The 183,026-nt window shown below is 62.0% G+C and carries 179 protein-coding genes, 1 tRNA gene and 5 pseudogenes; 91 read left to right on the top strand and 94 right to left on the bottom strand.

Annotated elements, in window-relative coordinates:
• Nucleotides 1–226, top strand: a pseudogene (locus tag C7K55_RS14035) (hypothetical protein); the annotation flags it as partial.
• Nucleotides 227–751: 525 nt separating this feature from the next.
• The gene (locus C7K55_RS06265; RefSeq protein WP_106502545.1) at nt 752–1,180 is read left to right on the top strand and encodes an EamA family transporter; all 429 of its coding nucleotides are present in this window, start codon (nt 752–754) and stop codon (nt 1,178–1,180) included.
• On the opposite strand, the gene C7K55_RS14030 is transcribed toward C7K55_RS06265, so the two are convergent.
• Entirely contained in the window at nt 1,177–1,368 is a 192-nt protein-coding gene (locus C7K55_RS14030) for a DUF2811 domain-containing protein (RefSeq protein WP_396094820.1), read from the bottom strand. The genes C7K55_RS06265 and C7K55_RS14030 overlap by 4 nt on opposite strands.
• A gap of 833 nt (nt 1,369–2,201) precedes the next feature.
• Between C7K55_RS14030 and C7K55_RS06250 the strand changes: the two genes are divergently transcribed.
• The 3 genes from C7K55_RS06250 to C7K55_RS13740 all read left to right on the top strand — a co-directional run bounded on the left by C7K55_RS06250 (nt 2,202) and on the right by C7K55_RS13740 (nt 3,725).
• Nucleotides 2,202–2,402, top strand: a complete 201-nt coding sequence (locus tag C7K55_RS06250; RefSeq protein WP_106502542.1) for a hypothetical protein — start codon at nt 2,202–2,204, stop codon at nt 2,400–2,402.
• Between the two features lie 314 nt (nt 2,403–2,716).
• On the top strand, nt 2,717–3,175 hold the full coding sequence (locus C7K55_RS06245; protein ID WP_106502541.1) for a hypothetical protein: 459 nt from the start codon (nt 2,717–2,719) through the stop codon (nt 3,173–3,175).
• Between the two features lie 214 nt (nt 3,176–3,389).
• Entirely contained in the window at nt 3,390–3,725 is a 336-nt protein-coding gene (locus C7K55_RS13740) for a hypothetical protein (protein WP_193486202.1), read from the top strand.
• Nucleotides 3,726–3,809: 84 nt separating this feature from the next.
• On the opposite strand, the gene C7K55_RS06235 is transcribed toward C7K55_RS13740, so the two are convergent.
• Nucleotides 3,810–16,205: a VCBS domain-containing protein gene (locus C7K55_RS06235; protein ID WP_106502540.1), complete on the bottom strand. Its 12,396-nt coding sequence runs from the start codon at nt 16,203–16,205 to the stop codon at nt 3,810–3,812.
• Nucleotides 16,206–16,492: 287 nt separating this feature from the next.
• Between C7K55_RS06235 and C7K55_RS13735 the strand changes: the two genes are divergently transcribed.
• The 14 genes from C7K55_RS13735 (at nt 16,493) to C7K55_RS06170 (ending at nt 27,997) form a co-directional block, all read left to right on the top strand.
• Nucleotides 16,493–17,902: an autotransporter outer membrane beta-barrel domain-containing protein gene (locus C7K55_RS13735; RefSeq protein WP_106502539.1), complete on the top strand. Its 1,410-nt coding sequence runs from the start codon at nt 16,493–16,495 to the stop codon at nt 17,900–17,902.
• Nucleotides 17,903–18,636: 734 nt separating this feature from the next.
• Nucleotides 18,637–20,172: a phytoene desaturase family protein gene (locus C7K55_RS06225; protein ID WP_106502538.1), complete on the top strand. Its 1,536-nt coding sequence runs from the start codon at nt 18,637–18,639 to the stop codon at nt 20,170–20,172.
• A gap of 76 nt (nt 20,173–20,248) precedes the next feature.
• Nucleotides 20,249–20,461 (top strand): hypothetical protein, encoded by a 213-nt coding sequence (locus C7K55_RS06220; RefSeq protein ID WP_206603481.1) that lies wholly within the window; start codon nt 20,249–20,251, stop codon nt 20,459–20,461.
• Nucleotides 20,458–20,991, top strand: coding sequence for a PPC domain-containing DNA-binding protein (locus C7K55_RS06215; RefSeq protein WP_106502536.1), 534 nt, complete (start codon nt 20,458–20,460; stop codon nt 20,989–20,991). Before C7K55_RS06220 ends, C7K55_RS06215 begins: the two co-directional genes overlap by 4 nt.
• Nucleotides 20,988–21,515, top strand: coding sequence for an NADPH-dependent FMN reductase (locus C7K55_RS06210; RefSeq protein ID WP_106502535.1), 528 nt, complete (start codon nt 20,988–20,990; stop codon nt 21,513–21,515). Before C7K55_RS06215 ends, C7K55_RS06210 begins: the two co-directional genes overlap by 4 nt.
• A complete protein-coding gene (locus C7K55_RS06205; RefSeq protein ID WP_106502534.1) occupies nt 21,512–22,216 on the top strand; it encodes a pirin family protein in 705 nt (234 codons plus the stop codon). The genes C7K55_RS06210 and C7K55_RS06205 overlap by 4 nt, the downstream gene beginning before the upstream one ends.
• A 316-nt stretch (nt 22,217–22,532) precedes the next feature.
• A complete protein-coding gene (locus C7K55_RS06200; protein WP_315856774.1) occupies nt 22,533–23,219 on the top strand; it encodes a DUF6629 family protein in 687 nt (228 codons plus the stop codon).
• 584 nt (nt 23,220–23,803) lie between these two features.
• The gene (locus C7K55_RS06195) at nt 23,804–24,901 is read left to right on the top strand and encodes a class I SAM-dependent methyltransferase (protein ID WP_241518220.1); all 1,098 of its coding nucleotides are present in this window, start codon (nt 23,804–23,806) and stop codon (nt 24,899–24,901) included.
• Between the two features lie 155 nt (nt 24,902–25,056).
• Nucleotides 25,057–25,200, top strand: coding sequence for a hypothetical protein (locus C7K55_RS13565; RefSeq protein WP_161956127.1), 144 nt, complete (start codon nt 25,057–25,059; stop codon nt 25,198–25,200).
• Nucleotides 25,201–25,317: 117 nt separating this feature from the next.
• A complete protein-coding gene (locus C7K55_RS06190; RefSeq protein ID WP_106502532.1) occupies nt 25,318–26,226 on the top strand; it encodes a cation diffusion facilitator family transporter in 909 nt (302 codons plus the stop codon).
• Nucleotides 26,227–26,408: 182 nt separating this feature from the next.
• Entirely contained in the window at nt 26,409–26,915 is a 507-nt protein-coding gene (locus tag C7K55_RS06180; protein WP_241518219.1) for a thermonuclease family protein, read from the top strand.
• Nucleotides 26,828–27,025 (top strand): excalibur calcium-binding domain-containing protein, encoded by a 198-nt coding sequence (locus C7K55_RS14195; RefSeq protein ID WP_338152865.1) that lies wholly within the window; start codon nt 26,828–26,830, stop codon nt 27,023–27,025. Before C7K55_RS06180 ends, C7K55_RS14195 begins: the two co-directional genes overlap by 88 nt.
• 136 nt (nt 27,026–27,161) lie before the next feature.
• Nucleotides 27,162–27,524 (top strand): AbrB family transcriptional regulator, encoded by a 363-nt coding sequence (locus C7K55_RS06175; protein ID WP_106502579.1) that lies wholly within the window; start codon nt 27,162–27,164, stop codon nt 27,522–27,524.
• Nucleotides 27,525–27,616: 92 nt separating this feature from the next.
• Nucleotides 27,617–27,997, top strand: coding sequence for a LexA family protein (locus C7K55_RS06170; protein WP_106502529.1), 381 nt, complete (start codon nt 27,617–27,619; stop codon nt 27,995–27,997).
• A 6-nt stretch (nt 27,998–28,003) separates the two neighbouring features.
• Here C7K55_RS06170 and C7K55_RS06165 read toward each other — a convergent pair whose 3' ends face one another.
• Entirely contained in the window at nt 28,004–29,326 is a 1,323-nt protein-coding gene (locus C7K55_RS06165) for a hemolysin family protein (protein ID WP_241518218.1), read from the bottom strand.
• Nucleotides 29,327–29,459: 133 nt separating this feature from the next.
• Between C7K55_RS06165 and C7K55_RS06160 the strand changes: the two are divergent.
• Nucleotides 29,460–29,666: pseudogene (locus tag C7K55_RS06160) on the top strand (cupin domain-containing protein).
• A gap of 347 nt (nt 29,667–30,013) precedes the next feature.
• On the opposite strand, the gene C7K55_RS06155 reads toward C7K55_RS06160, so the two are convergent.
• From C7K55_RS06155 to C7K55_RS06135, 4 genes are all read right to left on the bottom strand, one after another.
• The gene (locus C7K55_RS06155; protein ID WP_106502526.1) at nt 30,014–30,820 is read right to left on the bottom strand and encodes a peptidyl-prolyl cis-trans isomerase; all 807 of its coding nucleotides are present in this window, start codon (nt 30,818–30,820) and stop codon (nt 30,014–30,016) included.
• Between the two features lie 34 nt (nt 30,821–30,854).
• On the bottom strand, nt 30,855–45,521 hold the full coding sequence (locus C7K55_RS06150; protein ID WP_106502525.1) for a DUF4347 domain-containing protein: 14,667 nt from the start codon (nt 45,519–45,521) through the stop codon (nt 30,855–30,857).
• Nucleotides 45,522–46,272: 751 nt separating this feature from the next.
• Nucleotides 46,273–47,256, bottom strand: coding sequence for a fatty acid desaturase family protein (locus C7K55_RS06145; RefSeq protein ID WP_106502524.1), 984 nt, complete (start codon nt 47,254–47,256; stop codon nt 46,273–46,275).
• A gap of 391 nt (nt 47,257–47,647) precedes the next feature.
• Nucleotides 47,648–49,255, bottom strand: coding sequence for a hydroxysqualene dehydroxylase (locus C7K55_RS06135; protein WP_106502522.1), 1,608 nt, complete (start codon nt 49,253–49,255; stop codon nt 47,648–47,650).
• 124 nt (nt 49,256–49,379) lie between these two features.
• Here C7K55_RS06135 and C7K55_RS06130 point away from each other — a divergent pair, with 124 nt between their 5' ends.
• Nucleotides 49,380–49,784, top strand: a complete 405-nt coding sequence (locus tag C7K55_RS06130; RefSeq protein ID WP_106502521.1) for a YccF domain-containing protein — start codon at nt 49,380–49,382, stop codon at nt 49,782–49,784.
• A gap of 39 nt (nt 49,785–49,823) precedes the next feature.
• Nucleotides 49,824–50,051 (top strand): hypothetical protein, encoded by a 228-nt coding sequence (locus C7K55_RS06125; protein ID WP_127431990.1) that lies wholly within the window; start codon nt 49,824–49,826, stop codon nt 50,049–50,051.
• Nucleotides 50,052–50,107: 56 nt separating this feature from the next.
• Here the strand turns inward: C7K55_RS06125 and C7K55_RS06120 are convergent, their stop codons facing one another.
• From C7K55_RS06120 to C7K55_RS06090, 7 genes are all read right to left on the bottom strand, one after another.
• Complete coding sequence (locus tag C7K55_RS06120; RefSeq protein ID WP_106502519.1) at nt 50,108–50,344, bottom strand: chlorophyll a/b-binding protein; 237 nt, start codon at nt 50,342–50,344, stop codon at nt 50,108–50,110.
• Nucleotides 50,345–50,425: 81 nt separating this feature from the next.
• Nucleotides 50,426–50,569, bottom strand: coding sequence for a chlorophyll a/b-binding protein (locus C7K55_RS06115; RefSeq protein ID WP_106502518.1), 144 nt, complete (start codon nt 50,567–50,569; stop codon nt 50,426–50,428).
• Nucleotides 50,570–50,635: 66 nt separating this feature from the next.
• Entirely contained in the window at nt 50,636–50,893 is a 258-nt protein-coding gene (locus C7K55_RS06110) for a hypothetical protein (RefSeq protein WP_106502517.1), read from the bottom strand.
• Between the two features lie 10 nt (nt 50,894–50,903).
• The gene (locus tag C7K55_RS06105) at nt 50,904–51,110 is read right to left on the bottom strand and encodes a hypothetical protein (RefSeq protein WP_106502516.1); all 207 of its coding nucleotides are present in this window, start codon (nt 51,108–51,110) and stop codon (nt 50,904–50,906) included.
• A gap of 138 nt (nt 51,111–51,248) precedes the next feature.
• Nucleotides 51,249–51,677: a tellurite resistance TerB family protein gene (locus C7K55_RS06100; RefSeq protein ID WP_127431989.1), complete on the bottom strand. Its 429-nt coding sequence runs from the start codon at nt 51,675–51,677 to the stop codon at nt 51,249–51,251.
• A 162-nt stretch (nt 51,678–51,839) separates the two neighbouring features.
• The gene (locus tag C7K55_RS06095) at nt 51,840–53,759 is read right to left on the bottom strand and encodes an NAD-binding protein (RefSeq protein WP_106502514.1); all 1,920 of its coding nucleotides are present in this window, start codon (nt 53,757–53,759) and stop codon (nt 51,840–51,842) included.
• A gap of 18 nt (nt 53,760–53,777) precedes the next feature.
• Nucleotides 53,778–54,044, bottom strand: coding sequence for a 2Fe-2S iron-sulfur cluster-binding protein (locus C7K55_RS06090; protein ID WP_106502513.1), 267 nt, complete (start codon nt 54,042–54,044; stop codon nt 53,778–53,780).
• 302 nt (nt 54,045–54,346) lie between these two features.
• On the opposite strand from C7K55_RS06090, the gene C7K55_RS06085 reads away from it, so the two are divergent.
• The 3 genes from C7K55_RS06085 to C7K55_RS06075 all read left to right on the top strand — a co-directional run bounded on the left by C7K55_RS06085 (nt 54,347) and on the right by C7K55_RS06075 (nt 57,209).
• Nucleotides 54,347–56,431 carry a 4Fe-4S binding protein gene (locus C7K55_RS06085; RefSeq protein WP_106502512.1) on the top strand — a complete coding sequence of 695 codons (2,085 nt, stop codon included), beginning with the start codon at nt 54,347–54,349 and terminating at the stop codon, nt 56,429–56,431.
• A gap of 103 nt (nt 56,432–56,534) precedes the next feature.
• Nucleotides 56,535–56,777 (top strand): hypothetical protein, encoded by a 243-nt coding sequence (locus C7K55_RS06080; protein ID WP_106502511.1) that lies wholly within the window; start codon nt 56,535–56,537, stop codon nt 56,775–56,777.
• A gap of 9 nt (nt 56,778–56,786) precedes the next feature.
• A complete protein-coding gene (locus C7K55_RS06075) occupies nt 56,787–57,209 on the top strand; it encodes an NUDIX hydrolase (protein ID WP_106502510.1) in 423 nt (140 codons plus the stop codon).
• A gap of 39 nt (nt 57,210–57,248) precedes the next feature.
• Here the strand turns inward: C7K55_RS06075 and C7K55_RS06070 are convergent, their stop codons facing one another.
• Nucleotides 57,249–57,443: a hypothetical protein gene (locus C7K55_RS06070; protein ID WP_106502509.1), complete on the bottom strand. Its 195-nt coding sequence runs from the start codon at nt 57,441–57,443 to the stop codon at nt 57,249–57,251.
• Between the two features lie 147 nt (nt 57,444–57,590).
• On the opposite strand from C7K55_RS06070, the gene C7K55_RS06065 reads away from it, so the two are divergent.
• Entirely contained in the window at nt 57,591–58,733 is a 1,143-nt protein-coding gene (locus C7K55_RS06065) for a cation:proton antiporter (RefSeq protein WP_106502508.1), read from the top strand.
• Nucleotides 58,734–59,169: 436 nt separating this feature from the next.
• Here the strand turns inward: C7K55_RS06065 and C7K55_RS06060 are convergent, their stop codons facing one another.
• Entirely contained in the window at nt 59,170–59,568 is a 399-nt protein-coding gene (locus tag C7K55_RS06060) for a VapC toxin family PIN domain ribonuclease (RefSeq protein WP_241518217.1), read from the bottom strand.
• Between the two features lie 9 nt (nt 59,569–59,577).
• On the opposite strand from C7K55_RS06060, the gene C7K55_RS06055 reads away from it, so the two are divergent.
• The 7 genes from C7K55_RS06055 (at nt 59,578) to C7K55_RS06025 (ending at nt 64,348) form a co-directional block, all read left to right on the top strand.
• The gene (locus C7K55_RS06055) at nt 59,578–59,778 is read left to right on the top strand and encodes a hypothetical protein (RefSeq protein WP_106502507.1); all 201 of its coding nucleotides are present in this window, start codon (nt 59,578–59,580) and stop codon (nt 59,776–59,778) included.
• Nucleotides 59,779–60,219: 441 nt separating this feature from the next.
• Nucleotides 60,220–60,840 (top strand): hypothetical protein, encoded by a 621-nt coding sequence (locus C7K55_RS06050; RefSeq protein WP_127431988.1) that lies wholly within the window; start codon nt 60,220–60,222, stop codon nt 60,838–60,840.
• Nucleotides 60,841–60,909: 69 nt separating this feature from the next.
• Nucleotides 60,910–61,722 (top strand): class II aldolase/adducin family protein, encoded by an 813-nt coding sequence (locus tag C7K55_RS06045; RefSeq protein WP_106502505.1) that lies wholly within the window; start codon nt 60,910–60,912, stop codon nt 61,720–61,722.
• Nucleotides 61,723–61,813: 91 nt separating this feature from the next.
• On the top strand, nt 61,814–62,110 hold the full coding sequence (locus C7K55_RS06040) for an MTH1187 family thiamine-binding protein (protein WP_106502504.1): 297 nt from the start codon (nt 61,814–61,816) through the stop codon (nt 62,108–62,110).
• Nucleotides 62,110–62,667 carry a DUF924 family protein gene (locus tag C7K55_RS06035; RefSeq protein ID WP_106502503.1) on the top strand — a complete coding sequence of 186 codons (558 nt, stop codon included), beginning with the start codon at nt 62,110–62,112 and terminating at the stop codon, nt 62,665–62,667. Before C7K55_RS06040 ends, C7K55_RS06035 begins: the two co-directional genes overlap by 1 nt.
• A gap of 146 nt (nt 62,668–62,813) precedes the next feature.
• The gene (locus C7K55_RS06030; RefSeq protein WP_106502502.1) at nt 62,814–63,041 is read left to right on the top strand and encodes a Nif11-like leader peptide family natural product precursor; all 228 of its coding nucleotides are present in this window, start codon (nt 62,814–62,816) and stop codon (nt 63,039–63,041) included.
• A gap of 989 nt (nt 63,042–64,030) precedes the next feature.
• Entirely contained in the window at nt 64,031–64,348 is a 318-nt protein-coding gene (locus C7K55_RS06025) for a hypothetical protein (protein ID WP_106502501.1), read from the top strand.
• A 43-nt stretch (nt 64,349–64,391) separates the two neighbouring features.
• Here the strand turns inward: C7K55_RS06025 and C7K55_RS13730 are convergent, their stop codons facing one another.
• On the bottom strand, nt 64,392–64,529 hold the full coding sequence (locus C7K55_RS13730; protein ID WP_193486199.1) for a hypothetical protein: 138 nt from the start codon (nt 64,527–64,529) through the stop codon (nt 64,392–64,394).
• A gap of 352 nt (nt 64,530–64,881) precedes the next feature.
• A complete protein-coding gene (locus tag C7K55_RS13560) occupies nt 64,882–65,019 on the bottom strand; it encodes a hypothetical protein (protein ID WP_161956125.1) in 138 nt (45 codons plus the stop codon).
• 109 nt (nt 65,020–65,128) lie between these two features.
• Here C7K55_RS13560 and C7K55_RS06020 point away from each other — a divergent pair, with 109 nt between their 5' ends.
• The 6 genes from C7K55_RS06020 to C7K55_RS13725 all read left to right on the top strand — a co-directional run bounded on the left by C7K55_RS06020 (nt 65,129) and on the right by C7K55_RS13725 (nt 68,302).
• Nucleotides 65,129–65,506: a hypothetical protein gene (locus C7K55_RS06020; protein ID WP_106502500.1), complete on the top strand. Its 378-nt coding sequence runs from the start codon at nt 65,129–65,131 to the stop codon at nt 65,504–65,506.
• Nucleotides 65,507–65,751: 245 nt separating this feature from the next.
• Nucleotides 65,752–66,498, top strand: a complete 747-nt coding sequence (locus C7K55_RS13555) for a hypothetical protein (protein WP_127431987.1) — start codon at nt 65,752–65,754, stop codon at nt 66,496–66,498.
• 300 nt (nt 66,499–66,798) lie between these two features.
• Nucleotides 66,799–67,239 carry an MFS transporter gene (locus C7K55_RS06010; protein ID WP_106502498.1) on the top strand — a complete coding sequence of 147 codons (441 nt, stop codon included), beginning with the start codon at nt 66,799–66,801 and terminating at the stop codon, nt 67,237–67,239.
• A 352-nt stretch (nt 67,240–67,591) separates the two neighbouring features.
• On the top strand, nt 67,592–67,786 hold the full coding sequence (locus tag C7K55_RS06005; RefSeq protein WP_106502577.1) for a hypothetical protein: 195 nt from the start codon (nt 67,592–67,594) through the stop codon (nt 67,784–67,786).
• A gap of 42 nt (nt 67,787–67,828) precedes the next feature.
• Nucleotides 67,829–68,026, top strand: a complete 198-nt coding sequence (locus C7K55_RS06000; RefSeq protein ID WP_106502497.1) for a type II toxin-antitoxin system HicB family antitoxin — start codon at nt 67,829–67,831, stop codon at nt 68,024–68,026.
• Nucleotides 68,027–68,302: a type II toxin-antitoxin system HicA family toxin gene (locus tag C7K55_RS13725; protein WP_106502496.1), complete on the top strand. Its 276-nt coding sequence runs from the start codon at nt 68,027–68,029 to the stop codon at nt 68,300–68,302.
• A gap of 9 nt (nt 68,303–68,311) precedes the next feature.
• Here the strand turns inward: C7K55_RS13725 and brnA are convergent, their stop codons facing one another.
• The 5 genes and pseudogenes from brnA to C7K55_RS14020 all read right to left on the bottom strand — a co-directional run bounded on the left by brnA (nt 68,312) and on the right by C7K55_RS14020 (nt 70,175).
• Nucleotides 68,312–68,566 (bottom strand): type II toxin-antitoxin system BrnA family antitoxin, encoded by a 255-nt coding sequence (gene brnA / locus C7K55_RS05990; RefSeq protein ID WP_106502495.1) that lies wholly within the window; start codon nt 68,564–68,566, stop codon nt 68,312–68,314.
• Entirely contained in the window at nt 68,553–68,816 is a 264-nt protein-coding gene (locus C7K55_RS05985) for a BrnT family toxin (protein WP_193486195.1), read from the bottom strand. Before C7K55_RS05985 ends, brnA begins: the two co-directional genes overlap by 14 nt.
• A gap of 94 nt (nt 68,817–68,910) precedes the next feature.
• Nucleotides 68,911–69,351: a type II toxin-antitoxin system VapC family toxin gene (locus C7K55_RS05980; protein WP_106502576.1), complete on the bottom strand. Its 441-nt coding sequence runs from the start codon at nt 69,349–69,351 to the stop codon at nt 68,911–68,913.
• Entirely contained in the window at nt 69,348–69,635 is a 288-nt protein-coding gene (locus tag C7K55_RS05975) for a prevent-host-death protein (protein WP_106502493.1), read from the bottom strand. The genes C7K55_RS05980 and C7K55_RS05975 overlap by 4 nt, the downstream gene beginning before the upstream one ends.
• Before the next feature lie 45 nt (nt 69,636–69,680).
• Nucleotides 69,681–70,175, bottom strand: a pseudogene (locus C7K55_RS14020) (alpha/beta family hydrolase).
• Between the two features lie 99 nt (nt 70,176–70,274).
• Here C7K55_RS14020 and C7K55_RS05965 point away from each other — a divergent pair.
• Complete coding sequence (locus C7K55_RS05965) at nt 70,275–70,544, top strand: hypothetical protein (protein WP_106502492.1); 270 nt, start codon at nt 70,275–70,277, stop codon at nt 70,542–70,544.
• Nucleotides 70,545–70,748: 204 nt separating this feature from the next.
• Here C7K55_RS05965 and C7K55_RS05960 read toward each other — a convergent pair.
• Nucleotides 70,749–70,822, bottom strand: a tRNA-Pro gene (locus C7K55_RS05960).
• 43 nt (nt 70,823–70,865) lie between these two features.
• Complete coding sequence (locus tag C7K55_RS13715; RefSeq protein WP_193486189.1) at nt 70,866–71,012, bottom strand: hypothetical protein; 147 nt, start codon at nt 71,010–71,012, stop codon at nt 70,866–70,868.
• 109 nt (nt 71,013–71,121) lie between these two features.
• On the opposite strand from C7K55_RS13715, the gene C7K55_RS13870 reads away from it, so the two are divergent.
• Together C7K55_RS13870 and C7K55_RS13710 are read left to right on the top strand one after the other, a co-directional pair.
• Complete coding sequence (locus C7K55_RS13870) at nt 71,122–71,313, top strand: hypothetical protein (RefSeq protein WP_206603480.1); 192 nt, start codon at nt 71,122–71,124, stop codon at nt 71,311–71,313.
• A gap of 35 nt (nt 71,314–71,348) precedes the next feature.
• A complete protein-coding gene (locus C7K55_RS13710; protein WP_206603479.1) occupies nt 71,349–71,516 on the top strand; it encodes a hypothetical protein in 168 nt (55 codons plus the stop codon).
• 18 nt (nt 71,517–71,534) lie between these two features.
• On the opposite strand, the gene C7K55_RS05955 is transcribed toward C7K55_RS13710, so the two are convergent.
• Nucleotides 71,535–71,936, bottom strand: a complete 402-nt coding sequence (locus tag C7K55_RS05955; RefSeq protein WP_106502491.1) for a RidA family protein — start codon at nt 71,934–71,936, stop codon at nt 71,535–71,537.
• 74 nt (nt 71,937–72,010) lie between these two features.
• Here C7K55_RS05955 and C7K55_RS05950 point away from each other — a divergent pair, with 74 nt between their 5' ends.
• Nucleotides 72,011–73,126 carry an ABC transporter ATP-binding protein gene (locus C7K55_RS05950; RefSeq protein WP_193486205.1) on the top strand — a complete coding sequence of 372 codons (1,116 nt, stop codon included), beginning with the start codon at nt 72,011–72,013 and terminating at the stop codon, nt 73,124–73,126.
• Here the strand turns inward: C7K55_RS05950 and gloB are convergent.
• Nucleotides 73,123–73,866 (bottom strand): hydroxyacylglutathione hydrolase, encoded by a 744-nt coding sequence (gene gloB / locus C7K55_RS05945; RefSeq protein ID WP_106502490.1) that lies wholly within the window; start codon nt 73,864–73,866, stop codon nt 73,123–73,125. The genes C7K55_RS05950 and gloB overlap by 4 nt on opposite strands.
• Before the next feature lie 52 nt (nt 73,867–73,918).
• On the opposite strand from gloB, the gene hisG reads away from it, so the two are divergent.
• Both hisG and C7K55_RS05935 read left to right on the top strand, forming a co-directional pair.
• Nucleotides 73,919–74,566 (top strand): ATP phosphoribosyltransferase, encoded by a 648-nt coding sequence (hisG, locus tag C7K55_RS05940; RefSeq protein WP_106502489.1) that lies wholly within the window; start codon nt 73,919–73,921, stop codon nt 74,564–74,566.
• Nucleotides 74,566–76,365, top strand: coding sequence for an ABC transporter ATP-binding protein (locus tag C7K55_RS05935; protein ID WP_193486186.1), 1,800 nt, complete (start codon nt 74,566–74,568; stop codon nt 76,363–76,365). The genes hisG and C7K55_RS05935 overlap by 1 nt, the downstream gene beginning before the upstream one ends.
• Before the next feature lie 31 nt (nt 76,366–76,396).
• On the opposite strand, the gene C7K55_RS05930 is transcribed toward C7K55_RS05935, so the two are convergent.
• Entirely contained in the window at nt 76,397–77,233 is an 837-nt protein-coding gene (locus C7K55_RS05930) for an alpha/beta fold hydrolase (protein WP_338152864.1), read from the bottom strand.
• 8 nt (nt 77,234–77,241) lie between these two features.
• On the opposite strand from C7K55_RS05930, the gene C7K55_RS05925 reads away from it, so the two are divergent.
• Complete coding sequence (locus C7K55_RS05925) at nt 77,242–77,730, top strand: GNAT family N-acetyltransferase (protein WP_106502487.1); 489 nt, start codon at nt 77,242–77,244, stop codon at nt 77,728–77,730.
• On the opposite strand, the gene C7K55_RS05920 is transcribed toward C7K55_RS05925, so the two are convergent.
• Genes C7K55_RS05920 through C7K55_RS05910 form a run of 3 tightly spaced genes read right to left on the bottom strand, consistent with a single transcriptional unit; the run spans nt 77,727 to nt 80,205 of the window.
• Entirely contained in the window at nt 77,727–78,476 is a 750-nt protein-coding gene (locus C7K55_RS05920; protein WP_106502486.1) for a TIGR04283 family arsenosugar biosynthesis glycosyltransferase, read from the bottom strand. The genes C7K55_RS05925 and C7K55_RS05920 overlap by 4 nt on opposite strands.
• Nucleotides 78,467–79,084: a TIGR04282 family arsenosugar biosynthesis glycosyltransferase gene (locus tag C7K55_RS05915; RefSeq protein WP_241518215.1), complete on the bottom strand. Its 618-nt coding sequence runs from the start codon at nt 79,082–79,084 to the stop codon at nt 78,467–78,469. The genes C7K55_RS05920 and C7K55_RS05915 overlap by 10 nt, the downstream gene beginning before the upstream one ends.
• A complete protein-coding gene (locus C7K55_RS05910) occupies nt 79,081–80,205 on the bottom strand; it encodes a trypsin-like peptidase domain-containing protein (RefSeq protein WP_106502485.1) in 1,125 nt (374 codons plus the stop codon). The genes C7K55_RS05915 and C7K55_RS05910 overlap by 4 nt, the downstream gene beginning before the upstream one ends.
• A gap of 97 nt (nt 80,206–80,302) precedes the next feature.
• Here C7K55_RS05910 and dnaA point away from each other — a divergent pair, with 97 nt between their 5' ends.
• Complete coding sequence (gene dnaA / locus C7K55_RS05905; protein WP_106502484.1) at nt 80,303–81,694, top strand: chromosomal replication initiator protein DnaA; 1,392 nt, start codon at nt 80,303–80,305, stop codon at nt 81,692–81,694.
• A 24-nt stretch (nt 81,695–81,718) separates the two neighbouring features.
• On the opposite strand, the gene C7K55_RS05900 is transcribed toward dnaA, so the two are convergent.
• The 17 genes from C7K55_RS05900 to C7K55_RS05815 form a co-directional block, all read right to left on the bottom strand.
• Nucleotides 81,719–82,207: a hypothetical protein gene (locus C7K55_RS05900; protein ID WP_106502483.1), complete on the bottom strand. Its 489-nt coding sequence runs from the start codon at nt 82,205–82,207 to the stop codon at nt 81,719–81,721.
• Between the two features lie 24 nt (nt 82,208–82,231).
• A complete protein-coding gene (gene cbbX, locus C7K55_RS05895; RefSeq protein ID WP_254969530.1) occupies nt 82,232–83,158 on the bottom strand; it encodes a CbbX protein in 927 nt (308 codons plus the stop codon).
• Nucleotides 83,155–83,412, bottom strand: a complete 258-nt coding sequence (locus C7K55_RS05890; RefSeq protein ID WP_106502482.1) for a 4a-hydroxytetrahydrobiopterin dehydratase — start codon at nt 83,410–83,412, stop codon at nt 83,155–83,157. Before C7K55_RS05890 ends, cbbX begins: the two co-directional genes overlap by 4 nt.
• 61 nt (nt 83,413–83,473) lie before the next feature.
• The gene (locus tag C7K55_RS05885) at nt 83,474–84,613 is read right to left on the bottom strand and encodes a CO2 hydration protein (protein ID WP_106502571.1); all 1,140 of its coding nucleotides are present in this window, start codon (nt 84,611–84,613) and stop codon (nt 83,474–83,476) included.
• Nucleotides 84,613–86,157 carry an NADH-quinone oxidoreductase subunit M gene (locus C7K55_RS05880; protein WP_106502570.1) on the bottom strand — a complete coding sequence of 515 codons (1,545 nt, stop codon included), beginning with the start codon at nt 86,155–86,157 and terminating at the stop codon, nt 84,613–84,615. The genes C7K55_RS05885 and C7K55_RS05880 overlap by 1 nt, the downstream gene beginning before the upstream one ends.
• A gap of 7 nt (nt 86,158–86,164) precedes the next feature.
• Complete coding sequence (locus C7K55_RS05875) at nt 86,165–87,955, bottom strand: NAD(P)H-quinone oxidoreductase subunit F (protein ID WP_106502569.1); 1,791 nt, start codon at nt 87,953–87,955, stop codon at nt 86,165–86,167.
• Between the two features lie 91 nt (nt 87,956–88,046).
• The gene (locus C7K55_RS05870; RefSeq protein WP_106502568.1) at nt 88,047–88,514 is read right to left on the bottom strand and encodes a ferritin-like domain-containing protein; all 468 of its coding nucleotides are present in this window, start codon (nt 88,512–88,514) and stop codon (nt 88,047–88,049) included.
• Nucleotides 88,515–88,519: 5 nt separating this feature from the next.
• Nucleotides 88,520–89,149 carry an alpha-carboxysome major shell protein CsoS1 gene (locus C7K55_RS14135; protein ID WP_277621537.1) on the bottom strand — a complete coding sequence of 210 codons (630 nt, stop codon included), beginning with the start codon at nt 89,147–89,149 and terminating at the stop codon, nt 88,520–88,522.
• A 63-nt stretch (nt 89,150–89,212) separates the two neighbouring features.
• Nucleotides 89,213–89,464 carry a carboxysome peptide B gene (locus C7K55_RS05855; RefSeq protein WP_106502480.1) on the bottom strand — a complete coding sequence of 84 codons (252 nt, stop codon included), beginning with the start codon at nt 89,462–89,464 and terminating at the stop codon, nt 89,213–89,215.
• Complete coding sequence (locus tag C7K55_RS05850) at nt 89,464–89,745, bottom strand: alpha-carboxysome shell vertex protein CsoS4 (protein WP_106502479.1); 282 nt, start codon at nt 89,743–89,745, stop codon at nt 89,464–89,466. Before C7K55_RS05850 ends, C7K55_RS05855 begins: the two co-directional genes overlap by 1 nt.
• A 1-nt stretch (nt 89,746) precedes the next feature.
• On the bottom strand, nt 89,747–91,252 hold the full coding sequence (locus tag C7K55_RS05845; protein ID WP_106502478.1) for a carboxysome shell carbonic anhydrase: 1,506 nt from the start codon (nt 91,250–91,252) through the stop codon (nt 89,747–89,749).
• Nucleotides 91,253–91,259: 7 nt separating this feature from the next.
• Complete coding sequence (gene csoS2, locus C7K55_RS05840; protein ID WP_106502477.1) at nt 91,260–93,638, bottom strand: alpha-carboxysome scaffolding protein CsoS2; 2,379 nt, start codon at nt 93,636–93,638, stop codon at nt 91,260–91,262.
• 117 nt (nt 93,639–93,755) lie between these two features.
• Nucleotides 93,756–94,097: a ribulose bisphosphate carboxylase small subunit gene (locus C7K55_RS05835; protein ID WP_106502476.1), complete on the bottom strand. Its 342-nt coding sequence runs from the start codon at nt 94,095–94,097 to the stop codon at nt 93,756–93,758.
• A 153-nt stretch (nt 94,098–94,250) separates the two neighbouring features.
• Nucleotides 94,251–95,660 (bottom strand): form I ribulose bisphosphate carboxylase large subunit, encoded by a 1,410-nt coding sequence (locus C7K55_RS05830; RefSeq protein ID WP_106502475.1) that lies wholly within the window; start codon nt 95,658–95,660, stop codon nt 94,251–94,253.
• A 64-nt stretch (nt 95,661–95,724) separates the two neighbouring features.
• Nucleotides 95,725–96,036 (bottom strand): alpha-carboxysome major shell protein CsoS1, encoded by a 312-nt coding sequence (locus C7K55_RS05825; RefSeq protein WP_106502566.1) that lies wholly within the window; start codon nt 96,034–96,036, stop codon nt 95,725–95,727.
• Nucleotides 96,037–96,266: 230 nt separating this feature from the next.
• Nucleotides 96,267–96,548 carry a P-II family nitrogen regulator gene (locus C7K55_RS05820; RefSeq protein ID WP_106502474.1) on the bottom strand — a complete coding sequence of 94 codons (282 nt, stop codon included), beginning with the start codon at nt 96,546–96,548 and terminating at the stop codon, nt 96,267–96,269.
• A gap of 4 nt (nt 96,549–96,552) precedes the next feature.
• Nucleotides 96,553–97,548 (bottom strand): sodium-dependent bicarbonate transport family permease, encoded by a 996-nt coding sequence (locus C7K55_RS05815; protein ID WP_106502473.1) that lies wholly within the window; start codon nt 97,546–97,548, stop codon nt 96,553–96,555.
• A gap of 114 nt (nt 97,549–97,662) precedes the next feature.
• Here C7K55_RS05815 and C7K55_RS05810 point away from each other — a divergent pair, with 114 nt between their 5' ends.
• Entirely contained in the window at nt 97,663–98,244 is a 582-nt protein-coding gene (locus C7K55_RS05810) for a non-canonical purine NTP pyrophosphatase (RefSeq protein WP_106502472.1), read from the top strand.
• A 58-nt stretch (nt 98,245–98,302) separates the two neighbouring features.
• On the opposite strand, the gene C7K55_RS05805 is transcribed toward C7K55_RS05810, so the two are convergent.
• Entirely contained in the window at nt 98,303–99,061 is a 759-nt protein-coding gene (locus C7K55_RS05805; protein WP_106502471.1) for a BMC domain-containing protein, read from the bottom strand.
• 275 nt (nt 99,062–99,336) lie between these two features.
• On the opposite strand from C7K55_RS05805, the gene C7K55_RS05800 reads away from it, so the two are divergent.
• Complete coding sequence (locus tag C7K55_RS05800) at nt 99,337–99,714, top strand: hypothetical protein (protein WP_106502565.1); 378 nt, start codon at nt 99,337–99,339, stop codon at nt 99,712–99,714.
• Here C7K55_RS05800 and C7K55_RS05795 read toward each other — a convergent pair.
• From C7K55_RS05795 to psaM, 3 genes are all read right to left on the bottom strand, one after another.
• Entirely contained in the window at nt 99,711–100,691 is a 981-nt protein-coding gene (locus tag C7K55_RS05795; protein ID WP_106502564.1) for a protochlorophyllide reductase, read from the bottom strand. The genes C7K55_RS05800 and C7K55_RS05795 overlap by 4 nt on opposite strands.
• Before the next feature lie 27 nt (nt 100,692–100,718).
• Complete coding sequence (locus C7K55_RS05790) at nt 100,719–100,994, bottom strand: hypothetical protein (protein ID WP_241518213.1); 276 nt, start codon at nt 100,992–100,994, stop codon at nt 100,719–100,721.
• A gap of 328 nt (nt 100,995–101,322) precedes the next feature.
• Nucleotides 101,323–101,427: a photosystem I reaction center subunit XII gene (gene psaM / locus C7K55_RS05785; RefSeq protein WP_106502470.1), complete on the bottom strand. Its 105-nt coding sequence runs from the start codon at nt 101,425–101,427 to the stop codon at nt 101,323–101,325.
• A gap of 89 nt (nt 101,428–101,516) precedes the next feature.
• Between psaM and C7K55_RS05780 the strand changes: the two genes are divergently transcribed.
• The gene (locus C7K55_RS05780) at nt 101,517–101,999 is read left to right on the top strand and encodes a CRR6 family NdhI maturation factor (protein WP_106502469.1); all 483 of its coding nucleotides are present in this window, start codon (nt 101,517–101,519) and stop codon (nt 101,997–101,999) included.
• Here the strand turns inward: C7K55_RS05780 and C7K55_RS05775 are convergent.
• Nucleotides 101,979–102,782 (bottom strand): sulfite exporter TauE/SafE family protein, encoded by an 804-nt coding sequence (locus C7K55_RS05775; protein ID WP_241518212.1) that lies wholly within the window; start codon nt 102,780–102,782, stop codon nt 101,979–101,981. The two genes, C7K55_RS05780 and C7K55_RS05775, sit on opposite strands and share 21 nt — an antisense overlap.
• A gap of 14 nt (nt 102,783–102,796) precedes the next feature.
• Between C7K55_RS05775 and C7K55_RS05770 the strand changes: the two genes are divergently transcribed.
• A complete protein-coding gene (locus C7K55_RS05770) occupies nt 102,797–103,582 on the top strand; it encodes a lipoyl protein ligase domain-containing protein (RefSeq protein ID WP_161956124.1) in 786 nt (261 codons plus the stop codon).
• Here the strand turns inward: C7K55_RS05770 and C7K55_RS05765 are convergent.
• On the bottom strand, nt 103,489–104,751 hold the full coding sequence (locus C7K55_RS05765; protein ID WP_106502467.1) for a site-2 protease family protein: 1,263 nt from the start codon (nt 104,749–104,751) through the stop codon (nt 103,489–103,491). The genes C7K55_RS05770 and C7K55_RS05765 overlap by 94 nt on opposite strands.
• Before the next feature lie 98 nt (nt 104,752–104,849).
• Between C7K55_RS05765 and C7K55_RS05760 the strand changes: the two genes are divergently transcribed.
• Nucleotides 104,850–105,542: a phosphoribosylanthranilate isomerase gene (locus C7K55_RS05760; RefSeq protein WP_106502561.1), complete on the top strand. Its 693-nt coding sequence runs from the start codon at nt 104,850–104,852 to the stop codon at nt 105,540–105,542.
• A gap of 53 nt (nt 105,543–105,595) precedes the next feature.
• Nucleotides 105,596–106,084: a hypothetical protein gene (locus C7K55_RS05755; protein ID WP_241518211.1), complete on the top strand. Its 489-nt coding sequence runs from the start codon at nt 105,596–105,598 to the stop codon at nt 106,082–106,084.
• 61 nt (nt 106,085–106,145) lie between these two features.
• Here the strand turns inward: C7K55_RS05755 and folE are convergent, their stop codons facing one another.
• From folE to C7K55_RS05725, 6 genes are all read right to left on the bottom strand, one after another.
• Entirely contained in the window at nt 106,146–106,889 is a 744-nt protein-coding gene (gene folE / locus C7K55_RS05750; RefSeq protein WP_106502465.1) for a GTP cyclohydrolase I, read from the bottom strand.
• 8 nt (nt 106,890–106,897) lie between these two features.
• Nucleotides 106,898–107,620 (bottom strand): SDR family oxidoreductase, encoded by a 723-nt coding sequence (locus C7K55_RS05745; protein WP_241518210.1) that lies wholly within the window; start codon nt 107,618–107,620, stop codon nt 106,898–106,900.
• A gap of 38 nt (nt 107,621–107,658) precedes the next feature.
• Nucleotides 107,659–108,648, bottom strand: a complete 990-nt coding sequence (locus C7K55_RS05740) for an acetyl-CoA carboxylase carboxyltransferase subunit alpha (protein WP_106502464.1) — start codon at nt 108,646–108,648, stop codon at nt 107,659–107,661.
• 30 nt (nt 108,649–108,678) lie between these two features.
• Nucleotides 108,679–109,731 carry a long-chain acyl-[acyl-carrier-protein] reductase gene (locus C7K55_RS05735; RefSeq protein WP_106502463.1) on the bottom strand — a complete coding sequence of 351 codons (1,053 nt, stop codon included), beginning with the start codon at nt 109,729–109,731 and terminating at the stop codon, nt 108,679–108,681.
• Nucleotides 109,732–109,792: 61 nt separating this feature from the next.
• Nucleotides 109,793–110,536: an aldehyde oxygenase (deformylating) gene (locus tag C7K55_RS05730; RefSeq protein ID WP_241518209.1), complete on the bottom strand. Its 744-nt coding sequence runs from the start codon at nt 110,534–110,536 to the stop codon at nt 109,793–109,795.
• A 44-nt stretch (nt 110,537–110,580) separates the two neighbouring features.
• Nucleotides 110,581–111,384, bottom strand: coding sequence for a creatininase family protein (locus tag C7K55_RS05725; RefSeq protein WP_106502462.1), 804 nt, complete (start codon nt 111,382–111,384; stop codon nt 110,581–110,583).
• 49 nt (nt 111,385–111,433) lie between these two features.
• Between C7K55_RS05725 and C7K55_RS05720 the strand changes: the two genes are divergently transcribed.
• From C7K55_RS05720 to C7K55_RS05705, 4 genes are all read left to right on the top strand, one after another.
• Complete coding sequence (locus tag C7K55_RS05720; RefSeq protein WP_106502461.1) at nt 111,434–112,717, top strand: S1 RNA-binding domain-containing protein; 1,284 nt, start codon at nt 111,434–111,436, stop codon at nt 112,715–112,717.
• Nucleotides 112,714–113,598, top strand: a complete 885-nt coding sequence (locus C7K55_RS05715; RefSeq protein ID WP_106502460.1) for a Tab2/Atab2 family RNA-binding protein — start codon at nt 112,714–112,716, stop codon at nt 113,596–113,598. The genes C7K55_RS05720 and C7K55_RS05715 overlap by 4 nt, the downstream gene beginning before the upstream one ends.
• A 9-nt stretch (nt 113,599–113,607) precedes the next feature.
• Nucleotides 113,608–114,423, top strand: a complete 816-nt coding sequence (gene pgeF, locus C7K55_RS05710; RefSeq protein WP_106502459.1) for a peptidoglycan editing factor PgeF — start codon at nt 113,608–113,610, stop codon at nt 114,421–114,423.
• A gap of 104 nt (nt 114,424–114,527) precedes the next feature.
• On the top strand, nt 114,528–114,890 hold the full coding sequence (locus C7K55_RS05705; protein WP_106502458.1) for an AbrB family transcriptional regulator: 363 nt from the start codon (nt 114,528–114,530) through the stop codon (nt 114,888–114,890).
• Here C7K55_RS05705 and C7K55_RS05700 read toward each other — a convergent pair.
• Nucleotides 114,829–116,532, bottom strand: a complete 1,704-nt coding sequence (locus C7K55_RS05700) for an NAD(P)/FAD-dependent oxidoreductase (RefSeq protein WP_106502558.1) — start codon at nt 116,530–116,532, stop codon at nt 114,829–114,831. The genes C7K55_RS05705 and C7K55_RS05700 overlap by 62 nt on opposite strands.
• Nucleotides 116,533–116,782: 250 nt before the next feature.
• Between C7K55_RS05700 and C7K55_RS05690 the strand changes: the two genes are divergently transcribed.
• On the top strand, nt 116,783–117,874 hold the full coding sequence (locus tag C7K55_RS05690) for a metallophosphoesterase family protein (protein WP_106502557.1): 1,092 nt from the start codon (nt 116,783–116,785) through the stop codon (nt 117,872–117,874).
• A gap of 32 nt (nt 117,875–117,906) precedes the next feature.
• Here the strand turns inward: C7K55_RS05690 and ppsA are convergent, their stop codons facing one another.
• Nucleotides 117,907–120,327, bottom strand: coding sequence for a phosphoenolpyruvate synthase (ppsA, locus tag C7K55_RS05685; protein ID WP_106502456.1), 2,421 nt, complete (start codon nt 120,325–120,327; stop codon nt 117,907–117,909).
• A gap of 147 nt (nt 120,328–120,474) precedes the next feature.
• Here ppsA and C7K55_RS05680 point away from each other — a divergent pair, with 147 nt between their 5' ends.
• A complete protein-coding gene (locus tag C7K55_RS05680) occupies nt 120,475–120,915 on the top strand; it encodes a hypothetical protein (RefSeq protein ID WP_106502455.1) in 441 nt (146 codons plus the stop codon).
• Between the two features lie 23 nt (nt 120,916–120,938).
• Here the strand turns inward: C7K55_RS05680 and C7K55_RS05675 are convergent, their stop codons facing one another.
• The 5 genes from C7K55_RS05675 to hemH form a co-directional block, all read right to left on the bottom strand.
• Nucleotides 120,939–121,145 (bottom strand): GIVxVP protein, encoded by a 207-nt coding sequence (locus C7K55_RS05675; RefSeq protein ID WP_106502454.1) that lies wholly within the window; start codon nt 121,143–121,145, stop codon nt 120,939–120,941.
• 20 nt (nt 121,146–121,165) lie between these two features.
• Nucleotides 121,166–121,555: a hypothetical protein gene (locus C7K55_RS05670; RefSeq protein WP_241518208.1), complete on the bottom strand. Its 390-nt coding sequence runs from the start codon at nt 121,553–121,555 to the stop codon at nt 121,166–121,168.
• Nucleotides 121,552–123,324: a biosynthetic-type acetolactate synthase large subunit gene (ilvB, locus tag C7K55_RS05665; RefSeq protein ID WP_241518222.1), complete on the bottom strand. Its 1,773-nt coding sequence runs from the start codon at nt 123,322–123,324 to the stop codon at nt 121,552–121,554. The genes C7K55_RS05670 and ilvB overlap by 4 nt, the downstream gene beginning before the upstream one ends.
• Before the next feature lie 142 nt (nt 123,325–123,466).
• Nucleotides 123,467–124,090, bottom strand: a complete 624-nt coding sequence (locus C7K55_RS05660) for a M23 family metallopeptidase (protein WP_241518207.1) — start codon at nt 124,088–124,090, stop codon at nt 123,467–123,469.
• Between the two features lie 10 nt (nt 124,091–124,100).
• Entirely contained in the window at nt 124,101–125,276 is a 1,176-nt protein-coding gene (gene hemH, locus C7K55_RS05655) for a ferrochelatase (protein WP_106502451.1), read from the bottom strand.
• 121 nt (nt 125,277–125,397) lie between these two features.
• On the opposite strand from hemH, the gene C7K55_RS05650 reads away from it, so the two are divergent.
• The 5 genes from C7K55_RS05650 (at nt 125,398) to C7K55_RS05630 (ending at nt 129,848) form a co-directional block, all read left to right on the top strand.
• The gene (locus tag C7K55_RS05650; protein WP_106502450.1) at nt 125,398–126,684 is read left to right on the top strand and encodes a site-specific integrase; all 1,287 of its coding nucleotides are present in this window, start codon (nt 125,398–125,400) and stop codon (nt 126,682–126,684) included.
• Nucleotides 126,681–127,364 carry a cob(I)yrinic acid a,c-diamide adenosyltransferase gene (cobO, locus tag C7K55_RS05645; protein ID WP_106502449.1) on the top strand — a complete coding sequence of 228 codons (684 nt, stop codon included), beginning with the start codon at nt 126,681–126,683 and terminating at the stop codon, nt 127,362–127,364. Before C7K55_RS05650 ends, cobO begins: the two co-directional genes overlap by 4 nt.
• 65 nt (nt 127,365–127,429) lie before the next feature.
• Entirely contained in the window at nt 127,430–128,137 is a 708-nt protein-coding gene (gene pyrH / locus C7K55_RS05640; RefSeq protein WP_106502448.1) for a UMP kinase, read from the top strand.
• Between the two features lie 8 nt (nt 128,138–128,145).
• Entirely contained in the window at nt 128,146–128,685 is a 540-nt protein-coding gene (gene frr, locus C7K55_RS05635; RefSeq protein WP_106502447.1) for a ribosome recycling factor, read from the top strand.
• The gene (locus C7K55_RS05630; RefSeq protein ID WP_106502446.1) at nt 128,682–129,848 is read left to right on the top strand and encodes an NAD(P)/FAD-dependent oxidoreductase; all 1,167 of its coding nucleotides are present in this window, start codon (nt 128,682–128,684) and stop codon (nt 129,846–129,848) included. The genes frr and C7K55_RS05630 overlap by 4 nt, the downstream gene beginning before the upstream one ends.
• A gap of 8 nt (nt 129,849–129,856) precedes the next feature.
• Here C7K55_RS05630 and C7K55_RS05625 read toward each other — a convergent pair whose 3' ends face one another.
• The 5 genes and pseudogenes from C7K55_RS05625 to C7K55_RS05605 form a co-directional block, all read right to left on the bottom strand.
• The gene (locus C7K55_RS05625; protein ID WP_106502445.1) at nt 129,857–130,234 is read right to left on the bottom strand and encodes a Crp/Fnr family transcriptional regulator; all 378 of its coding nucleotides are present in this window, start codon (nt 130,232–130,234) and stop codon (nt 129,857–129,859) included.
• A gap of 74 nt (nt 130,235–130,308) precedes the next feature.
• Nucleotides 130,309–131,295: pseudogene (locus C7K55_RS05620) on the bottom strand (transaldolase); the annotation flags it as partial.
• 116 nt (nt 131,296–131,411) lie between these two features.
• Nucleotides 131,412–133,229, bottom strand: a complete 1,818-nt coding sequence (locus C7K55_RS05615) for a peptidoglycan D,D-transpeptidase FtsI family protein (protein WP_106502443.1) — start codon at nt 133,227–133,229, stop codon at nt 131,412–131,414.
• 13 nt (nt 133,230–133,242) lie between these two features.
• Complete coding sequence (locus tag C7K55_RS05610) at nt 133,243–133,716, bottom strand: hypothetical protein (protein ID WP_241518206.1); 474 nt, start codon at nt 133,714–133,716, stop codon at nt 133,243–133,245.
• Between the two features lie 66 nt (nt 133,717–133,782).
• Nucleotides 133,783–135,198 (bottom strand): CPBP family intramembrane glutamic endopeptidase, encoded by a 1,416-nt coding sequence (locus C7K55_RS05605; RefSeq protein ID WP_106502442.1) that lies wholly within the window; start codon nt 135,196–135,198, stop codon nt 133,783–133,785.
• Nucleotides 135,199–135,281: 83 nt separating this feature from the next.
• On the opposite strand from C7K55_RS05605, the gene C7K55_RS05600 reads away from it, so the two are divergent.
• Nucleotides 135,282–136,616 (top strand): histidine phosphatase family protein, encoded by a 1,335-nt coding sequence (locus C7K55_RS05600; protein ID WP_106502441.1) that lies wholly within the window; start codon nt 135,282–135,284, stop codon nt 136,614–136,616.
• 6 nt (nt 136,617–136,622) lie between these two features.
• Nucleotides 136,623–137,900: an amidohydrolase family protein gene (locus C7K55_RS05595; RefSeq protein WP_106502440.1), complete on the top strand. Its 1,278-nt coding sequence runs from the start codon at nt 136,623–136,625 to the stop codon at nt 137,898–137,900.
• Here C7K55_RS05595 and lepB read toward each other — a convergent pair.
• The gene (gene lepB / locus C7K55_RS05590) at nt 137,863–138,630 is read right to left on the bottom strand and encodes a signal peptidase I (protein ID WP_396094824.1); all 768 of its coding nucleotides are present in this window, start codon (nt 138,628–138,630) and stop codon (nt 137,863–137,865) included. The two genes, C7K55_RS05595 and lepB, sit on opposite strands and share 38 nt — an antisense overlap.
• A 77-nt stretch (nt 138,631–138,707) precedes the next feature.
• Here lepB and C7K55_RS05585 point away from each other — a divergent pair, with 77 nt between their 5' ends.
• Nucleotides 138,708–140,249, top strand: coding sequence for a hypothetical protein (locus C7K55_RS05585; protein WP_241518205.1), 1,542 nt, complete (start codon nt 138,708–138,710; stop codon nt 140,247–140,249).
• Here C7K55_RS05585 and C7K55_RS05580 read toward each other — a convergent pair.
• Together C7K55_RS05580 and C7K55_RS05575 are read right to left on the bottom strand one after the other, a co-directional pair.
• A complete protein-coding gene (locus C7K55_RS05580) occupies nt 140,215–140,559 on the bottom strand; it encodes a Spx/MgsR family RNA polymerase-binding regulatory protein (protein ID WP_106502437.1) in 345 nt (114 codons plus the stop codon). The genes C7K55_RS05585 and C7K55_RS05580 overlap by 35 nt on opposite strands.
• Nucleotides 140,560–140,588: 29 nt before the next feature.
• The gene (locus tag C7K55_RS05575) at nt 140,589–140,951 is read right to left on the bottom strand and encodes a 2Fe-2S iron-sulfur cluster-binding protein (RefSeq protein ID WP_106502554.1); all 363 of its coding nucleotides are present in this window, start codon (nt 140,949–140,951) and stop codon (nt 140,589–140,591) included.
• An 82-nt stretch (nt 140,952–141,033) separates the two neighbouring features.
• Here C7K55_RS05575 and C7K55_RS05570 point away from each other — a divergent pair, with 82 nt between their 5' ends.
• Nucleotides 141,034–141,732 (top strand): class I SAM-dependent methyltransferase, encoded by a 699-nt coding sequence (locus tag C7K55_RS05570; RefSeq protein ID WP_241518204.1) that lies wholly within the window; start codon nt 141,034–141,036, stop codon nt 141,730–141,732.
• Nucleotides 141,733–142,128: 396 nt separating this feature from the next.
• Here the strand turns inward: C7K55_RS05570 and C7K55_RS05565 are convergent, their stop codons facing one another.
• Complete coding sequence (locus C7K55_RS05565) at nt 142,129–142,617, bottom strand: hypothetical protein (RefSeq protein WP_241518203.1); 489 nt, start codon at nt 142,615–142,617, stop codon at nt 142,129–142,131.
• A gap of 140 nt (nt 142,618–142,757) precedes the next feature.
• Between C7K55_RS05565 and C7K55_RS05560 the strand changes: the two genes are divergently transcribed.
• From C7K55_RS05560 to C7K55_RS05545, 4 genes are all read left to right on the top strand, one after another.
• Nucleotides 142,758–144,584, top strand: a complete 1,827-nt coding sequence (locus C7K55_RS05560) for a proline--tRNA ligase (RefSeq protein ID WP_106502436.1) — start codon at nt 142,758–142,760, stop codon at nt 144,582–144,584.
• Nucleotides 144,585–144,631: 47 nt separating this feature from the next.
• Nucleotides 144,632–145,066, top strand: coding sequence for a photosystem II protein Psb27 (psb27, locus tag C7K55_RS05555; protein ID WP_106502435.1), 435 nt, complete (start codon nt 144,632–144,634; stop codon nt 145,064–145,066).
• Nucleotides 145,067–145,154: 88 nt separating this feature from the next.
• Nucleotides 145,155–146,474 (top strand): adenylosuccinate synthase, encoded by a 1,320-nt coding sequence (locus C7K55_RS05550; protein WP_193486180.1) that lies wholly within the window; start codon nt 145,155–145,157, stop codon nt 146,472–146,474.
• Complete coding sequence (locus tag C7K55_RS05545) at nt 146,474–147,472, top strand: adenosine kinase (protein WP_106502433.1); 999 nt, start codon at nt 146,474–146,476, stop codon at nt 147,470–147,472. Before C7K55_RS05550 ends, C7K55_RS05545 begins: the two co-directional genes overlap by 1 nt.
• A 3-nt stretch (nt 147,473–147,475) precedes the next feature.
• Here the strand turns inward: C7K55_RS05545 and C7K55_RS05540 are convergent, their stop codons facing one another.
• Nucleotides 147,476–148,282, bottom strand: coding sequence for a precorrin-6A/cobalt-precorrin-6A reductase (locus C7K55_RS05540; RefSeq protein ID WP_127431986.1), 807 nt, complete (start codon nt 148,280–148,282; stop codon nt 147,476–147,478).
• A gap of 16 nt (nt 148,283–148,298) precedes the next feature.
• On the opposite strand from C7K55_RS05540, the gene C7K55_RS05535 reads away from it, so the two are divergent.
• Nucleotides 148,299–148,787, top strand: coding sequence for a single-stranded DNA-binding protein (locus tag C7K55_RS05535; RefSeq protein ID WP_106502431.1), 489 nt, complete (start codon nt 148,299–148,301; stop codon nt 148,785–148,787).
• A gap of 23 nt (nt 148,788–148,810) precedes the next feature.
• Here the strand turns inward: C7K55_RS05535 and C7K55_RS05530 are convergent, their stop codons facing one another.
• Nucleotides 148,811–149,014: a hypothetical protein gene (locus C7K55_RS05530; protein WP_106502430.1), complete on the bottom strand. Its 204-nt coding sequence runs from the start codon at nt 149,012–149,014 to the stop codon at nt 148,811–148,813.
• A 22-nt stretch (nt 149,015–149,036) separates the two neighbouring features.
• Between C7K55_RS05530 and C7K55_RS05525 the strand changes: the two genes are divergently transcribed.
• From C7K55_RS05525 to C7K55_RS05515, 3 genes are read left to right on the top strand one after another with little or no spacing between them, the layout of a single operon-like run.
• On the top strand, nt 149,037–149,585 hold the full coding sequence (locus tag C7K55_RS05525) for a DUF2854 domain-containing protein (protein ID WP_106502551.1): 549 nt from the start codon (nt 149,037–149,039) through the stop codon (nt 149,583–149,585).
• A gap of 41 nt (nt 149,586–149,626) precedes the next feature.
• Entirely contained in the window at nt 149,627–150,505 is an 879-nt protein-coding gene (argB, locus tag C7K55_RS05520; protein ID WP_106502550.1) for an acetylglutamate kinase, read from the top strand.
• Entirely contained in the window at nt 150,498–151,616 is a 1,119-nt protein-coding gene (locus C7K55_RS05515; RefSeq protein ID WP_106502429.1) for a DUF3153 domain-containing protein, read from the top strand. The genes argB and C7K55_RS05515 overlap by 8 nt, the downstream gene beginning before the upstream one ends.
• Before the next feature lie 9 nt (nt 151,617–151,625).
• Here the strand turns inward: C7K55_RS05515 and priA are convergent, their stop codons facing one another.
• Nucleotides 151,626–153,857: a replication restart helicase PriA gene (priA, locus tag C7K55_RS05510; RefSeq protein WP_241518202.1), complete on the bottom strand. Its 2,232-nt coding sequence runs from the start codon at nt 153,855–153,857 to the stop codon at nt 151,626–151,628.
• 423 nt (nt 153,858–154,280) lie between these two features.
• On the opposite strand from priA, the gene rpoD reads away from it, so the two are divergent.
• From rpoD to C7K55_RS05490, 4 genes are read left to right on the top strand one after another with little or no spacing between them, the layout of a single operon-like run.
• Nucleotides 154,281–155,642: an RNA polymerase sigma factor RpoD gene (gene rpoD, locus C7K55_RS05505; protein WP_106502428.1), complete on the top strand. Its 1,362-nt coding sequence runs from the start codon at nt 154,281–154,283 to the stop codon at nt 155,640–155,642.
• Nucleotides 155,639–156,037 (top strand): DUF1824 family protein, encoded by a 399-nt coding sequence (locus C7K55_RS05500; protein ID WP_106502427.1) that lies wholly within the window; start codon nt 155,639–155,641, stop codon nt 156,035–156,037. Before rpoD ends, C7K55_RS05500 begins: the two co-directional genes overlap by 4 nt.
• A 25-nt stretch (nt 156,038–156,062) precedes the next feature.
• Nucleotides 156,063–157,013 carry a hydroxymethylbilane synthase gene (gene hemC, locus C7K55_RS05495; RefSeq protein WP_106502426.1) on the top strand — a complete coding sequence of 317 codons (951 nt, stop codon included), beginning with the start codon at nt 156,063–156,065 and terminating at the stop codon, nt 157,011–157,013.
• A complete protein-coding gene (locus C7K55_RS05490) occupies nt 156,988–159,006 on the top strand; it encodes a chloride channel protein (protein ID WP_106502425.1) in 2,019 nt (672 codons plus the stop codon). The genes hemC and C7K55_RS05490 overlap by 26 nt, the downstream gene beginning before the upstream one ends.
• A 279-nt stretch (nt 159,007–159,285) precedes the next feature.
• On the opposite strand, the gene C7K55_RS05485 is transcribed toward C7K55_RS05490, so the two are convergent.
• The 4 genes from C7K55_RS05485 to C7K55_RS05470 are packed head-to-tail and all read right to left on the bottom strand — an operon-like array spanning nt 159,286 to nt 162,331.
• Entirely contained in the window at nt 159,286–159,774 is a 489-nt protein-coding gene (locus C7K55_RS05485; protein WP_106502424.1) for a L,D-transpeptidase, read from the bottom strand.
• Between the two features lie 14 nt (nt 159,775–159,788).
• Nucleotides 159,789–160,376: an inorganic diphosphatase gene (locus C7K55_RS05480; protein ID WP_106502423.1), complete on the bottom strand. Its 588-nt coding sequence runs from the start codon at nt 160,374–160,376 to the stop codon at nt 159,789–159,791.
• 30 nt (nt 160,377–160,406) lie between these two features.
• Nucleotides 160,407–161,963: a carboxypeptidase M32 gene (locus C7K55_RS05475; RefSeq protein WP_106502422.1), complete on the bottom strand. Its 1,557-nt coding sequence runs from the start codon at nt 161,961–161,963 to the stop codon at nt 160,407–160,409.
• A 47-nt stretch (nt 161,964–162,010) separates the two neighbouring features.
• Nucleotides 162,011–162,331: an ArsR/SmtB family transcription factor gene (locus C7K55_RS05470; protein WP_106502421.1), complete on the bottom strand. Its 321-nt coding sequence runs from the start codon at nt 162,329–162,331 to the stop codon at nt 162,011–162,013.
• A gap of 120 nt (nt 162,332–162,451) precedes the next feature.
• Here C7K55_RS05470 and C7K55_RS05465 point away from each other — a divergent pair, with 120 nt between their 5' ends.
• The 4 genes and pseudogenes from C7K55_RS05465 (at nt 162,452) to C7K55_RS13705 (ending at nt 165,689) form a co-directional block, all read left to right on the top strand.
• On the top strand, nt 162,452–163,588 hold the full coding sequence (locus tag C7K55_RS05465) for an MBL fold metallo-hydrolase (protein ID WP_106502420.1): 1,137 nt from the start codon (nt 162,452–162,454) through the stop codon (nt 163,586–163,588).
• 18 nt (nt 163,589–163,606) lie between these two features.
• A pseudogene (locus tag C7K55_RS14225) lies at nt 163,607–164,052 on the top strand (rhodanese-like domain-containing protein).
• Between the two features lie 38 nt (nt 164,053–164,090).
• On the top strand, nt 164,091–164,273 hold the full coding sequence (locus C7K55_RS05450; protein ID WP_241518201.1) for a hypothetical protein: 183 nt from the start codon (nt 164,091–164,093) through the stop codon (nt 164,271–164,273).
• 1,092 nt (nt 164,274–165,365) lie between these two features.
• A complete protein-coding gene (locus C7K55_RS13705) occupies nt 165,366–165,689 on the top strand; it encodes a hypothetical protein (RefSeq protein WP_193486176.1) in 324 nt (107 codons plus the stop codon).
• An 89-nt stretch (nt 165,690–165,778) separates the two neighbouring features.
• Here the strand turns inward: C7K55_RS13705 and C7K55_RS05435 are convergent, their stop codons facing one another.
• The 4 genes from C7K55_RS05435 to arsS all read right to left on the bottom strand — a co-directional run bounded on the left by C7K55_RS05435 (nt 165,779) and on the right by arsS (nt 168,515).
• Nucleotides 165,779–166,300, bottom strand: a complete 522-nt coding sequence (locus tag C7K55_RS05435; protein ID WP_106502417.1) for a LexA family protein — start codon at nt 166,298–166,300, stop codon at nt 165,779–165,781.
• A gap of 70 nt (nt 166,301–166,370) precedes the next feature.
• A complete protein-coding gene (locus tag C7K55_RS05430; protein ID WP_106502416.1) occupies nt 166,371–166,964 on the bottom strand; it encodes a hypothetical protein in 594 nt (197 codons plus the stop codon).
• Entirely contained in the window at nt 166,961–167,368 is a 408-nt protein-coding gene (locus C7K55_RS05425; RefSeq protein WP_106502415.1) for a PilZ domain-containing protein, read from the bottom strand. Before C7K55_RS05425 ends, C7K55_RS05430 begins: the two co-directional genes overlap by 4 nt.
• 133 nt (nt 167,369–167,501) lie before the next feature.
• A complete protein-coding gene (arsS, locus tag C7K55_RS05420) occupies nt 167,502–168,515 on the bottom strand; it encodes an arsenosugar biosynthesis radical SAM (seleno)protein ArsS (protein WP_106502414.1) in 1,014 nt (337 codons plus the stop codon).
• 52 nt (nt 168,516–168,567) lie between these two features.
• Here arsS and C7K55_RS05415 point away from each other — a divergent pair, with 52 nt between their 5' ends.
• The 3 genes from C7K55_RS05415 to C7K55_RS05405 all read left to right on the top strand — a co-directional run bounded on the left by C7K55_RS05415 (nt 168,568) and on the right by C7K55_RS05405 (nt 171,600).
• Nucleotides 168,568–168,963, top strand: coding sequence for a Hepatitis C virus core protein (locus C7K55_RS05415; protein WP_241518200.1), 396 nt, complete (start codon nt 168,568–168,570; stop codon nt 168,961–168,963).
• 128 nt (nt 168,964–169,091) lie between these two features.
• Nucleotides 169,092–171,260 carry a glutamine synthetase III family protein gene (locus tag C7K55_RS05410; RefSeq protein ID WP_106502413.1) on the top strand — a complete coding sequence of 723 codons (2,169 nt, stop codon included), beginning with the start codon at nt 169,092–169,094 and terminating at the stop codon, nt 171,258–171,260.
• Nucleotides 171,261–171,363: 103 nt separating this feature from the next.
• Nucleotides 171,364–171,600, top strand: a complete 237-nt coding sequence (locus C7K55_RS05405) for a hypothetical protein (RefSeq protein WP_106502412.1) — start codon at nt 171,364–171,366, stop codon at nt 171,598–171,600.
• Between the two features lie 46 nt (nt 171,601–171,646).
• Here the strand turns inward: C7K55_RS05405 and C7K55_RS05400 are convergent, their stop codons facing one another.
• From C7K55_RS05400 to C7K55_RS05385, 4 genes are read right to left on the bottom strand one after another with little or no spacing between them, the layout of a single operon-like run.
• On the bottom strand, nt 171,647–171,925 hold the full coding sequence (locus tag C7K55_RS05400) for a DUF427 domain-containing protein (protein ID WP_106502411.1): 279 nt from the start codon (nt 171,923–171,925) through the stop codon (nt 171,647–171,649).
• 16 nt (nt 171,926–171,941) lie between these two features.
• Nucleotides 171,942–172,574 carry a M23 family metallopeptidase gene (locus tag C7K55_RS05395; RefSeq protein WP_241518199.1) on the bottom strand — a complete coding sequence of 211 codons (633 nt, stop codon included), beginning with the start codon at nt 172,572–172,574 and terminating at the stop codon, nt 171,942–171,944.
• A gap of 17 nt (nt 172,575–172,591) precedes the next feature.
• Nucleotides 172,592–173,167 (bottom strand): DUF2808 domain-containing protein, encoded by a 576-nt coding sequence (locus C7K55_RS05390; RefSeq protein ID WP_241518198.1) that lies wholly within the window; start codon nt 173,165–173,167, stop codon nt 172,592–172,594.
• Between the two features lie 13 nt (nt 173,168–173,180).
• On the bottom strand, nt 173,181–174,437 hold the full coding sequence (locus tag C7K55_RS05385) for a glutathione S-transferase family protein (protein WP_106502409.1): 1,257 nt from the start codon (nt 174,435–174,437) through the stop codon (nt 173,181–173,183).
• 93 nt (nt 174,438–174,530) lie between these two features.
• Between C7K55_RS05385 and C7K55_RS05380 the strand changes: the two genes are divergently transcribed.
• The 4 genes from C7K55_RS05380 to gorA all read left to right on the top strand — a co-directional run bounded on the left by C7K55_RS05380 (nt 174,531) and on the right by gorA (nt 178,853).
• Nucleotides 174,531–175,049: a phycocyanin subunit beta gene (locus C7K55_RS05380; RefSeq protein ID WP_106502408.1), complete on the top strand. Its 519-nt coding sequence runs from the start codon at nt 174,531–174,533 to the stop codon at nt 175,047–175,049.
• Between the two features lie 464 nt (nt 175,050–175,513).
• Entirely contained in the window at nt 175,514–176,965 is a 1,452-nt protein-coding gene (locus C7K55_RS05375; protein WP_241518197.1) for an ammonium transporter, read from the top strand.
• Between the two features lie 12 nt (nt 176,966–176,977).
• The gene (locus C7K55_RS05370; protein ID WP_106502407.1) at nt 176,978–177,316 is read left to right on the top strand and encodes a P-II family nitrogen regulator; all 339 of its coding nucleotides are present in this window, start codon (nt 176,978–176,980) and stop codon (nt 177,314–177,316) included.
• 193 nt (nt 177,317–177,509) lie between these two features.
• A complete protein-coding gene (gorA, locus tag C7K55_RS05365) occupies nt 177,510–178,853 on the top strand; it encodes a glutathione-disulfide reductase (protein WP_106502406.1) in 1,344 nt (447 codons plus the stop codon).
• Here the strand turns inward: gorA and C7K55_RS14015 are convergent.
• Genes C7K55_RS14015 through cysK form a run of 3 tightly spaced genes read right to left on the bottom strand, consistent with a single transcriptional unit; the run spans nt 178,850 to nt 182,584 of the window.
• Complete coding sequence (locus C7K55_RS14015) at nt 178,850–179,368, bottom strand: cation transporting ATPase C-terminal domain-containing protein (RefSeq protein WP_153062448.1); 519 nt, start codon at nt 179,366–179,368, stop codon at nt 178,850–178,852. The genes gorA and C7K55_RS14015 overlap by 4 nt on opposite strands.
• Nucleotides 179,369–179,371: 3 nt before the next feature.
• Nucleotides 179,372–181,591: a cation-translocating P-type ATPase gene (locus C7K55_RS05360; protein WP_153062447.1), complete on the bottom strand. Its 2,220-nt coding sequence runs from the start codon at nt 181,589–181,591 to the stop codon at nt 179,372–179,374.
• Nucleotides 181,592–181,597: 6 nt separating this feature from the next.
• Nucleotides 181,598–182,584, bottom strand: coding sequence for a cysteine synthase A (gene cysK, locus C7K55_RS05355; RefSeq protein ID WP_106502405.1), 987 nt, complete (start codon nt 182,582–182,584; stop codon nt 181,598–181,600).
• Between the last annotated feature and the right edge of the window lie 442 nt (nt 182,585–183,026).

Raw genomic sequence — 183,026 nt, 5'->3', positions numbered from 1 at the left:
ATGGAAAGCTGCAGGATCTGATCGAGACGGCCAAAGCTCACATCCGCTCCAAGGTTGAGCATCCTTTCCGGGTGATCTAGACGAAGTCGGCCGGAGGCCATAGCAGCAGTTTGGCTTTCAGAAGACCCGTCTGCGCGGCCTCGCCAAAAATCGCTGCAAGATCAATGTGATGGCGGCACTCTCGAACCTTTTCCAGGCCCGACGACATTTGCTTGCGACAGTCTGACCGGGGGCTTGGTGTGTCTGAACACCGCCATTCAGCTTCAAAACCAGCCCAAAGTGGCTGAACAGGAGATCAAAAGTCCTCTGAAAAGGGCCTCAGAGGCAATTTACGGTCAAAGGCACTCTTTTCTGCTCACTGCCTCCGGCTCAAACCCCGTTTGTCCAGAGATTCCCTAATACTCGACTTTTGTTCCATATACTGCTTGGCCCACCCCCATTTTTATTATGTCTCGGCAAATCAAGGACGACGTAGAAAGATTAAGCCGCGGTAAATCGACTCAATCAAAAATTGGAAGTCGTCGAGTTCCTCACAGGTTAACGCAAAAGGAACGCATCCTTTTTGAAGCGGCAAAGCGTCAAGGCTTCTTGAAAGACCCTGTAGCCGGTATTCGCCCAAACGTTCTTAATATTTATAAGTTGTGGTGCGATGCCGAGGGTAGAGGTTGCATCATTGTAGATAGCAGTAAATCATAGAAGGCTTGCCAGCGCGGATATCCTCAGCTCATAGCTTCCCAATGCAAAACGCTCCGTGCAGAACTGGCAGCTGTGGGCCGTAGCGGCCGCGCTCTCCGCAGCCGTAACCGCTCTATTGATCAAGGTGGGGGTGCAGGGAGTGGATGCGGGGATGGCCACCCTGTTCCGCACCCTGGCCGTAGCGATTGTGCTGGCTCTGGTGCTGCTGGTCAGCGGCCGGCTCGATTGGCAGGAGATACGCCACCTGCCCGCTCTCAGCCTGGGCGCTCTCGCCCTCTCCGGTCTGGCGACAGGGGTCTCGTGGTTCTGCTACAGCCGAGCCCTGCAGCTGGGGCCCGTGGCTGGGGTGGCGGCACTCGACAAGCTCAGTGTTGTGCTGATTGCCCTGCTGGCGCTGCTGCTGCTTGGTGAGCAGCTCGACCTCAAGGCCTGGCTCGGGGTGGTGCTGATGGCTATCGGCGCTGCTTTGGTTGCCTGGGTCTAGCGGCTCAGGCAGGCCGGATCGCGCTGAAAAAGGAAGCCCGCAAGCGCTGCCTGCAACAGGCGGTACTGGTCCCAGTTGGGATGGCTGCTGATGAATTCCCGCATCGCCTGGTACAGGTCCTCCGGGAACTCATTGACGACGCTCACGTGGACCGCAGCGGCGTCAAAGCAGCAAAACCAGTCCGACAAGGCCGTGTCTTGCCATGAGAAGTAAGTCCTGAGCTGCCTTCCTGGCGGCTTGCTGCTCCTCATGGGCTGGCCAAAACTCCCCGCTGCCGCCGGTCAAGAGGAGAGGGCTTTCCCCAGCGGGGGCTGCACTGCTGGCGCCAGCAGCGGGGTCTGGGGCGTTCAGCCTGTGGAAAAGTCGCCGTTTATGGCGGGATACCGTTGAATTCGGGGGAAAACCCCACAGCTCAGCAGCCCTGATCGATCCGCCCAGGGCAAGACAGTGGCCGCCAAAGTGCCTGGTACGACTCAAAAATCTATTTGAGAGGTTCTGGCATAGAAGGCTTGGGGAGTCGTGGCTGTGGCAAGCCAGTGACGGCGAGTGAAAGGAAGGAGCGTTCACAATGGGCAAACTCCCCAACCTGGGCTTTTCTCATGGCTGATCACGACGGACGGAAACTCAGCGTTCGGGAAATGATCAATGCTCACCTGTTCCCGCTTCTGGCTTTAGTCGCCACAGCGAGCTCAGTCTCGATTGCCATATCGCTTGGTCCCATTGCTGGCCAGTCCTCCCGCTGGAATCAGTGCTTCGATGCTGGGTTGGCGTGGCTGGAGCGCACAAGTCCCCGCGTCAAAGGTGGCGACCGCACAGCCATTGCGGCCAACTTCTGCAATGGCGGCCTGCCCAACAAGCCTGCGCGCTAGAGACACAAACGGTGCTATTACGTCAGAGCTAGCACCTTGTTGGATGGGCAAGCAGGCTTGGATCCCAAGAGTTGGAGCGTATGCCTGATGTACTTCGTCGATTCAGGTGGGGCTCTGGCGTAGATGTTTAAGCACGTCGAGTGACAGATGCCATGGGCAGCTACCTGATCAGACGCGACGACGGCATCAGCGACGGCATCGCCGGTCAGGTGTTCGACAGCTACGACGCGGCCTATGCGGTGGTTGAGAGTTACTACGCCGATATCTGCTGCTCAGACGACCGTGAGTACTACCGAATCGAGGTCTTAAGCGAGGAACTCCCTGGCTCCCCACAGCTCACCCCTCCCCCTTGAGCCATCTCACCAGCTGCTGCTGGTCCTAGCCGTCGAGCAGCTCAGCCGGCACTGCCGACAGACCCGTCGGATACGGAGCTCGGCGATGTCTTGAGCGTGGGCAACATCCAGTGCCTGCACCATCTCAATGCCGAAGCCAGCACCGGCAGCGACAAACATGGCAAATTGGGGCATTGCGGTCCTGGGTGGGAGTTGCTCTGGCATCACCACGCCAGGAGTGCAGTCGCGCCGCGATGACTAATCGCTTCGTCCCCCCATGTAGGGGATGAAATTGGATTAAACCAGCACCAACCTGAAATCACGCCTCCCAAGTCATGGCCCGCAATCCCACCAACGACTTCATCCAATTCATAGCCGGGGGCTCCCTCTTCGGAGGCGGCATCTTCCTGCTTGCCAATCAGGTGATGGCCAGCTCGGCCCTCACCTATCGCGGTGGAGGCTGGGGGCGCTACGGCGGCGGTGGCTCCATGTTCCCCATCGGCACCCCTGGCATGGGGCTGCTCATGATTCCGCTGGGCATTGGCGTCTGCCTACTGTTCACCTGCGCCTATAAGCGCTGGGCCAACCTGCTCGTCTGGGGATCTGTGGCTGCCTTAGGAGTCGGAGTGCTCAACAGCATCCGCCTCACCTTCATGCCCACCACTCTCTGGGCACTTGCCACCTACATCGTGATGATCGCGGCGGGTGGCGGCCTGATGTTCCGGAGCCTCGGTGGCTACGACGACAAGCGGGATGACGATGACGATGACAAGCCTGGCAACGGGTCTGACTAACAGGCACTAGGGGCACCCGGCAACTCCACCGCTAGCGCCCCTCACGCCACAATCCGCATCCGTTCAAGTGCTCGCTTGGCGATGTCCTTCACTCGCCCCAATGGTGAAGCCATTCGGCAACCGCCTGGAGTGTCAAGTGCCGAGTTCACCTTCCTTGAGCACGACAGTGACCCGATGGCCATGAATGAACCAACCCCCCACCTGAGCAGCCTTCATGAAAAACACTTTCCTGGCCGCCGTCTTTGGAGGTGCCCTCACCCTTGCGGCGGTGCCCTCCTCCGCCAGTGAGTTGTGTGGGATCGGCTTCATCAGGGGCCCCTTGGGGAACTGTGTCGCTCGGGGTGTGGTTGCTGCACCCGTTGTTGTTGCCCCAGTTGTCGTTGCCCCCGTCGTCGCCCCTCGTGCGGTAGTGGCCCCTGGCGCTGCTGCCGTGCGCGGCCCTAATGGTGGCGCTGCCGTCCGTGGCCCCGAGGGTGCGGCTGCTGTGCGTGGTCCTAACGGCGGGGCAGCTGTTCGCGGACCCGAAGGCCGCACCTACGTTCGCCGCTGAACGAGTTGGCTACAGACCCACTGCGGCCCGGTGAAACTGGTGATCCAGCCGGGCTATCGCTTCGCGCTGGTGCAGGGGTTGGGTTCAGCTCTGCAGCTGGATGTTCGGAGTGACTACCTGATAACCCCAGCCCCCGGCCTGGTTGTTGAAGGTCTGGTTGTTGAACAGGTCGGAGTAGATCGCACTCCAATCGGAGATACCTCCATCTCCCAGGCCCACGCTGATCACCTTGACGCTGTCCGGACTGCCGCTTGCCGCTGCGGTGCGGTCGAGCGCTGCATTGAGCTCCCGTTGGTTCTGGCCCCAAATGTCCACACCATTGGCCGTGGGCACTTTGATCGGCGTGCCGTTGCTCAAATAGCGCAGGCCTGAAGAGATGATCGGATCCCCGCCCAGATCTGCATCGGTGGGCAGGGCCACATTGACGCCGCTCCAGCCTTGGCCGAATTCGGGCCGGTTGTCCCACCAGGGACGCCGCTCCGGACGACCGTCGGTGATCAGCCCCACGTAGGTGCGGGTGTCGGTGGTCACCGAGGTGATTTCGTCGTTCAGTAAGTCCTTGAGCGCCGTGAGCGCCCCCAGCATTTCAGTGCCGCTATAGCGGTTGCCGGGAGTGCCCGGGGCTGTGTAGGCATCAAGGTTGCCGGGTGCAGGTAGGCCTCGCGCGATCCAATCGCCGCTGGTGCTGTTGCCGTATTGCTTGTCGGGTGTGGTCGTTGCCAGAACATCGCTGGCCAGAGTGACACCCTCTGCTGTGGTGCTGCTGTTGATCACCGTTTTGGTGTGGGTGACCAGGTAGCTGAAATCGATCGTGTGGATGGTAACCGTCTGGGCTGTCTTGTTGTCGAATGGATTGTCAATCAGCTCCCAGCTGAGGATTTCGGTGGCCAGGTTCTGGCTGGGGGTGAGTGTGACATCGCCATTGAAGCCGAATTGATCACCTTTCTTGAAGATGTAGCCAGCATTCTCAAAGACAGGATTGAGGCCGTAATAAAAGGCCAGCCGGTTCTGCGCCTCCAGACGGTTGACGCCTGTGGGGTCGAGCCCCTGCATGGAGGTGGAGTTGTCGAGAAGCAAAAACAGGTTGACTGGCTTCGCTTCGGTGACGGGAATGGGCGGTTCGGGCCCCACCGATTGGCTGTCGTAGCCAATAAAGACAGTGGCTGGGTTGCTGGTGGCGCCCTGTTCGTCCTGGACGGTGTATTTGATCGGGGTTGGGTTTGTGGTGACACCTGTCTCGGGTGTGAAGGTGATGTCGCCATTGTCAGGGTCCACACTCCAGGTGCCCTGGCCAGGAACAACAAGCGGTTCGCCTGGATTCGCCGTTCCCTCGATCTTGATCGTGCTCGGCACCAGCCTGGAATCGATGTCGGTGTCGTTGGCGATCACGCGAATGGTGCCGCTCTGGCCGGAGGTCAACCGGCCGATGTAGTCATCACTGGCATTCGGGTTGTCGTTGGTTCCCTCAACCGTGATGCTCAGAACAGCGATGTCCGTGAGTCCACCACTGTGGTCCAGAACGGTGTAGTTGAAGAATTCGGTGAGACTGTCGCCTTGGTTCAGTCGTTCCACCGTCGGGTCGCTGTTGTTCACCACGTAGGTGAAGCTGCCATTGGCATTGATCAGCAAGCTGCCGTACTGCCCCTGAAGAGCGGTACCAACGCTGCCGGCCGTGCCCGACCCTTCCACCGCGCCGGCGCTGATGGCGGTGACCTTGCCGTTGATGGGCGGGGTGTCCTTGCTGTCAACATCGGTGTCGTTGGCCAGCACGTTGCCGCTGGCGACGGCTCCGCCACTGCTGTTGTTGATCCCCCCGGCCTCCTTGGCAATGCCGCTGTCGTCGCTGGCCACGGGGGCGTCGTTGCTGCCCCGGATCGTGATCGTCAGCACGGCGGTGTCGGTGAGGCCGCCGCTGTCGGTCACGGTGTAATTGAACGACTCGCTGAGCAGGTCGCCCGCATTTAGGGCCTCCACCGTGGGATTGGCGTTGTCGATCACGTAGCGGTAATTGCCGTTGCTGTCGATCGTGAGGGAGCCGTAAAGCCCTTGAAGGGGGCTGCTGCCAACTACCCCGGCGTTGCCAAGGCCTTCCGTGGCGCCCAGCCGGATGGCCGTGATCGTTCCGTTCAGAGAAGGGGTGTCGGAGCGATCCACATCGGTGTCGTTCGTCAGCACATTGCCGCTGGCGTCGGCGCCGGGTGTGCCGTTGAGAGTGCCCCCAGCCTCGATGGCGGTGCCGGTGTCGTTGGCGCTGACCGGAGCATCATTGGCCCCCTTGATGGTAACCGTGAGCAGAGCGACATCCGTGAACCCACCGGTGTCGCGCACGCTGTAGTTGAACGTTTCAGTGAGTTGGTCCCCTGCGTCCATCCCGTCCACCGCCGGGTTGCTGTTGTCGACGGTGTAGGTGTAGCTGCCGTTGGCGGTGATCCGTAGGGTGCCGTAGGTGCCAACCAGCACAAAGCCTGCACTGCCATCGGGCGCGCCAGCGACACCGGAGCCCTCCTTGGAACCAGTGCGAACGCTGGTGACGGTGCCCTTGCTGGGCAAGGGTGTGTCGTTGCGATCGACGTCACTGTCGTTGGTAAGCACATTGCCGCTGGGGTTGATGCCCGGCGTGCCGTTGTTGGTACCACCCGCCTCGATGGCGGCGCCCGTGTCGTTGCGTGCGATCGGGGCATCATTTGCCCCATCGATGGTGATGCGCAGCACGCCGATGTCGGTGAGGCCGCCGAGGTCTACGACCGTGTAGTTAAACGCTTCCTGCAGGCTGTCGCCGGGGCTGAGCGCATCCACCAGTGGGTTGGAATTGTCGACGACGTAGGTGTAAGTGCCATTGGTATTGATGGTGAGCGTGCCGTAGGCCCCACGAACCACAAAAGCTCCAGCGCCATCGGGAGTTCCCTCCGTACCGGCTCCTTCGCTGGCACCGGTTCGGATAGCTGTGACGACTCCATTTAGGGCAGGGGTGTCGTCGCGATCCACATCGGTGTCATTGCTTAGTACGTTGCCGGTAGCAATGCTGCCGGCCGTGCCGTTGGCCACACCGCCCGCTTCCAGGGCGCTGCCGCTGTCGTCGCTGGAGACGGGTGCATCATTGACACCGTTGATGCGGATGTTGAGACCCGCGGTGTCAGTCAGGCCGCTGGGGTGATCGAGAACGGTGTAGTTGAACGATTCGATGATGAAGTCGCCGGCATCCAGTGCTTCGACGAAGCGGTTGCTGTTGTTCACCACATAGGTGTAGGTGCCACCGGCCGCGATGGTGAGGGTTCCGTAGAAGCCAACAAGCTCAAAGCCACCTCCGGCGATGGCCGTACCGGCGAGACCCACACCTTCCTTTGCACCCCGGCGGATGGCCGTGATCGTGGCCAGAGGTGGTGCAACCAGATTGGCGCCATCGTTATTGTCGACATCTTTATCGTTCTCGATCACATTGCCCCTGGCATCGCTGCCGGCCGTGCCATTCAATGTTCCACCTGCCTCCACGGCCGTGCCGGCGTCATTGGCTGCGATCGGGGCATCATTGGCCCCGTCGATCCTGATCGTCAGCCGTGCGATGTCTGTGAGGCCACCGCGGTCACTCACCGTGTAGTTGAACTCGTCGCTGAGGCTCTGGCCCGGGCTGAGAGCATCAACGTTTGGATTGCTGTTGTTGACCACATAGGTGTAGCTGCCGTTGGCACGGATGGTGAGGATTCCATAGCTGCCTGTCAGAACGAATCCACCGCTTCCATCGGTAGTCCCTTCAGCGCCGGAACCCTCCGTGGCACCGATGCGAATCGCCGAAACCGATCCGTTGAGCGCAGGTGTGTCGTCGCGATCGATATCGGTGTCGTTGCTGAGCACGTTGCCGGTGGCATTGCTGCCGGCGGTGCCATTGGCAACCCCGCCTGCTTCAAGGGCCGCACCGCTGTCGTCGCTGGCGATGGGGGCATCATTGACACCGTTGATGCGGATGTTGAGAACAGCGGTGTCAGTCAGGCCGCTGGGGTGATCGAGAACCGTGTAGTTGAACGATTCGATGATGAAGTCGCCGGCATCCAGTTCATCGACGATGCGGTTGCTGTTATTCACCGCGTAGCTGTAGCCGCCCTTGGCTCCGATGGTGAGGGTGCCGTAGAAGCCGACAAGCTGGAAGCCTCCTCCTGGGATCGCCGTACCGGCGAGACCCGCGCCTTCCTTGGCTCCACGGCGGATGGCCGTGATCGTCGCCAACGGTGGTGCCACGCTGTTGGCACCGTCGTTTCCGTCAACATCGCGATCGTTGCTGATCACATCGCCGCTGGCATCGTTGCCGGCCGTACCGTTCAGCGTGCCCCCTGCCTCAACGGCTGTACCGCTGTCGTCTGCGGCAACAGGAGTGTCGTTCTTGCCCCTGATGTTCACCGTAAGCACGGCTGTGGTCGTGCCATTGCCGTCGCTGACGTCGTAATTGAAGAACTCGCTCAGCGTGTCGCCCGGATCGAGCGCATCAACCACAGGATTGCTGTTGTTGATCCTGTAGGTGGAATCGCCATTGGGCTTGACGGTCAGCGTGCCGTAGAGGCCCGTGAGCACCAAGTTTCCGGCTGTATCGACACTCCCTGCGTCGCCTAAGCCAGGGGTGTCGCCCGTACGGATGGCGATCACGCTGGTCCCGGCCGGGAGGGTGGGATTGTCGAGCAGATCACCGCGGCCTGCGAACCCTCCGGAGCTGTTGTTCACGCCGCCGGCTTCGCCGGCGATGAGGGTGTTGGCGGTGGCATTGCCATCCTGAGCGCCTTCAATCGTGATCGTCAGGATGGCGATGTCCGTGAGGCCGCCTGGATGATCGAGAACCGAGTAGTTGAATGACTCCGTTAGTACATCGCCGGGGTTGAGCGCACCAACTGTGGGGTTGGCGTTGTCAACCACATAGGTGTAGGTGCCGTCGGCGGCGATCCTGAGGGTGCCGAAGCTACCCACCAGCACGAAACCGCCACTGCCATCAGGGGTTCCATCTGTGCCTGAACCCTCGTTGGCTCCCAACCGAATGGCTATGACAGTGCCGTTGATGGCCGGGGTGTCTTTCGAGTCAACGTCGGTGTCGTTGAGCAGCACATTGCCGGTGGCATCGGCTTCGCCGAGGCTGTTGTTGATGCCGCCAGCCTCGATAGCGGTGCCGGCATCATCGCTGGCCATCGGGGCATCATTAACCCCGTTGATGTTGATGGTCAGAACGGCGGTGTCGCTGAGGCCGCCGGGATGGTCCTGAACCGTGTAATTAAACGTCTCCGTCAGAACATCGCCGGGGTTGAGCGCGTCGACCGTGGAGTTGGCATCGTCCACCTCATAAATGTAGGTGCCGTTGGCGTTGAGGGTCAGGCTTCCGTAGGCGCCGGCCAACGCTGCTCCCAGGCTGCCGGCATTGCCAAGGCCTTCCTTGTCGCCGCTGCGGATCGATAGCACCGAGGCCAGCGGCGGGGCAACCAGATTTGCCCCATCCGCCGCATCCACATCAAGATCGTTGCTGATCACGTTGCCACTGGCATTGCGGCCAGCCGTGCCGTTCAATATGCCTCCTGCCTCAACGGCTGTGCCGGTGTCGTTGTTTGCAATCGGAGCGTCATTAGCCCCGTTGATGGTGATGGTGAGCACCCCGATGTAGCTTAGCCCACCGGGACGATCACGCACGGTGTAGTTGAAGCTCTCGATCAGAGTGGCGCCCGGATCGAGTGCATCAACAGCCCGATTGTTGTTGTCAACCACGTAGATGTAGCTGCCGTTGGCATTAATCGTGAGCGTGCCATACAGGCCTGCCAGGCCCGTTCCCACCGACCCGGCCGTGCCGGAGCCCTCGCCGGCGCCGGTGCGGATGGCGCTCACGGATCCATTCAGAGCCGGCGTGTCACCGGCGTCGACGTCCGTGTCGTTCAGGAGCACGTTGCCGGTGGCGTTGGAGCCAGCCGTGCCGTTTAAGGTGCCGCCGGCCTCCAGGGCCGTGCCCGTGTCGTTGATCGCCACGGGGGCATCGTTGGCGCCGGTGATGATGATGGTCAGCACCGCTGTATCGATCAGACCACCGGGATGGTCGAGCAGGCTGTAGTTGAACAAGTCGCGCAGTGGGAGTCGGGATCCGGCGTCGAGCGAATCCACATCGAGGAGGCTGTTGTCAACCACATACACATAGGAACCGTCGGCCTTGAGCGTCAGTGCGCCATAGAGACCCTGGAGTGCTGTCCCCACCACACCGCTGGTGCCGCTTCCTTCCTTGTCGCCCGTGCGCACGGCCGTGATCGTGCCCTGCGGCGGCCCTGTGAGATTGTTGCCATCCGCCGCGTCCACATCGAGGTCGTTGCTGATCACGTTGCCCACGGCATTGCTGCCTGGGGTGCCATTGCGGATACCCCCGGCCTCGATGGCATTGCCGATGTCATCAGCGGCCTCAGGCGCATCGTTGGCTCCGGTGATTGTGATCGTCAGAACACCGATATCCGTAAGCGCACCATCGGAGACGGTGTAGTTGAAGGACTCACTCAGGAAGGCGCCCGGATCGAGGGAGTCGACCGCTGAATTGGCGTTGTTGACCACATAGGTGTAGGTGCCGTTGGCCTGGAACGTGATCGATCCATACAGGCCCTGCAAGGGCGCACCGATGGTGCCGGCTGTGCCTAATCCCTCGGTCGCTCCGGTGCGGAAGGATTCGACGAAGCCGTTGAGCGCGGGCGTGTCGCTGGAGTCGACGTCGGTGTCGTTGGTGAGAACGTTGCCGATGGCATTGGCCCCAGGCGTGCCGTTGGAGATGCCGCCGGCTTCCAAGGCGGAACCTGCGTCGTTAACGGCTACCGGAGCGTCGTTCCTTCCCAGAATCGTGATCGTCAGGACGGCTATGTCGTTGAGTCCGTCCCGATGGTCGAGCAGGGTGTAATTGAACGACTCGCTAATGGTGTCGCCTGGGTTCAGGGCATCCACCGTGGAGTTGGTGTTGTCGAGGACGTAGGTGTAAGCGCCGTTGGCACTAAGGGTGAGCGAGCCGTAGAGCCCCTTCAAGGCCGCTCCCACGGTGCCGGCTGAGCCTGCTCCCTCCTTGGCACCGGTGCGCACGGCCACCACCGTGCCCTCGGGCGGTGCCACCAGGTTGTTGCCGTCCCGGTTGTCGATGTCGCGATCGTTGCTGATCACGTTGCCGGTGCCGGCGGCGCCAGGGGTACCACCGGCCTCCACAACCGTGCCCGTGTCGTTGGCAGCAACGGGAGCATCGTTGGCGCCCTGGATCGTGATCAAGATCACTCCGATGTCGCTCAGGGCCCCATCGGAAACGGTGTAGTTGAAGGATTCACTAAGGCGGGCGCCTGGATCCAGGGCATCCACAAGCGCGTTGCGGTTGTCCACCACATAGGTGTAGGTGCCGTCGGCGTTGACGGTCAGCTGGCCATAGGTGCCCAGGAGTGGAGAACCGAGGCTGCCGGCCGTGCCGGACCCCTCGGCGCTTCCGGTGCGGAAGGAGGTCACCTTCCCCTTGGAGGTGAGGGGGTTGTCGGCGGGATCGGGATCCGTGTCGTTGGTAAGCAGGTTGCCGCTGGCGTTGCTACCGGCGGTGGTGTTGGCGGTACCGCCGGCTTCGACGGCGGTGCCCGTGTCATTCACCGCCACGGGGGGGCGGTTGGCGACCAGGATCAGAGTTTTGCTGCTGAGGTAGTCGTTGACGCCGCCATCACCATTCCTTTCGCCGAGGGTGGCGCCGGAGCCGCCGGGGGTGGTGCTGCCGGTGCTGTTGCCGCCACTGCCAGTGGGCGTGCCAGTGCCCGGCAGGCTGGTGTAGGTGACCTGGGCGGTGTTGGTGAGGGCCGTGCCCGGCAACAAAGCTGCAGTCAGTACGCCTGCATAAGTGATGGTGACGCTCTGGTTGATCTCCAGCTCGGGGACCAGCACCGAGATGCGATCAACCAGGCCGTCGCTGCCGCTGACGATCGAGTTGTCGGTGGCCGCCGGAGCACCCGGTTGGCTCAAGACGATGGTTGGCGGACCGGTGAGGTCGAAGTTGATGCCTAGGGCATCGAGGTTGTCGTCGATGACGAGGTTGAAGGCCTTCGCCGTGCCCGTGTTGCGGATGGTGACCGTGTAATTGAGCGTGTCGCCGGGGGTGGCGTTGGCGTTGGCAGCAACACCTGTCTTCTGAATGGCGACGGTTTTGTCGGTCTGCAGGCTGGGCTCCAGCACCGAAAGGGGTGTGGCCGTAGCGGTGCTCTGGATCGCACTGCCGGAGATGCCCGCGCTGGCGATGAAGCTATTGGTGAGGGTGACGCCTGCCTGGTTGCCCGCCACGTTGGCCACGATGGCGTTGAACTCGACAATCACCGACTCGATCTGTGCGTCGACGGCATTGAGGTTGACGATTTGCCCCAGCGACCAGGTAAGTGCCTGTCCTGTCACCGTCGGTGCAAAGCGAGCGGTGGGAATCACCGTGTTGTTGTTGCCTGCGCTGGGGAGGTAATAGGGGCTGATCGACCCCAGGCTCCAGGTCAGGTCTGCTGGATTGGTACTGACGAAGGCCAGGCTGGCGGTGTTGTCGTTGAGAAAGGTGAGACCCGTGGGCAGGTTGTCGACAAAGGACGTGTTGCCGATCGTGCCCTGGGGAATGCTTGTCTGCAGCCGGAAGCGCACGATTTCACCGATCGCTACCCCGTTGCCACTGGTGTGGGCCTCGGAGGTGAGCCGGGTGCTCTTAATGGGACCCAGGGCCTGGCTCACCACCGACTGGCTGGCGTTCTTGCTGTAGTTATTGACGCCGCCGCTGCCGTTCCGCTCACCGTTCTCAGCACCGGAGCCCCCAGGGGTGGTGCTGCCGGTGGTGTTCCCGCCGGTCCCATTGGGAGTGCCGGTGCCCGGCAAACCGGTGTAGGTGACGTTGGCAGTGTTGGTGAGGGTGGTGCCGGGTTGAACGGAGGTCATCACCACGCCCGTGTAGGTGAAACTGAAGCTCTGGCCGTAGTTGAGCCGATCAATTTTGAGATCAATTCGATCACCGTCAGCGGCGCTTGGCTTGCTGGTGATCGAGTTGTTGATGACTGAACTTGTCCCCAGCGGCAAGGTGCTCGGCAGGGTGACGCTCTGCAGATTGAAGTTGTTGCCCAGGTTGCCCAGGGCATCGTTGAGCACCAGATCGAAGGCATCGGCGTGACCATCCGCATTGCTCACCGTCACCGTGTAGGTGAGCGTGTCGCCCGCCTGAACATTGCTGGTGGGGCTCACCGCCTTGGTGATGCTGATGCGGGGTTCGACTACGTACACCGTCTCTGAGCCGCTGCCGGAGCCGCCCGTGTAGTTCGCCGTGGCGGTGTTCTTGAGTTTTTTCCCGTTGATGTTGCCACTGGTGTTGGTGACCAGGGCGTTGAACTCAACGGCGACCGTGTCGTCGACACTGTTATTGCGGTCGCTGTTGGTGAGGGTGCCGAAATCCCAGGTGAGCTTTGAGCCACTGATGACTGGCGTGCTGGGGGTCAGCGATGGGGAGACACCGCTGGAGAAGACCGGCCTGGAGGCGGTGCCGTCATTCAGGAACGAGATTCCTGCCGGCAGGCTGTCCTCCAGCTTGAAGTTGGTCAGGTTCCCCTCGGGAACCGTGACCTGCAGCCGGTAACGAACGATCTCACCGATGGCGACGTTGCTGCCGCTGGTGGATGCCTCCGAGGTGGAGACGATCGTTTTGCTTACCGTGGCATCCCGCAGCGCGACCGAGGCGTTGTCGATCAGCTTTGTGGAGCCGGGTAGATAGCCCGTGCCTCCCGCGGGCACGTTGGTGTAGTCCTCGAGCACGCCCACGTTCGTGAGTTTGCCGCCCACCAGCTGGCCGTAGGCGCCCGGATCGACGGTGGTGTCAAAGGTCACCACGGCGATATTGCGGCCACTGCTGGCGTTGTAACCGTCGATGGCACCGCCGCCGACGCCGTTCGCGTCGGGGAGTGTTGGGCCGGGGTCGCTCAGGCGGACGCCGGTGGCGGAAAAGATGTCCGCCTGGCTGGCGGGCATGCCATCGGGCTTGGTGTAGCCAATCAGGGCACCGCTGCCATCGACGATGCGCAGGCTGCCGGGGGTGAAGCTGAGCCCGGGGGGAAGTTCATCGCGCAGCTGCACATTAAAAGCGCCGCGGTAACTGGTGCCGATGTTCTCGATCACCACCACGAAGCGGACGGTGTCGCCGGCATCCAGCCCCGTGACGTTGGAATCGAGGGCGCCGTTGTTGACGGCGCCGGTGGAGCCGTTTCCGCCCGCCACGCTGATGCCACCGCTGCTCACCGTGCCGGTGAAGGGCACAGTGCCTATGGATGCGGGAAAGGTGGCCCCAGCTGTGTTGAGGGCGGGGCTGTAGGTGACCCCTTGGGCTCCGGTGAGGCTGTCGCGGCTGGTGACGACAATGCCCTTGCGGATCTTGAGGTTGGGGGCCAGCACCTCGCCGGTGACCGCCGACACCTGGGTGGGGCGGCTGACGCCATTGGAGTCAACGGTGCTGGCGCTGGCGATGTTGGTGATCGGCAACCGATCGCTGATGGCCGCACCGGTCACTGTGACGGTGTAATAGAGGTCGACCGTCGTGGCTTTGTTGCTGGTGTCGCTGGTGTTGGCGATCGTCGCCTTCAGATCGTTGACCCCTGGTCCGGTCTGCAGCACGTTGCCCGCCAACTGGGGCGCATTGTGCTGGCTGCCATAACTGAACGAGCCGGCCGGGGGCAGACTGCCGGGGACGCTGACGGTGGCGCCGTTACTGAAGAACTCGAAGGCGGTCGGGTTCGCGCCACCGCTGGCCTCGCCGTCCACGTTGTAGACCGGCGTGGGCAGGTAGTCGTTCAGGTTGAAGCCCTGAATGTCCCCCGTGGGAAAGGTCACCTTGATGCGGTAGGTGACCGTGTCGCCTGGGGTGAGCACCAGGGGCCCGGAGCCGAGGGCCTGGCCGTTGCGGGCCACCACCGTCTTGGCAGAGCCGATATCGGCCACGTTCAGGTTCACCGAGCTGGAGTCGATGACCTGGCGGTTGGTGTCAAGGAAACCGCCGAGGAACTGTCTCTGGATGTCACCCTGCAGGCTGACGTCATTGACGAGCCTGTCGCCCGCCTTGATGTTCTGACCGGCGGCCTTGGGGGCGACGTAGGCATCGTCGACGCTGGCGGTGAAGGTGATGGAGCCCCCGGTGGCTCCTGCGGTGGTGCTGAAGACTCGCCCGCCCTGAAGGATGCCGTCGTCACCGACCGACTTCAGCCAGCCACTGAGATCGAAGCTGAGGTTGTCCTTGCCATCAACGCCAGAACCGGCGAAATCGGGGAGGTAGCTGATGTAGGCCGAATCGAAGGCAGCAGGCCCGTTGCCGGAGCGCGAGACGCCCTGCTCCTGGAGGTTGATCCTGGCGCTGCCCGGGGTATAAGTGAGTCCATCGCCGAGCAGATCCTTGACGATCAGATCGCCGAAGGCGAAGTAATCGGAGATCTGGAAAAAGAGCGTGAAGCTGACGCTGCCGCCCGGCACCACCTGGCTGGTGCTGGCCGCCTTCTGGATCGCCAGGGCCCTGGCGGTGATTGTGTCGCTGGCGGCGATGTTGAGGTTGACGCTCCCACTTGGGGCGTTGCCCCAGCTTGTGGTTGCGGTGGCGGTATTGGTGTAAATGATCGCCCCGCCGGTGGTGGGGTCGAGGGTGTTGGGAACGTAGAAATTGATCTGGGCGGCCGCTTCCTCCGGGCTAGTGGTGCCGGTGGTAGGACCGCCATAGTTGATGACGATCTGGTTGTTGCCCGTGGCCGTGGGGTTGCCCACCGGCTGCTGGGTGAGGGTGCCGGCCAGCTTCAAGCTGGGGTTGATGGCCAGCAGGTTGAGATCGTTGGGCAGGGTGTCGCTCAACACAAGGTTGTTCAGCTGTGCCCCATCGGCGATGTTGGCCGACAACCTCCAGAAGCTGCTGAAGTTGGGACCTGTGACCGTTTCCGACTCCGCAAGGTTGCTGCTCTTACTGAAGGTGAGCGGCGTGGGCACCACCTGTCCCGCCACGTTCGGGGCGCTGATCGGCGAATCCGTCAGCGGGTTGTTGAGGGGATCAGTGCCGAGGGCGTAGCCGCCGCCTGCCCTCAGGGTCACGGGCCCGAGGGTCGGGGTGGTGGGCTTGACCGTCACCGGCAGATCCACCACCAGTTCGGGGGCCGAAGCCACGTAGCTGCCCACGGGCAGCTGCCAGATCAGCAGCGTGTCGGGGGTGGCGCTGGTGAGGGTGACCCCGGTAATGGGGTTGATGAGGGTGTACGGACCGCTGGTGCCGCTGCGGGTGAAGGTGTATGTCTGGGTGGTGAGGGTCAGCCCGGCCCAGCTCGCGGCGCCGAAGCTGAGGTTGTTGCTGGGGGCGGTGACCTGGAGCTCAAGCCAGGGGGAGAAGCCCGTGGCGGCCGTTTCATCGAAGGTGAGCCGCAGGCTGCCGGTGTCCCCGTAAAGCAGGCTCAGCGGTGCTGGGCTAAGCCCGATGACGGGGGAAGCGGTCGCCACGAAAAATTGCGATAGGCAAGATAGTCATCAACCTATCAATCGTTGCCCAGCCCCACGGCACGATTTGGACAGCGATTCGGTTGGATCTCTGTATTTATCCTTTCCTAGTCATAGTTCGCCTTTGGCATTAAACCGGCTGGCCTGCTCCTCATGGAGCTGGTGACGATCCGTCCTGGTCTATTTTGCCCTTGCAATTGCGCCATCAGCAGTTGTAGCTGAATGCAACAGGCCGGCTGCGCGAGATCCGGCGGAAGCACTCAACCCAACTCAACCCACCCCATACAGGCATGGCGACTTCATTCCGTAACACCATCTGGCTGGGGTTCGCCGCCGCTCCGCTGCTGGCCCTCTCCCTGCCGCTTGCACCGGCCAGGGCCGCGATCTGCCCCGATGGGACCGAGGCTGAGTTCTGCTTTCCGCCGCCGGCCCCGCCGATAACTCCGCCAGTGGGGCCGGTGGTGCCTGCTCCACCTTTGGCGGTCAACGTCTATCGCACCGACGCCCGCCTGCAGCCCCTGGGCCTCGCCCGCAGCTGGCAGGTGTTCGGTCGGGATCTGCTGGAGATCCTTCCCCAGAAGGTGCCCTTCGATCCGAATGTGGATCATGGGATCGATGTAAACCAATACACGGTGGCGGGCCCGGAAACCACATCCGATCCCGCCTTCCGCTTCAGTACCGAACCAGGTGCTTACTACGCAGAGCGCACCGGCTGGCGGCTGCGGGTGTTCGGGGATGGCTTCGGCGGTCCCGTGGTCCGCTCGGGCGGATCGGTGGGCACCTCCTCCTTCGACGGGGCCCAGCTGGGCCTCCGGCTCGATTACGCCTTCAGCCGTGATCTCGTTGCCGGCGTCTTCGGACGCTTTGGTCAGGGCTCGGCCGATGGAGGCTCCCTGTTCATCAACGGCACCAGCTTCAGCGGCCAATCCTCCGATCTCACCTGGGGCGGCGGCGGTCTGTTTGCCCAGTGGTCCCGTCCGGACTGGTTCATCAGTGCTGCGATCGGTGGCGATGGGTTGAGCAGCCAACAACCCTTTGCCATCAGCAGCAGTAATGCCGCCGGTGTCCGCACCAGCTCCCCTTCCGTCAGTGGCAGTGCCTTCAACACGGCACTGAATTTTGGTGGACGCATCCGTCTGTCCGACACCCAGTTGCTGGAACCCAGCGCCCTACTCACTACCTCCAGCCTGTCCTTCGGCCAGGTGAGAATCCCCGATAGCACCACCAACCAGAGCTTTTTGCTGCCCTCCAGCAGCAGCACCGTTGGCACCGCCGACATCGGTGTCACCTGGCGGGCGCCGATGCAGCAAGGCAAGAACCTGATCACACCATCCTTGCGGGTGAGCTGGCTGGGCGCTGGCTTCCTAGGCGGAGAGCCCGCCACGGTGGTCAGCAGCGGCAGCGGCAGCCAGGCCACCCAGGCCACCGGCTCCCTGGTGCAGAGCAGTGGCCTTGGCCTGCAGGGGCAACTGGCCTACACCCTCAGCGACAACACCACCTTCTATGTGCGGGGCGGCGCCGGGTTGTATTCCGGTGGCACCGCCTGGGACGTTGGTGGTGGCATCAAATTCCGATGGGGTGGCGCCACCCGGGCCGTGGCTGCCGTTCCGGCCCCTGCCCCTCAGCCCGAGCCCGAGCCCGCCCCTGCTCCGGTGGTGGTGCCGGCCCCCGCTCCCCAGCCGATCCGAGGCCTGTGGTGAGGCAATCTCTCACCAGTCCTTCAACTTCACTTGAAGGAAGCCCGCTGGGCTGATATTCATCAGGCGGCTATCGGTTCAAGACCAGTGAAGCTCCTGCCGGCAATTTTATGTTGCAGGTATTGCTGAGCTGCCGTGCCCCAGAGCGAGCTACTGCGGTTTCTGGCCCATGTGGGGACTGATTCAGTCGCTACTACTGAGTGCGCTTTAGTCCGCAATCAGAACTTACAAAACAAAACCCCGAGGAAGACCTTAGGGGGGCTGGCTCCTGGGTCCATGCATTCCAGGTGTGGGGCGAATGGACCTCTTAGGGGCACCTGTGGCGGTGCGGCTGGAGTGTCGATCAGTCAGGTGCACGAGGTGAGCGGCACTGGGGAATTCGGCTCTCTTGCCCGACTGAATGACCCGTTCCTAGATAGGTAAAGACTGTTGGAGCAGGGGCGTGTCGTCCATGCTGGGCGCCTCCTTGGTTGATGAACACAGCATCACCAGATTTCGAAATCCATAAAGCGGACCTCGCTTTCAACGGGCTAGATCGCTTTGGGCTAAGTGGTCGCTGATCACCTGCCCGCCGCGGATAAACACGGTGCGTTGGCCCAGCAGGTTGGCGAGATCTAAGGGCAAGCGACCGGATCGGCAGCGGTGCCCAGGCAGGTCCCTTAGGTGTTGTCGCCAGCTCGCGGGCCTATCTCCCTTTCCTAGGATCGGATGCTTTGCAGCCGCGAGCGAGAGGGGCGATGCCGGATCTAATCGTGATCGGCAGTGGCCTGGGGGGCCTTTGTGCCGCCGCCATCGCCTCGCGCCACGGGCTGGAGGTGCAGGTGCTTGAGGCCCACAGCCAGCCCGGCGGCGCCGCCCATGGTTTTCGACGGGGACCCTTCCACTTCGAGTCTGGTCCCTCGCTTTGGAGCGGGCTGGGCCGCTGGCCTAGTGCCAACCCCCTAGCCCAGGTGCTGCGGGCCGTGGGTGAAAGCGTGCCGGTGGCGCGCTACTCGGAGTGGGGCCTGCTGTTGCCCGAGGGCAATCTTCGGGTTGGCGTGGGTTTGTATCCATTTCTGGAGGTGCTCCGCAGCCTGCGGGGGCCAGCGGTCGCCGCTGAATGGCAGGACTTTCTGGTGGCCATGGCCCCGTTGTGCCGCGCCGCCGGATCGCTGCCGCTGTTGGCCCTACGCCCCGGCGCTGGCCTGCTCACCACTCTGGGCAGCCAGGGGTTGGGGCTGATCGGCCAGGCGGGCCAGCTGGCAGCGCTGGGCGGAGCTTTTGGGCCTATGGCCCGCCGCCATCTGCGCGATCCCTTTCTGCTCCATTGGGTGGAGATGCTGTGTTTTCTGATCTCCGGCCTGGAGCCTGATCAGACCAGTGCAGCCGCCATGGCCACCCTGTTTGGCGAGTGGTTTGAGCCCGATGCGGGGTTGGACTACCCGATAGGTGGCAGCCCCGCCGTGGTGGACGCATTGGTGCGGGGCATCCGCCGCCATGGGGGCGAGCTGCGCACGGGCGCGGCGGTGGCTGAAATCGAACTGTCGGGGGGGCGGGCCACGGGCGTGCGCCTGGTCAGCGGCGAACGGCTGAACGCCCGCCACGGAGTTATTAGTAATGCCAGCCCATGGGATACGGCCGCCCTGCTGGGTAAGGGCAGTGCACCGGAGCGTTGGCGCCAGAAGCTTCTGGCTGCGCCGGCTTGTCCCAGTTTTCTGCACTGGCACCTGGCTTTCAAAGATGAAGGCATGGCCGAGCTGCCGATCCACCATGTGTGGGTAGGGGATTGGCAGCGGGGCATCAGGGCTGAGCGCAACATGGTGGTGCTGTCGATGCCGTCGCGGCTGGATCCCTCCCTGGCGCCGCCGGGCCATCAGGTGCTGCACGGCTACACGCCAGCCAACGAACCCTGGGAGCTCTGGAAGGATCTGGAGCGGGGCACCCCCGCCTATGAGAAGCTGCGCCGCGAGCGTTGCGGGGTGTTCCATGGCGTTTTCGATCAACTGGTGCCCGATTGGCGCGAGCGGGTGGTGCTTGAGCTGCAGGGAACCCCCCTCAGCCATCGCGATTTTCTGCGGGTGCACCAGGGCAGCTATGGCCCCGCCTGGCCCGCCAACCGCGGAGCCTTCCCCGGCGGCGGCACCCCGATCAAAGGCTTGGCGCTCTGCGGTGCGGGTGTATTCCCCGGAATTGGCGTACCGCCTGTAGCCGTGAGCGGCGCCATGGCGGCCCACCGCTTTGTGCCCGCTGCGGCCCAACGCCGATTGCTGGAGGAGTTGGAGCTGGTGAGCTGAATATTTACTGCTTACTGCTTACTGTTTAGTTCTGGTCAATTAATTTGTTTGGCTATGGGGATGGGCGGGGGCCGTGGTGGGCACTTTTTACCTCAAGCCCGACTCCCTGCGCCTCGGCGCCCATGGGGCCAATGCCGGCTATGTGGGGGCATGCAGGAGGCCCAGCGGCTGGCAGCGCAATGGATTTGAGGTCGTTAGCACCCTGCCGGGGGCGTTCAGTCACAAGCAGCTGGGTTACGTCGATCCCTTGGTGATGGTCCAGGGACTGGTGGAGGGGCCTACCCCATGAAGGTGGTGCCGCTGCGGCTTGCGCCGGGAGACGACCTGCGCCGGACGCTGGAAACCTGGATGGGCGAGCAGCAGGAGCTGGCGGGCTGCGTGATTAGCGCCGTGGGCAGCCTCTCGGTCGCCCAGCTGCGCTTTGCGGGGGCTGCTGAGGCCACGACCATCCACGGTGAGCTGGAGATCCTCAGCCTGGCCGGCACCCTTTCGCCCGATGGCGCCCATCTGCACATTGCTGTGGCCGACAGCAGGGGCGCCGTGATCGGCGGCCACCTCTGCACCGGCTCCCTGGTGCGCACCACCGCCGAGTTGGTGGTTTGCCTGCTGCCGGAATGGCATTTCTGGCGGGAGCTGGATCCTGCCACCGGCTATCCCGAGCTGCGGATCAGTCCTCTGGCTCCGCCTGTCAAGTCGTTAAGCAGCAGTTCGACGATCGATACGGTGCTGGCGCCCCTCAATGCCCATGATCTCGCCAGCTTCTTCAGCACCGGCCACGCTGGCTATACCAATTACTACACCCTGGAGCCCCAGCCATGAGTACCCCAACCTCCACAGATGTGCTGGTGATCGCCGCTAGCAACGGCCATAACCTGCAGCTGGCTGAGCGCTTCGCAGCGGCCGCCCGCCAGCAGGTCCAAAGCGCTGCCGTGCTCGATCTCACCACCATCAACCTGCCGCTTTTCACCCCGCGAGCCCAGGTCGCCGGCACACCGCCAGTGTTGGCGGCGTTGGAGGCCCAGCTGGCTGCCGCTCCGCGCTGGGTGATCTGCTCGCCGGAATACAACGGCTCGATCCCGCCGGTGCTCACCAGCGCCATCGCCTGGCTGTCGGTGCAGGGCAGCGACTTCCGGGCCCTCTTCAACTGCCGCCCCGTGGTGATCGCCACCCACTCCGCCGGCGCCGGCTATGGCGTGCTCACTGCCATGAGGCTGCAGCTGGCCCATCTCGGTGCCCATGTGGTGGGCCGCCAGCTGTCGAGCAACAGCGACAATCCAGCCAAGGACGACTCCATCGCTGATCTGATCACGCGCCTGCACCTGCTCCCTATTGCCCAACCATGACCACCTCTTCAGGCCTGGTATTTCGCCCGGCATCCGAGCGTTTCCACAGCCAGCTCGACTGGCTCGACAGCTGGCACAGCTTTTCCTTTTCAAGTCATTACGACCCTGCCTGGATGGGCTATGGGCCGCTGCGGGTGATCAACGACGACACGATCGCCGCCGGCAAAGGCTTCGGCATGCACCCCCACCGCGATATGGAGATCGTGACCGTGATGGTGGAGGGCCAGCTCAACCATTGCGACTCGATGGGCCACGCCGAGGTGCTGCGCGCCGGCGAGGTGCAGCGCATGAGCGCAGGCACCGGTGTGGTGCACAGCGAGATCAATCAGGGCGATAAGCCCTGCCGGCTGCTGCAGATCTGGATCGTGCCCAGTAGCACCGGCATCCCCCCGGCCTACGAGCAGAAACCCTTCGCCATCGGTCCCGGCTGGGCTCCCCTGCTGGATCCCGAGCAGGCCGATGGCGCCATGGCGATCCACCGGCCGGTGCGCCTCTGGCGGGCTCAGCCCGGTGCAGGCGAGACGCTCAGCCTGGCCCTTGGCACAGGCCGCCAGGGCTGGATCCAGCTGATTGATGGGGCAGGGGAGGCCAATGACCATCCCCTGCAGCAGGGTGATGGTCTGGGCTACGACGCCGGCAAGCTGGAGGCCTTCACTGCAGGGTCAGGTGGAGCAGACCTGCTGCTCTTTGAATTGTGTTGAACGTCATCTAGGGAGCTGTTGCGCTTCTGCTTCGGCTACCAAGCGCTCCAGCTCTGATGAGCTCATGACAACCGCTTGGGATCTCTCAGGGTGCTAAAAGCACCTTGAGGGAGCCAGGCTCCCTAAGACACAGTCCTCCAGATCAGCTTTTAGCACCAAGAAAACTGGCCGGGAGACCGCTCCTGCAATTTGAGGGCCAGGCCTGATACCGCAAACATCCGTACCAAAGGCCGTTGCCGAATAAGAAAGCCTGCCATCCTTAACTACAAAGGGCCTGAGCATCGCCAGTAGGTCCCCGAACCACGCGTGGGGGGACATGTGTTTTTCGGCGACAGCCAGCTTCGTCACGGCCATGGGCCTTGCCCCAGTGGGGATCGTGAGCCTCACGATGGCCCGACGTCTGGACGCAAAACGTTGGCAGCCGCTGGCATTGATGCCGCTGCTTTTCGCCACCCAGCAGGCGTTGGAGGGAGTTGTCTGGCTGCTCCTGGATTCTCCCGCTCCTTCCTCGGGGCTGCACTGGGTCTCGCTGGCCTACCTGGGCTTCGCGTTTGCGCTCTGGCCCGTCTGGATCCCCTGGTGCGCTCTTCGTCTGGCGGCAGGCCACCTGGCTCTATGGCAAAGGCTCCTGTTCCGATCGCTGTGGGGCCTTGGCGCCTTGCTGGGCGCAAGTCTGTGGTTACCACTCCTATTCGATACAGGCCTAATCAACCCGATCGTGCGCATCGGTTCCATTGATTACCAAGCGAAACCACCCTTGACGGCTCTGAATGAACATTTGGCCATCACACTGCTCTATGCCCTGATCATCTGCCTTCCTCTGCTGCTTCATCCCTACCGGAGGCTCCGCTTACTGGGAGTGGCTCTGGCCGTTTCCTTTGCCGTTTCCCAGCTGGCCTTTCAGCATGCCTTCACTTCGGTCTGGTGCTACTTCGGTGCGTTGATATCCGTACTCCTGCTTTGGATTATTCGGGATGTTTCTGCCTTGACGGCCTGGCCATAGAGCTGCTGAAAGGGGCTTGGCTGATGGCCTCTGGGGAGCTTTATGAAGGCTAGACAAGTGCGGCGGCAGCTTCTCCTGCCAGTGGTTTCATCTCGACGCCGGCGAAAACCGCATTCCGCTGGTCACCTGCCAACTCTCATAAGCACTGGAGAAGCAAATGGGGGCACGTCACCGTATTTACTGCATTGGTCTCGCCATACTTGATAAGTAGATATAGCCTGGTACGTTAACTTTGCCCAGCCTCGCCGCTGAGCGGGTTGTTGTTGTCACGCCGAAAGCCCTTAGGCGGAACCGTGGCACACTTATCTGTGACCGGTTGCCCACTTGGCGCGGCTGAAAAGAACTGATCCCCACTCGCCGGATCACTGAACTTGCAATGTGGACAAGAAGATGTCAACTGAATAAGTGGCCTGGGTTTGTTGTGAAGGGATGAACAGGCATTGAACCGCCAGGAGTTAGAGGCGACGGTGCATCCGCCTCTGCAGGTAGGCGCTCCACTATTGCGGCGGATTCAGCGAATAGGAGGCAGATGTGCGGCAAAATCCGATAGTCCCGATCAAATTGCTACGTTAATTATGCAATGAATGGCAATACGCATGACTGGGCAGGCGCAGATTTACCCCTCATTTGATATAGAGCATCGCATTAGTAGCCCAATTGCTGAAACCGGAAGGCTGCAAAGATTTACATCAGAGCTGATAAGCCATGGCCCACTCTACGCACTTGCAAATCATCGAATACATTCACCTAAGCCACTAGTTCCGCTCGAGAACTGGAAATATTGGACTGATCCCAAGCCACAGTGGCTAGAAGGAATAATGAGGGCCTATCCACCTAGGTGGAAGCGAAAAGCCTATTTGGATGCGATGCTAGAGCAGGATCACGCCAGTGGCATCGAGGCCCATTACGATGTATCCAATGAGTTCTATGCGTTATTCCTGGATAAGAAATATAGGTTCTATACGGCTGCCGATTTTTGGAATAAACAAGAAACACTGGAAGAAGCACAAGTCCACAAGGCAGGGTTTATCCGCGGGCTCTTGAGGTTATCTGGGGATGAAAAAGTTCTGGATCTTGGCTGCGGCTGGGGATCGATGCTCAGATATCTTCGAGAAACAGGGCACAGCGGCGAATTGATTGGCCTTACGTTGTCGCAGGAGCAACTAACTTTTGATCAGCAACAACGGGGCTTGAGTGTTTCACTTTCTGATTTCATCACTGAGCCATTTGAAGGCGCGCCATATGATCGTATCTATTCCATTGGCTCGCTAGAGCATGTGAGGCCGGCTGAGCTAGCAAATCTATATCAGAAAACCTATGATGCGCTTGCGCCGGGAGGACTGGCTGTGCACCAGTTCTTCTCCTATAGATCTGATCCCTGTCCGATATCTGTTGCAGTTCTTGAGTTATTTTTCCCTGGTAGCATGTTATCGATGCATCGCATCCATATCGAGGCTGCTGAGGCTGCAGGATTCAGGATCACTCATGATTCCATCCACGATTACAAGCCAACGCTGAGGGCTTGGTATGACCGTTTGGTAGCAAATCAGGACAAAGCTCTGGCTTTGGTAGGTCTAGAGGTTTACAACCGTTACATGACATTCTTACCGTTTGCCTGGCTCTTCTTTAAGCAGAATGAGGCCGATCTTCATCGCGTGGTCATAGAAAAAACTGCCTGTTGATCAGCGGATCTAGTTCATCAAGGAGTGTCAGCCCAGATGGTCCCAAGTGGACCTCAGCCACCATGGGATGAAGGGCAGGGCTCAGCAATAACTGCCAGCCTCAGCCCTGACTCGATTGTGAGGTATTGCTATTCAGTCGCAGCAGCCAGGTCTGCATGACCTGCCAGTGGTTTCGTCTCGACGCCGGCGAAAACTGCATTCCGCTGCTCACCAGCCACTGCCAGGGCTGGATTGGCGACCTGGTGCGTCAGCGGGGCTGGGCGCCGGAGGTGGCCTTCCTTATTGCCTTGGCCAGTTAGCGCTCGAATAGGGCAAAGGCTGATCAAATCGGAATCCGCCTTCCGTCGCCGCCACGACAAGCACTCTGGTCCGCCATCACCAACACTGGCTTAGCTGATAGAGCACTTCCCGCGCCCATGGTCTTCGCCTCGCCTCGCGCCTACATGCTGCTGTCCACGGCAGCAGCGGTCGCGACGATCGTGCTGAAAACGCTGGCCTGGCGCCTGACCGGGTCGGTGGGCCTGCTCTCCGATGCCATGGAGTCGGGCGTGAACCTGGTCGCAGCCCTTGGCGCGATCTGGGCGCTCACCCTCGCGGCGAAACCTGCCGATCGCAGTCACCCCTACGGCCACTTCAAGGCCGAATACTTCTCCAGCGGCCTGGAAAGTGTGCTGATCGTGGTGGCAGCCCTCGCCATCATGCACACAGCCATCGGCCGCTTGCATCAGCCCCAACCGCTCGAGCAGCTGGGCATCGGCCTGGTCATTTCCCTGCTGGCAACCGCGCTGAATGGTCTGGTGGCCTGGGTGCTGTTGAAAGCCTCGCGCCGCTTTGATTCGATCACCCTGCGCGCCGATGCCCACCATCTGCTCACCGACGTCTGGACCTCCCTCGGTGTGGTTCTGGGCATCGGCCTGGTGAAGCTCACCGGCCTGACGATTCTCGACCCCCTGATTGCGATCGCCGTGGCGCTGAACATCGTCGTCACTGGCTGGAAGCTGTTTCACGAAACCGCCTCCGGCCTGCTGGATCGCTCCCTGTCCGATCCAGAGCAACAGGTTCTCGAAGATCTGCTGGCCAGCTGTGAAACAGACGAGATCCAATTCCATGCGCTGCGCACCCGCGTGGCTGGTTCCCGTCGCTTCGTGTCGTTCCACGTGCTCGTGCCTGGTCGATGGAGCGTGCAAGCAGGCCACGACCTCTGTGAGCAGCTGGAGCAAAAGGTGGCATCAGCCTTAACCCGCACCCATGTGTTCACTCATCTCGAGCCGATCGAAGATCCGAAAGCCTGGGAAGATCAAGGCTTCCGCTGGGAGCAGGGCTAAGGCACCGCAAGCAAAGCTCTGAAGAACAGACCGCTGAGCACGTAGATCGTCATGCCGGTGAGCACCGCCACCAGAGCGATCAGGAAGCCAGGCATGGCCCCAATTCCAGCCGGTGGCTGCAGGCCCGCGAAGCGGTAGTTGAAGCGCAGCGGCCATGCATAAGCCCCAGGGAAAGGCTGCCCGTGCAAACTCCAGCGATGGCAAGCAAGGTATTGCTGGTTGTGGCGGCGTTGACGGCTCTTGCCTGGCCGGCTGGTGTTGCTGGTCAGGGCGTTACGGCCATGGTGCTCTCCATTGGCGATGGCGACACCATCCGCGTCCGCCAGGCCGGCAAAGCCCTGACAGTGAGGCTGGCCTGCATTGACGCCCCGGAAACGGCACAAGGCACGTATGGCCAGCAGGCCCGCAGCTACCTGCAGCAGCGGCTCCCTGTCGGACGGGAGATCGGGCTCGAGGTCAAAACCACCGATCGCTATGGCCGCTCGGTGGCGGAGGTGATCTCAGAGATCAACATCAACCTGGCGATGGTGGAAGACGGCCAGGCCTTCGCCTACCGCCAGTACCTCAGTGGGTGTAACGCCCAGGAGTATCTGGACGCCGAATACCGTGCCAGCCGGCGCCGATATGGGGTCTGGCAAGTGGAGGGCGGCATCACCCGACCCTGGGACTTCCGCCGCGGACGCCGCTAGCGCTGCAGCGAGATCAGCGCTCCTATGCCAAAGCCCAGGAGCGGCGGCGCCAGGGGCACAGCTATCTCGATGGCAATGGCGATGGAGAAGCCTGCGAATCCCTGCGCTGACAATCACCTTTGCAATATCGCGAAGCTGCGCTGATGGTTGCCACTGAAACCAGTAGAAGCAAAAGCTTGGCTATTGATTTAGTGAATTGACACAGCATGTGGGTTTGTTATGTTCTGGGTACCACGCAAGTATCAAATGATTACCGGTTCAGAACTGCTCGCCAAGGTCAAGGAGCTGGGCGATGTCTCCAAGTCAGATCTCGTGCGTGAGTGCGGCTATGTGAGCACCAAGAAAGACGGCGGCGAGCGCCTCAACTTCACCGCCTTCTATGAGGCCCTACTCAGCGCTAAGGGGGTAAACCTTGGTGCCGATACCGCCGGCCGTGGCAAGGGTGGCCGCAGCCTCAGCTTCGTGACCAAGATCCAGTTCAACGGCAATCTCATGGTGGGCAAGGCCTACACCGCCCTGCTCGACCTCAAGCCAGGCGATGAGTTCGAGATCAAGCTGGGTCGTAAGCAGATCAAGCTCATCCCTTTGGGCAGCACAGAAGAGGAGTGAGCAGCGCCTCCGCTGCCTCGATGCGGATGGCGCTGCCGCGGGCCAGCTCACCTCACCAGGAGTAGAACGGCCGTACTGCTGCCGCTCGCTTGATGTTGGCCGACCTGCCCATTGGCGAGCCTGTGCCCTTCTGCCCGGGCTCGTTGGGTGAGGGCTTGGATCTCCAGGCCGCCCTGATTCCCAACCCGGTCTGCACCTTCTACATGCGGGCCAGCGGCAATGGCATGCGCCAGCACGGGATCAACGACGGCGACCTGGTGGTGATCGACCGCAGTGTGGAACCCTGCTCCGGCCATGTCGTCGTCGTTGCCCACCAGGGCAGCTTCCTGCTGCGGCCGCTGCTGCGCCAGGGGGAGCAGTGGTTACTTGAGCCGGTGCGGCCAGGAGAGGCAGCAATTCCTTTGGACCTGGAGGTCTTTGATCGCTCAGGGCTATTTGGCGTGGTGGTGCATGCGGTGCATCACCTGGGGTGAGCAGCCCTATGGAGAAGGGGAAATCACCCTGCCGGTATCCCTGTTGATGGGCGAGACCAGCAGCTTGTCGACCCGCTTGCCATCCATATCCACCACCTCGAAGCGGTAGCCCTGCCACTCGAAGTGATCGGCTTCGCGGGGGATGCGCTCGAGCACATGCATCACAAACCCGGCCAGGGTGTGATAGCGGCCCTTCTGATCAATGCGGAAGATGTCCTGGTCGATCAGCTCAGCAAAAGCGTCGAGATCCAGGCCGCCGTCGACAAGCAACGATCCGTCTTCGCGGGTCACCACCATGGGTCCGTCTTTATCTTCAACCAAGGGCAGGTCGCCAACGATGCCCTCCATTAGGTCATTGAGAGTGACAAGACCCTCGATCCCGCCGAACTCATCGGTGACCAGGGCGATGTGAATACCAGTGCGCTTGAATTGCTCGAGGACCGATAGAGCCCGGGTGCTTTCGGCCATGAACAGTGGCGGCTGCATCAGTTGTTCGAGGTTGATCGACTGGCCGGTGATCTTTGCTGACAACAGGTTGCGGACCCGCACCACCCCCAAGCAGTCATCGAGGGTGCCCCTGGCCACCGGAAAACGGGAATGGGTGCTCTCGAGGATTTCCTGCAGGCTCGTTTCCAGCGACTCCTCGACATTCAGCCAGCAGATGTCAGTGCGAGGGGTCATCAACGTCTTGATGGTGCGATCACCAAGGCGCAGCACGCGCTGAACCATGTCGTGCTCGACCTCTTCGAAGACGCCCGAATCAGCACCCTGACGAATCATCGCCTTGATCTCGTCCTCGGTGATGTCAGGTTCGCTGGTGGTGGAAACCCCCAGCAGCTTCATCAAAGCTTCGGTCGAATTGCTGAGCAGATGAACAACCGGACCGCTAACCCGTGACAGCCAGCGCATGCTGGGTGCCACGGCGCAGGCCAGACGCTCTGGATTGGCCAGGGCCAGGCGCTTGGGCACCAGCTCGCCGATTACAACCGATAGGTAGGTGATCACGGCCACCACCAGCGCAAAGCTCAGCCCTTCGCTGTAGGGCGCCAGCACAGGCAGGCGATCCAGCAGGGAATCGAGCTGGCGAGTAACGGTGGCACCACCGACCGCACCGGTGAGGATGCCGATCAGGGTGATGCCGATCTGAACCGTGGACAGGAACTGATTCGGAGACTCGGCCAGTCTCAGCGCCACCCGGGCTGAGCGGTCTCCCTTCTCGGAGAGTTGTTCCAGCCTATAACGGCGTGCCGAAATGATTGCGATTTCAGCGCCGGAGAACAGACCGTTGGCCACGATCAACAGCAGGATGATCAGGATGTCCTGCGCCAAGAAGGGGATCGGTCCGGAAGATTCCCCAAATTAAGACCGTTTCCAGCTTGGATGCCAGCGATGCAACACCACCCCAAGCCAGGCCTTGAGGCCCAACGGCATCACGGTCACCTCCAATCCGGATCCAGCGAAGCTGCAGAGCCTGGGTGTGACCAGCTGGCCCACCTAGACCTACGACGAACAGGAAACCTGCCTGCTGCTGGAGGGGAATGTCACCGTCACCCCCGATGGTGGGGGGCCGGTGCGATTCGAGGCCGGTGATCTGGTGGTGTTTGATGCCGGGCTGAGCTGCACCTGGGAGGTGCATGCCCCAGTGCGCAAGCACTACCGCTTTGGTTGAGAGGACGCGGCAGAGTGGCCCCTGCCTCGCAAGCGCAAATGATTGAGGCAATCCGGGTGGTGCTCAACCTTGAGGCTCGTGGCGGGGCCCAAGCCGAGCTAGCAAGCGCCGGTGGTGTTCAACATCGGCCGGACTGAACTGGCTGCGGCCCTTGTGCGGCCAGCGCCGACATCGCCGCCCGCACAAGGGCCGAGAGCGTGAAGGTGCTCGCTCAGGAGACCGCGGCCCAACGCTCCAGCGCCCGCACCCTCACGGCGGTGAGCGGCGAGCTGCAGGTGCTGCTGCCGATCTAGAAGCTAGTGGACCTTGAGGCGCTCAAGGGGCGGCTGGAGGGGCTGGGCGCCTGATCAGTCGCTCTCGCTGTTTTCGCTCAAGCGGATGTGAAGCCCGCTGAGCTTCCCCCTAAGCCAGCGATTGAACAGCTCGTCGGTGAGTTGGCGTTTCAGCCGTTCATCCAGGTTGGCAGGAATCATGCGCTCCAGCCGGAACACCATCCATTGCTCCCCGACTGCCAGAGGGCCGTGGAGTTCGAGGGGAGACGCCGACTGCAGCACCTCCTGCAGCTCTTTGGGAAGCCAGCTGCGGCGAACAGGCGCAGCTGGGGCCTTCACCTTGTACTCGCCGTTCAAAGTGACCTGTGCTGCCAGGGCCTCGAAGCTTGTGGTTCCTGAATGCAGCTGCTGCCCGAGGTTCTGGGCCGTCTCGAAGCTGGGGCTGACGAGGTAGGAGAGCTCCACCCGTTCAAAGCTGTCGGAGCGAGTTTCGAACTCGCGCTGCACATCCGGTTCGGCAATCAATTGCTTCAGCTTGCTGACTTTCAGACCGAAATACAACCGGCTCCTGAAGCCCTGGTAATCGATCTGCTCCTGTTGCAGCCAGACCCGCAAAGCTTCCTCTTCTGAGAGATTTTTTTTCTCTCGGAACTCGAGGATGCGCTGGTCTAGTTCTACAGGATCGACTTCGAGGTCGTTTCGGGCAGCCACTTCCTGCATCAGGATCCGCTGGGAGGCGATGTCCTGAATGAAGGGGCGCAGCTTTCCGAACAACTGAAGCTGACCGAAGACTTCCTGCCAGGGAATCGCCTTGCCATCGATGAGAATCTGAACATCCGGATTCCCGGTAGTGGATGTTGCGTTCACTGCGGTGGCGGTCATGGGCGTTGGGGGGGGAAGTTAAGTGCTCGGGCGATCAGCTGGATGTTGTTTGGATCTGGAAGATGTCGAAGGAGGTCGCGCCGTTGATGGAGAACAGGCCGAATTCGCCATCGGTGAGGAGGGCGTTGTAGGACCTGCTCAGAAGCTGCTGTCCGTTCAGGGACACCGCGATCGTGCTGCCCTGCAGCGTGACTCCAAGGGAGAGGTCGGTGCCCGACTTGATCAGGGCGCTGTTGATCGTGGCATCGATCACGGTCCCGCTGTTTGTGACGTGTCCGATCAGCAGTTTGCCGGTCTTGGCATCAATGGTCACAAACTTGTAATCCGTTGCGCTGTAGTAGTCGAACACGAAACCGCCTTGGCCGGTTGTGCTCAGCTTGGAGGTGAGCTGTAGCGTGGAGCTGGAGGCCACCTCCATGTTCACCAGATCCATGGTGGGGGTGCTGCCTGACGTCACCACGTAGCGGCCGGTCTGGGTGCTGAGGTTGCCCTGCAGCGGTGCCTGGAATTGGTCGGCTGGCGGGGCAGTACTGAAGTCGAGAGCCTTGTCGTAACTGAAGGTCGGCGCGATGCGCTGGAGCCGCAGATTGTCGATGCTGGACTTGGCGTTGCGGGCACCAAGACCCAGCATCCCCTCGTTGATGCGGTGCTGGGTGCCGCTGGCATCGATGCGGGCGGCGAAGGTGAAACTGAGAGTGGTGGCATTGTTGACCGTGAGGGTCACCACGGAGCCGTTAACGGCCAGGAAAAGGTTGTAGTCGATTCCCGACTTCAGGGAACTGGTGAAGGCGGCCTGCTTGTCGACAATCCAGCCGCTGGCGGTGCGCCGTCCGATCTCCAGTTTGTTGGTGGAGACATTGATCCCGGCGAACTTGAAGTCGGTAGAGCTGTAGTAATCGAAGATCAAGTAGCCGTTGGCGTTGGTGCCGCCGGTGGGCTTGACCGCATTGATGGTGGCCAGCACCTCGAAGTAGCTCGGAATGTAAACGTCTGGGTTGTAGACACTGAGGGCATCCGCTCCGGCTGATGCGGGGGCCACTTGATAACTGCCACCGCTGACCGTCCAGGTTCCAGCATCAACGAACATCCCCTGGGCCGTTCCGTCGTTGAAGTCCGCACTGCGGAGCACATCGCGCTTGCCACCGGGGATGTTGCCGGCCTGGGGGTCGGCGGGGGCGCCAGTCTGATCCCGCCAGGCGAAGTCTTTCTGCAGTACCAGGCCCAGTTCACCGAACGGCTCTCCGTTCCGGGAGGGGTTGGGGTCGTTGTTGGTGGGTGTGGGCGGGGTGGGGCCCACCGCATCGCGATAGCGGCTGGGATCGGCACCGTCGCCAGCCGATAGAGCGTAGAGGAACTCCGGCAGGGTGGGTTGCAGGGTCCGGCTCACGGTGGCCATGCCGAAGGGGGCGAAGGGAACGAGGTAGGAGTTGTATTCACCCACCCAGTCGATCAGCCGATCACCACCGGTGTTGGCGATCAACAGATCACGTCCAGCGCCGCCGTAGGCCCGATCCTCATAAGTGGGATGGGTATCGGGGGTGTCATTGCGGTTGCCATTGGTGCTCTGGTTGTCATCGACGTTGAGGAGATCGTTACCCCAGCCGCCGTAGAGGTTGTCGCGGCCCGTGCCGCCCACCAGCCAGTCGTTGCCGAGATCGCCGAAGATCGCGTCATTGCCGTCGTCGTTGACGGCTAGATAGGACTCGGTCTGCTGGCCAGTGGCCTTGGGCACGGTGCCGCCGGCGCGGAAGAGGCCTTCTGTGGAGTCGAAGTTGAGCAGGAACTCGTAGGCAGTGCCCTGGGCAGCAGACTTCCGAAGGTTGCCCTGGCCATCCAGCAGAACCTTGCGCAGTGGGTCGTACTCGTCGTAGAGGTCGAATTCGCCGGCACGGAAGCGATTGTTGAGGTGACGACCATCGGCATCCTCCCTAAAGAAGGAGAGCACATCACCGGGATTGGGATTGGTCACGCTGGCGCCTGGGTTCAGAGTCAGCGTGAAAGCGTTGTAGCCGAGATCCTGAAGAGTCCCCTGCAGCGTGCCATCCAGGTTGTAGAGGGGCACGTAGGCATGCTCCAGTGCTTCGGCGCCGGAGATGGCATCGTCACCGGATCCGCCATGCAGGAAGTCGCTGTCGAGGCCGCCGAAGATGATGTCATCGGCGAAGGGGGTGTTGATCTCGTTGTCGGGGAACTCGTCGTCGGTGGCGGCCCAGTAGGGATCGAAGCTGAACGGTGTGAGTTCGGCCGTCTTCTTGAGCTGTCCGCCCACGTTGATAGTGGCGAGCTGGATCGTGCCCGGTGTGGAGATCACCTCGTTTAGCACGTTGCCATTGGAGTACTTGGTGTTGGGATCCGTGGTCAGCAAGGCTGCGATGCCATAGAGGCCCTCACCAACCGTGCTGTTGTTGCGGCTGGTGAATAGCAGGCCGTCATCGCCGAGCACACCATCCTGGCCCGTGCCGCCTGAGATCCAGTCGTTGCCGTAGCCGCCGATCAGGTCGTCATCGTCGGATTCACCGAACAGCACATCACTGCCAGTCATGCCGTAGATGAAGTCGTCGCCCGATTCGCCGTGGATCAGGTCACCGGCACCGTTGTCGGCGTTGGCGGCACCGTTCGCGTAGGAACCACCCTGGCGGTCGGCTCCTCCGAGGGTGTAATCCAACTGCTGCATCGCCCGCACCACGATGCGATTGGTGCCGCGGTTCTCGAAGCTGGAGTTCAGGTCGTAGTTGAAGCTCAGGAAGGTGTCCTTCGCGTCGGTGGGATTGGTCCCACTGGCACCGCCCTTCACTAGGCGGAAGATGTTGCCGTTGTCGCCCAAGATGAAGTCGGAGTCGCGGGAGTGGCGATCCTCCAGAGCAATGCGGGGATCATCCCCGGTGGGCAGGGCGCCCGTTCCCACGGCCGTGCCGGTGTCGGTATCCGTGCTGCCCACGAAGTCGTTGCGGGTCAGACGCACAGGGTTGCCGGCACCGCCGAAGATGATGTCGGCGCCATCGGGGCGTAGTTGTTCGGCGTCTAGTCCGAACAGGGACGAGCTGCCGCCGATGATGTCGTCCTGACCGAGGCCTCCGTAGATCAGGTCACTGCCGCCATTGCCCTCGATGTAGTCGTCACCGTCGCTGGCTAGTTCGGGGATATTGAGGTAGAGGGTCTGATCTGTATTCCCCACGACCACGGAATCGGTGACCGTGAGGGTGTGGGTGATGGAATTGGCGTCGAGATCATCGGCTCCGATGAAGCCATCGCCCGCGATCAGGTCGTTGCCGAGCTGGCCGAACATCAGGTCTTTGTCAGCACCACCGGCGATCACATCGGCGCCGAAGCGGCCCAGGGGATTGAGTTCCACCGCATCGGAATGATCGAGCAGGCGGATGTCCCGACCCACAACGTCGTTGGGATCGCTCTGGTAGCTAGTGCCCACGTTGGTGGTGATCGTGGGAGTCACGCTGGCGCCATCACCAGAGGTGTTGTAGATCGGACCAGCCGCGTTGTTTAGAGCCCGGAAGCGTGGGCTGAGGTCGTCGCCACGGCGCCAGATCGTGGCGTTGTCTCCAGCCATGGCATCGTTGCCGCTGCCGCCATCCATCAGATCGTTGACAGGAGGATTCAGTTCGGCCGTGATCTGTGGAGACGTCAATTCATCAAAGCCGCCGGAGACGTTGTGACCGCCGATCATGTCGTCGTCACCCGAGCCTCCGAAGATGCGGTCGTCGCCCTGCTGGCCCAGCAGGATGTCGCTTCCCTCCTCGCCGAACAGCTGATCTCCTTCGCCGCCTGCTGTGTCACCAGTGTCGATGGAGAAGAAGTTGCGGGATGGGAAGGCCGGCAGAACGCTGAACTGGGGATAGATCCGCCCGTGATCCCCGAAGATCAGGTCGTTGTTGGTGGCAGGTCCTGATCCATCGGTGTCATCCCCGTAGATGAGATCAGCGCCGGTGCCGCCGAACAGCCAGTCGCTGCCGGCATCCCCTTCGATCGTGTCGCGATCGCCGATGGCAGGCCCTTCCGTCGTCACCAGATCCAGGGTGGTGATGTTGGTATTCACGCTGCTGAAGCCTGCCACCAGGCCTGGATTGGCAAGGCCTGCTTCCGGCACCTTCGCCAGATCTCCATCGGAGAGCCATTGCCAGGATCCGTTGTCCCCCAGGATCGTGTCGTTGCCATCGAAGCTGCCGATGGTGATGGCGTCGCCATAGAGGCTGTCTCGATCGACACCGCCTGCGATCCGATCACCCGCCGCGTTGCCCTCGATCGTGTCTTGGCCGCCGGTGGCGGCAAGGGAATCGGTGGTGCGGATGAGGGCAACCGAGCCACCCCAGAGACGCAGTTCATCACCGCTGGCGGAAGCGCCTGCGGACATGGCCGCCAGATCGATCACACCGTTGTCCCCGAGGAGGGTGTCAGAGCCGTCCTGATCGGCGGCGGCGGCGATGTCGTCATCGCCATAGATCGCGTCGCCGCCCGTGCCGCCCATGGCCAGATCAGCTCCGGCATTGCCGGAGATCAGGTCGGCGCCACCTAGCCCGTCTGGGGTCTCGTCGGTGTGGGAGCGGACGCGATCGAGGCTGTTGCGATTGGGCGTGCCTTCCAGGCCAAACTCCACCAAACCGCTGTCCCCAAGTATCACATCGATGCCATCGAGATTGGGCTTGGCGGTATCGGCGTCGCCGTAGAGCTTGTCCATGTCGCCGTTGTTGACGCCACCGATGATCAGATCATTGCCGGCGTTGCCCTCAATCGTGTCGGCGCCACCCGTGGTTTCAATGATGTCGGTGCTGGCGATGCGATCAATGGCCGAGGGTGCGGCCATGCCCACCACCTGAACCAGAAGTCGGCCACTGGTGCCGGCCAGGAAGATCTCGGCGTTGTCGCCCAGCAGCACATCATCTCCATCGGCAACCCCGTGGCTGGCCGTGGCGTCATCGCCATAGAGGGTGTCCCCTTTGGAACCGCCGATGATCACATCATTTCCCTCATCACCGGTCAGGATGTCGATGCCACCGTCGTCCAGTGCGGTGGAGCGGATGATGTCGAGGGAGGCGGGATCTGGAGCGGAAGCATCATTGAAGATCACTTCACCGTTATCACCCAACAGGATGTCGGACCCATCTTCACCATGGCCCTCGTCATTGCCGAAGCCGCCGATGGCGACATCTGAGCCCGTGCCGCCCCAGATCCGATCGTCGCCGCCTGTGGATGTGAACAGGCTGTAGATCTTCTGGATCGATGGCAACGCTGAATTGTCAGTGCGATCGATGCGGACATTGTCTCCAGCGATCACATCATTGCCAGAATTGCCGTAGAGGAGATCGCCACCGGTTGGGGTGTTGTCGTCGCCACCGGAGCCTCCCACGATGATGTCATCGCCAAAGCCACCCAGGATGAAATCTTCTCCTCCATAGGTTGGATCAGTTGAGAAGAGGTCGTTTTCGTCGGCGGAATTGTCGAGGAAGGCGGCCACGCCGTGGTCGCCGAAGAGAATATCTCCTCCATCGCTGTTGTTGTCACCGCCGCCATAGATGAAATCATCACCGATTCCACCAAATGCGATGTCACTGCCGGCATCTCCATAGATCTGATCATCACCGCCAAATGATGGATCGCGGGTCTCCACGCGGTTGACCACGCCCAAGGCGAGCGTGACGGTGCCGTTGTCCCCCACCAGCAGGTCGTTGCCCAGGTTGCCGACGAGCAAGTCGGAGTCATCACCACCAAGGAGGATGTCGTCGCCGCCATAACCGTAGATCTGATCGGCGCCACCGGAGCCAACGATTGCGCTATGCAGGGCTTCGAGCTTGGTGGCAGAGAGGCTGCCCTGATCCCCCACCACGATGTCGTCGTCTGCTCCACCTGCTTCATCTCCGTAGAGCTTGTCGCCGGCACCACCACCGAAGATCCAGTCCTTACCACTACCGCCATAGATGATGTCGATACCGGCGCCCCCTTCGGCATAGGTTTGAACGGTGGCGGCGGAGCTCGCGTCACCGGCCGTGCCGATCTTGGCGTTATCACCGGCAATGATGTCATCGCCATCCTGGGCATAGATGAGATCAGCTCCATCCAGGCCGGTGAAGAGGGGTTCTGCACTGAACGGTGAGGAGCCACCGATCACCCGATCATTGCCTGCTCCGGAAAAGATCGTGTCAGCATTCGCGCCGCCTTCGACGTAATCATTGCCATTCCCCAGGCCAAAGCCATCATCCGTTATCGGAAGGCCATCCCTATCGGCATAGATCGTATCCATACCGCTGTATCCAGCCGGTGCCGATCCAGCGACGCGGGGATCAACGTCACCGAAGATCACATCATTGCCGATGCCCGTGACGATGAAGTCGTCACCGAAGCCGCCGATGGCGGTGTCGTTGCCGTAATCATCCCGGAGGGTGTCATTCTCCGTGCCGCCATCAAGCAGGTCGTCGCCATCGAGGTTTGTGGCGAAACTATCGGCTTCACCAAAGAGCAGATCATTGCCCGCTTCGCCGTAGATCTTGTCACTGCCTTCGTTGCCCTCCAGCAGATCGGGATCGTTGCCGCCATACAGCTCGTCGTCGCCCTGGCCGCCGGAGAGCTGATCGGGGCCGCTCTCGCCATAGAGCTTGTCATTACCCCATTCACCGAAGAGGTTGTCTTCGCCGCCGCCGCCGCGGAGCGTGTCGCCAAGGCTGCTCAGGAGAACGAGAGTCTCGGGTGCCACAGGGTCACCCTGGAGGTCAAGAACAAAGGGCTGAATGTTATCGCCATTATCCCCAAAGAGATTGTCATTCCCCTCTCCGCCAGAGAGATCATCGATGCCGGCATTGCCAAAGATCTGGTCATCACCAGCGTCGCCACGGATGGTGTCATTCCCAAAACCACCGATGAGGATGTCTTCCTCGTCACCACCTTCAATCAGATCGTTGCCCTGTCCACCCACGATGTTGTCTTTGCCAGCCCCGCCACTCAGATCCCCCGCAACCCAGACGGAGTGGTCAAAGAGAATCTGATCGTCTTCTGCTCCACCATCGCCGCGGATCAAGGTGGCGTTATCGAGGAAGAGTTGCCACTGGCCGAAGCCGATCAGCAGTACAGAGCGTTTGTCTTCCTCTGTAGTGCAGATCGTGCCGTTGCGGTTGAAATCTTCCAGCAAACGAGCTTCGTCGGTGTCGATCTTGTTGTCACTGTTGAGATCGATCAGCACATCAAGGGTGTTGCCACCGGCCACCCAGGCGCCCACATCATCACTGTCGATGTCCCCATCGCCATCGCTGTCAATGATGCCCGCATCAAGGGCGCGAAGATCTGTATCGGGATCGTCATCTGTGAGACGTTCACCGAACACTTCCACCGTTTCGGCGATGTCCGTGGCGCCCGGTTGGCGCTGGCCGGCTTCGGGTCCGATGTTCAGGATGATCGTGGCTTGAGTTAAGGGATCTTCCCAACGACCGGGCTGGGGGATCGGCAGCGGCGGGCAGCTGACGGAGAAGTCCAGCAGGGTCACATTCAGCAGATCCAGGCTTTCCTCGAAGAGGGTGACGAAGCCGAAAGGGGTATCAAACCCCAGCTTCACGAAGGCCCGCAGGAATGCCTCGAGCTTGCCGGAGAGTTCAAAGATGCATTCGATTCCCTGCTCCAGCCGTTGGCCCAGTTCGTCGATGTAAAACTTGCCGTCTTCGTTCACGTCATGCCAATCGGCGGTGATCGAGGCGCTGATACCACCTTCTACGCCCGCTGAAGCCACGACCACATTCAGCTCGGCTCCGGCTCCGAATTCAAGATCCAGGCCCAGCTCACGGGCTTCGGTGGTTTCGCCATCATCAAGAATTCCATTGTTGTCGTCATCGGCCCAGTCGCGCAAGTAGAAGCCTTGGTAGAAATCTGCGAAGCTCTTCTGAATACCGCGGGTATCGAAGCCGATGGCGAAGTCGGTGGCGAACTCAAAGTTGCCAAAGATGGAAACAAAGAGGGGAACGGGAGGAAGAATGGGGCCAAAGAGCTGCTTGTAATTGAACTCAGCCACGAAATCGGGCAGATCCCACACCACAAGGTCGCGGGTCTGGCCCAGCAGCAGGCCAGCCAGGGTGCCGAAGGGCTGATCGATGATCGGAAAGAAGAACTGGCCATTGGTTACACCCGTTGATGAGGTGCTGGTCTTTCCGGCTTTCAGGGCAGTGATGCCTTCCGTGACGCCACCAAGCTGGCTGAGAATGGCGGCGGCGTCTGCACTTAGGGCGGTAGGATTATCAAATGATTTGATCGCGGAGCGGGAGCTCGCCTTGGTGACGTCAACATCAGGCAGGGAAAGATCGCCAAATTCGATGTAGCCAGATCCGAGGCCGCTGGCAATGCCTGTGATCGTTGTGATGATATCAACAATATTATCGAGCGTTTCAATATACTTGGCGACATCATCGAAGCCTGAACCCAGCAGCCCAACCAGATCCAGGAAGGTAACTGGATCCTGGCCAAGCAGTTCGGCCAGTTCTGAGATCACTGGAATCTCAGCATTTACCACATCAAAGATGGCCTGAAGCGGTTGGAGATAGTCTTCAAAAACTGCGATGACAGGAGCAACATTGTCGCGGAAGAAGTCACCCAGATCGAGGCGAACGTTGGCAAATCTCACCTCAGGTAAATTGGCAGGATTGCTGGGGTTGTCGAGACTGAAGTTCCAGTCGATATCCAGCAAGGCTTCCAGATCGGGCAGGGCCTGCTGTCCGGCCAGGGCCGCTTCGAAGAAAAGATCGAGATCGGCTTTGGCTGTAAAATCGAAGTTGGGAGCGAAATTCTCCAGATCGTTGAAGGTGAGCTTGCCGGTCCCAAAGCTGAGCGCCGCAGCACCAAAGATGCCTACGCCGCCGGTGATCTCTCCATTGCTATCGGAGTCGCCCAATTCGGCGACGCTAATGTTGTCGATTACGCCATCACGGTTGTAATCGATCCTGTCGGCGACTTCATCGAGGGTGTCATCGGCATCACCGTCGTGATTCATGTCCTCCACAGGCGCTACCGTGGCGGATAGATCCAGGAACCAGAGTTTCAGATCCAGGCTGCTGCTTTCATCGAGGTAAGCGTCTACCAGCAACTCGCCGCCGGTGCGATCGAGGTCGACGTAGAAGCCCTGGCTGCGGGTCAGGCCAAAGGCCAGACCAAGGGAGGGAGTGATGCTCAGATTGAGAAGGGCATCGGAGTCCAGCTCCAGGCCCATGCCCTCGAAACCGAAATCCAGGGGGACCTCGATGGTTTTGTTGAAACCGATCTCCAGGTCGAAATCAAAGCCTGCGTCGGCGTCATTCAGCAGGTTGCCCGCGCCCGTGAAGGTGAGGGGGATGTCTTCCCAATCCAAGACAGAGGTATTCACCCCGTCGGTGGCGGCATTGAGGAAAAGGATGTTCAGGGGTGTGAACGAGGGCAGTAGATCCTCAGGAGTCCCTGTTGTGGCTCCAGGTCCGAGGGTGTCGAAGAGGAACTTCTTCAGAAGGGCCAAGACGTTATCTGCTGTCAGGCCGACCACACCCAAGGTGTTGTTGATCCAGGTTTCAAACTCCGTGATGAAGCCATTCACATCCCCCAGCACATCACCAACGCTGGAGAGGTCATCGCCGATCCCTGGAATCTGAGAGATCAGATCACTCTTGAGCCCGCTCTCAAGGGCCCCCAGCAGAGTCTTGAGCCCGGCCAAGATGTTGGCGAGATTGAGTTCGGTCAGACCGTTGACAATCTCATCAATGAGCCCCTGGGGTAGGTCAGAGATCGTGAAGTCGAAGTCGGTGAAATTGTTGAGGGTTGCCTGGGCAAAGATGTCAAAGGTGGTTCCGTTCACGTCTACCGGCAGGTAGACCAGCAGAGCGGCCTCCAGCCTGGGGTCGATCGCGGCGGCGATCTCTGGGAAGTAGACCCTGCCATCGCCCGGGGTCGGATCGTTAAGACCTAGGGCCAGAATCGCCCCGGTGCCCACTGGATCGCCATAGGTGTCCGCATCGACGTCCGCGCCGCCGACGGCGTTATCAGCCCCCAGATCAATCGTGTTGTTGAGCTTGATGAAACCGTCGGTGATCCCAAGGGTCAGGCCACCAATCGTGGCATCAGCCGTGATTGCCAGATCGAGGCTGGCCGACAGGGCCACCTCCGAATCTGCGGCCAGATAGGGATCCAGATAGTTGAGCGAGCTGTCGTCGAGATCGATGCCAAAGCCGAAGCGGAAGTCGGCCAGCAGATTGATCTGTCCCGCAATCGCCCCATTGAAATTGAGGGGAACAAAATCAGGCAGCCCAGTGTCAAGATCTACTTCGACCACCACATCCTCGGTAATGCTCCGGGCCACATGGAGGTCGATCTGCAGGGCCTTGCCTCCTTCGGGCAGCGAGAAGGTGAGGGCCCCCAGGGGGAAGGCTTCGAACACCTTGCTGCGCACGCCGCTGATCACATCGCTGAGGAACGTTTTCAGTTCCGAGATCGCTATGTCGAAGATCGGGTCTGCGGCGTTGACCAGCATCTTGAGGGCGCTCTGAATCCCGCTGATGGCGTCCGCCAGATCACTCACGGCCCGCAGGGCCGCGAACACGTTCTGATCCGTGATGGCTGCCCCTAGCCGCACCGAGACGCTGCCGAGGGCTGCCAAGGCCGAGTCGAGGTCGTCCTGAGCTGCATCCCGGGGGACACTGAGGGGACCCAGATCTCCGCTGGGCAAAGATGGAACATTGGTGATCAGCAAATCGGCCGCAGCCTGGGCCTCGCTGATGGCGGTGAGGATGGCGGCATTGGCTGGATCGGAGAGATCGAGCAGCTCCAGCCCCAAGGCCTTCATCAGCACCTGCACGATCCGATCACCGGAGGGCAGGAGATCTGAAACCTGACGGAAGAAGGAGCGGCTTGCCAGGGCCGGCACTCCAGACGTGACGGGTACCGAGAAGTAATCGACCACGGCCTGGGCAGCAGGCACCTCGTCGTCGATCACCTGAACCACCTCCCTCAGGGAGCGGAAGGCTGCGGCCAGGGCGAGTATTTTTGGGGAGCCTCCATCGAAGAGGAGATTCAGATCCGCGGGCACGGCCTGAATGGCGCCATCGAGGTGCTCGAGGGCGTGGAAAAGCAGTTCCTGGCGCTCGCTGCCAAGGGCCACCAGAGCAGCTCCGAGGGGTTGGCCATTGACGCTGCCTCCCGCCTGCAGGCCGTTGATCGTGGCTTCCAGCAGGGCGCTCAGGTCGTCCTGCATCGTGCTGAAGTCACCCACGATCGTGTCGATCTTGTCGCTGATGAAGGAGACCAGATCGCCGATCGATTGATCAAGCAACGGCAACTGGGTGCTGATCAGTGGCAGGTCCTTGAACTTCTCGACAATGTCGGCGACCAGGGCCAGCAGTTGGGGGATCGAAAGGTTCTCGAAGCTCTCGAGGATGGCTGAGAAGTTGGGCAGGGATCCCGCATCGATGTCAACGTCGGGAACGATCAAGGGGACAAGGCTGGAGATGCTCTCAACCTTCAGCTTCACGGAGATGGCGGCCAGCTCTCCTCCCAGATCGATGCCGTAGGTGTCGGCGCAATCAAAGGACAGGCCCAGATCGAAGGAACCCAGTTCGTCGCCGACGGCCAGCGGGGTGAAGGCACCGCTCAGGTTCGCTCCGCCTGCGTAGGTACCGAATCCCAGTGCTAGGGAGGCAGCCGGATCAACGCTCAATTCCGGCAGATAGATGCTTCCACTGCCATCGGGGTCGAGCAGGGCGCCGCGGATGGCCAGCTGGATCGGAGCGGAGGTTCCACCCGTGACGCCCACTTCCAGAATGCCAAGGGATGCACCGAGGTGCAGGTCGGTGGCGCTCAACTCAAAGCCGGCGGCAATGCTCGAGCCTGCCCCGGTGCCGCTGTCGTAGGGCTTTAAGAACAGGCGCGAGATGATCGTGCTGCCGTCGAGGCGCCCGTTGTCATCGACATCCGCCACGCCGATGCCGAAACCAAGGTCGAGGGCGGCGGCGGAACCCGGTGCGAAGGCCACCTTGAAGGTGTTGGTCGTGGAGGGGGTGTGGGTCGTGTCCCTGAGGATCAGCCCGTCCTGGGTGAAGTTGATCTCGACGGCCAACCTGCCTGCCGTCTGGCTGGTGAGTGCGGCGATCAGATCAGCCACGGTGGCCGTAGGTGCCAGAACATCCGGAACATCGAGATCCACCGCGCCTGTGGTGCCGTTGGCGAACTGGAAGTTGAGATCAGGGCTGACACCTGTGTTGGTGCGAATCCCGAGGCCGCCGTTAAGGTCGGTGATCTTGGTGCTGAGGCTCAGGGGCGTCAGGTCGAAGGCCGCCGCCAGCTTGAGCCTTGCAGCCGCATCAACCGAGGCCGTGCCGCCGCCAGCGAGGGAGAGGGTCGCCAGACCGCCCAGATCGATGTCCTTCGTGAAGTTCAGCTCAACATCAGCCTGGGTCTGGCCGAAGAGTTCAAGGTCAAAGCCAATGGTCTTAAGAAGCGGGTCGTAGGTGATCGAGAAACCAGCCGGCAGGTAGGGATTGATCAGAGCTTCGAGATCCTGGAAGGTGACGAAGTCGTAGAAGGGAAGGGCGCTCTGGCTGTCAGCAAAGCCGAAGGCCGCCTGGGCCACAGCGTTGACGTTCGAGAATTTCAGGCTCTCGATGCCATCGCCTGTCGTGCGGATAGCCAGACGACCGTTGTCGAGACTGGCTTCCAGTCCGGCAGGCAATTGGGCTTGCACAGCAGCAACCAGACCGGCCAGTGATGTGCCCGCGTACACGGTGATGAGCCCGGACGCCACTCCATCAACGACAACCTGGAAGGTGGCGTTCGAGCTCAGGGCGCTCGCCAGAAATTCCGTGCCGCCCTGGAGGCCCAGATCAAACAATTGCTTGGTCAGATCCTGGAGCTGGGCGGCAAAATCGAGGATGTCAGCAATCTGATCTTCGACGAAGGGGATGCCTCCCGGAAGATTGAAGGAGGAGGCCAGCGCCTGCAGATTGTTGCCCAGCTCGCTCAAGGCACTGACAACATCACCAGGGGTGATGTTGGAGAAATTCTTCAGAGACTGGTTACTGACGGTGACGTCGATGTCGTACTCGCTGAAGGCATCACCTGTAAGCGCCACACCTATTTGACCTGAACCAACACTTTCGCCGCCAAGGCTTGCAGAAACATTCAATGTGGCGTTGAAGCTTGCGGTCGGCGTGACGGTGACGAGACTGGAGATGGCGCTACCGAGAATGTCGTTCGCCGTGAGAGTGGGGTCCGCGAAGGAGAAGGCGATGTTGGCGTTGAGATCAAAGCTCCCGTCAACGACCTTCACCCCGCCGAGCATTCCAAGCTCGACGTCGAAGTCGAAGGTTTCGCCGGGAGTTTTGTTGGCGAACGGCGTCTCCACGCTCACGTTCAGAGAGGCTCCCGTGAAGTCAACGAAGAAGGCCTCTCCCGGTGCCTTGGTGGGGTCCAGGTCGAAGCCGATCACAAACCCATCAGTCCCGCCCATGGCGATGGTCGGGGTGAAGTCGAGTAGGCCTCCAGCGCCCAGATCAAGTCCCAGGGTCTCTGCTTCTGCTCCCAGACTTGCTTGAATATCCTCCTTGGTTGCCGAGAAACTCAGGCCTTGAACCCTGATCCGCACGACTCCGGCGGTGGATTCGTCGATCAGTTGGATCGGATCAGGGAGGAGAGCGTTCAGGCCGGCGACCAGGGCCGCCGAATCCGCTGGATCGTACGCGGCCAGATAGGTCTTGATCGGTTGCAGCAGCTCGTCATTGAGCCGTTGGCCGAGATTGAGAACCGAGCTGATCGATTTACCCACAATCGGTAAATCTGTCGTCAGCGCCTCGAGTTGACTGATGCTGTTGGCGAATTGCTCCAGGGTATTCAGCCCGGAAGCGATCCCGGCCTCCACCTGTGGGCTCAAGGTCTCGGCCAGCACAGATTGGTAGGTCGCCAGCAGGGAATCGCTGAAGGCCAGCCCCGATTCGATCGCACCCGTTGTGCGCTCCAGGTCCCAATCACCACCCAGCAACGCCGAGCCAGTGGGATCGTCCGAGGCGGCCACATCGGCGCCGGTAAGAGCGCTCAGCTGCTGGAGGAAGGACTGGCCAGCGGGGCCAGCCGCAAGGTCACAGCCGTAGACCATGAGGTCGCCACCGCTGGCCAGAGCCGTGCCCCACTGCTGCAGATCGGTGGCGTAGCGGGCCAGGTTGGCGGAATTGAGTTGTGTGGAGCCCAGCTGGAGCGACCCCTCGCTGCCGTGGGAAACGATATGGAGGGCATCCAGGGTGCTGTAGCCGGCCAGCAATTCGTTGATCTGCTCGACCCCGTCGCGCGCGCCATCGAGCACCGCCACCGCCACGCCGGCCTTGACCCCGGCCCTCAGTTCTTCCAGAGCGTCGACCCCGGCATCCAGGATCAGCAGTTCCCGCACCACGGGTGGCTGGGGGGCGGAGCTAGCAACGCCCGTGATCAGATCAAGTGCAGGTGCTCCGGCCTCGGCCCATGGTCGGCTCTCCCAGCTGCTTGTCCAGCTGGTGGCCAGGGAGATGATCTCGCTCCCCTCTCCAGGTGGGTCAAGGGTTCCGAGGAGCCCCTCGACATTGAAATCCCCAAGCCACTGACTCTGATCATCCGAACCGAGGAGGGGAACATCACAGCCGGGGATGCCTGTCCCCGAGGGGTAGAGCTCCTCGACCCAAGTATTGGTGACGCCCCAGCCGGTAGTCGTGGGGTTGTACTGGGTTGAGAGGTCCATGGGTCCAGGAAAAAACCGCTAATGGCAGCTTTGCCAATGAACTCCTGGCCGTACGAGCATGCCCCTGAATTACAGCAGTAGAGCAGCAGATCGTCGTCGTTCGTGAGCGAGCTGCCCCATAGCTGGATCGTCGAGTCATATCCGCCCCTCGCTGCCGTGGGATACGAGGTGAAAGGCCTCCAGGTTGCTGCAGCCGGCAAGTAATTCTCGTTCTGCTGGACCCTTCTCGCCCGGCATCGAGGCCGGTACATCCAGCAGGACGGGGATCTTTACTGGATTGACACCAGCTCTAACCTCAACCGCCCAGCGGAGGACTACCGCGCGAGGTACTTACGTCAAAACAATGAGCTGCTAGCGGAACTGAACCGGCAGATTGCCAAAGAGGCATGAAATCGTGGTGACTTTGCTGGGGTCCACGCTGCACAGATCGACAGGAGTGGAATACCAGATGAGCCAGCTACCAGGCTTGTGCTGATTGCTGCTCAGTACACCGACAGGCGGGGAGTGGACTTCAGTGCAGCCCTGCAGAGGGCCGGTACCTGTCTACCAACCAAGGCAAACAGTCCGCGCCAGCACTAAAACACCCTTGTGTTTATGGCACCAGATGAGCAGAGCGTTGAATATCTATTCTTTGCATTGGCAGACCGATGTACTTGGCAACGGGTGGTGGACGAAAAGCTCCTGTTGAACCTCAGCGTTAATCAAACCAACCAAGCTGCCGCGTAGATCCAGGACGGGTCCATCCCGGTGCTCAGCTGCAAGCTGCACCAGGGACTGATCGCCCATGGATGAGCAGTTGCAGGGCTGCTGCGTAGCTGTCTGCGAAGGGAGTCGGTGCCGCGCCATGGCGTGCAAGTACCGCCGCGATGCGGGCACTCCCTTCTGGTAGCCGTGCGCTGCAAAGCCAGGGGAAGGCGTGGTGGGCACTGTGATGTGGCAACCCGCCCATCAGGGCGTTAAACCAGGTGCTGCAACGGATGTTGCGGCTGGAGTAGAGCTGCGTCTGTAAATTGGTGTTGTGCTGCTGCCACAGACCGTGGTGTTCGACTAGGCCGCGCAGCTGCACGATCACGCCGATCACCCGTTCAAGGACCAACCAGAAGAGGAGATAGTGCCAGATTTCCCCGTGGACCACGGCAACGCTCAACATCGCCGCGTGCACAACGACAACGCCGATCCCATCTACGAGCCGCGCTTGCCCCAGTCGCGGATCAACATGCTGCAGTTGCAGGCCTTTGATCGTGGTGTCAGCGATGAGCCCCACCCCACCGAACACCAGAATCCGCAAAGGCAGAAGGTGGCTCTGCAGCTGGCGGCGCAGGGGGCTGGCGTGCAATCGCTCCATTGGAAGCACATCCGTTCTCTCTGGATCGCGCGGGTCGCGACCGTTCCAGAGGTGATGTAGCCGATGCAGCCGCGCGTAGGTGAGGTAGGGCCAGCCCATTGGCCAGCCGAGAAGGCAAGCGAAAGGGGTCTCGAACCTCCGCCAGCCAAGCAATGTGCCATGAACCATCTCATGGGTAGCGATCAGCAGCAGTGCGTATGCAGCCCCAGTAATTATCAACATGGCCCCAGAAAGCCAGCCCAGCGGCAGCATCCAGAACAGGCACGAGCCGCCGATCAACACACCGCTTAGCCCAAGCAGCCGAGCCACAGTCCAGGCCCGTTCAATCCATGACGGAGCCCCGCCTAGATCAGCGACCGCTGCGCAGAGATCACGATCCAGAGTCGTCATCGCGGCAAGGGGACAGAAGCAGGAACATCAGAGATGAGTGTCAATACGCTCCAATTCTGTCTGTTAGGAACTATCAGAATTCTGAACCAGTCGTTTGCAAAAAAACCAGCTACGCCGCGCTTGAACAGCGCCAACGCCGCAATCTGCATCTCCAAGGCCCCAGTCGCATCAGTGTTCCAGGCGTCGAGCTGACCGGCAATCTCCCGCCACGTCAGGCCTAGGAAGCCTTGCCGCAGCAACAAGTCAAAAGAGGGCTCCTTGGCGAAGCGCCGGCTATTGCACGGTGGTCAATCCCTGGAGGTTGATCGCGTAGACATCTTTTTGGCGGTGCTTGAACGACAAGACCGCAAGCCTCAGCACTGAATGAAGTCGGCCATCAGTCCAGCACTCGTTAGGAGTTGAACCACGGCAGTTTCACACCAAGGGCTTCAATTGGATCCATCACGAGCTTGTTGAGAGCACGGCCTAGAACGACTTGTGGCTCGTCTGCCCGAATAGGGAGAATGGAATGGGAGTGATCGGCACCGTTGACAATCTTGCGTCTTATCAAGGAGTTCCCTGCCTCCAGCCCGCACACATAGGCTCGTTCCTGACACAGACCCTTGGCTCCATGTTCTTTGTCGCCCATCCGCACCCAGTCGCCAGCGCAGACGATCGACTGCAATGAGCTTTCCAAAGGTGGCCGTTTTCTGAAACTGCCCGGAGAAAAGAGCGACACAGAGCCTGGATAGCGCCGCACCTCGGAATCAACCACCTTGGCATTGGTGAATTCGGGATGCGCGATGGGGAGCAGGTCACGCGTAAGCAAGTCGATGATCTCTTGATCACTCATCGCTGCGATAGCCGATGCGTTGTAAAAGTCGCTGGCGATCACCGAGCCCTGGGGCTGCCCATCACCCCAGAGAGCCTGTTGCGCATCCATATGCAACTGATCCAGCATGAAAAAAGTGCCCCCAGAGCCCTTCAGTGATTCGAAGCGGGAAAACACGTTGGCTGGGTAAGCGATTGGAACATAACGATCCAGCCAAAGACGTGCTGAAACGACATCGATGGAGCCAAGCGAAGCAGCGCTAACAAGCTCTGGTGCTGCCTTGCTGAGTTCTGGAGATTGAGCCATCAGAGACTTGAGCCCTTTTGCACCAACCGCCAAGACCACAGCATCCACGTCGTCAATCACCTGAACTGTTTTGGTTGCCATGTTCTGAAGCTCAACCGAGCTGACGCGCTGCGAGTCAGACGACACATTCACCCGTCTCACCAGCGTTCCACCAAGGACCTGCAGATGATGGCGGGAGATCAGCCTTCTACTCAGGGGTGCAAACAAATGTTCAGCGATACTTTTCGACTTGATCCAACAGACATCAAATGAGTCTTGGTGGGCCAGGGCGTAGTAATAAAGGAGCTCCATGGTGACCGCGGCCGAAAGCTCTTCGGGCGGCTTGAACAAGCCAACCAGCAAGGTGGGGCGCAAGAACTCATTGATGAGCCGATCGCTGATGCCAAGCTTGACAAAGAGTGATTGCGCATCGAGATCGTCGTACTGCTGGAAAATCTTATCGCTGCGATAAAGATCCAGCATCGCATAGAGAAGCCCTGCGATACTGAGCCTGTCTTGAATGGGTAGTCGCGTGAAGTTAGTGATTGTTGCCACCATCTGGCCAAGCGGACTTGGCCATTGGGGTGCCTCACCAAAGACAGGCGCTGTTGCTTCTAACCCATCTGGCGACCAGAAGGCACTTGTTGTGAAGTCAGTGAAGATATCGCCAGCACCGAGTTCACCTGTTAGGGCATTGATATTGGGATAGTCTTTCCAAAAACCTCTGGTGCCTGCCTCGAAAGGTTTGCCGCTTTTGGTTGTGATTGGTTGAGTGCCTGTTGGATCGGACATCCCATCAATCAAGGTGACACGAATACCCGCTTCACAGAGTGCCTTGGCTGCGCCCCAACCAGCCCATCCAGCTCCGATGACGACTACATGGGATGGTCTTCCGTCAGGCATGGCTGCTATGAACGTCGGCTCAGCTTTTGCAAGTTACTCAAACAGTGATGGAAGGAGGACATCACCCATCACGGCTGCGCTCGCGTCTCCCTTTTGCCAGGCTGGGAGCACCGCGGAAGATCTGATGCTGCGCTTTCTGCTCAACGTTCTCTGGTTCGTGCTCGGCGGGGTGGTGATGGGCCTGGGCTGGTGGCTGGCCGGTCTTGTGGCGGCGATCACGATCGTCGGCCTTCCCTGGGCCCGGGCCTGCTTTGTGATCGGCAACTACTCCTTCTGGCCGTTTGGAAATGAGGCCGTGAGCAGGCGTGAGCTCACCGGACGGATGGATTTCGGCACCGGACCGCTGGGGCTGATCGGCAACGTGATCTGGTTTCTGGTGGCGGGCTGGTGGCTGGCGATCGGCCACCTCACCTCTGCAGTGGCCTGCTTCGTGACGATCATCGGCATCCCCTTTGGAATCCAGCACATCAAGCTGGCGCTGATCGCACTGGCCCCGGTCGGCATGCAGGTGGTGCCGATGCGCCGCTAGATGCCACCCCAGCACCTGCCCGGGGGCAGAGTGGAGCCGATGCAAAATCCTTTCCGGCCCAGCCCCCGCGAGACCACAGAAGCGATGGTGCGCCATATCGCTCGCGAGCTGGCAGAGATCGAGCAAGCCATCAGCCATTGCAGGGGCGATCGGGTAGCTGAACCCCGATTGACGGGCACCTGGCTGGCCCACCTGCTGATCAGCAGCAAGGAGCTACTCCAGAACCTGCTGATCGAGTCGGCCCGCAGGCCGCCCTACGGCACCTAGACGCTGCCCAGCACCCGGGTTATGGAAAGCCAATGGCGTACAAGCCGAGCAGGGGCTCAGAAGCAGAAGGGCAGGAACTGGGTGCGGCAGGCGGCATAACCATCTACCAGGGCGCCGAGGCCGATTTGGTGGGCGATGCCAAAGCCGGTGAGGCCTTCCACCACGATGCCGATCACGATGCCGAGCATGGCGGCGCGGCCGTTAAACAGTTCAGCTCGCTTGAGCTGCTCCATGAGGTTCAGCTGTTCGGCACTGGTGTCGAGCAGCTTGTCGTTGGCGGGGGTGTTGGTCATGGGGATCTCCTGGGTGGTGTGAAACGAAACGGAAGCGCTGGCGTCAGTCCGCGATATTTAGCTGCAGCACTAGGGCACTGATCAACCGAGCCCGATCTGGGAAAGGATGCCCTGGCCGGTGAGTAGCTCAGTGCCCAGGCCGATCACGAAGCCGAGCATGGCCAGACGGCCGTTCCAGGTTTCGGCGAAGGCGACAAAACCAAAGCGGGGAGTGGGTTCAGTCATGCGTGTTTCAGTTTGTTACGCCAATTGTAACAGCATGTGAAGGGGTTGGGGCGGCGCCGTGCAGCCTTACTTCTGATCAAGCTGAGCGAATCGCCGTTCACTAATGATCTTCGCCAATTCCAGGAAATAGCCGGCGGTGCACCACTTGCCATGGTTGCGGTCGCGATTGACCACATCAGTTCTGAGCTCGGCAGCCTCTGCCATTAATAGATCTAGCTCACCTTGAGGCAACTCATAAAGCTCTTGAAGCTCAACCGAGCGATCAAGCAAGTGACTCTTAAACCACTTTGGATTAAGTTCTTGAGGGGGGATATCCATATAAATTGGTTATGATTTAGAATTCACATTCTACAGCATTATCCTCTTCTTGCCATTCCTCCATAAAGTCCTCGAAGCTTGAGTGGAAGCCAGGGTTGTTTAGAAAAATGTCCACAAGATCATCCAAGGCCACGAATTCAGGGATAAAAGCACCAGGCTTTTGCTTGTAGTCATGCAAGATTTCCTCCTTATTCACTTTACTAAAATCCCAATTACCCAGCATAGGCTCAGCTGGCAGAGCTGAGGCTGGCTCTGCCAGGAAAGTTGACGCCTCTCTATTTCGATCACCAAGCTGTACACGATTCGGTGCTGGTCCAGTTTTCGATGTCGGCTGACAGTGAGAGGCGGTTGGATTCTGGGCTTAAGTCGACTGGTTATTGACGAAATCGCGGTTCAGCAGATCGCAGACATCAAAGATTTGCTCGGCACGGTCTGTGGTGAACTGCAGTTGCTGCGCCAGGGCCGCCAGGAACTGTTGCTCCTGAGGAGCCACGATCCGATCGCAGTGGATCAGCTCGCAGGCCAGGGCGAAGGCCATCTCCTGCTGCTCCGGACTGAGCAGCGGGGCCGCGCTGGCGATCAGCCCCTGCCACGACTCCTCCCGGAAGCGCTTGAGCAGACCCGAGATCAACAGCGCGAAGGCATAGGGCTCCATCTCCTGGTAGGCCGTACGTCCCAGCAGCTGCTCCCGGATCACGCGGGCTTCGTCCTTGCCGAAGGTCTGGTCGCAGCACACCGCCGCCAGGGGGATGGCGGCAAAGGCTTCAAGCGTGGTCATCGGGAGGGTCATGGCGGGCGGCAGTGAACGAACCTCTCCAGCCTGCCGGCAGTCTGCAAGGGACTCGTTAAGGCTTGTTCAAGCTCAGGCCACGCGAACGCTCCCGTTCACCCAGCGGGCCCGTCTTAGTCTTCGCATCATCCGATTCTCAACTCGGATTCTCAACTCGGATTCTCATCCGCTGGCCCGGCCCAAGCCACCGTCTTGGATCAGGGTGCATTCCACTCCCTGCCGCCGGAGATCTTCCACCAGCAGATCACAGATTTCCCGATCCACCGGAGGAGTGAGATGCTTCTCTCCATCAAGGAGATGGACCACATCCCCTGGGAGGCAACCGATCCAGCGAGCCAAGCTTTGCTGCGCCTGAAAGCGACGCTCTGGCGAGTGCGCCCCCTGAAATTGGATCTTCAGACGGTAGCGGGGGGGCACTGGAAGATCCAATTCGATACTACGCAGGCTGGCCGCCGTCGCCAGCACCACCAACTGGTCCCCGGCGGCCAGCACCAGGTCTGGCGGCGGCAAAAGAATGGGCTCGCGATAGCGGGACCGGCGCAGAGAAACGCCTGTCACGCCATAGCCATTCTCCAGCCTGGAGATATTCAGACCGCAAAGATTGTGCTGCTCCTGAAGGCGGTAGCGCACGATCAGTAGGTGGGTGCCCTGCAGTTGCAAGACTCCCTCCACCCTCTCCCCAAAGGCGGCCGCCACCACCGCATCGGCGACGAGGTCGACGGTGGAAATCACCGCCAGCCCTCCCAGCAGTTCCCCCAGGGGTTCGGCGGCCCCAAAGTCATGGGCCAGCACCGCGACACCAGCCTCGGGCCAGCGTTTTTGCAGCGCCATTGCGGCCTCTAGATTGGCCAGCAGATCGGTGGAGAGCAGGCCAACGGCGGCAACAGGGCGACCCTCAAGCGCCTGGAGCGCCTCCTCCAGTTGTCCGAATTGAACGATTCCCTTGTCCTGGGAGCCATCGCTGCCCCCCGGCTCGACCCTCACCACCAGCTGCTGGTGACGCCGCAGCCGCTGGGCGATGCGCTGGGCCAGCGCCGATCCCTCCACTAACAACACCGGCGCCGGGCCCCGCCGGGGCAGCCGGATCCGTTCCACACCCAGGCGCTCCCGCAGCAAACGTTCCAGGATCACGGCCACCAGGGCCGAGATCAGCAGCGTGCCAACCAGGGAATAGAGCAGGGTGCCAACGATCAGCCAACCGCTGACCTCCCCTATCCCGGTGATATCGGAGAGGAGGAGGTTCACCGGGTCGACGTACTCCCCTTTGAGCAAGCCGAGGGTGACAAACACCCCCTGCTTCCATCCCCCCACTTGTGAGAAGGTCTGTACGCCGACCAGCACCAATAGCATCAGCAGAGCGAAGCCCCACCGCTGGAGCCGTGTCCGCGCCCGCAGCCAGGCGCGCAGCTTTTGAATTTTGCTCCGCAGCCAGGCCTGGACCCGATGGCGGCGGTTTTGGCCAGGGGCCAGCGGGCCCTGGTTGATGAGCGGTGACCGGGCTGTCAACCATACCGGCGGGGATCCGGAGGATGACCCGGGAAGCCGGACCTGCTTCTGTTGGCGAAGGTCCTCACCAGGACCCTCCACTACCTGAATGATCTGGCCATCCACCTCCACTCTCGCCCGCATCGATGCAGGTCTTAGGGCGGTGCTGATCGCATCAGCACAGAGAAGGTTGGGATCGACCACCGCTACCCCGGGCAGGCGATGCTCCAGCAGGGCGCCGAGATCGGCGCGACGGTTGGTGGAACGCACCACGATCTCTGCGGTGGGATTAAGGAGCCGTACCTGGAGGGCAGCCTCAAAGTTGATCGTGCTGTCGGAACTCAGAAGCAGAACGGCACTGGCTCGCTCGGCACCGGCTTGGCGCAACACGTGGGCCAGGCGCATGTCTCCAAGGGTGAGCGTTGCCGCCAGACGGGACTCCAGCTCGGGATCTCTCCAGCTGGGCTGCCGCAGATCGACGCCGTGGAGGGGCAGACCAAAGGCCAGGAGGCGCTGAAGACAGGCCTGCCCCAGGGCGCCAAGTCCACAGACCAGGACGGGGGCAGGGCTCAGGCGATCGGCGGGATGGGCACTCAACGTCCGGGGGCGCCGGGTTCAGAGATCATCCTCCACACCGGTGGTGATGGTGCAGTCGCTGGTGGGGTAGCTCACGCAAAGCAGGGCAAAACCCGAGGCGATTTGATCATCGTCGAGGAAGCTTTGATCAGATTGGTCGACACCACCGCTCACAACTTTGCCTGCGCAGGTGCTACAAGCACCGGCCCTACAGGAGTAGGGGAGGTCAATGCCCTGCTCCTCAGCAGCATCGAGGATGTAGGTGTCAGAAGCACAGGTAAAAGACTTGCCGTCTTCAGTTGTGATGGTGTAGGTGTCAGCCGTGGATCCGAACGTTGATTGACTAAATCAATCCAAGGCGAAACCCCAAAAAGGGTCGGTAGGGCAGGACACATGGACCCTGGATCAGAGCAAAACGGCTTCTTTTGCGGCACTCCGCCAGCAGGCCCTGGCGATCACCTGTCTTAAGACCACCGCGGACAGCTAGTTGTGTTTTCTCACCAGGTCATTCAGCGATCAGCCGCCGCTGGTGGTATTGCTGAAGCGGAACTGGCTGCCCCAAGAGCAACCGGACATCCCTGGCCCCCGCCGCCAAGCCCACCTTCTCGATGACCTCCCCAACCCAGGAGCTAGACGCACCGGCCCTGCGACGCCTGGCTCCCTACCTGGTGGGATCCACCCGGCGTGGGGTGGTTGGGGGAAGTCGCTACGCCGTCAAGCTCCGGGCGGCCTTGGCCCAGGCGGCTCAAGATCCTGCGCGGCTGCCTGTGCTGATCAGTGGCGAGCCTGGGCTGGAGAAGGACAACCTGGCTGCGCTCGTTCATTTCGGCTCGGGCGACCGGCGCCATGTATTGATTCGCGTTGACACCAGCCTGCTGCGCGCCGATGGCGGCGATTTGTTTCACGGTTCCCCAAGCCAAGGGCCGCCGTTGCTGGAGTGCCTCGGTCAGGGGTGCGTGCTGCTGGATCGCTTCGATGCCGCCCCTCCCGAGCTGCGAGCCCTACTGATCGAGCTGGCGCGAACGGGCCAATGGCCTGGCTGCAGCGAACCATTTCAAGGCCGGTTGCTGTTCACCGCCGAATCCAGCGTGCCGGAACTGGAAGGTCTGTGCGACCAAATCCGGGTGCCTCCCCTACGGGTGCGCCGCCAAGACCTGGGGGATTGGATCCGTTACTCCCTGCGGCGCCGTGCCCGCCAATTGGGCTGGCCCAAGCCACCCCAGGTGCCCGCCAACGTAGTGAAGCGTCTCCAAAGCCACGACTTCCCCAACAACCTGCGGGAACTGGATGTGGTGATCAACCGGGCACTGCTTCAGGCCAAGGCGTCAGCCGTTCATGGTGAGCTGCCCGACCTCTTGCCGGAAGATGTGTTTTGGCTACTGAGCCGGCCCACCAGCCTGCGCTTCGACATCTGGGGCTGGAAGCCTCGGCTGAGGGAGTGGATGCGAGCCCCTTGGCTCTGGAATGGCCTGTTGTTTGGCTTGGTGAGCTGGCTGTTTGTGCTGGTGAATGGGGCCCTGTGGCTTGGACCCCAGGATCGGGCCCACAACGGTGCCTTGAATCTGTTTTGGGCCTGGTGGTGGCCAGTGATTCTTGTCACCTTCCCGCTGGTGGGGCGGCTGTGGTGCTCCTTTTGCCCGTTCATGGTGTGGGGCGAAATCAGCCAGAAGCTCGCCCGTTTACTGGGCTGGCAGCCGCGCCGTTGGCCCCGGGGCGACACCGACCGCTGGGCCGCACCGGTGTTGGCCGCTGGCTTTGGCGCCATCTTGCTGTGGGAGGAGCTGGCCAATCTTGAAGACACGGCCTGGTTGAGCAGCTGTCTGCTGCTCGTGATTACGGGCGGGGCGGTGGTGTGCTCGCTGTTGTTTGAAAAGCGCTTCTGGTGTCGCTATTTGTGCCCAGTGGGGGGCATGAATGGCCTGATGGCGAAGTTATCGGTGCTGGAGCTGCGGGCCGAGGCGGGCACCTGCAGCGGCAGTTGCAGCAGTTATGCCTGCTTCAAAGGCGGACCAGCGGAAGGAGAAGGCCTGGCCACGGGAGGCTGCCCCCTGGGCACCCATCCAGCCCACCTGGAAGACAATCGCAATTGCGTGCTTTGCCTCACCTGCGTTCAAGCCTGTCCGCACCGCTCTGTGAAATTGCGCCTGCGCCCGCCCGCGGCCGACCTGCAAAAGGGCATGGCTGTCCCCTTTGGCGAACGGCTCTTGCTCTTGGTGCTGCTGGGCGGTGTGGCTTTGCATCACTGGCAGGGCTGGCTGGCTTGGATGCCATGGGCCCCTGAATCCCTACAAGCAGGTCCCCTGCTGCCCAGGTTTGGGGTGGGTTTGATTGCGCTGCTGCTGCCTGTTTTGGTGGCCGGCTGGTGGCCGAAACCCTTGCTCTATGGGCTCTTGCCGCTGGTGTGGGCCCTGTTGTTGTCTCGCTATTTGCCCTTGGGAATGGTCGAGGCCGGCCAGCTGCTGCCGGTGAGTGCCTTCCCCTGGCAAGGAGCCGCGGCTGCCCTCTGGCCAAGCTGGAGCGCCGATCAGCATGTGGTGGCCTTCTGCCAGAGCGCGGTGATTGCGGTGGGTCTGATTTGGAGTTTGGTGATCCTGCGGCGGCTGCTGCTCACAAGTCCCCGCTTGCTGGGGCTGGGATCAACCCTTGCCATCGCCCTTGCCCTGGGGGGACGTTGGCTCACGGGCATGGCCTAAAGCAACTCCTTCCATTGGGAGGAAGCACCCCCGTTGAAATGCCGCAAATGAAGCCACCGCTGCGGGATCAGTCCGCCAGCATGGGTACACCCGAGATCAACATGTGTTCTTGAATCCCTTTTTGCCATTCAGCACGGCCAAGGTTCTGGCCCTGAAGGCCACTGTGCTGCTGCTGCTCACCCTGCTGATCAAGGCGAGGGTGCAGATCGTGACCGGTTCGGCCATTGGAATCTTCCTTTTGCTGCTGCAGACCTTGGCTTTCCTCGCCATCAGCGGTGGCTTGGTGCTGGCAGCGGGCGGGGCCGCGCTCGTCGCCAAGCAGCAGCGCCGGTCGGCCTCTGCCTGAGGCCGATCCATGGCCGTTGAAGTCGCCCTGGCGATGCTGCATCGGGATGGTCGCTGGCTGATGCAGCTGCGCGACGACATCCCCGACATCGTTGCGCCCGGCTGCTGGGGGCTCTTTGGCGGACACCTCGACCCCGGCGAAACGCCAGAGCAGGCCCTGCGGCGGGAGCTACTGGAGGAGATCAGCTGGCAGCCCCCGGCGGTGGAGCTGGTGATGGTGCATCACATCCACCGCCGAACGGCCCATGTGTTTCAGGCCGAGCTATCGGTGCCGCTGGAGCAGCTGCAGCTTCTGGAGGGCCAGGACTTGGGTCTGATAAGCCCAGAAGAACTGCTGTCTGGATCGATCTGGAGCGCCAAGCTCAGCAGCCATCGCCCCCTCGCCGATGGACTACTGGAGGTGATGCAGCACGTGCTCACCAAGCTGGTCTGAGCACAACAAAGCCCGGAGCGATGAACGTCGGGGCACGAATCAGTCCTCGGTCTCCGGGCTGAGGGGCGGCAGCCGCCGCTCCACCTGCAGAAACACCAGCCAGGCGACGCCTGCACTGATGCCAGCGGTCCAGTCGCTACGCAGCAACTCCACGATCGACACGGTGCTGGCGCCGATGCGCAGGCCCCGCAACAGAAAGCGGCCTAGCTGTTCAAGACGAGGAGCTTCGCTCATTGTTATCACCGGCTCTTGACGCAGTAACAGCCGGATAAATACCACCCCAGCCGATCACTGGCCTACCACATCGGCACGTAAGGCAAGGCCCCTCCTCAACGATCTAGCTCTGCTGGAGCAGGATGATGGTAGAATTTTACGTAGTCCATGAGTGTTGGTCTACAGGGACTGCTGACAATCGTTGCCATTGTTGCTGTATCTCCCTTCGTAGCTCGACTTTTTGGAGGCCGGCTTCCAACAGTCGCGCTATTGATGTTGGGGGGGATTGCTGTAGGGCCTTCTGGCCTGGCCTTGGTGCAGCAGGATCCAGCGATTGATCTTTTCGCGAAGATAGGTCTTGGATTGATCTTCGCCTTAATAGGACTGAATATTGATCAGAAAACCCTTAGCGGCACCCCAGGCCGGCTGGGGGCCTTGGGATGGCTTGCCACTCTCATTGTGGGGGTGCTTCTGGTCTCGGTGCTGCCCCTCGGCGATGGGTTACGTCCGGTTGCATTGGTGGTGGCACTCAGTTCGACCGCCCTATCGACATTGCTGGTGATCCTGCGGGAGTCGGGAGAGTGGGATTCACCGCTGGGGCGGTTGTTGCTTAGTGCAGGCACTTGGGGACAACTGGGCCCGGTGTTGGCCGTGGCTCTGTTGCTGGGATCTACCAATCCCATCACAACTGTGCTCAGTGTTGCTCTTGTGGTGGTGGTGGCGTGGTTGCTGGCATTGGTGCCGGCGCGGATGGGGCAGTCAAGTTGTTGGTATTGGTTTGAGTCTGTAGCGGGCTCAGCATCCGCCACGCCAATGCAGCTGCTGTATCTGCTGGTGGTCGGACTAATTGCCTTGTCGGAGGCGTTGGGGGTTGCCATCCTGATGGGAACACTGCTGGCAGGCTTGGTGATGAGGCGGTTTGTCGCCGAACCCGACATCTCCCCTGCGATCAAGCAACTGGAGGCGTCGGCCTACGGTTTATTCGTACCGCTGTTCTTCGTCGTTGCCGGTGCTCGGCTGGACCTCGCCTCTGTAGCAGCCCATCCCTGGGGACCGGTGATCTGCTTAGCGGGGATTCTCTTGATACGTGGTCTGCCCCAGTGGCTGCTTTATCGCCAGGCGCTGCCTGATCGGATCGAACGACTGCGCTTTTCGCTGCTGGTGTCACAGTCACTCAATTTGCCGATTGTTGTCGCCTATCTCGAGGTGCAGGCCGGGCTGATGTCGCCGCAAGTGGGAGCAGCTCTGGTGGGCGGCAGCCTGCTGTCAGTCTTACTGCTGCCGGCATTAGCTATGGCGGTGAAGCGGTGATCCTGTTTAACCAAGATGAATAGGTGCTGATCTCTTAGGGCTTTTCTTCTGGCCACGCTTGAGGGCCATTGTTTCTGATCTAACTAACTACTTTGATCTGACTAATTACTTTAAACGCCCTGCTGCAATCAGAGCAACCTTTCAGGGCCAGCAACGACCACACCCCACTCCAGCAGTGAGGCGGTCACCAGCGCAATCGCGCCGATGGACCAGGCCGAGCAAATCAGTCTCTGTAGCAGCAGGGCACGGAAAGGAATCATCAATTCATCCGAGTCGACTTTTTGAGGGCTGGGCTTGCTAGTGCCATTGATTGCTTCATTCTCACGGCAACGGAGCGGACAAAGGTGTGACGATCCCTACCTGTTGATGTGACGATTGCCGCTGGTCCAGTCCCCTGGCCCCTACACCCGACCCTGGCGATACAAAAGGCCTTTGCTCAGCCAAGAGGAATCCGGCAGAAGGGTTGCCTGCGGAAGCGCCGGTAGACATCAAAGTCGCTGTCGAGCGTGAGGATCTCAGCGATATCAAGCCGCTCGAAGAGGCACACCAAGGTGAGATCGGCGACCCGGGCATAGTCCTCTGGAAGCAGGTGGTTTTGGGCAGCCAGTACTGCAGGGTTACCTGGATTACCAAGCAGGCAGAGCACCTCAGCGATGCAAATAGGTGAGGTGATGAGCTGGGCAGTGTTCTGGTCAAAGAAGGCGACAACCGCTTGATGGAGCGGTTCGTGCTGCCAGTGATCGGTACGCAGAAAACCATGGCCATACCTGAGGTAAACGACGACTTGGACCGGCTGGGTTTTAGGGGCTGACTCCTGCAGACTGACTGCAGCCACTGCCTGACAGTGCAACCTCTGGATCTGTTCCTCAACTTGATGCTGGGCTTAGTGGGCTCGGCTTACCTGCTCTATGGCCGCAAGCAGGCTGCGGGCCTCCCCATGCTCTGCGGGCTGATGATGATGGTGGAGCCTTATGTCGTACCCGGTTTCATAGGGCAGCTGCTAGTGGGCATCTTGCTGGCGGCCCTCCCATTCCTGCGCCGTTAAGGCCAGCTTTGGTCGGCTGCTGCTCTTGCTGGCTGATGAGCTGATCCGATCACTCGCCACCGTTTTTGCAAAACCTGAGCACGGTGAGCAGCAACCCTGCAGGCTGCGGAGCAAATCAGTTAGTGCTCCGCTTCGGTTTGCGGGCCTCCGGTGAGCAAGCCCCGGCACGGCTAAGGCTGGTGGAGTGAGGGGTGGCCGGAGCTGCCCGCTGGGCTGGTTCAGCTCCGGGAATTACTGCGTCAAGAGCAGGTGAGGGGATGATTCAGCAAGCCGTTTGTCACGGGTGGCAAACAACTCAGCCACGGGCTCAATGCGCCCTTGAATCACAGAAGCCACGCGCCAAATACCTCCCTTCTCTTCTCCAAACATTGATCGCACGCAATGCCTGATAACACCCTCACCCCTGACTGCCTTCACAGAATTGGTGGAGCCCAGCTCTTCATGAGCCCTACCTGGACCCCAGAACAGAAAGGGGTCAAGGTGCAGATCGTGGATGTCTTTGCTCTTGAGCTCGCAACGGGCTACAGCAAAGACCCAGAAGGCAGGCTCCTGCTGAGTTCTGAGCCCTCAGTCAGTAGCGGCAGAACCTGGTCATTGGCTAAGGCCTGCCAGTTGGTCCGCAACGACAGAAGGCCCGAGCGCTGGGTGGTGTTGCATCGCCACAAGAAGGCTTGGGGATTGTTCTGGGTTGGTGGTGGTTTGGATCAATGCCGAGCTGCTCTGACGGCAGCCATGGGTATCGAGCAAACAGGTGGAGCCCTCGTACCTGCAACCCCAGAAGCGCTGCTGCGATTGATCTTGACCCTGGAGGAACCAGAGGTCGAGCCTGTCCTGATCACCAAGATCAAGAAACAGAAAAAAGCCGCAGATGAGGAGGAGGAGGAACCGCTCAACCGTCACCAGGGCTTCCCTTGGAAGGCCGTAGCGATCACCTCGGCTGTATGGCTAGCTGCTCTTGGCCTGCTTGGGGCATCGCTGACAAGCCAGCTCCAACAGCAAGATCAACGACTCCAGCAACTCATCGAGCGGCTTGAAGCTCGCCCGAACACCGTGAAGCAATGACCACCGACACCCAAGGCTCTGAACCTGCCGGCCCGTTGCTGAGAGGATGAAGTCTGCGGTGCTTGAGGCATGGCCGATCCGATCAGTCCGGGCGAAATCGCTGGGATCCAACTCACGGCCAAGTCCCTTCGTGATCTCTCGCCGCCCCAATTCAGCTGCGTGGCAGCCGAGCGGCGCCATCGCCAGGAACGCCTAGCCGGAGCGCTGCGGATTTTCGGCCGGCTGGGGTTCGGGGAAGGCGTAGCCGGCCACATCACCGCCCGCGATCCGGAATTCCCGGATCACTTCTGGGTTAACCCGTTCGCGCTGTCGTTCAACCGCGTGCGCGTCAGCGACCTGCTGTTGGTGAACCACGCGGGCGAGGTGGTGATCGGCGATCGCCCGGTGAATCGGGCGGCGTTCGTACTGCATGCGGCCATCCACGAGCTGCGTCCGGAGGTGATCGCCGCAGCTCACGCCCACTCGCCCTATGGCAAGGCCTTTTCGAGCCTTGGCAAACGGCTCGATCCGATCACCCAGGACTGCTGCATCTTCTTCAACGACCACGAGCTGATTCAAGAGGATGGCGGCAAGGTGGTGCTGGAGGAAGCAGCCGGCCGGTCCTTCGCTGCGCAATTCATGCAGGGGAAGGCCGCCATCCACCAGAACCACGGCCTGTTCAGCGTGGGAGAAAGCGTGGATGCAGCCGCCTTCTGGTTCATCTCCATGGAGCGCTGCTGCCAGAGCCAGCTGCTGGCCGAAGCGGCCGGCAGCCCCCAGTTGATCCGGGAAGACTGGGCCACCTACACCCGGACCCACATCGGCAGGCCCCAGGATGGGTGGCTGGGGTTTCAGTCGTTCTGGGAGGACATCCTCCACAGTGATCCTGATCTGCTGGAGTGACAGCCCACACCGGCGTGCGAGGGCGGAAAAACAGACACGGCAGCTCCTTTACTGGTGCCTCCACGATGGGTGCAATGTGCCGGGTCTGACCATGAAGGTGATCGTTGATCTATGTGTGGTGCCGATCGGGGTGGGCGTGCACCTGGCCCCCTACATCGCCGCCTGCGAGAAGGTGCTTACAGAAGCCGGCCTCAAGATCCAGCTGCACCCCAACGGCACGGCGATCGAGGGGGAGTGGGAGCCGGTGTTCGCCGCCATCGAGGCCTGCCACAAGGCGGTTCACGCCATGGGCTGCCCTCGCGTCTACACCACCGTCAAGATCAATACCCGCACCGATAAGGAGCAGACCCTGGAGGACAAGGTGGCCAGCGTGCAGGCCCTGCTCTGATGCCAGGCCAGCGAGACCAAGCCAGCGAGGTTCTCGAGTTCTGGTTTGTCGAAACCAGGCCGCACCAGTGGTTCGCCAAGGACCGGGCCTTTGACCAGCTGCTGCTGCAGCGATTCGTTGCCCTGACCCGACGCGCCATCGCCGGTGAGCTCGGCGCATGGGATGCAGAGCCGACCGTGGCTCTGGCGCTGGTGCTGCTGCTGGATCAGTTCCCGCGGCAGATCTGGCGCGATAGCGCCATTGCTTTCGCTGGTGATCCACAGGCCCTGAGGTTGAGTCTGCGGGCGGTGGAGCTCGGCTGGCTGGAGACCGAACCCGAGCAGGCGCGGCGTCAGTTCTGGTTGATGCCGCTGATGCACTCGGAAGACCTGGCGGTGCAAGAGGCGGCGCTGCCGCTGTTTGAGCGATTCAGCGATCCGCGCACTGCTGATTTCGCCTGCCGGCACCGCGATGTGATCGCCCGCTTTGGCCGTTTCCCCCACCGCAATGCCGCTTTGGGGCGGGTGTCTAGTGCGGCGGAGCTGGCCTTCCTGCAGACAGCAGGCTCACGCTTCTGAAGCGGTTCAGACCCTGCGAAATGGTGGCGGCGTCCATGGTGCAAGGGATGCCCGCTGGGTTGGTATTCGTCAGGCGGCTATTGCGTCAAAAGCCGTTGATGCCTGTCCTGCTGGCAGTTCTATGTTGCAGATCTTGCTGAGCTGCCGTGCCCCAGAGCGAACTACTGCGGTTCTTGGCACATGTGAGGGCTGATCCAGCCCTGCGGCAAATGATGGCTGATGCCCTTACCGCTGATGAGGTGTCGCTGCTGGCCCAAGAGCGGGGCTTTCTGGTCTCTGGCAGCGACATCCTGCGCTTCCACGGCCAGTCGGCTTCTGGTATCCGCATCAGCCGTATCGATCACCCTGGTGAATATCCCGGTCGCTACTACTGAGCGCGCTTTAGCCCGCGATCACTACATACAAAACAAAACCCCCAGGGTTGGCCCCGAGGGTCGTCGTGTCCTCACACGCTGGAGCGTGGAATGGGCTAGCGAAGCTGCTGACGTTGGCACCTGGGACCATGCATTCCAGGTGTGGGGCGGATGGTCCTCCTGAGGGCACCTGTAGCGGTGCGGCCGGAGTGTCGATCAGTCAGGCGCACAAGGTAAGCGGCACTGGGGAATGCTGCTCTCTTGCCCGACTGAACGACCCGCCCACAGTTAGATAAAGACTGTTGGAGCAGGGGCCTGCGGTCAGCGTGCTTCTCGAACCTGGCGGGGTGGCGTGTCGTCCATGTTGGGCGCCTCCTGGGTTGATGAGCACAGCATCGCTGCGCCAGCGGCTGAGCACAATCAGCTTTTAAACGCATTGCTTCTGGCTGCAAATCGGAGCAAGGTGGGATTGCTTTGTGGCATGCAGCCGCTCAGACCCTGCGCAGTGGTGGCGGCTTAGATGTCTAAGCAAGAAGAGTGACAGATGCCATGAGCAGCTACCGGATGCAACGCGACGACGGCATCAGCCACGGCATAGCCGGTCAGGTGTTTGACAGCTAGGACGAGGCATATGCAGTGCTTGAGCGCTACTACGCCGATATGTGCTGCTCAGACGGCCGTGAGTACTACCGAATCGTGGACCTCGGTGAGCAAGCTCCCTGGCTCCACCGACCTCACCCCTCCCCCTTGAGCCAAGCCCGCAGCAGCTTGTGGCGGTCCGGTTCGTTGCCCGGACAAAGTGAGGCAAATGAACTCTGAGCAACTTCAAAGCCTTGCTGTGCTGGCTCTGGCGATGATGCCGGTGGCAGTGCTGTGGTGGGTCTGGATTCGGATGCTGGGCTGATCGCTGCGTTGCTGGTGGCAGTGTTTTTGGCTTCGGTTCCTGCCTGTCGGTGGAAGCGGTGGCGCCGCCTTACTTTTAGACAGCGGTCATATCGACGGCATCCCTGATGACTGAGATTCTCCAGTTTTTGGCGTTGGTAGCAGGCATTGCAGGGCTAGTAGTAGCTGCTGTTTTGTTGAACGAAAGGTTCAGCACTCGTTCAGAGGATGAGCGCCTTTTGCCAGAAGAGTTTCAAGAGGAAGACGAAAGGGAACACCTACAGCGTGTGATGAACGAAGTGCATGAGCGCGTCATGTCAAGTCGTAAGTTTATACGCGACCGCATGAGTGATCGCATAGACAAGCAGCCCAGAACTGGCTCCAGAGGCGGTAGATACACAATTGGCAAAACCAAAGACGGGCACCCCTATCGGCGCTACTTCTGACGCAGCCAGCTAGGGCATCAAAAAGTATCAGCGCCGGGGCCGATCAGCGGCGGTGTGGCTGGTCGCGGTAGGGCTGAACACCCACGTTGGGGGGCAGGGTCGCGTGCTCCTCTCGGGGGTTGCCGAAAGCGTGGCCAATACTGTCGCCGATCCAGCGGGCAAAGGCGCGGAGTGCAGCCATGGTGGAGACCTCATGGAGGACCCTTCCAGCCTGAAGGGGCCCTGGCAAATAGCAACAGGTAGAAGCACCTGTTCGCCACCCCAGCCGTTGCGATTGATCCACTACATCAATCAGGACCATTGCAGGCGTTGCTGGTGGCCGAATTTTTGGCTTCGGCGCTTGCCTGACTGTTGAAGCGGTTTCGTTGCCTTGCTACTGATGCCGATCTGACTGCAAATTTCAAGCCATCCATGGATCGCAGCTCGCACAACCCACCGCCTGTTGGATCGCCAGAGTGGCTGGAGGAGCTGGATCACCCCTCCTCCCGGAGGCACGCCCTGAGCAGCTTGTGGTGGTCCTGGCCGTCGAGCAGCTAAGCCGGAACTGCTGACAGCCTTCCAGTGGGGTGCTGGGCTCGGGCGATGTCCTGGGCATGGGCAGCGTCGAGGGACTGCACCATCTCGATGCCGAAGCCGGCACCGTCGGCGAAAAACACGGCGAATTGGGGCATCACCAGAACAGCGGTTCACCCAGGTGGTAGCCGCGGAGCAAGCTTGCCCACCGCCGCGTAGGCACCTAACGGTCTGCGCCATTTAATGGGGGTCCCTCTACCCGTCTGCATGACTCCCCTCTGGCTGAAGCTGCGCTGGCCGGTCACAGCACTAGCGCTCGGCGGTATGGCACTCGCCGGCTTGGAGCGCCTCAGCAAACATCCAATCCAGGTGAAGCTGGAGCACAGCTTCACGGAGCCGCTGCAACTCAGCGGGAAGGTCAAGGGGGAGCTGAACATGCCAAGGGCGGTTCAGATTGAACCCACCCGCAGCCTGGCGGTGAAAGTGGTTGAGCATGCTCCGATCAATCTGAGCATGACTAACAAAACGCCGGTGGAGGTGCAGGTAAGCAATACCCAGCCGATCCAGGTCAAGGTGGATGAGAGCAAACCGATCCAGGTGGACATGGATCCCCAGGCACCAGTGAAGGTAAAAGTTGGGTTTTGAGATGTGACAAGGGCCGTAATTGTCGACAACCGCCCCGTCGGGTGCTGCGCTCGGTTGATGTTTTTGCTGGCATGCAGATGCTGGCTGATCGCCCCCCCCACCCCCGGAGGCTCCCGCGCCAACGTCAGTGGGGCCATTGGGATGGGAAAGCCGCGCTCTGTAACAGATCCCTGCAGTTTCTAAGGCTGCTGGAGCGATTTGCTATCAAGCAAACAAATCAAATCGCTGGGTGATCCAGCTTGCCGATGAAGCGTTGGTACGCACTTGGGGTTTCGGTGTTGTTGGTGGGTGGCCTAGCTACACCTTCGCTGGTGGAGGCCCGCGGTGGCGGTGGTGGTTTCGGCGGCGGCGGCGGACGTGCCGGTGGCTGGGGCGGCGCCGGGGCTGGTGGTCGCAGCTGGGGTGGTGGAAGTTATCACTTCCAAAACAACGACTTCCAGCGGGGCTACCAGGGCAATCACCCGATGTATGGCGAAGGCACCCGTAGCAACTGGGGTGATGACAATCGGGTGAACGGTAGCTTCGACAACGACCGGTTTAACCGCAACATCAACGTCAACAACAACTTCTACAATCGTGATTACAACGGTTGGAACAACAACTGGCGCAATGGCGGCTACTGGGGCAACCGCCCTTGGGGAACTGGTTGGTATGGAGGTTGGGGTGGCTGGGGCTGGTGGGGTGCCAGTTCCGCGGCCTGGGGCCTGGCAGGCTTGGCCACTGGTGCAGCCATCACCGGTCTGGTGGATGCTGCTTCCAACAACAGTTCTCCTGTGATTGTTGTTCCGAATACCAGCTACGAGCTCAACTATGGCTCCGTTGAAGCCGTTGGCACTTATGGCGCCAGCTTCAACTACAACGTCGATGGTCAACAATTGATGGGTGCCGCGAACTGTCAGCAGGGGTTGCTGAATGGTCAGCAGCCCGGCACATCAGACCAAGCTCAGCTGCTCAATGCGGTGTGTCAGGTGGCCTACGGATCGGGCAGTTGATGCTCGGTGTTCGGTCGCTCAGGTCGGCCGAACCAGATTCTCCGGAGTGTCCGCCAGGACGACAGCGATAGTGGCCTAAGGCTTTGATGCTTGCGGGCTCCCTGCTGGCGCCCGATCACCAGCAGCAGGCTGATGGCCCTTCGGCCAGTCTTCTGCGGTGGTCAGGACAAATTAGATCTTTCGCAAACGCGGCTTGTTGAGGTGATGCATCGCATGCACCACCACGCCAAATAGCCCTGAGCGATCAAAGACCTCCAGGTCCAAAGGAATTGCTGCTTCTCCTGGCGATTCGGGCCAGGCATGATTGGCAGCTTCGGCTTGGTAGGCCTGGTGAGCATCTTGGCCGCACCTGGCATCGGCCGTCTGGTGGATCGCCTTGGTTCCGATCAGATCGTGGCGGCCGGGGTGACCTGCACCGCTCTGGGAGTGCTGCTGTTGGGCTTATGGCCTACATCCCTGGTGGGCTTATCTCTGGGGTTGGTAGCCGTGGATCTGGGTGTACAGGGCAGCTTCGTGGCTAACCAAACCCGCATCTATGCCCTCGACCCAGCCGCCCGCAGCCGAATGAGCGGGCAATTGTTTTTCACCGCTTACCTAGGGGCAGCCCTCTGCTCTATAGCGATCTCACTGTTCTGGAGTCAATGGCAGTGGCCCGGAACCTGCGTTTTTGCCCTTGTGTTGGCTTCGATAGCGCTTTTGCTGGAGCGCAGAACCTGGTTGCCATCAACCCGTAGAAGCTGAAGGTGGGGTAACCCCGATTTAGTGGAGAGTGATCGAGTTTCTACTGGCCTTACTTGTGGCAGGGGATTGGTAAGCCTGTCCTGCTGAACATGCCAAGTTGCTCCCGTCTCGGCATGGTTCATGTCGCTAGGCGCAGCTCATGTTGTGACTAGGGAATGAGCTGGTCTGAGTGGAGGCTTTGAGGGGAAGCGACGGAGCAGTCATCGCGCTGCCGCTGTACTTCAGCCACAGGGATTGAGCCTCACTATGCGGCGCCATTGCAGGCCTGGCCAGGATCCTTGTTTCCGGCGGAGCGTTAGTATCAAGTCCCAGTGGGCGCGCAGCTGCAGTCGCGGCGGCCAGCGAGATGCCGATGTTGCGCGAGCTTGTTCTGGCCATCGGCATCCCCCTAGTCCTGCTGCTGCTGGCGGTGCTGGCGATGGAGCAGTGGCGTGATCAGCTGCCTGCCTGGCTGCAACGGTTGGCGGAGCGTCCGTCCTGGCTCTGGAACACCGGCATCGGGCTGATCATTGGCCTGTCGCTGCTGCGCTGGTTGTTGCAGCGCTGAGGCTGGATCTGGCTAGGTTCAAGGAATAACGAGGAACCGGCGGTGTCGTACAGGATCCGTTTACTGGAGACAGAGGAGGGTTGGTCGGTGAGTTGCCTGGATCTCCCTGGCTGCCACTCCCAGGGCGAGACCAGGGAAGAAGCTCTTACCAGCATCCGTGAGGCCATCGGTCTTTGGCTTGAGGTGGAGGCAGAAGAAGCCGGTATCAAGCAGGTGGAGACGATTGAGCTGGCGATCTGAATGCCTCGCTTGCCAGGCATCAGCCAAAAGGATGCGGTTCGTGTGTTCCAGAAGCTGGGCTACCGCATTGTGCGGGAGTCCGGCCACTTGATCTTGAGCAATGGAGAACGCCGGTCGCGACCAGGAGAGTGCAGCGGCATCAAGCAACCGCTTGGTGTGGTTCTGCAGGGCGCACCTATCGGTGCTGCTCAGCAGGGCGCACCTATCGGTGCGACACCAGAAACGTCTCGATTCAGTCTTGGTAGCGCCGAGACTGAGCAGATAGGCCTTTGGTGATGAGGTCCTTCAGTGGATGGTGGCTGTGCCCAGGCTTGATTCAGTGCGGTGCTCCAGTCGCTCAGCGAGCCAGACTTTGATGATCGATTGACGTGTCACGCCAAGGCGGGTGGCCTCACGATCGAGCTGCTCGACCATCCAGAGGGGGAAATCAACATTGACGCGCTTTTGCTGCAAGCGGGGCCGCGTAGCGGCGTCGAGATCAAGTGCGTCGAGCACGGTGTCACCAGCATCAAAGCGACGATCGAATTCAGAGCTGTTCATAGAGCTGTACCTCTTCCAGGCGGGAGCGACGGACAGAAATGAGACGGATGGCCTGGCGGCGATGGGTGATCACGGCTGACCAGTGCTTGCCATGGATCTGAGCAATGACGAGAAACCGCGGCTCATCTGTGGTGCGGGCTGGGATTTCCAGTAGGTCGGGATCGTTCCACAGAGCCTGGGCATCGACGAAGTCGATGCCGTGCTTCGCCTGGTTGGCCTTGCTCTTGAGCGAGTCGAACTCAAAGTCCATAGAGTGCAAAATCTATACCTTTTTTGGCGCAGAGGAATGGACGCTCTGCCGAATTGGGATAGGGGCATCACTGGGATGGCCCTAATCCCCTGATTCAGTTTTGGCCTTCAGCTCCGTTCACTAGCGCCAGGCGGAGTGACGGCACCCTCTGGAAACCGGCATCGCCAGTGACCATCACGGCACCGGCACCAAGCTGCAGACAGCTGGCTGCCTGCAGCGCATCGGGGGTACGCAGGTTGTGCTCGGCCCGTAATTGCGTGGCCTGCTCCACAACAGCCGGGCTGAGCTCCACCCATTCCAGGTCCGGGTGCAGGAAAAAGTCATCGAACCGGCTCAGGGCCTCCGCATCCCGCCGGCGCAGCGGTCCAACTCGGCACTCCAGCCAGCTCAGGCGGCTGATGGCCAGCTGCAGGCCCCCTGCGGAGGTATCTGCCGTTGTGGCCAGCTGCCGCAGCTGTTGCTTCAGAACCTCGGCCCACGCCTCTGTTCCTTCTACGGCGTAGATCACGGCGCTGGCATCGAGAAAGGCAATCACCACTCGCGTTCCTGCCGCAGCTCAGCGTCGATCTCCTGCTTGCTCCGGGCTGTCGCTGCTGAGGGCAGGGCCAGTAACCAGTCCAGGCAGCTCGGCCCTGCAGCGGCTGGACGATCAGCTAATCGCCGCAGGCGGTTGTATTCAGCTTCACTGATCACTACGGCCGCTGGGCTGTTGCGCTTGAGCAGATGCACCGGACCAGCACGTAGGGCTTGCTCCACCGCCGCGATGCCGCCCCGCTTGAGCTCGGCCGAACGGAGCACGTTTAGGGGCTGGTCGGCCATGGACAGACTCAGCAGTCGATAGGGCAACCCTAGGCCGCCTGGGCATTATTTGGTACTGAAAGCAGTACTGCTTTTGCCATGCGGCCCTGATCCCTCAGCGGGATGTGGCTGCTGAGGCGTAGATCCAGGCGACATCAGCAGCAGCCGTAGGAACTGATCACTGAATTCCACAGCTGTCGTCCAGTTCTCCGCCTCGCTCAGGCCAGAGCTGCGGGTGGGCTTAAAGCTGTGGTCACCACTAGGTATCCAGCGCAGCTGTATCTGTTGCGAGAGGCTGTAGGAGTCAACCTCCTCACGGCGCCCAAAGCTGTCGCGTTCGCCCTGCAAGATCAGTGCTGGCGTCTGCAGGGTGGCCAGGTGCTCGGTGCGTAGCTACAGCGGCTTGCCTGGTGGATGGAAGGGATAGCCAAGGCAAAGGCAACCCTTCACCCCATAGCTGGCTGCAAGCTCGTTTAGGAGCAGGCTCGCTACCCGGCCGCCCATCGACTTGCCGCCAATAAACAGGGGCAGGTTTGGATTGAGCTGCCTCTCCAGCTGCACCTGCTTGCGTAGGGCCTGCTGCGCTACCTAATCGAGCACAACCGCTTCTCCAAGCCCCTGCCTGGCGATAGCTGGTGGCACCACCCCAAGGCGCCGCATGTGCTCGAACCCGGCCCGGCCGACTCCAGCCATCCCTACCCGGTGGAGCTGGATCTGCCTAGCTGGACAGTTGCGGCCGACATCGATCTGCCCAGCTGGCTATTTGCCTTTGGCGGTGGCATCCGCATCGAAAGCCCCGACGTGCTGCGGCAGGAGCTGGTGGACCGCTGCCGGGAGTCGATTGGTGTCAAGGGCGGTCGGCAGCCAATTTCAGAGCCTGCTGAGCCAGCACTGCGCAGCAGTTTTTCCAATCGGCTGCGTAATGACTGATCAAGACACCGCAAGTCGGGACCAAATCCCGGTAAGCAATTGATGCAAGGCCCCTGAGAAGTGGCCGGTTTCCTCGCTCCGCTGGCGCGGGCGGCGCCTTTTTGGCGCTGAAAGCAGCCGCCAAGAGAGGAAGCCACATAACGCTTGAACACGGTTTGGGTGCCTTTTGGGTGCCCTGCTGAAGGCCTATCGGTGAAAAGTCAATCGGGGCGACAGGATTCGAACCTGCGACCTAGTGCTCCCAAAGCACCCGCGCTACCAAGCTGCGCCACGCCCCGTCGCTGATGAGCTTAGGGGTGCGCCGGCGCCATCAGGCAAGGCTCAGCGGCCTAGGGATCGGATCAGGTCCAGGAGGTTGCCACCAGCGGCTGGCGGCTCGACGGCTCGATCGATAAACCAGAGATAGCCGGCTAGGACATTCAGCCCAATAACCAGCAGCCAGACCCGCCAACCCTCTGGCAGTTTCATCTCAATCGCAGACAGGCCAACCCACCATCCTTTCCAAAGCGGGCCAGGCCTGGGCAGTTGACAATGCGATTTCACGCCTATAGTACGGGTGTATTAATGGTCCAGGGTCATGATTTCCACCCCGGCATCCGCCCCGGTTTCCTCCCCCTACGCCGTCTTCCGCGCCGAAGAGTGGATGTCACATTTGCAGACCTTTTGTGCTGCTCCAGTCCGGGGTCACCCCCAGTCCCCTGGTCCTCGCCAAGGCTCGGTGCTGGTGCAGGGCGAATTATTTGAATTCATGCTCCCCGCGCCTAGCTAGTGTTGAAATCAACACGCGGGGTCCTGGTCATGGTGATGAGCTCCGGCAATGGCGACTCCACTGATATCGGTCGCTCGGTGATGAAGTGGGGGCGAGATGGCGAATTGTCCGTCCTCGACCTGCGCTCAATCCTGGAGCGACTCAGCGCCGTAGATGAGCAAGCTGCCGGGCTGATGGATTGCCCCTTGAATCCACCCAACTAGTTCCTTAGCAGTCAGTTACTAAACGGCTAAGGCAATGCAGTCGATTTCAACCCGAGCCCCCTTGGGCAGAGCCGCCACTTCGACACAGGCCCGAGCCGGCGACACCCCATCGCTAAATAGCTCCGCATAAATCGCATTAACCCGAGCGAAATCGCCCAGGTCTGCCAGAAATACCGTGGTGCGCAGCACCTGTCCTGGGCTGCTGCCGCCAGCTTCCAGCACGGCCTGCAAGTTGCTGAGCACCTGGCGGGTCTCGGCCTCCACATCGCCAGCCCCCACCATCAAGCCAGTGCTGGGATCCAGGGCGATCTGACCGGAGCAATACAGCACTCCCCCCGCCTTCACCGCCTGGTTATAAGGGCCTACTGGCGCAGGGGCGCTGGCGGTGATTACGGCTTCGGGCTGCATCGGGTGACTCATGCCAGGTCAGGATGGTGGCTGAGCCTATGGCCCTTGCCGGTCCTGCGCCGATCGCCAGCCCCCTTGCCGAGCTGATGCCTGCCGATTTGCCGTTGCGCGAACACGTGCAGCTGCAAGGCCTGTGGCACCGCTACGCCAATGCCACAGCAGGCGACTGGACGTTGCAGGGCATTGATCTAGCCCTCCATCAGGGCGAATTGGTGGGCTTGCTTGGACCCTCCGGTTGCGGCAAAACCACCCTGCTGCGCTTGATCGCTGGCTTTGAGCGGCCAGAGCGCGGTTCTGTATTGATCGACGGCCGGGCCGTGGCCGGTCAAGGCCGCTGGCTACCACCGGAGCGCCGCGGCGTTGGCATGGTGTTTCAGGACTACGCCCTGTTCCCCCACCTGGACGCCTGGCGCAATGCCTGTTTTGGCCTGCGGCGCGGTCAGGACAGCAGCCGGGCTAGTTGGTTGCTGGAGCTGCTCGGGCTCAATGGCTTGGAGGGCCGTTATCCCCACGAGCTTTCGGGCGGCCAGCGCCAGCGGCTCGCATTGGCCCGGGCCCTGGCGCCGGGCCCCTCCGTGGTGCTCCTCGATGAACCCTTCTCAAACCTCGATGTGGAGGTGCGCCTGCGGCTGCGCAGCGAGCTGCCCGCCGTGCTTTCGCGCTGTGGTGCCAGCGGCCTGATCGTTACCCACGATCCCGAAGAAGCACTTGCCATCTGTGATCGAGTGGCGGTGTTGCGCGATGGGGTGCTGCATCAATGCGCCAGCCCCAGGCAGCTGGTGCAGCACCCCGCCACCTCCTTTGTGGGGCGCTTTGTGCTCCAAGGCAACCTGCTGCCGGCCCAGCGATGTGGTGAGCAGGTGGTCACAGCTCTAGGAAGCCTGCACGCCAAAGCCGGCTCCTCCCTGCTGCCCCAAGGGGGAGCTGCAGGTGATAGCGAGGAGGTGCTGGTCAGTCCTGAGGCGATTGGTCTCCATCCAGATGCGGAGGGCGAGGCCTGGGTGCAGGGGCGAGAATTCCTGGGCCGGGAATGGCTCTACCGAGTGCAGCTCGGTGATCTGAAACTACGGCTGCGCTTGCCTTTGGAGGCTGAATACAGCCGGGGCCAACGCTGCCGGCTAACCCTGCGCCCCGGAGCCCTTGGTGTGCTCTTCCCATCCCAGCAGGCCCTGCAGGTTGGCCCCCCTGCCCAGCGGCCCTAGCTGGGCCAGTGATCCTTACTAAGCCGCAGCTCGGCCAACTGCTCCGGGCTACTTGCTCGCACAAACAAATTGGTGGCTCGCTCCAGCTCCACGCTGCTGGGGATGGTGGCTTCGCCCCGGGCCCGCGCCGCCCCAACCGCCGCCAGCCGCGCCTCAATAGCACCGGCGCAGGGATCGCTGGCTGCCACCACCGCGGCGGCCCAGCCCAAATTGGCTTGCGTGTATTCATGGGCGCACCACACCTTGGTGGCTGCCGGTAGCTGGGCCAGCCGCTGCAGCGAAACATGCATGTCGGCTGCGCTGCCCTCAAACAATCGCCCGCAACCCCCGGCAAACAGGGTGTCGCCGCAGAACAGGTGCCCGGAAGCGGGCAGGTAGTAGGCGATGTGGGCGCGGGTATGCCCCGGCACGGCGATCACCTGCACCTGCTCACCCAGCAACTCAACGCTGTCGCCATCGCCCACCCCCATGGTTTGCAGCGGAATTCGCAGCAGGTCGTCGCGGCTAGCCAGCACCGCCGCCTTGGGCCAGCGGGCCAGAAGTCCGGGGGTGCCGCCGATGTGGTCGCTGTGGTGGTGGGTTTGCAGGATCGCCACCAGCTCCAGCCCCTGCTGCTCGAGGGCAGCGATCACTGGCTCTGCCACGGCAGGATCGACCACCACCGCCTGGCCCTGGCGCTGCATCAGAAAGATGTAGTTGTCGCGCAGTACCGGAATCAGCCCGACGCTGAGTTGCTGCATCGTTAAAGTCCAGTTTGTGGCGCCTTTCCATGATCACCGCTGCAGCCCCGGCATGATCACCGTCGCCCTCGCTAAAGGTGCCCTGCTTAAGGATTCGGTGGCCCGTTTTGCGGCCGCTGGTCTCGATTTCGCTGGCCTGCTTGAGCCCGGCAACCGCCAGTTGATGGTGCCCAGCGCCTGCGGCCAGGCCCGGGCCCTGCTGGTGCGCAATGCCGATGTGCCCGTCTACGTGGCCTATGGCCAGGCCCAGCTCGGCGTGGTGGGCTACGACGTGATCCGCGAACACCAGCTGCCGGTAGCCCAGCTGCTCGATCTGGGTTTCGGTGGGTGCCGCATGAGCGTGGCGGTGAAGGCAAGTAGTGGCTATCGCCGCGCTTCCGACCTGCCCGCCCACTGCCGCGTTGCTAGCAAATTCACCGGCTGCGCCCAGGCCTTCTTTGATGCCCTCGACCTACCGGTGGAGTTGATCCATCTAGCTGGATCGGTAGAGCTGGGACCGATTACCGGCATGAGTGAGGCGATCGTCGATCTGGTAGCCACCGGTCGCACCCTGGAGGAAAACGGCCTGATCGCCATTGAAGATCTTTTCCACTCCACCGCCAGGCTGGTGGGCCACCCCTTAGCCCTGCGACTCGACGACGGTCCCCTACAGGCAATCGTCGACCGCATCGCACTGGTTGCCACCCCCCGAGGTAGCTGATGGCAGGCCTTGACCGGCAACGCCTGGCCCGCCTGCTGCCCTACCTCGGCCGTGATCGCCGCCGCCTCGGCCTCACCCTGCTGCTGCTGATCCCGGTGGCCTTCGCCGCTGCGGTGCAACCGCTGCTGGTGGGCCAGGCAATCGCCGTGTTGCGGCGAGAACCCACCCTGGGCTGGCTTGATGGCATGGCGGTGCCGGAGGCCCTGCGCCTGCTGGTGCTGTTGCTGCTTGGTGCGGTGATGCTGCGTCTGGGTTTGCAGGGCATCCAAACCTTCAACGTTCAGGCCGTTGGCCAGCGGCTCACCGCCCGCATCCGCGACGACCTGTTTGCCCACGCCATGGCACTGTCGCTGCGCTTCCACGACCGCACTCCCGTTGGCAAGCTGCTCACCCGGCTCACCAGTGATGTCGATGCCCTAGCCGAGGTGTTTGGCAGTGGCGCCGTGGGTGTGCTGGCCGACCTGGTCACCCTGCTGGTGATCGCGGTCACGATGATCTCGATCGAGTGGCGGCTCGGCCTGCTGCTGCTGGTCAGCCAGGTGCCGGTGGTGCTCGGCATTCTTTGGTTGCAAGGTCGCTTCCGTAAGGCCAACTACCGGGTGCGCGAGGAGCTCAGCCAGCTCAATGCTGATCTGCAGGAAAACCTCCAGGGCTTGGAGGTGGTGCAAATGTTCCGCCGCGAGGCCACCAACAGCGCCCGTTTCTCCCAGGTCACCGCCGCCTATCGCGAGGCCGTCAACGGCACAATCCTCTTTGACAGCGCCATCTCGGCCTTCATCGAATGGGTGGCCCTGACCGCCGTGGCCGTGGTGCTTGCCCTGGGCGGCTGGATGGTGCTCGGCAGTGCCATGGGCCTAGGCACCCTCACCACCTTCATCCTTTATTCCCAGCGGTTGTTTGATCCCCTGCGCCAGCTGGCGGAGCGCTTCACCCAGATCCAGGGGGGCCTCACCGCTGTTGAACGCATCGGCGAGCTGCTCGAGCAACCGATCGAGATCGCTGATCTACCAGCTAGTGAACGCTCTGCTGCAGCCATTCAGAGCGGCAGTAAGCGGGCCAGTGCTGGTGAGGTGATTTTCGACAACGTGTCTTTTGCCTATCGAGAAGACGACCCGATCCTCACCGATCTTTCCTTCCGCATTGCTCCCGGTGAACACGTGGCCCTTGTGGGCCCTACCGGCTCAGGCAAAACCACCGTGATCCGCCTGTTGTGCCGGCTCTATGAGCCCCAGCGCGGCCGGATCCTGCTCGATGGCATCGACATCCGCCAATTGCCGATTCCCACCCTGCGTCAGCGGCTAGGGGTGGTCCTGCAGGACACCTTCCTCTTCAGCGGCAACGTGGCCGACAATCTGCGCCTCGACGCCCCGATCAGCAGCGAAGCACTGCATCAGATCTGCGCTGAGCTTGGCCTGGAGCCCCTGCTGCGACGCCTGCCTGATGGGCTGGCCACGGAGCTGCGTGAGCGCGGCGGCAACCTCTCCTCCGGCGAGCGCCAACTCCTCTCAGTGGCCCGAGTGGCGATCCGCGATCCCTCAGTGCTGGTGATGGATGAGGCCACGGCTTTTATGGATCCCTCCACCGAAGCCACCCTGCAGCGGGATCTTTCGCGCCTGCTGCAGCAGCGCACCGCCATCGTGATTGCCCACCGCCTTGCCACGGTGGAGGCGGCAGATCGCATCTTGGTGTTGCGCAAGGGGCACTTGATTGAGCAGGGCAGCCACAGCGACTTGCGCCTGGCGGGGGGTGTCTATGCCCAGCTGGCCGACCTGCAGGAGCGGGGCCTGGCCGCTCTCTGAATCAGTCTTCAGACCCTGGCAACTTGCTGATTTACAACTGGCTGCATGGCAACTGACTGCAGGGCAACTGGCCCAGCCACTGCTGAATCGGCGCCGCCAGTTGCTCAGGCATCTGGCCCATCGGCAGGTGGCCAGCTCTAGCCAACTCGATGAACTCGTGCTCTGGGGCGTAACCGGCCAGATGGCGCACATAGCGAGATGCCATCACCTGGTCGCGTTCGCCGGCAATCCACAGGCTTGGCACCTGCAGGCGGGCAGTGAGCTGGGGCAGCTGGCGCACAGCCCCAGGGCCGGTGCTGCAGGCCAGCAGACCCTGGGCTGCCCGGCGCTCGGCGAGCAGGGGGCTGCGCACGGGATCGCTGCCCGGCAGCTCCGCCAGCCAGCCAGGACGCCAGCGCAAAAACAGGGCGCCGCCGCGGCGCACCTGGGCAAAGGCTCGCGGCTGATAGACACCACCGCCGGCGGCGATCTGGATCACCCCCACCAGTTGCTCGCCCAGTAGGGGCGCCGCATGCAGGGCGATGCTGCCCCCGAGGGAATGGCCCAGCAGCACTATTGGTCTGCCGCCCGCCTGCTCCTGGGCCGCTGCGGCTAGCCAGCGGCCGTAGCTGGCCAGGTTTGGCTGCAGCCCCCGGGGCCTGGGCCGCTGGCCAAAGCCCGGTAAATCCGGACTCCACAGCTCCCAGCGTGGTGCCAGCGCTGCTGCCAGGGGCGTCCACAACCTGCCGGCCAGCAGCCAGCCATGCAGTGCCACCAGCAGGGGGGAGGGGGCTTGGTGCACTAGCGCTCGGCAACCCGGGCCCCCCAGGCTGGCGCAGCGATCGCAACTCGAACGACCATCGGGCAGGATCGTTCCATTGCGTTGCACCCGCCCCTGTGGCTTCGGCCGAGCTCCTCACCAGCCTCTACGGGGACCAGCACCGGCTCTGCCCCACGCCCAATTCCCAGCACAGCCTGGTGCTCAGCCGCGAGCGGGAAATCGACTTGTTCGAGCTTGAGCGGCTCTGCGATGCCGTGGGCTGGAGCCGCCGGCCCCTGCGCCGCGTGCGCAAAGCCCTCCAGCACAGCCTGCTGCGGGTGGGTCTGTGGCGCCACGACCCCCGGATGCCAAAGCTGGTGGGCTTCGCCCGCTGCACCGGCGATGGCGTCGTCGAGGCCACCGTCTGGGACGTGGCAGTACATCCCCTTTATCAAGGTGCTGGGCTGGGCAAGCAGTTGATGGTTTACGTCCTCGATCAGCTGCGCTCGATGGAAGTGGATCGGGTCAGCCTGTTTGCCGACCCAGAGGTGGTGGCCTTCTATATCGCCCAGGGCTGGGAGCTTGAACCGCTGCAGCGCCGTTGCGCTTTCTGGTATTCCCCCTAGCGCCGGCTCATGTCACCCGTTTGGTAGTAGCGGCTAGCGAGCTCCTCCGCGCTGCCGCCCCGCCGCCAGGCCCGCCGCAGCTGGGCGTTGCTAAGTGCCGTCTGCCATACGCCCAGCTGCTGCCAGCGGCGACCATCAACCCTCAGCTGGGCACCCAGCGGCCTTAGCCGGCAGTGGCGCCGCAGCCGCAGCGCCAGCTCCAGGTCTTCCATCAGGGGTAAGGGCAGCAGGCCCCCTGCCCGCTGCAGCAGCGATCGGGGCAGCAGCAAGCCCTGGTCGCCATAGGGCAGCTGCCGCCAGCGGCTGCGCAGCGCTACTCCCGCCTCCACCAACCGCAGGCCAAGGCCAGCCCCAGAGATCCTCAGGTCGAAATACCAGGCCGCATCGATAGGTTTTGGTCCATCGCGGTCGATGGCCCGTGCCACGGCCTGCTGCCAGCGCTCTGGCAGGCGTGCATCGGCATGCAGCAGCAGTAGCCAGGAGCCGCTGCTGCTTTCAACTCCCAGGCCGAACTGCCTCCCCCTGCCGGGGGGGCTGGCCAGCACCTGGGCACCGGCTAGGGCCGCCACCCGGGCGCTGGCATCGGCGCTGCCGCCATCCACCACCACAATCTCCTTCAGCAACTCCCACCCCGCCGCCAGATCGGCCAGCAACAGAGGCAGCCGCGGCGCCTCATTGCGGGCGGCAATCACCACGGAGATAGTTGGGGTGATGGTTGGAGTGATTGTTGGGGTGATCAGCGCCATGGCAGCAGGTCCCTGGCCCAGTCGAGGTCGCCGCGGCGGGTTAGCAGTTCCGGCTCCAGGCCCCGACGCGCCATTGCCGCCAAGGTTTGCTCGAGCACCTGCTCGCTCCCCCAGGCGATGCCGGCGAGCAGCTCCGGCTCGGGACGCCGCAGCCCAATCAGCCAGTAGCCCCCATCGAGGGCCGGGCCCAACACCCCCTGGCGGTGCCCAAGGGACGTAAAGGCGGCTGACAGGTCGCTGGCTTCGAGCTCGGGCAGGTCGCTGCCGATCAGCACCACCTTGCTGGCCCCTTCCCTGGCGGCACGCTGAAACTGGCGCTGCATGCGCAATCCCAGCGCCCCTCGCCCCTGCAGCACGGTTCTGTCCGCCCCGAGCGCCTGGCCCCAACGGCTGGCGGCGAGGCCACCCAAGCCCTCAACGGCAAGCACCAGTTCAAGGCCGTGACCCTGGCGGGCGTCCCTAGCCGCCGCCAGGGTGTGCACTGTCAGCCGCGCCTGGATTTGGGCGGCCCTGGCTGCGCCAAGCTCTCGGGCCAAGCGTCGCTTGCAACGGCCCGGAGCCGGCCAGCGGGCCATCACGATCAGCTGGCGGCTGCAGGTGGCACTCACCCCTGGCGGGGCAGTTCTGCTGGCTTGAGCTGCAGGGTCAGCCTCCCGTCGCCGCGACGCAGGGATACGGCCAAGGGCTGACCCACCCGGCCCTGGTCCACGGCCAGCTGCACCTCGGAGGGGTTCTTTACGGCCTTGCCTCCCACCTGGTCGATCAGGTCGCAGGGCTTGAGGCCACCCTCAGCGGCTGGGCTGCCGGGCATCACCTCCACCACCACCACCCCATTCGCCTCGGGAAGCCGGCATTCATCGGTGCTGGCGTTGATCTCCCTAGCCAACTGGGGCGTGAGGGCCTGCAGTCGTACGCCGATGTAGGGATGGCTGGCGGAGCCCTTCTCGAGGATCTGGGCGGCGATCTGGCGAGCAACGTTGATTGGGATCGCAAAACTCAGGCCGGCGCCTGGGGCCTGACGGATGGCTGTATTGATGCCGATCACCTGACCCCGGTCATTGATTAGGGGGCCGCCACTGTTGCCGGGATTCACGGCGGCGTCGGTCTGGATGTAGGGCACGCGCTGGCCCTCACCTACCGCATTGGTGCGCTGGATCGCGCTGATGATTCCAGCTGTGACGGTGTTGTCGAGGCCCAGCGGATTGCCAATGGCGATGGCCCACTCGCCTGGGCGCACTTTGGCGGAATCTCCCAGCGGAGCCACCGGCAGCTTGGAAGCCACCACCTTCACTACCGCTACATCGGTGAGCGGATCGCTGCCGAGCACCTTGCCGGTGAAGCTGCGGCCATCGGGCAGGGTCACAGTCACTTCACTGGCCCCTTCCACCACGTGGGCATTGGTGAGCAACACTCCGTCAGAACGGGTGATGAAGCCCGAGCCCTGGCCCTGCTGCTGCTGAATGGTGGGTCCGCGGCCAAACAGGCCGCCCAGGGGGTTCACCAGGCGCTTGACGGTGTCGATTCGCACTACGGCTGGCCCCACCTTGGCCACCGCATCAACGATCAGGGTGTTGCCCTGCTGCAGCGGCGGCGTTGGGGGTGCATCACTGATCGGTGTCTGGGTGCTCTGGCGGCCAGGCAGCCCAGGCAGCCCTTGGCTGCAGCCCACCAGCAGCAGCGCTGCAGGGGCGACTAGCGCAGCTCGACAGCGGGGGGAGAGGCGGAGCATGGGGATGGAACTGGGCCAGGTCTGAATCCGTTTCATTAAAGACGGCCCTGCTACGCAACCATGCGTAGATTCGGCTCCTTCGATAAGGCGGAATACGGTGCAGCAGGGAGAGGAGCTGTGGCACCAGGTTCAGCAGGCCCTGCAGGCAAACCTCAGCAAGCCCACCTTTGAGACCTGGATACGACCGGCTCGCTGTCAGGGATTTGAGGCCGGCCAGCTGCAGCTTGAGGCCCCCAATAGCTTTGCCTGTGGCTGGCTGCGCAAGAACTACCTCGGCACGATCGAGGCGGTTGCCAGTGAGATCGCCGGCCGCCAGGTTCAGGTTCGGGTTTCCGCAGCCAGCGGTGATGACATCATCGCGGCGTCCGCCAGTGGTGCGGCGGCGGCTGTGGCTCCGGTGGCCGTGACCAGTCGTGATGCCGCGCCGCGGGCTACGGGCGAGACCCCCCGAAAATTGGCGCCGGGCCTCAACCCTCGCTACGTGTTCAACCGCTTCGTGGTGGGACCCAACAGCCGCATGGCCCACGCTGCGTCCCTAGCGGTAGCCGAGGCACCGGGCCGGGAGTTCAACCCCCTATTTCTGTGCGGTGGAGTCGGGCTGGGCAAAACCCACTTAATGCAGGCGATCGGCCATTACCGACTTGAAATCAACCCGGAGGCGCGGGTGTTTTATGTGAGCACCGAAACCTTCACCAACGACCTGATCCAGGCGATCCGCAAGGACGGCATGCAGGCCTTCCGCGACCGCTACCGCGCCGCCGACCTGATCCTGGTGGACGACATTCAATTCATTGAGGGCAAGGAATACACCCAGGAGGAGTTTTTCCACACCTTCAACGCCCTACACGAGGCGGGCCGCCAGATCGTGATTGCCTCCGATCGCCCTCCCTCCCAGATTCCTCGATTGCAGGAGCGGCTGATCTCCCGCTTCTCGATGGGCCTCATTGCCGATATCCAGGCTCCAGACCTGGAAACCCGCATGGCGATCCTGCACAAGAAGGCCGAGCAGGAGCAGATGGTGCTGCCCCGCGACCTGATCCAGTTCATCGCCGGCCGTTTCACCTCCAACATCCGCGAGCTGGAAGGGGCACTAACCCGGGCGGTGGCCTTCGCCTCGATCACCGGCCTGCCGATGACGGTGGAATCGGTGGCCCCCATGCTCGATCCCGGTGGTGGGGATGTGGAGGTGAAGCCGGTCCAGGTAATCGAGAAGGTGGCCGAGGTGTTCGGTGTGGGCGTAGAAGAGATGCGTAGCGCTAGCCGCAAGCGAGCCGTCAGCCAGGCCCGCCAGGTGGGTATGTACTTGATGCGCCAGAGCACCAATTTGAGCCTGCCGCGCATCGGCGAGGCTTTTGGTGGCAAGGATCACTCCACGGTGATGTATGCCGTTGAGCAAATCGACCGCAAACTTAATAGCGATCCGGTTCTTTCACGCCAAGTGCAGCAGGTGCGAGACCTGCTGCAGATTGACTCTCGAAAGCGTCGTTAAATCTCTGCTTAAATAATATTAAATTTAGCGGCACCCCTGCACTGAAATCCTATAGCTGAAGCCCAAGGCACCGGGATCCTTGCTTGCCCCTACTTTGAAATTCATCTGGGTAGCCTGCTTGCCGGGCACGCTTGCAAAGGGGCCAAACATTTTGCCTGTGCCCATCGGCGGATTCATCTCTGTATTGAACATCTGCAGGCTTGAGCCATCGCTGAACTTCATGTAGGCCTGAACGGGGTACTTGGCCTTGGGGTCGGAGCTGTTGGCGGTGAAAAAGAACTTGAAGCTGGTGTATGGCTGGTCCACCAGAAAGTCGGTGTTCCAGTTGGTGCGACCGAAGGCCATTCCGATCGGGGTGACCTTGGCCGCTCCCACCGATTTGGACACGATACGTGAGCTGCCATTTCCCCCAACCGGTTGCAGAAAGGTGCAGGTGGGGGCCGCACCGGCACTGCCGCCCCAAAGGGCCACACCCAGGGCAAATCCAGCTGCGGTAAGGCGTGTCAGAGACATGGGGCGATCAAATCAGCCCTGACTTTAGGTGAGGGGACGAGATGGGTCTAGTCCCTCTACTTCACCATCAAATACACGGCTGGCCGTGATGTCTTCAGCCTCGATCGTCATCAGGTCGAGTTTGGTTAGGGGGCTACCGATACGGCTGAATAGGCGGTTGGCCTGGCGCATTCGCGCTCTATCAATGGCGTTACGAATGGAGCGAGCATTGGCGAAGAAGGGCAACTGCATGCGCCGTTGGATGTAGTCAACGAAAGCTGCAGTAGCCTCCTGGCTGAAGCGGTAGTTTTCGGCGGCTAGCACCAGTTGGGCAATGGCAAGCAGTTCCTCGGCGCTGTAGTCCGGGAAATCGATATGGTTTGCTACACGCGACGAGAGCCCTGGATTAGATTGATAAAAAATATCCATTCGATCTTTGTAGCCCGCAAAAATTACCACTAAGTCGTCGCGATTACCCTCCATTACCTGTAGCAATATTTCGATGGCTTCGGCGCCATAATCCCTTTCATTTTCCGGTCGATAGAGGTAGTAAGCCTCATCGATAAAGAGCACGCCGCCCATTGCCTTCTTGAGCATTTCCCGGGTTTTTGGCGCGGTGTGGCCGATATATTGCCCCACCAGATCGTCGCGGGTAGCGGTCACCACATGGCCTTTGCGCACATAGCCGAGACCGTGCAGGATTTTGCTCATCCGGGCAGCAACTGTGGTTTTGCCCGTGCCCGGTCGCCCCGTGAATGACATGTGCAGGCTGGGCGGCTTGGTCTCAAGCCCCACTTGCTGCCTGGCCCTGTCGACCACCAGTAAGGCAGCAATTTCTCGGATGCGCGCCTTCACCGGCCGTAGGCCGATCAGCTCCAGGTCGAGTTGATCGAGCATCGCCTGAATGCCGGCTCCTTCATAGGCCGCCTGTAGATCAATCACCGTGTCGTTGCCGGGGACTGGGAGAGTCAACAGACCAGAGCATCAATGGCTGCTGTGAAGGCCCAGTCTGCTGCTTCGATTGGGGAGTCTTCAGTTTCGGCGCGCAGGGTCAGATTCACGTAGGTGCGCCCGAAGCTGATATCAGGGAAGCGTTGTTCGCTCTCGCAGAGGGCATTGAGCCGCTCCAGAAAGTCTCTGGTGGTGGCGTAGTCGCTGAATTCAATGCGCCGCTCCAGCCTTTCGGCCTGCTCGGGTTTGGGGCGCGGGGTCCAGGGTTGGTCCATTACTTGAAGCTAAAACAGGTCATTTGGGGCTCAGTCAAGGCAAACCTCAGTCAAGGCAAACTCAGTCAAGGCAATCAGTGCGGGCAGTGGCCAGGCGGGAGGCCCAGGCTGCGGCATAGGCGCGGTTTGCTGCCTGGGCTGCTGGTTCGCTGCTGTTGAGCGGCTGGGGGAAGGTGCCACGTATCGCCGCATTGGTGACACAAAACATCGACTTCTGGAAGCTCATGCAGATTTTCACCCGCACATCCCCCTCCCCCCGAGTGCGCTCGCGATACCACTGGTGCAACCGCTCCGGCAGATGCCGGAACATGTCTTGCATCAGCAGGCTGGGTGGAATGCCGGCACCCATGCTCGGTAGGGGGTCGGCAAATAGGGCGCCGTAGGCAAACTGCGCCTGGTCCGGTGAGATCTGCTGGGCCTGGGCATTGAAACTAACCGTGCCCAGGAACGGCATGCCGCGCAGAAAGACAGCCTCCACATAGGGCACGGCCACATCCACCAGAAAGGTAAGGCCAGCCTCCGGTGGCAGCACCCAAAAGTGTTCGCCGTCAACCTCCACTCCGTAGGTGATCGGGTTGGCAGCGGCGGCGACAAGTCCGTCCTTGATGAACTCGACCACGGCGTCGATGCTGGCCACCCTGCCATCTGCCTCAGCCTCAGCCAGATCGATGAAAAGATCGCTCATTACCCGCCAAAACTGACCGAGGGCGTGGGTGGTGGCCGCGGTACGAATCAGCTCGGGCAGGAAGCCCCTGAACAGGGGGTTGAGTAGGGCCAGCAAGGGATCAAGCCGGGTCTTGCGGCGAATGATCGCTGCGCAGTTGGCCGCAAACGCATCGGAATCCAGATAGGCATCAAGGCCGCCGGTGCCATGCCAGAGCATGGCCTTCATGCAATATTCGGCGTATTCGAAGTTGATCCGGTCGTGGATTAGGTGGCGCCAGATCTTGGCTGGGTTTTTGTCACCGTCAAGGTATTTGAACAGTGGAAAGGGCAGCAGGAACTGCTGCTCGGCTTGGAAGATCAGGTTGATGCTGTAGGCATCCAGCACCTCTCCGTAGCTCTTGAGCACATCCACCACCTCGATCAGGTGGTCTGCGGATTCGCTGAGCAGGGTCTGGCCGCTGAGTAGCTGCTGCTCAAGTTCTGCGGCAGCAGGCTTACCCCCAGCGTGGACCAGTTCGGCAGAGATGATTGGCATCAGCCCACCCCCCATGGATGCAGGGCTGCCAGTTGCAGGGCGGCCACCAGAGCTGGCAGTTGGGCCATGGAGGTGGAAGCGGCCTCGCTCAACTTACCGAGGCCCGAGGGCAGCAGACCGATGGCCACCACAGCAAAGGCCAGCCCCATGGCGGGAATGGTTTCGCGGGGCGCCACTGGGGCCAGGCGCACATCGAGGCGACCATCGGAAACCGCATCGCTGGCCGGTGTCACTGCCAGGCGGCCGAAGAAGGCGCGGTTAACGAGCAATAGAAAATAAACCGCCGTTAGGCCCGAACCAACCATCGAAAGCAAGGTCGCCAGTGGGAAGGCGGTGATGCTGCCGCGGAACACCATGAACTCCGAAATGAAGCCGGCCATGCCAGGCATACCGGCACTGGCCATAACCCCCAAAATCATCAGCGTGCCTGTGAAGGGCAGACCCCTTTCCGGGTTGAGCAGACCATGCAGCACCGAGAGATCCCGGGTGCCCGTCTTGCGATACACAATGCCCACCAGCAGAAAAAGCAGGGCTGAGATCAGACCGTGGCTCACCATCTGGAAGACCGCCCCGAGCAGGGCGACCGGTGTGGCAGCTGCAGCGGCTAGCAGGATGTAGCCCATGTGACCCACGGAGCTGTAGGCCACCATCCGCTTCATGTCCTGCTGGGCGATCGCTGCCAGGGAGCCAAACAGCACAGAAACTGCTGCCCAGATGGCCAATCCCGGCGCAAGCAGGGCCCAGGCTTCCGGGAAAAGACCCATGCAGAAGCGCAGCAAGCCGTAGGTGCCCAGCTTCAGCAGCACCCCTGCCAGCAGCACTGACACAGGGGTAGAGGCCTGGGTGTGGGCATCGGGCAGCCAGTTGTGAAATGGGAATAGGGGCACCTTGATGCCGAATCCCACTAGCAGCGCCCCCAGCAGCACCAGCTGACCTCCCATCGCCAGCCTTTCACTGGTGACCGGGGTGAGGCTGAAGTCCACACTGCCGGTTAACAGGGCGAGTCCCAAGAATGCTCCGAGGATTAAAATTCCCGAAACCGCTGTAAAAATAAGGAACTTTGTGGCCGCGTAGGCCCTGTTGACGCCGCCCCAGATGCTGATCAGAAACCAGAGAGGGATCAGTTCCAGCTCATAGAACAGGAAAAACAGCAGCAGGTTTTCGGCTAAGAAAGCACCGTTGACTGCGCCACTAATAACCAGCAAAAGGGCAAAGTAGATGCGGGGCCGCTGGTTAATGTCGCGGGTGCAGATCGCCGAAACCAAGGTGAGGGCAGAATTGATCAGCACCAGCGGCATCGACAGACCATCGACCCCGAGCCGGTAATCCAGGCCGATGCTGCCGACCCAGACAAATGACTCCTGCAGCTGCATGCCACTGAGGCCGGTGTCGAAGCGGAGCAGCACCAGCAGGCTCCAGATCAACTGCAGGCCCAACACCACCAGGGCCACGGTGCGCATACGTCCGGGCGAGGGGTTGCCGGGCCATAGGGCTAGGGAAAGTGCTCCGACTAGAGGGATCAGTAGTAGAAGGCTAAGCATCAGGCACTCCTCATCCGTGCAACCACTGCAGCGAGGTGAGCAGCAGCACAATCGCCAATAGGACCGTTAGGACATAGGTCTGCAGTTGGCCGCTAACCGAGAGCTTCAGCCCTTCGGCGCTTGCCAGGGAAAGCCTGCCGATGCCGTTAACAAAGCCACTCACCAGAGCCTGGTCGATCCAGTTGCTAAATCGGGCCAGGCCAGCTACCGCTGCCACAATCGTCACCTTGTAGATGCGCTCGGTGTAGAAGTCGTAGGCCAGTAGATCCTGGAGCAACCGCAGGGGCTGGAACATGGATCGGGACCAGAACTTATGCAGGGGCGCCAGGCAGCCGCCGATTACTCCAGCCACCCCGCTTGCCACGACTCCAGTGGCGAGGGGCAGGGGGAAGGAGGCCAGACCAGGCACCGGATCTATCCGGGCCATCAAAGCTGGCAGGAGGGCTACCAGAACGGTCAGACTCACCATCGGCAGGGCCATCAGCCAGTTGACCTCAGGTGCCCGCTTGGTTTTCGGCAGTGGCTCTCCCATAAACACCTGCCGGAATACCCGGGTGAGGTTGAAGGCTGTCAGGGCATTGGTGATCAGCACAACTGCGGCAAAAAATGGAGCTGTGCGGCCTAGCGCCTCCACCAGCAGGCCGAAGCACCAGAAGCAGCCAAGGGGCAGCAAACCCACCAGGCCCGCTCCCCCCACCAGGTAGGCGGTGGTGGTGGCAGGCATGCGGGAGCCCAGGCCACCCAGCTCGGTGAGGTCCTGGCAGCTGGTGGTGGCGATAACGCTGCCCACACTCATGAACAGCAGGGCCTTGGCCAGGCCATGGGCAAACAACAGCAACAGGGCAATAGCCGGCTGTTGCAGGGCGATTGCAATGAAAACCAGGCCCAGATAGGAGGTTGTGGAGTAGGAGAAGGCACGCTTGATATCCACCTGGGCGATCGCCACCAGGGCACCAGCAAGGGCGCTGATTGTGCCCACCACCAGCAACACATCAACCGCCAGCGGTGAAAACCGCAGCAGCGGCATCACCTTGAGCAGCACAAGGGCTCCAGCGGTCACAACTACGGAGTTGCGCAGAATCGAGGCTGGGTTTGGACCCTCCATGGCCTCGTCAAGCCAGAGGTGCATGGGGAACTGGGCGCACTTACCCATGGGGCCGGCGATCAAGCCCAGCCCGAGCAGGGTGCCCGCAAGCGGGGTTAGGGATCCATTGGCATGGGCTTCAGCTGCCCACACGTAAAGGTCGTCGAATTCCATCGAGCCAGCCCAAGCTGAGAGAGCGACTACTCCCATCAACAGCAAGACATCACCAACCCGCTTGGTCAAAAAGGCGTCTCTGGCCGCCGTAACGACCAGCGGTTGGGCGTACCAAAACCCCACCAGCAGATAGGTGGAAAGGGTGAGCATTTCCAGCAGGAAATAGCTCATGAACAGATTGCTGCTCAGTACAACTCCGGCAAGGGCGCCTTCAAAGAAACCCACCAGGGCATAAAACCTCGCCAGGGCCCACTCCTTATCCAGGTAGCCCAGGGCAAAAACCTGTCCCACCAAGCTCAATCCGGTCACCAGCTCCAAGGCGGCCAGATTGGTCAGGGATAGGTCGAAGCCAATGCGCAGGTCGAGATCGGCAGCCTGAAACCAGGGAATCTCAATGTGCTGGGGACCCAGCAGCCATATCTGCTGCAGGATCAAGGTGCCGTGCACCACCGCCAGCAGCGTCACGATCAGGTTGAGATAGGCCGCGGGTCGAGGCCCGTGACGCTTAATCCATCCAGCAGCCCACGGCAGGGACAAAACCATGCCGCTGAACCCATAGAGGGGGATCAACCAGACCAGCTGGATTGAAAGTGGCAGGGGTGGGGCGAACAAGGGGAAATGGGCGTCGGTCGGCTCAGAAGGTGGCCCGGTCAATCGAGGGGTTGGGGCTGGAGCCAAGGCTGCTCAGCCAGGCCCCCAGATCTTCACCGTGGTGCTGTTCGTCCTTCCAGAGACTCCTGAACAAGGTTTCGTTAGCGCCATCACCCACCAAAACACAAAAGCGGACCGCCTCGGCGTAGTGATGGATCAGGTCGTTTTCGAGGGCGAGATTGAGCCGGAGCAGTCCAACTAGATCGGCGGCATGGGTTACAGGCCTCAGCTGGGATGCGGCAGGAGCGACACCCAGCTCAAGCATGCGCTGAACGAGGCGTTCGGCATGCTGCATTTCCTCCACGGTTTCGCGACGAAACCTGGCGGCCGAATCACCATCTCCCCAGAGCTCCATTAAGGAAGCCTGGGTCATGTACTGCTGAACTGCGGAAAATTCCAAGCTCAGGGCGCGGCCAAGGTAACCCAGGACGCGCGGATGAACGGCGCCCATGGCCATCAGAGACGACGGGTGGCAGCAGTTGCGATCAGGGCAGGTTCAACTTCGCTATGGGGACGGGCGATGATGTGGGCAGCAACCAGGCCGTCACCGACGCGCTCACAGGCGTCAGCGCCGGCGCGCACTGCTGCATTCACTGCTCCTGTTTCACCGCGCACCATCACGGTGACGTAGCCGCCGCCAACGAACTCACGGGCGATCAGGGTCACTTCAGCGGCCTTGGTCATGGCGTCTGCGGCTTCAATCGCCGGCACCAGGCCACGGGTTTCGATCATGCCGAGGGCGATGCCCTGAATGGAAGGAGCCATGGCGTTGCTGCGCGAAGGAGTGGTTGGGGGGGTGGTGCCGGCGCCCTTGCCGGCACCGGTACGGGCGCCGGTTGAGCTGGCGCTAGAGCGGCGGGTCGTGCTGGAAGCACGGCGCGCTGTCGAGGCAGCTGGCTTGGCTACGGCTTTCGCCGCAGGGGACTGGGCTGCCGCCGCCGGCAGGGCTTTGGGGGCCGCTGCAGGTGGGGTCGAGCTGGCCGCCGCCGCTGCAGCCACTGGTGTGGAGCTGGCTGCCGCTGCCGCGGGGGCGGGTTTGGCAGCAGCAGCTCCGCTGGTGGTGGATTTAGGGGTGGGGGTGGCCATGGCTCAGGAGTATGGGGGCTGGAGTGATGACAGGTCGATCGGGCAGCTAGCTACCCGGGCCACCTAGCCATCGGGCTCCCAGAAATCAATGATTCCGCCGATCGTCAGATCGGTCTGCACCTCGGGGTTACCGCAGGCGAAGCGGGCGGCAGAGCCACTGGCGGTGAATACCCAGTTACCTGGGGATGCACCGACAGGGTCTACCGCAACGCTCAGCTTGCCCTTAGAGGTGCGCAGCACGCGCAGATTGGAATGATCTAATCCGGCAACCCGCTGGCTGCAAACCAAAGAGCCGGTGACCTGCATGATTTCCATTAGCTGGCCCCTCCTGGCGGAGCTTGCGCCTTGCCAGCATCAGGATCCCAGTGGTCAATGATTCCAACGATCGTTAGATCGCTCGGGTACGACTTGCTTCCAGCTGCCTCGCGCGCAGCTGAGCTGCCGACGCAGATCACCCAGTCGCCTGGTATGCAACCCACTGCATCAACTGCCACTTTCTGAGTGCTGCCATCGAGCACCACCTGCAGGTGCTTGTGTTCAAAATCTGGAATGCGATTGGTAGACACCAGTGGTTTAACCACCTTGCAGATCAACATGTCAGTGCCCTCCTCCGCTCGCGAATGTAATGGTGGAACCTACAGCTTCAGCTGGGGTGTGACGGTCTTGATCCCGCACGGTAAGCAGAGCATGCAATAGGCCCTGCTCAAACAACTCGGGATAACGGTTTTCCATGGCGGCTTGCACCCGCTGGCAATTGCGGATCGCTCGCAGCCTCGCTCCGGGCACCTGGCCGTTGTAATCAAAGCGCACGACCACTGGCACAGGCAGGCCCCGAGAAACGTTCAAGCCCTTGAAAATCTTGATGCCTACATCTAAATCGGGCGCCCCCTCCTCCACCGTGTCCATATAGGCAAAATAGGTGAGATTGCGCAGATGGATCTCCTTGAAGCCTATGCCCACACCGATAAAGCGCTCCGCATGGCCAGCATCGCCGTAGCTACCCCGGTGGTACTGGCGCACGTAATCGATTTGGGAGATGTTGTTCTCGATCAAGCGAGCAATCAGCTTCACCATGCCCGGATCGGGACTGCTGGCCGCTGCCTGCTCCACCAGCGATTGAATGCGGGCCCGGCCCTCAACCGCATTGAGATGGCGGGTGGCCTCATAGACCGCTTTTGCATCCAGCCAGCTTTCCAGATTGGTGCTGCCATCAAGGCCCGGCACATGCACGCGAATCGTATCGGTGTCGGTGTCGATGCCGAGTAGCAACAGATCTACCGAGGCACCACAGCAGAAGCTGTTTTCAACAGCCTGCTGGAAATCCTTGAGCCGGGCTAGGCCACAGGAGGCCGCCAAGGAATCATCGCTGCCGTGGGCAGCACAGCCCTCATGCAGGGGATCTTTTGAGCTGAAGTGGTAAAGCACCACCTTTAGATAACGGGTGTCATCCTGCGCCGAATTGGGCTGACCTTCGCGGTAGCGGCGATGTTCAGTTTTGACCCAACGGTTGACCGTGTTTTCAACGTCAAAGAGGGCACCGGCGTGGGAACGCCGCCGCACCGAACTGAATGGAATTCGCAGGGCGTAGGCCATGGCATGGGCCAGGCGCCCGTCAGCGCATGGGGTTGCGTCGAGTAGGTGGAATCCACAGGCCAGTAGAAACTCATTGAAGGCTTCGGCTGCGGGACTGCCAGGCTTGCCTCCTAGGGGATCGTGCTGAAAGAAAGCGTCGCTGGTTTGTTCGTAGGTTTCAAATACACACCAGGCGAACAAGGTCCGCATGTCTAGCTGGCTCACCCAGGCCTTCTCGAGAATGGGCAGCGGCAACTCAAAGCCCAGTTCGGCCCTGGCCAGCTGCTGGGCCTGCTCGATGAAATCAGCCTCGTGCTGGAGGGCTGAAAGGCGCTTGAGCAAAGGCACAATCCGATCAAATGCCCCTTTGACCTGGTCTTCGTAGGCCCTCAGTACCCCATTGACCTGGCCGTCGCTAAGCGGATGCAAGCCAGTCGCCACCAGCTCGCTCGCGGCTGCTGCGCCGGGCCGACGGCGGGGAGCAGTCGGTGCCAGCGGGCGATAGGCAGTGGCAAGAGGGCGTCGGGGCATCAGGGGTTCAGCCGCGGGCCCCGCCAGACACGGTGATCAGGGAGCCGGCTGTGGTGTTGCCGCTAGAACCGGTGACACGGCAGATCGGTTCAGGACGCTCCTCGTTGCGCTTCGGCTGGAGGGCGGCCGGCATCGAGGTCTTCGAGCCTGGCCGGGTGGGGTTGCGGCGCCGGGCTGAAACACCCTCGGTGCCGGTGACCCGATCACCTCGATCCCAGTCATCACCAGTGATCTTCAAGCCAGCGGAGATGCCTTCGCCGGTAACCCTGGAGGTTGGACGGGCATCCTCGTCAACGCTCACAGGAACCTCAATGGGCCCCCGGGCGATTTGGCTACCGCCGCGACGGTCGAAACGGAATTGCTCGGTGCCGGTGACCATGTCACCGGCCAAGTCAAAAGGGCCGGTAATCCTGCTGCCCTGCTCGTAGCTGGTGCCGGTTACGGCCCCGGCTGGTTCTCGCCCCACCTGGGCTGAGCGAGCTGGGGATTGAATGCTGAATTGCTGCCAGGGCTGGCTGCCCGCCAGGGGTTGGGGGAAGTCGGAGTCGTGGGCTGCGGCAGCACCGCAGACCTTGGCGAGTTGATCGCCACCGATATAAGGAGTGCCGGTGACGGCTTCGCAGGCCCCGCGGCCGGCACCGGTGAGGACACCGCCAATGCCTGGTTGTATGCCACTCATGCGGTTAGAGCCCCGCACCGGAGTGCGCTGACGAATTTCGGCGACAGATTTGCTGTTACAGAAATCCCCTGCCTGCTCAAGGCCGGCGTAGGGCGTGCCGGTTACGACCTTGCAGGTGCCGGGCTCATCGCCGGTGACATTGGAGGAGCGGCCAGTGTGGGTACCGCTGACAACCTGGGCCCGATTGGTGACGCTGAAGCCCACCTTGGCGGCCTCCGGCTCGGGCTTGCTGCCGCAGAAATCGGCGTATTGCTGGCTGCCGACATATTCATCACCTGTTACCAGGCGGCAGCTGCCTGGCTCATCACCGGTGACATGCTCGCTGCGGCCCACATGGGTGCCGGTGATGCCCGTGCCCCGAAGCGTGTGCAAACTTGCGACCTTGGTAGGTGCGCGTCCGGTCACCTGGCCTTGATCGGATACGTACTGGGAGCCGGTGAGTTGCTTGCCCGAGCCGGGTTCGTCGCCTGTGACCTTGCTGGAGCGACCAACCATCACACCGGAAACAGCCTGGCCGCCCTGGGTCTGGCTGCGCCCAACCTTGCGCGGACTAGGGCTAGGACTAGGGCTGGAGCTGGAGGTGCCGCAGAAGGCTGCTGACTGATTGGCGGAAACGTATTCGGTTCCAGTAACGTTTTTGCAGGTACCGGGCTCATCGCCGGTCACCTTTTCAGAGCGACCGACCTCATTACCAGTGACCCGGTTGCCGTGGGTGGTGGCGCTAACGCCCACCTTGGCAGGTTGGCTTGCCACCGGAGCGCTCTGGCAGAAGGTCTGGAACACTTCGGCGCCGAGATACTCGGTGCCTGTAATGGCACGGCAGGTAGCTGCTTCGTTACCGGTGGTTTTCTCTGAGCGATTGGCCTGGGTTCCGGTCACCACCTGGCCAGAGCTGGTTTCGCTCACTCCCACTTTCCAGTGGGCTTCTGCGGCGGCTGCCTGTTTGGCGCCGTGGCGGTTTGGGCCAGAGGGGCGGGTTCCGCCGGCTCTGCTGGAACCGGCGCTGCCAACCTTGGCCCGCAGTTCACGCACCTTCTGGGAAAGCTCGCGGGCGCTCATATCAGGATTGCCCTGGCGGGATACCGAAGCGGCTGTAGTGCTCTTGGGCGCGTTAGCTGACTTACCACGCTTCGAGAGAGCTTCTCTGCGGGCGAGCACAAGGGCCCGGCTGGGATCCAGTTGGGAGAGGCGCTTGGCTGTGGCACGGCGATCGGCACCACTACTAGTTGTTTGGCTAGTGCGATTACTGAGGCTTGTTAGGGCCGGTGCAGCAGCGGTTTCGCCCTGGCATTTGCACTTGGCTTCCGCTGCAGGTGCCTGGGCTTTTTGTGCAATTTTGGCCAGGTCCGTGCGGGTGCGGTCGCTGGAGGTGTCGGCACGTTTGCCGCGTTTGGAAAGGGCTTCCCGTCGGGCAAGCACCAAATCTCTGCTGGGATTTGCGATTGGACGGGCTTGGCTCGTCCGGCTGGAGCCGGTGGGTGCCGCAAGGCTGCGCTGGGAGGCAGCACCCCGGGCGTTCACGGCCGGGGCAGCCTTGGCCACCGATGCTGGGGCCTCCATCGCTGGGGCTGTGCGGGTGGGGCGAGCGTCTTCAACCGAGCGCACACGGCTCGGACCGGAAGTGAACCGGTTGGCGGCTTTTTTGCCACCGTTGGTGAGGGCCTTGCGGCGCTCTAGAGCTGCTTCCCGGCTGGATGAGCTGGCCATGTCCGCCCGTCGAATGGAATATCTGAAAAGGTGCTGACCAGTTCGCAGCGCGAACTAGCCCGCAGAGGAAAAGAGTTGGGGCTCAGGCCAATGGCTCGAGCCCCGGAAGGGCTGGGATCAGCGTCCTTCGAAAACCACGAAGCAGGAACCCTGGCTTTGGGTGTAAGCGTCGTAGCCCACCAAACGAACGTGGTGGTCGGGATAGGCGCGGTGACAAGCCTCAAGCTCATTCACGATCACACCCAGATCCTTCTCGCCGAAGAAGGGCAGCTTCCAATAGGACCAGTAGGTCACCATGGAGTTGCTGGGATGGACATGCTCAACGAGCGGGCTCCAACCCTGGGCGATGATGTAAGCGATTTGGTCGTAGATCTCGTCCTGAGTCATCGGCGGTAGGAAGCCGAATGTCTCCAGGGTGGCGACTGTTTGATAGTCACCCACGGTGCTCTTAAAAGGCATGGGGATCCTTGTGTGGATGGAATGTTTGAACCTTATATGAAAGGCTCTTAATCTCGTTCGTAGAGATTAGTTTAATCTCTAGATCTGAATCTTCCGTTCTGGGAGGTGAGTAGGCAAGTTGCCTGACCCACTCACCATCTCAGACTGGCGATTTCAGGTGTCGAGCTTGTCGACGGTGTCGAACTCGAACTTGATTTCCTTCCAGGTCTCCAGGGCGATGGCTAGCTCAGGGCTGTGCTTCGCTGCTTCCAGAAGGATGTCGCGGCCTTCGCGCTCGATTTCACGACCGGCGTTACGGGCTTTGACGCAGGCCTCGAGAGCCACGCGGTTAGCAGCAGCACCAGCAGCTGATCCCCAGGGGTGACCATGGGTACCACCACCGAACTGCAGCACCGAGTCGTCGCCAAAAATGGCAACCAGTGCGGGCATGTGCCAGCAGTGGATACCGCCAGAGGCCACGGCGAACACGCCGCCCATGGAGCCCCAATCTTGGTCGAAGAAGTTGCCGCGGCTGCGATCTTCGGGGACGAAGGATTCGCGCAGTTGGTCGATATAGCCGAGGGTCGACTGGCGGTCACCCTCCAGCTTGCCGACCACCGTGCCGGTGTGCAGCTGGTCACCACCGGAGAGACGCAGGCACTTGGCCAGCACTCGGAAGTGGATACCGTGCTTGGGATGGCGGTCAATCACAGCGTGCATGGCACGGTGAATGTGCAGCAGCATGCCGTTCTTACGGCACCACTTAGCAAGACCGGTGTTAGCGGTGAAGCCTCCCGTGATGTAGTCGTGCATGATGATGGGCTGGCCCAGTTCTTTAGCGAACTCGGCGCGCTCATACATCTCTTCAGGAGTTGCGGCGGTGCAGTTGAGGTAGTGCCCCTTCTTCTCGCCTGTTTCCTGTTGCGCCAGGTTGGTTGCTTCAGCAACGAACTCGAAACGGTTCTGCCAACGCTGGAAAGGTTGGGAGTTGATGTTTTCGTCGTCCTTGGTGAAGTCCAGACCGCCGCGTAGGCACTCATAGACAACCCGGCCGTAGTTCTTACCGCTCAGGCCGAGCTTCGGCTTGATGGTGCAGCCCAGGAGAGGACGGCCGTACTTGTTCATACGGTCGCGCTCAACCACGATGCCGTTCGGGGGACCCATGCAGGTCTTGATGAACGCCATCGGGAAGCGGATGTCTTCCAGACGCAGGTGGCGCAGGGCCTTGAAGCCAAACACGTTGCCGACCAAGGAGGTCAGCACGTTGGTGATGGAGCCTTCTTCGAACAGGTCGAGGGGATAGGCGATGAAGGCATAGAAGGCTTCCTTGTCGCCAGGAACGTCTTCGATGCGGTAGCAACGGCCTTTGTAGAAGTCGAGGTCGGTGAGGAGCTCGGACCACACGGCGGACCAGGTGCCGGTTGAGGATTCAGCGGCCACAGCAGCGGCAACTTCTTCGCGGGGGACGCCTTCCTGGCCGGTGCACTTAAAGCACGCCAGCAAATCGGTGTCGAGGGGGATGTAATCAGGAGTCCAATACGTGTCGCGGTACTCCTTAACCCCGGATTCGTACTTCTTAGCCATGAATGATTCTCCGGTTGGGTCGGTAAGGGAAATGGGTTGGTTAACGCCTCAGACGTTGGTCAACTCAGTCCTTCTGACCGGCGTAGTTGCCGTTGCCGAGGGCAGGCTCCACTTCGCGGTGGGGGCGCGCAATGATGTGCGCTGCCACAAGGCCGTCGCCCACGCGCTCGCAGGCATCGGCCCCGGCGCGCACAGCTGCGTTGACGGCGCCGGTTTCACCGCGCACCATCACGGTGACGTAACCGCCGCCGACGAATTCACGACCGATCAGGCGCACTTCGGCGGCCTTGGTCATGGCGTCAGCCGCCTCGATCGCGGGCACCAGCCCCCGAGTTTCGATCATGCCGAGGGCGATGCCCATGGATTCAGTTGCCATTACCTGCTCCTGGTGGAGGTGGGGTTGAATGTTCGCTCGCAACCATGGTCGGCAGCCAAACCCCCCGTCAAGCCATTTAGCCGGAACCGACCATCACTGTTGCGTCGCCTTTGGATAAGGCAGACTGATCAGTGCATCACAAAACGTTAGGCAATGCTTGCCATTGCAGTGCTGGCAAGGGGTTTCAGCCCCACCAAACCCGTTTTGATCAAAATTTGCTTGCCCAGCATCTAGAGGGCCTCGGCGTCTGTGACGTACGCCACTCCGCCGTAGTAGGTCAAAAGGGGGCGCAGGGCAGCCCGCAATGCATCCAGTAAATCCGCTTCGCAGAACACGATCACATGGGCATTGGCGCCTAAACCGCTGAATTCCATGCCCTCGGACACGGAGCCATGCGGACCCTTGCCGGTGACGTGCCTGACTACGGAGTAACCGGGCACACCCGCTATTTCCATTGCCTGGATCACCGCATCCAACTCCCGCTCGCTGAGGATCAGTTCGAGGCGTTTCATTGATTTATCCAGCAGTGGGAAGCAAGGCCTTAATCATGGCCATGTAGAGGGGAATGCCAACAATGATGTTGAAGGGAAATGTGACTCCCAGCGCTGTAGATATATACAAACTGGGATTGGCCTGCGGCACTGTCATTCGCATCGCTGCTGGTACCGCGATGTAGGAGGCGCTAGCGCACAGCACCACAAACAGCAGGGCATTACCAGGTCCAAGGCCCAAACCTCGGGCGATCAGGGTGCCTACTAGGGCATTAAAAAGTGGCATCAACACCGAAAAGCCGATCAGAAAGGCTCCCGCTTGTCGTAGATCTCGGATCCGTTGGGCCGCAACGATCCCCATGTCCAACAGGAAGAAGCTGAGGGCTCCATAGAAAAGTTTGTCGGTGAATGGCAACATTTTGTCGATGCTGGCTGGGCTGAAAGCTGCGACCAGCAAGCCAATCGCCAGACTCCCTACCAGCAGAAATACCGAGCTATTTAAAAATGACTCCCGCAGCACGGAGCTCCAACCCATCTTCGGCCCCTCTGCTTGCTGGCTGGGGGCTGCCAATTTGACCAGCAGCAGTCCCACAATGATGGCCGGCGATTCCATCAGGGCCAGGGCAGCCACCATGAAGCCATCGAAGGGCAGGTTCTGGGTTTCCAGAAAGCTCTCGGCGGTGATGAAGGTCACCGCGCTGATCGATCCGTAGGTGGCGGCAATGGCGGCGGCATTAAACCCATCCAGCCTGGTTTTAAGCACCAGATAGCTGTAGAGCGGCACCAGTAGCGACATCGCCATCGCGGCGGCGATGGTGGGCAGCACTTGGCCACCGAGGCCGCTGTGCTGCAGCTCCAAGCCACCTTTGAATCCGATGGCGAGCAACAAATAGAGGGAGAACAGCTTTGGGATCGGGGCTGGAATTTCCAGATCCGATCCCACCAGTACGGCGGTCACGCCAAGGAAAAAAAACAGCACCGGTGGGCTGACCAGGTTCTGCAGAATCAGGCTTGGGTCCATCGGTTACCCCTGGAACCCAATCACGCGGGGGCCAAGGCGTTTACCAACCGTAGGTCTGCTGCAGGAAATGAGACACCTTCTTGGGGGACAATGACTTGCCCCGATTCCTGCTGAATGCCGATCCTGGTCGTGGCCAGTGGCAACCCCCACAAGGTGGCCGAAATCGGCGCGATGCTTGAGCTGGTTGAGCTGGATGTCCTGCCCCAGCCGCCCGGTCTCGATATTGAAGAAACGGGAGCGACCTACCTCGCTAATGCCCGTCTCAAAGCCGAGGCTGTTGCCCGCATCACCGGCCACTGGGCCCTCGCCGACGACTCAGGCATCGAGGTGGACGCCCTGGATGGAGCTCCGGGTGTTTTTTCGGCCCGCTACGCCCCCACCGACCACGAACGGATTCACCGTCTTTTGAAAGAACTAGGCGACAGCCTTTATCGAGGAGCCAGCTTCCGGAGCGCCATGGCCCTGGCCGATCCATCCGGCACCACCAGGGCCGAGGCCGAGGGGATCTGCCGCGGCCAGATATTGCGCGCTCCCCAGGGTCATGGCCCTGGTTACGACAGCCTTTTTTATGTGCGCGAGGCAGGCTGCTCTTACGCCCTGATGGGCCCCCACCTCAAGGCCAAGCTCGGCAGCCGCGGCAAGGCAGCTCGTGCGCTTGCCCCGAAGTTGCTCCGCCTGCTGGAGCTGAGCAAATAATGCTCCATTGCCAATAACTCAATTGCCAGTAGCTCAATTGTCAGAGCAAGCCCCTGGGTCAGCTGGCCTTGTTGTTGATATGACTGATCGCCCGCATCGCGGCGGCGGCTGCCTCCTCCACATCACCCTCCCGCCCCGCCAGGGTTAGACGGCCAAAGGCGCCCACGGCTTTCACGTCCACCACAGTGATGTTGGAAGCCTTTTCTGCCTCATTGGCTGCGATCAGCACGTAACCGGCGGGCTCGGTTTCCAGGATGAACATGCTCATCCCCGCTTGAATCATTGATCCGCGCCGGTTCTGGCGATTGATCAGCACGGCGTGGTCTGGGGTGATCGCCCGGATGATCTCGGTCCAGCTGACCTCGCAACGGCTGCGGAGCTCCACCCGGCTGCCGATGGCCTCAAGCACCACGTCGCCGGAGTGGAGGACGTTGCTCTGATCACGGTGGTAGAGCGCCAAGGAGCCGAAGGCCCGCTCCACGATCATCTGGCCAAGCCGCACCGTGCTGGCCTTGAGGGCAATGTCGGTGACCCGGTGCACAGCCATGCCCGGAGATACCTCCAGCCACAAGCAGGCGTCACCGGGAATGGGCAGGAAGCCCTGGCTAACCGTGCCCATGTAGGCAGCTAGCTGGGGCTGCAGCGAATCAAGAAATACGTAGGTGCGCAGCTCAATCGACTGCACATGGCTGGATTGGCGTGCCAGCCGGGAGCCCTCGCTGTCGGTGGTAATCACACAACTGGCGCCCGAGCTGTCGCTGCCCACCCGGGTGCCAGTGATCTGGGTGCCGCCACTGGAGCTTGAGCCAAGCGCCATCTCCCGACGCCGGCGCAGCGCCAGTTCGTCTCGGGAGGGAAGGCGGGATGGCAAGGGAAAATCCTTCGAACAGCTAGCCCTCACATCGGCATTGCTGCGGCTGGATCTTAACCCTGAAGCCCCCTGCCCCTTGCCCATCGCGGCTGAGCCGGTACCGTCCGGCCAACGTTCAGGGGACGTCCATGGCCACCCGCCGCACCGCTACTAGCTCCACTCGCAGCCAGGCTGCACAGGCCGAACCCATCACCGCTGGAGATACTGTCAACAGTGCTCCGATGCCTGAATGGATGGCTCAGGCAGCAGCCCAGGGAGTCAAGCCGGAGCAAGCACTGGCTTTCATCGGTATGGGATTGATGCAGAAGATGGCCGGTTCGGCCCACGACCTGCCCTGGCTTTGGTCTGAGGCCGAAGACGGTGGCCAGGCCGATCTGGCTGCTTTGCGGCAACGCCTCGAGCTCACCCAGCTGGCCGTCCAGACCGGGGCACCCCTCAGCACTTCCGAGGTGAGTCAGCTGCTTGGTGCCCGCCCCTCCAGTGAAACGGTTGAGCGAGGCGGCCTCAAGGCCCGCCGCCTTAGCCGCAACGTCTGGAAATTGAGCCTCGCTGAAGAAGCATCCAGCCGCAGCGACGATGCCTTCCGCCGCCGCTTTTAGGCCGGCGTCAGCCCCACCAGCTTCATTGATTCCTCCCACATGGTCTGCGCCGTTTCGGGGTTGCTGGCCTTGTCTGAGAGCTCCTGGCTGAATTGCTGGCCCCCTTTGGTTTGGCGGTTGCCCCAGCTCCAGTGCACACCTGAGGCGGAAAAATCCGGATCGGCCACCACCTGGCCGACCCGCTCTCCCGCCAATGCCTGGCTTACATATCCGCCGGTGATATTTTTCTGGAACCAAGGGAAAATTGTCTGGAACGCCCGCGGCGTGCTGCGGAAAAGGGGCGAGTCGGCAACGCAGCCTGGGTATAGGGAGCTGAACACGATGCCGGTGCTCTCGTGCAGACGACGATGCAGCTCCTGGGTCGTGATCATGTTGCAGAGCTTGCTGTCTTTGTAGGCCTTGCCAGGTTTGAAGGCCTTGCCGTTGGCCATGGCGATAGGGGCCTTGAAGCCGGCCTTGAAGCCGGCACAGTCGCCCAGGTCAGCTGGAGCTGGGATCGGAATCTTGCCGCCCAGTTCCTTGGAGTTGGCCGTCACGGTGCCGAGAATCACCACCCGGCGCGAGGGGTGGCTTGAGCGCTGCAAGTCGCCCAGCAATAGCTGAATCAGTAAAAAGTGCCCCAGGTGATTGGTGGCCATCGATATTTCGTAGCCCTGCGGGGAGCGCTCGGGCTGCTTTAGCCGCGGCTTGTAGACAGCCGCATTGATCACCAGGGCGTCCAAGGGGCGTCCCAGGGACGCCACCAAAGTTTCGACTCCCACCCGAACGCTTTCGAGATCGCCGAGGTCAAAACGCAGATGACTGAGCTGATCTGCAGGAATCCCCAGGCTGGCTGCGGCAGCAGCGGCTTTAACGGGATCACGGTTGGCCGTCACCACATGCCAGCCGCGTTTGGCGAGGGCACTTGCGGCATTGAGGCCCACCCCTGAGGTGGTGCCGGTGATCAAAACCGTTCCGGCGGCTGCTGTTGCGGCCATCAAGTGAATCGAGACAGGGGCCCCAACCTACGGGGTGGCCTGCTGCCAAACCACCCGCAGGCGATTGGGGGCAATCCACTGATTTTGCTCGCGGATCAGCCGCTGCTCCCCTTCCACCATGAACAGATGGTCAAAGCGTTCGCGAGCTTTGGAGAGTTTGGCCCGTTCAAGGCCGAGCACCGCCGAGAGCTCACCCTGGCGCTCCATCCGCTCCTGATAAGCGGTGGCAAGTCGTACCAGGCTGACGCCGGCGACCACAACAAGGCCAACCTTGAGAGCCAGTCCGATCAAGCTGCAGAGCAATTCTTGCCGCTCACTTGAGAGGGCTTGCAGTGCGGCTGCTTCACCGCCAGTAATTATCTGGGGATCAGGCTGGGACGCCGGATTGGGGAGCGACGCAGCTTTGGGGAGCGACCCTGGCTTGCGGAGGGAAGCAGGCCTGGAATCCGCAGCAGAAAGCGGCTTTCTTTCTCGCCGCAAGGGCAGATTTTGCCTGGCCTGATAACTGGATGGGTGGAGAGGCGGCATGGGGGCAACGAGGGATCAAACCCCGCTGGGGCCTAGACGCTTTTAGCTAGCCAGGTGCATCTTGCCAAGGGGTAAGGCTTGCCAAGGACCAATGGCCAGCTTCTCAGGCTTTGTAAAGGCTGAAGCAGAGGCGAACGGCCAGCACGCCCGCATGGGCGGCCACCACCAGGGCAATCAGCACTTCGGCCTGGCTGAGAGTGGAAACCATGGGAGGGCAGCAAGCAACTGGATTCGCCCCATTCTTTGCCCTTAGGTGGCTACGGTCCAGCTTGTCCCGCCCTGCTGTCACAGCTCTTGATGGCCCCTGTGGAGATTTCCGAGAGCCAGATCCGCCAGTTGGATCTTGCAGCTCTCCAGCCCTGGTTCAGCCTTAGCCCTGATGCCCTTGTCCAGCAGGCTGGTTCCCTAGAGCTTCACTTCAATTGGCCCCGTGCCGACGACGACCCCCGGGAGCTGTCGGAAATTGCCGAGTTGCGGCTTTGGTCCCTGCGGGCCGATGCGGAAGCTCCCTGGCTGCCCCTGCTGCTGGAGCGTGGCGGCGGCCAACTCACCCGCCACGCGGCGATGGTGCTGCCCCACCAATTCAGCCGCACGGAGGGCATCCGTTTTGCCCCCGAGTCCCTGGAGCTTTGGATCACCCACAGGCTTTTCAGCCTTGACGCCTGGGCGCGCCTGCACGGTTTGAGTTGCCGTCAGGGCTTAGGCCAGATGGCTGCGGTGCTTGGCTACGAGCTAGACGGAGGCTTCTGGGCGCCACTTTCAGCCGGGGCTGCTCATTAGTAGTGCCAGGGCCCTGCGACCGCTGTCGAGCGCAAGTATGAGAGTTAAAGCCCGCAGTAGCCACGTCAGCTGACCGTCGCTGACCCGATCCAGCCTGGCGGCCGACCAGCGTGCGGCAACAGCTGCTGTGCCTCCTAGGAGCATCCCGATCGGCAGCAGTGCTCGGCCATCCAGCAGGAAGGTGGTTGAGGCGACTGAGGCTGAGGTGAGCACCGCCAGGGTGCTGAAGCGGATTGCCAGGTGAATTGGCACCTTCATCAGCTGCACCATCAAGGGAACCATCACCAGGCCACCGCCGAGACCGAGCAAGCCGGTGGCCATGCCTGCGACCATGCCGGTGGCTGTCAAACCCGCCAGCTTCAAGCTGGCGGTATCGGTGGCAGCCTGCGCCGACGGGGGGCGAAAGCTCAAGGCCAGTCCTCCGTACATCAACGCCTGCATTGCGAGCAACATCCAGCCATGGAGCACCAGCCCAACCTGGCTGAACAGGCCTGCACCGAGGCCTGCACCCAGCACAATCGCCAAGCCCCCTCGCCAAGGAAGGCTGCGGTTGGAAAGGTGGGCCCAGGTGCCACCCAGGGTGGTGGGCACGATCGCCAGGGTGCTGGTGGCCAGGGCCTGGTGCGGATCAAGTCCGGCTAGCAGCAATAGGGGTGAAAACACCAGCCCACCGCCGATGCCCAGCACTCCCGACAGCAGACCCGCCAGCAGGCCAAGGGGCAGATAGGGCAACAGGCTCCACAACATCCGGGCAACCTGGCGGAATGAATCACTCTCCAGCATCTCCCCTCCCAGCCATGCGGCTGCTGCCCAGCAGCTGCCATCCGGGAGCCAGGCAGATGGCGATAGACAGCCTGCTGCTGGACCAACGGGCACCGGCCTTTCGTCTCTACTCCTGTCAGCACCCGACCCTGTCGCTGGGGTTTCACCAGCGCTACATAGAACCCCATTGGCAGGCGCTGGCAGCGGCGGGGGTGATCGATTTGGTGCGGCGACCAAGTGGCGGCCGTGCCGTGCTCCACGCCGGAGAGCTCACCTACGCCCTGGTGTGGCCTGATCCCCCCCTATCGCGTCAGGAGACGTACGGCAGCGCTTGCGCCTGGCTTGTGAATTGCTTTGCCGGATTGGGACTGCCATTGCAGGCAGGCCGCCAGGCCGCCAGCCCGCAACCCAGCAGCTGCTTTGCCACCAGTACGGCTGCGGATCTAGGGCACGCCAGCGGCGTCAAGCGGGTTGGCAGCGCCCAGCTCTGGCGCCGCGGCTGCCTGCTGCAGCACGGCTCGATTCTTTTGGAGCCACCCGCCGACTTATGGAAGCTTGTGTTTGGCGGGCCGCCACCCCAATTGCCAGTTCTGCCCATAGACCGCGCTGAGCTGGAGCTGCGTTTGATCCAAGCGGCCCAGGCTGAGCTGCCTGCGGCGGCGGCCGGTAACAGGACCATTCCCCTCAGCAGCGAGGAATGGGAACAGATTGCAGCGACCGAGGCCAGTTACGGGCTGGCGTTGGCTGGCCCCTCCTCGCTTGCTTCACCAGAGGCCACCATGGACCGCACCACCTGGGCTAAGGCCAGGCCAAGTGGGTAGGTGCCTTGGCGACGGGCGGCCTCAAGCATGGGAGCAGGCAAGCGCAGGCCCAACTTGGCAAGCACCGCCTCGCCGAGCTCGGGGCGTTCGATGGTGCCGCAGGGGAGACCGGCTGGGCTTAGCACCAGCAGCCGGTTGCGGCCGCTGGCCTCGAGTTGCTGCACCGCTTGCCACAGCGGTGCCGACTCCCGGATGGAGGGCAGGCTCGAGAGGGGCTGGATGTGGTCGCCGATGCTGTCCGTATCCCACCGCTGCACTGGCAGTTGTTGCAGGGGCTTGTCGTCGATGAAGCCCTGCCAGCGACCGCGATCGCAGACCAGCAGCCAGTCGCCTTGGTCGACCTCGCTGGCTTGGGAGACACGCATCTGACTTAGTTCCCGCAACCGACCTGCCGCCTCAAGCACCCGGAATCTCCGCCCAGCCGCATCCCGTACTTTTAGTTCGTTGAGGGTTTGCTGTAAGGCGAGCATTTGGCGCTGATTGCGCGATGCCCCAAGTCCAAACCAGCCCAGCAGCATCAACCAGGCGCCGCTGAGGCCCCCTCCGCGCAGCAGCACCACGGTGCCCATGCCAATGGCAAGCAGGGAAAGGAAGCGCCCGCAGCTGTTAGCAACCTCCACGCCGCGCCGCTGGCTACCGCTGGCCTGCCATACCAAGGCCTTCACAATCAGGCCCCCATCCAGGGGCAGGCCGGGCAACAGGTTGAACAGGGCCAGCACCATGTTGAGGGTGCCCAGTTCTGAAACCATGGCGCCCAGCAGGGGGGAGAGATGGGCGGCTGGATGGGTCGCGGCCAGCAGGCCCACACCCAGAACCAGGCTTACGGCCGGCCCGGCTGCGGCCACCAGGAGGGCGCCGCGGGCGGTGCTGCACTCGCGCTCCACGCTGGCCACGCCGCCGAGCAGGAACAAGGTGATGCTGCGCACCTCAACCCCCTGGGCCAGGGCCACCAGGGAGTGGCCCAATTCGTGCAGGAGCACCGAAACGAACAGCAACATTGCCGTAACCAGCCCCAGGCCCCAGAGCACCGGGGCACTCATCGGATCTTTGAGGGTGAGGCTGTATTGCTGTTGGAAGGCCGCGGTGGCAAGCACCAAGATCACAAACCAACTGGGGTGGATCCGTAGGGGGATGCCCCGAATTTTGAAAATTTGCCAGCCTTCTCCCACTGCCCTCTGTATTTGTGTCTGCTCCTCGTGCTGGTCAAGCCAGTTGAAGAGCTGCAGGACTCTGATCCTAGAAAGGGGTGACAGCCTTTGCCCTCGCCATGGCATCCCCCCTGCTGAAAATCTGTGGGTTGCGGGATCCAGACCAGGCCGCAGCGGTGGCCCAACTGGGGGTGGATGCGATCGGCGTGATCGGAGTGCCGGGCTCGCCTCGCTTCCTTGGCGCTGAACACCGGCCGGCGCTTTTTGGGGCGATGCGGGCCGCGGCGCCTGGCTGCCGCGGTGTGCTGGTGGTGGCCGATCCGCTCGAGCAGCAGTGGGCCCAACTAGAGCTGGGACAGGGTCATGCTGTGGTGCAGTTGCACGGCTCAGAAACACCCCAGCTCTGCGGCCAGCTGCGCTCCCGCTTGGGCTGTGAGATCTGGAAAGCCCTGAGGATTCGCAGGCCGGAAGATCTGCAGCGGGCCGTTGACTACTCCCTGGTGGTGGATGCCCTGCTTCTCGATGCCTGGGTGCCAGACCAGTTGGGCGGTACCGGCCACCGCATTCCGATTGAGTGGCTGCAGGGTTTTATGCCAGTTCTTCCCTGGTGGTTGGCGGGGGGCATTCGGGCCGACCGGGTGCCGGGAGTGCTGACCCAGCTGCGCCCCACAGGCCTCGATGCCTCCAGCGGCGTGGAGCGAAGCCCAGGCAATAAGGATCTCGATCAGGTTGCAGCGCTAGTGGCTGCGGTACGGGTTGCTGGCCTCGCTGGGCCTTCCCAGTCAAGATCGGTGGGTCTTGCCCCTTCTTGATGGGTTTGTTTCGTACATCTGGGCCTCTTCGTCCATCCCTTTGGGCCCTCGCGTTGACCATTGGCTCGGGTTTAGGACTAGGCCCGCTGGCACCGGTACGGGCCCAGGACCTAGTGGGCTGCCAGCTGGTGGATGGCCAGCTTTCCTGCGTACCAGGGGTGAGTGCCGACCCCCAGTCCCAGATCCGTGCCCTGCGCCAGCAGATCAATACGGATCTGCAACAGGAGAGTGCTGTTCAGCAGCAAATCGATGGTTTGCAGCAGCTGGTGCTCCAGGGTGAAGCCGTGCAGGGGGCAGTACTACAGGCCACGGCCGTAGCCGACGTTTTGGCAGCATTGCCACCCTCGGCGTTTCACTGGTACCGGCGTAGCCCTGGTGCCGAACAGTGGCTGCTGATTGAAGGCGCTGCAGGGCCCAGCTACGTCTTGCAACTTCAAGACGTTTCAGCCCAGGTAATGGTGGTGATAGCGGTGCCAGCCCAAGGGGGTGGATCTAGCCGGCAGGCTTCTCCGGCAATTGGACCAATTGGCGGCAAACCCTGAGGTTGGTTTTCGGGGAGGTTGGTTTTCGGGGGAAGGTGACTTTCTACCTAGAGCTTTCGCTCTAGGTAGAAAGCATGCACTCCTGCTGCTTAACCAGCTCGAAAAATTCAGCCTTAAGGCTTGGATCTATACGGAAATCGCCCCGCACCACAGAATTAACCATGCTGGTTTGGGGCTCCTTCACACCACGCCATTTCATGCAGTAGTGCTGGGCTTTTACCAAAATCGCCAGACCTTGGGGCTCGCAAAGACGCTCGATCTCATCGGCCAAGATCATCACAGCCTCTTCCTGGATATGGGGCCTTGAGAATACCCAATCCGCAACTCTAGAGAACTTGGATAGGCCAATTACCCGATCGCCGGGCTTGATACCAATCCAGCAATTGCCCAAAATGGGCACCAGGTGGTGTGAGCAGGCTGAACGAACGGTAATGGGACCAACGGTATAAATTTCATCCAGCTTTTTAACATTTGGAAAGCTGGCGATCTTGGGCTGCTCGTGGTAGCGCCCCTTAAAGACTTCGTGGAGGTACATCCTGGCGACACGCTCAGCTGTCTCCTCGGTGTTGTGATCTTTGTCTATATCGATGACAAGACTACGTAGCAATTCGCGAACCTTGCCCGCCACCTCAATCTCCAACTGCTCGAGCTCACCATCACGCAGGTGGTCAGCAATGTTGTCGTTTGCGAGGTAAGCAACTCCTGCAGCGTCAAGACGCTCACGGATTCGCAGACTTATGGGCAAGGGAGCTGAATCGGGTGTAATGGAGAGCGAAGGAATGCTGGACGGCAGGGTGGAAGTCATAGGAGGGCTCAAAGCGCGCCGGCGGCCGGCATGAGGGTGAGATCTTCCACCACTGAGGTGGCTGGCTGTTGGGCCAAGTACAGCAGGGCTTCAGATGCCCTTTCAACGTCAAGCATGGCACGGCGATCGAACGTGCTGTGGACGTTTTCGCTCTCCCAGAGAGGCGTATTCACCGCACCCAGGGTAAGGGTGCTGACCCGTATGCCAAAGGGGCGTTCTTCGACGGCAAGGCATCGACTAAGGGAGAGGAGAGCGGCCTTGCTAACGCAGTAAGCGCCCCAGTCGGGGAAGGCTTGGTGGGCTGCATGGCTGTTCAGATTGATGATATGTCCGCCGCCAGCCTGCCTGAGTCTAGGAAGCAGCGACTGGCACACCTGAAATACAGCACTGAGATTGAGCTGCATCAATCGTTGCCATTGCTCCAGGGGCATCTCTGCCAAGGAGCCTGTATAGGCAACGCCGGCATTGTTAATTACAACAGTAGGTGTGAGGCCTCGGCTGCAGAGGTCTTCCAGTCCGGGAGCAATAGTGGCAGGCTCGGCGAGATCGAGGCCGATGGATTCGATTCTCCTGCCAGTGGGCTTTAGATCCGTCGTAAGCGAATCGAGGTCGGCAGTAGTCCTGGCTAGCAGGAGCAAATCGTAGCCGGCAGCGGCAAACTTGTGGGCTGCTGCTGCACCTATGCCTCGCGAGGCGCCGGTGATCAGAGCAACAGGTGCTGAGTCAGGCAAAGGCAGGCTCTGGGAGGCAACGGGACCTGAAGCAAATCTTAAGAGCTGGGGGAAGCAATTGGGGACTCGCTGTCGAGCACCCTTCCCATGCGGCGGAATTTGGCGTAGCGCTGCTCGATCAATTGGGATTCACTTAGGCCCTGCAGTTCGCTGAGTTGCTCCAGTAGGGCAGATTTCAGGGTCTCAGCGGCCTGGAGAGGAGCCGAGTGGTTGCCGCCGGCAGGCTCGGGCAACACCAGGTCAACGATGCCGAGCTTGAGCAGATCAGGGCCTGTGATCTTGAGAGCCTCAGCGGCAGTGGAGGCCTTGCCTGCGTCTCGCCACAGGATCGAGGCGCAGGCTTCTGGGCTGGCCACTGTGTAAACGCTGTGCTCGAACATCAGCAGCCGGTCGGCTACGCCGATGCCTAGGGCGCCACCAGATCCGCCTTCGCCGATCACCGTGGCAAGGATCGGCACCCGCAGCCGGAACATCTCACGCAAATTGACGGCGATCGCTTCACCCTGCCCCTGCTCCTCGGCCAGCACCCCCGCGTAGGCCCCCGGCGTATCGATGAAACTCAAGATCGGCAGGCGAAAGCGATCGGCATGCTCCATTAGCCGCATCGCCTTGCGATAGCCCCCTGGGGATGCCATGCCGAAGTTGCGGGCGACATTCTCCTTGGTGTCGCGGCCTTTTTGATGTCCGAGCAGCACCACACCCTGCTCACCGATCCTGCCAACCCCACCCACTAGGGCCCGGTCGTCACTGCCACGGCGGTCGCCATGCAGCTCCAGCCACTCATCAGTAATCACCTGGATGTAGTCCAGGGTGCTGGGCCGCTGGGGGTGGCGGGCCACTTGGATCTTCTGGGAGGGCGTCAGAGCATCGAAGATGTCTTTGCGACGTCTGGTGGCCAGGGTCTCGAGCTGCAGCAGCTGCTGACTCACATCCACCTCCGAGTCGCGTGCCAACTGGCGGATCTGCTCGATCTGCTCTTCGAGCTCAACTAGGGGTTTTTCGAACTCCAGCAAGGCGCGGCGGGCCATGGCGGGGATGGGCAAGGGGACGAAAGGTATTCAGGCAGTAGTCAGGGCCGGGGTGGGATCGATCTGGGCAGACAGCCCCAGGGCCTGGAAGCCATGGCGCAGGGAAGCGGCACCGATCAGATCCATCTTGTCGAGGCTGATGTTGTTGCGCCCCCAGCTGAAGTTGGTGTGGATACCTTCGAACTCCAGCAGGATGGCCTCGGCGAAACAGGCAAACATCTGACGTTTGGGGTTGTCCATTTCAGCCATTTCCATCATTTGCCAGGTGATGTCGCTGAAAAACTCAACGATGCCGCCCTTCAATACATGGATGCCATTGCCACTGGCCTTGGTGTCTAGGTTTTTCGGGTAGCCGCCGTCGATCATCAGGCAGGGCGACTTAAGACTGGCAGCATCAATGCTCAGCGTTTGGGGCAAGCTGGCCACCCACACCACTACATCGGCTTCCAGTAGGGCCTCCTCCAGCTTGAGGATCCGGCCGCCGCCAAGCTCCTGCTGTAGGTCCAGCAAGGGTTGGGCCTGGCGGGCGACCAATAAGAGCTCCTTGACTCCAGTGCGCTGACTCAGCCAGCGGCATACAGCGCTGCCGATATCGCCGGTAGCCCCAATGACTGCTACCCGGGCCTGGCTCAGATCAATACCGAGCTTGGGGGCATTGGTTTCCACCTGGCGACAAATCACCCAGGCGGTGTGAGTATTTCCGGTGGTGAATCGCTCCCATTCCAAGGTGGTGGAACGGATTTGCTGCTCCTTGAGCAGGTTGAAATTTTCAAAAATGATCGAGGTAAACCCGCCCAAAGCGGTGATATCGATACCATTTTTTTGGGCTAGCTCCATGGCGCTGAGCACCTTGCGGCGAGCGGTTTTAAACCGACTCAGCATTTCTGGCACGAAGCAGGAGTCGATGTATGCCCCTTCTATGGTCTTGCCTGTGGCGCTGGTCACCTGAAGATGCTCCACCAATTGGGGCGGGGCACTACACCAAACGTCGAGGTCACCTTCGGCAAACTCTTCAAAGCCAAGAGTGCGAGCCTTTTCACGGGCAGCCTCGAAGCTTGTGGAGTGACCGATCAGGCCGAACATGGGCAACCCCAGGGGATGTCGCGGACGCTACATCTTGCCACGACACCCCTGGCAGGAGGCTTCAGCCGATCAATGCCGCAGCTGCCATTTTGGCGATCTCCCTGGAAGTGAAGCCAACTTCGAGCAGGGCCTCTTGGTAGGAGGTTAGGAAATCGGCCATCAAATCCTCCTGGTCCATTTGCAGAACAGCCGCGTCGCCAGCGACCTGCTCGAGCATCTTGCGCACTAGGGGCAGATTCTCACGGTTTGCCTGCTCCAGCTCCCCTCGCACCGTTTCAAGGTTGGCTTTCAGCCATTCCTGACCGTAATTAAGGTGTGTGTACTCATCTTTGACTACACCTTCGGTGATCTTACGCGCAAATGGATCGGCTACAGGAATATAGATGTGATAGGCCGAAATGGCAAAGGCCTCGATCAGAATGGCCTGAATCAAAAGACAGGTTGTGACCTTGCCTTCAGCTAAAGCCTTCTGAAAGTTGTTGTGCAGGGGAGAGAAGAACTCCTTAGCAAACGGCATGTCAGCAGTGACGCCGAGGTTGTTGGCGCAAGCTGTGAAGCCCTTCATGTGCTTCAGCTCCATGCGGGCCAATTTTGTGAGCTCCTCAGCTTGGTCGGGGAGAAGCCCACCGATAGAGATGTAATTGTCGTGAGCTTCCTGCTCACCTTCGATCACGATCGCGTTGATGCGGCTGTAGGCGTCCTTGTAGGTGTCTGTGCTGAAGTCGGGCAGTTGGTCGGATGGGAACGCCTCAGTGACATTCTCAGTCACATTGTCAGTGACATTGGTAGGAGCAAGAGTTGCCATGGCAGCCGCGCTGTTGGATCTGATCATCTGACTGTAACCACCCCCTACCGAACTCTGGCCGTCCCTTGGCCTGGCCAGGGGCTGGCCAGCAGGGTTTCGAAGCGGTGCTGCCAACCTGCGACCAACCGGTCAAAAAGTTGGGCTCCCAGGGCTGCAGAAGCGCCGCGGGCGTCGCCAACCACTCCGGTGAGGCTGAGTTCCTGGCTGAGCCAGGCAAGCGGGGCGGCCCCTTCCAGGCTCCAGCCCGCGGGGATGACCTCGCCTCGCTTGCCATCGCAGGGGCGCTGCTCGCCCACCAGCTGGGGGGCGAGGTGCAGCATCAGGCTGGTCTCCGCCAGGCCCGCGTGCAGCCCGTCGGAGCGCTCCGGCTCGGGGATGAGCTCGGCGATCCCCTCGGGACCACTCCATACAAAGCAGGGCAGCACGGCTAGCTCGGGCCGCTCCGCCCGCAGCTGGCGCGCGGCGGTCTGGAGCAGGGATATCTGGCCTCCGTGTCCGTTAAACAACACCAGGCGCTGAAAACCTGTGCCGGCAAGTTCGTGGCCTACGGCCACCAGTTGCTCGATCAGGATCTGGGGGGGGAGGCTGATGGTGCCACTGAAACCACGGTGCTCTGGGGAGAAGCCAATGCTCTGCAGCGGCAGCCGCACAATGGGCAGGCTTGGCTCCAGCGCTACCAAAACTGCGTCTAGCACTCGCTCAGCAAACAGGCCATCCGTTCCGAGCGGCAGTTGGGGGCCGTGTTGCTCGACCGCCCCCCAGGGCCAGACAACCGTGCTTCCTGGCTGGGCTGCAAGCTCCTGAACCTGCGGCCAGGCCAGCTGCTCAAGGTGGCGCTGCTGGGGCATTTTTTGAGGACTGATCACTACAGTGTGGGGCTCTCAGCCCTTAGTGGAGATGGCCGGTACCGGCAGTCAACCGCCCTCATCCTCATCCCGGCCCGTGCCCCCTGGTCCTGCGCGCCCAGTGCCTGCACGCCCCCAGCCGCTGGCGCCCCTGCGTAAGCCGCCCCAGGTGTTGATGATCCGCAAGGACGAGCCAGCCCCGCAGCCGTCTGCGACTGAGCCTGCGCTTGCCGCAGCTCCCCAGGCTCCCGCTCAGCTCGCTCCCGTCAACCGGGTTGCGGCACCTGCCAGCACTCCTGTCCGAAACGACGACGAGCTGTTTGACCTGGGGGCCATGGAGGGCCTCACCATGGCCGACCTGCTGGGCCCTGACCCGAGTCAGAAGCGTGCTCCCAAGGCTGCTGTTGCCGGAGAGCCCAGCACCAAGCCCGCGGCGCGGAGCGTCGACGATTTCGACTTTGACGAAGAAGCCTTTCTGGCGGCTCTCGACGACCACGAGCCCCATGGCACCACTGGAGAGGTGGTGCGCGGCACCGTGATCGGTGTCGAAAGCGATGGCGTTTACGTGGATATCGGCGGCAAGGCGCCGGGTTTCATGCCCAAGAAAGAGTGCGGCCTGGGGGTGATCACCAACCTCAAAGAGACCTTTCCCAAGGGGCTGGAGGTGGATGTGCTCGTCACCGGTGAGCAAAACGCCGATGGCATGGTGACCATCAGCGCCCGTGCCTTGGCCCTGCGCCAGAGCTGGGAGAAGGTGAGGCTCCTGGAGAAGGAGGGCAAGGTAGTGCAGGTCAAAGTGAACGGCTTCAATCGAGGTGGTGTCACCTGTGAACTCGAGGGATTGCGCGGCTTCATCCCCCGTTCCCAGCTGCAGGAAGGTGAAAACCATGAGGCTTTGGTGGGTAAGACCCTCGGGGCCGCCTTCCTAGAGGTCAATCCAGAGACCCGCAAGTTGGTGTTGTCGGAGAAGAAAGCTGCCACTGCAGCCCTGTTCCAAAACCTGGAGGTGGGTCAGCTGGTCGAAGGCCAGGTGGTGGCAATTAAGCCCTACGGCTTGTTTGTCGATCTAGGCGGTGTGAGCGGTTTGTTGCATCAATCGGCAATTAGTGGTGGTCAGCTGCGGGACCTGCGTGAGGTTTTTGGCCAGGGAGACCGGGTCAAGGCCCTGATCACCGAGCTGGATCCGGGCCGAGGCCGCATCGCCCTCAATACCGCCCTTCTCGAGGGACAGCCCGGTGAACTGCTGATCGATCGCGACAAGGTGATGGCTGAGGCTCCGGAGCGGGCCAACCGGGCCCGCTCCGTGCTGCGCCAGCAAGAACAAGGGGCCGGATGAAGCAGGCCGCTCCAGATTGGGAGCTCGACTACTACTCCCGTCCCATCCTTGAAGAAGATGGCAAAAAGCGCTGGGAGCTGCTGATTTGTTCCACCCCTGAGGTGCCCGGACCAAGGGAGGTAGCGAGCGAATCCTTCCGCTGGGCCCAGGCCTGCCCTGCCACCAGCGTTAATTCGATCTGGCTGAGGGAGGCTCTGGAGGCAGCATTGGCTGGTGCTGCCGCCCAGGGTTTTGGGCCGCCTCGGCGGCTGCGCTGCTGGCGTGGCTCGATGCGCACCATGGTGCAGCGGGCTGCTGAGGGGCTGGGATTGGAGCTGGTGCCCAGCCGCCGTACCTACGCCCTAGTCAACTGGCTGCAGGAGCGGGAGCGCCTGGTGTATCCCCAGGAGCCCGGCTACATGGCGGGCCCGCTAGCACCGCCCCCCCAAGCTTTGCGACCGATTGCGGTGCCCTTGCCGGAAGAGGCGCGGGGCGACAGCTGGGCCTGGGCCACCTTGCCCTTGGGTGTCCTAGCCGCTGCATCGGAGTGGGAGGTTGGCTTTGCGGGCCTCGTACCCCTACCAGAGGCGGGGGCTGCCGAGCTGCCGGTGCCGGGCATTCGCCTGTTCAGCTCCACCAGGGCCCTGGCCCTGGCCGGCTGGCTGGCTGGGCTCGAACCCGTGCGGCTTGAGATCAGTGGCCCGCAGCTAGTGCTTGAGGCAGGCCTTGAGGATCGCTGGCTGCTCACCAACTTGCCGGCTGAGGAGGCAGAGGTGGCCACTGCCGCTTTTGCTGCCGCCCGAGAGCAGGCCGGTGGCCTTCAGTTCCTTGCCGTTCAAGCCAGCGAGCAGGACCAGCGCTTTGAGGGCTTCTGGTTGCTGCACGATCTTCCCGACGCTTGATTCCCCACGATGGCCGAAGCGGTTGATCCCCCCTTTGATCGTCCCGACCGGGATTTCAATTCCTTGCCCGGTTGGACCTGGGTAGGTACCTATGGCGGCTACTACCTCCAGTGCGACCTGCTCCAATCGTTTGAGCATGGCTTTTTTACCCGTCAATGGCAGGGACGGGGGCCTGAGGTGCTGGCGGCTTATGTGAGCGCTGGGGTGAGTGTGCACCGTCTGCGCCAAGTGCACAGCGCCGTGGTTTTGCCAGCCAGCCAGGCCAGCGCCGATCCCTTTCCCGAGGCCGATGGTCTTATTAGTGATGCCGGCGGCCAAAGCCTCTGGGCTTGTGGCGCTGACTGCACCCCGGTGCTGATTGCTGATCCCGCTACTGGCCGGGTGGCGGCTTGCCACGCTGGTTGGCGCGGTGTGGCTGGAGGCATCCTCGAGCGCGCCGTGCAGCAGCTGGTGGATGGAGGCAGCCGGCCGGCCGAGCTGCTGGTGGCCCTAGGACCAGCGATCGGCGGTGGCTCCTACCAAGTGCAGCGGCTGGTGTCTGAACAGGTTGCGGCGTCTCTAGCCGCCGCCCCTGATGCGTCTTTGCTGCCTGTTCTGCTTGAGCAGTTGCGTCAGTGCGGCGCTCTGCAGGCCGATCCAGACCCTATGAAAGACCGCCTTGATATTCGCCTTGCCGCCCAGCTCCAACTGGAGCGACTTGGGGTGCTCACGGCGCAAATTGGCCGCTGCCCTCTTTGCACAGCCAGCGAACCACTGCTTTTTCACTCCTGGCGGCGCGATCAGGTGAAGGCGGTGCAGTGGAGCGGCATTGTTTCTCAGGCTTGAATCTTGGCGCTGTTTCGAGCTGGATTCGCCTTCAATCAAAGCCGCGTAGCTTGCATTCGGGCCTGTTTCTGCGCAATAATGCAGTAGTTGCATAATTATCATCAATGCTCACTGGTGTCGACCTCCTTGCCAAGGTCAAAGAACTCGGGGATGTGAGCAAGACTGACTTGGTTCGCGCTTGCGGCTATGTCTCCCACAAAAAAGACGGTTCGGAACGGCTGAACTTCACAGCCTTCTACGAGGCTCTCTTGAATGCCAAGGGAGTCGATTTTGGCGGTGCAGCCAAAACCGGGAAGGGCGGCCGCAAACTCAGCTTCAACACCAAGGTCCAGTTCAACGGCAACTTGATGGTCGGCAAGGCTTATACGGGCATGCTTGACCTCAAGCCTGGCGATGAGTTCGAAATCAAGTTGGGTCGCAAACAGATTCGCTTGGTACCACTGGGTGCTGAGGACGAGGAAGAGTGATCGACAGAGCTACCTGTTCGGCCACCTTGATGCCATCAATTGCTGCGGAGAGGATTCCTCCGGCATAACCAGCTCCCTCGCCTGCTGGGTATAACCCTGGGGTGTTGCCACACTCCAGGGTTATTTCGTCTCTGGGTAGCCGCACGGGCGACGAGGTGCGGGTCTCTACACCGGTGAGCAGGGCATCGCCCATTAGGAAGCCTGGAATGCGGCGATCAAAGGCGGGCAGGGCCTCTCGGATAGCTGTCAGCACGAACTCCGGTAGGCAGCCAGCCAAATTCCCATAGCAAACTCCTGGTTGGTATGAAGGAATCACTCCGCCACTGCCCTCACTTGAGCGGTTGGCGAGGAAATCTCCAACCCGCTGGGCAGGTGCTTGGTAGTTAGATCCGCCTGTAACAAAGGCGCGCCCCTCCCAATAGCGCTGAAAAGCAACGCCGGCGAGGGGATCGTCGTCTCTTTCCCCATAGGGCGTCAGATCGGCTAGCTCGATACCCACCACGATGCCGCTGTTGGCATTGCGTTCATTGCGGGTGTGCTGGCTCATGCCATTGGTAACTACTCGACCTGGCTCCGAGGTAGCCCCCACCACCAATCCCCCCGGGCACATGCAAAAGCTGTAGACACTGCGGCCCAAGTTGGCTGTCTCACGGCAGTGATGCACCAGCTTGTATTCAGCAGGGCCCAGGCGCGGGTGGCCGGCGGCCTGCCCCCAGCGGGCCCTGTCAATCAGGCTCTGGGGGTGTTCGATGCGTAGACCAACGGCAAAAGGCTTGGGCTGCATCGCCACGCCGGCGGTTTTCAACATCTCAAAGCTGTCCCGGGCGCTGTGGCCAAGGGCCAGCACCACCTGGGTGGCGGCAATTCGTTCGCCGCTATCGAGCTGCAGACCCTGAATGGAGCGGTCCACCGGATTTAGCTCCAGGCCGTCTACCCGGCACTCGAAGCGCACCTCGCCCCCTAGGGCCTCGATTCGCTGCCGCAACCCCCGCACCACCGTGGCCAGTTTGTAGGTGCCGATGTGGGGGTGGTGCAGGGTGAGGATGTCAGGGTTAGCGCCTGCGGCAACTAGCTCTTCAAGCACCTTGCGCACGTAGGGCTTGGCTTCGCTCACCTGGCTGTAAAGCTTGCCGTCGGAGAAGGTGCCAGCCCCACCCTCGCCAAATTGGGCATTGGATTCGGGATTGAAGTCTGCGCTCCCCTTCCAAAAGCCGAAGGTGTCGGCGCTGCGCTCCTTGACCGCCTTGCCCCGCTCCAGCAATAGGGGACGAAACCCCATCTGGGCCAGCAGCAGGGCCGCGAAATAGCCGCAGGGACCAGCTCCCACCACCACTGGTCGCAGCTTTCCAGCGTTGGCTCCGCTTACGACGGGGTGATAAGTCGTGTCGGGGCTGGGCCGCAGGTGGGGGTCGCCGGCAAAGCGCTTCAGGAGCCTGGCCTCGGCCCGGGCATCAAGGTCCAAATCCAGATCCAGGCTGTAAACGAGGGTGATCGCCGCGCTCTTGCGGGCATCAACGCTGCGCTTAACCAGCCGTAACCCAAGTAGTTGATCGGGGGCGAGCCGCAGGCGCCTCAGCACTGCCGCCGCCAGGTCGGCCTCACTGTGGTCGAGGGGCAGCTTCAATTCGCTCAGGCGCAGCACTACCGACTCCATGGGGGCGCCTGCACGGGAACCGGGCGCTGATTCATGGCGTTATTTCAGCAGTCTGGGCTCCACTGCGCCTGAAATTGGATTGGGCTGCCAGGCTGGAGGTCGATGCGGCATCGATTCTTTGTCGATTACCCACTGCCCCCTTTGCATGGCCCTTGCGGTCCTTTGTGTGCTGCGAGCCACGGCCCACGGCACCTTGCTCTGGCGTCTGTCTGCCTAGGCGAGGCGCTAAACCATGGGCATGTTCCAGCGCAGCACGCCGAAGAACCTCACCTGGCCTGGCGCATTCGTCTCCCGACGTGGCTTCCTCAGCTTGGCTGGCTTGGGAGTGGCAGCCTTGGCGGCATCAGGCCTGAGCCCTGATGCCGCTGCCGCCCCTCGAGGCGGTGCCAAACCGCTGCTGCCGCCCCGAGGAGACCTGCGCCTGGTGGCGATCAGTGATCTCAACAGCAGCTACGGCTCCACCAGCTACCTGCCGGAGGTGCTGCGGGCCGTTGAACTGATCCCCAGCTGGAAACCCGATCTGGTGCTCTGCGGCGGCGACATGGTGGCGGGCCAGAAGCAGGGCCTCAGCCGGGTACACCTCAGCGCCATGTGGGCCTCCTTCCACCGCCAACTGCTGGCACCTCTGGAGCGGGCTGGGCTGCCGGTGGCGATCACCATGGGCAACCACGACGCCTCTTCCGCCCGCTCTGCAGGCAAATACATATTTGAGCTCGATCGCCAGGAGGCCGAGCGTTATTGGCGCGGCCAGCAGAATGCCTTGGGGCTGAAGTTTGTTGATGCCAGCCGCTTTCCCTTTGCTTACAGCGTGCGTCAGCACGACCTTTTCCTGCTGGTGTGGGATGCCTCCTCGGCCGCCCTGCCCGCCGAACAGGTGGCCTGGGCCGAGCGCCAGCTGCGCAGCCCCGAGGCCCAATCGGCTCGGTTGCGGCTGGTGCTAGGCCACCTGCCGCTGCTGGCCGTAGGAGAAGGCCGGGACCGGCCTGGCGAGGTGTTGCAGCAGAGCGAGGCCCTGCGCCAGTTGCTGGAGCGCACCGGCGCCCATGCCTACATCAGCGGCCACCATCACGCCTTCTTCCCTGGCCGGGTGGGTCAACTGGACCTGCTGAACCTCGGCGCCCTGGGCAGCGGTCCGCGCCGCCGGCTGCAGGACAGCACGGCTCCGGTGCAGACCCTCACCGTGATCGATGCCTTCTGGCCCCAGGGCGATGGCGCGGGACGCACGACCTACACCAGCTACAACATGACCACCCTGGAGTCGATCAGCAGCCAGCAGCTACCTGCCCAGATTCAACCCAGCATGGGACCGTCGCTGCGGCGGATCGGCTGAGAGATGGGGTTTTGTGAGCTGCGGTTGGCGGCTCAGGCCAAGCTGGCCTCGATCCTGGCCACCTCAAGGCGGGTGGCGATCACGGCGTCGGGGTTGAGGCTGATCGAATCAATGCCCTCCTCCACCAGGAAGCGAGCAAAATCGGGGTAGTCGCTGGGGGCTTGGCCGCAGATGCCGATCTTGCGGCCGCAGCGTTTAGCGCTTTGGATTGCCAGGCGAATCATGGACTTCACGGTCGGATGGCGCTCGTCAAACAACTCAGCCACCAAGGCTGAATCGCGATCCAGCCCCAGGGTGAGCTGGGTGAGGTCGTTGGAGCCGATCGAGAAGCCATCGAAGCGCTCGGCAAACGCCTCTGCCGCGATCACGTTGCTTGGTAGCTCGCACATCACATACACCTCAAGCCCGTTTTCACCCCGCACCAGGCCGGAGCCGGCCATTTCGGCCAACACCCGATCCCCCTCCTCGGGAGTGCGGCAGAAAGGCACCATCGGGATCACATTGGTGAGTCCCATGGCATCGCGCACCCGTTTAAGGGCCTGGCATTCAAGGGCAAAAGCAGCGCGGAAGGCGGGGGCGTAGTAGCGGGAGGCGCCCCGCCAGCCGAGCATCGGATTCTCCTCGCTGGGTTCAAACGCAGCTCCCCCAAGCAGGCGAGCGTATTCATTGCTCTTGAAATCGGAAAAGCGCAGGATCACCGGCCTGGGATAGAAAGCCGCTGCAATGCGGGCCATGCCCTGGGCCAGTAGATCCACGTAGTACTCGGCGGGGCTGGTGTGACCAGCCGTTAACCGGGCTATCTGCTGCCGCTGCTCGGCGTCAGCAACCCGCTCAGGCTGTAGCAGGGCCAGCGGGTGCACCTTGATGTGATTGGCGATGATGAACTCCAGCCTGGCCAGGCCCACCCCGTCGCAGGGAATGGCCGCAAGGTTGAAGGCCTCCTCCGGATTGCCCACACTTATCAAGATCTGGGTGCGGGTGACGGGCAGATCGCCAATGGCCTGCTCCGTGACGCTGAACGGCAGGTTGCCCCGGTACACCCGGCCGACATCGCCTTCGCAGCAGCTGATCGTGATGGCGTCGCCGTCCTGGATGCGCTGGGTGCCATCGCCGGTGCCGACTATGGCCGTAATGCCCATCTCGCGGGCAATGATCGCCGCATGGCAGGTGCGGCCGCCCTGGTCGGTCACCACGCCGCTGGCTCGTTTGAGGATTGGTTCCCAGTCGGGGTCGGTGCGTTCGGTGATCAGTAGGTCGCCAGCCTCAAAACGGCTGATTTCGCCGGGATCCTTAATCACCCGGGCTACGCCGCTGCTCACCGAGGCGCCGATGGCGCGGCCGCTCACCAGGGTTTGCGCCTGATGGGGCTCCAGGTGCCAGCTGCGCAGCACCGCCTGCTGCTGCCGCGACTGCACGGTTTCCGGACGGGCTTGGAGGATGAACAGCTCGCCTGAGAGGCCATCTTTTGCCCACTCGATATCCATCGGCGTGGGGGCGCCACGCTTGTCGCTGTAGTGACGCTCGATTTGGCAGGCCCAGCGGGCCAGGGTGAGGCACTCGTCATCGCTGAGGGCGAAGCGGTTGCACTCGGCTTCCGGCACGGGCTCGTTTGTCACGGTGATCCCCGCTTCCCCGTACACCATCCGGATCGCCTTGCTGCCCAGTCGCTTGCTGAGGATCGGCGCAAAGCCCTGCTCAAGCGTTGGCTTAAAAATCAGCACTTCATCGGGGTTAACGGCGCCCTGAACAACGTTTTCACCGAGGCCGTAGGCGGCGGTGAGTAGCACCGCGTCGCGGAAGCCTGTCTCGGTGTCAATGCTGAACATCACCCCGGCGCAGGCCAGGTCGGAGCGCACCATGCGCTGCACACCGATCGAAAGGGCGACCTCGAGGTGGTCAAAACCATTGAGCTGGCGGTAGGAGATGGCCCGGTCGGTGAACAGCGACGCGTAGCAACGCCGGCAGGCCTGCAGCAGGGCAGCTTCGCCCTGAATATTGAGGAAGGTCTCCTGCTGGCCAGCAAAGCTGGCATCGGGCAGGTCTTCGGCTGTGGCGCTCGAGCGCACTGCTACCGCTGGCAAAACGCCCTCTGGTGTGGCCAGCTCTCGATAGGCGGCCAGGATCGCTTCGCTGAGGTCGGCGGGCAGGGTGGTGTTCAGCAGCAGGTTGCGGGCGGCTTTGCCGGCGGCCTGCAGGGCACCGAGATCATCAGCATCCAGGTTTTGGAGTAGGTCCTGCAGTGGAGTTCTGAGGTCGTTGCTGCGCAACAGCTGGCGGTAGGCGGCGGCTGTGGTGGCGAAGCCTCCAGGCACCCGCACACCCTGGCCCGCGAGCTCGCGGATCATTTCGCCGAGGGAGGCGTTTTTGCCGCCCACCTCGGCTATCGCCCCGATGCCAACTGCCGCGAACGGCACGACGAGCAGTTCGCGGCTGTTGGCATGGGTAGTTGGCATGGGTAGTTGGCAGCCACCCTGAATCTGGCGCCTGCTTGGGGCGTTGTCTTAACTGTGAAGCCAGCGATGCAGGCCCCACACCCCCTGCCGCTGGTTCGAAATAGGTGGCACAGTGGGGTGAAGCTTTTTCGTTGCTCGCAAGTTTCTGTGTCTCGCTTTTCCCTCGCCTGGATCGCTGCTTCCGCCCTAAGTACCACCGCTCTGCTGGGAGCTCCTGTCTTCGCCCAGTCGGCTGCGGCCTCCGCCGCTGCGGCCAAGCCAGTCAGCCTGGAGACCATGGACGATCTGGCTCTCGCAGCCGCCGTCAACGTCTGTGAGCTGGCGGTGGAGCAAAAATTGGCCGTGCAGAACGCCGTTATCTCCAATGCCAAGGCGATCACCTACGTGGTGACCGCTGCCCATGACGGTCAGATAGCTGGCAGCGGCAAGCTTGAAGCCGCCCAGATTGTCAATGGAAGCATTGTGCAGATTGTTGTCCGGGTTAAGCAGGGCTGTTACGCCAAGATCTCCGCCGACGACAAAAAATTTGTGGACGAAGTGATCGCCCAGTACATAGCCCAGGCCTCCAAAGCCCAGCCCAAGAAGTAAACAGCTTGCCCTTTAACTGGAGATCAGTCGGAGTCGGAAGTCTCTGGATTGCTCTCCGGTAGGAGTTGGGCCAGTAGCCCAGCCGCCATCAGTAATCCGCCCAAGCTAAGGGCTAGGGTTTTATTACTAGCCGCGGGGCCCTCACTCCATACACCCGCCGCCAGGAAGGCTCCCCCCAGCAGCAGGGAGGGCACCAGCACGATGCCCTTGGCTGTGCGATTCAGACTCATGGGTAGATAAGGGGCCTCATTCAGGCTGCGACGTTGGCACAGTCGGCGCTGGCGTGGGAGTCGGCTTGGGCCAGACCGGCTGCGATTAATCCGCTGCCCAGATCTGCCGCTTGGTTTGTGCTGCCACGCACGGGAGCAAGCGGCTGAACCCTTGCCAACAGCACACCCTGGTTTTGGCCCATCGGCCGCAAATTGACGCGGGTGTGGCGAGGAACGGCTTGGCGTAGCCAAGCCACTGCCTCAGCCTGCTGAGCTTCAGCTACCTCCACACAGGCCAGCTGCACCGTGTAGCTTCGGTTTTGGTCGCCTAGCTGCAGCAGGGTTGCCCCCCGCACCTGCAGCACCTCTGCCGCCAAGGCGGCTCCAGGCCACACCAATAAAACCGCCAGCAATGCGGCGAGCCATCTCAAAGCTTGGCGCCGCAGCTGGGGCAGAACAGGTGAGCACTTTCGGTGGTGCTACCGCAGGAGTGGCAATGGCGGCTCGTGTCGATAGCTAGCTCCGGATGGGATGGCAGCCCCACCATCTGGGCGTTGCTGGCGCCTGGGGGCACCATCGGATAGCAGTTCTCGTTGCGGCGCACCTTGACATCGATGAAGGCAGGCCCGGGATGGTCAAGGGCCTCCTGCAATTGCTGGCGGAGATTGGCCCGTTCGTCGATGCGCACGCCCCTAACGCCGAAGGCTTCCGCTAGAGCTGCGAAATTCGGCATGCCATTGGTCATTTCCGAGGCCGAGTAGCGCTCTCCGTAGAAGCTCTCCTGCCACTGGCGCACCATGCCCTGCCAGCCGTTGTTAATCACCACCACCTTCACCGGCAGGTTGTATTGGCTGAGAGTGCCCAGTTCCTGAATATTCATCAGGATGCTGGCGTCGCCGGCAACACAGATCACCTGCTCATCCGGGAAGGCGGTCTGCACGCCCATGGCTGCGGGCATGCCGAAACCCATCGTGCCAAGGCCCGCCGAGCTGATCCAGCGCCGAGGTCCATTGTGTAGAAACTGGGCGGCCCACATTTGGTGTTGGCCCACATCTGTGGTGTAGAAGGCATCTGGTGCCAGCTCCCTCAGGGCGACAATCACTTCCTGGGGGGCGATGTCTCCCTCCGGATCGGGCACCACCAGGGGATAGTTCTGCTTCCAGCTGTCGATGCGCTGCAACCAGGCCTCGGTGCGGCCCTCCGAGCTGTCCTGGGCTGAGGCAGCCAGAAGGGCTGCTAGCGCGGCCTGGACATCGGCCACCAAGGCCACATCGGGTAGACGGGTTTTGCCCATCTCCGCCGCGTCGATATCGATGTGGATCACCTGGGCCCGGGGCGCAAAGCCATCCAGCCGGCCTGTGACCCGGTCGTCGAAACGGGCACCGGTGGCAATCAGCAGATCGCACTCTGTGACTGCGAAATTGGCATAGGCGGTGCCGTGCATGCCGAGCATGCCCACCGATTGAGGGTGCTTCTCATCGAAGGCTCCCTTGCCCATCAAGGTGGTGGTGACAGGCAGGCGGAAGCGTTCGGCCAGCTGTTTCACGGCGCCATGGGCCCCGCTGCTGATGGCTCCGCCACCGACGTAGAGCAGGGGGCGACGGGCTTGGCGGATCAAGGCCAGAGCCGCGGCAACGGCCTCGGGGTCGGGGCTGGGTGGCAACTTGAATCCAGCTGGAATCGCCGAGCCCGGAGCCACCGGCGTGTAGTCAAATTCCTCCAGACCGACGTCCTTGGGCACGTCAATCAGCACCGGGCCGGGCCTGCCACTGGCTGCAATCAAAAAGGCTTCAGCCACGATCCTGCCGATATCGCGGGGATCGCGCACCACCCAGGAGTGCTTCACGATCGGCAGGGTTATGCCGAAGATGTCGGTTTCCTGGAAGGCGTCGGTGCCAATCGAGGCCCGTGGCACCTGCCCGGTGATCACCACCATCGGCACCGAGTCCATCTGGGCGGTGGCGATACCGGTGACCAGGTTGGTGGCGCCAGGCCCCGAAGTTCCAAAGCAGACGCCAACTTCGCCGGTGGCTCGCGCGTAGGCATCGGCCGCATGGGTGCCGCCCTGCTCATGGCGCACCAGGATGTGCTTCAACCAGCCACGGGACTCTGCCTTGTGCAGTTCGTCATAGATGGGCAGGATCGCGCCGCCGGGATAGCCAAAGATGTGGCTCACCCCATGGCGATGCAGGGCGTCCATAAGGGCATAGCCGCCGTTTACTCGCTGAGGAGCAAAAGCTTCAGCAGCAGTGTCATCACCACTAGTTGTGGCGGTTGCGGACTGGGCCGCAGAGGCGAGGGGCGTCAGCGTCACGGCTGCTGCAGGCCAATCAACTTGGCGGTTAACGGATTAAGGCAACCCTAGTTGCCGGCGGCGCTTTCGGGGCAGTTGCCCGCCCCGGTTGCTGGCGCCTGCCGGCTGCCATAGCTCGCAGGATCTGGGCTGGGTCTAGCCAGCGGCCGCCATGGCGCATGCCCCAATGCAGGTGAGGACCAGTAGTGCGGCCGCTCATGCCCACATGGCCGATCAGTTGCCCCGTGCGCACGCCCTGGCCCTGGCGCAGCAGCACCTGACCACTGCTGTAGGTGCCGCCTGAAACCCGGCCGGACAAATGGCAGTAGATGTGCTCGTAATCGCCCGAACGAATCACCAGCCCCAAGCCGCAGCCTCCGTCGTTGATCACGTCCTGCACCGAGCCAGCCCACCAGTTGCGGATCGGCGATCCCATGGGAGCTGCGATATCAAGGCCGTAATGGGGCTCTACCCGACCCCAGGGGCCGGTGCGGGTACCAAAATGGCTGGTGTAGGCCAGGAAGCTGGTGACGGGAAAAACCCCCATCTGCCAGCGACTCTGGGCCAGCCCCGCCGAGCTGGAAAGCAGCAGGCCGGCGCTGCCGCTGAACATGACCGCCGCCGCGATCAGTCCGCTCTGCATTAGAAGGCCCTGCATTAGACGGCTCTGCATTAGAAGGCGCTCAGAGCAGGCCCAGCGAATGCAGTGGTCCCTTGCCACTGAGTAGCTCCAGCAGGAAAGCGGAAAATCCCACCATCGCCAAGCGCCCATTCCAAACTTCAGAGCTGTTGTTCCAGCCCCAGGCCCATTTGTCCTGGGGATACAGCTTCACCTTGCTGGGCAATTCGGCGGCCTGGTCGAGGTTCACCTCGGGCCCAGCCATGGCCTGCTGCACCAGATCGGCCAAGCCGTTGATGAAGGCCGGGGTGGTGTCTAGGGCTGGCACACGCCGGAAATTGATGATGCCTGCCTCGGTCGCTATCTCCCGGTATTCGATATCGATCTCCTCGAGGGTCTCAATGTGCTCGCTGACGAAACTGATTGGCACCACCACCAAATCCTTGATGCCAGCGGCGCCGAGATCCTGCAGGGCATCATCTGTGTAAGGCCTAAGCCACTCCACCGGACCTACCCGGCTCTGGTAGGCGAGCGTGAAGGGATTGGCGAAGCCCAGATCGCGACTAAGGCGCTCCATGATCAGCTGGGCGCAGGCTTCGATCTCTTTTTGGTAGGGGTCGCCCGCCTCCTCCACATAGCTCTTAGGCACCCCATGGGCACTAAAAAACACATGGGCTTTTGAGGGCTCGGGGCAAGCCTGGATTTCGCGGGCAACCAAGCCAGCCATGGCACCCACGTAGCCGGGGTCGTCGTAGTAGCTGCGAATGCAGCGGATCGGCAGCCGGGAAAAGCCACTGTCGGCCTGGCGCAACCGTTGGAGCTCGCGGAAACTCGATCCGCTGGTGCTGATCGAGAAGTGGGGATAGAGGGGCAGCACTACCACCTCCTCAACCCCGTCGGCCTTGATGTCGGCCACAGCCGACTCGGTGAAGGGATGCCAGTAGCGCATAGCCACATAGCTGGTGGCTTCGATGCCGCGAGTGCGCAGTTCGCTCTGCAGTTCGCGGGCCTGTTGCTCGGTGATACGCCGCAGCGGCGAACCACCACCGATGGAGCGGTACGCCTCCTGGGACTTGCCAGCCCGCAGGGTACTAATCAACCAGGCCAACGGTTTTTGTAGGGCTGGATTGGGCAACCGAATTATTTCCGGATCGGAAAATAGGTTGTAAAGAAACGGCCCAACGTCCTGGATACGCTCGGGTCCACCGAGGTTCAGCAGCAGCACGCCAACTTTGGCCATGCCCTCGTTCCACGCGGCTCAGAGTATGAGAGCGTAACGCTGCCGCTCCTCCCCTAGCGACAAAGGCGCAGGATCGATAACGTCGAATTGCGTGCTGGAACGTCAGCCTCTGTGTTGGGCCATGGCAAAAGCAGCGGTGGAACTGGATCTGGCTAGGGCAGATGCCAGCTCAGCAGTTTCCACTGAAGCCTTGGCCAACTTGCAGATCGGTCTCGCCCAGGCAAACCAAGCCCTAGCCCAAGCCGGAGTCTCCTTGCGCATAGAGCTGCGCGGCCAAAGGTTGGGCCTGCGCGGACCCCTTCCCTGTCGCAGGGGCTCGGGCCGCCACCCGGTGCAGCGCATCAGTCTCGGGCTGCCTGCCGATACTGCTGGTCTTGAGCTGGCTAGGGAGCGGCTTAAAGAGGTGTTGCGTCAGCTGCAGCAAGGGCGCTTCGCATGGAGTGCCTGGGGGGTTCAACAAGCTCAGCCACCTTCACCCTCAACTTCATGGTTGCCGGCAGCTACTCAGCCCGCCGCGGACGATTTGCTGGGGTTGGCAGCTTTTGAGGCAGCATTTTTTGCCGATCCCCGCCGCCGCCGCAACCCTGCCGGTTGTCGCACCACCTGGAGCAGCGCCTACCTGCCCTACCTGAGGCGCCTGGCGGCCGTTGCGGCCGAGCGCGACCTGCCCTTGGGTCTGCCCCTACTCGAAATGGCGCTAGAGAGCTATGCCGCCAGCAGTCGCAGCCGCCAGCAGTGCGGCACCGCCCTAGCCGCCCTGGCTCGCCACTTTGAGCTCGACCTGCCCGATAACTGGAGTGAGAGGGCTGCTGGTTATGGCCTACATGCGGCCCAGTTCCGGCGGCTTCCGGGTGATCCTCAGATTTTGTTGTGGGCCGAGCAGATCCCCAATCCGGCATGGCGCCTGGCCTACGGCTTGATGGCCACCTACGGATTGCGCAATCACGAGGTGTTCTTCTGTGATCTTTCGGCCCTTGCCCCAGGTGGTGACCGGGTGATTCGGGTGCTGCCCACCTCCAAGACCGGTGAACATCAGGTGTGGCCTTTCCAGCCCGACTGGGTGGAGCATTTCGGCTTGGAGCAGCTGGGGGGTTCCCAGCCGCCCCTGCCAGCGGTGGCAACCGACCTGCGCCACACGACCCTGCAGCAGGTGGGCCGCCGGGTGGCTGAGCAGTTTCGCCGCTATGAGTTGCCGATCACCCCCTACGACCTGCGCCATGCCTGGGCGGTTCGAACCATTCATATCGGCCTGCCGGACACGGTCGCGGCCCGGATGATGGGCCACTCGGTGGCTATTCATACCCGCACCTATCACCACTGGATCACCCGACGAGACCAGCAGCAGGCGGTGGATGCGGCCCTAGCCCGTCACCGCCACAGTGGTGTCACCGCTTTGCTAACTCCGTGAATCAGCACCCCAGCGACCAAGCCTCAAGCCTTGATGCGGCAGCGGCGGAGCTTGGTCCCGGCGGTGATCTGGCGCCAGAAGCTGATCAGGACGGCTATCGCCGCCGCATGGCCCGTCGCAAGGAGGTGCAGCAACAACGGGTTGGTGAGCGCAACTTGGAAAAGGGCCTGGTGCTGGTGTTCACCGGCGATGGCAAGGGCAAAACCACGGCGGCCCTTGGCCTGGCGCTGCGCACCCTGGGTCATGGCGACCAGGTGGCGGTGGTGCAGTTCATCAAAGGGGGCTGGCAGCCCGGGGAGGCAAAAGCCCTGGAGCTGTTTGGGGAGGCGCTGCACTGGCACGCCCTGGGCGAAGGCTTCACCTGGGAAACCCAAGACCGGGATCGTGATCGGCAGCTGGTGCAGCAGGCCTGGGAGCAGTCGTTGGCCTACCTCGCGGATGCCAGTCGCAAGCTGGTGGTGCTCGACGAGGTAAATGTCGCCCTCAAGCTGGGTTACCTGGGGATTGAAGAGGTGCTTGCCGGACTGGACCTGCGGCCGGAGCTCACTCACGTTGCCCTGACGGGCCGGGGCGCGCCGCCGCAGCTGCTGGAGCGGGCCGACCTGGTGACCGAAATGAAGCTGGTGCGCCACCCCTTCAGGGAGCAAGGCGTGAAGGCTCAACGGGGGATTGAGTTCTGAGCCTGGCCGCGGCGGCAGGTTAATTCGCAAGGCCGTTGCTACGCTCCGGCAGATCAGGGGTATCAATGGGCTTCAAGCGCGTTCTCCTCAAGCTCAGCGGCGAAGCGCTGATGGGTGAGCAGGGCTATGGCATCGATCCTGAGATCGTGCAGTCGATTGCATCAGATGTGGCTGCCTGCGTTGCCGGTGGCACCCAGCTGGCGATCGTGGTGGGCGGGGGCAACATCTTCCGCGGCCTGAAGGGATCGGCCGCTGGCATGGATCGGGCCACCGCCGACTATGTCGGCATGCTGGCCACAGTGATGAATGCCATCACCCTTCAGGATGGTCTGGAGCGGGCCGGGGTGCCCACCCGGGTGCAGAGCGCTATCTCGATGCAGGAGGTGGCCGAGCCCTACATCCGCCGTAAGGCGATCCGCCACATGGAAAAGGGCCGGGTGGTGATCTTCGCTGCTGGCACAGGCAATCCCTTTTTCACCACCGACACCACCGCCGCCCTACGGGCTGCTGAAATCGGCGCCGATGTGGTGTTCAAGGCCACCAAAGTGGATGGGGTCTACAACAAAGACCCCAATAAGCACGCCGATGCGGTGCGCTTCGAGAGTCTCTCCTTCCTGGAGGTGCTCAGCTCCGAGCTGGAGGTGATGGACGGCACCGCCATTGCCCTCTGCAAGGACAACTCCATCCCAATCGTGGTGTTTGACCTGTTCGGCCCCGGCAACATTGGCCGAGCCGTGGCCGGAGACCCGATTGGTACCCGTATTCACCCCTGACACCAGCCATGGATTTGGAAGCCAGCATGCGCAAGTCGTTGGAATCGACCCAACGCACCTTCAACACCATCCGTACCGGTCGAGCCAACCCCTCCCTGCTCGACAAGATTTCCGTGGATTATTACGGCGCTGAAACGCCGCTGAAATCCCTCGCCACCATCTCCACCCCCGATTCCCAGACGATTCAGATCCAGCCCTTTGATGGCGGTTCGATGGGCCTGATCGAAAAGGCCATCTCCATGAGTGACCTGGGTCTCACCTGCAACAACGACGGCAAGGTGATCAGAATCAATATCCCACCCCTCACCGAAGAGCGCCGTAAGGATTTCTGCAAGCTGGCTGCCAAATATGCCGAGGAGGGCAAGGTTGCTCTGCGCAACGTGCGCCGTGACGCCATTGACAGGGTAAAAAAGCAGGAAAAAGACGGCGATCTCTCCGAAGATCAGAGCCGCGACGAACAGGAGAAGGTGCAGAAGCTCACCGATAAATTCATCGCTGAGCTTGAGAAGCTTCTGGTTACTAAGGAAGCTGACATCCTCAAGGTGTGACCAGCTCGCCGGCTGGCGTGGCTGATGTGGCGGTGGTCGGCGCTGGTGCGGCTGGCGCTGCTGCTGCCTTCCACCTAGCCGCTGGCGGTTTAGAGGTGCTGCTGCTAGAGCGAGCCAGCTTCCCCCGATCCAAGCCCTGCGGCGGTGGCATGGCGGCCTCGATGCAGGGGCTATTTCCCTTCGATCTCAGCCCTGCCGTTGATTCGGTGATTGACCAGGTGCGCTTCACCTGGTGCCTGGACGACCCGGTTACGGCGGTCCTGCCCGGTGATTCTCCCTTCTGGATCGTGCGCCGCTCCGTGCTCGATGCTTATTTGGTGGAGCAGGCCCAGACCGCTGGAGCTACTTTCCTAACTGATGTAGCGGTGGAAAGCCTGCAGCGGGCAGGCGATTGCTGGCAGCTTCAGTCCCGCGGGCCGGAGGGAAAAGCGCTGCAGCTAAAGGCCCGGGCCGTGGTCATCGCCGATGGCTCAGGCTCCCTGTTGGCGGCTCGCCATGGCCTTGGTCCAAGCCAGCCCCGCTACGCCGAAACAGTGTCGGTGGAGGTGGATTGCGAGGTGAGCGACCCGAGCACGGCCCGCTTTGAATTTGGCCTGGTGCGCCACGGTTTTTGCTGGACCTTCCCCCGCAAGGGTGGCTACAGCATTGGCGTGGGCACCTTCATTGGCCGAGACCCCGCCAATGCCGATGCGGTGCTCAGCCAGCTGCTGCCCAGCCTCAGCCTGCCGCCGCTTGCAGGCGTTCGCCAGCCTGGCTGCCTACGCATCTGGGATGGCCACCACCCCTTGCATGGCCAGGGTGCCAATGCCGGTTTGCTGGTGGTGGGCGATGCCGCCTCCCTCTGCGACCCCTTCCTGGCCGAGGGGCTACGGCCTGCCCTGATCAGCGGCTGCCGGGCCGCCGAAGCTCTGATTCCCTGGCTAGCCGGCGATAGTCAGGCCCTGGTGGGCTACAGCAATCGGATGCGGGCTGAGTGGGGCGCCTCGATGGCCTGGGGCAAGCGCATCGCCCAGGTGTTCTACCGGGTGCCGCGGGTTGGCTACCAACTCGGCATAAAGCGGCCTACGGCTCCCCAGCGGATCGCCCAGATCCTTTCCGGCGAGATGGGATATGGCGATATTGCCCAGCGTGTGATCCGGAGACTGCTGTTTCAGCGCAATTGAAGGTCGGGTCAGATCTTGGTGCAGTCCTTGAGTTGGCGCAGCCGCTGGTCGATTGATCCCAGCAGCTCAATCGCAAACATCGGCGATTCCTGCACGGCAAACAAAAACTTTTCCCTGTTCATCACCAGCACCTTGCAGGCGGTTAGGGCCATGGCATTGCCGTAGCGGCGGTGATCACTCGTCACCAGTGCGCCTGCCCCGAATACATCGCCGACGTTGATCTGTTCGTGGGCTTGGTCGCCGTTCCAGCTGAGCTGGACCGATCCTTCAAGTAAGCCAAACATGCAGTCGCCGGCCTCTCCAGAGCTAAAAATCAGCTCTCCGGGCTCAAGGCTGACAACCTCACCGTTGCTGGCCAAGGCGCGCATGGTGTCGAGGGCGTTCACTAGGCCAATATTCTGTACTTAATGGCCAGTGTGGCCCACCTCGGTTAAGCCTGGGTCAAGCCGGTCCCCACAAGGGCAGGAGCGTCTTCCAGTTCGCCAAGGCGGTGGGCTAGCTGGGCCTCGAGGGTTTCGATGGCCTTGCAGAAACCACGGATGCCCTCATCGAGTTTCTCGGTGGCCATTGGATCGGCGGCCAGCATCTGACGGAAACTATCTTCGTCGAGGTGGATCTGGGAGTCGGTAGGGGCGGGGTCGAAGGAGTTGAGCTTGCGCTCTAGCTCGCCATCGGTGTGGCGCAGCTGATCAAGCAGCGCCGGCGAAATCGTCAGAAGGTCGCAACCGGCCAGTTCAATGATCTCTTCAATGTTGCGGAAGCTGGCCCCCATAACCTCCGTTTTGTAGTCGTAGGTCTTGAAGTAATTGAAGATTTGGGTTACGGAGATCACACCGGGATCTTCTGGACCTGGATAGCCTTCACGGCCGCTGCTCTTTTTGTACCAATCGAGGATCCTCCCCACGAATGGAGAGATAAGAGTGACGCCGGCCTCCGCGCAGGCGACGGCCTGGGCAAACCCGAAGAGGAGTGTGAGGTTGCAGTGGATACCTTCCCGTTCCAGTTGTTCAGCTGCGCGTATCCCTTCCCAGGTGGAGGCCACCTTGATCAGTACCCGGTCGTTGCTGATGCCGGCTTGGTTGTAGAGGCCTATGAGTTTACGGGCCTTGGTGATCGTTGCCTCGGTGTCGTAACTGAGGCGGGCGTCAACTTCAGTGGAAACACGCCCCGGAACGATCTTGAGGATCTCCTTGCCGAAGGTGATGCAAATTTCATCGAGGGCTTCGCGAACCACCGCATCGGCGCCGGCATCGGCACCCATCACTTGGCGCGACTCCTGCAAGGAGAGGTCGATCAGATTCTGGTAGGTGGGGATCTGGGCTGCCGCCAGGATCAGCGATGGATTGGTGGTGGCGTCGCGGGGCGTGAACTGCTTGATCGCGTCGATGTCACCGGTGTCGGCCACCACCACGGTCATGGCGGCGAGTTGGTCGAGCAGGTTGGCCATTGGCTGGAAGAGGGGGGCTGATGGCGGGGCATCGACCCGGTGTGCAATCACGCTAGCCAGTGTTTTCGGGTTATCCCAGCGGCGAGGGCCTTCCTTCAGGGAACGGCCACAGGCGCTCAGGCGCGGGGCTTAGCGACTGCTTTCTGCAACTCCTTTGGGTGGGAAGGGGGGATCCGCTCCAGCACCAGCAGGGCATCGATGATCTGGCGAGCTACTGGCGCTGCCACCGTGGAACCGAAGGTATTGCCTCCCTTGGGCTCATCAACCACCACCAGCACCACATAGCGGGGATCGTCGATGGGCAGGTGGCCCACAAAGCTGGTGATCAGGGCCCCTGGGATGTAGACACCACGTTCAGCTTTCTGGGCGGTGCCGGTCTTGCCGCCTATGCGGTAACCGGGAATCTTCATACCCAGGCCGCTGCTGTTGTCCACCACCGATTCCATCCAGGCCATCACCGTGCGGGTGACGCCTGGATCAAGCAACTGGAGACCACTGCCTCCGGCTGCGCTGGCTAGGGCATCGCCGGAGCGCAGTCCGCGGGTGATGTGCGGACTCACCAGACGGCCGCCGTTGGCAAGCATGGCGTGAAGTTGCAACAACTTCAGCGGGGTGAGGGAAAACCCCTGGCCAAAGGCGGCAACAGCAGGTTCGATCGCCTGGCCGGTGAAGTCCTTGCGCGACTTGAGCTCGCCTGCCACCGCCCCTGGCAGGTCGGTGTCGGGGATTTCGTCAATCCCCATCGTGCGCAGCCAGTGCCAGAAGCGATCGCGCTTCACTTGGGCCATGGCCTTCACCATGCCGACGTTGCTCGACACCTGCAAAACGGTAGGAAAATCGATTAACCCGTTAGCCCGTTTGTCGTGGTTGAAGATCGGCCAGCCGCCGATGCTGAGCTGGCCGGTGTCGGCAACGCGACCATTTGCCTCAATGGCTTTTTCCTGCAAGGCCACCGCCAGGTTGATCGGCTTGAAGGTGGAGCCAGGTTCGTAGAGGTCCTGCACAGACCATTCGCGGAACAGCCCGGGATTAGAGGTCCAGAACTTATTGGGGTCGTAGGTGGGTGTGGAAGCCAGCGCCAGCATTTCGCCATTGCGCACATCCATTACCAATGCCGCGCCGCGCTTGGCGTTCCACTTCTTCACCTGCTTTGCCAGGGCCTGAAGGGCTACCTGTTGCAAACGGGAGTCAAGGGTGAGCTGTAGGCGCAGGTCGTCGCCGTAGAGGGAGCCGGCCGTTAGGCCGGCTGGTAAAGGGGTGCCATCAGCGCCGCGGCGCATCTGCAAGGCAGTCTCCTGGCGCTTGAGATCACTGTCGCGGCTTTGCTCCAGGCCAGCCTGGGGAACGCGTTCCAGGTTGAGAAAACCCACCACGTTGGCGAAAAGGGAGCCCTGGGGATAGATGCGGTGTGGATAAGCCTCTAGATCGAGACCACTAATGCCCAGTTGCCTTACCCGTTCTGCCGTTTCAGGGTCGAGGTCGGTGCGCAGCTTCACGCCGCTGGGCCGGCCGGCCATGGTTTGCAGTAGGGCTGGCTTGGGCTGGGCGAGTACGGCCGCCAATTTTCCGGCCACCTCATCTGCCGTGCGGATCTTCTGGGGGTCGTCGCCTGGGAAGTTGAAATAACGGGGATGGGCCCAGAGCGTGAAGCGCTGCTCATCGAGAGCCACTAGACGGCCGTTGCGATCGACGATCGTGCGCCGCTTGCCAATGGGCTTGGTGGTTTGGGTCTGGATGGCATGGGCCCGGGTCTGCAGGTTGGTGGCATCCACCACCTGGAGCCAGGCCAGCCGACCCGCCAGGCCAACTAAACCGGCACAGAGCAAGCCGTAAACAGCGAGCAGGCGTCCAGCGGGCACTGGTTGGATCGCTACCACCCGTTGCTGGGAGCTGCGAGGAGCCCGAACCGGACCGCGCTTACGGCTGCTGTTCATTGAATTATTGCCATCAGTAGCCAGTCCGGATCTGGCGCAGGGGCAGGTTGCTCAGCAGTGGCAAGCCGGATTCAGCTGAGGCCACGCTCGGGGCCGGCAGATAAATGAGTTTTTCGCTGCTGGTGGGTACCAGCCAACCTGGGCGCTTCACGGCGCCGAGGTGGTGCTGTTCCAGCAGGGCAGCTGATTCCTGCAGCTTGTGCTCCAGCACCTGGGACGACTCCATCTGCTGATAGCTCACACCCCATTGGTTTTGCCAGTGCAGGGTTAGGGCACTGAGGGCAAGCATGCAGATTCCCAGACCAGCCAGGGTGCCATCGGTGGCCCGGTGCAGGTTGGAGATCCAGGGTGCGCGGCGTTCAAGTTTACGGCCGGAGAGCGAACCCTGGATCAGCTTGAGCGTGCGTTTCTGCAGCTTGCGACTTGGATTAGCCCCTGCAGTCACGCTGCGCTCTGGAGCCTGCCGGGGCGAAAGGGAGGCAACCAAGGGAAGGGGCAATGCACTGCGCGATTGAACCACCCTTGGCGCCAGGCAGCAATAGCTGGCAGACGCTTAGCCAGCAAGTAACAACAAATTGGCAAAGGTGAGGCCATTCCAGAGGCTGTGCATCAGCACACTGGGCCCGAGCCGTCCGCTCTGCAGCCGGAGCCAGCCCAGCCCTAGCCCCAACACAAATAAAGGTGGCAGTTCTCCCAGGCTGAGGTGGGCGATACCAAAAAGCAGGGCGCTCACCACCACTGCAGCAGGCCCCCCCCAGCGCTGGGCCAGCACAGGCAGCAGCACCCCCCGGAAAAGGGTTTCCTCAAATAGGGGTGCCAGCACCAGGGCAGTGATGGCGAAACAAAGCAGGGCAAGGGGATTGGCGCTGTTGAGTACGAGCTCAAGCAGGGGATTGCTGCCACCGGGATCGCCAACCAAACGCTCCAGCAGCCATCCCACCAGTGCTACCAGCGGCAACACCAGCAACACCTGCAGCAAAGCTCGGCTCAGCGCACTGGCCAGCGGTCGCCAGTGCCACTGCAACCAGCCCCCCTGGGGCCCGGGTCCGTGGGGTCGCAGCTGGCTCCACAACAAAACAAGTGGCGCTGCCATCAAGCCGCTGTAGAGGCCCAACACCAGCAATCCCTGTTGCAGGGCAGGCTGGCTGGACAACGGTTTAAGCACCCCCTGCAGCAGCGGCGCCAGCACAAGGGGCATCACCAGCTCGCCCAGCACCACGAACCCGCCAGCGATCAGCAGGGTCACCTCCGCCAGGGTGAGGGGTGGACCTAACAGGGGGGCGGGCGGGGCTGCCTTGCCGCGCCAGCGCAGCCACAGCTCGCGCAGTAGCAGGGCTGAGCCCAGCAGTAGCAGCAGTATCGGCAGTACGGAGGTTCCGAGTAGGCGCAGCACTGCTACCTGCTGGGCGGCGCGATCTCCACAAGCAACTTGGGGATTACTTAGGGCTTGGCACACCAGTTGGCTGCTTAGGGGAGACAGGCCCCAGCCCTGAAGTAGTTGGTCCTGTGCCGCTTGCTCTGGGTCGCGGCTGGCGGCTCTGGGTGCTGGTTCGACCAGGGCCTTGAGCAGCAGTCGCTGCTCAGGTGGCACCTGCTGGTTTAGCTCTTGCAACCGCTGGCGTGCCGCACTTCCCTGGCCGGCCTGAAGCTCCAGGAGGGCTAGTTGCAGCTCTTGCTGCGGTGCTGGCGGCACGGGATTGCCATCTAACTGTTTCAGCAGATCAAGGCGCAGGGCCTCGAGGGGGTTGGCGCCGGTGAGGGCTTGGCGCAGGCCAGCCGGCAGTGCTGGTGCTGCCAGGGCGGTCAGCTCCAGTTGGCGCAGCTCCAGGGAATTGCCCACAGATGGGCGTTGCAGGCTGTCCACCAGGCCAGTGATCCAAAGCAGGCCGCTGAGCACCAGGCTCAGCAGGGCAAGTCCAGTGGTCCATCCAGCGTTCTGGCGGGGTTGGGGGGGGGGACTGGCGTTCAAACGCAGGCCCTCCAGGGCGCACCGGTTTCGGGATTCTGGACCGCACCCCTCCCATACGATGGGATCTAAGCAGCGACGAGCCCGTGCCCCTTCGGATTGTGCTGGTGCGCCATGGGCTGAGCAGCTTCAATGTGGAGCATCGGATCCAGGGCCGCGACGACCTGTCGAGCCTGACGGCAACTGGCCAAAGCCAGGCCTGTGCCACAGGGGCGGCCCTGCGTGATCTGACCTGCGCTGCTGCCTACTGCTCCCCTTTGCGGCGAGCCGCTGAAACCGCCCGTCTGCTCCTAGCCGAGCAGGGCCAGGGCCTGGTTGCCGAACAGGCGGAAGGGCTGCTGGAAATTGATCTGGCCCCCTGGAGCGGTCTGCTGCGACAGGAGTTGCGGGAGCGCTACCCCGAGCAGGAGCAGCAATGGCGCCAGGCCCCTGAGTTGCTTGAGCTGCAGCGCCCTGATGGCAGCTCTTACCTGCCTTTGCCGGAGCTGATGGCCCAGGCCCAGCAGTTCCGCCATTTTCTGTTTGATCGCCATGCCGCCGCGCTAGCTGACGATCAGGCCCCTCCCCAGACCGTGCTCGTGGTGGCCCATAACGCCATCTTGCGTTGCCTATTACTAGCCCTGCTGGAGCTGCCCCTCAGCGGCTTCCGCCGGCTGCGGGTCGACAACTGTTCCATCTCTGTGCTCAATGTCAGCAAGGGCGGCGTCCAGGTGGAGTCGCTCAATGGGGTAGCCCACCTTGGTGAGCCCCTGCCCCCTAAAGCTTCAGGCGCCCGACTGCTGTTAGTGCGTCACGGCGAAACCGACTGGAACCGAGAGGGTCGCTTTCAGGGCCAGATCGATATTCCCCTCAATGCCAACGGACGCTCCCAGGCCGAGGCCGCTGGCAGCTTTCTCGCCCCGGTGAGCATCGATCGCGCTTACACCAGCTGCATGGCCAGGCCGCGCCAGACAGCCGAGGCAATCCTCTCTAGCCATCCTGGTGTGCCCCTCACCAGCAGCACGGGCCTGGTGGAGATCGGCCACGGCCTCTGGGAGGGCCGCTTGGAGCAGGAGATCGCCGCCGGTTGGCCCGAGCTGCTGGCCGATTGGAAGCGGGCACCCCACACGGTGCAGATGCCTGAGGGGGAGACTCTCCAGGAGGTATGGGACCGCTCCTTAACGACCTGGGCTCGCATCGCTGCCAGCCTCCGAGCCGATGAAACGGCCCTGGTGGTTGCCCACGACGCGGTCAACAAGACCATCCTGTGCGGGCTGCTGGGCCTGCAACCCGCCGACATCTGGGCCATCAAGCAGGGCAATGGCGGTGTCACGGTGATTGATTACCCCGAGGGTCCAGCTGGCCGTCCTGTGGTGGCTGCCATGAACCTCACCACCCATCTTGGGGGCGTGTTGGATCGCACCGCCGCCGGTGCTCTCTGAGTTTTGATGCTCCCCCTCTGGCTTCACCATGTTCAGCTGCTCACCGGTCCTGGTCAGCCGATCACTAGCGCAGATGCCCTGATCGATAGCGGTGGCGAGCTGCTCCTCTGGGGCGAAGGCGCTACTCAGCGGGCCCAGGCCCTTGGCCTCAGCCCCACCGACGCCCGTTCCTGGCTATTAGCGCCAGTGCTGGTTGACCCCCACAGCGTGCTGGAGCAACCTTGCGGTGGGCGAGCGGAAGATCTGGCCAGCTTGGCGGCCGCCGCTGCTGCTGGCGGCTACGGCACCGTGGCCCTGCTGCCCTGGGCTACTCCCTGGCGCGATCGACCGGAGCGGCTTGGCCTGGGGTGGGCTGAGCCGATGCAATTACTGCTGTGGGGCAGTTTCAGCCTGGAGGGTGCCGATCAGGAGCTGGCCCCCCATGCCGATCAAATCGCTGCCGGTGCCATTGGTTTGGCCTGCGCTGAACAGCAGCCACCGTTGGCTTTGCTGGAGCGGGGCCTGCTGCTAGGCGAGATGGGCAGCCGGCCCGTGCTGGTGGCCCCGCGCGATGCCGGCCTTAGCTGCGGTGGCTTCATGCGCGAGGGGGTTGATGCTCTGAGGGCGGGCTGGCCCCTTGATCCGGAGCTCAGCGAAACCCTGCCGCTGCAGAGCCTGCTCAGCCTTGCTCAGGTTCGTTCGACGGTGGCTATGCGGCTGATGAACCTATCCACAGCCGCTGGGGTGGATCTATTGGCCCAGGCCCCCAGGCGGCCCCTGGCCAGCGTCAGCTGGTGGCACCTGCTTGCTGATAGCGGCAATCTCCACCCCACCGAGGAGGGGTGGCGGCTGCGGCCCAGCTTGGGAACTCCCGCTGATCGCCTGGGCTTAATTGCTGGCCTAGAGCAGCGGCTGCTTACCGCCGTGGCCGTGCACCATCTGCCGCTTGATGCGGAAGAGCAGTTGCTCCCCCTTGATCAGCGGCGGGCCGGAGTGGCCGGCCATGGCGCCCGCCATGGGCTTGTGCTGCCGCTGTTGTGGCAAGAGCTGGTGCAGAGGCGCGGCTGGAGCGTGGAGCTGCTCTGGCAGGCCCTGAGCTGGGGGGGCTCCGAGTTGCTGGGGCTGCCCCCCGAGCAATTAAGACTGGGAACTCGCCGCTGGCTGCTGTTTGACCCCCAGCATCCCTGGAGCTGGGAGCGGGGTGAATCCTTGTCGATGGCGGCCAACCAGCCTCGCTTGGGCCAGTCGGTATGCGGGGCCGTGCGGGCTACCGGCCTGCAGCCGGCAGATCACTGGAGCTTGTAACTCCAAGGGCACCGGTTTGGTTGAAGGGGTAAAAGCGCCAGAAGGCCCGACCGATGATTTCGCTTTCGGGCAGGAACGCTCCCCCAGGCCAAAAGCGGCCATCCCAGCTATTAGCCCGATTGTCGCCCAGGGTGAGCACGTGGCCAGCTGGAACGACGGCATTCAAGGTTCGGCAAGGACCCATGCCCTGGCTATCTACGGGGCAATCGCCTTGGACGTAGGGCTCGGCCAGCCGCTGGCCATCGATGAATACGTGTCCCCTTGGATCCACCACAACCCTCTCACCGGGCAGGGCTACAACCCTCTTGATGTAGGCATCGCAGGCAGGGTTGGCAACGCCGGGCAAGCTGCCCAGGAGCGGCAGATTCACCAGCAGGCAACGCAGGGGATTGGAGCTTGATCCAGCTGCCAGCACCGGGTCAAAGCGGTGAGGTGAATGGAATACGACAATCTCGCCGCGCCGCGGCGAGCGCTTGAGATAGCTCAGCTTTTCCACCAGTAGGCGGTCCTGAAGCTGCAGCCCTGGCAGCATCGAACCCGAGGGGATGTAGCGAGCTTCCACCAGAAACTGGCGAATACCTAGAGCCACAGCCAGGGTGATCAAGACGCTGCGCCAGAAGGCCCAGGGGCTCTCTTGGGGAGCCTGTTCGGGCTGGATCAGGGAGGGGCTGGGACTGCCGCCCTCCTGATTGACAACCTGACCACTCTCTGGATTGTTGGAAGGGCTCAAGACAGCAGATCTCCTTTGTTCAGGTTCACCGAACCAGACAGGGCAGATTAGGCACAACAACCACCCCGCCAAAGCCCATGGCGTCCCCTCGCTGGCAAGATCGCACCAAGTCGGCATCGGCTGAGCCTGTAGGCCGCTGGATGCTGGGTTGGGACCGCTTTGTGGCGGTGTGGGCCAGCGTCAACCTGCTGTGGGTGGCGTTTGACATCACGTACGTGCCGCTGCGCACCTTCTGGCTGCAGCGCAACCTCTACCCGATCCCCTCGGTGCCCCTAGTGGTGCCCCTCACCGTGATCCCGGATGTCACCCCCCTGGTGGATCCGATCAAGGGCATTGAGCCCCACCGGGAGACCCAGGCCTACCTGGAGCAATTTCGCCAACTCGATGCGGCCCTGCTGACCCTGCCTGCCGGCCAGGCGCCGCAGCCCCGCCAGGTGCTCCTGCTGAACCGTCAGGCCCAACTCACGGCCCAGCTGATCGATAGCAATCCATTTCTGGCGTCTGAGGCCTCGGGAACCCTGGAGAAAATCAAAAATCGCTTGCGGCAGCGGGCAGACCGGGATTCCGCTCGACTGGCCTCCAGCCTGTTGCTGAGTCCAGAGCGGATACGAACCAGCGGCTGGAGCCAGGAGCGGCGCTTCTGGAACGACCAGGTGCTGCCGCTGGTGGCCACCAACTACTGGCGATCTATCGATGAAAACGGCCGACCCACGGACCACTTCTGGCGCATCGACCTGCTGCTGTTTCAGAGCGTCTTTGTTTTAGACATCCTGTTGAGGCTGATCCGGCTGCGGCGCCGGCTGCCGGGCCTCAGCTGGGGTGATGCCCTGTTGCGCCGTTGGAGCGACCTGCCCCTCCTGCTGCCCTTCTGGCGCTGGCTGCGGCTGGTACCGGTGCTTGAGCGCCTGCAGACCTCGGGCTTGGTCAATTTTGAGCCCCTGCGGGCCGTGGTGAGCCGGGGGGTGGTGGCGCTGCTGGCGGTGGAGCTGTTTGAAGTGCTGTCGCTGCAGATCCTCGATGGCACCCAGGGCTTGATTCGCTCGCGGCGCTGGCCCCAGCGGCTGCGAGCCCTGCGCAGCCATCAGAGCGTGGCCAGCAGCAGCGACGAGCGGGCGCTGGTGGAGCTGGTGAGGATCTGGGCGCCGCTGCTGCTGAGCCGGGTGGCACCGAAGCTCGCACCGGAGCTGCAAGGTTTGCTGGGATACAGCCTGCGTCAAAGTCTGGAGCGCACCGTGGTGCCAGCACCGCTGCGCCAGTTGCAGCCGCTGCTCCAGGTCGAGACCGGCATCAGTCGCCAACTAGCGAGCGGCATGGTCGACAGCCTCCTTGAGCTTTCCCGCAGCACTGGCAACCAGCTTTCCCGCCGCGATGACGTGCAGCTCGATTTATTGCAGCGGTTCATCGACCGGTTCTGGGAGGAGCTGGCCGCGGCACTCGAGAGCGGCTCGGCCCTGGAGCGCTCCCAGGAGCTGCTGTGCACCTTGATAGACGGCGCCAAGGGCACCTATCTGAGCCAGATCAACAGGGCCGGAATTGAAGCACTGATCCAGGAGCTCGACCAGTTGATGACCGCCCCTGGCCCAGCTAGCCCAGAAGATCCAGCCACTCCGGCTCCTTGAAGCCGGTGAGGATGCGCCCGTCGTTTGCGATCAGAAAAGGCCGCTTGATCAATTTGCCGTCAGCGGCCAGCGCTGCTAGCGCCGCCTGATCGTCCATGGCCTGCACCGCAGCGGCCCCCAAGGCCCGATAGCTCTGCCCGCTGGTGTTGAACAGGCGCTGCCTTCCAAGCTGGGCCAAGGCCTGCTCGAGTTCGGCGATGCTGGGCGGCTGCTCGGTTATGTCCAGCGTTTCGGCAGCCAGATGACGGGCTGTCAGCCAGACGATTGCCTTGCGGCAGGTATTGCAACGGGGATAGCTATAGAGCTTCATCCGGAGCTACGGATTGGGGTAGCGGCCGCTTATTTGATGCCGATTAGGGACTTCAGGGCGCCCACCAGGCTGTTTGAACCCTGGCCAACGGCGTTGGTCGGTTTGGTGCGCACGGTGACGTCGCCGTTGACGCTGGTGCGGCAGCTGAGGCGGAAATTGGCTGGGCGATCAGAGAGGTAAACCTCCTCGACATCGCTGCGGGGGGAAAGGTTTTGCATGCCCTCGATCACCTCCATAACGCAGGTGCCGCACTGGCCTATGCCACCGCAGTTGTTGACGTTGTTGAGCCCTTTGTAAGGGTTGATGCCCGCATCCAGGGCGGCCTTGCGGAGATTGGCACCTTCGATGCAACCGACCGTCTGGCCTTCCTGTTCAAAACGGATGGTGGGCACGGTCGGGCTGGGGGAATGGGCGCCGCCCAACTTAGGTCACGCCCGTCCCAATGCCTAGCATCGGAACCTTCGCGAGCGAGCTGTGTCAACGCCCCTCGGTTATGACCTGCCTCTTGGTTATGACCTGCCTCTTGGTTACGACCTAATCGTCCAGCAGCTGATTCCGGGATACGCCAGCCTGGCTCGCCTGGCGGTTGCTTTGCTGGCTGCCTCGCCTCGAGCTAGCAGCTCTGGCGCAGCTGTGTTGGTGGCGGGCTGCGGCACCGGAGCAGAGCTGGTGGAGGCAAGGGCCCAGCGCCCGGACTGGCAGCTCACCGCAATCGATCCCTCCGCTGAGATGCTCGCCGCTTCCCAACAGCGACTGGGTGTCGAGTCGATCAGCTGGCGTCAAACCACGGTCGAGGACCTCAACGCCGACGGATGTTTTGCTGGCGCCCTTTCCGTGCTGGTTTTGCAGTCCTTGCCAGACGATGGCAGCAAGCTTGCATTCCTTACGGCCCTTGCCCGCAGCCTTGAGCATGGTGGCCAACTCGTGCTGGTTGATTTGATGGCGCCGGAGCGATCAACCCTGCAAAGCCAGGTGGAGGCAGCCTGGATGGGTTTCCAACGGGCTAGTGGCCTCAACGCTGATCCTCACGATCTCGCTCCTCTTACCCAAGGCCTCCATCCGATTGGGGAAGCGCGGCTAACGGCTCTCGTCAACGCGGCTGGCTTTGGAGATCCGGCCAGGATTTTTCAGGCTCTCGGCTATGAGGGCTTTCTGCTGCAGCGCCGCCCCTGAGCTCTCGAAGCTCGGGGCCGAATAGCTGAAGGGTCGTCCAGCTACAACCATGGATAGCGGCACTACCGCCGTTGCCAGGGCGATCAGGCTTCCCAGCAGGCCTGAAAGGGCTTGGGGGCCCGTACTGAATGGATCTTCACCCTGCTCATCAAGATCGCGTTCTGGCGCGGTCGCTTCGGCTAGGTGGGGGATGGAAGAGGGTTGGGAATCTCGGGGAACTGAATCCATAGCAATGGGAAAAGGCGCATAAGGCACCGATTCCACTCAGAAAATCAAAGGGACTTCGTCAATTCTGGCACTGTGGCTCAGAAATTGGGGATTGAACAACTATTGACTCGTGCAACTTGCAAGACTGAACCGTGCAACTTGCAAGACCGGCTAACTAGTAAGGCCCTTTTAGGCTGCAGGGCGAGAGCCTTGATCGTGTTGATCACGGCGCGCACTCAGGTCTGTAGGGCGACCATCGAGATGGTCTAGGCGCAATCGGATGGATCGCAGCTCTTCGAGGATCGAACCCAACAATTGTTGGGTGGCAGTAGACGGTGAGTTGAGTACCTCAACCGTTACTTCCTTGATCCGCAGCACGTCGCGGGCAAAACGGGCCACCTCGTTGGGGTGGAACATCAGCGGATCCTTTTGATCGCTGCGGTATTCCGGATTCAACTTGCGTGGGTTGAAAGGCGGATTGAGATTGCGGGGATCAGTATTTGTATAGCGGTATACAGACGCCCGAGAACGGTTGAGAGCCCTTTGGACCTCATCAATACCGATTAGGCCTTCAGCGATCTCGGCGGATCCAGCATCTGCGGGTTCGGCCTGGACAACAAGCCCAGCAGGTAGCCCGATCGCCCCCAATCCATTTGCAGAACTGGGCTGGGGTGGCATGAGACGGCTTTTGGACTAACGGGATCAGATCGAGACCATAGCAGGGGTTTTGCACGTAATCACCAGCGGTGGTCACCCCCATACAGGCTCCCCTGGCTGGGCGTCGGTGATAGGTTCCGCCCTCATCGAAAGCTCCTGCCATGCGCGTCTCCCGCCTGATGCTGGTGACGCTCCGCGACGATCCGTCGGAGGCTGAGATTCCCTCTCACAAGCTGCTGCTTCGCGCCGGCTACATCCGCCGGGTTGCTTCGGGCATCTACGCCTACCTCCCCTTGATGTGGCGGGTGCTCCAGAAGGTTTCCAGGGTGGTTCGTGAGGAGATGGACGGCACCGGAGCCCTTGAAACCCTGTTGCCCCAACTTCAGCCGGCGGAGTTGTGGCAGCGAAGCGGCCGTTGGGCCGGCTACACCGCAGGGGAGGGCATCATGTTCCACCTGGAGGATCGCCAGGGGCGTGAGTTGGGGCTGGGGCCTACCCATGAGGAGGTGATCACATATCTGGCCACCGATCTGTTGCGTTCTTATAGGCAGTTGCCCGTCAATTTATACCAGATACAGAGCAAATTTCGCGATGAAATTCGTCCCCGCTTCGGCTTAATGCGCGGTCGCGAATTCATCATGAAAGATGCTTACTCCTTCCATGCAAATGAGGAGTCCTTGCGGCAAACCTACGCCGCTATGGATGGCGCCTACAGACGCATCTTTGCCCGTTGTGGTCTGCGAGCTGTCGCGGTGGAGGCAGACAGCGGTGCGATTGGTGGCTCGGCCAGCCAGGAATTCATGGTTACGGCTGAGGCCGGTGAGGATTTGATTTTGGCTAGTTCCGATGGGACCTATGCCGCCAACCAGGAGCGGGCTGTTTCGTTAGCCGCTGACCCAATTTCCCTACCGAGTGGACCGCGGGCTGGCGGTGAGGGTGAACCTTTTGCCACCCCTGGACAAAGCAGCATTGAAGATCTCTGCGCCGGCCATGGCATTGAGCCCTGTCAGACCGTAAAGGTGTTGATGTTGCTAGCCCGTTTTGAAGATCAAAGCGCCCAGCCCCTGCTGGTGAGCCTGCGGGGCGATCAACAACTCAACGAAGTCAAGCTGGCCAATGCAGTAACGGCCCGCTGCTCAGCGGAGCATGGGGCGCTACTAGACATTGCCCCAATTACTAAGGAGGCCGCGGCCAGCGAAGGGCTGCTGCCCTTGCCCTTTGGCTTTATGGGTCCCCACTTAGCCGATGGGCTGCTGAGCAATTCCGGTCACTGGACCAAGCACTTCTTGCGACTAGCTGACAGAACAGCTGCTGAGCTCAGTTCCTTTGTGTGTGGTGCCAACAGCACCGATAACCACCTAGTAGGCGCGGCTTGGGGCTCCCTCTGCCCCTGCCCTGAGAGCCTTGATCTGCGGGCCGCCCAACCAGGTGATCGCTGCCAACACGACCCCTCCCAGCAGCTCCAGGCCAGTCGGGGCATTGAGGTGGGACACATTTTCCAGCTGGGCCGCAAGTATTCAGAGGCCCTTGAGGCCCGTTTCACCAATGAGGCTGGCTCGGAAGAAGCCCTGTGGATGGGCTGTTACGGCATCGGTGTCTCCCGGTTGGCCCAGGCGGCTGTTGAGCAACATCACGATGGCAATGGCATCTGCTGGCCCGTATCGATTGCGCCCTTCGAAGTGATCGTGGTGGCGGCCAATTGGGCCGAAGCCGAGCAGAGCGGCTTGGCTGAGCAGCTCTATCTGCGTCTCCAGGAAGCAGGTGTAGATGTATTGCTGGATGACCGCAGTGAGCGGGCTGGAGTGAAGTTTAAGGATGCCGATCTGATTGGTATTCCCTGGCGGGTAGTGGTTGGTCGCGGAGCGGCCGATGGTCTGGTGGAGTTGGTGGAGCGCTCCAGCTGCAGCAAGCGCGATCTGCCGGCCATTGAGCTGCTTGAGACCCTGCTGCCCTGCTTGGCAAGCCAGCGCTTGGGCCTGCCTGCGTAAAGGCCCCCTGAGGCGGCTTCTAGGATGGGGGGATTCGCATTTCTCCCATGGCCGCTGTGCTTCCCTCCTTCCGCCAGCGGCTGAAGCAGCTTTTTTCACGCTTGGCCGTAGCCCTAGTGCTCTGCCTCAGCCTTGCTCTAACTGCCTGTAGCTCTGCAAATACTGGTCTTTCTGGTAACTACATCGAGGACACTGTGGCGGTGGCCGACAGCCTGCTGAGCACCATCGCCTTAGGGGCCGACGATCCTGCCCGCGCTGAGGCCGAGATCGAAGCTCGCAGCCTGAGCAATGGCTACGTGGCCCGCTACCGCCCCCGCAGCTCGGTGAACGGCTTGGGCTCTTTCACCACCATGCAGACGGCGATCAACTCCATGGCTGGCCACTACACCAATTATCCCAATCGCCCGCTGCCGGAGGCGCTTAAGGAGCGGATCGCCAAGGAACTCAAGAAGGCTGAAACCAACGCGACTCGCGGCGCCTAAGGCCCTGATCCAATCCAACCATCTTTGACGAAGGACCCCACGATCTGAGAAGCTCTCGGATTGTGCTCAGAAGCGGCTCCGGGCCGCTGTGTCCTTGGCCAACGTTGTCGTCATCGGTGCGCAGTGGGGTGACGAGGGGAAGGGCAAGATCACGGATCTTCTCAGCCGCTCAGCCGACGTTGTGGTGCGGTATCAAGGCGGGGTGAACGCCGGCCACACCATCGTCGTGGACGACAAGGTGCTGAAACTGCACCTGATCCCCTCCGGGATCCTTTACCCAGACACGATTTGCTTGATCGGCTCCGGCACGGTGGTCGACCCCAAGGTGATGCTGGGGGAGCTCGACATGCTCGCCACCTACAGCATCGACATCAGTGGCTTGAAGCTGGCTTCTACGGCCCACGTCACCATGCCTTACCACCGCCTTTTGGATCAGGCGATGGAACAGCGCCGCGGCGATCGCCGCATCGGCACCACTGGCCGGGGCATCGGTCCCACCTACGCAGATAAATCGGAGCGCAATGGCATCCGAATCCTGGACATTCTTGACGGGGATCGGTTGCGGGATCGCCTCGCGGGCCCCCTTGCCGAAAAGAATGAAATCCTCGAAAAGCTGTACGGCCTTGAGCCGTTGGATTTCGAGACGGTTGTGGCCGAATACGTCGGCTACGGCAAGCGGCTAGCGCCCCATGTGGTCGATTGCACCCGCACTATCCACAGCGCTGCGCGGGCCCGCCAAAACATCCTGTTTGAGGGAGCCCAGGGCACCCTGCTGGATCTTGACCACGGCACCTATCCCTATGTCACCTCCTCAAACCCAGTAAGTGGCGGTGCCTGCATCGGAGCAGGGGTGGGCCCCACCTTGATCGATCGGGTGATCGGGGTAGCCAAGGCGTACACGACCCGGGTAGGAGAGGGTCCCTTCCCCACCGAGCTCCAGGGCAGCCTCAACGATCACCTATGTGATCGGGGCGGTGAGTTTGGAACCACCACGGGCCGCCGCCGCCGTTGCGGTTGGTTTGACGGGGTGATCGGTCGCTATGCGGTGGAGGTGAACGGCCTCGATTGTCTGGCCATCACCAAGCTCGATGTGCTTGATGAGCTCGATGAAATCCAGGTATGTGTTGCCTACGAACTCGACGGCGAGCGGATCGAATATTTCCCCAGCAGTTCGGAGGATTTCGCCCGCTGCCAGCCGATCTTTGAAACCTTGCCGGGTTGGCAAACCTCTACTGCAGATTGCCGCAGCCTCGAGGAATTACCTCCAACGGCGATGAGCTATTTGCGCTTTCTTGCCGATCTAATGGAGGTGCCGATCGCCATCGTTTCCCTTGGCGCTAACCGCGATCAGACGATCGTTGTGGAAGACCCCATTCACGGTCCCAAGCGGGCCCTGCTGAGCACCTGATGGATCCCATGGACAAGAGCTACGACGTCGTCGGCATTGGCAACGCCATCGTTGACGTGTTGGTGCAAGCCAACGACGACCTGATCGACAACTTCGAACTCACCAAGGGCACCATGGCCCTGGTGGACGAAGCCCAAGCCGAGCGCCTCTACGCCAGCGTTGGACCGGGCCTTGAAACCTCTGGCGGCTCCGCTGCCAACACCCTGGCCGGGGTTGCCCAACTGGGTGGCCGGGCGGGCTTTATCGGTCGGGTGCGCAACGATCAGCTCGGGGGGATTTTTACCCACGACATCCGTTCGGTTGGAGCTCGCTTTGACACCCCTGCGGCCACGGAGGGGCCCTCCACGGCCCGTTGCCTGATCCTGGTGACTCCGGATGCCCAGCGCACCATGTGCACATACTTGGGCGCTTCGGTGGGGCTGGATCCAGCCGACCTCGACCTTGACATGGTTGCCCAAGCCAAGGTGCTCTACCTAGAGGGTTACCTCTGGGACAGCGACGAGGCCAAGGCGGCTTTCATCACTGCGGCCGAGGTGGCCCGCGCCCATGGGGGCGAGGTGGCTTTGAGCCTGTCGGATGCTTTTTGCGTCGAGCGTCACCGCGAAAGCTTCCAGGAGCTAGTGGACGGCCACGTCGACATCCTGTTTGCCAACGAAATGGAGATCACGGCCCTCTACAAGGCCAATAGTTTTGAAGAGGCTGCCGACCAGGTGCGGGGCCGCTGCAAGCTGGCTGCCCTCACCCGCAGCGAGCAGGGATCGGTAGTCCTCAATGGCGCCGGCACCCACAGCGTCGCCCCCTTCCAGCTCGGTCCCTTGCTGGACACCACAGGGGCAGGTGATCTCTACGCCGCTGGCTTCCTGCACGCCTACACCCAGGGCCAGTCCGTCGACGAATGTGGACGGCTGGGTTCCCTCTGCGCTGGTCAGGTCGTGACCCAGCTGGGGCCCCGTCCCCAGGGCTCGCTCAAGCAGCTAGTAGCCCAGCACCTGGGCTGAGCCTCACTGCGGCAGCACCAGTGCCTCCAATAGGCAAGTTTGGCTTAAGCCTTTTACTCCGGCTGGCTCTGCTGGCCTGCCGATCAGCAACAATTCGGGGCCGGGGCCTGCGCAGAGCTGCCTCCAGAGCTGTTCGGTAGCTCCGCCCGACTGGCGGGCCAACACCGTGGTGATGCGCCAGCGACGAATCAGGGATCGCTCTACCTCCAGCTCCGAGCCTGGGCGGAGGCAGGCGACCTGATCGGCCGCCAAGCCAGCCGCCATGGCCAGCTGTAAGGCCCTTGGGCTGGGCAGCAGCCTGGCGAAGTGACGGGCGCCGGGGCTGCAGGCCAGCGCCTGTTTTAGTTGGCGGGCACCTATTGCCAATAGGAGGCGGTGGCCCTGCAGCGAGCGACTACGCAGCGTCTCCAGGCTCGGCAGGATCGTTGCCGCTCCAGGCAGGGTGGGGCGCAGCAGCCGTATCAGCCGTTGGCGGCGCTGCTTGCACACGGCGGCCAGCTGGAGACTCACCAGACAGGCGAAGGGATGGCTGGCATCCACCACCACCGCATAGGGCCAACCCACCGATTCGGCGGCGGCCAGTTCTGCCCATACCCCCTGCTCGCCATCGATCGCGCCGACGCGCAGGGTTAGCCCCGGATGGGGGCGATAGGCCAGGGCCGCTGTTGCACCAACAACGCTCACGGTTAGGTGCCAACCGCGCTGCAGCAGCCGCTCCGCCACTACGGGGCCTTCACCGGTGCCGCCGATCAGCCACAGACGGGGCGAGGTCTGCTGAATCTCAGGTCCGTGCATCAGGATGGGGGCCACCAATGGTTGCCGGGGAGTGAATCACTGTCTGCTCGAGGTTGAGGTGCTGGAAGCGCCCCAGGTGCGATACACCCAGGACAATCAGACGCCGGTGGCGGAGATGGCGGTCCAGATAGATGGCCTGCGTCCTGATGATCCCCCGGGTCAATTGAAGGTGGTCGGCTGGGGCAATTTGGCCCAAGAGCTCCAGAACCGGGTGCAGGTTGGCCAGCGGCTGATGCTCGAGGGCAGGCTGCGCATGAATACCGTCACCCGTCAGGACGGCGTCAAGGAAAAGCGCGCTGAATTCACCCTGGCCCGGCTGCACGGCATGGGTCCTGGCGCCACCAGCAGTCCTGCTGTCAATCCAGCTGCCGCTACTGCGCCTGCGCCCCAGCGCCGTGCCCCAGCAGCGGCTCCCCCTTCCAACCCGGCTCCAGCCGCGCCGGCAGGTGCCCAGCCCCCAACCTGGAATACCTCCCCGCTGGTGCCTGATCTCCCTGACGACGACGACATCCCTTTTTGATGCGGGATTGATCCCGTTTAGAGCTAGGCGTCGGCGCTGGAATCGGAGTCGCTCAACTGATCGAGCAGCTGGCCCAGCTCCCGCTCCAAGGCTGCTAGATCCAGGCGCCATTGGGGCCAACGACCCGCATCAATTTGGCGCAATAACCAAAGCCGGTCGCTCTTGAGGTTGCTGATCAGTTCGGCGGTGCCGGTTTCGCTGGGCCAGCTGGTGGTCGCATCCGCCATGGGCATAAAGGAAGATGGCTGTATGCAAGCACTTCTCTCACCAGGCAGCCTCGTGACCATCGCGGGGGCTGTGCTCACGGTGATCGGCACGATCGCCTACGCCACCGATATCCCCAATCTCAGCCTGCCCACGATTTTCTACGGCATTCCGATCCTGTTGGGTGGGTTGGCCTTGAAATCCTCTGAGCTGCCTCCACCTAAGCGACTAACGCCGGCCTCCCGTTTCAAGCAATTGCGGGACCTGCCGGAAAGCGAGTCCCTGCGCAAGCTGCTGGCCGATGTAGATCGCTGGCGCTACGGCCAGAAAGCCCATCTGGAGAGCTCCCTGGAGGTGCTCAAGCTCTGGGACGAGGACGCTCCGCCCCAGCTGCTGAGTGTTGAGGAGCTCGACTGCGATGGCCGCTATGGCTTGCGCCTGCGCTTTCGCTGCGAAGGGGTGCCCCTAGATCGCTGGCAGGCCCGCGCTGATCGGCTTGGCCGCTTCTTTGGCCCCGGTTTGAGTGCCGACATCAAGCCAGAGCGCCGCGATGAATTCAGCCTCGCTCTAGTGCCCGAGCCCAGCCCTAGCTAAGACCGCTTAACCCATCTGCCCCATCGACAAGCGAAACCTTGATCACCAGCCAGGACACCCTGAGGGTGTCGGTCCTAAGTGAGGCCCTTCCGTACATCCAACGCTTTGCGGGCCGCAGGGTGGTGGTCAAGTACGGCGGCGCAGCGATGGTGCAAGCCGAGCTTCGCGACGCTGTCTACCGCGATGTGGTGTTGCTGGCCTCGGTGGGGGTGCAGCCAGTGGTGGTTCATGGCGGCGGTCCGGAGATCAATGACTGGCTGAATCGCCTCCAAATCGAGCCGGAATTCCGTGACGGTTTGCGGGTCACCACTCCGGAAACCATGGACGTGGTGGAGATGGTGCTGGTGGGCCGGGTCAACAAAAACATCGTTAACGGCCTCAATCAGGTGGGTGGCCGGGCCGTGGGACTTTGCGGCAGTGATGGCTCCTTGGTGCGGGCCCGCACCTACGCCGATGGGGTTAATGGGCTGGTGGGAGAGGTGGCGGCAGTAGATCCGGCAGTGCTTTTTCCCCTGCTCGATGCCGGCTACATCCCGGTGATCTCGAGCGTGGCAGCCGACGCTGAGGGCCAGGCCCACAACATCAATGCCGATACCGTGGCCGGTGAACTGGCCGCGGCTTTACAGGCCGAGAAACTGATCCTGCTGACCGACACGGCAGGGATTTTGAAGGATCGCCACGATCCTGACTCCCTAATTCGTCAGCTGACCCTGGCGGACGCACGCCAATTAATCCATGACGGTGTGGTGGCAGGCGGCATGACCCCAAAGACCGAATGCTGCATCCGGGCCCTGGCCCAGGGAGTGGCGGCGGCCCACATCGTTGATGGCCGGGTGCCCCACGCCCTGTTGCTGGAGGTATTCACCGATTCGGGGATTGGCACCATGGTGGTGGGCAGCCAGCGCGGCGGCCATGGCTGAAGACCTGCTGGCTGCAGCCCGTGCAGCCCTCGAGCGGGGCGATTACGGCCAGGTTGTACGCCTGTTGGATCCCCTCACCAGAGAGCATCCTGCTGCTACCGCCACCGGAGCTGAGATTCAGCTGCTGCTCGCCACCGCCTGGATGGGGCGGGGCGACAACGGCCGGGCGATCCTGTGTTGCCGGCTGATCAAGCGCTGCCGTGATGCCAGCCTGCGGGCTCAAGCCATAGACCTACTCACCGTGCTGGAGGCACCGGCCCTCGAGCGCCCCCGCGATTGGTCGATCACCCTGCCCGATCTGGGCACAGCCGAGGCCATGGGCGGCCAGATGCAGCAGCTTGCCCGCGGCCGCCGCTCCAACAAACCGCCACCGCCGCCGCCGCCACCGGTAGGGCCAACCAGAGCTCCAGTGGGCTTCGCTGTGCTGGCGGTTTTGCTGTTGCTGCTGACGCTGCTGCTCGGCGGCTGCACCGAGGTGCGCAGCGAGTTGACCTTCAAGGGGCCGGGCCGGCTGCAGATCGCCCATGGCCTATCGAGCCCCGGCAGCCAATCCGAGCCCTGGGCCCGTCAGTTTGGCCGCGCCCTGCTGACCCAGGGATTTCACCCTGTCAAGCAGCCCAAGCCATCTGCTGGCGCTGACGGCTTTCACCAGCGACTGGAGAGCCCGGTGCTACCAGCGCCCGAGGCCCTTGCCCTGCTGGCGGCAAACCTCAGCGCGGCAGCGGATCTGGCCGGTGTGGCCCTGCAGCCGCCCCACTTCCAGCTGCGGGAGCGCAATTGGCTGCTGGGGGTGCGCCAAAGCGTTGAACTGACAGTGGACCTGCGTGGGCTCACCGCTCTGCCAGGTTTCAGCGCCGCCATCGACCTGGCCCCTGTGACCCCTGCCGCTGTCCGCCTAGCCAGTCCCGAGCCCGCTGCGGCGATTTCTGGACGAGCTGCCCTGCACTGGCCCCTGCGCTTCGGCGCCAGCAACACCCTGCAGCTCAGCTGCTGGCGCTGGAGTGGTCTTGGTATTGGCGGCGCCCTGATTGCCCTTGCCCTAGTGCTGGTGCTGGCCCTGGAGCGCCTGCGGCGTCTGCTGGGCTTCGGCCTGCCGGAACTACCGGCTTGAGAGCTGTGCTCAAAGGCAGAGGGGGTCGGGGTCGATCGCCAGACCCACCCCCGCAGGCAGCCCCTCCCGCAGCAGGCTTTCAGTCGGCAAGGGCAGGGGCTGGGCGGCGGGACCATGCAGCAACAGCTGCCAGCGACTCTTGCCCGCTACCCGGGCTACCGGGGCCGGGGCGGGACCAATCAACAGCCAGCCGGCTGCCGCCACTTGGCTGCGAATTCTCTCCGCCAAGGCGGCGGCGGCGGTTGCCGTGCCGCTGGCGCTTGGTCCGCTCAGACGCAGGAGGCAGGCCCGGCTGAAGGGCACCAGGCCACCCTGGCGGCGCAACTGGCTCTCCTCGGCCAAAAACAGCTCGTAGCGCCCATCCACCAGGTGGCGAATCACCGGGTGGTCGGGGCTGTAGGTCTGCACCAGCACCTCGCCTGGTTTTTCGCCGCGGCCCGCCCGGCCCGCTAGTTGCAACAGCAATTGCAGGCACTGCTCGGAGGAGCGCAGATCGGGGCGATGCAAAAGCCCGTCTGCCGCCAAAACCGCCGCCAGGGTCACCCGGGGTAGGTCCATGCCTTTGGCCAGCATCTGGGTGCCTACCAATACGTCGGCTTCCCCTTGGGCAAAGCGATCGAGCAGGCGGCGGTGGCCGTCGCGGCCCCTGGTGGTGTCACGGTCAAAGCGCAGCAGGCGCAACCCTTCAAGCTCGGATGCCAGCTGCTCCATCACCCGCTGGGTGCCCGCGCCAAAGGGCTTGAAGGCCGTGGAGCCACAGTGGCCGCAGCGATTGCCCATCTCGGCGCGGTGGTCGCACCAGTGGCAGCGCAGCCATTCCTGGCCCCCTTTGGAGCGGTGCACGGTTAGGGATACATCGCAGTGGGGGCAGAGCACCGCTTCGCCGCAGCTGCGACAGCTCAGGAATGCTCGGTAGCCCCGTCGGGGCACCAGCACCACTGCCTGTTCGCCCTTCTCCTGCAGCTGCTCTAAGCGCCCCATCAGGGCCCGGCTGATCAGGCGACGGTGGCCATCGGCGAGCTCGTGGCGCATGTCGATCACCCGTACGGCAGGCAGGGGCCGCGAACCAATCCGCTCCGGCAGTCGTAGGAGGCGGCTGGCTGGTTGGGGGGATTGACAGCTCAGCCAACTCTCGAGGGAGGGGGTGGCGCTGCCGAGCACCAGCCGCGCCCCGCTGTGCCGGGCCCGTAGGCGGGCTACGTCGCGGGCGTGGTAGCAGGGCATCGGGCTGTCCTGCTTGTAGGAGCTGTCGTGTTCCTCATCGAGCACGATCAGGCCCAGCCTGGGCATGGGCAGAAAGATCGCTGAGCGGGTACCCACCACCACCACCGCTTCTGGTTCTAGGCAGCGACGCCAGGCCGCCACCCGGGCTCCATCGGAAAGGCCGCTGTGGAACTCGACCACCCGGCAGCCGAAGCGTTCCCGTGCCCGGTCGAGCAACTGGGGAATTAGGCCAATCTCCGGGGTGAGTAAGAGGGTGCCCTGCCCCAGCTCCAGAGCTTGAGCGGCCGCCCGCAGATACACCTCAGTTTTGCCGGCGCCGGTAACACCCCAGAGCAAAAATTCCGCGCCCGCTGGGGCACCGGAAATGGCCTGGACTGCAGATGCCTGGGCTTCCGTCAGGGCAGGCCAGTGGGCCGGTGCCAGGCCAGCTCCACTGCCCTCGGGGGGAGCCTGAAGGCGCTGCACCAGGCCCCGAGCCTCCAGTCCCTTGAGGACGGCGCGACTGAAGCCAGCCTCACCACAAAGATCCCGCAGGGGCACTGGCCCGCTATGGCGCCCAAGGTGCTCAAGCAGTTGCTGCTGCCGCTCGGTGAGGGGCTGGCTGAGGAGTGCTGCATCGGAGCGCTCCACCAGCCAGATTGCACGGCTTGGCCTGCTTGGCCCCTGGTTGCGCTGGCCAAGCCAGCCCGGTGGCAGGGCACTTTTCAGAGTTTTGAAGAGGCTCGTGTGGCACTCCGCCGCCACACTTGTCATTAAGTTTTGCCAATCGGGATCTACGGCAGCCCGCTGCCAAATCTCCAGGATTGGCTGGATTCGCTTGCTGCTGAGACTGGCGGGTAATTGATCAAGCCAGCCCACAACCAAGCCGGTGTGCGGGCGGCCCTGCAGCTTCACCCGCACCAAATCCCCAATCCCGGCTGGGGTTTCTGGCGAGTTGGCGTAGGTGAATACCTGGCCTTCCCTCCCGGCTTCGAGCCAGATCTGCAGCCAGGGGATCGACAAGCTTGCAAAGGTCACAACCCATTCTTAGGATGTGAATGTTGGGCAGTTCAAGGACTGCCGTCGGAACCAAGCAGATTTCCGTCCAGCGGGAAGACCTGAAGTGAGACCCCGGGAGCCAGCCTCCCACCATTCGGCCTCCCGGTCTGCGACCACCCCTGTCAGCCCTGTCCAGGCCTCGGCCACTCATCCAGGCCTCGGCCAACCCGTCCAGGCTTCGGCCACCGACCCCTTGCTTTTTGCCGGGTCGCTCGACTTTTCTTTGCCTACTACCACCGTTCAGAGGTTTCGTTCCCGTTTTCGTGGTCTTGCACCAGCCCCTACGGCTAATCCCGGCGTAGCTGAAACAATTTTCTGCCGATTGCAGGCAGAAAATCTCTAGACCCGATTTCAGGCGATGCGTTTCCGCCCGTTTGTTTTGTTGTTTCGTTTTCGTTACCTATGAGCCCTGCTGCTGCCCAGCCGAAAGCAACTCCTGAAATCTTGATGGTGGCCACGGCGGCCGGTGAAGAGGTGCAAGTAACGCCCAAGAAGGCTGCACCTAAGTCAAAGGCTGCGCCAAAAGCTAAAGCCGCTGCCAAAGCCCCGGCTGCTTCCAAGGGAACGGCTGCTCCCAAAGCAAAGACTGCCACCAAAGCCCCGGCTGCTTCTAAAGGAACTGCTGCTACCAAGGCAAAGCCGGCCGCAAGCAAATCCTCAGCGCCTAAACCCCCAGCCGCCAAGGCTAAGACTGAGGCTCCCGTCGATACCGCTGATCTAGACGATGCCGATGATCTAGGCCCATCCGGCAGCTCTGCCGAGAAGGACGAGAAGGCTGCCAAGGCCCTCGCCAGCATCAAGGTGGGGCCTAAAGGTGTCTACACCGAAGACTCCATTCGGGTTTACCTCCAGGAGATCGGCCGTATCCGCCTGCTCCGGCCCGACGAGGAGATCGAGCTAGCCCGCAAGATCGCCGATCTACTCCAGCTCGAGGAGATCGCCGCTCAGTTTGAGGCCGATCACGGCCGCCAGCCCGACAACAAGGAATGGGCGGCATTGGTGGAGATGCCCTCCATCAAGTTCCGCCGGCGCCTGATGCTTGGCCGCCGAGCCAAGGAAAAGATGGTTCAGTCAAACCTGCGCCTGGTGGTTTCGATCGCAAAGAAATACATGAACCGGGGCCTGAGCTTCCAGGACCTGATTCAGGAGGGTTCCCTCGGCTTAATCCGGGCTGCCGAGAAATTCGACCACGAAAAGGGATATAAATTTTCCACCTACGCCACCTGGTGGATTCGTCAGGCGATCACCCGCGCTATCGCTGATCAGTCACGCACTATCCGCCTTCCGGTGCACCTATACGAAACCATTTCCCGGATCAAGAAGACCACTAAGACCCTCTCCCAGGAATTCGGCCGCAAGCCCACCGAAGAGGAAATTGCCGAATCGATGGAAATGACCATCGAGAAGCTGCGTTTCATCGCCAAAAGCGCCCAGCTGCCCATCTCCCTGGAGACGCCGATCGGCAAAGAGGAGGATTCCCGGCTCGGTGACTTCATCGAGGCCGATATTGAAAACCCTGAGCAGGATGTGGCCAAGAACCTGCTGCGAGAGGACCTCGAGGGCGTGCTGGCCACCCTCAGCCCCAGGGAGCGTGACGTGCTGCGTCTGCGCTACGGCCTAGATGACGGCCGCATGAAGACCCTTGAAGAGATCGGCCAGATCTTTGATGTAACCAGGGAGCGCATTCGTCAAATTGAAGCCAAGGCCCTGCGCAAGCTGCGCCACCCCAACCGCAACGGCGTGCTCAAGGAGTACATCAAGTGAGTCAGGGCCTGGCATCCCTGCGGGGGCTGCGCACTGCTCCGTCGCTCGACCCCGCAGCGCTCTCGGAGCTGCGGGCAGAGCTTGAGCCGTTGCTGGCTCGCTGCGACTGGTTCACGGCGGGAGTGATGGCAGCTTCTGCAGCGGCTGCGGTGACCTGTCTGCGTCAGGTTGAGACGGCTCTGGGCTGGTCGCAATTGCAGCTAGATCCCGCCGGTGTAGCCCTCGATTCGATCGAGGGTCCGGTCTTCCTCAAGGCCAACCAGAACAGCGGTCGCTTTCAGGTGCGCGCTGAAACCGGTCTAGGAGAGGGACTATTGATCAGCGGTCACTGTTCAGCAGATACGGCTGCGGAAGACACCTGGGGTCCATTGCCCCTTGATTTCTTCGGCCCTTAATCTGAGTGGCTGTTATCTGCCCCTGATGGCCAACCCCCTGCGCATTGCCTCCCGCCGCAGCCAGCTGGCCATGGTGCAAACCAATTGGGTGCGCGATGAACTGATCCAGGCCCACAACGGCCTGGAGATCTCGATCGAAGCGATGGCCACCCAGGGGGACAAGATTCTCGATGTGGCCCTCGCCAAGATCGGCGACAAAGGCCTTTTTACCAAGGAGTTAGAGGCTCAGATGCTTGTTGGACAGGCTGATATCGCCGTCCATAGCCTCAAGGATCTGCCAACCAACCTGCCCGAGGGGCTGATGCTTGGCTGCATTACCGAGCGGGAAGATCCCGCGGATGCCTTGGTGGTGCATGAACAACACCGCGATAAGAGCCTGGCAACCCTGCCCGCAGGCGCCGTGGTGGGCACCAGTTCCCTGCGCCGCCTAGCCCAGCTACGCCACCACTTCCCGCACCTCAGCTTCAAGGATGTGCGCGGCAACGTAATCACCCGCTTGGAGAAACTTGATGCTGGTGAGTACGACTGCCTGATCCTGGCGGCCGCTGGTTTGGGACGGCTTGGTTTGGGGGATCGCATCCACGAGCTGATCGACCCCTCCATTTCCCTCCACGCCGTTGGCCAGGGTGCCTTGGGTATTGAGTGTCGAGAGGGCGATGCCGCCGTGCTCGAGCAGATCAAGGTGTTGGAGCACCAGCCCACCGCCCGTCGCTGCCTGGCTGAGCGAGCCTTTTTGCGTGAGCTGGAGGGGGGCTGTCAGGTGCCCATCGGCGTTAACAGCCGCTTCGACGGGGATACGCTTGTATTAACGGGAATGGTTGCAAGCATCGACGGCCTGCGCCTGATTCGCGATGAGGCTTGCGGTCCCCAGGCCGACCCTGAGGCCATTGGGATCGCCCTTGCCCATGCTTTGAAGGCCCAGGGCGCCGGCGAGATCCTGGAGGAGATTTTTGCAACTGTCCGGCCCGAAGCCTGAACCAGCGCCAGCGGCCGCTAGCCCCGTTGAAGCCGAGGCACGCGCCCTTCCCTATCAATGGAATCTGCTGGCATGGGCTGCCCTGATTGGGGTGCTCACGGGACTAGCAGTGGTGGCCTTCCACGAATTGCTGGGCTTCATTAATAACGGGCTGTTTGGACCTTTTGTGGAGGGGCTCCTAACGGTTGGTCGTAGCCAGCCGCCGGAGTTAGCAACCGAATTGCCGCTGGCGGCGGCTCCTGATACGGGCACACCGCTGCGGGCCCTGCTCCAGGTGGGTCTCGGCGGGCTTGGCTTCCTGCCACCGCCCCCGGCCGTTCCTGAGCCGTTGCCCCTGCCGGTTTCCTCACTGCCCGATTGGATCAGTCTCTGGCCGGTGGTTGTGGTGCCCACCCTGGGGGGCTGGGCCGTTGGTCTTTTGCGCCGCTATGGCGGTGACCTGGGCCCTGGCCTCCCCAGCCTGATGGCGATGGCCGATGGCGCCGTTAGCGCTCGGCCCAGCTTGCCCTTTCTGCGCCTGCTGGGTGCATCCCTCAGCCTGGGCAGTGGTGCCTCCCTCGGCCCGGAGGGGCCCAGCGTTGAGAGTGGCGGCAATATCGGTCTTTGGGTGGCCCTGCGCGGCGGGCTCTCTCCCCAGAGTCAGAAAGCCCTGGTGGCCGCGGGAGTGGCCGCAGGTCTGGCGGCGGGGTTCAAGGCACCCATCGCCGGGGTGTTTTTTGCTTTTGAAGGAAGCTTCAGTGCCGTTCAGGGCCGGCCCAGCTTGCGGGCGGTGCTGGTGGCGGCGGTGGCTTCCTCGCTGGTCACCCAATTGCTGCTCGGGGACACACCGATTTTGCGCTTGCCTGCTTATGAGGTGCGCTCACCGCTGGAGTTGCCCCTTTATCTGGGCTTAGGCCTGGTGGCAAGCTTGATGTCTTGGGCCTTGGTGAGCCTGCTGGCTGCAGGCCGCAGCGAGCGGCTTCAGGCCTGGCTGGGCCAGCTGCCGCCAGGCCTGCCCACCGCCCTAGGGGGTGCCTCTGTGGGTGTGATGGCTCTGGGTTTTCCCCAGGTGCTGGGTGTCGGTTACGACACGATTGAGGCCCTGCTTGGCAGCGAGGGTGGCGTGCCCCTGCTCACCTTGCTGGTATTGCTGGGCGTCAAGCTTTTAGCAACTGGTATTAGCAATGCCACCGGCTTTGTTGGCGGTGGTTTTGCCCCATCCCTGTTCCTAGGAGCGGTGCTCGGCAACTGCTACGGCCAGCTGCTTGGTGATAGTGGCCTGCACCTGCCGGTGGCTGAGCCACCCGCTTACGCCATGGTGGGCATGGCCGCTGTGCTGGCCGGTAGTGCCAGGGCTCCTCTTACGGCCCTTTTGCTGCTGTTTGAGCTCACCCGCGATATTCGAATTGTGCTGCCGCTAATGGCCGCCGCCGGCCTCAGTGCTGCCTTGGTGGAGCGCTGGCAGGGCCTGGCTGATCCGGGCTTACTTGGGCCTGACCCCCAAGAGGAGCATCGCCGCCGCCAGTTGGCCGCCCTGCAGGTGGCTGAGGCTTTCGAGCCCGAGGCCCCCCTGGTGCTGGCAGCTGAGTTACCAGCCCAAAAGGCCTTGATTCAGCTGGTGGAGGCCCACGGCCACTGTCTGGTGGTGGCTGATGGGGCTTGGGTGGTGGGGCTGGTCACCCTGGCTGATCTGCAGCGGGCCCTGAGTGCCGAGCGGGAGTTCAATGACGACGGCTCTTTACCTGTGCCCACCTTGCTCTCCTGTCGCCGCAGTGACTTGGTGTGGCTGCCGATGTCTGCCCAGCTTGCTCAGCTGGAAGACCAGCTCAGGCCAAATGGCTTGCGCCAATTGCCGGTTTTTGATGTGCCGGCTGCGGCGGCGGCAGCCCTGCCCCATGGCCTTCCCAATCCCGGTTTACCGGTTGCTTCTCTACGTGGCTTGGCCAGCCGCGATGGCATGGCCCGGGCCCTAGCGCGCCAGCTCACACCCGCTGGGGATGGGGCTCAGGATTGAGTCTGCAGCTGGCTAAAGAGCTCCTGGGCTGCTGGATCAACCGCACTTAACCTCGCCAGTATCCGCTCTAAATCAAGGGCTGAAAGCTCGCCGTCACTGGCCCACTTCAAGGTGGTGCTCACTTGGGGTTCGCAGGAATGATTGGAGTGGGGAACCGCAGACATAGACGCAGTCGAAAGGCCTCGTGCCTTGTTTTGGCCTTATAAGGTACGTCGATAACCCCAGCTTTCAGCTGCAGCTGGGGTTATCTCCAGAATATTTTCCGACAATCGGCTGGCTTCAGCGCTGCACGATTACTGGCGTACCAACTTCCACCTGATCAAATAAGGAGCGCACATGCTCGTGGAGCATGCGCACGCAGCCATTGGTCACGGCTGCGCGTGATGTCACCGTCCAGGACCAAGCATTTGGCGTGCCATGGATGCCGTACTGGTTGGGTCCGCTTTTCTGGAATCCAAGCCAGCGATCGCCTAAGGGGCCATTTGGTCCGACGGTGGCGTTGATCTTGCCGCTTTTGGTGCTCTGGTATTTGGGATTAACAACCTTGTTTTGCACGGAGAAGCGCCCTACTGGTGTGGGGGTGCTGGGATCGCCAATCGCCACTGGCCAACTGCCCAGCACCTTGCCGCCTTCACGCAGGCTGATCGTGCGCTTGTCAAGCTGAAGCACAATTTCCCGGCTGTTGCTCTGGGCCTGGACAGGGGTCCAAGCCGGAGCCATCGCTAGGGCTGCTGCGGCAATCCAGAGCGGTTTGAGGTAGTCAGCCATGGTGATAAGGGCGCTTAGTTAACCAATTTGGAGTCGATGATGTGGAGATAGCGCCGTTCGCACTCCTTAATGATGCTCACAGCTTCTGCTGGCTCCAAGAAGCCATTGACCTTGCAGGTGCCGGGTTTTTTGAGGTCTTTGTAGTGCTCCCAGTAGTACTGGGTTTCCGTGACCCACTGCTCACCAAGCTGGGTGAAACTGGTGATGTGGTCCATGCGCTTGTCATCGGCCAATACTGCGATCACCTTGTCGTCGACCTCGCCGCCGTCGTCAAAGGTCATGATGCCGATGATCCGAGCTTCCACCAGCGATCCCGGCACTAGGGGCTCGGTGACACCGACAATTTCAATATCTAGGGGGTCGCCGTCCTCGTCCCAAGTGCGGGGGATACAGCCGTAGGCGAAGGGGTAAGCCAGCGACGAGTAGCCGACGCGATCCAGCTTGAGGTGGCCTGTCTCCGTGATCAGTTCGTACTTGTTGATCGTCATGGAGTTCAACTCCACGATCGCGTTCAAGCGCAGCTCTGCTTCATCAGCGAAGGCCGGCAGCACGTGCAGCAGGTTGAGCATCGTGCGGCTCGGGGCGTGGTCGATGTTCGCCATGAAGCGGAATTTGAGTGGCTGAGCGGCATCCTAAGTATCTGCCTGCAGGCGCTCCAGCTTGTTGCGCAGATAGCGAAGGAAAGCAGCTGCGCTGAGGCTCTGGCCACTCACCTGTTCCACCAGCTCTTCCGCATTGACACTGCGGCCCAGGGGATAAACCCTGCTGGCCAGCCAGTCCCGCAGGCTGCTCTCCATACCAGCAGCGATCGCGGCCTCGATGGCACCTGGGCCGCCAAGCTCCTGCTCCATGGTTTCCGCGAGTTGGGCGCTGATCAGATGGCCCAGGGCGTAGCTGGGGAAATAGCCAAACAGGCCTTCTGCCCAGTGGATATCTTGCAGACATCCCTCCGAATCGCTTGAAGGGGTACGGCCCAGCAGCTCGCCCATGCGGCGGTTCCATAAATCTGGGAGCTCCGCCACCGGCAGCTCCTGCTCGAGCAGGGCAAGCTCCAGCTCAAAGCGCAGCACGATGTGTAAGCAGTAGCTGAGCTCGTCGGCTTCCACCCGAATCAGGCCGGGCCGCAGGGGATTGAGCCCTCGCCAGAAGCCGAGGGCACCGCCCCAGGGATCACTGCCACTGCCAACGCCACTGCCACCACCGCTGCCTAAGCCAGTGCAGAAGCGCGGATGCCAGCGCTCGGCGAAGGCGCGGCTGCGGCCCACGCGGCATTCCCAGAACAGCGACTGCGACTCGTGCACCCCCATCGAGGTGGCCTCACCCAGGGGCCAGGGAAAGTAGTGGTTGCCCGTGCGGGGCAGGCCCTGTTCATATAGGGAGTGGCCCCATTCATGGGCGGTGGCAAGGAAGGCCGAGAGGGGCTGATCCGGCACCACCCTGGTGGTGATGCGGAAGTCCTGGGGGCCCACGGTGCAGGAGAAGGGATGGGCCGAGCGGGAGCGTTGGCAGTAGGCCGGGTCGTAGCCCCAGCTGTTGAGCAGCTCGGTGCAGAGATTTTCCTGCAGGGCTTCGGGTAGCTCTGGCAGGGGGGATTCCTGGGTTGCTGCTGCCTGTTGGAGCAGGACGGGCAGTTCGTCCTGCAGTGGGGCAAACAGCTGCTGCAGCCGTTCTTTGCTGACGTCGGGCTCAAACGGCTGGGCCAGGATTTCCCAGGGGCTGCGGTGTTGAACTTCAGCGGCGGCAAGTTGGGTCGCTTGTTCGCGGCGTAGGCCGATCAGGCTTTCCAGTGCCGGAGCAAAGATGCTGAAGTCGCTGCGGCGCCTTGCCTCCTGCCAGATGGCATTGCCGCGCGACTGGGCTTGGGCGATCTGGGCTACAAGCTGGGGATCTAGGCAGCGCTGGCGATTTAGCTCAAGCCGCAGTAGCTGCAAGTTGCGGCGCACCGCCGCCGGAGTGCTGGCTTGCAGCTCGGCTTCCGCCGCCTCGACCAGATCGGCGTAAGCAGGGCTGCTCTGGCGTTCGTGCAGCTGGCTGGCCAACAGGGCTAGTTGGTCGCCACGCCATTCGGCACCGGCCGCCGGCATCACCGTGTTCTGGTCGTAGTAGAGGGCACTGCTGATTGAGCCCAGCAGCTGGCTCTGGCGCAGATGCTCCTGCAGCTGATCTAGGGGCGATTTTGGCTGCGCCATGGGGAACTTTTGCTAGGGCCATTCTTCCGGCTTCAAGCCCGGCGCGCTCAGGCTGATTGCAGTTGGGCTAACTGGTTCTCCAGGCGTCGCTTGAGTCGGGTCTGGACAAGGGAGCAGAGCTCATCTACCAAGGCGCCTTCGGCGCTCCAGATCGTGCGCACCCCATCGCGCTCGCAGCGCACTAGGCCAGCCCGCTGCAGTTGACCGAGCTGGCGGCTGATGTGGGATTGGGAGAAGCCAGTGGCTTCGATCAGTGCTGCCACATCCATGGGCCCTGCCCTGAGCTGACAAATCAACTGGAGACGCGCCGGCTCACTCAACAAACGGAAAAACTGGCAGTACTCCTCCAGCAACTGGGGAGACGGCATGGAGCTGGAATGAGCCATCTATTAATTATGTCGCAGCTATGTCGCAAGCCGCATTCCCCCGAGCGACCCCGGACGCGACGCCTTTATGCGGCTATGGTCATAACAAGCTGCAATGCCGCGATGGTTGTCGCCCCGTTTACGCCGATCTCCCTGCGGGCAGCGGCTGGAGGGGGATCCCTGCTCTTCCGCCAGCTTTTTGATGCCCAGACCGGCACCTTCACCTACTTACTAGGCGATGTTTCCAGTCGCCAGGCGGTGATCATCGATTCGGTGTTTGAGCGCCATGGCCGGGATCTTGCCCTACTCCGTGAGCTGGGGCTCGAGCTGGTGGCCTCCCTCGATACCCATGCCCACGCCGACCACGTCACCGGCAGCTGGCTGCTGCACGAGGCCACTGGCTGTGCAATTGGCCTGGCTGCAGCCGCTAAGGCGAAAAACGTGACCATGCCCCTGCAGCACGGGGATCGGCTGTCCTTTGGTGTTCGTTGGCTCGAGGTGCGCAGCACCCCAGGTCATACCAATAGCTGCCTCAGTTTTGTGCTCGACGATCAGTCGATGGCATTCAGTGGTGACGCCTTGCTGGTGCGGGGCTGCGGTCGCTGTGACTTTCAGCAGGGCAACCCCCATACCCTCTGGGCCTCGATTACCCAGCAACTTTTCAGCCTGCCCGACTCCTGCTTGCTCTATCCAGGGCACGACTACGAGGGCCGCACGGTCAGCTCGGTCGTTGAAGAAAAAGCCTTCAACTCCCGCCTGGGCGGTATGGCCACCGAAAGGGATTTCGTTGGTCACATGGAGTCCATGAAGTTGCCCCACCCCCACAGGATCGCCGAAGCCCTACCGGGCAACATGCGCTCTGGCAAGCCCATGGATCAGGGCGTCACCAGCCCTGCTGCAAACCCATGTTGGGCGCCATTGCAACGCAGCTATGCGGGCCTGCCCGAACTTCCCCCCGCCTGGGTGGCGTCCCACCGTGATGGCCTCACCTTGCTGGACGTGCGTTCGGCTGAGGAATATGGCGGCCCCGACGGTCGGGTGGCGGACAGCCTGCTGATTCCCCTGCCGGAACTGGAAGGTCGCATCTCCGAACTTCCCGTCAATCAACCGGTGGTGGTGGTCTGCCACTCCGGCAGCCGCTCGGCCCTGGCTACCCAGCAGTTGCTTAAAGCCGGCCTCAGCCAGGTGGCAAACCTCCACGGCGGCCTGGCCCGCTGGGCGGATGAGGGCTACCCGCTGCAAGGCGTCGCTTCCACCTGATCAACCTCCTTATCAGTCATGACACCAGACCCCGATACCCGTCTCAATGCCCAGGAACTAGCCCGGCAGCTGGCTGAAAAGCGGGTCAGCGTGATCGACGTGCGCGAGGCAATGGAATTCGCCGGCGGGCACATCGAAGGCAGCGTCAATGTGCCCTGGTACTGGTATGCCACAGCGGTCGCCGCAGTGCCCAGGCCGATCTAGAAGGCGGCATCCCCAGCTGGCAGCAGGCTGGATTGCCCCTGCGCAGGCTCAACAACGCCCCCCTGCCGCTGATGCGCCAGGTTCAGATCGCCGCTGGCTCTTTGGTGCTGCTCGGCCTGGGCCTCGGCAGCTGGGTGGCGCCGGCATGGATTCTGCTCAGCTGGTTTGTGGGAGCCGGCCTGGTGTTTGCTGGCATCAGTGGTTTTTGTGGCATGGCCCGCCTGCTGGCCTTGATGCCCTGGAACCGGGTTTCGATTTGATGGCAGCAGGCGCTTGCCCATAACACCTGGATGGATGCATGCGCTCCACTACAAATCATGCCCAGCGGTTGATCACTCTCTGGATTGCCTGGTTGCTGGCCATGCTGTTCCACGTGGATTTGGGCTTGATGCCCTTATTCCACGGGCAGCCACCCGAGATCAACAGCCAAGTGCCACTGGGAGCCTTGCCGCTGCTGTTTGGTGCCAGATACACGCCTTGATCAGATCGTGCTGATGGCGGTGATGACCCTGCTTGGGTTGTTTATCAATATTGAAAGCTGGCACTGGTGGCGCCAACATCACTGAAGGAATGCCTGTTTGAATAGCTGGCCGGTTTGTCTTTTTCGCAACCTTTTAGTCTTTGTATTTTGCATTGGCTGGCAAGGCCGATAAGCCCTGAAGACATTTATTTATTCCTAGAACTCCAGCCTTAACGAAACCAACTTTCGACCAGCTGGCCGCACTGACCTGACGGGGGAGGTGGCCGCCGCACGGCCTAGCAACCTGGAATGCTGCGACGCTTCTGGGACACCGGGACGCTTTTGCAAAATTAGCCTTAGCTCTCAATCACTAATTCACCAATCCAACCCTTGGGCCAGTGCATTATCTCACAATCCTGTGGTGAAGCGTTGACGCTTAGGTGTTGATATCCGATTGCACATCCTCCACTAGTATTGGCATAGATTTGTCACATCAGCTCAGGTTCCTTCACAGTCATGCCAAGAATTACCGTTGAGCTCTCCGTAGAGGAGCATCGAGCTTTAAAACTTTTAACCATTCTCGAGGGCAAGAAACTTGGTGCCGTCTTAAAAGAGGCAATTAATTCCTACCTTGTGCAAAAGGGTGCTCACGATCTCGAGGTCACAGGCAAGCAGTGATTTCAGTTGAGCGCATCGGGTGTTGCCGCCACCAGAAGATCAAGTACCTCGCGATCTTCGAGCTGATTAAACGCTGCACACCACATACCCACGGATTAGAGTTGCTCCAACAGCATCAGGATTTCGAGTTGATCGACTAGGTGGCGCAGTTGCTTGGCCGTTTCGCCATACCGCAACCTTTCCTGCCGACTTAGCGCCGATCGCGAGCTCGGGTTGCAGAGGATCGGCCACCTTTCGCACCGACCAGGTGGCCACGGGAAGCCGCAATTGCCTGCCGATGGCGACGGCTACCGGAGAGCACTCCAAATCTTTTTTAGTGCATCAATGGATCAGAACCGCCCTAAGCGCGTTACTGGGCCAGGTTGCCGCACTGGCTGCTCGACTAGGCGCGGCTGCGTCTTTTCGGCTATTACAGGAAGACTTTGACGCTTAGCCATGCGCCGCATTGCTGCATTTCCCTGTCTTTTGGCCCTTTGTACCACTGCTTCCCTGCTTGCACCCTGCGCAGCCCAGGCAGGCCAAACAGACGCCAAGGCCGCGCCCACCAGTGGCACCGTTGAATACAGGTCGAACGTCTCTGAAGTGGACTCCTGCAATCAGGCCCAATACCGCATGCCAGCCAATGCAACCGCTACGGCCATGCGGCTCTCAACTGCCATCAAAGGTGAATACGCCACCTTCACCTGCCGGGTGAAGTGGAGCCTCTCGCCCGCCGCTCGGCCCACCTATCGCCCGATTTTGTTCTCCCCTTCAGCCTGACCTCCATGCCCCGTAAGAATCAGCCATCTCCGCGCACCGTCAAGTTGCAGATCCTTGGCGCAGTGTTTGTGCCAATGGGATTGCTAGGCCTATGGCTTTATTCCAAAGGCTTCTGGTGAACGGTTAAAAGCGCTTGCTCGGACTCGCGCTTGCGGCGATGGCTTCCAGAGGTGATGTACCGCATGGATCACCACGCCCCAGATCAGCAGGTCGGGATCGCCGCCTTGCAAGGCAATGGCGGGGCTAGTGGCATCGCTGGCCACCAGGCGCCAATGGGGAGGTGTTCCCTCCAGTCGCCGCAGCAGAAAGCGCCCCTCGTTCACGGCGACCACGATGGAGCCAGAACGGGGACCCACACTGCGGTCGACCACTAATAGATCGCCGTGATGAATGCCCTCTCCGCGCATGGCATCGCCGTCTACCCGCATCAAAAAGGTGGAGCTCGGTCGCGGAATCAGGGCTCCATTTAGATCGATTGTTGCCTCGATGTAGTCATCGGCAGGGCTGGGAAAGCCTGCGGCCACGGTTTCGCCGGCCAGGGGCAGGAGCAGGGGCTCGAGGTCGTGATGCGCTGGCTGCAAGGGACCAAGCCAGATCAGATCGCTCGCCATGGCAATCCCCGAAGACCGACACACTAGCGCAAAACAGTACACCTGTACCCTCTTGCATTGTGGTCGCAGGTCAATCGCCGCAGCCCCTGCGCACCACCTCGTTGCGCAGGGCGGCTAAATCGCCTGCATCGGGGAGCTGGGGTTCAAACAGCAGGGCCCAGGCCAGCGACACATCTCCAGCTTCCAGGGCCGTTTCGATCGCTGCCAGCCAGGCAGGGGGGCTCTGGCCTAGGGAGAGGATCAGGGCCGCGGTGCGGGCCATCCGCTCGGCGTCCGCACCCACTAGTTGCACCTGGGCAAAGCTGCCCTCTGCCGCCTGCTCAGGTCTCAGACGCAGCAGCACCACCTCGCCGGGGGCAATCGGGGCCAGGGGCCAGGCCAGGGGTGCGCGGAAGGGGCGCCCGGCAGGTGCAAGCTGCTGCCAAACCAGCAGGCCCTGGCGCTCGATGCGGAGCTCCAGCAGAGGTTCGACCACTACGAGCAGGGGCATGGGTGTGGGCACCAGGCCAATGGCATCCCCTTCTGTCACCGGCTCCACCCGGGGGGTCACCACGCAGACCGCTACTGGCTCCACCGGCCGCTGCAGGGCCTGGGCAGAGTTGGCAAGCAGCCAGCCCAGCCCAAGGATCATCAGCAGGGCTGGGCGAAGGTGCTGCTTGCTCAAGTGAAGCTGCCGAATGCCGTGCCAGAGAGAAGATCGCCAAAACTACCCACGGGCGTATAGCCACCGCTGCGGCGCATCAGCACTTTCAAAAAGGTGGTGTTGAAGTCGACGGTTTCAAGAAACCGTACCCCCACATAGGAGGCTGACTCCAGCCGATCGACCCAGAGGGAACTGGCCCGCAGCCGGATCGGATCGCCAAAGATGGGGTGTTGAATCGTGAGGGTGCCGACCAAACCAGGCACTACAGGCTCGCGTATGGGAAACAGCAGGCAGGCACCAGAGGAGCTCACATCCCAAAGGCGACCAATAAACGAAATCGGATCGACATAAAAGTCGATCTGAATTGTCATGCTTATTGAGGGCACGATGTGCCTTTCCTCTTTCCTTGGGGAAGGATCCGGCATCAAGTCAAATGCAGCCGGATATTAGTAAACATCCGCGTGTGCACATCACCCAGTAATTTGATCCATTGTACTGAGGCGACTCGAAAAGCCAACTGAGAAGAGGCTGAAAATTTTTATCTTGGCCAGGAGGTATTCAGCCCGTGGCGCGGCTTAGGGCCCCGCCGCAGCTGGAGCCCCCTCCGGCCGTGCAGCCAAAGCAATGATCCGCCACTGCTACCCCATCTCCCTGCGGATCCCAGCCCAGCAGTTCGCCAAGATGGCGCCTGGGCCGGCCAGCTGCGCTCAGCCCAAGCTGCTGGTTGAAATCGCAGTCATAAAGCCAGCCCTGCCAGTCGACACTGATCAAGGAGCGACACATGACCCGCTCGAGATTCGCGCCGCAGTGCTTGTTTTGCAACAGGGCTTGGTAGGCCTCCAGCTTTCCCTGGGCTTGAAGCCAGCTGGCAAAACGCTGGATCGGCATATTGGCAAGGGCGTAGAGGCTGGTGAACACCACCCCGAAGTCGGCGGCGAGCACCCGGCGGTAGTCGGCCTCCAGCTGGGCTTGGGGAGGGGGTAGGACCGGCCCCTGGGGGTTGTAGACGAGCTGCAGCTCGAGGCCGCTGCCTGGCTGGCCGTAGCCAAGGGCATTGAGCTGACGTAGAGCCTCGATGCTGCGCTCAAACACGCCGCTGCCTCGCTGGCGATCAACATTTTCGGCGGCGTAGCAGGGCAGGGAGGCCACCACCGTGACGCCCTGATCCGCCAGGAAACGGGCTAAATCAGCCTGGCCGGGTTCCGACAGAATCGTGAGGTTGCAGCGATCGAGCACCTCGACGCCAAGCTGGCGGGCAGCCACCACCAGCTCCCTGAACTGGGGATGGAGCTCCGGCGCTCCACCGGTGAGGTCGAGGCAGCTCAGCTGGCGAGCCGCCAGAACATGCGGGATCAGGGCCAGGGTGGCCGGATCCATCATTTCGGTGCGGGATGGTCCAGCGTTGACGTGGCAGTGGCTGCAGGCCTGGTTACAGCGGTAACCGAGGTTCACCTGCAGGGTTGTCAGGGGTCCCCGCTGCAGCGGCGGGAAGGCCGTTGCTGGCCCTTGGGCTGCTGTTAAGGGCGGGGCGGAATGGAGTTGCAATCCCCGTCCATTTGCGAACACCACCATCCTGCCGCCTACCCATGAACGAGCATGGTGAGTCGCTGGCACCGAGTTTGCGATGTTGCAGCAGCCCCCCCGCGGCTACGTGACCCTGGCTCGCCTGGGTTTGGTGGCCAATGGCCTGGCCATTCCCCTCGGCCTGGCGGTAATCCTGCTGGATCCCACCTGGCGCACGGCCAATCTCGTTGTGGGCGCCAGTGCCGTGCTGCCTACGGCCGTGGTGGGCCTGGTGGGCTCGATCGCCCTGCTCAAGTGGCGTGCCTGGGGACAGATCCTGGCGATCGTGGCCCTGTCTATGGCCCTGGCGGTGGGGCTGCCTTACGGAATCGTGCGCATGGCGCTGCTCAGTGAGGGGCGATTGCTCACCGCAGTGCTGTCTGGTTTGCTTTGGGCGGCTACCACTGCTGCGCTGGTGTTCTGGAGTCGTCCCAGCATTCGCCGTTACTTGATCTGAGCTGGCCGGTCTGTCTGTCGCCGTAGCCACCAGCCCTCGAACGCAGGGAGTGATTTTGTAGCAACGGCTACATAAGAGGGCGGGATTGCCGCATTGGATGCCCCCATAGGCCTTTTCAAATCGATCCCATGCCCAGCTCGCACCGTTACGCCGCCCTGCAGCAGATTCAGCGGCGACGCCCGGTGGCGACAACTGCTGCCGCCCCCTTCGATGAGCTGTGGGCTAGCGATGTATTCGGCCTTCAGGCGATGAAGGAGGCCTTGCCTGGACGGATCTTTAAGTCGATCCAGCGCACCATCCGGGAGGGCGGCAAGCTCGATTTGTCGTTGGCTAACGCCGTGGCCGACGCCATGAAGACCTGGGCTACCGGTCGTGGAGCGCTGTATTACGCCCACGTTTTTTATCCGCTCACCAACTCCACCGCCGAGAAGCACGACGGCTTCATTTCGCCCAAAAGTGATGGTCGGGTGATCACCGAATTCACCGGCAAGCTGCTGGTGCAGGGCGAGCCCGACGGCTCCTCCTTCCCCAATGGCGGCATCCGCTCCACCTTTGAGGCCCGCGGCTACACCGCTTGGGACATCACCAGCCCCGCCTACCTGATGCAGACCCCCAATGGGGTCACCCTTTGCATTCCCACCGTTTTCGTTTCCTGGACCGGTGAGGCCCTAGATAAAAAAACGCCGCTGCTGCGCTCCAACGCCGCGATGAACCGACAGGCCCAGCGCCTGCTGCGTCTACTCGGTGAAACCGACATAGCTCCGGTGAACTCCAGCTGCGGCGCCGAGCAGGAGTATTTCCTGGTCGACAACGCCTTCGTCGCCCTGCGCCCAGACCTACTCCTCGCTGGCCGCACCCTGTTTGGCGCCCCGCCCGCCAAGGGCCAGCAATTCGACGACCACTACTTCGGCGCCATCCCCGAGCGAGTGCAGGTGTTCATGCAGGACGTGGAGCAGCAGCTCTATCGCCTGGGCGTTCCCGCCAAGACCCGCCACAACGAGGTGGCACCTGGTCAATTTGAAATTGCGCCCTACTTCGAAGCCGCCAACGTCGCGACCGACCACCAGCAGCTCACCATGACCGTGCTCAAGAGCACGGCCAAAAAGCACGGCTTCTCCTGCCTGCTGCACGAAAAGCCCTTCGCGGGGATCAACGGCTCGGGTAAGCACGTCAACTGGTCGATCGGCAACGCCACCCAGGGCAACCTGCTCGACCCCGGCCAGACCCCCCATGACAACCTGCAGTTCCTGCTGTTCTGCGCCGCCGTAATTCGCGGCGTTCACAGCTACGGACCACTGCTGCGCTCGGTGGTGGCGACCGCCGGCAACGACCACCGCCTTGGTGCCAATGAAGCTCCCCCGGCGATCATCTCGGTGTATTTGGGCAGCCAGCTCGAGGACGTGTTCAACCAGATCCGCGAGGGCAACCTGCAGAGTTCCGCCAAAGGCGGCGTCATGACCCTGGGGGTGGACACCCTGCCGGAATTCACCAAAGACCCTGGCGATCGCAACCGCACCTCACCATTTGCTTTCACCGGCAACCGCTTTGAATTCCGCGCCGTTGGCTCCAACCAATCGGTAGCCGGGCCCCTGGTGGCGATGAACACGGTGCTGGCCGATTCGATCGGCTGGATTGCCGATCGGCTGCAGAGCCAGCTTGAAAGCGGCACCGCCCTAGGAGAAGCGGCCTTCAACGTGCTCCAGCAGGTGATGCGCGAGCACGGCTCCGTCGTGTTTGGCGGCGACGGCTACTCCAGCGAATGGCATCGCCTGGCTGTCGAAGAGCGTGGCCTGGAAAACCTGCGCACCTGCGCCGATGCCTTGCCAGTGCTGCAGCGCCAGGAGGTGCGCGAGCTGTTTGAGCGCCAAGGAGTGCTCAGTGCGGTGGAGCTTGAGAGCCGCTTTGAGGTGTACGCCGAGCAGTACGTGCTGGCGATTGAAGTGGAGGCAAAGCTGGCCCTGCAGATCGCTCGCACCCAGGTATATCCAGCTGCTGTGCGCTATCTAGGCGAGCTGGGCCAGGCCCTACAGGAGCAGCAGGCGATGGGCCTGCATCCCAATCTCAAATTGCGCAATCAGTTGGGCGAACTGCTTGAGCAGCTCAACAACGGTTGCGAGAGCCTCGATCAGTCCCTACATGCCGCGCCCCACGGCACCGAAGCCCACATGCGTCACTGCGCCGACAGCCTGATGCCGCTAATCGGAGACCTGCGCGTGGCGGTTGATGGTCTGGAAGGCTTGGTCGACGACGACCTCTGGCCCCTGCCCAGCTACCAGGAGATGCTGTTCATACGTTGATGCCTGGCGGCCTAGCAACCTGCAACACCGGAAGATGTTGTGAAGGTGACAGTTTCGATCTGGCACAAGGGCCATGATTACCAGCAGAGCAGCGAAGCCAGACATGCCAGCAGTGCGTACCCAATCCCCCAGCCACGTGCGGATCTACCGCCTAGTCGATCGTCAGGGCGCCCCCCATCCGGTGCTCGACGACCTCTACGAATCCCTCGATGCCGCATGGAGCGAAGCGCTTGGCTGGTGGAACGACCACTGCGGTGGCAGCTCAGGGCCTGTGGAGATTGGCGTTGAAGTGAGTACTGCCAGCGGCGACTGGCGCACCCTGCGATTTCCTGGTTGCTGAATCCCTTGCTGCTGCCAACTCTCCCTAGTTGCGCGAGACGGCTTATTTAGGTCACCTGCACGCCCTTCCAGAAGGCCACCCGGCCGCGGATGTTGGCGGCAGCCTCCTTGGGCTCTGGATAAAACCAGACCGCATTGGCGTTCACCTGACCGTTTACCACCAGGTCGTAGTAGTGAGCCGTGCCTTTCCAACCGCACACGCTGGTGTGGGTGGAGGGGCGGATGGAGTCGGGGTCAAGGGCTGCGGCGGGGAAATAGGCGTTGCCGTCGACCTTGACGATGTCATCGCTGCTGGCAATCACCTGACCATTCCACTGGGCTTGCATGGGGCGTGTGGCGCAATTACGGGCTGATTGTGGCAAGCACCGGGGGTAGGGATGGGGGCGGCAGGTGGGGTGTGGGATCCAGGGCCAGCAACTCGGCGCCCTGGCGACGCAGTTCGAAGTGCAGATGGGGACCCGTCGCCGAGCCGGTCATGCCCACCATGCCCAGGGGTTGCCCCTGCTCCAGCCAGACGCCGTTCACCACGATGGCCTCGTGCAGATGGGCATAGAGCGTCTGCCAACCCTCGCCATGGTCCAGCAGCACGGTGGTGCCGTAGCCACTGATCGACTCCACCAGCAGCACCCGTCCGGCCCGGGAGGCGAGTACCACCGTGCCCTGCGGCGCCGCCAGATCAATGCCGGTGTGCAGCCGCCAGGCCGAGCGGCGCTCCGAGTAGCGCCAGCCCCAGGGGTCCAGGCTTTCGGCGGGCTGGGCCAACGGGTAAGCCAGGGGCGGCGCCGCCGGATCCAGCCCTGGTGCCGGCAAGGCGCCTCGGGCCAGAGATCCCTCCGATCCGGGGAGCCGCACATCCGGCACTGAAACGTGGCCCGGCAGCTCCTGGGGCATCGCGGTCTGGGCCCGCAGCGACGACTGGCCCACAACCGCTGCCAAAAACAACGGCAAAAGCGCGGGCCAGCTCCGGTGGGTCATGGCTCAGGGGATCTGGCTCAGCGCCAATCAGGGTCGTAGATCCGCAGGGTGCCAAATCCCAGCGACGCTGGCGAGGGGTTGGGACCGGCTGGGTAGGCCGACACCTGGAACATGTAGGTGTCGGAGACAGCCGGGTTGTTCCAGGGCTTGAGCACAACGGTGAGCGTGCTTCCGGGCTTAATGGGCTCAGGGAAGCTGAGGGTGAAGCGGCGCGCATCGCTATCGAACTGGGCCTGCACCGGCACGCGGGGACCCTGCTGGCGCGGCCGGCCCAAAAAAGCTGAGGTGCGATCCACAAAGAATGGAAAGCTGGTATCAACGCCGCGGGTCTGCTGAATCGTCAGACCGCCGAGGGCCACCCCCGCCTCCGGATCGAGCGTGATCGTGAAGTAGTACTCCGCACCGGTCTGCCAGACAGTGGTGTAGTAGCTCACCAGGTCCACCTTCCAGGGAGCCTTGCTGAAGTAGGTGACGCCCCGGAGTTCAAGGGCGCCAGCGGCGGGGATCGCAAGCGGCGAGAGTGCGGGCGCCCCGGCAATGCAGCTGGCCAGGGCCCAGCCGAGCGCAACGGCGACGCGTCGAAGACGGGGCACAGGCACTAGGGCATTAAGCAGTTGGCAAAACGCTAGTAGCGGCCCGCAGGAATGGCTGGGGATCCTGATCGCGGCGATGGCCCACCGGAATCGGCGCCCCCTGGGCTGTGCCATCCGCTGGATCGAGACTGGCAGTCGCCTCCAAGGCCTGGCGCAGGCGCCGAGCCGCATGCAGCGGCATATCCCGGGGCACGCTGATGCGATCGCGCAGGTAGCGCAGGGCAGGGGCAGAGCCCGCCGGTGCTGGCAGGGGCTTGGCGTGGATCAGGGCCGTGAGAGCTGTGCGGAGCGGGACATCGAAGTTTTCCGCTCCCAGGGGGCTGCGGCCAAGAATTGCCGCTCGGTGCTTGATCACCCGGCTGAGGGCAAAAGCTGCCGCATTGGCCGGTTCGGCTTGGCTGGTTTCCGGGTCGGGGCTGCCCAGGGGCCAGGGGCCCCGATCGATTTGAGTGGCTAGTGCTTGTTGGTTGGCGTCTCCGCTGGCATAGCAGCCACCCATCTGGGGCGGTAGGTCGTGGGCATGGGTGTGGAAGTCGCTCTGGGTGCCGAGGTAGCTGGGGCGCTGCTCCAGCGCCTCAAACCAGCGGCCAATGGCCGGATGCTCGCTGCGCAGCAGAAAACCCTTGTAGTAAGCCAGGCTTGCTGCCATGCGCTCCACGTAGGGCACGAACACCAGATCAGCCGTGCCTAGCTCGCCAAGCAAAAAGGGCCCACTTTGCTGGCTGAGCGCCTGCTCAAATTTGCCTGCAATGCGCTGAAAAGCCGCCCTGGCAGCTTGCTCCTGGGCGGGTCGCAGCCCCGGACTGCAGAGCCATTGGCACCACGCCCGGAACAGCAATCGCTCCAACTGCCGCAGGGGCAGCACCGCCGGGTCGTTCATGCCCAGCACCAGGGGCCCGAAGGCCCCCTCGAGGGCTTCAAGAATGCGATCGCTCTCAGTGATCAGGCGGCCATCGAGCTCAAGCGCCGGCAGCATCCCCGAAGGAACTAGCCGTTTGAACCAAGCCTCCTTTTCGCCGTAGCAAAACATGGTGACCTTGCGAATCCGGTACGGGATCCGCTTCTCTTCGAGCCAAAGCCACACCTTCTGGCAGTAGGGGCACCAGGCATGGTGGTCGCGGAAAAGAGTGACCCGCACTGCCTCCTCCTGCTGGCCAAACAGACGCAGCCGGGCCTGGGCGCTGGTGGGACCGTTGACTGGATCGGCTGGGGACGCGCCGAGGCGTTCGAGCTCTTGCCAATCGAGCACTTCCTGGCCTGTCGACTCCATGGCTATCGCTGCAGCAGCCTTGGTTCTAGGAGCTCGCGGGGTGCTGGGTGGCCTATCTAAGTTTCAAGAGCGAAGTTCCATAACTGAGATCCAATGTTCGACGCCTTCACCAAGGTTGTTGCCCAGGCTGATGCCCGTGGCGAATTCATTAACGCCGGCCAGATCGATGCCCTCGCAGCGATGGTTGCCGAAAGCAACAAGCGCATGGATACGGTGAACCGCATCACCTCCAACGCTTCTGCCATCGTTACCAACGCTGCTCGCGATCTCTTCGATCAACAGCCCGCCTTGATCGCTCCTGGCGGCAACGCCTACACCAGCCGCCGCATGGCTGCTTGCCTGCGCGACATGGAGATCATCCTCCGCTACGTCACCTACGCCGTTTTCACTGGCGACGCTTCCGTGCTGGAAGACCGCTGCCTCAACGGCCTGCGTGAGACCTACCTCGCCCTCGGCGTTCCTGGCGCTTCTGTGGCAGAAGGCGTTCGCAAAATGAAGGAAGCTGCTATCTCGATCGCTAACGATCGCAACGGCATCACCCCTGGCGATTGCTCCGCCCTGATGTCCGAAGTTGGCACCTACTTCGACCGCGCTGCTGCTGCAGTCGGCTGATTGGGCACAAGCCCAGCAATGTCCCTCTGGGAGGAGGCCAACAGCTCACCCAGAGGTTTTTTTTGGTTTCCGGTTGCACTGGAGATCCATAGCCAAGGGATGGGGCCAGGCAGCTCAGCTGAAGACCTGAATAGTGAGCATCAGGGCATCAGTCACGACGGATTGCTTCACTCCGCGGCAGCCAACTAACTGGTGAACCGATCCAACCGTGAACGGATCCAACATCGAAAAGGTCTGACAATCAGTCATGGAGTTGCCCAGTTGGCCCTCCAGACCCTCTCTGCCGTCGATCCTCGGCGGCACATTCGGCGGCTTCTAGTCAGCGACGTCCGTCCCAAGATTGGGCTGCCAGCCAACACAGGGCGGAAGGGATCAGCGTTCTCGTGAACGGTGTCATTTGCTACCCACAGGACTGCAGCGCTGCACGATTGTGGGCGGGTGAATATTAGAGGTCACCTTCCTTCATGGCCCAAGTCCCCATCGCTGGCGGCGGTCCAACCCCGCTCGCTGTCTTTGATCGATTCCGCACCCAGCTTCTCGCCAAGGTTCAGGAACCTGAACTGAAGCGTTACGCCGTGATGCTGCTCGCCTTTGGTGCTGGCCTGCTGCCGCTGATGGCAGGCTCCGCCAAGGCAGCCTTGGCGAAGGTCCCCACCGACGGCGCCGACACCCTGCTGATGCTGATGGGTTCAGCCCTGGTTCTGCTTATGACCCCAGGCCTGGCGTTCTTCTACGGCGGCTTCACCCGCGCCAAGAACGTGCTCAACACCATGATGATGAGCTTCTTCCTAATGGGGCTCATCGGTGTCGTCTGGGTTGTGATCGGCTACTCCCTCTCCTTCGACACCGGCTTCGGCAGCCCCTTCATCGGTGGTCTCGGCCAGATGTGGCTGAACGGCGTAGGCGGTGAGCTCGGTGATGCTCCACTAGCTGATGGTTTCGCCATCTCCGCTTCCTCCTTCGCCCTTTTCCAGGGCATGTTCGCGATCATCACCCCGGCGCTTATTTCCGGCGCCCTTGTGGAGCGGATCAACTTCAAGGCCTGGTTCTGGTTCTCCCTGCTTTGGAGCCTGTTCATCTACTGCCCCATGTGCAAGATGGTTTGGGGCGGTGGCTACATCGGTCCCTTTGGGGAGATCGGCGCCATCGACTTTGCCGGCGGCACAGTTGTTCACATTGCTGCAGGCGTGGCGGCTCTGGTGGCCACTGCGATTGTGGGTCCGCGCAGCGGCTTCCCCGGCAGCAAGCGTCCTCCCCACAACGTGCCCTTCATCCTCTTGGGTGCAGGCCTGCTCTGGTTTGGCTGGTTCGGCTTCAACGGCGCCAGCTACTTCGCTGCTAAGGGTGCCGGCTTCTCCTTCCTGACCACCACCCTGTCGGCCTCAACGGCCCTGCTCACCTGGTGCCTGATTGAGTGGTTCCGGGATGGCAAACCCACCGCCGTGGGCGCTGCCACCGGTGCGGTGGCTGGTCTGGTGGGCATCACCCCTGCCGCCGGTTTCGTCTACATGCCCCAGGCATTGATTATCGGTGCGGCGACCTCCATCGCCTGCTACATAGCCGTTCAGGTCAAATCTTCCATCAACTTCGATGATTCCCTCGATGCCTTCGCCGTCCACGGCGTGGGTGGCACGGTGGGAGCCCTCCTCACCGGCGCCCTAGCCATCCCTGCCCTGGTGCCAGCCGACTTCTTTCCCAAATCGGCAGCAATTCTCGCCAGCGGCGGCAACACCGCCCTGTTCGTGGCCCACGTCAAGGCCGTGCTGATCAGCTACGGGTTTGTCGGCATCGGCACCGCGGTAATTCTCTGGATCGTTGGCGCCACGGTGGGCCTGCGGGTCACTCCTGAGCAGGAAGAACGTGGTCTCGACTTCGTCGCCCACGGGGAAGAGGCTTACGACCCCACGACCAACTGAAGCTGAATCACCATGAAAATGATCACGGCAATGGTCCGCCCTTCCAAGGTGGAAGCAATCAAAACAACCCTCGTAGGCCTCGATGTGGTCGGCATGACTATTGTCGATGTCCGCGGTTTCGGGCGACAGAAAGGTCAGGTGGAGCGCTACCGCGGCAACGAGTTCACCGTGGACTTCCTACCCAAGTCCAAGATCGTTGTGGTGGTGACTGACGACAAGTTGGAAGCCACCCTCACTGCCATCCTCGATGCCGCCCGCACCGGGGAAATCGGTGATGGCAAGATCTTCGTCACCCCCGTTGAGGAAGCCATCCGCATCCGCACCGGCGAGCGCGGCGACACGGCGATCTGATCAACCACCTCTTGATTTGATGTGGTGTTCCCATCTGGGACACCTCAACTGCCCCCCGTCAGGGGGGCTTTTTTATGGCTGCTGACAATGCCACCAGCTTCATTGGGTTTTTTCGCTGAGCTGGGGAGCACCCTTCCGCCCAAGGACTTCACGCCATAGCGTGAGGAGCTCCAGTCCTTCATCTCCACCCCCCATGAACAGCTCCTACGACCTGATCGTGCTGGGGGCCGGCTCTGGTGGTTTGGCTGCTGCCAAACGGGCCGCAAGTTATGGCGCGAGGGTGGCCATCGTGGAGGGCGATCGGGTGGGGGGCACCTGCGTGATCCGCGGCTGCGTGCCCAAAAAGCTGCTGGTTTATGGCTCCGCCTACAAACACTTGCTTGCCGATGCAGCCAGCTATGGCTGGGAAATCGAGGGGATTCGCCGCAACCCGAGCACCCTGCTGGCCAATGTGCGCGCTGAGGTAGATCGACTCAATCAGCTGCACCTCGGCTTTCTTGAAAAAGCGGGGGTAGAGCTGGTGCGCGGCTGGGGCTGCTTTGAAGACGGTCACACCGTTGCCGTTGGCGAGCGCCGCCTGCGGGCCGAGCGCATCTTGATTGCGGTGGGGGGGCGGCCCCAGCGGCCAGCGATTCCAGGGGCAGAGCTTGGCTGGGTGAGCGATGAGATGTTTCTGCTGGAGCAACTACCGGAGCGCATTGTGGTGGTGGGTGCTGGCTTCATCGCCTGTGAATTCGCCTGCATCCTCAATGGCCTTGGCGTGGCCGTGACCCAGCTGGTGCGCGGCAATCATTTGCTGCGGGGCTTTGATCTTGAAGCTGCCAAGGCTGTTCAAGAGGGCATGGAGCAAGAGGGTATTGAGATTCGCTTTGCCCACAGTCCTGCGGCCATCACTGGCAGTGCCGGCGACCTCAGCGTCCACACCGAGGCAGGCGAAATCATTCCTTGCGGTGGGGTGTTGCTTGCCACCGGCAGGCGCCCTTTCCTGGAGGGCCTGCGCCTTGAGGCAGCGGCTATCGCCACTGAGGCCAATCGCATTCCAGTGGATAGCGAGCAGCGCACCAACGTGCCCCACATCTATGCAGTTGGCGATGTCACCGACCGCATCAACCTCACCCCGGTTGCCATTGATGAGGGACGCGCCTTTGCCGACACTGTCTATGGCACTAGCCCGCGCCAGGTGGACCACAGCCTGGTGGCTTGTGCGGTGTTTAGCCAGCCGGAGCTGGCCAGTGTGGGGCTCAGCGAAGAGGAGGCCATCCAGCGCCATGGCCCAGAAGGCGTGCGGGTGCATCGGACCCGTTTCCGGCCGATGAGCCAGGCCTTGCCGGCCAGGGGGCCCAGGGTATTGCTCAAGTTGGTTGTGGAGCTGGAAAGCGGCAAGGTGCTGGGCTGCCACATGGTGGGCGAGCACAGCGCTGAGATCATTCAGATGGCAGCCATCGCGATCGGCATGGGCGCCACTAAGGCCGACTTCGATCGCACCATGGCCCTGCACCCCTCGGTTGCCGAGGAGTTTGTGACCATGCCGAACTAGGTCGTGAGCCGGCTTTTGCGCCAATCATCAGCGAGCATCACCACCAGCGGCGCCAGCAGGACCATCGGCAGGGCCCGGCTGTCAATTGGCACCATCGCCGCTAGCCGCGACAGGGGCGGCCAATAGAGCAATAGCGCTGTGAAGATGATTTCAGCTGCTATCCCAAGCCAAAGCAGGGGATTGCGGCGCCAGCCCTGCTGCACCAAGTTGACGAAGGCGGAGCGATGCTCACTGCGGCAGGCCATCGCCACACCGATTTGGCCGGCCACGATGCAGCTGAAGGCCACGCTTGAGGCCTGCTGCTGGCTGGCCACGAGCGCTGCTCCGGCCTCGCCATGGAGAAGCAGGGGGGCTGCCAGCCTGAGCTCGGCCCACCCCACACCCTGCTGCTGCCAGCTGAGCAGGTAGGCCGTCATCGACACCACGGCTTCGCTCAGGCCCAGCACCAGATAGGCGCGCAGCATCAGGGGCCGATCCAGCAGCGGCGCTGAACGGCGCCGGGGCGGTTGGCGCATCAATCAAGATTCAGGCGCCTCGGCTCCTAGCCCCAGGGCGGGTAGTAAATCGGTGCCCAGATCCACCGCCAGGATCTGCAGCACGGTTAGGGCCGCCGGGATTTGCAGGGTAACCATGGCTAAAAACGGAGCCATCTCGGCCACGTTGCTAGCCAGCACGTAGGGCAGGAACTTGCGAATGTTGGCCACCACGCCTCGGCCAAAGCGCACCGCCGTGACGATCGTGGCGAAGTTGTCGTCTAGCAGCACTACATCGGCGGCCTCCCTTGCCACATCGGTGCCCACCAGGCCCATAGCTATGCCCACATCGGCCGCCCGCAAGGCCGGCGCATCATTGACCCCATCGCCAGTGACCGCAACCACTTCGCCGAGGGAGCGGTAGGCCTGCACAAGCCGCAGCTTCTGCTCCGGGGCCATCCGGGCGAACACCAGCCGGTTGCGGTATTTGAGCAACTGGCGCAGGTGGACATCGCTGATCAGTTCGAGCTGGTCGCCCTGGATCACCCGAACCGGATCGGCCTGGGGGTGGTTGTCACCCTTGGCCGGCATATCCAGCAGGCCGATCTGGCGAGCTATTGCCTGGGCGGTGAGGCCGTAGTCGCCAGTCACCATCGTGACCTTGATCCCAGCCTGGTGACACTGGCGAATCGCCTCAGGCACCTCCGGCCGGGGCGGGTCGTAAAGCGCGATCAAGCCCAACAAGCTGAGCTCTTGCTCCAGTTGATCGGCTGGGGCTTGCGCCTCCGCGGCCTCAAGCCGGCGCTGGGCCACGGCGATGACGCGGTAGCCGCGGCATGCAAGGTCGTCGTTGGCGGCCACTGCCTGGGCGCGGCCCTCTGGGCTACAGCGCTCCAGCAGCTCCAGGGGTGCCCCCTTGGTGATCAGCTGCAGGCCGGTCTCGGTGGCCACGATCACGCTCATTCGGCGCCGATGGGAATCAAATGGCAACTCCCGGCTGCGGGGATGGCGCTGCTGATGCACGTCGAGGCCCAGCTCTCGAGCCTGGGCTGCCACCAGCAGGGCGGTTTCAGTGGGATCGCCGAGGGCTCGGCTGCCGTCACCGCTGGCTTTGAGCTGGGCGTTTGAACATAGGCAGGCCGCCAGCAACAGCTCGGCTTCTCCACCTAGGTCAATCCCTGGCTGCTCGCCTACATGGGGCAGCCAGATCTCCTCCACCGCCATGCGATTGCAGGTGAGGGTGCCGGTTTTATCGCTGCAGATCACGCTTACCGAGCCGAGGGTCTCCACGGCAGAAAGCCTGCGCACCAGTGCTTTCTGACTGGCCATGCGCTGCACGTTGATCGCCAGGGCCAAGGTGACCGTGGGCAGCAAGCCCTCGGGCACGTTGGCAACGATGATCCCCACAGCGAACACCAGGCTTTCGAGGGGACCCATCCCCACAAACAAAAGGCTGAGGCTGAAGGTGATCGCCCCCATGATTAAGGCGATGGCTGTGATGGTGCGCACGATGTGGCCCACCTGCTGCTCCAAGGTGCTGATGCCCCTGGTTGTGGCGGCGGTGAGGTGGGCCACGTGGCCGAATTCAGTTTCAACGCCGGTGGCGTAAACGATGGCCTCGCCGCGACCGCCGGCCACGCTGGTGCCCGCCAAAACCAGATTGGCCCGTTCCCGGGTCGGAATCAGGGCAACTTTGCCTGCCGGAGGTGAGTCGATGGCATCGGCATGGCGCGCCACTGGCTGCGATTCGCCAGTGAGCACCGAGAGATCCAAGCTCAGTTCGTTGGCCTGGATCAGGCGAGCATCAGCGGGCACCTGGTCTCCCTCCTCCAGCAGGATTCGGTCGCCCGGCACCAGCAGCTCGGCATCTAGCTCGGTGAGTTCACCATTACGCCAGAGCCGCACCTGGCGGGGGAGGGATCGCTTCAGCGCCGTCAGGGTGCGCTCGGCTTGGTAGTCCTGCCAGAAGGAAAACAGGCCGTTGACCAGCACAACCGCCCAAATAGCCCAGCCCAGCTGGGGCGTGCCCGCTGCAAATGCCAGGGCCCCAGCCACCCATAGCAGCAGGGCCATGAAGTGCACCAGTTGATCGACAAACCTCAGCAGCAGGGAACGGCGGCGCTGGCTTGGGAGGCGATTGGCTCCAAACCTCTCCAACCGCCGCTGGGCCTCTGAGTCGCTCAAGCCTTGGAGTGTGCACTGCAGAGCTGCCGGCACTGCCTGCGCTGGGATGCTCCAGATCGGCTGGCTAGCAGAGAGCTGCATGGCGGGTTAGCTAGATCGCGGGGCAAGACCCTTCTCGTCAAACACCCCTTCAAACAACACTGAACTCAAGTAGCGCTCACCTGAGTCGGGCAGCACTACCACGATGGTTTTGCCTGCGTAGGCCTCCTCTCGGGCTAGCCGCAGGGCGGCCGTGGCTGCGGCACCACAGGAGATGCCCGCCAGGATTCCCTCTTCCTTCATCAGCCGGCGGGCCATGGCCACCGCCTCCTCGTCGCCAACGGTTTCGACCCGGTCCACCAGGTCCAGATCGAGGTTTGCGGGCACAAAGCCAGCGCCGATGCCCTGGATCTTGTGGGGACCGGGCTTGAGCTCCTGCCCTGCCTTGGCCTGGCTGATCACTGGGCTGTTGTCGGGTTCAACTGCCACCGAAACCAGCGGCTTGCCCAGGGTTCCCTTGATGTAACGGCTGACGCCAGTGATGGTGCCTCCGGTGCCCACTCCAGCCACGAGTACATCCACCGATCCTTCAGTGTCTGTCCAAATTTCGGGGCCGGTGGTGTCGTGGTGGATCTGGGGGTTTGCCGGATTGGAAAACTGCTGCAGAAGGACGTAGCGGTCGGGGTCGGAGGCTGCCATTTCCTTGGCAGCGCCGATGGCGCCGGGCATACCCATCCTTCCTTCAGTGAGAACGAGGTGGGCGCCGTAGGCCGTGAGCAGTTTGCGGCGCTCCAGGCTCATGGTCTCCGGCATCGTCAGGGTTAGGGGGATCCCCTTGGCGGCGGCCACGAAAGCCAGGGCGATGCCGGTATTGCCGCTGGTGGGCTCCACCAGCTCCTTGCCAGGTCCCAGCAGTCCCTCCTGCTCGGCCCGCCAAATCATGGCGGCGCCGATGCGGCACTTCACCGAGAAGGCAGGGTTGCGGCCTTCAATCTTGGCCAGTACGCGGGCCTTGCATCCATCGGTGACCCGATTGAGCTGCACTAGGGGGGTTTTGCCGATGGTGAGGCTGTTGTCGGCGTAAACGCTCGTCATCCGTTTGGGGGAGCCATTCTCTTGGCGCACCCTAGGGATGCTCTGCCGAGCGAACAGCAGGAATTAGCCAGTTTTTACAGGCCTTGTGGTCAACAACATCGATCTGCAGTCGGCGAGCCAACTCGATGCCTCACGCAAGGCCTTGGGCTTGGCCCCTGGGGTTGACCCGATTGGGGCCTGCCGCACCCCAACATAATCGTTACTTATGGGATTCATCAGCAGGGCTTTGGCGCCCCCCGGCCGGCCTTCTCACTAATCCCGCAATCTTCCGTTACAGTCCTGTTACGCAATGTTCTTGCGCTCGACGGGATTCCGTCTGGTGGCTTGCCACCTTCCATACCCGTTCCTCTGGAACACCCTCTTCTCGTTCTCATGACAACCACTATTCAGCAGCGCCAAGGCGCTTCTGCGTGGAACCAGTTTTGCGACTGGGTCACCTCCA

Origin of the sequence: Cyanobium usitatum str. Tous (assembly GCF_003011885.1) — a bacterium.
GTDB lineage: Bacteria > Cyanobacteriota > Cyanobacteriia > PCC-6307 > Cyanobiaceae > Cyanobium_A > Cyanobium_A usitatum.
Note: the sequence above shows the minus strand (reverse complement) of the source record. Positions and strands in the feature narration are given on the sequence as shown.

What these genes read in the sequence shown, in the direction of transcription:
- C7K55_RS05855 (WP_106502480.1), bottom strand. Translation starts at nt 89,464, where the DNA reads ATGGAAATCATGCAGGTCACCGGCTCTTTGGTTTGCAGCCAGCGGGTT.
- C7K55_RS05360 (WP_153062447.1), bottom strand. Translation starts at nt 181,591, where the DNA reads ATGCAGCTCTCTGCTAGCCAGCCGATCTGGAGCATCCCAGCGCAGGCA.
- C7K55_RS05415 (WP_241518200.1), top strand. Translation starts at nt 168,568, where the DNA reads ATGTTGCAGCAGCCCCCCCGCGGCTACGTGACCCTGGCTCGCCTGGGT.
- C7K55_RS05740 (WP_106502464.1), bottom strand. Translation starts at nt 108,648, where the DNA reads ATGGCCCGCCGCGCCTTGCTGGAGTTCGAAAAACCCCTAGTTGAGCTC.
- ppsA (WP_106502456.1), bottom strand. Translation starts at nt 120,327, where the DNA reads ATGCCAACTACCCATGCCAACAGCCGCGAACTGCTCGTCGTGCCGTTC.
- C7K55_RS06190 (WP_106502532.1), top strand. Translation starts at nt 25,318, where the DNA reads ATGGTCTTCGCCTCGCCTCGCGCCTACATGCTGCTGTCCACGGCAGCA.
- C7K55_RS06025 (WP_106502501.1), top strand. Translation starts at nt 64,031, where the DNA reads ATGACTGAGATTCTCCAGTTTTTGGCGTTGGTAGCAGGCATTGCAGGG.
- C7K55_RS13555 (WP_127431987.1), top strand. Translation starts at nt 65,752, where the DNA reads ATGAAGCGTTGGTACGCACTTGGGGTTTCGGTGTTGTTGGTGGGTGGC.
- C7K55_RS06150 (WP_106502525.1), bottom strand. Translation starts at nt 45,521, where the DNA reads ATGGACCTCTCAACCCAGTACAACCCCACGACTACCGGCTGGGGCGTC.
- pyrH (WP_106502448.1), top strand. Translation starts at nt 127,430, where the DNA reads ATGGGCTTCAAGCGCGTTCTCCTCAAGCTCAGCGGCGAAGCGCTGATG.
- C7K55_RS06040 (WP_106502504.1), top strand. Translation starts at nt 61,814, where the DNA reads ATGAAGGTGATCGTTGATCTATGTGTGGTGCCGATCGGGGTGGGCGTG.
- C7K55_RS06245 (WP_106502541.1), top strand. Translation starts at nt 2,717, where the DNA reads ATGGCCCGCAATCCCACCAACGACTTCATCCAATTCATAGCCGGGGGC.
- brnA (WP_106502495.1), bottom strand. Translation starts at nt 68,566, where the DNA reads ATGAACAGCTCTGAATTCGATCGTCGCTTTGATGCTGGTGACACCGTG.
- hemH (WP_106502451.1), bottom strand. Translation starts at nt 125,276, where the DNA reads ATGGCCAAAGTTGGCGTGCTGCTGCTGAACCTCGGTGGACCCGAGCGT.
- C7K55_RS05650 (WP_106502450.1), top strand. Translation starts at nt 125,398, where the DNA reads ATGGCAAAAGCAGCGGTGGAACTGGATCTGGCTAGGGCAGATGCCAGC.
- C7K55_RS13710 (WP_206603479.1), top strand. Translation starts at nt 71,349, where the DNA reads ATGAGCTCCGGCAATGGCGACTCCACTGATATCGGTCGCTCGGTGATG.
- C7K55_RS05955 (WP_106502491.1), bottom strand. Translation starts at nt 71,936, where the DNA reads ATGAGTCACCCGATGCAGCCCGAAGCCGTAATCACCGCCAGCGCCCCT.
- C7K55_RS06035 (WP_106502503.1), top strand. Translation starts at nt 62,110, where the DNA reads ATGCCAGGCCAGCGAGACCAAGCCAGCGAGGTTCTCGAGTTCTGGTTT.
- C7K55_RS13870 (WP_206603480.1), top strand. Translation starts at nt 71,122, where the DNA reads ATGATTTCCACCCCGGCATCCGCCCCGGTTTCCTCCCCCTACGCCGTC.
- C7K55_RS05475 (WP_106502422.1), bottom strand. Translation starts at nt 161,963, where the DNA reads ATGGCGCAGCCAAAATCGCCCCTAGATCAGCTGCAGGAGCATCTGCGC.
- C7K55_RS06195 (WP_241518220.1), top strand. Translation starts at nt 23,804, where the DNA reads ATGGCAATACGCATGACTGGGCAGGCGCAGATTTACCCCTCATTTGAT.
- C7K55_RS06145 (WP_106502524.1), bottom strand. Translation starts at nt 47,256, where the DNA reads ATGACGACTCTGGATCGTGATCTCTGCGCAGCGGTCGCTGATCTAGGC.
- C7K55_RS13560 (WP_161956125.1), bottom strand. Translation starts at nt 65,019, where the DNA reads ATGCCCCAATTCGCCGTGTTTTTCGCCGACGGTGCCGGCTTCGGCATC.
- C7K55_RS06075 (WP_106502510.1), top strand. Translation starts at nt 56,787, where the DNA reads ATGGCCGTTGAAGTCGCCCTGGCGATGCTGCATCGGGATGGTCGCTGG.
- frr (WP_106502447.1), top strand. Translation starts at nt 128,146, where the DNA reads ATGGATTTGGAAGCCAGCATGCGCAAGTCGTTGGAATCGACCCAACGC.
- C7K55_RS14015 (WP_153062448.1), bottom strand. Translation starts at nt 179,368, where the DNA reads ATGCGCCAACCGCCCCGGCGCCGTTCAGCGCCGCTGCTGGATCGGCCC.
- C7K55_RS05760 (WP_106502561.1), top strand. Translation starts at nt 104,850, where the DNA reads ATGGCATCCCCCCTGCTGAAAATCTGTGGGTTGCGGGATCCAGACCAG.
- C7K55_RS06070 (WP_106502509.1), bottom strand. Translation starts at nt 57,443, where the DNA reads ATGAGCGAAGCTCCTCGTCTTGAACAGCTAGGCCGCTTTCTGTTGCGG.
- C7K55_RS06115 (WP_106502518.1), bottom strand. Translation starts at nt 50,569, where the DNA reads ATGACTGAACCCACTCCCCGCTTTGGTTTTGTCGCCTTCGCCGAAACC.
- C7K55_RS05615 (WP_106502443.1), bottom strand. Translation starts at nt 133,229, where the DNA reads ATGAACAGCAGCCGTAAGCGCGGTCCGGTTCGGGCTCCTCGCAGCTCC.
- C7K55_RS06125 (WP_127431990.1), top strand. Translation starts at nt 49,824, where the DNA reads ATGCAAAATCCTTTCCGGCCCAGCCCCCGCGAGACCACAGAAGCGATG.
- C7K55_RS05435 (WP_106502417.1), bottom strand. Translation starts at nt 166,300, where the DNA reads ATGGCGAGCGATCTGATCTGGCTTGGTCCCTTGCAGCCAGCGCATCAC.
- C7K55_RS13715 (WP_193486189.1), bottom strand. Translation starts at nt 71,012, where the DNA reads ATGAAACTGCCAGAGGGTTGGCGGGTCTGGCTGCTGGTTATTGGGCTG.
- C7K55_RS14135 (WP_277621537.1), bottom strand. Translation starts at nt 89,149, where the DNA reads ATGGCCACCCCCACCCCTAAATCCACCACCAGCGGAGCTGCTGCTGCC.
- C7K55_RS05380 (WP_106502408.1), top strand. Translation starts at nt 174,531, where the DNA reads ATGTTCGACGCCTTCACCAAGGTTGTTGCCCAGGCTGATGCCCGTGGC.
- C7K55_RS05780 (WP_106502469.1), top strand. Translation starts at nt 101,517, where the DNA reads ATGGCCCCTGTGGAGATTTCCGAGAGCCAGATCCGCCAGTTGGATCTT.
- C7K55_RS05585 (WP_241518205.1), top strand. Translation starts at nt 138,708, where the DNA reads ATGGCGTCCCCTCGCTGGCAAGATCGCACCAAGTCGGCATCGGCTGAG.
- C7K55_RS05375 (WP_241518197.1), top strand. Translation starts at nt 175,514, where the DNA reads ATGGCCCAAGTCCCCATCGCTGGCGGCGGTCCAACCCCGCTCGCTGTC.
- C7K55_RS06135 (WP_106502522.1), bottom strand. Translation starts at nt 49,255, where the DNA reads ATGCCTGACGGAAGACCATCCCATGTAGTCGTCATCGGAGCTGGATGG.
- C7K55_RS05725 (WP_106502462.1), bottom strand. Translation starts at nt 111,384, where the DNA reads ATGCCCCAGCAGCGCCACCTTGAGCAGCTGGCCTGGCCGCAGGTTCAG.
- rpoD (WP_106502428.1), top strand. Translation starts at nt 154,281, where the DNA reads ATGAGCCCTGCTGCTGCCCAGCCGAAAGCAACTCCTGAAATCTTGATG.
- C7K55_RS06105 (WP_106502516.1), bottom strand. Translation starts at nt 51,110, where the DNA reads ATGCTGGGTAATTGGGATTTTAGTAAAGTGAATAAGGAGGAAATCTTG.
- C7K55_RS13725 (WP_106502496.1), top strand. Translation starts at nt 68,027, where the DNA reads ATGCCTCGCTTGCCAGGCATCAGCCAAAAGGATGCGGTTCGTGTGTTC.
- C7K55_RS06100 (WP_127431989.1), bottom strand. Translation starts at nt 51,677, where the DNA reads ATGACCCTCCCGATGACCACGCTTGAAGCCTTTGCCGCCATCCCCCTG.
- C7K55_RS06200 (WP_315856774.1), top strand. Translation starts at nt 22,533, where the DNA reads ATGTGTTTTTCGGCGACAGCCAGCTTCGTCACGGCCATGGGCCTTGCC.
- cysK (WP_106502405.1), bottom strand. Translation starts at nt 182,584, where the DNA reads ATGACGAGCGTTTACGCCGACAACAGCCTCACCATCGGCAAAACCCCC.
- C7K55_RS05690 (WP_106502557.1), top strand. Translation starts at nt 116,783, where the DNA reads ATGTTCCAGCGCAGCACGCCGAAGAACCTCACCTGGCCTGGCGCATTC.
- C7K55_RS06085 (WP_106502512.1), top strand. Translation starts at nt 54,347, where the DNA reads ATGACCTCCCCAACCCAGGAGCTAGACGCACCGGCCCTGCGACGCCTG.
- C7K55_RS05825 (WP_106502566.1), bottom strand. Translation starts at nt 96,036, where the DNA reads ATGGCAACTGAATCCATGGGCATCGCCCTCGGCATGATCGAAACTCGG.
- C7K55_RS05715 (WP_106502460.1), top strand. Translation starts at nt 112,714, where the DNA reads ATGAAGCAGGCCGCTCCAGATTGGGAGCTCGACTACTACTCCCGTCCC.
- C7K55_RS05820 (WP_106502474.1), bottom strand. Translation starts at nt 96,548, where the DNA reads ATGAAACGCCTCGAACTGATCCTCAGCGAGCGGGAGTTGGATGCGGTG.
- ilvB (WP_241518222.1), bottom strand. Translation starts at nt 123,324, where the DNA reads ATGGACGCCCTGCATCGCCATGGGGTGAGCCACATCTTTGGCTATCCC.
- C7K55_RS05805 (WP_106502471.1), bottom strand. Translation starts at nt 99,061, where the DNA reads ATGGCGCTTGGCTCAAGCTCCAGTGGCGGCACCCAGATCACTGGCACC.
- C7K55_RS05935 (WP_193486186.1), top strand. Translation starts at nt 74,566, where the DNA reads ATGGCAGGCCTTGACCGGCAACGCCTGGCCCGCCTGCTGCCCTACCTC.
- C7K55_RS05885 (WP_106502571.1), bottom strand. Translation starts at nt 84,613, where the DNA reads ATGCCAATCATCTCTGCCGAACTGGTCCACGCTGGGGGTAAGCCTGCT.
- C7K55_RS05900 (WP_106502483.1), bottom strand. Translation starts at nt 82,207, where the DNA reads ATGTCTCTGACACGCCTTACCGCAGCTGGATTTGCCCTGGGTGTGGCC.
- C7K55_RS05485 (WP_106502424.1), bottom strand. Translation starts at nt 159,774, where the DNA reads ATGGCTGACTACCTCAAACCGCTCTGGATTGCCGCAGCAGCCCTAGCG.
- C7K55_RS05985 (WP_193486195.1), bottom strand. Translation starts at nt 68,816, where the DNA reads ATGGACTTTGAGTTCGACTCGCTCAAGAGCAAGGCCAACCAGGCGAAG.
- C7K55_RS05480 (WP_106502423.1), bottom strand. Translation starts at nt 160,376, where the DNA reads ATGGCGAACATCGACCACGCCCCGAGCCGCACGATGCTCAACCTGCTG.
- C7K55_RS05890 (WP_106502482.1), bottom strand. Translation starts at nt 83,412, where the DNA reads ATGGACCAACCCTGGACCCCGCGCCCCAAACCCGAGCAGGCCGAAAGG.
- C7K55_RS06010 (WP_106502498.1), top strand. Translation starts at nt 66,799, where the DNA reads ATGATTGGCAGCTTCGGCTTGGTAGGCCTGGTGAGCATCTTGGCCGCA.
- C7K55_RS05705 (WP_106502458.1), top strand. Translation starts at nt 114,528, where the DNA reads ATGCTCACTGGTGTCGACCTCCTTGCCAAGGTCAAAGAACTCGGGGAT.
- C7K55_RS05950 (WP_193486205.1), top strand. Translation starts at nt 72,011, where the DNA reads ATGCCTGCCGATTTGCCGTTGCGCGAACACGTGCAGCTGCAAGGCCTG.
- C7K55_RS13740 (WP_193486202.1), top strand. Translation starts at nt 3,390, where the DNA reads ATGAAAAACACTTTCCTGGCCGCCGTCTTTGGAGGTGCCCTCACCCTT.
- C7K55_RS13735 (WP_106502539.1), top strand. Translation starts at nt 16,493, where the DNA reads ATGGCGACTTCATTCCGTAACACCATCTGGCTGGGGTTCGCCGCCGCT.
- C7K55_RS06005 (WP_106502577.1), top strand. Translation starts at nt 67,592, where the DNA reads ATGTTGCGCGAGCTTGTTCTGGCCATCGGCATCCCCCTAGTCCTGCTG.
- C7K55_RS05810 (WP_106502472.1), top strand. Translation starts at nt 97,663, where the DNA reads ATGCCGATCCTGGTCGTGGCCAGTGGCAACCCCCACAAGGTGGCCGAA.
- C7K55_RS05770 (WP_161956124.1), top strand. Translation starts at nt 102,797, where the DNA reads ATGCGGCTGCTGCCCAGCAGCTGCCATCCGGGAGCCAGGCAGATGGCG.
- C7K55_RS05400 (WP_106502411.1), bottom strand. Translation starts at nt 171,925, where the DNA reads ATGCAAGCCCAGTGGAATGGTCAGGTGATTGCCAGCAGCGATGACATC.
- C7K55_RS05410 (WP_106502413.1), top strand. Translation starts at nt 169,092, where the DNA reads ATGCCCAGCTCGCACCGTTACGCCGCCCTGCAGCAGATTCAGCGGCGA.
- C7K55_RS06050 (WP_127431988.1), top strand. Translation starts at nt 60,220, where the DNA reads ATGAGCCCTACCTGGACCCCAGAACAGAAAGGGGTCAAGGTGCAGATC.
- C7K55_RS06210 (WP_106502535.1), top strand. Translation starts at nt 20,988, where the DNA reads ATGAGTACCCCAACCTCCACAGATGTGCTGGTGATCGCCGCTAGCAAC.
- C7K55_RS06155 (WP_106502526.1), bottom strand. Translation starts at nt 30,820, where the DNA reads ATGACCGCCACCGCAGTGAACGCAACATCCACTACCGGGAATCCGGAT.
- C7K55_RS13565 (WP_161956127.1), top strand. Translation starts at nt 25,057, where the DNA reads ATGACCTGCCAGTGGTTTCGTCTCGACGCCGGCGAAAACTGCATTCCG.
- C7K55_RS05830 (WP_106502475.1), bottom strand. Translation starts at nt 95,660, where the DNA reads ATGGCTAAGAAGTACGAATCCGGGGTTAAGGAGTACCGCGACACGTAT.
- C7K55_RS05775 (WP_241518212.1), bottom strand. Translation starts at nt 102,782, where the DNA reads ATGCTGGAGAGTGATTCATTCCGCCAGGTTGCCCGGATGTTGTGGAGC.
- C7K55_RS05385 (WP_106502409.1), bottom strand. Translation starts at nt 174,437, where the DNA reads ATGGAGTCGACAGGCCAGGAAGTGCTCGATTGGCAAGAGCTCGAACGC.
- C7K55_RS05595 (WP_106502440.1), top strand. Translation starts at nt 136,623, where the DNA reads ATGCTCCCCCTCTGGCTTCACCATGTTCAGCTGCTCACCGGTCCTGGT.
- C7K55_RS05795 (WP_106502564.1), bottom strand. Translation starts at nt 100,691, where the DNA reads ATGGCCGCAACAGCAGCCGCCGGAACGGTTTTGATCACCGGCACCACC.
- C7K55_RS05875 (WP_106502569.1), bottom strand. Translation starts at nt 87,955, where the DNA reads ATGGTTTTGTCCCTGCCGTGGGCTGCTGGATGGATTAAGCGTCACGGG.
- C7K55_RS05370 (WP_106502407.1), top strand. Translation starts at nt 176,978, where the DNA reads ATGAAAATGATCACGGCAATGGTCCGCCCTTCCAAGGTGGAAGCAATC.
- C7K55_RS06205 (WP_106502534.1), top strand. Translation starts at nt 21,512, where the DNA reads ATGACCACCTCTTCAGGCCTGGTATTTCGCCCGGCATCCGAGCGTTTC.
- C7K55_RS06045 (WP_106502505.1), top strand. Translation starts at nt 60,910, where the DNA reads ATGGCCGATCCGATCAGTCCGGGCGAAATCGCTGGGATCCAACTCACG.
- C7K55_RS05465 (WP_106502420.1), top strand. Translation starts at nt 162,452, where the DNA reads ATGGTTGTCGCCCCGTTTACGCCGATCTCCCTGCGGGCAGCGGCTGGA.
- C7K55_RS05720 (WP_106502461.1), top strand. Translation starts at nt 111,434, where the DNA reads ATGGCCGGTACCGGCAGTCAACCGCCCTCATCCTCATCCCGGCCCGTG.
- C7K55_RS05800 (WP_106502565.1), top strand. Translation starts at nt 99,337, where the DNA reads ATGCCTGAATGGATGGCTCAGGCAGCAGCCCAGGGAGTCAAGCCGGAG.
- C7K55_RS05920 (WP_106502486.1), bottom strand. Translation starts at nt 78,476, where the DNA reads ATGGCGCTGATCACCCCAACAATCACTCCAACCATCACCCCAACTATC.
- pgeF (WP_106502459.1), top strand. Translation starts at nt 113,608, where the DNA reads ATGGCCGAAGCGGTTGATCCCCCCTTTGATCGTCCCGACCGGGATTTC.
- arsS (WP_106502414.1), bottom strand. Translation starts at nt 168,515, where the DNA reads ATGGTGGTGTTCGCAAATGGACGGGGATTGCAACTCCATTCCGCCCCG.
- C7K55_RS05660 (WP_241518207.1), bottom strand. Translation starts at nt 124,090, where the DNA reads ATGCAGAGCCGTCTAATGCAGGGCCTTCTAATGCAGAGCGGACTGATC.
- C7K55_RS06215 (WP_106502536.1), top strand. Translation starts at nt 20,458, where the DNA reads ATGAAGGTGGTGCCGCTGCGGCTTGCGCCGGGAGACGACCTGCGCCGG.
- C7K55_RS05425 (WP_106502415.1), bottom strand. Translation starts at nt 167,368, where the DNA reads ATGCCGGATCCTTCCCCAAGGAAAGAGGAAAGGCACATCGTGCCCTCA.
- C7K55_RS06065 (WP_106502508.1), top strand. Translation starts at nt 57,591, where the DNA reads ATGAGTGTTGGTCTACAGGGACTGCTGACAATCGTTGCCATTGTTGCT.
- C7K55_RS05910 (WP_106502485.1), bottom strand. Translation starts at nt 80,205, where the DNA reads ATGCTCCGCCTCTCCCCCCGCTGTCGAGCTGCGCTAGTCGCCCCTGCA.
- C7K55_RS05395 (WP_241518199.1), bottom strand. Translation starts at nt 172,574, where the DNA reads ATGACCCACCGGAGCTGGCCCGCGCTTTTGCCGTTGTTTTTGGCAGCG.
- C7K55_RS06250 (WP_106502542.1), top strand. Translation starts at nt 2,202, where the DNA reads ATGGGCAGCTACCTGATCAGACGCGACGACGGCATCAGCGACGGCATC.
- C7K55_RS05450 (WP_241518201.1), top strand. Translation starts at nt 164,091, where the DNA reads ATGCGCTCCACTACAAATCATGCCCAGCGGTTGATCACTCTCTGGATT.
- C7K55_RS05545 (WP_106502433.1), top strand. Translation starts at nt 146,474, where the DNA reads ATGGATCCCATGGACAAGAGCTACGACGTCGTCGGCATTGGCAACGCC.
- C7K55_RS06175 (WP_106502579.1), top strand. Translation starts at nt 27,162, where the DNA reads ATGATTACCGGTTCAGAACTGCTCGCCAAGGTCAAGGAGCTGGGCGAT.
- gloB (WP_106502490.1), bottom strand. Translation starts at nt 73,866, where the DNA reads ATGCAGCAACTCAGCGTCGGGCTGATTCCGGTACTGCGCGACAACTAC.
- C7K55_RS05405 (WP_106502412.1), top strand. Translation starts at nt 171,364, where the DNA reads ATGCCAGCAGTGCGTACCCAATCCCCCAGCCACGTGCGGATCTACCGC.
- C7K55_RS06170 (WP_106502529.1), top strand. Translation starts at nt 27,617, where the DNA reads ATGTTGGCCGACCTGCCCATTGGCGAGCCTGTGCCCTTCTGCCCGGGC.
- C7K55_RS05730 (WP_241518209.1), bottom strand. Translation starts at nt 110,536, where the DNA reads ATGGCAACTCTTGCTCCTACCAATGTCACTGACAATGTGACTGAGAAT.
- C7K55_RS05850 (WP_106502479.1), bottom strand. Translation starts at nt 89,745, where the DNA reads ATGTTGATCTGCAAGGTGGTTAAACCACTGGTGTCTACCAATCGCATT.
- hisG (WP_106502489.1), top strand. Translation starts at nt 73,919, where the DNA reads ATGATCACCGTCGCCCTCGCTAAAGGTGCCCTGCTTAAGGATTCGGTG.
- C7K55_RS05525 (WP_106502551.1), top strand. Translation starts at nt 149,037, where the DNA reads ATGCAAGCACTTCTCTCACCAGGCAGCCTCGTGACCATCGCGGGGGCT.
- C7K55_RS05975 (WP_106502493.1), bottom strand. Translation starts at nt 69,635, where the DNA reads ATGGCCGACCAGCCCCTAAACGTGCTCCGTTCGGCCGAGCTCAAGCGG.
- C7K55_RS06020 (WP_106502500.1), top strand. Translation starts at nt 65,129, where the DNA reads ATGACTCCCCTCTGGCTGAAGCTGCGCTGGCCGGTCACAGCACTAGCG.
- C7K55_RS05675 (WP_106502454.1), bottom strand. Translation starts at nt 121,145, where the DNA reads ATGAGTCTGAATCGCACAGCCAAGGGCATCGTGCTGGTGCCCTCCCTG.
- gorA (WP_106502406.1), top strand. Translation starts at nt 177,510, where the DNA reads ATGAACAGCTCCTACGACCTGATCGTGCTGGGGGCCGGCTCTGGTGGT.
- C7K55_RS05515 (WP_106502429.1), top strand. Translation starts at nt 150,498, where the DNA reads ATGGCTGAAGACCTGCTGGCTGCAGCCCGTGCAGCCCTCGAGCGGGGC.
- psaM (WP_106502470.1), bottom strand. Translation starts at nt 101,427, where the DNA reads ATGGTTTCCACTCTCAGCCAGGCCGAAGTGCTGATTGCCCTGGTGGTG.
- C7K55_RS05530 (WP_106502430.1), bottom strand. Translation starts at nt 149,014, where the DNA reads ATGGCGGATGCGACCACCAGCTGGCCCAGCGAAACCGGCACCGCCGAA.
- C7K55_RS13730 (WP_193486199.1), bottom strand. Translation starts at nt 64,529, where the DNA reads ATGGCTGCACTCCGCGCCTTTGCCCGCTGGATCGGCGACAGTATTGGC.
- C7K55_RS06120 (WP_106502519.1), bottom strand. Translation starts at nt 50,344, where the DNA reads ATGACCAACACCCCCGCCAACGACAAGCTGCTCGACACCAGTGCCGAA.
- C7K55_RS13705 (WP_193486176.1), top strand. Translation starts at nt 165,366, where the DNA reads ATGCGCCGCATTGCTGCATTTCCCTGTCTTTTGGCCCTTTGTACCACT.
- C7K55_RS06130 (WP_106502521.1), top strand. Translation starts at nt 49,380, where the DNA reads ATGCTGCGCTTTCTGCTCAACGTTCTCTGGTTCGTGCTCGGCGGGGTG.
- hemC (WP_106502426.1), top strand. Translation starts at nt 156,063, where the DNA reads ATGGCCAACCCCCTGCGCATTGCCTCCCGCCGCAGCCAGCTGGCCATG.
- C7K55_RS05815 (WP_106502473.1), bottom strand. Translation starts at nt 97,548, where the DNA reads ATGGACCCAAGCCTGATTCTGCAGAACCTGGTCAGCCCACCGGTGCTG.
- folE (WP_106502465.1), bottom strand. Translation starts at nt 106,889, where the DNA reads ATGACTTCCACCCTGCCGTCCAGCATTCCTTCGCTCTCCATTACACCC.
- C7K55_RS05470 (WP_106502421.1), bottom strand. Translation starts at nt 162,331, where the DNA reads ATGCCGTCTCCCCAGTTGCTGGAGGAGTACTGCCAGTTTTTCCGTTTG.
- C7K55_RS05560 (WP_106502436.1), top strand. Translation starts at nt 142,758, where the DNA reads ATGCGCGTCTCCCGCCTGATGCTGGTGACGCTCCGCGACGATCCGTCG.
- C7K55_RS06225 (WP_106502538.1), top strand. Translation starts at nt 18,637, where the DNA reads ATGCCGGATCTAATCGTGATCGGCAGTGGCCTGGGGGGCCTTTGTGCC.
- psb27 (WP_106502435.1), top strand. Translation starts at nt 144,632, where the DNA reads ATGGCCGCTGTGCTTCCCTCCTTCCGCCAGCGGCTGAAGCAGCTTTTT.
- C7K55_RS05870 (WP_106502568.1), bottom strand. Translation starts at nt 88,514, where the DNA reads ATGGGCGCCGTTCATCCGCGCGTCCTGGGTTACCTTGGCCGCGCCCTG.
- C7K55_RS05835 (WP_106502476.1), bottom strand. Translation starts at nt 94,097, where the DNA reads ATGCCTTTTAAGAGCACCGTGGGTGACTATCAAACAGTCGCCACCCTG.
- C7K55_RS05735 (WP_106502463.1), bottom strand. Translation starts at nt 109,731, where the DNA reads ATGTTCGGCCTGATCGGTCACTCCACAAGCTTCGAGGCTGCCCGTGAA.
- csoS2 (WP_106502477.1), bottom strand. Translation starts at nt 93,638, where the DNA reads ATGGCCAGCTCATCCAGCCGGGAAGCAGCTCTAGAGCGCCGCAAGGCC.
- C7K55_RS05580 (WP_106502437.1), bottom strand. Translation starts at nt 140,559, where the DNA reads ATGAAGCTCTATAGCTATCCCCGTTGCAATACCTGCCGCAAGGCAATC.
- C7K55_RS05845 (WP_106502478.1), bottom strand. Translation starts at nt 91,252, where the DNA reads ATGCCCCGACGCCCTCTTGCCACTGCCTATCGCCCGCTGGCACCGACT.
- C7K55_RS05565 (WP_241518203.1), bottom strand. Translation starts at nt 142,617, where the DNA reads ATGCCACCCCAGCCCAGTTCTGCAAATGGATTGGGGGCGATCGGGCTA.